Consider the following 230,686-nt stretch of genomic DNA (forward strand, 5'->3'; position numbering starts at 1 on the left):
GGCTGGTTTGATGTTCCAGTCATTAATGGCATCTGTGAAGTCATTACCGATATTTTTATCCGGCTTCTGAAACTGGTAAGCCTCCCTATCATTTTCTTCTCCCTGATCGCCACGCTTTCGGGCATGAGTGGCATGGGCGATGTAAAAGCGATGGGGGGCAAAGTTCTCAAGTTTACGCTTCTGACAACCCTCGTTGCAGCGGCGATGGCTCTGCTGCTGTATACCAGCTTTGACCCGGCTCATCAGGGTAGCCTTGCTGGCACCTATACCGGCCAGGACCTGGAGGTGGTCAGCTACTGGAACTATCTGCTGAGCATCATTCCATCCAGTTTTATTGAACCGTTCTACAACGGCAATGTGATGGGTGCTTTATTTCTGGCATTGCTGATGAGCGCCGCCATCCTTTCTCTGGGGCAGGATCATAAAAACACCCTGCACAAACTCTTTGACAGCCTGTTTGCAGCTGTTATGAAAATGACCAGTTTTGTACTCAAACTGATGCCTCTGGCTGTCTGGGCGTTTGTTGCTCTGTTTGTCCGGGACTTTCAGAATCAGGACATGCTTCAGGGACTGGCGGTTTACCTGATCTGTGTACTGCTGGCCAACATTATTCAGGCAGGCGTTGTTCTGCCGCTGTTTCTTAAAAGCAAAGGCATCCCGCCGGTAAAAACACTCAAAGCCATGTGGCCAGCACTGACCATTGCCTTTTTCTCTAAATCATCCAGCGCGGCCCTGCCCTCTGCTGTCGAATGCGCAGAACAGAGGCTCGGAGTCAATGGCAAAGTGGCACGGTTCAGTATGCCGCTGTGTATCAGTGTTAACATGAACGCTTGTGCAGCCTTTATTCTTATCACCGTACTGTTCGTATCCCAAAGCAACGGGGTTCAGTTTTCTACTCTGGAACTTTTGTCCTGGGTGTTGGTTGCATCGATTGCGGCGATTGGCAATGCAGGCGTGCCTATGGGGTGCTATATGCTGTCCAGTGCGTTTCTGGCAGCCATGAATGTTGATTTGCAGCTGATGCTTTTGATTCTGCCGTTTTACAGCTTCATTGATATGCTCGAAAGCGCCATAAACGTCTGGTCCGACTCCTGCGTAACCGCTATGGTCAACCAGGAACTGGAACAGGCTGGTGAACTGGCTTCGGAACAGGCAGAAAGCTGAAGGAAAAAGGCTGTGGGCATGTCAACCATGCCTCTTCTTGTTTACTGGCCTGTTTATTCAGGCAAACGATACGCTTTTAATCATTTCACTCAGAGCTTTCAGCACATCTTTACGACTGATGACACCCAGTAGTTCATACTCCTGAATCACTGGGTACACCTTGGGTTTGTTGCCCTGCATTCTCTGTGCAATATCAATGACAGATTCCTCAGGAGTCACAAATAAAGGTTCCCTGTGCATCAGGTCAGCAACGACTTTGCGGCTGTCTGAATGATAAGTACCAGAAAGCATCTGTGCGATACAATCCTGCTCTGATAAAAAGCCAACCAGCCTTCTTTCACTATTGACCACGGGTAATCCGATCAGACCTGATGCAATAATCCGCTCTACGGCTTCTGCCAGCATCAGGTCTACAGAGAGAGGTGTAATATTCCTGCGAACAATATCTTTAACCACTATCATATCTGGCTCCCACATAAGTCGTGACCCGTATCACAGTATGAACCGATTGAGGGTCACAGACCAAGCAAAAAGAGCCTATCGCATCTATTGATGCATTCTATTAGTAATCGTTTAGATGCGGCTGATAACCCGGCAGAATCGCTGACACAGAAAGTCCAGGTCTTCATCACTGATAATGTAAGGTGGCATGATGTAAACCAGCTTGCCAAACGGGCGCACCCAGATGCCTTCCTCAACGAACATGGGCTGCAATTCCTCCATAACAACCGGCTCTTTCAGTTCAACCACACCGATCGCCCCAAGAATTCTCACTTCCGCCACTGTGTCAAACGCTGCACAGGGCGACAAACCATCCCGCAGTTTTTGTTCAATATTGGCCACCTGGGACTTCCATTCACCAGTGGCAAAAATATCCAGACTGGCGTTAGCTGCGGCGCAGGCCAGGGGATTTGCCATAAAGGTTGGTCCGTGCATGATCGGCCCATGGGCAGAAATGGTGTCGCTGACTTTTTCAGTACACAGCGTGGCTGCCATGGTCATGTAACCACCGGTCAGCGCTTTGCCCACCGTCATGATGTCCGGCACAGTATTGGCGTGTTCACAGGCAAACAGCTTGCCGGTTCTGCCAAAACCGGTAGCAATCTCATCGTGAATCAGCAGGACATTGTACTCATCACATAACTCCCGAACCCGCCTGAGGAAATCAGGCGAGTAGAAATACATGCCTCCAGCCCCCTGAACAATCGGTTCAATAATGACCGCAGCCACCTGTTCGTGTATGGTTTCCAGGCTGTTTTTGAATTCACTGATATGTGATTCATCAAACGGCTCATCAAACTTGCAGGAAGGGCGCGACACAAAATGATGCTCGGGAAGAACCCCCGTAAACATGGAATGCATACCCCCGACCGGGTCACATACTGACATGGCTCCAGCGGTGTCACCGTAATAACCGCCCCGGAATGTCAGAATCTTTGTTTTACGGGTATAGCCCTGAACAACCCAATACTGCACCGCCATTTTAATCGCCACTTCCACAGACACTGAACCTGAGTCCGCAAAGAATACGGTCTGGATGGGTTCAGGTGTCATATCCACCAGCTTACGGGCAAGGTCAATAGCAGGCTTATGGGTCAGGCCACCAAACATGACATGAGAGAAAGTATCAATCTGTGCTTTCATAGCCTGATTCATGTGTGGGTGGTTGTAACCGTGTGCCATACACCACCAGGACGACATTCCATCAATGACTTCCCTGCCATCATTTAATTTCAGCTTGACGCCATCCGCCCCGGTCACAGGGAAAACAGGAACGGAGCCGTTGGTCGAACTATAAGGGTGCCAGATATGTCTGGATTCAAACTCAAGGTCCTCAGAACTAAGAAGGTGGTGCAAAATTAACTCCTGAATTGGCTGGCTTTGAAAGCGCCAGAAAACACTTATAACCAGAAAGCACTTATAACCAGAAAGCACTTATAAATAGTTTGGCGAGGCCATAATAATGAGAAATAGTCCGAAATGTGAAATTTCTCCCCCCTCGCTGAAAGAATCAGTAAGATGGGTTAAACTTTAGTCTCACTATCTGACATCTGATCAACAAAGAAATCCCTTATGGCCGCCCTGTTTGTAAACCAGTTCACCACTCTTGATTTCAGTTTTCTCTCCCCTGAGCGCGGTGTCGTCGGAGAAACCTGGCTCGCTGATGTGGTTTTATACGGAGACCTTGATGAGCAGGGAATGGTGTTTGATTTCGGGCATGTAAAGAAACAGGTAAAAGCCTCCCTGGACTTTCTGGCGGACCACCGCCTGCTGGTACCTGTTGCCCATTCGTCCATTAAGGTCGATTCATCCGGTGACCGCCTGGATGTCACCATGGACTCACCGGTTGTCGGTACAATTAACTGCAAGGCGCCTGCACAGGCCATGCTGCTGGTTGACGCCGAACAAATAACCACTGATGTATTAACACCTATTCTGGAGAAAGCGCTCTTGCCAGAACTGCCTGATAACGTCAAAAACGTTAAACTCAGGCTCTATAGTGAATCCATTGAAGGCGCTTATTACCATTACAGTCACGGTCTGAAAAAACATCTGGGTGATTGCCAGCGAATTGCTCATGGTCACCGGTCCGCCATTCAGGTTCATGTAAATGGAGAGCGAGATCAGCTCCTTGAAAAGGGCTGGGCAGAAAAGTGGCAAGACATTTATATTGCAACAACCGAAGACCTTCTTGAATGTTTTGAACAGAATGGACGTCGTTACAATCGCTTCGGCTACACCTCTGATCAGGGGTATTTCGAGCTGACTATTGCTGAATACCTCTGCTACCTGATCGATACAGACACCACCGTAGAACTGTTGGCACAGCATATTGCTGCGGAAATGAGTAAAGCGCTACCTGATAATTCTGACCTTCAGGTAACGGCCTATGAAGGGCTTAATAAGGGTTCCATTGCCAGAATGGTAGTGCATGCCAGAAGTTAGTGCATGCCAGAAGTTAGTGCAAAGCCGCTCCCCGGAGCTTGCTCCGGGGAATATGCCCGTAGAGATTTTAATAAGGGATATAAAATTACATTGTTGTTTAATATTCGCTGATTGCTGGTAAATAGATCGCTTCAGGAGCTCTGCTTATGAACGAGTTTCAACGAAAAATCAGTTCTTCACATTTAGAAGTGGGGGATGTGTTATTTAAACTGTTAAATAATACATCAGGGATCATAGCCAAAGGTATAAGTCTTTTCTCTCCGGTTCCGTTATGGCTTAATTTTTCAGGATATAGAAGAAAAACATCTAATCTTTACTCACAAGATCCCTGTAAAGTAACCCACGCAGCTTTTTCTATGGGGCAAGATGGACTTTTTGAATATGATGAGACACGCGGAATATTTGAAATCATGCGATTTAGAGGAGCTGGCGTAACTTATACACCAGATCCTGACTTTAAAACTCATGGTGGAAAAGAATATTTAGTTGTCAGGTGTATTAATAAGAAATTATCCGAAAAGGCTTACCGAAAAGCCTTAACGGTTCATTCCTGCTGGGCTACATCAAGAAGCACATCTTACGGTATCAGAAGAGCTATAAATTCATTTTTTTTCCAAATAAGAGGCCCATCTATAACAGATGAAAGGCTTAGGATATTACAAAAAAGACTTATGAATGAAACTGAAAGCTTAATCAAAACAAACAGGGTTAATTTCTTTTGCTCTGAATTTATTGCATTTATTTATATATGGGCAGCAATAGAGCTAACTTATCACCGTCATTTTGATGATCCATTAAAAATATTTGGAACAGATCATGTAAGGCTTATTCCATCAGAATTATTTTGTAGAATGCTGCATCATGGCCAATTTATTCCTTTACTATGAAAATAGTGCTCCGAACTCGCAAAGCACTCCATCCTCACCGACAGGCAAGGTTCTTACTCGCAGCCTCTGATGAGCTTTTATTCTTTAGTTAAAGCTGGCAGATAATTATATTTCTGGAGCATCTGTAACCAGCGCGGTGCATTCCTGTGAACCGTCAGTGCTTCGTAATCAATCTCTGGATCCTTGTAGGGCGTAAGCCTGGTGAGGATGCAGTAGATCACCCGCAACATTTTATGTCCGATGGCAATGATGCTGCGCTTATATCCACGGCGAATGGTCAGGCTTTGATGTTTGCCTTTGAACTGGCTTTTGGTCTTTACAGCTGCCTGACTGATCTCACACATCAGCCGTCGTAAGGACTGGTTGCCCTTACGAGTTTTACCACTCTTACGCTTACCGGCACTTTCATTGTTGCCCGGACATAGGCCTGCCCAGGATGCCAGAGACTCCCGGCTGCCAAAGGCACTCATGTCATCACCGATCTCAGCAATCAACCCTGCTGCTGCGATCTCATCGACTCCCGGAAGGGTTTGCAATAGCTGCCAGGGTTCCCGGTACTGAGTTTGTACAATATTGCGTATTCCCGCATCCAATTCGGCAACCTCATCATCCAGATACTGAATATGTTTCCGGATGCTCTTAAGCACTGTCAGATGTGCTGAAGACAGCGAGCCTTCCATGCTGTCGAATAACTCTTTGGTTTTGCTCTTCAGCTTGCCACGGGCAAACTTCACCAGCTCTTGCGGAGGCAGGCCGTCAATCAGTCCCTGAATCATTTCCTGTGCGGACTTGCCATGTATGTCACTCACTACACCACCGAGACGGATGCCGGCATCGTCCAGAACTTTATGCAGACGGGTCTTTTCACCGGCAAGCTGCCCCACCAGTTTCTGACGACGGCGAAACAGCAACCTCAGCTGCTCGATATCAGGGGGCGGTACAAAGCTGGGGCGAAGCAAACCACACCGACCCAGTGTTGCCAGCCACTGACTGTCCTGGACATCAGTCTTGCGACCGGGCACATTCTTGACGTGACGGGCATTGACAACCCAGACCTTGAGGCCTGCTTTAATCAGAGTTTCGTGAACGCATTTCCAGTAAACGCCAGTACTTTCCATGACTACGAGCTCAACCTGATGTTTCACCAGGAAGTCGCGAAGCTTCCTGCGTTCACGTCGATACGTCTTGAACGACTGAGTGATCTCTTTGATTTCGCCGTTTTCATCTTCGGTCTGAACAGTCGCCATGACCATCATCTTGTGAACATCGAGGCCAGCACAACATTTCAAAATTGACTGCATCAGACTAATCTCCCTATGGATCATGGAAGATGGCAAGGTCTGATGGATTGATCGTGGGCCATAAGCCGAGGATCAGCAGAGGTCTTTTTACTATCCGTTCAACGTCGTAAGGCGGGAAACGATTAGGGGTACGAGCGATCCGTCCAGGTCAGTTTAGGTTCAGGGTCAAAAGCCTCTGAAAAATTTGTCGACCATGATCAGGCCTTGCCGCCCACTCCAAGTCTGGATGAAGGCTTCAATATTTTCATGCTTCGGGGTGGCCAGTTACCGGCCATGAACGTTTAGGTAGAGTTGAATTTAATGAAAATTAGCTTTTGGTGTGATGTACCCCCACCTTGTATTTATCGCCGTTCGTATGATCCTTTGTGGTGCAAATGACTAAAATATGGCTTCAGCTTTAGGGAAACAATGGGGCAAATCCTATTCATAGTGGCTATAAAGGCTTTAATAACCGGTTAATGAAATGAACAACTAAACTTAGGAAATGTTATTTAACGTCGAAAAAGGATGTCCAATGTCTATAGAAAATATCAATGATCGCCCCAAACCTGCTGATCCCAGGCAGGATACACAGGTTGCTCCCGGACTACAGGACAAGGTAGAAGAAAAACTCACGCAAACCTTCGCCTCTGCCCGTAGTCAATTTGAGGAGATGCTGCAATTCAACTTTGGTGTTATCAAAGAGCTGCTGGACACCATTGCCGCCATTCACCCTCACCGGCCGGATATGGCACTGGGCAAACAGCCAGAACTGGCAGCCATTGAAGCCGACAATGAAACAAAGCAGGTTGCCGTTGCACCCGTGGGCGATTCCAGCTCGGAAAACGTTGTAAAAGGTTTAAAGCAGGTTGAAGGGATGATGGCTTCCCAGGACATCAAATTGCAGGAACTTTACGACCAGTTAACTCTGTCCCGTTCAGGTCGAAAACCTGACCTGAGCAATCAGGGTCGTGAGTTTGAACGACTGAAGTCGATTATAATTCAGGCAGAAGGCAGAATGAATCAGGCATTGAGCAGCATGCCGGAAACCCTGCCAGATATTCCCGGTGAAACCGTCACCAGTATGATGCCTGAGTTTATTGACGCATTAAACGGATTTGACGACAGTTTCCGGACAGCCCTGGAAGCTGTGCGTCACGAAATTGAGCTTGCCCGACAGGCAGGTGCTTTATAAGTGAATTATCCGAGGTAGCACGTGCCTTTTCACCAAATAGCCATCCCAGAAGGCTCCAGCTTTAAGCATATTCCATCGGATCGGACTTTCATATTAGAGCGATCTTCCAGTCTTAATACTCTGAAATTAACTCTTTATCATCAAGAGGCTCATGGTCTGAAAACGCATGCAGGTTTTCTGGATGCAATCTCCCAACCATCAGGTTCGTGTGGTAGAAACTATTTCGAAATGTCCTATACGAAGGTGGATATCAAATACCGTAAAACTGGTCTCGCCACTGTGCTGATGTTTATCATAGCCCGTGAAGTTCAGGCTAACGGCGGAATATACCTGTACATAAATAATCCGCTTAAGAAGTATTATGGCTTTTATTGTCAGTTTGGCTTTTATCCCGCCCCGGAAAGTGTGAAAGAGCAGTATACCGAAATTCTTGAAGATATGCGGTTCATGCGAAGAGCTAAGGGCCTTAGTGTGGATGAACATATTGAGATTCCGTTTGGGGACAGAATCACTACTATGAGGGGAGATTATGTCTTGTGGCGGGGGGCTATCAACCCGGTCCTTGAGCTTCTTACAAAAAAACTGGAAGGTCTTTATACCTTTGGATAGTTTGCTTTTAAGCCCCACCCCATTTTAAAACACTGACAAAGTATTCAGGTTTTCTCAGCCGGAAACGCCGCCCGCCGGTGCCATTGCAAGATAATCAAAGCAACGACAACCAGTAGTCCAAGAAGTCCGAAGCCTGCCGGGTTAAACAGCAATAACGGCAGGCTAAGACCACAAACAATCCGTTCAACCAGCGAAAGCGCTCTTAGCAGATAACCTTCAACCACCATCGCCATAGCAACGATAACGGCCAGTGTTTGCAACACCCCGATCACAAATCCAAAGGCATTACCCTCTGTATTGATCAGGCCCGAGTACGCCATCATGATGGGAATTACAAACAGGCCTGCAGCCAGCTTGAAGGCCTCAACCGAAGCCCTGATCGGGTTAGCGTCCGCCACGCCAGCACCGGCAAATGCTGCCAGGGCAATAGGCGGAGTAACGTTTGATGTCTGGGATAACCAAAACACCAGCAGGTGTGCGGTCAGCAGCGGCAAACCAAAGTCACCCAGCAGTGGCACTGCCATCACGGCCAGAACAATATAAGCGGCTGTCACCGGCAGCCCCATTCCCAGCACCAGCGCTACCAGGCTGATTAACAACAGAGCGGTAAACAGATAGCCACCGGAAAGTGCCATCACGAACTGGGTAAACTGCAACCCTATACCAGTCTGCCCCACAACCCCGACAATAATACCCGCAGCACCACAGGCGGCTGATATTGGCAACGCCAACAAAGCGCCATTTTTCATGCCCAGAATGATTTTCTGTATTCCTATACGACTATGGTTGCGCAACCCTGCCGTCACCAGGATGGCACCACAACCGATAACCCCCACCAGCAGTGGTGAAAATGCCATTAATAGCAGCACCGTGATTAACAACAGTGGTAAAAGGAAATGAGCCCCATGCTTCATCACATCCCAGATCGCATCCGTTCTCTGTACAGAACTCAATCCCAGCTTGCATGCCATAATATGGACGTATAGCAGCGTACAGAAAAAGTACAGAAACGCCGGCGCAATAGAGGCAATCATAATGTCGCTGTAAGGCACACCGGTAAACTGCGCCATTACGAACGCCCTGGCGCCCATGATTGGCGGCATGATCTGCCCACCCGTAGAGGCAGCAGCTTCGATGCCTGCCGCCTGCTCCGGTTTATAACCCAGCTTTTTCATCATGGGGATGGTGATGGAGCCGGTTGTCACCGTATTGGCAATGGCTGAACCGGAAATAGAACCCAGTCCGGCCGAAGCAATAACTGCCGCCTTGGCAGGTCCGCCCCGATACTTCCCGGCAATGGCAAACGCCAGGTCGATAAAAAATTTGCCTGCTCCGGTCACCTCCAGAAAAGCGCCAAACAGAACAAAAATAAAGACAGTGGTTGCTGCTATGCCCAACGCCGAACCAAAGACGCCATTGCTGGAATACATCTGAAACTGTATCAGCTCCTGCAAACTATAAGCCTTGGTTGCCAGAGTTCCCGGCAAAAAACTGCCAAACGCACTGTAGGCAAGAAACAGTCCGGCAATAACCACCATCACCCAGCCAACTGTACGACGACAGGCTTCCAGCAACAGTGCAAGACAGACGACACCTGCAATAAGGTTGGGAGTACTCAGTCCATAAAGCAGATAATTGATATCGTTGTAATCAAAACTGACGATTAAATAGCCAGAGACTAAAGCGGCAACTGCCAGTACCAGGTCAAATAAACGACCCGGAACATAAAGCCGGTGTTGCTCATTGCTGACAAGAGGGAAATGCAGGAAGATCAGCACCATCACCCAACTCAGGTGGATTGGCCGGAAATAGGTGGCAGAAATGGTTGAAGTAATGCCCTGCCATATCTGAAAGCCCGACAGCAAAACCGCCAGCACCAGCACCAGATAGCCTGACTGTTTAATAATCGACTTCGTCATGACCTCCCCCTTACACGAGTCTTATGTCAAGCTGCCCACCCCTTTACGATGACGGGCTCCTGGTTACTGAGCTGTTTTCAGATACTTCAGAGCGCCGGGATGCAGTGGCACACCATTGAGACTGCCTGCGTTAGCAAGAGTTGTGACGTCAGCGGCTTTAACCACTTTGCGTACCTGATCGATATTCTCAAAAGCGGTGCGGGTCAGTTCATAAGCCATGTCTTCAGGAAGATCCGCCTTAACAACAAGCACATTCCAGACGCTCAGGGTGTTAACTGCGTCAACCTTGTTATAAACCCCTTCAGGAATGGTATAGCTGCTGTAGGCAGGGTACTTCGATTTAAAGGTCGCCTGTTCCTGCTCAGAGACATCCAGAATGCGTATGTCGTGAGTCAGTGCCAGCTGAGTCACAGCGCCAACGCCCTGCCCGCCCACAATAAATCCGGCATCAATCTGGCCATTGGCAAGAGCATTAGTGGTTTCAGAGAAATTCAGGTAAACCGCATTCACTTCCACACCCAGGGACCCCAGCAGCGCAGCAGATGTTACAGCAGTACCAGACCCCGGGGCTCCCAGTGAAACCCGCTTACCTTTCAGGTCAGACAGGGATTGAATATCCGTTTTTGCAGTCGTCAGCGCATGTACCAGATTGGGATAGAGGGCAAACAACACATTCACCGGCATTTTTTCCGGAAACTTGCCTTCACCCTTATAAGCATCCAGAACGACATTTCCCATTGCCAGACCGGCAATCATGTCGCCCCGTACCACTTTAATCGTGTTTTCAACAGAAGCCGCTGTCACTTCCGCCTTGACGTTTATACCCTCGATATTATCAGACCAGACTTTGGCCAGGGCACCTCCAAACGGATAATAAATTCCACTTTGCCCACCCGTACCAACGGAATAGTTGTTCGCACTCACCGAAAAAGACAATACCGGCAAGATCAAAGCAATCAGCGACAAAAGTCGTTTACCCATAGTTTTATCCTTCTGTTTCATTATTGTTCTATGAGATTTTTTATTTCGAAAGTCTAACTTTAGCGATGGCCTGACTCAACGACAATGGTTATCAGAGGCAAATATAATAAAAACTGAAAGCTACTATATAAAAAACTAATTTTGCTTATAGGTTATCTACTGTTAGATTGCCTCCCTCATTGTCATCACTTCCAACAAGTGGGCAAAAAATATGGAAAAAGCACAACAACATCCTTTGACAGCTAAAGTGGACTCCAGCAGGATAGCCGCTAAATTAAGCAGGGTACCGACTCCACTGGGTGGACTGGCGCTCAGTATCGCCAGTTTAGGCGGAGCCTGGGCACTGGCGAGTCCAGACTATGCTACAGAGCTAAAATTAGTGACGGCAATTATTGCAGCAGTGCTGATAATTAAAGTCATGCTCAAATTTTTATTGCATCCACACCTGATTAAAGAGGAACTGGCACATCCAGTTCTCGCGAGTATCATTCCGACCTGCGCAATGGGAACAATGGTCATTGCTCAGTCGCTACTGCCTTATGCTCCAGCCTTTGCACAGGCGCTTTGGCTGGTCGCTGTAGGCTGCCATCTATTGCTACTGGGCAGTTTTGTGTTTCATCGTTCACTTCAATTCAAAATGGAAGACATGGTACCCAGCTGGTTTGTGCCACCGGTAGGCATTATTGTTGCTGCGGTTACCAGCACGGGCATGGGGCATGAGAGCCTGGCATACGGACTCTTCATTTTTGGCCTTGGCAGTTACTTCATCAAGCTGCCGTTTATGCTGTACCGTTTAATATTTCGTGATGCCATACCAAACGTAGCCCTTCCAACGTTTGCGATCATGGCTGCACCGGCCAGCTTGTCACTGGCAGGCTATTTAACCATCACTAACGACCCTAACCCACTACTATTGCTGATTCTGGTGCCATTGGCGATTTTCATGACCCTTCTGGTTTACATGGCCTTTACTCGTCTTTTGCGCCTACCCTTTTCTCCTGGCTATGCAGCCTTTACTTTCCCGATGGTGATCGGTGCCACAGCTCTGCTGAAACTTAATATCTGGTTATCTTCCCATAACCTGTTATGGCTGGCTGAAAATATCCGATATTTAGCTCAATTTGAGATAACTATCGCAACAGCCATCGTCGTATACGTATCTATTCGTTACTTGCACCATTATTTGGCAAAGCCACTTCTTAAAAAATAAGTTGTTGTTATATATACCGAAATAGTGATTCCCATACGTTATAGAACCATTAAATAATATTTATTTTTCTTCTTAGTTTTTATCGTCATAATGCCGCACCTTTGACGTATATCACTGAGTGAACAGAACGTATGGGTAATCTTCCAGAGTGCTTTCCAAAGCTGCGCGAAAGCTCTGACTGGCTGGCGACAGGCCTTTTTTTCTTACTGAGTCTAATCTGCTTGCTGACAGGCATTTCATCAGCTGTAGCTTTGCTTTTGGGTATTATTCTGGCGGTTTCACTGGGTAATCCATGCATTAAACTGGCACAGAAAGTTATAGGCCTGCTATTAAAATTCTCAGTCGTTGGTCTCGGTTTTGGTATGAGCGTTCAGCAGGCGATTGATGCCAGCCAGAACGGCTTTTTACTAACAGTGTCGTCCATTATCTTTACATTAATTCTGGGTGCATTGACTGCTTCTAAAATGGGACTCACCCGTCATTCAGGGCAGCTGATTTCCAGTGGTACGGCAATATGTGGCGGTAGTGCGATCGCTGCGGTGGCTCCGGTCATCAAAGCTGGTCCCCGGGATATCTCCGTTGCCCTGGGTGTTGTATTTATTCTTAACTCAGTAGCTCTGTTTGTGTTCCCAACCATTGGGCACTGGCTGTCAATGACACAGGAGCAGTTTGGTCTGTGGTCAGCGATTGCTATTCATGATACCAGCTCAGTAGTGGGTGCCAGCGCCAGCTACGGCGCAGAGGCTCTGGCTATTGCCACCACGGTTAAGCTGGGGCGGGCGCTGTGGATTATTCCATTGTCTTTGCTGATGGCTGTTATTTCAGGTGGTAGCGTCCGGAAAATCACTATTCCCTGGTTTATTGGGTTGTTTATTCTCGCCATGCTGGTCAACAGCTTTGTTCCGGGGGTAGAAATGTTTAATACCGAAATTGTGGCGTGGTCAAAAAGAGGACTGGTATTAACCCTCTTTCTGATAGGTTCGACAATGACACGGGGGCTGTTAAAAAGTGTGGGCATTATGCCGATGGTCTATGGCATTTTCTTGTGGGTAGCCATTGCTTCTTCTTCACTGGCCTTCATTATGTACGGCTAGTAAGCGCTCAAGCGTTTATTAAGGGTACGGTTATTTTGCTTTGACAGTACCCTACTGCTTTAATTGCGAATCACAGCGAGTTCACAAATCTGACCAATGCGGTTCGCTGCTCTTTATTCATATCCATCACCGCCTGCTTTGCAGCCTCTCCCTCACCACCATGCCAGAGAATCGCTTCCATAATAGTGCGGGCGCGCCCGTCGTGCAGAAAAGTGGCTTTCGGGTTCACCATTTTCGTTTTGCCAATCCCCCAGAGTGGCGGCGTTCGCCACTCACGACCCGAGGCAAGAAACTCAGGACGATTATCTGCCAGCCCTTCTCCCATATCGTGAAGCAGTAAATCCGTATAAGGCCAGATATTCTGTTCAGACTGCTCCGGATAATTTTTCACCTTAAGCGTTGTAAAGTTGGGAATATGGCATCCGCTACAACGGGCTTTGCCGAACAGCGCTTTTCCCTTCAACACTTCCGAGTCTTTGGAGTCCAGTCGTATGGGAACAGCCAGGTTACGATTATAAAACACCACCTTTTCAAGTATGGAATCCGATACATCCGGATGATCTTCCGGCGTTTCGGCTTTGCAGGCAGTCTGGCTTTCCGTACAGTTATCATCTGAAAAAAGGCTGGAAGTAATGCCCATATCCCCATTAAACGCCCCGGCACTCTGCTGGATCATATTGGGCTGGCCAGCTTTCCAGCCAAAACGCCCAAGTACCGTTTTTTTGTTTTTAATATCCCAGACCCGGTTCCCCCGACCGGAAATACCATCTCCGTCACGATCATCCGGGTCTTCATTCGCCAGAATCTGCGAGTCTGATATAGCTTCCAGTAAACCCAGCCCGATCATTGGTGACGCAATACGAGGTGACATCATCAAATTGTCCGGCAGAGGCCCATAGTTTAAATCTTCCAGTAAAATGACTGGTTTGCGAATCTGAACACTCTCCCCATCAGAAAAACGGATGGTTGAATATTCATAACGAACCCGGACTTTAGCCTCGTGTTTAACCCCTTTAAGAGAAAAGTCCTGAATCTGATCACCATAAACCGGGTGTGGGATTACCCCGCTTCGGGTCAACTGCTCTTTCTCTTTCTGAGTAGTGGCTGGCACACTGATTCTGATCAGCAGCCCTGCTTCATTGAGTTCGCCATCAGCAGGGGCGTGTCCCCGACCATCAAGAATGTGACAGCCTTCACAGGATCGGGTGTTAAACAAAGGCCCCAGCCCGTCACGAAAAGAATCAGGCTGTGGAGCAGCCACCCAGTCGCTTTTAAAGAAGCTGTCACCCACACTGAAATCGAGCCTGCGGTTGGCTGCCATATTGGCAGAGGCCCGGGAGAATGAAGTTTTACCCGAAACGGTCACGGATGTTTTTCCGCCAGGCCATTTCTCACCGTCTTCATACGCTGCCGGTTCAACCTTCGAACAGCCCGGCAGGCTAAACAGCACAATAATCGTGACGGCTGTAGTCAACAAAGAAGCGGTCAGCCCTTTAACCATTGTCAGAATTCCGAGTGAAGCTATATGAGAAAAGCAATGCGTTAGCTTCAGCTATCGGCAGGACTGAACAATACCAAAGTCACGCCTCTCACACTGGCTTCAGAAGAGGCTGTTTCTGTCAAACCTGCGGCTGTGATAAGGTAGTGTGCGTCACTGGAAGGTTAAAAATAAACACAATATCGGACAGCCCCCATGCCTGCTTTGCGCCACTGCCCATGGCTTGTAGCCATGACTCTTTATTGCACTCTTTACTACATGACGCCATTGCCTGTTTTTGCCAGCCCCGAATCAGGTAAACCACCGGTCAGCGTTACGACTGAAACCGTTCAATACAAGCAATACTCGCGCCCAATAAGAACCAGCGGCATTCTTGCTTATAAATCCCAGCAAACCCTGTCATTTAAAACAGCAGGCCCCGTGGCACAACTGCTGGTTGATGAAGGCGACCGGGTACAGGCCGGGCAGTTGCTCGCCAGCCTGACCATGGAAGAGGTCAACGCACAGGTCGATGAAGCCAGGGCAAGGCTGGATCTGGCAGAACGCAATCTGGAGCGCATCAGCAAACTGCACAAGAACAATGTGGTGTCCCTGGATCAGCTCCAGTCAGCCCAAACCGAACTGACGGTTGCCCAGAGCCGGTTGCGTATCACCCGGTTTAACCAGAGGTACTCCCGCATTGAAGCGCCGTCAAAAGGTCTGGTGTTACGGCGTCATGTGGAAGAAAACGAGCTGGTGACACCCAACCAGCCGATACTGGTGGTAGCAGACACCGCCCGTGGCTGGGTGCTTGAAACCGGCCTGACCGATGAAGAAATAGTCAGGGTTAAGAAAAACGACAAGGCACTGATTCAGTTTGATGCCTGGCCCGATCAGACCTTTACTGGTCAGGTTACGCGCCTTGCGGCACTGGCCGATGAACGCACAGGCACCTTTCAGATAGAGATCACCTTTCCCGACACCTCCAGCAAGTTGCGTTCAGGCTTTGTTGGCAAAGTCACCCTTATTCCCTCCAGCCAGCATATGCTGACACTGATTCCTGTTGAGTCTGTCGTTAATGCCAGTCGCTCTTCGGCAGAGGTCTTTGTCTACAACCCCAGTGATCAATCGGTGACACTAAGGAGCATCAATCTGAACTTTATGGAGTCGGGTTTCATTGCCAGTGATTCAGGCCTGGTGGAAGGGGAAACAGTTATCAGTTCCGGTGCCGGTTTTCTTCTGGATGGCGATACGGTCACTGTTTCCGGTACTGCTGCTTCCGGCCTTCAGGAGTAACCACCATGAAACTCCCAGCCATTGCCATTCAAAACCGGCGCTTTACCCTGGTGGTCATGTTATTGCTGGTAACACTGGGTATTGTGTCATTGATGACCATGCCCCGCTCAGAAGATCCCCAGTTTAAGTTTCCGGCAACCATGGTGCGTGTTGTCTACCCCGGCACTAACCCCCTGGATATGGAGAAACTGATTGTTGACCCTATCGAGGAAGCCATCAAAGAGCTAGACGACATAAGAATTTTAAAGAGTGATATAGAAGATGGTCTGGCGGTGATTCGTGTCGAGTTCCTCTACGGCACTGACCCTCAGGAACAGTATGACGATGTGGTGGCCGAAATTGCCAAAATACGCGACCAGCTGCCTGAGAATATTCCAGTGCTGGCCATTGACCGTATCTCCCCGATTGATGTCAGCATTATCCAGATTGCCCTGATGTCTGAATCCCAAAGCTATAACTCATTGCGGCTACTGGGAGAAAAACTGGAAAAACGCATCGAACGGATTCCCGGTATCAAAAAAGCGACGACAGACGCTTACCCCGAACAGCAATTGCAGGTTCAGGCAGAACTGGCCCGGATGCAGGAGCTGGGCATTGGGGTTGAAGACCTGATTGCCGCCATACAGGCATCCGGAGTCAACCTTCCCGGCGGTCATGTTCTGGCAGGCAAACGCCGTTTTACGGTACGAACCAGTGGTGACTTCAAAGATATTGAAGCCGTTGAAAGAACGGCAGTGGTCTCGACTCCGGGAAGGGTCGTGTTCATCAAAGATATTGCAGATGTCGTCTTCTCCGATGCCCTGCCGACCTATCAGGCACGATTTCAGGAAACCCGCTCCATCTTTGTCACCGTTGTCCAGCGCAAAGGCAGCAATATCTTCACCGTCATGGATGCCATCAAACAGACGTTGAATGATTTTGAGCAGGCGTTGCCTGAAGACATTACCATCGGCATTGCCCACGATCAGAGTGAGTCAGTACACGATCGTGTCTCCCAGTTTTTTAACAGCCTGATTCAGGGTTTGATACTGGTCGGCTTACTCACCATCCTGTTTCTGGGTGCCCGGTCGGCGGTTGTCATTATTCTTGCCATTCCCCTGTCGGTGTTTATTGGTCTGGGCTGGGTAGACCTCGCTGGCTATGGTTTACAACAGATGTCAATTGCCGGGCTGGTGATCGCACTGGGGCTTCTGGTTGATAATGCCATTGTGGTGACTGAGAACGTTCACCGCTTCCTGCGCAAAGGCTATGCGCCGATGGAGGCCGCAGCACAGGGAGCCAGTCAGGTTGGCTGGGCGGTGATCAGCGGTACCCTGACCACCATTCTGGCTTTTGTGCCGATTCTGCTGTTGCAGACCGGGGCAGGCATATTCATGCGCTCCATGCCAGCCACCGTTATTCTGACCCTGCTGGCTTCCCTGATTATTGCCCTGAGCCTGTCGCCACTGCTTGCCAGCATTATGCTGAAAGGTCAGGACAGCAAACCACCATTGCTGTTAAGGGGGTTACAGACGTTTACTGACGGGCCTTATAGATCGCTGCTCAGCGGTGCCCTTCGTTATCCGGTATTGATCCTGATAGTTGCCGTCATTACCCTGGCAGGTTCTGTCATGCTGGCAGGCACACTGGGTGTCAGTATGTTTCCCAAGGCTGAAAAGCCGATGTTGCTGGTCAATGTTGAGCTGCCTGAAGGTTCCAGTTTTAAGCAGACAGACAATGCCGTACGACAGGTTGAGACTATTGTTAAAGACTACCCTCTGGTTCGTTCCGTGGTCAGCAATATTGGTAAAGATAACCCCAGAATTTACTACAACATCTTTCCTAAACGTCAGGTACCCAACTACGCCCAGGTGGTCGTTAACCTGAATACCGGCCGACTCAGCGAAGTAGAGCCTTTTGTTGAATCCCTTAGAGACGACTTTAGTCGTATTGTTGGAGCTCGTGTGGTGGTAAAGGAACTGTTACAGGGCCCCCCTTATGAAGCCCCCGTGTCCTTTCGGATTATGGGCGACGACCTGAACCAGGTTTTGGCGGTATCCAGAGATATTGAACAGATCATTGCTGCCACACCCGGAACGGTGAATGTCGATAATCCCCTGGACAACCCCAAGGTTGACCTGAATGTCACCATTAACCGCGATAAAGCCGCCATGTACGGAGTCGCCATCAGCTCTATTGATCAGGTTATTCGAGCCAGTCTTGTGGGAGTACCTGTCAGCCAGTTCCGTGACCACTCAGGAGAGAATTACCCGATTGTTGTTAAAGGTCAGTCGTCCGGCAATGAACCCCGACTGGAAGACTTTGACCGCATGATGGTGAAGTCCGCCAGCGGCCATCTGGTTCCGGTAAAACAACTGGTCAAGCTGGAAATGCAAGACGCCCTGCCTCGTTTTCAACATCATATGACAGAACGTATGGCAAGAATAACCGCTGACCTGAAAGCCGGTTATCAGGCAGAAACCGTGACCAATGCCATTCGGGCAGAACTGGATCAGTACCAGTGGCCAGACGGCGTGACCTATCAGGTAGGTGGTGAGCAGGAGCAGCGAGAGGAGTCGTTTGCCGGTATGACAAAAGTGCTGTTGATTGCCCTGCTGGGTATCTTTGCGGTGCTGGTGTTGCAGTTCAACTCGTTTAGTCAGCCACTGGTCATTTTTACAGCCATTCCTTTTGCCGTGACGGGCATGATTCTGGCACTCTGGTTTGCCGGTTTCACCTTCTCCTTCACTGCCTTTATCGGACTGACCTCACTGGTGGGTATTGTCGTCAACAATTCGATCATACTGGTGGATTACAGCAATCAGCTGCGCAGAAATGGCATGGAGATAAATGAAGCGATTATTGAAGCTGGACAGGTACGATTATTGCCGATTCTGCTGACCACCATGACCACCATCGGCGGCCTGCTGCCACTCACTCTTTCCGGTTCCGTGATGTGGGCGCCCATGGGAGCCAGTATTATTGGCGGCCTGCTGGTATCAACACTGCTGACACTCTTTGTTGTGCCTGTACTCTATTCCCTGCTGGGAAGAAGGGCGCTGGACTGATAGTTTGTCTGACAGCCTTTAAACAACCTGAACTCAAGTAGCTACTGCAGCTAAGCGCTAAAAACCATGCATGCAAAACCTTCGTCATCCCCGCGAAGGCGGGGATCCACTACGGTGGTAGATTCCCGCCTTCGCGGGAATGACGGCTGTATGGATATAAACCCTTGTCAGCACTACAAATAACAATGGGGAGCCCTGGCTCCCCATTGTTATTATCAGTCAGCTATTCAGCCTTCCAGATCAACCACTTTAAGGTAGGTCATGGTCTGGTTTAACAGACGGTATCCGATCTCTCCAAACGTAATGGGACCCGGGAAACCTGCTTGCTTGCCTTCCAGCTCCCCATAAAGGAAATTCAGGATACAGTTACAGGAGAACTGCATATCCGTGCTTTCCTGTGGCAGGCTGTTCGCAAACGCTGTGGCATAGTCAGCCAGAGGTCTGGCAAAGCGATACTGCCTTCCCGTGAACACCGGAGCATAGAAGAACACCTTACCGTCATCCGTGTTTACCTCTTTGATACAGGTATTGATAATCGCACCGGAGTAATCACTGGTTAAAGGTACTTTAGTATCAATATTGTGAGCCGTAACATAGTCGGCAAAGTTCACCTTTTCCCCGTTTACCAGACAGTCTCCTGCCTCGAAAGCATCGGTATCAAACTCAACGACCGGGCTGTTCGGATCGGGCTTGTGGATGTTAATGATCTCCAGCTGGGGCATTTTGTTGGCAGGCAGCTCAACGTGCAGTGCCACCACCTTGTCGGTCAACTCAGTACCGGTAGAACCATCGTATACCTTGGGCATATCACTGGAGTTAAGGTCAATACCGGATACCCAGCCCAGCACCGGGTTGTCGTACAGGAAATCATAACCGTCTGCATGCAGGGCAAAGTCTGAATGAACCTCCGAGAAAGCAGGTATCACCAGTATGGTATAACCATTATCGAAGCGGTCACGGGTAAAGGAGGGCAGCGTCTGTTTATCGTATGTCACGATTTTGTGCTGAGTGGCTTCATCCGAAATTTCATCGACATACACTTTTTCCTGTGAAAATTCGCCCTGGGTTTTTCCCATAAAGTAGGGCGTAGTTCCAGCGACCCAGTTACCTTCTGGCAGCTGTGACAACACCCGTTCGTCCCCGGCAAGCGATAGCACCTTACCCGCTTCAATCAGCCGGATGACCTCTTTGACACTCTGTAACTTTTTCATGACAAATCCTTTTAGGCTCTTTTACAGGTTGGCTGATCATTTTACAGCCTCCTGCCTGATTTTAAGATAGAGGTAATCAAGATCATTGTAGCCACAAGCTTTGTAGATAATCCGTTTGATGACTCCATTGAAAGCTTCAATCTTCGCGCTGGTTATACGATGATGGCAGTACGACAGCAAGCCCTCTCTTGCCCTGTCCAAGCCCTTAGCAAACCTCTTAAGTTCTGCAATTCCGGTTTCTTTTGCTAACTCTATCCATCTATCCAGAAACTTGCCGGCACACGCTTTGTACGTGTACGTCCATAGCTGTTTGAGCATGTCTTTCAGGATGTAAGCCTGATTGAGATCCTCGTTCATGCTCAAGAGCTCTTTCAGACTGCTTTCTCGCTTTGGAGTCAGGTTCTCAGGGTTCATGAACAGGTTGAACCGCTGACCCTTGATAAAGGGCTTGTTCTCTTCTTCAGCCTGACGCCACTCCCTGCGCCTTATCTGATCTATCACATCATTATAATTGGCAATAATGTGAAACTTGTCGTATACAATATCCGCATTGGGCAAGTGCTCTTTCACCGAAGCCTGATAGCTGCCACCACGGTCTATGCCAACACACTCGATGCTCGCTTTTTGCTCTTCAGTCAGGCTGCTCAAGAACTCATCCAGAGTCTCTTTTCGCTTGCCTTCACCAAGGAAGAGGGTTTCTCCTGAGTCGGCGTTAAGAACAACGGTAAGATACTGATGGCCTTTGCCAATGGATTTTTCGTCAATGAGCAGAGCGCGAATACCGTCACGCTTTGGAGCTGAAAGCATTCTCAGCAGCATCTCTTTATCCCAACGACGGGCAGTACCACCGGATATAGCAATGAATTCAGGCACCTTGTCGCAGGGCATATAGCGACATAAATGGCTGACGTGTCGTTTAAGGCGATCGGTTGCCTGAGCCTTGGGAGTTAAACCAGGAATAGTAACGGTTTCAATATTGTTGCAGTGTGAGCAGCGGCCCTGAAAAGCTGTGAAGAGAAGATTTACCTGTAGAACTCCCAGTGGTAAATCCTGGACACACCGATCTTTTGTCTTCATTTGTCCCATAGGGGTTTCACATTGACTGCATTTCTCGTGCTGAATTCGGCCATCCCTGCGGAGATAGACAAAAGCTTGTTTGACTTCCCAATCAATATCAATCTGCTCGATTACCCAGCCGGGAAATGCGAACATAGGACGTAGTGAGGGTGTTGTACACATGTCTGATCCTTCAGAAATTTTGATCTGTTCAAATCAATCTTTCCTGAAAGGCTATTTCTGTTGCAACCCCTCATTTTCCATCAGCCAACCTGTAAAAGCCCCTCCTTTTATTCTTTCGTTCTGTCTACTTTTCAGATTCGTTTTTCAATCCAATTCATTTTAGAAAAGGTGTTCACCATGTTTTGAACACAACTTTCAGGTCACTGACAAAGCCTTTGGGGTATTTGGAAAAATACTCGTAAAGGTAATCTATGGCTTCTTCCTGTGTGATATCGCCAGATTCCATACCCTTTTGAACTTTATCGACCTGCAACTGAAGAACAAATTTGTCCATTTTGTGCTGACCCTGTACCAACTCCGCCCATTCAGCCCTGCCTTTTGGTGGTATATCCTGTGTCATAAACGTGTTCCAGTGAATTAGGAGAATTGCATGGGTTCTATCGACAGTTCTCACCCTTTCCTATATAGACAAAAGTTTTAGACTGAGAAAATTGTCAGAAACCACCCGTCAGAAAGCGGAAAATCCTTCCAGTACTGCCACGGTATTATTACCCAGTACTTCCAGGGCATAGCCTCCTTCAAGAACAAACAGGGTTGGCTTTTTCAAAGCGGCCAGACAATGTCCCAGCTCCAAAAAATCCGGAGTAGTAATGTTGAAAAAAGAGATAGGGTCTCGTTCATAGGTATCAAGTCCCAGAGACACCACCAGATAGTCCGGCTCGAACTCGCCGATTCGCCCAAGAGCCACCTCCAGAGCCCTGCGGTATTCAGCCCAGCCTGTAACATGCAGCGGTAGAGGGAGGTTCAGATTGAAACCCAGCCCCGCCCCATCGCCAGTTTCATCCTCGTGACCAAGATAATGAGGATAGTCCTGCCGGGGATCAGCATGAAGAGAAGCAAAAAGCACATCATTGCGGGAATAGAAAATAGCCTGGGTGCCATGACCGTGGTGATAGTCAACATCCAGTATGGCCACCTTGTCAGCACCCTGGTCGAGAAAAGCCTGGGTAGCAATAGCGGCGTTGTTAAAAAAACAGTAACCAGCCATTAAATCCCCTGACGCGTGATGACCGGGTGGCCGGCAAAGGGCAAAGGCGACCGGCTCCCCGTCCAGTACCCTTTTCTGAGCGGTCAGAGCGCAATCTACCGATGCCCTGATGGCTGTCCAGGTCCCTTCAACAACGGGAGCCGTCAGATCCATGGAGTAATACCCCAGTGCGCCTTCAATCTGTTCCGGCACCACATGCCTGAGCCCACGGTGGGGAAAGCAATAAGGTGATGCCTGGGTGGATTCCGGATAAGTCTGGTGCCAGCGTTGCCAGGCGGTTTCCAGAAACTCGATATAATCCGGTCGATGCACTCTGGCTATAGGCCCGGTTGAAAAACTTTCCGGCCATTCGATTCGTCCCAGATTATTGTCCTGCAGGGCTTCCAGAACATAATCCAGTCGTTTTGGAGATTCCAGGTAAGGCACCAGGTCACCCCCAAGGAACTCTCTGGCCGGGTTGTGCAGCTTTTGCTGTTCACTGTAAATGGTCAGCATCGACGTTCTCCTGAACCATTGACATGTCGCTGACCTCTAAATAGTCAGCACATGGAAAAATGCATCAAGCAACGCAAATTATAAAAGGCTGGGAAGGTTTTATGTGAACAATAAATAGACTACCAACCACAATGGCTTTTTTTTTGCAAAGCTTTTCAGATGGCAGAAGTTGACCTGGATCAACTGTAAAGCTTTTTAGCGGCTAATACGTATTAATTACCATCTTACTCAGTAATTACACTATTTATCAGGATAGGAGGAGATAAAAAAATGATATTTGTAACTGATGATCATCGAACGATACACGTGCCAAAAGAAACCAGGCAGACACCGGGCGTAGTACCCGATGCCCTTGACCCGGTTCTTCTGGCAGCCATCCACCAGACCAACGCCTGCTCATCAAAAGTGAAGCCGGCCATTAAAAACTCTAAGACAAGGTAAACCGGCATCTGGCTGCTTTTTCAACAAAAGCAGCCTGCCGGTCAGGGATCAGAAAAGCAAAAAGTTATAATCAAGCCAGACGCGTAGATCCCTCTCTTCTTTTTGAATGGCCTTCCGTAACGCCCGGTCATTTTGGTAATGTCCATATTTCAGCTTGAATTTCAACCCTGCCAATACAGTCTCAGGAAACGCATAAATCAGATATATGTCATGTTCGCGTTCTGCAACTGATTTTTTTCGACCTTCGGGAATACCAACCTTCATGCCAGAGCCGTAGTGGAATGCGTAACCGACCTCCAGCCCTTTAAACACCGATTCTGAAAAACTATAGGCAACACCCGTCATCCATGCTGTTTCCCCGTCGTACAACATATCTTCCGCAAAACCGGAAGTGCCAATATCCCAGGCTCCGTGAGTATTTGCGCCAAGGTCATAATAATAAACGCCGGGCTGAGTATAACCAGAGACTGAAGACTTTACGCTGGAAGGTGCCCTGAAATGGCTGACGGCTGCACGAAAATACCATGCGCCAGCAATCAAATCCCCATGCACATTGATCACACTGGCCTTGTCATCAAATAACGGCGAACCGCCCCAGCCTTTACCCTGCCAGAGATCACCATCTTTCTGGCTTTGATAATAACTAACTCCCAGTTTGACCTTGCGATTCAGTCCCGCAGGGGTTGTGAATAAAATATCACCGTTGTGCGCCTGTAAAAAATCTTTCGCAAAAGCATTGCGGTACCTAAACCTCACCTCACGTTCATGGGCAAGCGGAAGTACATAGGTAATTTCAGCACCTATGATGTAATCAATTTTCTGTCCGGAAAAGTTGTTCAGGTCATGGAACCCAGCCTGATTCCTTAGTGATATTTGATTAACCAGGGTTCCCCCCACTTTCAGGTTTTCAATGGCACCATTGAGTTGAAAACCTGACCATGTACTGGGAACCGTTCTTGAGCTGGAGGCCGAGATTAACCCACTACGAAATTCCCGCCTCCCTACAACAAAGCTGGCTGACCGGTTTTTATACGTCGAGGGTGATTTTATTTCCAGGTATGCCTGCCCAAGCTTACTGAAACCTTTATTGTCATCATTTAACAACTGGTATGAACTGGTATTTCCTTTTGGCTGATAGAATTTGGTGACACCATAAAAGCTGGCACCCACACCTGCTATATCTGCCAGATAGCCCGAACGTAGATTAATCCAGAGACCGCCCGTCCAGGCTCCTGCTGTTGAATCTTTTTCTGTATTTTTTACATCGTAATAAACGGTTCGAAGCTTTCCGTCCAGTGTCGCATTATCGATAAAAGGCGAAGTTACAGACGGTGATTCGTCTGATAAAGCCGCAGCCGCGCAAAACCCCGAAGCAAAAACAACGAACCAGTATAAATATGATTCATTTATCATTTCATAGCCTGCCTGTCAGTTACTGAAAAATAGTCCGCAATTTTATGAATTTTTTTCTTTCGAGGGCTTTTGATTTGCAGCGGGGTGAGCATTAAATTGCAGCAACTCACTTTTAGCCTGCAAAACCGGGGAACCTATTATCACGCTATTATCTGCACTGGGTGCTGGTTTATCAGGCAGCTCTTGTTTATCAGGCAGCTCTTGCTCATCAGACGCTTCCTGTCTTTTGTGAACTTTTTCATTAAACTGGCGTCCCAGTGAGCGGACAGCACCAATCCAGATGGCAAAAAAAGCCAATACAATAATGGCTACGTAAGGCGCAATAGCGGCCAGCGAACCCAGGGAAATCATCAACACCTGCTGGATAACTGAACCTGTTGATTTACCGACTGGATTGCCAATAACATCCACCGCAGCCTTACCTTTTACTTTTTCTTCAGGGTCAAGCGGGATGTAACTCATTTCTTTTGTGGGATCAAAAAGGGAGTACTTAGTCGATTTACTCATAATGTTTTGTATAGCACCCAACACAACGGTCAACATCAGTGGAGTAATACCCAGTGCTAAAAATACTGTCTCGGGTATGAAATCCCTGAAGAGTGCAAAGCAAAAAAACAGCGAACCGGTTATTAATAAAACCACTGGAGTACATAAAGCGGCTACTGTCCAGCCAAAGCCACGGATAACATTATTGGAAACAAACAACATCATGCTAATAGTCACAACGCCCGTACAGGTAGAAAACAATCCCATAAACTGGTTGTAATCATTAGGATTCGGGTACTGCATACGCAGCTGGTTTTTCCAGGTGACTTCAACCATGTTGATACAGACGCCATAACTGATGACCAGCAGGGCAATGCAGAGCAGATATTTTGAATTAATAATATGCAAAAAACTTTCTTTGAGGGACAGTGATAATTTTTCCTTTTTGTCAGCCACTATGTCATTAGGTTTATAAAGTGTTGGATCAGTCAATACATTGCGGTTGATCCACCAGTAAGTCACCATGATCAAAATAGCACCAGCAGTAAACACTGCCGTCAGCAAATTCATCGAATAGCTCCATGGGTCAGCACCTGCCGGAAGATCTTCACGGGAATGCGAAGCATAATAAACAAATAGACCGGCAGTAGGTAATGCCAAATTTCCCATCATGCCAAAAAGAGCATAAAAACGTTTCGACTCAGATATTCGGGTAATATGATTGGCAAAGCCCCAAAACAGCAGAGACAGACAAACACTCCCCCAAAGCTCAGACATGACGTAGAAAAGAGAAAAAGTCCAGTTACGCAGGACAGCGATAAATCCCATAAATCCGGGTGGCAAAATACTCTGCAGATAATCAGCAAACTCCGTTGGGTGAAGCATCTCACGGGCCGGATAAAGAACAAGGGCAAAAAGACCAAAAAACAGTATAAAACTCGATATAACCAAATAAAATAAAGCATCCCTTTTGAATACATTACTCATTTTCGCATAGGTGATCGTAAAAATTATGGCAAAAGGTACATTAACCCATAACTTTAAAAAAGGTATTATCTCGGCCCCGGAGCCTGCACCAGTAACGACCAGCGTGTCTTTAGTGTCTCGCAATATCGTGTAATTAAAGAGTATCAGGTAAAACATCAAAATCATGGGGATAAGCTTTTTCAGCTCATGAGAATGGACAGGCCACAACCTGGCTCTCCATTTACCAAATTCGGTGTTGTCTGACATAATATTGCCTTGTGTCTTATACACTGCACTAAGAAACAAACATATGTATTAGTAGAGGAGAAAGTGCAAGACGACAACTTATTAATATAACGATTATTGATCTCCATTCATTATACGTAAGTCTGCCTGCCTGCATGCATGCATAACTAGTGCCTGTCAGAAAACCTATGAAAATTGAGTCACTGACATTCATCAAACAGTAGAACTGCTCCGCAAGCATTATCAGAGTCTCGCTTATAGGGCACTTCTTGATCAAAGTGCTTGCAAAATAGCCAAAACTGCCATTTTACGAACGTGCAGAACCCTCATGCACCCATGATCAAATTTCGGACGGCAAAAGACTGCTGTCAGTAGGGCTAAAAATCCCGTTCTTGTAAAATCCTGCCCAAGCGCTTCAGGTTGCCACCCACAACCGCAAGGGCAACATAGCGCTTGAAGGCATCAATGCCCTTGTCCGGACATTTATCGAGGCCATTGGCTTCCAGAGCATTAATGTCAGACTCTACGGCGGAATGCTTTCTTTTTGCCCGGGTAAACTCAAGGTGGTGCTCTCGTTTTTTGTCTTCTGCGGAAAGCCTGCCTTTCTTCGGCAGAATGGTTCGTTCCAGAAAGCCATCAAGTTCCTCAAGGTTGGCGGGGCTCCAGAACCCTTTGTCATAACTGACCTGGCTCAGCATGGGAAAGCGTTGTTTTGCTCCTTTTGCGATAGGCACTGCAACCTGATCGTCTGTCTGCTTTTGCATCACATGGTGATTCAGCGTGAAGCCAAACTGGTCTTGCAGTACGCATACCCGCAACCCCAACTCTACAGGAACTCCGGCTTTACCCTTGCTGATCCATTCTGTGTGGGGTTCAAAAATCGAGAACACCTTGTCGCTGTGAGGAATCTGCTGATGCTCGATCACCCGACGATAAATCAGATTAATCTGGTGACGACTGTGGGCAATGTAGTATTTGAGATTCTCCAGCGCAGACTCATCGGGGGCGCTTTTTTCTACCAGGGCAGCTGTGCTTTCTGCCTTGCGGATAATGTCGAGACTGTACTTAATGTATTCAAGGTGTGCCGTTTCAATATCGTGCTGACGTGACCGCTGTTTAAACTCGCAGGCAGCAACGGAATGTTTCAGATTCCGCACCTTGTGATAGCGCTTTCGATGCTGTTTTTTCAGGTATTCCCGCTGACGCCACGCTGGTAACTGGTACTGGCCAGCCAGGGTGGACGCAAACTCAATAGCCTTACGACAGGCATCGTTTAACAGGCTGATGTCTGTGGGAAAATGAACATCGGTCTTGACTACAAACGAATCGGCACGGCCATATAGCGGCTCATCTTTTTTTTAACCAGTTGATGGCCTGCTGCCACGACAATCTGGTTTACCTGGTCCAGTATTTCGGGCGTGAACAGGCTGATATTATCCTGCAATGTCTGGATATGATAAGAGTGCGTGCAGTAAGGACCGTGCCCAAGCATTTTCCGTAGCGTGCCGTGTTCATTGGCCAGCTCCTGAAGACGGTCATAATCACAGTTAGTGACCAGCCGCAGGGTGCCAAACACCAGTATGTTCCAGAGATCCATACCGGGACGACCATTATTACTGCTGGCAGGAATCATACTTTCAAGAACTTGAAAGACCTGCTCTCTCAGATCAGGTGTAACCCATATGTGCTGCAAGCCCCGCAAAAGCCGGGGAATATCATCTCTGGACTTGGGGTTGAATGTGATGGCGGAGATATCAACCTCGCCCAACTGCATTTGTGGATTAATGGTTTGACGCATAAACTCGAAAACAGCCTGTCTGGGAAAATCTTCGAGTATTATATTTGGCCTCAGGCTGTGTTTTTCAAGGGCTTGAGGGTTTTCGGACAGGCACTAACTAGTGTCATACATCCTGAAAAAGAGCCCTTTTTTTATCCTGTTGCCACGCACCCCAAGGAGTTGGCTTCATACCTTTGAGCCAATCACTGATAGCATTAAACCTTATCCGCTCTCTGTCTTGATCAGAAATTTTACGTCCGTCTATCTTGCTCATTACTACCTCGAATCTGAGGTGGTAACATTACCATACGGCGGAAAACGTATAATTACTGGAGATCAATACTTACAAAAAGTACTTAGCAGCCTGTTTTTTTACAGCGTTCATTGGCTTGAAGATGAGTTAGCACACGGCTTGCCGGAAAATTTTGATTAGTTTGTTATTAATTTATTATTCGGTTGAATCAAAAATGAAAAAAACAGCTTTGAATTTAATTGTCACCCTAGGGCTGCTTAGCCAGCCTGCTTTTGCAACTGCTCCAGCAGAGGATGAAAACAGTCATGACTTTTACATTTTGGATCATCTTAAGACAGGTGTCGCCTGGGGTCTGGTTCCCCTGAGTTCCGAGGTGGCCATTAATACACTTCAGTCCTATTTAGAGAATCATAAACTTTCTTTTCTGCTTAAGTTACTGGCTATTCACAAAAGCAATATAAGACGGGCGTCAAGTCAGCATCTCACCGATAATATCAGCGCCCTGCTGGAAAGTGTTAGCTATAAAGCTTTATCGGACGATCATGTCAGGCAAAAAACAGATGCTTTGCAAACGGATTTGCGTTACCGCTCGTTGTCTACATTTTCGGTGCTGAGCCTTCATGCCCAAAAGGCCAGAAAGACTTTTTACCGTCTTCTCGATATTATCGATACAGTGTCTTCTTCTGCAAGTCTGGCCATGTCCAGGGGTGATGAAAACAGAGCTGCCGCATTGATGGCACTTAACGCCCTGTCTATGACCTACCTTCACCCGGAGGCAACAGGCCGGGATGTTCTGGACAGTGTTTACGTCAGTTTCAGCAAAAACATTGACTGGGATAAGCACCCTGACTTCAGAACCCGCATAACTCAACACCTTAGCGCTATGGATCCCTTGTTGAAGCACTCAGCGATGATGAGCCTGAGATACTGCAACATGCTGAATGAATGGAAAGTCAGTAGCGCTGAATGTCTCCAGTATGAAGCGGCCACAATGGATGAGTTAAAAGGTCTTGCCTCTGCCACTAACCTTGAGGAAACAGAACTTGTTAAATCTTTGTTGAAAAACATTCCGAAAGATCAAATCAGGTCAAGCATTTTTATTTTAGGTGTTACTCTACCAGCAACTTTTCTTTATTTCCTGGGAAAACGACATTTTGCCATTAATGTGATAGCCAAACATTTTTCCAAAATAGTGGGAGCAGCAACCTCAAAGCAAAATATGGAAAGATTTGCTTCCCAATCAAGGCGTACCCTTGAAAACTGGGGGGCTATTAATACCGGATCAACGATTAACAGAAAATCAGGCGGTGTTGATTACACCAATCAGTATTTCAGCAGCCTGCAAAAAAAAGCAGGAACGATTCTGGCTGAACAACCCAACTTTGCCCGGTCTAATAGCCAGAGAACCCTGGAAACATTAGTTATTCATTTTGCAGATGCCTACAGGAACACTGATAAGAAGGCCAGCATTTTAGCCTCTGCCATGATTCAGAATCACAGAGAGATTGTTGAAATCAACACTGAAGACACTGTAGTCAAGGGCGCTTTAATGGCTTACCTGCCTATTAAAGATGAATCAGAGCTTAACGAGATATATAAACGCATCGAAACTCTTGACCCGCACGGTTTGAAAGACCCGATTTTTTATAAAGGGTATAAAAAGCTTGCTGGAAGCTGGGCAGAGGTTACTTTGAATGACACACTATCCAGCGTGTTCCACCCACAGACTGTCAATGAACAAACCGGCACCTGTCCTGCAGAAGGCTGTCCTCCCGAAAAAACAGCTGAACCCGAAAAAACAGATAAACCCGAAAACGTTTCTCCATGGTATTACCACTACCTGCCAGATAAGGAAACTGTAACCATTGGAGCGATACACGGTACTGCCCTTGGATATTCTATGGCCACCGCACTGATTGCACCTTACACCATTAATAAATTCAAACCGGAGAAGGGAAAGCCACGACGCCTGCCAAAAATAGCCAGCTATTACTTCTTATCATCATTAATTGAATTCGGCCTTCTTTCTGTGGGCGAACCTGCCATTGTTCAATTGCAGACCGCAATTAAAAACTGGATAGGCAGCAAAACCGGAATTATTGACCCTGAAGACAGGGAGATTCAGAACGAACTGACTGGCAAAATCAATGTTATAAACCAAAAGCTCAGTATTGAGGCCCAGACAAGTCGGTCATATAAAATGACCATGGAAGCCATGTTGACAAAATGCCTGTCACTGGCAGGTGCGCTTTTAATTAATGAGGAAAAAAGTTATACAGACTCAGCCAGAGTGGTTGCCTACGCAGCTTACCTCATCCGATATTATCATCCGGAATTTGAAACAGACAGTACAGTTATAACGGCTCTGGCCAATGCACGTCTGGGCAGTGGCCTTAACCTGTTACAACAAAACAATCTGATGCCACTTTTCGCAAAGCAGGTTTTGCTGCATCTGGCCGAGCTGGATTCAAACTACGCCGACAAAGCCATTAAAACAAATTATCTGAATATACTAAATAACTGGGGTATCGAGTGTAATCAGGATGATGCCCGGGATGCTCAGGATGTCCTGGATTCCTGGGCGGTTTATGGAGACTACGCGCTGGGGGCAACAGGCTTTATGGTGCAATCCGTTGTTAAGGCTTTTTTCCATAAGTGGGGAGTAGTTCCCCGGTCAATAGCAAACTTTCTGGCTAATACTTTTGAATTCGGTACCACGGATTCTCTTAGAAAAAGGATTTATGCTTATTCTCGCCAGGCCATGCTGAATGTAGCGACATCCTATAGCCCGGATGAAAAAAAGTCGGCAGACTATGCTAACAATGAATTAACAAAATCCTTTCGACGCCAAAAATTCTACTTTACCAAACCGGAGCTGGATGCTCGTACCCAGCTGGTACAAATTATAACGTCTGTTATTCATTGTTTTTCAGAAGCCTTTTTTTTAATGGTTGCCAACAATACGGACAAAGCGACTGACCACATAGCGTCAGGATTGTCACGAGTCATTTTATACGCTCCTGATTTATCCGGCGATGATGTCCACCTGAAAAAAGCCCTGCAAACCCTGACAGCCCGATATCGAGATAAACTTAATGGCTTGAACGAAGAAATCCTCAGAAAAACCAGTGAACAACTAAAAACTAAAGTTCCTGAAGATAGTGATATCTATTCCTCCGGAATGGCTAAGGCACAACTGATGCAACAAGCCTGGTCAAACGTTATGGAAGATTGACATCCTCACCCACCTGATTCCGGCGGGTGATTCCTGGTGCAGTCACCCGCCTCCTTCAGAAAAACGAAATAAAACGGTTCTTCCCTGTTTTAAGTGGGTAGTTTTCAACGATGTACGCCAGTGGGGTACAAGTCCAAGCCTCCAAGATGAAAGTAGATCGCTGTCTTATATCTTTCACGGTTTCGAAAGCCACAAGCCCGATTCTTCAAACTCTGAATCTTGCTGTTCACTCCCTCTGCTCGACCGTTATTAGCCTCAAGGACAATAGCGTTGATGATACCCCACAAGTGCTCTTTGACCGTTCTGGCAACTTCTTTTATGGGCTCAAGCCGACATCTCTGCGCCCAGCATAGCCACCTCTTCCAGGCCTTGATTGCCCAAGCTCTGGACTTGTAATTCCATAAGCTCATTGCCATTTGCCGGATGGCCCAGGCGCGAGCTGTTTTAAGTGTCGAGTTTCTCAGTGGTTCGAAGTTATCCCACTGCTCTTCAGACATGTTTTCAGGGTTAGTCAGCCAGTCGTAGCGAGTCCCCTTAAGCAGCTCTACACCTTGGTTTACAAGGGCTTTGTTCTCTTCTATCCGAACCTTGTTGACAGCTTTACCCAGAGACTGAGCAACGTGAAACTTATCAAATGCAATCTTCTGATCTGCGTCTGGAACATTCTCACTGACTGACTTGATGTAAGCCTTGGACATGTCCATCGTCACGCATTCGATCCCCTCTTTATGGTCATAGGGCAGTGTGTCAAAGTACTCGTTGAGACTGTCACTTTTACGGTCATCAGAAACGTGAATAACAACGCCTTGGTCGTGGTCAGTGACCACTGTGACGTATTCATGATGCTTTTGAAATGAGGTTTCATCAACAGCGATTCGTTTTGGTGGCTTAGCATCACGACGAGCCAGTCCTCTCTTCACTGCACGCTGCTGAATACCGTCTATGGCATTCCAACCAAGCTTCATTTGTCGTGCAACTGCCTTCGTAGTTGCCTCCTTTAGCCAGTCAATAACAAGGGCTTCAAACAGAGCTGTATATCGAGAGTCAGATTCAGCCCAGGGCACATTGATGGCTAACACCTTATGCTCAGGGCACTGGGTCCGTGGAACCCTGGCAACTAGAATAGTCTGAAACTGACAGGTATCCAGATGACGCCACTTCTGAGTGATGTGGTCGTAGCCAGAGCAGGGCTTATCGCAAACACTGCATTTGCAGGCCTTTTTACCATTGTGTTCAATGAATACCCGAACCTGTTGATCCTGTAATGACAATTCAACTTCAGAAACGAACCAAGGAGACTCAATACCCAGTATTTGAGAATAGAGTTGCTTATCACGCATCGGTGCATCCTTGCATTGAGTGCTTCAGAATATAATAAATCACCCACTCAAATTGAGGAAGAGCCAATAAAACTCACTCCCTTCCCAAATACACCCACTGATGATGTAAACTCCTTAAGCAATAATACTTAATAACCATCAAAAAAAGATAACAAGTTTCCGGGAGAGAAGCCCATGACCGAGTATTCTGTCAACAGAGCAACTTTTGACGAAGTAATGGTGCCAAATTATGCACCTCAAAAAGTTGTTCCCGTCCGTGGCAAAGGATCGCGCATCTGGGATCAGGAAGGCAGAGAGTACATTGACTTTGCCGGCGGCATTGCCGTCAATGCGCTGGGACACTGCCACCCGAAACTGGTAAAGGTTCTGAAAGATCAGGCCGACAAACTCTGGCATCTCAGTAACGTTTACACCAATGAACCTGCACTCGCTCTGGCCAGGGCGCTTACCGAAGTCTGTTTTGCAGAAAAAGTATTCTTCTGCAATTCAGGTACCGAAGCCAATGAAGCTGCTTTCAAACTGGTACGAAAGTATGCTTACGACCACACAGGACCAGAAAAACACGAAATTATTTCCTTCAACAACGCTTTTCACGGCCGCAGCCTGTTTGCGATCACCGTCGGCGGGCAACCCAAATACTGTGAAGGCTATGCCCCGGTGCCGGAAGGAGTCACCCACCTGCCATTTAACGACGTTGACGCTTTAAAAGCGGCGGTTTCAGACAAAACCTGTGCTGTTGTTATTGAGCCCATTCAGGGTGAAGGTGGTGTCAGACCTGCCACACCAGAGTTCCTGCAAGCGGCCAGAGAACTCTGCGATCAGCACAATGCCCTGCTGGTGTTTGACGAAGTGCAGACCGGCGTAGGACGCACCGGTGAGTTTTATGCTTACATGGGTACGGATGTTGTGCCCGATATTCTAACGACCGCCAAAGCGCTCGGCGGTGGCTTCCCCGTTGGTGCCATGCTGACCACCAGCAAAATCGCCAACAGCTTTGGCTTCGGCACTCACGGCAGCACCTATGGTGGTAATGCTCTGGCCTGCTCAGTGGCTCTGGCAGCGATCACGCTGATTAATGATGACCAGTTACTGGCCAACGTATCCGGCAAGCATCAGCTGTTTCGTCGAGAGCTTGAAAGCATTAATGATGAGTTTGGTATATTTACTGAAATCCGGGGCAAAGGGCTGCTCATTGGTGCGGAACTGACACCTGAGTGGCACGGTAAAAGCAAGGCGTTTCTGGCTGCTGCTGCGGAAGAAGGGTTAATGCTGCTGGTCGCAGGTCCGAATGTTCTGCGTCTGGCACCATCACTCATTATTCCTGATGATGATATACGTCAGGGGATGGATGCCCTGAGAAGAGCCGTGGCGAAAACCGTACAGGCGACATGAGTTGACACACTCCTCCCTCCACTAAATCGGCAAGCCGTTCTAGTGGGGGCATCGGTTTCCAGTGGTTTGGGTTTACTCGCCATAGTCTGTGAGGTAGCCATAAATAAAAGCGCATTTTTTTGGATTTAACAGACAATAAACTGTGGCAAAAAGCGATACTACTTTTGTACTATGTTCATTATTGGTTAAAAAAGCTGTCAAACTAAGTGAGACAACGTAAGTTGCAAAGGTTCTAGCCACGTGACGAGCAATACTGCCAGCACTATTTTTCGCCTGAGCAGGTAGTTTCGCAATCACCACTGAATCACTTTCTGATGCAGGCAAACCTTTGACAGTGTACCTGGAGAAAATCAATCTAATTCCACCATAACCGACCGTTGAAAAATTCATTTTCCTGCACTCAGATGGAAAGGGCATCTCTAGCTGTTCAAAAACCCGGGTTTCTTTTTGGTCAATACTCACTAATGGCAATGCTGAATCTAACGCAGCTTCGGTCGTTTTATGAAGGTCGTCGACAGAGCCTACTGGCTGCTTATTCAAAATATCAATATTGTTCTTTGAACTCAGGAAATATTCTGAGAAATCACTGCTTATACAATATTTGACTGACAACTGTTCTGATTCTGACAGAGCAACCTCTGAGAAAAAGAATACAAGCAACGTTAGCATAAACTGTTTTGACATTTGCATACCTTTAAGCTGTTGCAGGCCAGGGTAGAATGAGCGCCTGCCCGATAGTTATTTATACTTAGCACAGCGAGTGCCGAGTATAGTTGTTAACTTGTTCAATACAAAAAAATGCTGTCACAGATCATTCCATTGGTATTTTTTCACCTGTTATTTTCTGCATCGTCGTATACTTCATAAAGTCAATAACAACAAAAGTGGTTACCATGTCAGGCATTACTGATCCTTTCCTGCCTCTGCTTCAGCAACTGGACGATTGTCAGAACACCATGCTTCAACAGACCGTTAGCCTTGCGGAAATCAACTCCGGAAGTCTCAATGTCGAGGGGGTAAACCGGGTTTTGTCTGAACTGCAAAAAATGACCCTGCCCCTGGAAGCGCAACAGCGGGTTGTCAGCCTTAACGATTTCCAGTCTATTAACATTCACGGGGACGCCATCCGTCAGCCATTAGGTGACGCGCTTATTCTTTCAAAGCGACCAGAGGCTTCTTTGCAGATTGTTCTGGGCGGACACATGGACACGGTGTTTGCTGAAGACCACCCGTTTCAGACGGTAAAATTCATTGATGATGACCATATCAACGGCCCCGGCGTCACGGACCTGAAAGGTGGTCTGGTCGTGATGATTCATGCCCTGCAACTGTTTGAGCAATCGCCCTGGGCTGAACAGGTCGGATGGCAGATCATTCTGAATCCCGATGAAGAAATTGGCTCCCCCGGTTCTGCACCCCTGTTTGAAGAAGCCGCAAAAACAGCTCATGTGGGAATGCTTTACGAACCCAGTTTTCCCGATGGTTCACTGGCAGGCGCCCGTAAAGGTAGTGGCAACTTCACGGCGGTCTGTTATGGCAAAGCCGCCCATGCCGGGCGTGAACATCACCTTGGCCGGAATGCGGTTCGGGCGCTCTGTGATTTCGTGTCGGCAATGGATGACCTCAATGATGGTCGTGAAAACGTCACGTTCAATCCCGGTTTCGTCCATGGGGGCGGACCAACTAATATAGTGCCTGACCGCTGTATCTGCCGGTTTAATATTCGCATTGAAAAACCTGAAGATGAGCAATGGTGCCTGCATCAGCTGCAAATGCTGGTTAATCAGATCAGTGGGCGTGATGGCATTACTCTGGAACTTCACGGTGGTTTTGGCCGTAAACCCAAAGTATTGTCTGCTGCCAACCAGAAACTGTTTCAGCTGGCTAAAGAGTGCGGCTCGGCTCTGGGCATACCCATTGATGTAAAAGCTACTGGCGGTTGCTGCGATGGCAATAATCTGGCTTCCTTTGGCGTACCAAATATTGATACCTTGGGAGTACAGGGCGGTCATATTCACAGTGATAAGGAATTTATGAAGATCAGCAGTCTGGTCCCCAGGGCCAAGCTCAGTGCCGCCCTGCTGATGGCACTGGCAAAAAATGAAGCGGAAGGCAAAGGCAACGAATGGCTGCGTCAGTGACAGTTTCATAAGTCAGTGACAGTTTCATAAAAAGCAGCCCTGTAAAAAAACGACAACTGACTTGCTGCTACCCTTGCCTTTCCATGATTCTGAGTTGTCACTCATTACACCGAAGACCGGAGGCTTGTCATGGACAACACAATCCATACCCTGCTGCAGGCCATGTGGGAAGATTATCTTGAGCTGGCTCCAGATGCCCGGAGCATTCACGAACTGTTTGCAACCATTAACCGTTCAGCCAGCAACTGTTCAACCAGCAACAGTCCAACCAGCAACAACGGCAACGTTGTTAATGATCATATTGCGCTGCGAACCTATAACCTGCCCAGAGTCAACCTTGCCGTTATAGCCCGAGCTTTCACGGACAATGGTTATGTCGAGGGTGGGGAGTACGAATTTCCTGCCCGCAAACTGTTTGCCAGACACTTTCAGCACCCTGACCCTGAGCTGCCAAAAGTCTTTATCAGCGAGCTGCTGGTTGAAGAGCTGTCGGAACAGGCGCAAAAGCATATTACCTCACTGGTGGATCAGATCACGCCCGGGGCGACACAATCCCCCCTGTTCTGCTGCTCCGGACGCCCCTGGCAACTGGACACCCGGACCTACGACGAACTGCTGGCAGAAAGCGAATACGCCGCCTGGGTAGCTGCCTTTGGCTACCGTGCCAATCACTTCACGGTATCCATTAACCATCTGTCTGAGCCGGATAATATTGTTGACCTGAATAACCTGTTGCAGAAACACGGCTATATTCTTAACGACACAGGAGGGCTGGTGAAAGGCTCGCCGGATGTGTTGCTGGAACAGTCTTCTACCATGGCTAAGAAAATAACCGTTGAGTTCACGGATGGAAGGCGGGACATACCCGGTTGTTTCTATGAATTTGCCAAACGCTACCCAACCGGCGATGGCACCTTGTATCAGGGATTTGTAGCGGCTTCTGCCGATAAAATATTCACCAGTACCCATACCAGAGCCGAATAATCATACCCCGGGGGTTTGCCTATGATGATCTTTCGCCCGATCGAAAGCTGCGACTACGATGCCCTGTGGCACCTTGCAAAACACACCGGAGTGGGCTTTTCTTCTTTGCAACCAAAACCTGACATGGTTCGCCGTAAAATAGACTGGGCGCTGAGATCATTTGCTGCCTCTTCGGCACTGGAAGAGTCCCTGTACCTGTTTATGCTGGAAGACCAGAAAACCGGTGAGATTGTCGGAGTGTCCGGTATTGAGTCTGCGATCGGGCTGTCAGATCCCTGGTACAACTTCAAAATCAATACCCAGGTGCATGCTTCAAGAGAGCTGAATGTTTATAACCGCCTGACCACCATGACACTCTGCAGCGACCATACCGGCTACTCTGAGCTTTGCACGTTGTTTCTGTTGCCCGACTACCGCCATTCCAACAATGGGCGACTGCTTTCCAAGGCTCGCATGATGTTTATGGCGAACCACCCCTTTCACTTTAATGAAAACGTTATTGCGGAGATGAGGGGCTGCTGTGATGACAATGGCGAGTCTCCGTTCTGGGAAGCCATAGGCAGACACTTTTTTAATGTGGATTTCGTTACCGCCGACCAGCAGGTGGCCAAGGGAAAAACCTTTATTGCCGAACTGATGCCCAGACACCCGATTTACACCAACATGCTGCCAGAAGATGCCCAGGCAGTGATTGGTGAAACCCATAGCGACACACAGCCTGCCCGAAAGCTGCTCGAAAGCGAAGGTTTCCATTACACCCACTATATTGACATTTTCGACGCCGGCCCGCTGCTGGAAGCACGAGTCAAAGATATACGCACCGTCAGGGATTCACGAGAATATAAAGTACAAGTTCACGAGTCCACCACCACCGACGAAACAGAGTGGCTGCTGGCAAACACAGACTTCAACCAGTTCCGCTGTATACTGGGGCAGGTATCTTTTGAAGGGCTGGAGTTTGTCAATATCACCCGGGATCAGGCCGACGCCCTGCAACTGGATTCAAACGACACTGTACGAGTGGTTCCCCTAACCGGCAGACGACCTTAACAGGAGACAGACAATGACTGATTATATTAATGGTCAATGGCAAAAAGGGGCCGGTTCAGAATTTCAATCCACCAACCCGTCCACCAATGAGATCGTATGGAGTGGCTGCAACAGCAGTGAACCGCAGATTGATCAGGCAGTTCATGCTGCTCGAATTGCCGGTTCTGGCTGGATGATGACACCTCTGGAGCAGCGTATTGCAATCGTTCGTGCTTTTGGTAAACGTCTGGAAGAGCATGCAGAAACCATTGCAGAAACCATCGCCCGTGAAACCGGTAAACCTCTGTGGGAAGCCCGCACTGAAGCCGCTGCCATGAAAGGCAAGATAGAAATTTCTATCAAGGCTTATAACGAACGAACCGGCATTACTGAAAACAGTCTGGCGGGAGCCAAAACATTTATCCGGCATAAACCTCATGGTGTTGTTGCTGTTTTCGGTCCCTATAACTTCCCCGGCCACCTGCCCAACGGACACATAGTACCTGCCCTGCTGGCGGGCAACACCGTTGTCTTCAAACCCAGTGAACTGACGCCCGCCATTGGAGAACTGGTCGTTAAATTATGGGAACAGGCAGGGCTGCCAAAAGGGGTGATTAACCTGATACAGGGGGAAAGGGAAACGGGTGTTTATCTTGCCAACCACCCAAATCTCGACGGGCTGTTTTTTACCGGCAGCTCCCGAACCGGCAAACTGATTCATCAGCAGTTTGGAGGCCACCCGGCAAAAATTCTGGCCCTGGAGATGGGTGGCAACAACCCGCTCATTGTCTGTGAAGTGGCTGATATGGTTGCCGCAGTACACGACACTATCCATTCTGCCTTTATCACCACCGGGCAGCGTTGTACCTGTGCAAGACGCCTGTTCGTCCCTGCCGGGGAGTGGGGAGATGAGTTTATACAAAAGCTGACCCGCACCACAGCCAGCCTTAAAGCGGGTGACTGGAACAGTGACCCACAGCCGTTTATGGGAGCCGTTATTTCCGAAGCCACGGCAGAAGCCATTGTTCAGGCTCAGCAACACCTTGAATCTCTGGGAGGAAAGGTACTGCTGGAATCCAGAAAGCTGCAACCCGGCACAGGCCTGATCAGCCCTGGCATTATCGATGTCACTACGGTTCCGGCATTACCTGATGAAGAATACTTTGGCCCGCTGTTGCAGGTTATTCGTTATCAGTACTTAAAGGATGCCATTAAAAAAGCCAATAACACCCAGTACGGTCTTTCTGCCGGCCTGTTCAGTGATCGCCGGGAAGACTATGAACTGTTTTTCAACCATATCCGGGCTGGCATTGTTAACTGGAACCGTCCGATTACCGGGGCAGCAGGTACTGCACCCTTTGGCGGTGTCGGTGATAGCGGCAACCATCGCCCCAGTGCTTACTTTGCGGCAGACTACTGCGCTTATCCGGTTGCCAGTGTTGAGGCCGACGCACTGATCATGCCTGAAAAGCTCGCCCCCGGTTTAACGCTGGAATAATTATTGAACCGCTGTTGGCTGTTCGCACAGCAGCTAACAGCCAAAAGCGGTAATTTACGAATAAAAAGCAGTGAGTAAGAATGAAAGCCATAGAAGCCAATTTTGATGGTCTGGTAGGACCTACCCATAACTACGCTGGCCTGTCTACCGGGAATATTGCCTCCACACAGAATAAGCAACAATCGTCCAATCCCAGACAGGCAGCATTACAAGGGCTTGCCAAAATGAAAGCCCTGAACGATTTAGGGTTTGTTCAGGGAGTCCTGCCACCACAGGCGCGTCCGGATATAGACACTTTGCGTCGTTTAGGTTTTTTTGGTACCGATGCCCGTGTACTGGAAGCAGCGGCCAGACAGGCACCTGAACTTCTGTCAGCCTGTTGTTCAGCTTCCAGTATGTGGACAGCCAATGCTGCAACGGTGTCAGCAAGCGTCGACACACAAGATGGCAAGGTTCACTTTACGCCTGCCAATCTGGTTAGCAAATTTCATCGTTCCATTGAACACAAAAGCACTGCCCGTATTCTTAAAGCGGTGTTTAACGACGAACAGTATTTCCAACATCACCCTGCATTGCCGGGAGCCGGCGTACTGGGTGATGAAGGGGCTGCCAACCATACCAGACTGTGCAGCGACTACCATCAACCCGCCATTTCCTTTTTTGTCTTTGGTCGCTACGGTCTGGATGAAACCCGGCCAGCTCCCGGGCGCTATCGGGCAAGACAAACCCTGGAAGCCTGCACAGCAGTGGCAAGACAGCACCGATTAAAAGAGGAAGCGGTTGTTTATGCCCAGCAAAACCCGGATGTGATTGACAAGGGCGTGTTTCATAACGATGTGATTGCAGTCGGCAACCAGCACCTGCTGCTCTGCCATGAAAAAGCATTTCTGAATCAGGCTGAAGTGTATAAAAATCTGCAAAAGGCCACTGCAGGTCAGTTGCAGATTGTAGAGGTTCCCGAAAGCCGGATTCGGGTAGAAACGGCTGTACAAACCTATCTGTTTAACAGCCAGTTACTCAGTCGTGATGATGGCAAGATGACCATGGTCGTCCCTTCTGACTGTGAAAATAACCCGACAGTTTCAAGCTACCTCAGCGAACTGGTTAATACTGATAATCCCATCGACCAGGTCAAGGTATTTGATCTCAGACAAAGCATGAACAACGGCGGCGGCCCCGCCTGCCTGAGATTAAGAGTGGTACTCAACGAACAGGAGTTGCAGGCGGTTAATCCACACTGTCTGATAACAGATTCACTGTATTCACAGCTGACCCGGTGGGTTGAAAGCCACTATCGTGATCAGTTAAAAGAAGGCGATTTAGCCGATCCAGACCTTATTACAGAATCAAGGGAAGCTCTGGATCAACTGACTCAGATACTTGGGCTGGGCTCTGTTTATTCCTTTCAGAAGCGTTGATTCCATCACCTGATGGCAATTCAAACGCAAGATAATTATTCAATAACACCCGCAGCCCCTTCGTAACGTCGGGGCTGAAGTTCGATTCATCAAGATAGCTGATCAGTTTATCCACTTCCTCAGAGCTTACGCTTTCCGGATGGTGGCTTAATATATATTCGACAATGCTTTTCTGATTGCTGTAGACGGCAGTAGCCAACAGGGCTAAGTCATTCGGTTGAAAAGTATGCTTCAATAGCTCTGGCCGCTGACTAATAACTTCCTTAAACGCCTCGACCTCTCCCATAGCACAGAGCAGACGCACGTTTTCTGCCCCTGACACATGGCTTCGCCAGTCTATAGGGGTAGTGAACACAGGCCTGCGCTCACACAGGGGTAACAGCATCCTGGCAATGGTTTCAGGAGAGACCGAATCCACCAGCGCCCATGGATTGTCCAGAGTTTTCGTGAGCCAGAACCCCTGTTGATACAACAGGGCAGGTAGCACCATAAAAAACTGTATACGACCATTACCGTCGCCATACAGATGCATTCGCTGGAGCATACAGGCAGTCTTGACCGCAGCCTCGACAATCTCCAGGTCCGATTTTTTTTCGGCCACTGTCTTGTAATACTGATCCAGTACCGCCTGAGCATCCCGCTGCTTATCATCACTGGCGTACCTTACCTGAAAAAGCATTTTGCCATCACCACTGACGCTTATGAACACCAGCTTGAAATGAGCACCATCTTCTTTCTGGCGCTTAAGGATGTACTCTACAGCAGACCTTTCGCTTTCATTAGTCGGTTCCTTATCCAATAACAATTCTAAGTACTCCCTATCAAAGTTAGAACTGTCACTAGAGACTAAAAGCCTGCATGGCATCATCCGGGCGAACAAAGCCAGACAGTCTTCAACTTTAATACTCACTCTGTACACTGTGTTTTCATTACAAAAATGACTACCGACGACAGCTGCCACACGGTTGATATCAGAGACCGAGAGCCGCTTATCAGGTGCCACTCCCAGCGCATTGAGCAGCTCAAAAAAACCTTGATAGCATCGCTCCAGGTAGCCAAGTTCATTATTCAGCCGGAAGCGCTCACTGGCACTACCGCAGCGACTCCCTTCAATCATCAGCCTGAACAATTCGGTGTCAGATTCAGATAATCCTGCTCTGGACAGCCCTTCTCGCTCCCATGCCTTAAATGCCTGCTCAAGTTTAACGCTCTGATGTACTCCTTCAACGAAGTGGGTAAATGCTTTCAGAACAAACTGTTCAGACTGTAAGAATTCTGCGCCTCTGAGTTTTGAATGGATAAGGGTAAAATATTTCATGGCTTCACTCCGAACCGCCTCCTCCTTCTGTCCAAACTTCTCACTCAATTCAGCAGACCAACGGCTAGCAATATTCTTCCCCGGTTCATCAGGCACAATGTAAAAAAATTTGCCTTGACACTCATAACTGGCTTCATGACCGCGCATCAAACTACAGCCCGCCATATAACTGCTATTCAGCGCTTCGCCCACGTCTTCCGAAATGGTTTCTTCAAAAATATCGCTCAATTCAAGTTCGGGCTCTGGCTTAAAGGGATCATGAAAAAGCGTGTCAGCACTGAAGAGGGAGGGCGTTACTTTCGAATCGCTTTGCGCCGTCATTAAAGTCTTTTGACTGGCACTCTGAAGTTCACGCTGGAGAACAGGCTGTCCAGAGTCAGCTGCGGGGCTACTGACCGGTGTTCGCTGAAGGTTCAGGTACCCCATAACGTTCCTGAGCCCTATGACCATCCGATTATAAAAACCGGATGCATAATCGGGGGGGGACTCACTGTTGACGGTACTGCTCTGGCTTGTGGGGACGGAACCTTGTCCGGAACTGCTTGAAATCATTTCCACCTAAACCTTCAATGGCTATTCAGCATGTTTTGACAGAAAATAGCGCCACAGGTTCCGTTGAAGGTAACTAATCGCCCGGTGAGTCATTCTCAGGTCGGGCTGGCTCAGATGACTGCGGGGGTTGCTCAGGAGCCGTTACTGCTGGCTTCTTTTTGGGCTTGATAACTCTTTCAATCAGAACGGTTCCTCCCGAATAATCCACCTGCATGGATTTCGGCACCGCTTTCAATGCCTGATTCAAATGCCCCTGTATTACTTCCCCTTCAGCGTACTCTTTTCCAAGCTTGCGACTTAACTGAATAAACTTTTGCTGTAGCTCCTGAAACTGTTCTGGCAGCGGTTTAGGACCAACCTCTGTTGCACACTTTGCATAACCGCGATTGACAGCTTCTTTAACTTCCCTCAACAACTGTTCCATATCCTGCCCTCGCAAGGCTTCTGTATCAGGAGGGATAATAGAGACCATACGGTTATCAATCTCAACTTTAATCGTTAACCCGTCTGGTGGAGCATTTGGGGATTCCAGAGCCCTCTGAGCTTCGCCAAGAATTTTCAGCTTTCCATTAATAACGGACAACTGATTAACGTCAGTCAACACATTCTCTCGCTCTCTCAACAACGCCTCAGGTGAATTTTTTTTAGCCTGACCTGTCGTTGGCGTTGCCTCAGGCTGCGCTCTGGCCATTCTTTGCCGCAAGGACTTTTTAGGCGCTTTGCCTGGTTCCAGTCCTTCCATTTTCGGGCGTCCATCAGGGGGCGCAGTTGAACCTGCATCGGGTTGTTCTTCTCCCGGCACAGTCTCCTCAGTCAACGCTTTACCTGAAGGTGTGGGGCCAGGCGGAATGTTACGGCTGCCTTCCATGGTTCAGGAACCTCCAAAATTTTCCTGCCAGTGTTGTGGGTTCTGGCTCGATCATTTTCAGATCTTTCATGAGTTGTTCTGTTTCTTCTTTTCCCAGCCTTTCCACTGTCAGTTCTGGTACTGCATCTTCTGAACTCCCAACGGGTGCTGGCTCTTTAACATGAAAAATTGATTGCCGGTATTGCAAATCTTCCAGCCGCTTCTGCCAGTCATTATCCGGCTTACCTTTTTCAGATATCTTACCGCCCACATCTTTGAGCATTTCCTGAATCGTCGACAATCGCTGGTTGAATTCTTCCTTTTTAAAGCCAGTAAAGACCGTGTTGTTGTATTGCTGGAGTATGTCTTTTGCCAGCTTTGTCAATGCGGCAACATCACGACCTTTAAGCGCCTTCTTATCAGGAGGAATCAGGTGTATTGGTTTGTCTTCACCCGGCAACCGAATGATCACTTTAACGCCTTTGAGGGCTTCGGACGGGTTATCCAGGGCGGCAAATGCTTTGCCAAGAACAGTATGCTCCTCAACCTTTTGATATTTCTCACCGGCTTCGTTCAGCAAGGCTTCCTGCTCGGCTTCCAGTTCTTCCAAACTGCTGCTCTCTCTGGACTGGCGGGCTTCTTCCACTTCTCTTTTCTGTTTTTCCCTGGGGTTTTCCACAGCACCACCCTCCCGGGCAGACTGTGAGGATGTTGAACCGGTTAGTTGATTGGAAGGAGGCGTACCCGGCTGGCTGGCTGAGCGTTCACGAAGTGAAGTGCCAGAAGTTTGGTTCGGCGGAATGCTGCCAAGCTGGCGTCTCGGATTGGCTACTCCCGCTACAGAAGTTCCATTCCGCTTCCCTGTCGACCCTGCTGCCCCACTTGTAGAAGTGATGGGGGGAGTGCGAACACTGGAACCCGGCGTGATACCACTGGACATAGTCATTTACCTGTCAGGTTTTCAACAGGTATTAAATCGGCGGGTTCCCAGAACCCTTCATATTAAGTACTTTTCAAAAAATACTTCCAAAAAAAAGCCGCAGCACAAAGGCTGCGGCTTATACATCTATGGATGTGGTTTGAAGCAAGGCTTCAGACAGTCAGGGGGCTGATTACATCATGCCGCCCATGCCGCCCATGCCACCCATACCGCCCATATCAGGCATAGCAGGTGCTTCTTCTTTTGGCTCGTCAGCAACCATGGCTTCGGTAGTGATCATCAGACCAGCAACGGAAGCAGCCGCCTGCAGGGCAGAACGGGTTACTTTGGCCGGATCCAGAATACCCATGTCAATCATGTCGCCGTATTCGCCGGTTGCAGCGTTGTAACCGAAGTTACCTTCGCCGGAACGCACCTTGTCAACCACAACCGAAGCTTCATCACCGGAGTTAGCAGCGATCTGACGGATTGGGCCTTCCAGAGCGCGCAGAACCAGTTCAACACCCGCTTTTTGCTCAGCGTTGATAGCGTCAACTTCGATAGCAGACAGAGCGCGGATCAGGGCTACACCACCACCAGCAACAACGCCTTCTTCAACCGCAGCGCGGGTAGCGTGCAGAGCATCTTCTACACGGGCTTTCTTCTCTTTCATTTCGACTTCGGTAGCAGCGCCTACCTTAACAACGGCAACACCGCCAGCCAGCTTGGCTACGCGCTCCTGCAGTTTTTCTTTGTCGTAGTCGGAAGAAGAGTTTTCGATCTCGGCACGGATCTGCTCAACACGGGCAACGATGTCAGCCTGGTTACCAGCACCGTCAACAACGGTGGTGTCTTCCTTAGTGATGGCGATGCGCTTGGCAGAACCCAGGTCTTCCAGGGTGGCGCCTTCCAGGGACAGACCGATTTCTTCAGAAATCACAGTCGCGCCAGTCAGGGTAGCGATATCCTGCAGCATGGCTTTACGACGGTCGCCGAAACCCGGAGCCTTAACCGCAGATACCTTAACGATACCGCGCATGTTGTTCACAACCAGAGTCGCCAGCGCTTCGCCTTCAACGTCTTCAGCAATGAGCAGCAGAGGCTTGCCTGCTTTGGCAACATTTTCCAGTACTGGCAGCAGGTCGCGAATGTTGGAGATCTTCTTGTCAACCAGCAGGATGAACGGGTTCTCCAGTTCGCAGGTCATGCTTTCCTGGTTGTTGATGAAGTAAGGAGACAGGTAGCCACGGTCGAACTGCATGCCTTCTACAACGTCCAGTTCGTTTTCCAGACCAGAACCTTCTTCAACGGTAATAACGCCTTCTTTGCCTACTTTTTCCATGGCTTCAGCGATGATCTGACCAACCAGTTCGTCGGAGTTGGCAGAGATCGTACCCACCTGAGCGATAGACTTGCTGTCTTCACAAGGCGTCGCCATACCTTTCAGCTTGGCAACCACTTCAATAACAGCCTTGTCGATGCCGCGCTTCAGATCCATTGGGTTCATGCCGGCAGCAACGTATTTCAGACCTTCGTTCAGAATGGACTGAGCCAGTACGGTTGCAGTCGTAGTACCGTCACCCGCCTGATCGTTGGCCTGGGAAGCGACTTCCTTAACCAGTTGAGCCCCCATGTTCTGGAACTTGTCAGCCAGTTCAATTTCCTTGGCTACGGAAACACCATCTTTAGTGATGGTTGGCGCACCGAAGGATTTTTCCAGCAGTACGTTACGACCCTTAGGCCCCAGAGTCGCTTTTACGGCGTCAGCCAGAACGTTAACGCCTTCCAGCATTTGCTTGCGAGCTTCGTCGCCGAACTTAACCTGTTTTGCTGCCATGATTGACATCCTTTACGAATTTTAAAAACAGTTGTAATCAACGCCCCTCAGGGAGTCGCAGACAATCAGTCTTCCAGAACAGCGTAGATTTCGCTTTCGGACAGAATGATCAGTTCTTCGCCGTCGATCTTAACGGTGTCAGAACCAGCGTATTTGCCAAAGATCACTTTGTCGCCAATCTTCACGCCCAGAGGACGAACTTCACCGTTGTCCAGAACAGTTCCGTTACCTACAGCTACCACAACACCCTGGTTTGGTTTCTCTGTAGCAGAACCTGGCAGAACGATGCCGCCAGCAGAGGTAGTTTCTTCTTCTTCACGACGAACGGCCACGCGGTCACGCAACGGACGGATTTTCATCGATGTATCTCTCCAACTGTTTATGCCGAACATTCAGCAGTCAACTTACAATTAAGGCCGGGTGGATTTCTGTTGGTACCCACCCAAACCGAACCTGTTATACGGTGTTACTCTAAGTAGGGATGCGGTTAATCTTTTTCAAGGGGGCAATACTATTTTTTTTCATCTTCCCGTTTGAAGTCCCCATCGAAGGTATTGTGCAGCCCCCGGCTGGGGTCAATATCTTCACGGTGATACTGGCCTTCGAAGGTGGTCGAAGACTGGTGTACCTGCCAGCGACCACTGGCAATCATTTTCTTCAAAAGGTACTTTCGTACTGGTGGAATCAGCAGGGCGATCCCGAAAAAGTCAGACACAAAGCCAGGAAACATCATAAACAGACCACCAATGGCAATCATAAACCCTTCTACCATTTCTGTCGCTGGCATCTCCCCATGTGCCATACGTTCACGGGCTCTCAGCATAGTACTGAATCCCTGCTGGCGTAAAACCGCCATACCAATAATCGCCCCTAAAATAATCAGTGCAACCGCATTCAGTCCCCCGATGGCGCTGCCAACTTCAATCAGCACCAGCATTTCAATAATGGGGAACAGCAAAAATAACCAGACTGGGAATCGCATGGATGACTCCGTATTTATAAGTACTTTGTATCTGGAGGCATATAGTAGAAATACAAGGGAGGATTAAAAAATCTTTGCTTTGGGCAGATCATTTATCATCAATACTTCTGGCTGGACAAGCGGTGATTATTTTCTGCCTCTCAGCATTACATCAAACTCATTGACCACCGCACACCAGTCCGAGTCCTGGTCATGGCTTTCCCTGAGAAACTGTTTTTGTGCTGGCTGCCAGAAATCGGCTTCAAAAATAGACTGTTGCTCTGTCAGTGAATGCTCAGCTATAAATTGCTCGATGTATTCTGGTGTATTGTTCAGTCCCAGCTGGCTGAACAAACTCTTCAGGTCATGCTGGAAGGTTTCCATGCTTTTCTCCGCATTCGCTCATGTTTACTTCAGTATACATCCTGAAAAGACTCAGCATTTTAAGGGTCATCAAATTAATCACTGTCCACACTCAGTGCCAAGATAAACGACAATCATTAAGTATTTAATATCCAAGCGGAGAATCTCGCGAATCAGGGACAGGCAGCAGAACCGTTTTCCACCGCACACTGAAAACCTGCCCCCGCGCTAAACTGACCTGGCTGTTATACCAATCGAAGTGATTTAGTCTTACCTGCTGAAAAAGCAGGCACACAAAAGCAAATAACGCAGATCAGTACTACCAGAAAACAAGACCCGTCAGGGCTGGTATTAATACCGCTGGAAGCATCACAGAGGCGGCGACTTGATTTGCACCTGAAGTAGTCGGGCAATGGCAGGTGCTTTCTCCTTCACTCCATTCGACATCGGCATTTTTCCAGTTTCCGCCTTTGCGATAGCAGACTTCAAGCTTGCTATTTTTATGTACATTGCCTCCCGGACATGCCAGATAATAATATCTTGCACAACCTTTCCAATTGCTATGGTTCTTTGCCTTCTCTATATGTGCATCCCAAACCGGCTTGCCTTTTTCATCCATATCGGGTGCGCAATCATCGCTCCAGGGTGAATCACCGCTATAGTCACATTGAGCTATGTTAGAGCACGGAGGTTCTACAACGCTGAGAGTATGCTCTATTGAATCAACAAACCAAATGCGTTTAGTCTGTTTGTCTATGGTCAAACCTGCAATTCGGCTTGATGGGGTATAAATGCTGCCAATCAATGTATGGTTTTGTGTTTTGAGATTCAGCCTGATAGCGTGGATATATCCGGTTGCAGCATCCGTTACAAATAGCCGGTCTTCCGAGATAGCAAGCCCACTGGGGGTTTCAAGCTTAAGGCCTTTGACTTTAAGTTCAGTAAATGTAGCACCGACCATGCTGGTATAAGTGGTGTAATATTCTCGCCACTCTCTTTTGGGTTTTACATGACCACCGCTAGATCCACTTCCGGTGTCCAGAACGTTAATAACTCCTTTTGCCGGGTTGGCGATAAACAAGAACTTGTCGTATTTGACCATATGCCCGGGGATAATTGGCCCGGCAGCCGATTTTTTAGTCATAGTGGTTCCCGCATAGCGGAACAGGGAGGCACCAGTGTGAGTATAGCCACCATAACCATGGGATTGGGTGATGTTGGTGTACACAATACTGCCGTATTTAGAGTCGACACCGGCATCCCATGTCCAGTAACCCGCGTCTTTTCCGTCCCAGACAACCCCCATTGCATAGGGTTGTTGATGAATCATCGACAGGTGGGAACCAAAAGGCTTCATCTTCAGGTTATCCGGAAAAAAGTCGTTATTTTTAATGGCAAACGTTTTAAGGTTATTTTCCCAAAGTGTTGGCCCCATAAAATCAGTACAGCGTCGTTTAGTATAATCTGGTCTCATAAAATTGATGGCTGTGTAATCATTGCAGCCTCCGGGGGTCGTTATAAACGTTCCCGATTTACTTAGATATTCAGCCATGGTTCCCGGAAAATCAGGCTTATCCCCATCGGCAGGTGCTTCACCAAAGTCTATGGCTGTCGGATGATGCATAAAATGGCAGGACGCAAGATCACTCCGTTCTTCCGGCTTATAGCCTGTCTTTGTTCTCGGGCAGTAAAAGATAGAGAGGCTGTCACCTCCACTGTTTACAGCCCAAATCTGCCCTCTTTTTTTGGGATTCTCAGCAACGTCAACCGGATTTTTCAGTCCTCCTATATCGGATGTTCCCCACTGCCGTATTGCTGGGACAAATTGACCACCGTATTTTGCCCCGAACTCGGGAATGCAGTCATTTTTTGCTTCTGACCCGCTGCAACGTGAAGCAAGGGGGCATCGACCATACCCAACAGATGAACCCCCGGTTTTAATATCAAGGGTGCAGTCTACAGCACCATATGCACTCGTCGTTGCGGGCGTTGTAGCATTGATAGCAGTCGGAACCGTTGTAGCATTGATAGGATTCGGGGCAATTGTAGCATTCGCCCCCGTTGGAGCAGCTTTGCCCGGCACTGAATTTACCAATAGTGTCATTGACAACGCTAAGGGCGATAAATGTCGTATAACTGTTGAATAGCGTATTTTGAATTCGTGGTACATAACAATCACACGCTCCTGTCAGGACGTTTGAAAAAGTGAACTCAAATTATGAAAAAGCAAAGCCAAACGAGAAATTGAAAGCGTTTTTTCAGCAGGTCATTCCGTACTGGCGACGATTGCCTTAACGGGCTGGATGAAAAATTATGCTTATAAAGAGGCGGAGAGCCTTGGTTGATATAAATCACTCTGCCGAGTGACAAATGTAGCTGAATTAAATCTGAATGATAAAAATTAATTGATACAACCCGAGCCCCGGGAACCATCACAGCCAGGGTGTGTCCAATGTGGAGTTACAAAGAATCAGGGAAGATATCATGTTTACAGGCGGAGCAGGGACGACCCCTCCAGACAGTAAGGCTTCAGCAGCACTTTCTGCAACAACATCCTCAGCAACCCAACCTGAGACGACCTTCAGGCATTCCACGGTAAAACGTGGAAATATCCGTGGTCGTCAGAAACATAACAATAGCAACAGTGAACCGGAATCCAGCCGCTCCCGCAGCAGGTCACGATCTCCGCAGAGAATCCGTAGCAGAAAGGCAGACTCTCGCCACACCTCACGCACTTCCCATTCACGCAGTGCAACCACAGGTACACAACGAAAGGGGGAATCGTCCTCAAGCAGGCGCACCATTCCTGAGAAGTTTCGTGAAGTCCATTTGGAGTGCTGTGATTATATGGCGAAAGGTCAGTTTGAAAAGGCCAGTAAGGCGATTAGAGAGCTTCAGAACAAGCACCCCTGGGTAAGCGCCCGGGAGTTTGGCAGAAGAAACTGTTTTTCACAGGAAGACATGAGAAGCCTGGTTGAACTGGATGACATGCTTTCGGTGCTGGTGATTATTGCCAAGTACTATCAGAGTACACCTGCGCCAAAAACCACAAAAAAAGATTTCAAAAAAAATGAGCTGACTATCATCACACAGAGCATGAAAGCCCCGGATAAATGGGAAAGGGATCTGCCAGAGGACTACGACAACCTCGACTGGGCAGATATTCGCAAGTCCGTTATTTTTGCCGATAACTACCTGCTTAATGACGCCCGGCATCCAGACTCTTCAGACGAAGCCTTTACGGACCGGCTCAAAGCGGCTCACAGGTATCTTATGTGGAGCCTGAACAGCCAGGTACTCAAAAGCAACGGCCAGCCCCAATGGCTGGAGTGTTACATTAAAGTGTGCCAACAACTCCCCGAAAAAGACCCCCATTTCAGGGAGTCTGCCGACGGGCAGCGCGCCAGAAGGGTGGTGGAACTGGTTGACGGAATTAAATCAGCCAAAAATATACACAAGGCATTTCGCCTTATGAAAGAACAGCACAATGCCGCCGTTCGTGAAGGTTTCAGCCAGGATGCCGCTGTGATCATGGCCTGTGGAGCCAGGGCTTTTTCAGAAGCCTGGCTCCACGGCCGGAAGCTCAATTCAGAAGAGAACCTTATTCGTAAGAACAATAATATGCTCTTTTATGGCTGGACCCTGCTCACCTTCGGTCCCAGGGGCTACCGTAACTCCGTGCACAGCGAAAAAGATGCTAAACAGGTGTCACAGCACTTTGTCAGCCTAGGACAGCTGGGTCTCTCTGCCAGTCAAAACCCTGAGATGATGAGAAAGTTTACCAAAGGACTGGTGAACGAGAAGTACTTTACGTCATCCTCTTCCGCAAAAGCGATGTCTTTGGATCTTAGTAAATATTGCGGCACGATTATAGAAAAGAACTGGCTGGCATTTCTCGAATCCATTGCAAGAGGTGATTACTGGTTCGCAAAATCCTGCCTGGGCAGATTGCCGGATTATGAAAAAGGATCTCACCAGAAAGAAGTGATCGATCTTGCTTATGCTGATTGCTATCTGCATACAGATCAAAAGGATAAGGCTCTTAAAATACTGGATGACATAAAACCAGACAAGGGAACCTATGCGCACCTTGAGAAGGCCCGGCTCTACTTTGCAGCTGGTCAATCTGCAGACGCTCTGGATTTGATAAAGGATGTCAAGGGCAGGTTAAATGACATTTTCCAGTTAGCTTACAACCGGCTGGAAGATCAGATCGGTTCACCCGACCGCAGTCGCCGGTTCAGAAGTGACAGAAGTGACAGAAGTGACAGAAGCGACAGAAGCGACAGAAGCGACAGCAGTAGCAGCAGCAGTGACAGCAGCAGTAGCAGCAGCAGTAGCAGTAGCAGCAGTGACAATGACTCATCCGATTCTGAACAGACCTCAAGACACTCCAGAAAAAGACGTGCAGCGTCGTCAGACACTGACTCTGAACATACCAAAACCAAAAAACCCAGGGCAGGTGACTCCAGCGCCCCGGTCAGCAAGACCGGTCACACCGACGATGTCCCCGTGAGTGGGCCTGAAATAGACAGCGCCAGTGTAACGGTACCACCACAGATTAATGTTAACACCGTGTCAACCCAGGTGGGCACCGGTGAACTCCTTGATCCCAAAGCCATACAGTCCGAAATGTTGCGCTCTTCTGCAGCACTTAAGGAACTGCAGGAAACTCACGACCAGCTGACTACCACTCACACGCAAGTACAGGAAGAACTGAGTCAGCTCCAGTCACAGCAAGTGCAACTAATGACCAAAATCAAAACACTCAATGCTGAACGGGAAACACTGCAACAACAACTGTCTCAGGCCAGCGCTACAAGTCAGCAGCTGGAAGCGTTACAGAAAAATTATGATGATCTTTCAACCCGGCACAAGAATCTGAAAAAGGAAATGGACAGGTATCATAAAGAATCCCATTTGGCCAGGCAAAAACTAAATGAGAAGATCGACAGACTCACCAGTGAGCAGAGTGTACATAAACCTGCCGCGCAGCCCGAGTCTGAGCCTTACACTGAAATGAAGCAACGCCTGGAAACTGAACAGAGCCATTCTGCTGCACAATTAAAACAACACCTTCAGACAGTGCAGAAGTTTAAGGAAACTGAAGCCGCACAGTTACAGAAGATCTGTACACTTAAAGAACGCATTACCGATCTGCAAACAAAGAACGCAAAGGCAACAGAGGAAAAAGACCGCCTGAAGAACCGGTATAAAGAGGATACAGGTTCGCTCCGTAAAGAAATTCGAGAGCGCCAAAAACAGTTTTCCAATCTCGAAGAGGAACATTACGAGCTTCAGAAAAAAAACGAAAGCACGATCAGCACCCTGGAAAAACAGTGTGAAGAACTCAGGGAAAATGTGAAGGTTTCTGATGAGAGCAGGCTGAAAACAGAACAGGAAAATAAAGAGCTGCTGGTTAAAAATTCAGCGTCAAACCTGAAGTTTCTGGGGTTAAAAACTCAAAATCAGCAGCTGACCACTCAACTCCAATCTACCCGGGAGCAGGCAGCCCAACAGCAGAAGCTCGCACAACAGGAACAGCAAACCCTGAAAGATCAGATCGAGCAGTTTGAGACTAAAGCAGCCGGTCAGCAACAACAGATTTCAGCGCTTGAAGTTGAAAACAATACCCTTCATGACAATGTTGCAGTACTCAGCACCAGGATCAGCAAATTTGTCGAGCAAGAGACCAGCTTACAAAAAGAAAAACAAACCCTGCTAGACAGCAAGCAGCAGCTTGAAGAGGAAACAACGAACCTTAAGAACAAAACAGCCAATCAGCAATCACAGCTTTCATCACTTGAAGATGAAAACAAAAACCTTCAGAGCAATCTAAAGGCTCTCACCGCCAGAATCAGCGAATTCACCCAGGAAAAGCAAACCCTGCTAGACAGCAAGCAGCAGCTTGAACAGGAAACAACCAGCCTTAAGCAGAAAACTGTCGATCTGCAACAACAGGTTTCAGCACTTGAAAATGAAAACAATGCTCTTCATGACAATGTTACAGTACTCAACACCAGGATCAGCGAATTTGTCGAGCAAGAGACCAGCTTACAAAAAGAAAAACAAACCCTGCTAGACAGTAAGCACCAGCTTGAAGAGGAAACAACGAACCTTAAGAACAAAACTGCCGGTCTGCAACAACAGGTTTCATCACTGGAAGCTGAAAACAGTACCCTCCAGGACAACGTAAAGGCTCTCACCAATAAAGTCAGCGAAGCGAGCCAGCTTGAACAGGCCAATATTACCTTTAAGGATAAGACAGAAGCCCTCTCGAAAGAGGTTGAACGACTGAAGCCTTTTGAGCAGGAAGCAACGAGTCTCGGGAATAAAACAAAGAGTCAGCAAGTAGAGATTTCCGGACTTGAAGCTAAAAACAGCGCCCTTCAGGAGCAGTTACAGCCATTAAAAGATGAGTTCAATACACTGCAACAACGTCATCAGAACCTTACGGATGAAATGGCCCAGAAAACCGGACAACTGGCAGTAGTAAATGAAGAGAGACAGGCATTTAAGGATAAAATTGAAGAGCTTGATACGAAAATAATGATCCTCCAAGAACAACTGGTGGATAAAGATGATCTCCTGATGCGCTCAACTCAACTGACAACTGACTTAGAGGTTGCCCGTCAGGAGCTGCAGGAATCAACCAGGCAACTGGAAGAAAAAAGCCAGAAAGCACAGGCTGCCAACCGGGCTCTACAACAGACAAAAGCGGAACTGGAATCCAGGGATCAGAAAGTACAGTCTGTCACCCAGGCACTGCAACAGACAAAAGCGGAACTGGAAGCAAAGAACCGGGAATTGGAAACAGCCACTCAGTCTCTGAATCTGTCTAAAGCGCAATTGGAAGAACAGAGTCAGAAAATGGAGACACTCCAACAGCAGGAAATGGCCAGATCCCTCTACATAGGACGGCTTGAGGGCTCCATGGCAGCATTTTATGCCTCCTTCTCCATGGCTGCCCCTTTTTCTACTGTTTTTTCTTCTACGGCACAGTCAGCCGTGCAACCACCAGTGAACCCTGCAACTGCCGGTTACTGTCCAACACTCGCTCCCTTTCCCGGCCAGTCAGGACCCACAAACACCACTGTGACCTACGCTGTCGCTCCAGTAACATCGACCTCACAGAGCGAGTCAGTCAGCGTAAGGCCAACAGGACAGGGTACCACTGGGACGTCGACTACTCCCTCCACTTCACAAGTGGAACGGAATAACTCAACATCAGAAAACCAACTCCCTGATTCCCAAGACTTTAATGACCTTCTGGAAATCATCGACAGGGAGATGGGCCCCAATAGGGAGAGAGACCCCAAAGGCTCATAACCTGGTACGCACTTCAGAGTCTTCTCGATTAAGTAAAGTTGCAGAAACACTAAGTATCTACCAAGCTTTGTGCAGCTGGTTTCCCGTTGGCGTGAACATGACTATGCGTCACGGTGAAGCCCGTGTGACAGCAGTAAACCTCGTGTCTGATACTAAATTTGGCTTTACACAAAAACAGACTGGCAGAAATACATTGAGAGCCAAATGCAAGGTTTAGGAGTACACCAGAGTATCCGGGGGAGTCTGTACGACAAAACAAATCAGCTAATGACTGAGAGTACTTCTATTCTCTGACAGGTAAGTGCGTCCGGAGAATAGGTGTTTATGATCTATCAGAGGTTTTGTAAGAAAATCATGCATTCACCAACAACCTTTTCAAAACCGAAAGGATGCTGCTTTCACCTCGGTCGCCTGGCTCCCCTGGGGATTTTTCTACTGTTTCTGGCTATGTCCTTCTGGGTCGGACGAACGATGGCTCCGATATCTCAGGTTCAGGAACAGGTGCTGCCTCAGGAAACCACCCCGGATGGTTCCAGGTTTGTTAGCTTCCAGAACCTGGACATTCCACTGTCAGAAATTACCCCCTATCATCAAAGCCCGCTGCACCCTTCGAACCTCAATCAGACAACTCTGAAGCAGAAACTTCCAGAGCCGGTCCTGGCCAGACGGATAGGTTCCGATGGCATGTCTCAGGTGTTAAAACTGAGTGTTGTTCGTCATTGGGGAGGCTGGTCACTGCTGCCAGCCCTGACCGCCATTATTCTTTGTTTCATGCTCAAAGAACCCCTGACAGCCCTGCTTGGGGGGTTGCTTGTCGGGGGCGCGCTGATCGGTCAGTACGATGTTACCCGGCTGCTGGTAAACAGCATCGGGCAGCCGGGTTCTGCAGTTCTGCTGATTTTGTACCTCTGGCTGCTGGGCGGGCTGAGTGGTATCTGGGGAAAAACCGGTGCTGCTCAGGCCTTCGCCCGTTTTCTGTCGCGACACTGCGTCAAAGGGCCTGTGTCAGCAAAGTTAGTAGCCTGGACTCTGGGTATCCTGATGTTCCAGGGAGGAACCATTTCTGCCGTACTGGTGGGTACCACTGTGACGCCCGTTGCCGATGAAGAAAAGATATCAAAAGAGGAACTGTCGTATATTGTAGACTCCACTTCCTCTCCTGTCGCAGTGATACTGGCCTTTAATGCCTGGCCGGGGTTTGTACAACCTTTACTGATTGTCAGTGGTGTTAGCTTTCTGGCTACAGAATCCGATCGTCTGACGTTCTTTTTCCAGTGCCTGCCTTTGTCGTTTTACGCTATTTTGGCGGTTCTGGGTACTTTTCTGTTATCAATCGACAAGGCTCCCTTTATTGGGCGACAAATGAAAAAGGCGATTAAACGGGCTCGATCGACAGGGCAGTTATCAGCGCCGGACAGTCGTCCCCTCGCGTCTCGTGAAATTGATAATGCCTCGGGGGACTATCAACCATGGGTGCTGGAATTTGTACTCCCGCTAGGCGTGCTGATCGGTACTGCACTGGTGACTTTCTGGTTGCGCGGTACTCCACAGATTCTCTGGGCCTTTTCTGCAGCCTTTGTACTGGCCGGAGGCATTGCCCTGATGAGGGGCATGAACCTCAATGACCTGACGGACGGTGTAGTGGACGGTCTGAAATCGGTGGTACTCGGCTCTGTCATTATTTTACTGGCTGTCACCATGGGGCATCTAAGTCAGCAGACAGGAGGAGGGGCTTTTCTCGTCAGCCTCTTGTCAGAACGTTTGCTGAATGTTTACTGGCTGCTGCCAGCCCTGTTATTTGGGTTAAGTATTGTGGTTGCCTTTTCCACAGGCACCAGCCTGGGAACCTATGCCGTTGTTTACCCACTGGCAATGCCTCTGGCCTGGAGCCTGACCCTGGGTCTTGGATTAGAAGAAAGCAGTGCCTGGCTGTTTATGGCGCTGTGTTTTGCCTGTGTGCTGAATGGTGCAGTGTTTGGTGACCAGACCTCACCCATTTCAGATACCACGGTTTTATCGGCACTGTGTACGGGGTGTGACCTGATGGATCATGTCAGAACCCAGCTACCCCAGGCCATGACTATGGCGGCTATAGCCACCGTATTGTGGACACTGGTCGCATTTTTTGGGTGTCCACTGCCTTAGACGCTCACCGATTGCTTAACGGGGGTCTGCCCTGATTTGATGAATTTCAGTTGATGAATTTCAGTTGATGGAGCAGATGATCACTCAGAACTTATACTTCATAGCAGCTGAATAACTGTTATAGGTGTAATCCAGTTTTTTGCCCAGCTCATAACCGGCAAAGAATGTTAAGCGGTCATCCCGACGGTAAACAACACCCAGTGAAGCCTGATAGCTTGTCCGGACAGGGTCAGCGCCTCTGGAAACAAAAGATTCTGCACCGCCACCAGTGAATCGAGCCGTTGTCTCTATGCGCTGCCCCTTGAGGTCATGCCACACCATGGTGCTTACGTAGGGTTCTATTTCACCTTTAGCCATTGCAAATGTTTTACTTACAGTGATGCCAGCACCCACTTCTATTCGCTGATATTTCTGATCCTCAACGGACTGAGCGAGATTAATATTACCTGGATCCTTTTCCTTATATTTGTCTGTCCGAACCATTTCGTAGTTGAAGCCGATCATTGGCTGAAGGTCTATACCCCGATATGAAAGGTCGTAACCCCCAAGCACTCTCACCCCGTAGTGCTGGCTATTAAAATCAGCAACTAAAGGCAAGCCTGAAAAGCCCTGGACATCAATATAACGGTGTCGCTTATGCGAACTCTGCCCGTAGTTGAATACCGAGTCGACAAAACGGCTCTCATGCTCCCATCGGCTGTAAGCACTGAACTGGTAATTCCTTATACGACTGGTATCGCTGACACCGTCTTTTTCAACATGAGCATTTACCAGTGTGACAGCTCCACCATAGGTATAATCTTCCTTTGAAGACTCTATACCCAGGGTGAACCCATCAAGGCTGGCATCATAGCCGAATATCTTACCACCCGTCGTGTTTTTGCGACTGCTCTGTTTTATATCTGTGCCAATAGCCTGAAGCCAGAAACCATCTGCAGATAATCCATCACCGTATGCCATACCCTTTTTAGCAGCCTCCTGACGAGGCGCTGACAGACGACGCAATACCTGCGTAATCGCAGTGTTCATTAAAGTGATATTCACTTCCTGAGTAATATCTGCGTTATTGACTCTGTTCTCGGAAGCAAATTCAGCCATATCTTCAGCAGTGCGGATGGGCAGAAGTCGGGCATAAAGATCGGAAGACCCGCCTGAAGAATCGGTTGCTAAATTGTCCAGAATACTCGTTAACGCCTCTTCACTGGATTGCCCGGTATTAAGGTCTTTAACAACCTCAGTAATACTTTTTGGAGTAATAGAAACAGTTACTAAACCATCCTGATAAAATTGATTATAAATTTTATGTAAAAATGGTGTTCCGATAAAAGCATCAATACTATCCGCAGTTGCCGTTAATTCCACGTTATCAGCCTGGAAGACTTTAACATTATCCAGCACCCGGTTATTGTCGTAATCGTCTTTAGACATCACGACATATATTTCAGCATCTTTATCAAGTGTTATATCACCTGCCACTTTCAACGCCGGATTCACTAAATCATCGACACCAACCAGTACCTCCATATAGCTATTGCCGATCAGTGAAATATTTCCGGAGACCTGCTGTTGTCCTCCGGAATCAGGTTTGAAAAAAGAAACACCGCCCCTGACATCCATCTCATTACTTCCAATGACATCATTGGTCAGTACAACAGTGGAAGCAGTATTAATCTGGATATTTTCAAAGCCTTCAACAGTACCATCAACAGTACCGCCATTTAAATTCAGCAGGTCATCAGCAGAGGAAGGGCCTTTAATATTACCTTCAATAAGGCCTGATTCGATAATAACGTTACCCGCTCCCATCCCTTCCGACAGGTCAATGGCATAAGTGCCTGTTGTTTTTAGTTCACCTCTGATGACCAGATTCGGCAAATAACCATGTTCCGTTGTTTTGATCAGGGTGTTATTACCGGTCAGGCGGCCTTTGGAGCCAACAATCACTGCTCCATCCGACAGTTTATCTTTAATGTGAACGGCAATGCCCTGATCAACACTGACCGAATCATTTAATAATATTTCACCTATTTTAATCGTGCCTGCTGTTGGTAGTGTGTCACTGATGAGCAAACCATCAATGGCTCCACTGCTGCGAATAGAAGACGAGAAAAAATAGCCAGGCTCAAGAATAATAGAGTAGGTGTCGGTACTGGATTTTAATAAAATCGCAGCGATACCCGCCGTGGAATCGTTAACAACCCGGGCGCCAGTGATAAAAAAACGCCCTTTTCCATTAACATCAATAATGTAGTTATATTGGTCTGTATCATCAGCATAAACATCGGTAGGTACTTTAGAATCGCCATCGCTGCTGATTATTGTTGTACTGCCATAGGCTGATGACGACAGGGCAGCGGCGTTTACAGATACAAAAACGGATAGCAGAAGTGGCGTTATCTTGTGCATTGTAACGATCACATTGAATAAATATTAATCGTTAAGTCGACCTGATAGTCCAAATCTTTATGACACAATAAGAAATCGCCTTCCGGAATAGAAGGCGATTTTTTCAGGATGGTTTAAAGTGAATGAGTCGCTTAGTTAATAGCCGCAAGCTGTCTGGTTAACGCGTCCATTCTTTGTTGCATCTCGTCTTGTTTTGCTTGCTTTTCAACAATCAGATCGTTTCTTTCCTGCTGTTTTTCATCAAGAAGCCGTTGCGCCTCAACAATCTCCTGGTCCTTGTCAGCAACGTCCTTAACCACTTTATGAGCTTCTACCAATGAAGCTACATCTGGGTTCGCGAGCAAAGCGTCATTCTCGTCGACACGATTTTGAAGCTGTGCTTTCTCATTACCAATCTGCTGAATAGCATTATGAAGTTGAATACGCTCCTGGTTCCGCTGTGCCGTAATATCGTCTCTGTCGGCAGTTATGGCAGCTTTCTCCTGAGTGACCTGTGTTTTCTCCGCAATCACTCTCATATTCTCTGCTGTCAACCTTACAGCTTCTTCCAGACTGTTTTTAAGATTGTCTTTATCACCCTTGGCCTGATCTGTAGCTGTTTTCATGCTTTCAAGCTCAGCGATCTGAGACCGGGTCTGGCTCGTATTCGAAACATTACGGTAAACCATATGCGCCAAACCGGTTGCAGCATAAACTCCCATCTGCGCCCCGGTAACATAAGGTGCAAGAACAAAGGAAGAACCTGCCACTAGTAATGTTTTACCGAGATTCCAAAGGCTGAAACAGCTACGGTTCAAAATTGCCTTGCGCCCATTGATGGCTTCGTTCAGATTTTGTGATCGCTGTTCCAGTGAATCGATCGCTTCTTGCGGTGTTTGCTGCGTAGCATCAGCCATTACCTTCTGCTGCAACTGTTTCTGTCTGCTCAGCTCTCTTCCACAGGAATAGCTCGTCATTTGATTTTCCAGATAAGGCACTGCAAACGGTAGTGCAGCAACCGTCATTACCGCTGCGCTCATACCCGTTCTCTGTGATGGAGCAAATGCAGACTGTAATGACTCAGGAGCGTTCTTTCTTACTTTTTCACCAAAGGCTGTTGAGATACGTTGCAGATCCGAAAATCCTTTTTCGGCTGCAGGTAAATAGTCTGTTACGGTTCTGCTGTAAAGAGTCGCAGCGGAATTTTTCAAAGTTTCGTAACAGCTTGAGCCATTGATGTACAGGTAGTTTTTTGCATCAGCATAAGAGACATTTCCCATTACACTGCTATAGGCACTAGCACCACCATCACGAACGGTTTGAGCAAGACTGGCCATCTTATTGTAAGCATCAAGGCCATAAGAGGCCGAAGTATTAAAAAGCGTATTAATTGTATCCATATTAATTTTCTTCCTTGTTTAATTAAATTCAGATACCCATTAAAAGGGACTTATGAACTAATAGATGCCTTCCAAATTAATTAGTTCATTAATTTGAAACTGAAAAAACAAGTTCCTTATTTTTTAAAACAGAATCGACCATTCAAAAAAAACAGACAAATCCCTTGATTTAAAAGCTTTTTGATCTATGAATACATAAAAAAAAGCTGTATTAAATTATTAGATACAGCTTTTTTATCTCAAATTGTTATCTAAAGACTGTCAACTTAATTAAGCAGCCCGCGCCATATCGACCAGAGCCTTTCTGACTGCCATGGGTTCTTCAACCGAGACAGGAAAAGGAATTCGAACCACCTGATCGCCAAGTAACAGGTGCACTCCTTCGCTGTCAACGCCCGCCATTCTGGGGGAAACACCTTCAGGAATAACAATACCTGCATTAACGCAGTACTTCACCATGGCATCCACATGATCTTCATTCATGTGGTTAAGCCTGCGGAGTTCGTGTGAGACTTAGGGAACATGGGTTGGCTCGTCACCGTAAAAGTTCCCACTGTGGAACTTTTATGCGATAACCAAGCTTGTTCCCTGAGCAACGAACTGTGAAACAGGAACCTGTTAGGTGACTAACAGGAATCCTCCACCGACTCAGGTGGGGTAGGATGTCAAAATCCATTCTCAACCTCGAATATTGACTGGTTACCAGTTATAACCAACACCAAACTTTACCTGCGAGTCGAGCATTTTCTCATTTTCACCAGGCTGACTGTCAAAGTCGAACTTCTGAGTCACATTGAGCGATAAATGATCGGTCACTTTGTAACGAACGCCGTGTTCGCCATCCCAGATCCATTGATTCTGGCTCTGAATCCGGTAATAAAGGCCGCTATCAACATAGTATTCCAGATCACTCATCAGGTATCGCCTGTGAAACAGCTTCCAGCCAATGGCAAGATTTTTTTTCTTACCTTCCCGTTCATAGGTTTCCCAGATCTGGGTAAGTCCCACGCTGTTTAGCAGTGCCTCAGTGGACGTTTCGCGAACTCTGTAACCAACAAAACCACCGATATAGGCACGACTGCGAAGGTTTTCACGGGAATGGTAACGTTCTTTGGATGACATATTAGCAAACCAGTGTTCAGTAAAATAACGACTGTAGTCGTACTGCAGATCCCAGACATCTTTCTTCCAGACACCCTTGTCTTTCCGCTCTATATCCACACTCCACTTCAGCCGGTTCTTGTTCCACTGATCATTCAGGTGCATCTGGCCATTCATCCGGTAGCGGGACTCAATGTCGTTGCCGCTCTTACTATTCAGATTAACATTGACATGTCCCCCGAACTCCCATTTATCCTCTAAGGTCGGTTCCGACTGAGCCATACTGGCAACGGGCCAGGCGGCTGAAAATTCTCGTTCATAACCATCTTCATCCACGATAACCAGATTATCACTGCTGCCCCGCAGCTCCCTGAGTTGTGCTTTGTTTTCACCAATCAGATTAATCCACAAGGGGTTATCCGTTTTAACTGAACGAACATGCCGCCAGTTAATGCTCAGTTCACCGGCATAGACGGTGTTCAGCTTCAATATTCCAGCATCCAGACTGATCACTTCACCAGAGATCATGTCTCCATTTTCAAGCCAGACCGTATCAGCCCGGCCAGCGCCTGTCAGGATAGGAGACAGCAGAGCACAGCCTTTAAGGAGGTTCACCAAAAACCTGAGACAAACGTTGGGATTACGGCCCCGGAACAGCTGGAGCTTCATGAATACCTTGAAAAAACCTCTGCAACGATGGGAATAACAAGCTTTTCTGGCTATCAAAAACGCGTAAGAATTCCATAAAATAGCGGTATTACTCAAGACAATTTACCAGCGGCTAACCCTTATAAAGTCTCTCTTTGCCTGCGCTACCAGTCAGGCTCTGATGCTGACAATCAGGGGGCTGACTGAGAAATGCTAATGAACTCTACAGAAGTTTTAGGTTATTCTCTGGTATTTTTAATGGAGAACGCCTTGCAAGCACCATTCAGTCATACCGATATCTGGCTCGTCCTCAGCCAGGTGCCTGAAGGCAAAGTCGTCACTTATGGTCAGCTGGCCAGAATGGCGGGAGCACCGGGTTATGCCAGAGTCGTTGGTAGTATTCTGAAACAGCTCCCCAAAGGTTCCGGACTGCCCTGGCACCGGGTGATTAACTGCAAAGGACGCATTTCTTTTCCGGAAGACAGTGTGAAATATAATGAACAAAAGGGGCTACTGGAACAGGAAGGCGTAACCTTTATCGCCGGTAAAATCAGCCTGAATAGCTATGGATGGAACGGAGAATAACTATGTACGGGAATAGCTATGAACAACCTGCCTGAAGAAATGACGCTGGCCATTGAAATCATTCGTCAGCTGGAAAATCTGGACTACCCACCCGAAACCATACTTCAGGCAATGGCCATTATCTGTCAGGATACCCTTAACAAGCTGTCAGACTCTGACAGAAAAAAATGGCAGCAGTTTTTGCTGGGCAGCCTGAATCAATAAAATAGAGCCTCTATGCCTGTTGTACCTTCAAAAACACGATTGACTTCATGGTGGGACGCCATGAAAGTCTATCGCCATCCCCGCGCTCTCACGCTTTTCTTTATGGGCTTTTCTGCGGGCCTGCCACTGATGTTGCTGTTCTCCAGCCTGTCATTCTGGTTAAGGGAAGCCGACGTGAGTCGTGCCACCATTGGCTTCTTCAGCTGGATAGGGCTGGCCTACAGTGTCAAGTGGGTCTGGTCGCCACTGGTTGACCGGATGCCTTTACCACTGCTCAGTCAATTATTAGGTCGTCGTCGTTCATGGCTGCTGTTCAGCCAGATCGCCATTGTCGCCGGGCTGCTGGGCATGGCCTTCACAGACCCAACCCGGGACCTGACCAGAATGGCACTTTTTGCCGTACTGGTGGCTTTCAGCTCGGCAACGCAGGATATCATCATTGATGCCTTCCGTATTGAAGCCGCTGAAGAACGTCTGCAGGCGGCTCTGGCGGCTACTTATATGTTTGGCTACCGTCTGGCGATGATGGTCGCAGGTGCAGGCACTCTGGCGATAGCCGCCTGGGCAGCAGGAGACAGTACCGGCTACCAGCAGTCCGCATGGATGGTTGCTTACCTGTTTATGGGGGGCTTTATGGCGGTTGGTATCATCACCACATTAGTCACCCGCGAGCCGGAGGTTAAACTCGAAACCCCAAAGCAGGAACAGAGAGTCACCCAATGGATGGCGCAAAAGGCTCACCTGCCAACACCGCTGGTCAGGCTGGCAGGCTGGTTTTATGGCGCAGTGGTTTGCCCCTTTTCAGACTTTTTCCGCCGTTATCGCTGGCACGCCCTGCTGTTACTCGCCCTGATCAGCACTTATCGAATCTCAGACATTGTTATGGGCATCATGGCAAACCCCTTCTATGTCGATCTGGGTTTTACCAAGAATGAGGTCGCCACCGTCACCAAAATCTTTGGCGTCATTATGACGCTGGTCGGTGTCACTCTTGGCGGAACGCTGACCATGCGCTTTGGCGTGATGAAAATGCTGTTTACCGGGGCGATTGCCACTGCCGTTACCAATGCCCTGTTCGCCATTATGAGTCTGGTGGGCAATAACGTTTACTGGCTTGCCCTGGTGGTTTCAGCAGACAACCTGGCTGCCGGCATTGCGACATCAGCCTTTATTGCCTGGATGTCGAGCCTGACCAATGTTCAGTATTCGGCTACCCAATACGCCCTGTTCAGCTCCATGATGTTGCTGCTGCCCAAGTTTGTCGCAGGTTTTTCCGGCGTGATGGTGGATGCAATTGGATACAACTACTTCTTTATTTTCTGTGCACTGCTGGGGGCTCCCGTACTGGTTCTGATCTGGATGGCAAACCGCTTTCTGGAGACAAACCAGACACCCTGATAACAGTGAGCCATTTTCACCGGTTTGAAAGTGGCTCTTTCGCTTTTTACCCATCAGTTCTTTTAGAAAAGCTTCTCTTTTCGATCAAAGCAGCCATGAGCGAAAACAGCCATGAGCGAAAACAGCCATGAGCAAAAATTGCATTTTCATAACAAATAATTCAACAATAAATAACCGATGCAATAATTTGAACCTCGATTAATACAGAGATGTCTATAGTTACTTTCTTTTCCAAATAAAACCTTAACAACCCCGGAAAGCTCAATGACAAACCTGAAAACGCTCTCCGCCAACTGGCGGCAGACTTTGTCGGTCTACCTTCATCGCCGGGCTATTACCCTTTTTTTCCTTGGTTTTTCAGCAGGCCTTCCTATATTGCTGGTCTTTTCGAGCCTGTCTTTCTGGATGCGGGAGGCAGATGTCAGTCGTTCAACCATCGGCTTTTTCAGCTGGGTAGGGCTGGCTTATGGCTTTAAGTGGGTCTGGTCGCCACTGGTTGACCGGCTGCCACTGCCAATATTAAGTACCCTTCTGGGTCGTCGCCGCGCATGGCTACTGCTATCCCAGATCGTTATTGCCTGTTCTCTGGTGGGAATGGCGATCACAGACCCTGCCCTTGATCTGTGGACGATGGCGCTGTTTGCCGTCATGGTCGCCTTTGGCTCTGCCACTCAGGATATTGTCATCGACGCGTATCGTATTGAGTCTGCCGACAAAGACCTTCAGGCTGCCCTGGCAGCCACTTACATGGTGGGTTACCGTCTGGCAATGATTCTTGCAACGGCTGGTGTATTAAGCATCGCTGCAACGTTTACCGTGACTGAAGGAACCTATGACCAGTACCCCTGGCGCATGGCTTACCTCATCATGGCCTGCTGTATGGGAGTGGGTATTATCACGACTCTGGTTATCAATGAACCGGCAGAGCCTCCCAGACAGGAGCTGGAACTCAGGGCTAAACAGTGGATGGCTGATAACGCTCACCTGCCCGGTTTTATTGTCCGTACCGCTGGCTGGCTCTACGGTGCCATTATCTGTCCCTTCCTGGACTTTCTGATTCGCTACCGCTGGCATGCGCTTCTGGTTCTGGGATTAATCAGCACTTACCGCATTTGCGATGTGGTGATGGGCATCATGGCAAACTCGTTTTATGTCGACCTGGGGTACACCAAACAGGAAGTCGCTGCCATTTCAAAAGTCTATGGTGTCATTATGACGCTGGTTGGTGCAGCCATTGGCGGCGGTCTGATGGTGCGCTTCGGGGTGATGAAGATTCTGTTTGCCGGTGGTTTACTGGCAGCAATAACCAACCTGCTGTTCGCCTTTCTTGCCGGTATAGGCCACGACATCACATGGCTGACCGCCGTGATCTCGCTGGATAATCTGGCGGGTGGCATAGCGACGGCTGCCTTTATTGCTTACCTGTCGAGCCTGACTAACGTCAGTTACTCTGCCACTCAGTACGCATTGTTCAGTTCCGTCATGGCGCTGTTACCAAAGTTTCTGGCTGGTTTTTCCGGCGTACTGGTGGACTCCATAGGCTATGCTTCGTTTTTCACTGCCACAGCGTTGATGGGGGTTCCATCATTGGTTCTGATAATGCTGGCGTGGAAATTAAAAGTGGCGTCAGCAGATGCAAGAAAACCATAAACATAAGGAGTCACTGTGCCCAACATTCAAGCAATAAGAGCTGTACTGTTTACGTCCCTTTTGTTCCCGGTATTCTACTCAATGGCGGAGACTACCAGCACGAAGGCTATAAAAGCAGGTGTATCCAACTGGCTGGCTTTTCTCGAAACCATTGACTTTAATGAAAATCCAATAAGCTGCCACGCTGTTATTATTCATGAAAGCTGGGCTTTGACTACAAGTGACTGTGTACCGAAAAAACAGTACCGGAAAGAAACGATTGTGGGACGGTCTTATCAGGAATCACTTGAACCTTGGGAGAAAATAGTGCTTCGCTTCTCAACTGAATCGAAGAAAAAAGGTGATCAGGTTACAGTCTCAGAGGTATGGCGTCCGAGCACATACCATACTTCTTACCCTATTCTGTTAAAACTGGAATCAACACTTAATCCTCCCTTTCCCACTTTGTCTTTTAAAAAACACTCATGGTTTGATGAACTGGGAGATCGCCTCCCTTTGTGGACGGTGTATTATTTGGAGAGGCTGAAACAAAACAATGCTGTAAGCCTTCCTGAAATAAATATGCATTTTCATTCGGTCAGAATAAAGGATCAGTCAAACTGCAACCCCTTTGTCAGAGGCTTGAACTGGAAAATATGCTCAATTCCTGAAGGTTCCGGACAGGTATTAAGCCGTGAATTTCAGAGAGGGGCAGTTTTGCTGGATAAGAACTCTATGGTAGTAGGATTAGGCTACGCACCGGACCAGTGGAATACGACAGAGACAATGAATTATTTTATTCCTCTGGGTCTAACGCCATTCAAAAATTTTATAAAAGAAACTACAGGCATAGATAATCAGCCTGATATTAAATTAATAAAAGACGTTTCTGAGCTATAGCAACACAAATTTTTCTGACAATACTCATTTCATATTGGAAGAGACTGGTTTTTGAGTAATTACGTTGCATAGTCTATGCTCTGCGAGTTTAGGGAGAAACAGCAAAGCATGAAGAGCATCAAATCAGCCACAACCTAACTTGAGAAAAGTGCTGTTTGCGGTGCTGTCATGATTAAAGGTCAATGAAATATCGCTTTAATCAACAAGAGAAGTCACCATGCAAACAAACGTCACTTGTCTTTTGCTCTTGGTTTTTTCTTTATTTTCCAGAACCCTATTAGCCGGAAATTTACAAATCCCACTCCCTCCCTCTATGGGAAATCTTCCTCCAAAAATGAATGGAGCTCATTTATCTACCTGGCAAATGCTGACGTATTCAAAACTGCTTAATGATGATATTGAGACGTTGGCCAACGAAAATCGGACAGAGAAACACGCTGATGATTTTGATGATGATCTGGGTTTCCATTTTGGAGAAAACCCTGAAGAGGAAACTGACACCCCACTTCGCCAGAATCTCCCCGAAGATGAGAGAGAATATAAGTTAGTTCAATTAGAATGGAATGGAATACTAAAAAAATACGTCGTTGTCGTAACAAACTTCCTGCCGATAACTTTGAAAACAGAGGGTAAAACCCCTGTTAATGACAGCCTTAATTTTGAAGAAGACCTTGAGTTTGCAGAGCCAGATACAAAGTCCATTTGCATTTCCCTGCCCGTAAGGTCATCCTCTGAAAATAGTTATCCCGTGAGGCGAAATGGTGAAACCGACGATGACGAAAGTTCTGATGGTTCATCCAGTTCCGAAGATTCAGAAGATTCAGACAGCAATGCCTCCTGGGACATAATTCCTTCTACGAATAGCTATGATTCGAGTAACCCGGAATATCGTTTAAAAACCGTGCCGGTAATATCGAATGGGAACACCCGCACCTTTCTACTAATAGGCCCCAGCGACTGCCTCAACTCATGCAATCTGACAGAGCAGGGAGCAAGAGAACTGCAGGCTGACAACCCTGAACTATTTGCAACAACAGAAGTGGCTATTGCAGCCTTTCAGATATTAAAACAGAATGATTTTAACGAAACCACGCATACACTGGAATATCAGGCAGTAGCAAATTTAATTTTAAAGTATCAGGATGTACAAATTACTGAGCTGATGGGGAGTTTTCCCGAACAATTTCAGACAATAGAAGATACCAGGAAAGCTATTTATGATTTCAAACGTAAAATAAATACTGAAAACCAGAACCCGTCAGAGTCCGAAGAAGCTCTGGCAGCATTTGTTTCAGATCAAAGACAGAATGCTCTTTTACAACAAATTTTTTCCGGCACGACTTCCGATAATCTGGAAGAAATTTTTACTGATCTGATGGATAGTCGATATTTTTTCCAATATGTTGCCCGCGCTCTCTTTAGTCACATAGAGCCAGAAGAAAGTGATAGTAAACTACTGATCATTTGTAACAGAGATGCTGGAGGCATGGGAACGTTAACGTTAAATGGAGCAACCGAACTACAAGAAAAATATCCTGAGCTTTTTCCGACAGCTGAGTTTGCTCTTTCGGTTTTTGATGAATTATTTGATGATGGAGAACCTTGCAAAAAGAAGGATATTGACACTCTTCAATATCAGGCCATTGCAGAACTTGCTAAAAAGCATATCAGTAGCGATGATATAGATGATTTTATCTTTGATGAAAATAAACACAGGGGAGAACTTTATATTGAGGAAATTCCATACGAAATGTTTAGTAGTCGCTGTTTAGATTTTGGTGTATATGATGGAAGTTTTTTTATATCAAAAGCAAGTAGAGAAAAATATAAGAATTACTGTCATTCAAAAAAAAACATGTTGCACTTTAAAAAATTTGTTAATAACCCTGAAACAGACTCTGACTATAAAATAGAAACAATAAAGCTCCTTTTCCCATCTGATGATAAGGAAGTTACGCAGGAAGCCGTTCTTAAAAACATAGACTTATTGATAGGGAATTCTTGTAAACGCACACAAGCTTCTTTCAATGAATATTCTAATAAGCGCGAAAATAAGGATAACCCTCGCTAATATAAGTCATCAATAATAGCACCACTGATTGTGGTCGATAGATCATTTCTTATTGAGAAAAGAGTTGAGAAAAGAGTTGAGGAAAGAGTTGAGGAAAGAGTTGAAAAACCTTTCCTCAATAATAGCTTCAGGTTTTATTGAAGCTACGAGAATTGTAAAGAAAACTGTAAATTAATCACGGAAGTTATTGTACTGCAACGGCATTTCGGTATCAGCTTCCCGCAGCATGGCAATCACCTGTTGCAGGTCATCCCGTTTTTTACCCGTTACACGAACCTGTTCACCCTGAATAGCCGGCTGAACCTTGAGTTTGGCATCCTTGATCATTTTCACAATCTTTTTAGCCTGTTCCTTATCCAGTCCCTGGCGTACAGTCACTTCCTGCTTGACCTGTTTGCCGGAACCGTAATGGTCTTTGACTTCCAGACATTTGACGTCGATGCCCCGTTTAACCATTTTAGTTTTCAGCATTTCCAGCATTTGCACCAGCTGGAAATCTGCGTCAGACGTCATTACGATCTGGGTGTCACCACTTTGTTCAAAGCTTGCATCAACACCACGAAAATCATAACGGGTGGTCAGTTCACGGTTTGACTGGTCTACAGAATTGCTGAGTTCGTGCAGATCCACTTCAGAAACAATATCAAATGAAGGCATGAAGAATTCCACATAAAAGAGATTAATACCCCATATTGTCAGGGAACGCTGTCTTCGAGGCAAGCGTCAGAGGTAAGCCCCGGAGCTGCCAGGGCTGTTTTCGACCAGAAGAGTTTATCCGAACGTTAACCTACTCTTTATCATTCAGCCTGAATCCAATTCGCACCGTCACCTGAAAATGACCAATTTCCCCATCGTTAATATGCCCCCTGTGTTCCACCACTTCGTACCAGTTGAGGTTTTTCAACGTGACGCTTGCTGTCGCTATGGCATTACGAATAGCGTCGTCACTGCTGAGGGTGGAGCTGCCGACAACTTCAAGAATTTTATAAACATGACTCATAGTCCAGATACCTCAGGTGTCAGAAACATCAAGCAAGTATAGACATGGAATCAAAATACTCTCGTTAAGAAAAAGCATTTAGAAAAATTGTTCAAAAAAATCCCTGATGCCCTGTGTTACACTGTAGCGCCTGAATCCACTGACTCATCTGACCCTGCAAATAAACGATGTCATCACACCCCTGGTATATTCTTGGAGCCGGAAGTATCGGCTGCCTCTGGGCTGCAACTCTTCATCTGGCCACTGGATGTTCTCCTGTTATGATTGTCCGTAACAGAGAACACTACATAAACAAAAAGACAGACAACACAGCAGTACTGACCCTGACCCATCTGGATAAAACAGAAACTCGTCACCCGGTCAGTGTAATGACCGCTGATGAGATAACCACACCGATACACCAGCTTATTGTCTGCACCAAGGCGGGTGACGCACTGACCGCTATGAACTCTATCAGGCCTGTGCTGGCGAAACACGGCAATGTGCTACTACTGCAAAATGGTATGGGCAGTCAGGAGGCGGTCGCAAAAGCCTTTCCCACACAAAACATCTGGATTGGCTCAACCACTGATGGAGCCTGGATCAGAGAACCGTTGCATGTCCATCACGCAGGGCAGGGACTGACAGAAATTGGTTGTTTTAACCATCAGTCGGCCACAGAATTTCTCTGCCAGTTTCAGGGTTTTCCTCTGAAGATGACCGCCAGTAAAGACATTAAGAATGTTTTATGGCAAAAGCTGGCTGTCAACTGCGCCATCAACGGCTTAACTGCCCTTTTTGACTGCCAGAATGGCGCATTGCTGGACAATGACAAAAAGTCACTGATGGATGAGCTGACTGATGAATTTGTTCATGTCAGCAATACACTGGGTCGGACAACGCCAGAGTCCCTGCACGAAAAGGTATACGAAGTTTGCCGTTTAACAGCCGCCAACCACTCTTCAACCTGCATGGATGCACGTCTGCAACGCAGAACCGAGCTGGCATTTATCAACGGCTATCTGATCAGGGTCGCTGAAAAAGAAGGCCTGACACTTCCTGCCCACCAACAGCTGATGGACAGGCTCTCACAAAAAGGCGTTCGCTGGTAAATTTGTCACGGAAGTACAAATACGATAGTTTGCTCTTTATCCCGGGCCACAAAAAATACGACAAAGCCCATGCAAACACTCTACGCCTACTTCTCAAAACTGACCGTCAGCAGCAAACTCCTGCACCTGTTGATCGGCATAGCCTTTTCCCTTGGGCTGATCGCCAGCAGTGCCTTCATGGTTTCTGCCTACTTGCTTTCCAACCATGACCTTGCCCCGACCAGTGTTATGGGGGTTGCCGGAATGGTCATCGTCGTCAGTTTCCTGCTGATCACACTGACCATCACCCATTATGTTCGTCGTTTTATTACCAAACCCATCCTGCACCTGACTCGTATAACGGGCAAGGTATCAAAACATGAAGATTACCGTATCCGCGCCAGTGTCTTTCACCATGACGAAATCGGTACTCTGTCACAGGCGTTTAACGTTATGTTGTCTCGCATCGCCACCAGAGATCAGCAGCTCAAAGAAGAAAAAGAGTATGAACGACAGCTGTTAACTGAAATGCAGCGCAATAATCAGGAGCTGGAACATGAGATAAAAGTGCGCCAGCAGGCTGAGCGCAGACTGAAACAGTTTCAGGAATACCTCAACAATATTATCAACTCCATGCCATCGGCGCTGATCACGGTGGATCACCAGCTGGTCATACAGCAGTGTAACGCCGAAGCGGCCCGTCTCGCAGAAGATAGCCATCAGCCAGTAATCGGTCAGACAATAGTTAATGCCTTACCCTTCCTTGAGCATTGCCAGCCACAGATTGAAACAACGCTGAAAGAACAAAGCACCCAGAGGCTAGAAAAGCTGCCAGTGGCTATTGCAGGCAACGACAGCTATCTGGATTTAATCATCTATCCGCTGTCGGGTGATGAACATCCGGAAGCGGTTATCCGTATAGACGACATCACTCAAAGGCTTAAGCTGGAAGAAGTGATGGTGCAGACCGAAAAGATGATGACGGTTGGCGGGCTGGCCGCAGGCATGGCACACGAAATCAATAACCCTCTGGGTGCAGTGATTCAGGGTACCCAGAATATACGTCGCAGAATCTCTGTTGACCTGCCCGCCAACCAGCACACTGCACAGCAACACCATGTAGACCTGAACGAGCTGAATGCCTACCTGGAAGACCGGGGAATCAATCGCTTTCTCGATAATATTCAGGATGCGGGTCTGAGAGCCTCGGAAATCGTCAGAAACATGCTGAAATTCAGTCGTCAGGCTGAACCGGTTCTGTCCTCTGCCAACCTGAAAGAGTTACTGGAAAAGACCGTCGATATCGCTGCTTCTGACCTGAACTGGCAATCCGAGTTTGATTTTATGCAAATTCGGGTGGACTACGACCTTGATCCGGCGTTAACAGAAATTCCCTGTATCGCCAGCGAATTGCAGCAGGTTTTGCTGAACCTGCTGAAAAATGCCGCTCATGCTATTAATCAGCGCCAGAATAAATCCGCGCCGGGAAGAATTCGTATCAAAACCCGGCACGAAAACGATCAGGCGGTCATCTCTCTCTCAGACAACGGCTGTGGTATGAGTGACCGTGTCAGAAAGCGCATCTTCGAACCGTTCTTTACCACCAAGGATGTCGGGGTTGGCACCGGGCTTGGACTGTCTGTCTCCTATTTTATTATTACAACCCACCACCAGGGCAGCCTGACGGTCGATTCCGTAATAAATCAGGGCAGTCAATTCACCATCAGCCTGCCACTGGAGCGGCAAAAAACACGACTGTCTGCCAGTAAAAGCCATAGCGAGGTGTCCCTTTAGTGATATTCCCTTATAATGCAGCGCACTTTTTTAAGAAGATCCAAAAGCGGTCACGATGAAGACGCCTGAACTGAAAGACACCATTAACATCAATGTCCGGCACGCCCTGAATGAAGACATTGGCACCGGCGACATTACCGCCGCACTGATTCCTGAGCAGCAGCAGGCGATTGCCCGCCTGATTTGTCGCGAACAGGCTGTGATTTGTGGTCGCCCATGGTTTGATGAAGTGTTCAGGCAGATCGATCCTGAAGTCACCATCGAATGGCATATCAAAGAAGGCGAACAGGTGGCGGCCGACCAGTTGCTGGTCACCCTTACAGGTTCTGCCCGAAGCCTGCTGACCGGTGAACGTGCTGCCATGAACTTCCTGCAGACTTTGTCCGGCACCGCCACCCGCTGCCACCACTACCTGAACCTGTTAAAAGACACACAGGTCAAACTGCTGGATACCCGCAAAACCCTTCCGGGACTGCGTCTGGCACAAAAGTATGCCGTTGCTCAGGGTGGCTGTCATAACCATCGTACCGGACTGTTTGATGCTTTCCTGATCAAAGAAAATCATATTGCCGCCTGCGGTGGTATTCATCAGGCGGTAGAAACCGCCAAAGACATGGCTCCCGGCAAGCCAGTAGAAATAGAAGTCGAAAACCTCGACGAATTCCATCAGGCCCGCGATGCCGGAGCAGACCGCATTATGCTGGATAACTTTGCTCTTGACCTGCTGCAACAAACCGTTGAGCTGAACAAAACTCTGACAGGTAATCGCCCTGAACTGGAAGCGTCAGGCAACATCACCGAAAATACCCTGCCTCACATCGCGGCTACCGGCGTAGATTACATTTCCATTGGCGCCCTCACCAAACATTGTGAGGCTGTCGATCTGTCCATGCGCCTGACCGAAATAGCAGACTAACTACATTTATAAACAGAGGTACGTCAAAACAATGGCAATGACGTCGCATTGCCATAATAATGACAACCTCCGGGAGTGACCCATTATGAGCAAAATTCTGGTAACAGGCGGAGCTGGCTATATTGGCAGCCACACCTGTGTCGAGCTTCTAAACGACAACTACGACATTGTTGTATTGGATAACCTGAGCAATAGCAGTGAAGAATCCCTGCGCCGGGTTCAGGAGATCACCGGCAAAAGCCTGACTTTTGTTAATGGTGATATTCGTGACCGCAGCCTGCTGAACCGATTGTTCAGTGAACACGATTTCGAAGCTGTAATCCACTTTGCCGGGCTGAAGGCCGTGGGCGAATCCTGCGAAATCCCTCTCGATTACTACGACAACAATGTTTATGGCACCGTGGTTCTCTGCGAAGCCATGAAAACAGCCAATGTGAAGCGTATCGTATTCAGCTCTTCCGCCACTGTTTATGGCGATCCGGCCAGCCTGCCGATTATGGAAGATTTCCCGCTGTCCGCCACCAACCCTTATGGTCGTTCCAAACTGATGGTGGAAGATATTCTGCGTGACCTGTATCTGTCGGATAACGAGTGGAGCATTGCCCTGCTGCGCTATTTCAACCCGGTTGGCGCCCATCCGTCCGGCATGATCGGTGAAGACCCTAACGATATCCCCAACAACCTGATGCCTTACGTGTCTCAGGTTGCAATTGGCAAGCTGGAAAAACTGAGGGTCTTTGGCAACGACTACCCGACTCACGACGGCACCGGCGTACGCGATTACATCCACGTAGTTGACCTGTCTGTCGGGCATGTCCGTGCCATTGAAAAACTGCGCACCACCAAAGGGGCCAATGCCTGGAACCTGGGCGTGGGTAAAGGCTACAGCGTACTGGATATGGTGGCAGCCTTTGAGAAGGCGTCTGGCAAAGCAGTGCCTTATGCCATCACAGATCGTCGTGCAGGTGATATTGCCGCCTGTTACGCCAACCCGGACAAAGCCCTGGGCGAGCTGGGCTGGAAAGCTGAAAAAGTACTGGAAGATATGGTCAGCGATGTCTGGCGCTGGCAGTCCCAAAACCCGGACGGTTACCCTTCCTGATCAATGACTCAGCGTAGGTTGGATCGAACGAAGTGACACCCAACACGGTGACTATCACTCGCCCCAACCTACAAGTTATTCCCTCCACAACCGATACATTAACATCATAAACGAAAAGTCATACGCAGATTTCTACGACTGAAGGAAAGCATTCGATGACTGACAGTGTTAATGGCGCAGGACACACCTCTGGAAACTGGTTTAAGCAGGTTTCCGCAAAATCGGCAAAAGCCCTGAAAGGCTTCCTTCATTTTGGCAGTGTCAGCAAAGCCTCCGGCAATCGTCATATCAAAAGTGCCAGCCTTGAGTACAAGAAACCTGAACCCACCCCGGTCCATTCACGAAGCATCCGCCAGGCAAACGCTTCAGAGCTGGCTTCTATACGAACGCCTGTAACACCCAAAAATAGCCCCACGGCAAAAATACCCTCTCTCCCTCTGCTGGAATCCGACTCTGTTCAGGAACAGATTTACAATGCCGAGTTTCAATTGATGGAGCTGAATCAAAACTGGTCCCTTCTTAACGATGCCGTCAGCCGGGCCACTGCGCTCAAAGAAAAAACGGGCAGGCAGTTTAATGCCATCAGTAGAAACGCAGGGCTAAACCCCAAAAGCGCACTGCGTTCTATGAAGTTTACAGCAGCAAGAAACCGTTTTATCAAAGCCGTACAGCTAGAGAGAACCACAAAAAAAGCCCTTCAAAATCTGGAAGCACAAATCGATAAACAGGACAGGGCTATACAGGGGCTTCGTGCAGCCGAAAACAGGCAGGCTGAGCGAGAGTTAAGGCAGTTACTGGCAGGCGGATAATTAAACAGCAACTTCAACGGGTGTCGTCGTAATGCAACGCTTTTCTTCGTTATTGCTCATTCCCTTAATCGCTCTCTTCATTACAACATCCTTTATGGCGCCCTCTACAGCACTCTCTATAGAACGAGCCAGCTGCCCTGAATGGCCTGAACAGGACGCTCGCCAGAAGCTTGAACAGCTCAATCAGGAAATCCAGCACCACAACCAGCTCTATTTCGTCAAACAGATGCCCGTATTATCTGACCACGAGTTTGATGCGCTGGCTAAACGCCTGCAAGTTCTGTCAAACTGTTTTCCGAACATTGAGCTGAACACCGGCACGACTGAGCGACCGGCACCTGATAACGCTTTAGATAAGAGTACGGATAAAGATATCCAGCATGTTTATTCCATGGGCAGTCTTCGCAAGGCAGAGTCTGATAATGACATCAGCGAATTTCTGCAACGGGTTTTTCGCGCCAGCGACCACTCCGGCGTGATACTGCAACCCAAAATTGATGGCATTGCCATTGAGCTGGTTTACCAGGATGGAAAACTGGTATCCGCCTCTACCCGTGGCGATGGCATGATGGGTAAAAATATTCTTGCGAAGGTAAAAGCCATCCCCGCGATTCCAGATGAAGTGCCTGCCACCTACGCCCGTATCGTCTTACATGGTGAGCTGTTTGTCCGCCTTGATCGCTGGAATGATAAGACTCATAACCGAGGGCGCTACTCCAGCGCCCGCCATTTTGTAGCGGGTATCATTCACAGCAACGCACCGGAACTCAGCTCGCTGGAAGTGCTGGATTTTTTTCCGTGGGCATTATTTCAGCCATCAGCGGCCAGCTCAGAATCTGAAACCGTTAACCAGCTCTACACCATAGGCTTTTACCTTCCCACGCAATTTACTGAGCCGGTAAAAAGCCTTGAAGAGGCCATAAAAAAACGCGACCAGCTGCAAAAGCAGGCGGATCGTTTACCCTTTCTTCTGGATGGCGTGGTGCTGAAAGCCAACAGCACAGCTCAACAGCTGGCAATGGGTTCGTCCAACTTCATACCGAACTGGGCGCTGGCATGGAAATTCCCTCCCGATGTAGCCGTCACGACTGTACGGAACATTGAATTCAAGGTGGGCAGAACCGGAACTATCACCCCGGTCGCGGTGTTTGAGCCGGTTGAGATAAGAGGACAAACCATCACCAGAGTTTCTCTGGGCAGTCTGAATAACCTGCAAGGCAAAGACGTTGCCATTGGCGACCAGATTTCCATTGCCCTGAAAGGTTCTGCCACGCCCACTTTCAATAAGGTCGTTCTGAGAGATTTACAGCGAAAGCATCCGGTTCTGCCCGACTCACAGCAATACAGCCCATTCACCTGCCTGTCTCTGGTTCCGGGCTGTAAAGAACAGTTTATTGCCCGGATTCAGTGGCTCAGTAAACGACTGGACTTGCCGGGGCTGGATGAGCCTGTTATCCATCATCTGGTTAATAGTGGACAAGTAAAAACACTGGCTGACGTATTAACACTCAGCAGGGAACAGCTACAGAAAGCGGGCAACAGCGAGGAGCAAAGTGGTTATTTTCGTTCTGCCATTGAACTCACAGGCTCCCTGCCTTTCGGGCAGCAGATTCGAGCGCTGGGCATTCCGGAAATTGGCAAAGCCCGTTCCGCAAAGCTTGGAAAAGCATTTTCTGACTGGGACCAGCTGCTTCAGGCAAAAGACGAACAGCTTCAGGTAGCCGCAGACGTTGGGGGAGCCACCATTCGGCAGCTCAGGCATTATTTACAGAGGCCGGAGAATCAGGCGCTGATCAGAATATTTAAACAGCTGCAAACCAGGCAGTAAAACTGTCAGGGTACAGACACTTGCTGAAATAAGGCTTACTGAGTCAGTAACGCAAGGCTTGCCAGGAACATAAGCGAATTATACAAAGGCGCACCGCCGCTCGTTGGTGTCGTTTGAGGCATCGTGCTTGTGTTATATGGGGACGTATAACCTTTAGACATTATCGCTGTAGAACTGGTGTTGGCGTACATGATCGCTCCAGAACTGGAATTGGTGTACATGTTCGGAGATGAGGTTGTAGCCGCCAGCATATCCTTATCAGTAAACAGGGATAAAGGGTTGTTTCTGAGCTGTTTCAAAGACGCAGTGTACTCTGCAAATGTGAGTGAAGTCCTTTGCTTGTGCCCGGTAAGAATCAGCGAGGTCCGGACTGTGTTCAGGTAGCTGTTGCCTTCCGTCACATACATCACCGAGCCCTCAACACGCACTTCGGGACGTCTTTGTGCAAGCCGGAAGACCTGAGGGCGAGCCCTCACAATATTTCCACGTTTAACGCCATTATAAAACCTGGAGTTCTTCAATGAGAGAACCGGAGCGAGGCCTTTCCATGCGATATCAACGATTGAGCTGTTTACGTCAATGTCGTATGACGGTGTCAGGATAATATCAGACCCTTCAATAGTTGCCTCGCTGTCGGACAGTAGCTGGACGATTGGTGCGTATTCAGCTCTTTCCAGTGCATTGATGAAAACACCATGAATAAATAGCTTTCCACCCTGGGAAACAAAAAAGAGTGAGAAATCATCACCCGGTTCCGCACCAGGGGCAGACAACCTGATAGTGGCTGGCTTTTTGTCATTAATTCCCATAGCTCCGCTGCTTCTGGGGCTGCATATTCCAAGTGATGAGCCGTTGATAGCGAGTTTGCTATTCATTACATAAGGGATATCGGATGCTGGGAGGATTATTAATACTCTGCTTTTTCTCTGGAGTGTGGTTGTACTAATGGTCGGAGTGACGGGGCTGGCAGGTATGGCAGTAGTGTTTGAGTTGGGTGTTGGGGTTATAGTGACATTCTTGTCTGTTGTATTTTTAACCAGTTGGCTCGGGGGGGCTGTTGTTGACACTGATGGCGATAGCAATTGATTAATTGTTTTCACACTATCAGCCAGATTATCACCGGGACTGATAGTAAACCACTTGTCGTACTCATTTGCCTGACATCTCTGACGGGTTAACTCTGAAATTGAATTCGTTTCCGTTACAGCAGCATGGGCACTGAGACAGAGGTGAGCTGCCATAAAGGCTGCTGTGATGCGAATGGTATCCATAAAAAATACACCTTTCTAAAGTAATTCAGATCGAAGTCAGCTGTCAGGAGAAGCGCTAAAGATTCTTCGATTCGGGAAAACATATTCTGATTAACTTTGCCAAACAAAAGCTGTTTGATGACTGAACAGAAAAGACCTAACAATACTAGAACAATTACAGCAGACGTCTAATTTAAGACCAGCACAATATCGAATTAGCATCTGATATTTATTATCAGAACCACCTGCAAAGCAGGTGGTATGATGAAAGCACCCAGAGGGGGCTATGGTGCAGAAGTAAAACTGAGCCTGTAATTAATTTTGTGTAGATGAAAAAATCTTACGCTGCTTAATGCCTTTCCAAAGGACAGTTTTGCCAGCTCTGCACTTCCTCAATAACGGCATCTGTGACTTTGGAAATCAGGCTGTGAGATACATCGAGAGCTTCAGGAGCTGGCGACTAAGCTCAGCCAGATCATCTTGGGTCTTGATCTGGCTGGCAAGTTTTTCGACGAGTTCCGGATTGATGTCAACGCTCATAGTTATTCTCCTCTTTGGAGTTTTAACGACGAGCGTTTACACAATTTGGATTACAGTTTCGGAGAATCAGGCGCTGATTAAAATACTCAAAAAGCTACAAATCAGGCAGAGTTCATCATAGCACTCTATCCAAGTCAGGATGATTTGCTATTTCATCATTAGTACACAAATCAGCTGTATCAGCACCATCCGTCGTGCAAGTCAAACTCCAGACTGTGCCGTCATTGCTTGGTGTAAGTGTCAAGGAAGACGCACCGTATGAACCACCAGGAACCACTGTAATCACACCGTTTGCGCCAACGCCAGTAACTCTGTTATTCGCAGCAGGTGTAGGAACAGGGCCAAAACCAGCAACACAGGCAGCAATCGCGTTAGTTTGCGCACAAATACCAACGGCGGTTTTATACTGGTTTGCTTCCGTCAAAGCAGCATTCACCGTCGCGTTACGTGTGTAGTTCTGATATTGCGGAATCGCCACCGCAGCCAGAATACCGATGATCGCCACAACGATCATCAATTCGATAAGGGTAAAACCCTTGTTACCAGACATCCTTGTCTTCATTTTCTCATCCTCGATCATTGAGTGTCATCAGCCAACCACTGAAAGCAGTGCCTGCTGAATGTTTCGGCTCGATTAATTCGACCTTTAATTAAGGGTAGTCACCCTGTTGCCCTTTTGGAATTATTCCAGTGGATCAGAGAAAAAAACTTCCCCAGTCGGCATACCAGCATATTGCCTGCTTCGTGGAAACCTCTTCTGACAGCAGACCAGCCAGCGCTTACTGAGTCAATTTTTCAGCTAACTGTTTCGCCGTTTTGCCCGATATGTCTGATTAATGACAGGAGCATACTATGGGCATCAAAAAGCGGGTTCTGATCAGCAACCGAAAACTCTCACTACTCTCACGCTGCATCACCGTAATACTGATTTTTACCACAGGGCTGATTACCGCAGCAGTCAGTTTGCAGTATTTCTACCAGCAGGAAGTCAACAACTACTTTGCTGACGGCATCGCCAGGGAAGATAACCTGATGATCCAGATGAACCGTCATGTGTTAACCGCCACCGGTAATAAGAAAGACCACTTTCTTCCGCTGCTGGACAATGAGCTGGGGGCTTATCAGTCTCATCGGTTTATTGGGTGGAATACGAATGACAGAGGGCGGCACAGTAACGAAAATATGCCTTTTGTTCTTTTATATACAGTCAGTTATGAGAAGAAGACAACAAAGGAGTTTTTCTATTACAAAGGCTTTTTAAATCCTGACCTTACTGCAAGAAAAGTCAGGATTTTCGAATAAATCACTGTAGCCGGGCAATTCAGCCCGTACAAATAATATAATCGTGCCATTGTGTTACCGGTACATCGTCTTCTGATACAAAGCCTTTGTTCCGAACTGAAAATCCAGCGTCGTGTACTGAGTCAGGGTTTCCGGTTACCAGCGGATGCCAGTCCGGCAGGCTATAACCATCATACAGCAAACGATAGGCACAGCTGTCAGGCAGCCACTTCAGATGTTCGTGCAGGGTTTTAGGGGTGAATTTAATACAGTCCGGTACATGCTTGCGACGGTGTTTGTAGTTTTTACACAGGCCGCTGTCCAGATCGAGCAGTTTGCACGCTACGGCAACGGTCAGAATATTATCGTCTTCATCCACCAGCTTGTTCAGACAACAACGCCCACAGCCGTCGCACAGGGATTCCCATTCCTGAGAGGTCATTTCATCAAGGTTTTTTTGCAGCCAGAAAGGCTGTTTTGAGTCACAGGCTGATTTCATCACACCGTCCCCGAAGGGAATAAAAGGTGCGCCACTTTACCTCGATCTGCCGGGAAAAAGAACCCGTATCACACGCTACTGGAAACGCTTTTTGCCGAAACCAGTTGCGAGTTTCTCAGCAGGCATTTACCACCAATATAGACCTGTTCGATACCGTCCGGCTGAGCGTTATAACCGGCAAAGTCAGTCAGGTCCATCAGGCTCATCCAGTTAAACACAGTGATATCAGCCCGTTTACCTTCCAGCAGATAACCCCTGTCCCGCACACCGGCACGATCAGCCACCCCGCCCGTCATTTTGCGCACACAATGCTCCATTGACAGTGCGCCGGTATTGCGGGCAATTTGAAGGAACCTGGGAAACGCCGCCGCAGCCGATGGATTATGCACACCGGAAAGCGGTTCAGGTACAGCTCCGGAACCCAGCAGTGAACAGGTATGCTCCATCAACTGCTGTACCATGCCGGCGCCATAGCGTTTGTAAACCATAACCCGGGCCTGACCATGACTTTTACTTAAAATATCCAGCAGCGTATTAAAGTGATTCTGTCTGGTTGCATTGGCAATCGTATCCAGACGCTCACCTTCGTACTGTTCATACTGGTCAGAAACAGCCGACACCAGCCTTATATCATTGAAACTGAATCCTGACATGGAAAAGTTCATGGCCAATGCCAGTTTTAACCGATATCGCTGCACACTGGATTCCATCATCTGCTGCCAGTTCCCCACAAACCATTGAGGCAACAGATTAATCAGTGACGTGGTTGCAACACTGTGGGGTGAAATATCAAACTGGATATCCACTCCGAGTTCGCAGGCCTGATGAATACTGTCGAGGGCTGTATCAAAGGTGTACCACGACCGCCCCCCCAGAAAAGCAAGGTGTGAACACTGGAGTTTTACCCCGGTCTGGCGAGCCAGCATCACCATTTCATCAATCGCCTTCAGGTTGTGCCGCCTCAGGGAAACGGGCGGGTAATAACCCGACAACGCCATCTGTGTCCGGCCAGTCACCCGTAGCAGCCTGTCGTATCGCTGGGCGAGCTGAGCCACAGCCAGCAACTCTTCCTTTGTGGCAAACATTCCGGGACGCTCACCTAATCCAATAGACAGACCTGCTGCACCATCCTGAAGGGATTCTTCCAGCAGACCCAGCAACTGTTGGCGCTCTTTCCCGTTCAGGGGACGATTGTCATAACCGGCAATAGATAAACGACAGCTACCATGTCCCGCCAGAGGAATCAGCTGGTGATGAATGTCCGGACTGAGATAATGTTGAAACTGCCGCAGGCCACCTGCTGGTTGTTCAATCTGTCCTATATCAAAGGGTGGTTGATTCAGTAATGGCTGGTGTGAGCTGTTAGCTGCAATCGGAAACGGGCTGTATCCTCCCTGCCCGGTGACAAAGCTGGTGACTCCCTGCCGGGTAAAGCCTTCAAAATAAACCGCACCGCCGAAACCGGCATAAAAATCCATGTTTGAGTTGATATCAATAAAGCCCGGAGCCACAACAAGACCATGGCAGTCTATCCTGGGAGTACTATCTTTCGGAGCGGTGATGCCCCGTTGTACCTGTTGAATCACTCCGTTTTCAACCAGCAGCTCACCCTGAAAGGCGTCCTGACCGGTGCCGTCGCAAATCATTCCACCGGTTAGAATAAAACGATCCGACATAACGCTCTCCATGCGGTTTTATTATTGTTACGGAGGTAATCACCTACCTATACCCTACCCTATGCCCACCATCTGACCAACTGCTTTGTCCGTTTTTCACGGTTTTGCTCGCAGGCTCAGCCCAGAACCAACCACGAGAGGACAATGCAGCTAACTACGCCTCCCTACCTATAAAAATAGTTATAATGTAACTATTTTTTATGACAAAATAGCCACCCTGATTGAAAGAGCGTCATCAACTGTTTGTCAGTGGAACACCCCATGAACTTCTCAATAGCCAACATTCTGAGACGGGTGCAGCGTCATACCGCTGTTGTCTGGCTATTGATGTGTATTTACATCACGGGTGCCAGCTACGCCAACATTCATATTCATAAAGCACCGGCTGACACAGCCGGGAGTTTTAATGAGGCACTGCATCAGTTTTATCAGGCACTGGAGCATGATGACCATCACCATCATCACTTGGACAATGATGCTCACGACTGTTCCGCCTGTAAATTTCAGTTCAGCCATCCCATACCGGAATCAACCCGAACGGCAACGATTCAGAAAGCTGAAATCTCTTTAACAACCCGAACTGTTCGCTGTTTTTACCGCAAAACCCCCACCAAACGACTGACCCGCGCACCACCTGTTGTCTGATACAGACAAACCTTTTTTAAACTTTTTATACGACAGTATTTTTATAACAGGATTTGGTTATGCGTTTTCCAATTCGTATGGTAGCTGTAGCTGCATGCACTCTGGGTGTTTCCGGTGCCGTTATGGCACATAGTCATCATCAAGATAGTCATCATCAAGATAGTCATCACCAAGACAGCCATCATCAAAATAGTCATCACCACGATAACCATCACCATGGCGACCACCACGACCATGGTAATGTGCGCCACGCCGGCGCCCATGTTCACGGCCAGGGTGAACTGAACTTTGCGACAGAGGGTTCAGAACTCCACATGGAGCTGATGGTACCTGCCCATGACATTCTGGGGTTTGAAACCATCACGACCCATGCGCAAAAAAAGCAACTGAATGACGCTCTGGCAATACTGAAATCTGAAGCCATCTGGTCATTGTCTGATGCTGCACAATGCCAGCTGATCAGCGCCCATGCCAGCCCAACCAAAGAGGTTCATGTTAAGGAAGAACATGATCATGGGGATGACCACAAAGATCATAAACACCACAGTGATCATAAAAATGGACACGACCATGACCATGACCATGACCATGACTGTGACCACGATCATGATCATGACGGACATATGGACATTTCTGCTTCTTATGTTTTCCAGTGCAAACAGGTAAACCAGCTGAACCAGCTCTCGACCACATTGTTTGAAGCGTTCCCTCGCAGCGAGCGGATTCGTGTGCAGGGCTTTACCCAGAGTGGCCAGCTGTCCGAAACCATGACGCCAGCACAGCCACAGGTACGTTTCTGATATGACTGATTCCCGTTCACCGGTTATTGAACTGGATCAGGTTCAGTTCAGTTGGAAGCAGGGCTCGACGGTTCTGGATATCAGCAAACTGACGGTTTGCCAGGGCGAGAAGGTTTTTATCCGGGGGCCTTCAGGTTCTGGAAAAACCACGTTACTGGGCCTTTTGGGTGGCGTACTCGTGCCTGAGCGGGGATCAGTCAATGTGCTGGGAACAAACCTCTGTGGTTTGTCCCCGGCGCAGCGGGATCATTTCCGCGCCAACCATATTGGTTTTATTTTCCAGATGTTCAACCTGATTCCTTACCTGTCTCTGATCGAAAACGTCACTCTGCCGCTGGGTTTTTCCAGGCAGCGTCAACAACAGGTTGAACAGTCAGGTACTGATGCCCGTCAGGAGGCTTTACGTCTGCTGTCGCATCTTGGACTGAACGACCACGAACAACTACGAAACAGCGTCACAGAACTGAGTATCGGCCAGCAGCAGCGTGTTGCTGCCGCCCGGGCCATGATCGGCAGACCCGGTATAGTGATTGCCGATGAGCCAACCTCGGCTCTCGATACCGATACCCGCGAAGCATTTATTCAGCTGTTGTTTGAAGAGTGTCAGGCAGCGGATAACACACTGGTGTTTGTCAGCCACGACCCGACTCTGGAAAAACTGTTTGACCGCACCATTTCCCTGCATGAAATCAACAAAGCCAGCACAGACTTCAGATCGGGAGACACGTTATGAACAGTGCCAGTCTGGCCCTGAAGAGTCTGGGCAATCGTAAAACCACTGCGATACTGACCATTTTTTCCATCGCCGTCAGTGTTGCCCTGTTACTGGGTGTTGAGCGGGTAAGGGTTGAGGCAAAAAACAGCTTCACCAGCACCATCTCCGGCACCGACCTGATTGTCGGCGCTCGCAGCAGCTCTATCAACCTGTTGTTGTATTCGGTGTTTCACATTGGTAACGCCACCAACAACATCACCTGGCAGACCTATGAAGAGTTATCTGCCAACCCTGCTGTCTCATGGACGGTTCCTATTGCGCTGGGCGACTCCCATCAGGGCTATCGGGTCGTCGGCACTACTCAGGGGATGTTTGACCACTACCGTTACGCCAATGATCAACCGCTGTCGTTCAAAGCCGGGAAGAGCTTTGACGACCTGTACGACGCAGTCATCGGTGCAGAAATTGCGCTGGCACTGGGTTATTCGGTAGGACAGCCCATTACCCTCAGCCACGGCGTGGAAGCAGCTTCTTTACAGGAACACGACGACAAGCCGTTTATCATCACCGGCATTCTGGAACCGACCGGAACACCCATGGACCGGGTGATTATGATTTCGCTGGAAGGTATCGAAGCCCTGCATATTGACTGGGCGAATGGTGCTCCGCCGATACCCGGTTTCAATGTATCCGCAGACAGCGCCCGACAAATGAACCTGCAGCCTTCCAGCATTACGGCCTATTTTGTCGGTCTGAAATCCAGAGTCGCAGCCTTCCGCTACCAGCGCATGATCAATGACTATCGTCAGGAAGCGTTATCCGCCATATTGCCCGGCGTAGCCCTGCAGGAGTTGTGGCGTCTGATCGGGTCAGCAGAAAAAGCCCTGCTTGTGGTTTCCATTATGGTGGTACTGGCGGGACTGATTGGCATGTTGACCACCATTCTGACTTCCCTCAACGAAAGACGACGGGAAATGGCTATCCTGCGATCTGTTGGTGCCCGTCCCGGGCATATCTTTGCATTGATGGTCAGTGAGTCGCTGATTTATGCCATTGCCGGAACAGCACTTGGCTTTGCCTTGCAATATGGTCTGCTGTTTGCGCTACAACCCTCATTGCAACAGTACTTTGGCTTTTATCTGGCGATCACAGCACCGGGCACAGTAGAGTGGTTAATTGCGGGCCTGGTTGTGTGCAGTGCGACGGTTCTGGGCGTGATCCCCGCCTGGCGCGCTTACAGAAACTCGCTGGCGGATGGTCTGACCGTCCGGCTTTGATACAGGAATAAAGGAACAATGAAAAAAGGGTTACTCCTTCTGGTTCTGGTTTTGTCAGCCACTTTGTCGGTGGGCGAGTCTCTGGCAAACCCGGTGGACACCAGCAAAACGCAGGCTGCAGACAAGTCGCCAAAAGCTGAATCAAAAGCAGAAGTACACGAGTTTGACTGGGGCGACCTGATGCCGGAGCCGGATCCGAAGGTGGTGGAAGACTTCCAGAAGGGCAAGATGGATCGTGATGCCGTTATCGCCTATCTGGACACGCTGGGCAACAAATCTGTTGCCAGCATGGATAAAGCCTATGGCAAAATGCCTGGCTTTCTGGTGCCTCTGAATATGGACAGAAACCAGAAAGCAACTGAGCTGTTGCTGGTTCCGTCTATGGGTGCCTGTATTCATGTGCCACCACCGCCGCCTAATCAGACCATTTACATTAAATTAGACGAGGGCATCAAAGTAACCGATGCAGGTTATACCCCTTACTGGGTGACGGGTACGATCATTGTTGAAAAAAACACCTCGGAGTACACCGACACCCTGTATTCCATTAAAGTAGAATCGATTAAAGAGTACTTCTAAAGAGTGCTTCTGACGCGACAGGGGGCTGAGATCAGTCCCCTGCAAAAAATGCCTGCATAATATCCATCGCCTCTTTGGAGCGCAGCTGCTTGGCGAATATCATGCCTTCTTCACCAATTCTGTGTTCCACGGGATCGTATTCACGTTTTTTCAGCAGCCTGCGGGTTAGTCGTAATGCCTCCCTTGGTTGCTGTGCCAGCTTGTTAACCTGCTCCACTGCTCTTTGCGTAACAGCATCACCATCGGGCAGGGCTTGATTGGCAATGCCGTAGCTCGCTGCTTTTCGGCCATCGAAAAAATCGCCCAGCATGAGCAGTTCGGCAGCTCTCTGATGTCCCATGATATTAGGCAGAAGTACGCTGGATGCCGCTTCCGGCACAAGTCCAAGGTTCACAAAAGGCAGACGACAGCGGGTGTTTTCACCGATATAGACCAGATCACAGTGCAGCAGCATGGTAATACCAATGCCCACGGCCACACCGTTCACCGCAGCCACCAGTGGTTTTTCAAAATCAATCAGCTGCCGGAGAAACAACATGACCGGCGCATTATTGCCCAGCTCAGACTGCATAAAATCAGCCAGATCATTGCCTGCCGTAAAGCAGTCGTTACTGCCAGTCACCAGCACAGCGTACACCGACTCCTCAGCGGCCGCGTAAGCCAGCGCAGAGGTTATGGCTTTGTACATGTCGCCACTCAGGGCGTTCTTTTTCTCAGCCCGGTTAAGCGTGATGGTTAAAACACGCTCTTGCTGCTTCAGCAGAACATGGTCAGATTGGAATACGCCTTCCACTTTATCCACCTTATTATATTGTTAGTGTCGTATGCCCGAGGTCTGAAAATCATACTAGAGCCGGGGCTAATAGTCAGCCATACAAAACCTTCTAAAATTGGCGTCAAAGAATATCGAAGCGAATGATCAGTCAAATAAGAACGACTGCTGTATGTAATCGTGGGAATTATGCTGTAACATTGAGCGCCATAAATTTAGTGAAATACCTTATTTTCGCCTTTGTTCTCACCTATAAGGTAGAGGCAAAAGCAACTCTATAAACGACGCCAATAAGCGTTTATAGTCGTACAGAATGATTCTCGTTGCACGAGAATAGCTAAGTGCTGCCTGTGCGATTTCTGAAATTAAGGAGTCAACCATGGATAAGATTATCATTGCTCCCGGAAAATACATCCAGGGTGCCGGTGTTCTTGCCAGGATTTCTGATTACGTAAAAAACTTTGGTAGCAAGCCAGTGGCTATTGCTGATGCGCTTGTCACTGAGGTGGTTGGAGGCCGTGTCAGTAGCAGCTTTTCAGCTAACAACAGTGAGCTGGTTTTTGAAACATTCAATGGCGAGTGCTCCCGGCAGGAAATCGAGCGTCTGCAGGGCGTCTGCCAGACAGCCGGTGCAGATGTGCTTTTGGGTATAGGTGGCGGCAAAGTACTTGATACTGCCAAAGCTGTTGCCTATTACTGCAAGCTCCCTGTGGTTGTGGTGCCAACCATAGCATCCACAGACGCCCCGACCAGTGCATTGTCTGTTATTTACACACCGGAAGGTGAGTTCAGCGAGTATTTACTGCTGCCCAAAAACCCGGACATGGTCATGGTTGATACGCAGATTGTTGCCAATGCCCCTTCCCACTTGCTGGTTTCCGGTATGGGCGATGCACTGTCCACCTGGTTTGAAGCCCGGGCAAATGTGGCAGCATCCCGGAACGCGACTATGGCAGGCGGGGCTCCTACCCTGGCAGCACAGACTCTGGCCAGACTGTGTTACGAAACACTACTGGCAGATGGCCTGAAAGCTAAGCTGGCCGTTGAAAACGGTGTTTGCACCCAAGCCGTTGAGAATATTATTGAAGCTAATACCCTGCTTAGTGGTCTCGGTTTTGAATCCAGCGGGATAGCCGGAGCCCACGCTATTCATAACGGCCTGACCCGGTTGGAAGAAACTCACTCTATGCAGCATGGAGAGAAGGTAGCATTCGGTACCCTGACTCAGCTGGTTCTGGAAAATGCACCGCTGCCTGAAATTCAGGAAGTCATTGATTTCTGTCGTTCAGTTGGGCTGCCTACCTGTCTGGCTGACCTGGGGGTAACGGACGTAACGAGAGAAAAACTGATGCCGGTGGCGGAAGCAGCCAGCGTAGAAGGCGAAACCATTCATAACTTGCCTTTCGAAGTGACTGCAGAAGCGGTTCTGGCGGCTTTGTTAACTGCTGACAAGCTGGGCTCTCGATAATTTAACAGGTTCCCGATAACTCTGCTCAAGAGCAGAAACAAATGTCCCCGGCATTTTATGGCAATGTCAGGGGGCGACAATAACAACAACGGAGAAATAGTAATGGCAGATATGAAGCAAGTCCTCAGCGACCTGTCCGGGCGTTTTGATACCGATGCAGCCGCTGGCCTTAACGTTGTCTTCCAGTTCGATATCACTGATGGTGATCCATTTCATATCGACGTTAACGACGGCACTTTTGCCGTCGTTGAAGGCACCAGTGATAACCCGGGCGTCAGCCTGATTGCTGATTCCGACACCTTTGTCGGCATCATGACCGGCGAAATAAATGGCATGCAGGCCTTTATGACCGGCAAGCTGCGCACCGAAGGCAATATGATGCTCGCCAGCAAACTGGGTGAGCTGTTCAAGCAGTAGAATCGCTCACTACTTCCAGCTCATCACAACAGAACACTCTCAGTCAGTCATGTGACTGCTGCTCATGGCTGATTGAGAGTTCCTTTTTACTCCCGCTGCAATACCTGCACACCTACCTGCAATACCTGCACACCTACCTGCAATACCTGCACACTTAACTGCCATCGAAAAAGTCACCCGCCAATATAAATTGAACTATATTTCTTCATTGTTCGTATTCACAATCGGATTTGGAAAAATGCTCAGATCCACAAGTTCAGTTCAATGAACAAGTTATTTTACGCACTGCTCTTAACGCCATTCTTCACGATTGCTTCAACCAACACTCATGCCGAAGTCGTCTATCAGCTAGCTGGCATAGATTCAGCAGGAACAGCGGTTGTCATAGAAAATTCTGGTGCTGAAAACTGGCAGGTCGTGTTTGAAAACACTCTCGAGGGCTGCAGGGCAGAAGCAAATGGTAATTTAAATGATTTTTTTCCAAATGCCTCTCACCAACCTTTGGACAAAAATCAGTTTGCTTTTGGCTGTTCTAATGGTTATGTGTTTATTGCCGAAAATGGCAAGCCCGCTGATTCTGTCCAGCTTCCCACAAGTTACATGTTCTGGTATGACACAGCATCTTTTTATAAAAATGAGAAGATTGGGATTTTTCTTGAATCGAAAACGTCACCCGTATTGATAGTGTTCAACAAAGAGTTTAACGATACCTTTGGAAAAAACTGGCTGTTTGCTGCCCAGAAAGGCAACCTGTTTATTATTGATATCAATACAAAACAACTCGTTTCAATACCAAGCTGGCCTATATATTTGGGCTTTTATGGCTATAGTTACCTGCGAATGGGCAATGATCGACACAACATCGATTATACCCTGCCAATGGCGGGGTTTGATATTTATAAGGACAAACAAGACACATTTCATTTGCTGGGGGCAATGGAATTACCCAGTGAAAAAACAAAAAAACCTAAGCTTCTTATTCAACGCCTGCCCCTACCCGACGGCACTCCCGGGCAACAATGGCAAAATCAGCCAGGTAATCCCCCGGCACATTACCATGCTCCCTCTAATTACGGCTCTGACAAATTCAATTGTGATATAGCCGACTGGCGATCCGGCATTCTGGGAGAAGATCTTCCCAAGAGTTGCCACTGGCCTCATAAACTAAACAAGCCTCCTGCCCCCAGAGAGCTAAAAGGCTTAACGGGCGATCAGCCTCAGCTGGATCATTACCACTCCCATATCACCTTTGAAAGATCACCTGACAATACCGATTACAGCGTTCGCATGCGCACAAACGAAAATGCTTTTGGCTGGCAAGAGCTGTAAAGAAAGCTGCCCCGGGTGGTTTCACGGAGGCATCCTGAAAAACTTATTACAAGAAAGTTGCTAATGAACCAATTGAGCTATCCTGCTGTGAGCTTCAGTACTGCAAACTGTGCTGGCTAATTCATAAACTCAAGGGTTTGCTTTATGGAATGGTTATTTAAAACACTATTTTTTTCTACCGTTATCCTGAGTGCCTCAACAAACGTTAAAGCACGCCTCGTTCACCAGCTGGCCACAGTAGGCGATAATGGGAATGCCGTTGTCATTGAATACTCATACGGTTCATGGACAAGTGCCTTTAGTGGCACTCTTGCTGACTGTCCAATAGAAAAGCCTGATAAATCAGGCCACCCCAGGCCTAAAATTTTTCAAGACCTGGGCAACGGTGAGTTTGCTTTCGCCTGCTCTAATGGTCGTATATACATTGGCAGAAGTGGTCAATCCAAATCCATTGAGTCTGTCAAGCTTCCCACACGTTCGTTGATCTGGTTTAATGCTGAAGATTTTCAATTTCATTATAAACTCCTATTTCCCATTACAATAAAACCATGGCAACGATCTCCTGCCTACTTAGCTTTCCACACTGAATTTAATCGTGCTTTTGGGAAAAACTGGCTATTCGTTATGCAAAAAGGCTATCTCTTTATCATTGATATTGATAGAAGGAAGCTTGTTAACTTTAATCAGGGAGTCATCGTTTCTAGTAGATTTCTGTCAATAGGTGAAGAGCGGATAAATATTGACAAGACCAAGCCGATGACCGGGTTTGATATCTACAAGGATGAACAGGGTAACTTTAACTTAGCAATAGCTTTTGAACAAAAATCACTCTCCAGCAAGACTCGAAAATCAACCAGTATTATGAAACTGTCTCTTGCCGGGGGGATACCTGGCAGCGAGTGGATAAATATTCCAAACGAAGCCAGAGAGCATAACCCTATGCCGCACACCTCTGACGAATTCAAATGCGCTATAGGCAGGCTTTCAGCAGTTCAAAAAGAGTACGCTGTTCCCAACACCTGCCATTACCCCTTAGGCCGTCTTCCTGAGCCGCCAACTCCAAACAAGCTGGAAATACCAGGTATTCAGATTAAGCATGATGCCTACCACTCCTATGCACCCTATGAGAAAGAGTCATTTGCTGGCAGGGAAGAGCTGTAAAGAATGCTATCCCAAGCGGTTTCACTGAGGTATCCTTGGCCGTTTAAACCCAATACCTGATTCTCGATAGAGCTATTTATTAGAGCTATGATGGAAGAGCATTACCACCCGCATCAGATCGAAACTGATGCCCAGTCTTACTGGGAAAAAAACAACAGCTTTGCTGTGACCGAGGACGAAGGAAAGGAGAAATACTACTGCCTTTCCATGTTCCCATACCCCAGTGGTCGACTACACATGGGTCACGTTCGCAACTACACCATTGGTGACGTGATTTCCCGCTATCAACGCATGCAGGGCAAAAATGTCATGCAACCAATGGGTTGGGATGCCTTCGGTCTGCCTGCGGAAAACGCAGCCATTAAAAACAAGACCGCCCCCGCCCCGTGGACTTACGAAAATATTGAGTACATGAAAGGCCAGCTGAAGCGTCTGGGCTTTGGTTACGACTGGGACCGCGAACTGGCAACCTGTCAGCCGGATTACTACAAGTGGGAACAGTGGTTCTTCACCAAACTGTATGAAAAAGGTTTGGTGTACAAGAAAATGTCCAACGTTAACTGGTGTCCGAACGACGCGACGGTACTGGCTAATGAACAGGTTGAAGACGGACGCTGCTGGCGCTGTGACACTCTGGTAGAGCGCAAAGAGCTGCCACAGTGGTTTATCAAAATCACAGACTACGCCGACGAACTGCTGGCTGACCTGGACAAGCTGGAAGAGTGGCCGGAACAGGTCAAGGCGATGCAGCGTAACTGGATTGGCCGTTCTGAAGGTGTGCAGATGACCTTCAAACTTGCTAACCCGATAGCTGGTGCGCCGGAAGACTTCCAGATTTATACCACCCGTCCGGACACCGTGATGGGTATTACTTACGTGGCTCTTGCCGCAGAGCACCCACTGACCAAAGCCGCAGCTGCCAGCAATGAAAAACTGGCTGCATTCATTGATGAGTGCAAGAGCAACGGTGTCACTGAAGCCGAAATGGCGACCATGGAAAAAATGGGTGTTGATACCGGCCTGCGTGCTATTCACCCGATCACAGGCCGTGAAGTACCGGTCTGGGCAGCAAACTTCGTACTGATGGATTACGGCACTGGCGCGGTGATGTCAGTTCCGGGTCATGACCAGCGCGACTATGAGTTTGCCCAACGCTTTGGTCTGCCCATTGAACAGGTTATCGAACCTCTGAACGCTGATGCAGAGTGCGACCTGACCAAAGCCGCTTACACCGAAAAAGGTAAGCTGGTGAACTCCGGCGAATTCGATGGTATGCACTTTGAAGCAGCCTTCAATGCAATCTGCGACAAACTGGTTGCCGAGGGCAAAGGCGAAAAGCAGGTGAACTATCGTCTGCGTGACTGGGGTGTGAGCCGCCAGCGCTACTGGGGCGCGCCTATCCCGATGAAATATCTGGAAGACGGAACTGAAATTCCTGTTCCTCTGGAAGAATTGCCGGTACGCCTGCCGGAAGATGTGGAAATGAATGGCGTTCAGTCCCCGATCAAGGCTGATCCTGAGTGGGCAAAAACCACTCATAACGGTGCAGCGGCAACACTGGAAACCGATACCTTCGATACCTTTATGGAGTCCAGCTGGTACTACGCCCGTTACTGTTCTCCACAGTCCGATGACCAGATGCTGGACCCGGCTGCTGCCAACTACTGGCTGCCGGTTGACCAGTACATCGGTGGTATTGAGCATGCAGTGATGCACCTGCTGTACTCCCGCTTCTTCCACAAGCTGCTGCGTGATGCCGGTCTGGTGGATAGCGACGAGCCGTTCAAGCGCCTGCTGTGTCAGGGTATGGTTCTGGCGGACACGTTCTACAAGCTGGACGAAAAAGGCGTTAAACAGTGGATCGCGCCCACCGACGTTGACATGGAGTTCGACGACAAAGGTCGTCTGGTAAAAGCGACGCTGAACGAGACGGGCGAAACCGTTGAACACGCGGGCATGAGTAAGATGTCCAAGTCCAAGAACAACGGTATTGATCCGCAGGAGATGATCAACCAGTACGGTGCCGACACCATTCGTCTGTACACCATGTTTGCTGCGCCTCCCGAGCAGACTCTGGAGTGGTCTGAAAGTGCCGTTGAAGGCGCTCACCGCTTCCTGCGTCGTTTCTGGAAACAGGTGGCAGACCATGTTGCAGGTGTTGACACCGTTGCTCTGGATCTGAATGTCCTGAGCAAGGAACAAAAAGACCTGCGTCGTAAGACTCACGAAACCATTAAGAAGGTATCTGACGACTGCGCCCGTCGTCTGACCTTCAACACCGCCATCGCTGCCATCATGGAACTGAACAACGCCCTGAGCAAGTTCAGGGACAACAGCGAGCAAGGTCGTGCCGTTATGCGTGAAGCACTGGAAGCCACCACCCTGATGCTGGCTCCGATTGCACCACACGCCATGCACAGCATCTGGCAGTCACTGGGTCATACGGAAGCTGTCATTGGAGCCAGCTGGCCAGTGGTGGATGAATCGGCCCTGAAGAAAGACGCCATCACGATGGTGATTCAGGTCAATGGCAAGGTTCGCGCCAAGCTGGAAGTGCCTGCGGACATGGCTAAGGACGAAGTTGAAAAACTGGCTCTTGAGCAGGAAAACGTCACCAAATTTACCGATGGCAAGACCATTCGTAAGGTGATTGTAGTGCCGGGCAAGCTGGTGAATATTGTTGCCAACTGAGCTGCCAACTGAGCTGCTCGCTGATCATCGATAGATGATTCTGAAGAAAGACCGGTATTGCGCCGGTCTTTTTTTACGAGAGATAGCCAACCAGCGTCTGGTAAAGCAAATCCCGGTCAATCGGCTTGGTAAGGTAGTCGTCCATGCCTCGTTCCAGGGCTTTCTTTTTTAACTCATGAATGGCATGGGCGCTGAGCCCGATAATCAACTTCCGATCTAAACCCGCTTCTTCTTCGAACTGCCTGATGGCAGCAGTCGCATCGTAACCGTCCAGCACCGGCATTTCACAATCCATCAACACCAGTTGCCAGCGTTCATGGTTTTGCTGGTAACTGTCCAGAGCGATTTGCCCGTTTTCAGCAAACTCCGCCACGATACCGACTTTCTTTAACAGCTTTTTCATTACCATCTGATTAGCAGGGTTGTCTTCTGCCACCAGAATCTCTTTACCGTTAAGAATTGACTGATAGTCATCCAAGGTGCTCACCCTACTTATTCGCTACAGGTTTATACATCATCGGTTGCCGGAGGAAAAAACTTACCTTCAATCTTCTGAAACTATTGCCTCATGACAAAAAGCCGACTCTTTTACGGTAACCCATGAAAACCATCATCTGCCGGTAAAAAAGTCAGCAATTGCCTTAATCAATGGCCGGAAAGTCCGAAATACAAGAAATAAGCCTTTAACTCACATTAAATCAGCACAGGAAGAGATCTATGAAGCCCACGGCCAGTAATCTGCATGCAATGAAGCTGGAAGAAGCAGCTAACGCCCTGGGACACGATCTTGAAACAGGGCTGCCCATTGAGCCGGTTTCGATCATCGACAAGCCGGTGCTGGAAAGAAAGCCTACCTGCCATGACGACTTTCCCGCTATTAGCGAAAAAGCGACCAAAAACCAGGTGGATAGTTTTCTGAAGCAGGCGATTGAAAACAATCACCCCAAGCAGCTTTACTCTGTTTTCAGCTTCATGCTTGAACATGAATACACTCCCGAACAGATCATCCGGGCACTGGGTCATATCCATAAAGGAGCGGCGGATATGGAACCGGGGCTGCTGGAATGGGGGCTCTCCCACGAGGATGCCAAAATCAAAGGCATAAAAGGCAAGGCACTGTTTGTTGCTATTTTCATCCAGGTGCGGAACGAGCATTACAAAGCGGCCATTGATACCCTCGAACTGTCTAAAAAGCACCGTAAAGGGGTTCCCCATGATTTCACAGAAGGGATGGGTGATCTGGAAATCGAGGCATGGCTGGGCTTTATGGATGATGAGAAAAAGCAGGGTACTTCTCCCAAAATCATTCTGGATCAGTTAGAGCAACTGTGTGAACAGGGCATCTGGTCAAGGGATCTTGCCCAGTTTGGTGTACCGGTTGGAGCAGCCTGGTTCAGGGAACAGGCGTTAGAAGCCATGCAACAGGGTCAGTATTCTGATGCATTCAAATCCCTGGAAAAGGCCATAAACCTGCCCGAAGACAACCCCGAAGACACCTATTCCCTTTACAGCAACTGCATTTCGCAGGTGATACATCACCCCCGTTTTCAGACACAGATGACTCAGCAGCTGACAGAAGCCCTGTTCCACAAAATAGACCAGCTGCATAAAAAAGAGTTCTGGAACGAAGAGCTGAAACTGGCACAGAAAACACTGCTATCCCTCACCCCCAGAGGTATATAACTTCTAATCGCCATCCCCGCGAAGGCGGGGATTCAGTTACCAGATACCTACGCACTTTCCCCGATCTTCCCGTAGCTCAATACATTGCCGTTTCACTTTATGATATGTACTTCTGTACTACTTAATTGAACGAAAAAGGTTCAGGCGTCTGTCACTAACAGGGCAGACGCCTGCCGACCCTATCTTTATGAGCCAACTAAATCGGCTGGGTAATGCCCCCATCGGCAAATTACTCATGAATATGACACTGCCAGCATGCTCAGGCATTCTGGTTCTGATGATGTATAACATCATCGATACTATTATCGTCGGTCAGTATGCCGGTGCCATGGCTATTGCAGGAATGTCTGTCGTATTGCCTGTCAGCATGCTGATTCCGACTCTTGGCATGGGCATCGGCGTCGGTAGTTCATCCATTATCTCACGCAGCCTTGGGGCAAAGGATCTTGAAACCGCACGACTGGCTTTTGGTAATGCACTCTCACTGGCAGCACTGATCTGTACGACGGTTTCTGTGCTTAGCGGTATTTATGCGACTGAAATTCTCTCTGTGTTTGGTGGGCGCGGGGAGATACTTCCCTATGCCATGGAATATTACACCATCATTCTTATGGGGATTCCCATCCTGGGCTGCTGGATGTGTATGAACAATACACTGCGTGCTGAAGGCCTGACCAAATATTCTGTTATTGGCATGTGCCTGTCGTCGGCTATCAATCTGATACTGGATATCGTCTTTGTTATCTTTATGGATATGGGGCTGAAGGGTGCGGCTATCGCTACCGTTCTGTCCCAGATTGCCGGACTGGTTTACCTGTTGTCGTTTTATCTGCGTGGGGGCAGTCAGCTTAAAATCAAACGACAGTATTTCCGATGGGACAAAGCCATTATTCGTGAAACCCTGTCTCTTGGAGCATCTACCATTGGACGACAAGGTGCAGCCAGTGTCATGGTAATACTGCTTAACCAGAGTCTGTATTTATACGGAGGGCCTATAGCGGTTGCGGTTTATGGCATACTGCACAGAATCATCTCCCTGCTGTTTGTTCCGATTATTGGTATGACACAGGGCTTTCTGCCTATCGCAGGTTACAACTATGGCGCCAGACAGTATGACCGGGTTCTCGCAGTCGTCTATAAATCCATTCTGTTCGGAACCATTGTCTCCGGGGCTCTGGCAGTTCTGGCATGGAGTTTTCCGGAAACGCTGATTCAGCTGTTTACCAGTGATGAAACCGTTCTGGAGCTGGGGGTTCAGGGGCTGAAAACGATCACTGTCCTGATGCCACTGGCGGCAGCCCAGAACATTGCTGCTGGCTATTTTCAGGCGATAGGCAAGCCTGTTGCTGCATTTATTTTGACGCTAAGCCGACAGGTCTTAATTTTGATTCCGATGCTCTACCTGTTGCCACAGGTGTTTGAGCTGAAAGGCGTCTGGCTGGCCTTTCCGGTATCCGATGTCCTGGCCTGTATTCTGACACTGACTGTGTTTGCAAGGGAGCTGCCAAAGCTCAAGAAAGTGCAGCACAAAGCTGCATTACAGGCAGCATGAACAGCCCTTTGCGAATAAAAAAGTACTCACGGTGAAATAAGACCTGAAGCCCTTCTGGAGGAGGGCTGACTTCATTGACCGTAAGCGCCCGCAGAATACGTCAGCTCATAACTGTGCGAGTAAACTTCGAGAATATTGCCAAAAGGATCTTCCATATAGACCATCCGATAAGGTTTCTCACCGGGGAAATAGTACCTGACAGGCATTCTCTGCCTGCCACCATGGCGAACAATACGGTCTGCCAGTCCTTCTACATCCGGGTCCTGAACACAGAAATGAAAGACGCCGGTTTTCCAGTATTCAAAATTATTCTCAGGTGTTTCATGGTTGGGGAACTGAAAGACCTCGACACCTATCCGGTCACCCGTTGATAAATGGGCAATCCGAAAAGATCCCCAGCCACTGCCAAACACATCAGTACACATCACACCAATAGCACTGTCATCTTCCATGATGTCGGTGGGAGGCATAATCAGATACCAGCCCAGCACCTCGGTGTAAAATTCGACAGCTTTTTCAAGGTCAGGTACAGACAGCCCGATATGGCTGAAACTACGGGGATAAGGGTGTGTGCGGCTGGACATGAACAACTCCTGAAACGGGCTCGTTTCAGGAGTCAGCATAGACTACAACTGGCTTTCGATGGGAAAAATAGACAATAGCCGTATACTGGTACGCAGCAGCCAGGACGTTTCCGGGTCGGTTGTAGCATCGACTTCTCCCTGACCATTCACCCACTCAATCGTATTGCCGTTTTTTCTCAGCACCCAAGAGAGCTTTCGGTCTGCACCCAGTATTTCTTCTTTCATGTAAGTGACCAATTCTGGTGAATGGTAGATCACACCGTTTTCAGTATTTAGCCTGATGGAACGTGGATCAAGGTTCAGCGATCCGACAAACATGATATCGCCATCGATGATATAGGTCTTTGCGTGCAGACTTGCGCGACTGCTGGAACCTTTGATCAGGTTCTTCTTTTCATTCGTCCTGGGTTTCATCTCAATCAGTTGAACACCAAGATCCAGCAGCTCCGGGCGATACTGACGATAACCCGCATGGACAATGCCAACATCGATAGAAGCCAGACTATTGGTGACAATGGTTACCCGAACCCCGCGTTTTACCAGCGAGCGAATAAAGGCCATGCCTTCCTTACCGGGTATAAAATAAGCCGACACCATAATCACTTCTTTTTGCGCTTTCTGGAAATACGGCTCCAGCCTGGGCGTCAGATGAATACTGTTATCAATGTCGACCCGTTCAATTTTATCGGGTGCATCCGCATAAACATTGGCTTGTCCCCAGAACCACTGCAAATCGTCCTCAGCCAGTTTCTGGATGATCGGAGCATTGTACAAACGCTCAAAATACTGCTGTCCCTCAGGCGTCTGCACGGCTTTTTCCAGCTTGAGCATCAGCCTGGCGCGCTTTTTATCAGAGACGTTGTAATTCTTGATGATCGTTTCAGCCGGATAGCTGTGGTTACTGCTCCAGTATTCATCAAAATCGACAGAAATATCCGGTACAGCTGCACCAATCTGAACCATATCAAGATCGGCAAACTCCACGGCGCTGGCATCAAAATACTCATCACCAATATTGCGCCCACCAATAATGGCAATCTGATTATCGACAATAAACGACTTGTTGTGCATGCGGCGATTAATCCGGCTGAAGTCGGTCACCAGGTTCAGGTTCCGCAACAGTCCACGGGTTGTAATCGGATTAAACAATCTGACTTCGATATTAGGGTGCTGGTTCAGCACGGACAGCATATGGTCTTTATCTGAGGCACCCAGATCATCCAGTAACATCCTGACCCTGACGCCCCGGTCTGCCGCATAGAGCAATCGTTTTGTGAAGAGTTGCCCTACCAGATCGTTGTGATAGAGATAATACTGTACGTCAATACTCTTCCGGGCAGCATCAATCAATGCAATTCTGGTCGCCATAGCATCCAGGCCATTACTAAGAGGGTAAAATCCCGTTTCAGTCTTCGGGTGTGATTTCAGGGCTTCCTTTATATGCGAACCTATCACCGTTGTTTCTGTTGTGGTGAAAGCGTGGGATTCGGTGCGCTGAACGTTTTTTGGCAGATTGGTACAACCGACGTTTGTCAGCAGAGCAGTCATCGCCATCAGTAGCAGACAGATTTTAGGCAAGCGCCAGCTGGACAGTAACATCTCAGATAACTTCCCATGTCCTCATGACAAACAGACCAGGGCTGACAGCAGGCAAACCAAAGTTAAACACCAGCCTGGATGAAACACGGATAAAGTGGTCATCAATATACCCTGTCTTTTTTAACAGAATACCCGCCAGCAGCATTATACAAACAGGCAGAGTAACTCCAGCTGTAAATAACAGGGTATCAGGCATCGCTCACGACTCAATTAACCGGCAAATCAACAATTCTGCCCAAGCCTTATCTGAAAAGGAATACAGAGAAAACGAAACGGTCAGACCACTGCCTGAACCCGGTTATCCCCAACCCCGAACGCCATCAGACGACTGAGTTCGCTATAGCTTCGGCCACTGCTTTCATGCAATTCGTTAAAAAAGCTCTGAATAGCTCTGAGACTCTTCTGGCTGGTTGCGCTACCCTCAATGATGCCCATTGCCCTGAAATACCCTTCGATATCACGGGTTAGCAGAAACGTGTCTTTGCCTATTGCCCGCAATGCATAAGGCCCGGTGTTGCCTCCAAGGCGTGAACCATGTCTCTTAAGGTAAGCCCATAAGCCGACAATATCATCTTCCGGCCACTGGGCAATAAACCTGCCGAAACTACCCTGTTCATCGCTCACATCCCTGATCATCAGGGCGTTGTCCCGTATGCTCCAGACCTTTTGCAAATGACGTATGATTTTGGGGTCAGTCGCTTTTCGCTCCAGCATGTCATCGGGCATCATCAACAGCTTTTCAATATCAAAGCCCCAGAAGATCTCCTCAAAAGCAGGCCACTTCTGATCAACTACACGCCAGACAAATCCGCTCTGGAAAACCTTGCGGGTCAATTCAGCCAGATACCGGTCATTGCCAATGCTCTCCAGCTGAGTAACCGACAACGGTTTTTCCAGCAGGGATTCCAGCGCCAGCTCTCCGCCTTTGCGTTCACAGGCTCGCTCATAAATCACCTGATAACTTTCCTGTTTCACGACTTACTCCTTCAGTTGATACTGTTTTGGAAACATAATCTGCAACCCTGATTTTCTATCTGACCAAAGAGTTTGATATAGTCTGCCTTAACCGGCTAACTTTAAAAATAATTACGAAGATGTTGTATCGACCTGTCATAACCAGCCTCCTGCTGGCTCTATTCTTTAGCCTTACTGGCTGCAGCCAGGCTCCTGACAGCCCGGCTTTTACCGTATCAGGCTCACAGCCTGCCTATGACCAGAGTACTTTTGCCGGGTATATAAACGACACCCGCACATGGCTTGAGGCTAACAGGGCATTTATTACCCACAATAAAACTCTGGAGCTGGACAGCAACAGTCCGTTTGAACTTCTGCCTGCCAGCAACACCACAACAACAACAACAAAGAAAGGCATTTTACTGGTACACGGACTGGGTGACTCACCTTATTCATTCGTTGATATTGCCCCCGTACTGGCGCAGCAGGGCTTTCTGGTAAGAACCATTCTATTGCCAGGTCATGGTTCAAAACCTGCTGACCTGATTCAGGTACACATGGAAGACTGGCAGACAACTGTCGCCCACCATACACAACTGCTGGCTTCGGAAGTAGACGAGCTCTGGCTGGGAGGTTTTTCTACCGGAGCCAACCTGATTACCAGCTGGGCATTACAGCAGAAACCAGGCATGGTTCAGGGAATGCTGCTGTTTTCTCCGGGTTACAAACCTAAAAGCAGCCTGGTGGCTCTGTCTCCGGCACTGTCCTATTTCAAGGACTGGACCGATATCGACCTGACCAGCAACTATGTACGTTATGACTCGCTGGCTGTTAACGGTGCCGGAGAGTATTACAAAACCAGCAAGGCGGTACGACACGATCTGGAGCACAAGCCTGTCCCGTTTCCAGTGTTAATGACCATCAGTGAAAACGACAGTGTTATTGATGCCCATACGGTACTGCGCTTATTCGAATCACGGTTTACCAACACTCGCAGTCAACTGGTCTGGTACGGGTCTTCCCCTGAGACGAAAGATACAAGAGTCTCAGTATTTGATAGCTCCATACCGGAACTTAATATCAGCAATTTCTCTCACATGAACGTTCTGTTTGCCCCCGCCAACCCTTACTACGGTGAGAATGGCAGCTATCGTATGTGTGACAATGGTCAAACACTTCAGGCCGACAAGAAATGTCCAAAGGCTAAAAATATCTGGTATTCAGCCTGGGGTTACCGGGAAAAAGGCAAGATACATGCGAGACTGACATGGAACCCGTATTTTTCCGAGCTGGAAAAGTCGATTAAAACTATTACACAATAGGGTATTTGATGTTCAGGATTTCAAATTATGTCTCGTATATTTTTAACACTGGTTATTGTGGTAGCAGCATTTCTCGGATTGACAAAAAATCAGGAGATGATCATCAACAGCGATACGTTCTACCTTCAGGCTGATTTTCCAAGGTTTACTGACAAACCACTTTACGTGATCAAACTCGGAGAAAGGCCCGGGCTCGGTGGTATGGTTGATGGTGTTAAATCCCAGCTGTCCAGATAGCAGTCAATAAAAAAGAGAGCGATAATACCCTCTGTGCTGGCTGAAAAACACAGAGGGTGATAGGTTATTTAAACAGACTATTTCAGCAGCAATGCTTTAATTCGCTGCCCATAATCCTCATCACAACGGGTGAAGTGCTCAACCATACGACTCTGTACAGACTCCGTTGCCTGACTCAGGCCATCGACAATATTACTCACCAGTTGCTTCTTCTGGTCTTCTGACATTATGCGATACAGATTACCTGCCTGAGAGTAATTGTCTTCATCAGAAGAATCGTAGGCTTTCAGCCAGGCATCATTTTCCAGAGGCATTGATGGCTCACCAAGCTGTGGTGCTGGTACAGGCGCATCAGAACGGTCATTGGGGTAGAAGTTAACATCGGCATTTTGCAGATGACCGGTTACCGGGCAACCACTGGCTCCAGCCATAACGCCATCACGCTGATAATGATGCACCGGACATACCGGTTTGTTGACCGGAATCTGCTGATAGTTCACTCCCAGGCGATGACGATGCGCATCGGCGTAGGCAAACAGACGCCCTTGCAGAACCTTATCTGGTGAGACACCAACGCCGGGCACCAGGTTGGAAGGTGCAAAGGCTACCTGCTCAGTTTCGGCAAAGTAATTACCAACATTGCGATTCAGCTCCAGTGTACCGATGTCTTTTAATGGAAACTCTTTATGAGGCCAGACCTTGGTTAAATCAAAAGGGTTGAACTCACACTGCTTTGCCTGCTCATCAGTCATCACCTGAATTTTCACCGACCAGCCTGGAAAATCACCTCTCTCAATCGCTTCAACCAGATCCCTTTGCATACCATCGCCCGGCTGTTTAGCGGCCTCATCATTGGTCAGCGTTTCAATGCCCTGGTTGGTCTTGAAGTGCCACTTGACCCAGAAGCGTTCTCCGTCTTTATTCCAGAGACTCAGGGTGTGGGAACCATAACCATTCGTGTGCCTGAGCGATCTGGGAATACCCCGGTCAGACATTAGAATGGTGATCTGGTGCATGGACTGCGGATGATTTGCCCAGAATTCAAAATGATGGGCCGGATCAGGCAGGTTGGTTTTCGGGTCTTTCTTTTGAGAGTGAATGAAGTCAGGGAATTTGGCGGGGTCACGAATAAAGAAAACCGGCGTATTGTTGCCAACGATGTCGTAATTACCCTGTTCTGTATAAAAGCGCAGGGCAAACCCTCTCACGTCACGGACATAATCGCCAGAGTCCTGACCGCCGGCGACAGTAGAAAAACGCAGGAAGACGTCTGTTTTTTTACCCGCTCCCTGAAGAAAGTCAGCAATCGTATAATCCGATAAATCTTTATTCAGGGTAAAGGTGCCATAAGCACCATAACCTCTGGCATGAACAACACGCTCAGGAATTCGTTCACGGTTGAAGTGCGCCAGTTTTTCGAACAGGTGAACATTGTCAAATGTTAACGAACCTCGCTCCCCGGCAGAGATACTCGTGTCGTCATCAGCGACCGGAGCTCCATTAGCGTTAGTCAAATATGTCTTGCTCATTCCAACCTCCGTTAAGGTGGGGACTTTTATTATATGCAATAACAACTTTACAGGCAGCGGCATCCTTCCCTTTAACCACAACAGGTCAGCGTGTTATTGTTGAGCGATTAACCGTCGTTCTTGTGTGCCATGGAGAGATCATGTTCAGACAGCTATTAACGCAGCGAGCAATACAACAAGCAAGCCACTTTCAGAAGCGTGCCATTCTCCCTTTGTTGCTGATCACCAGCCTGTTAACAGCCTGCGGGTTTCAGCTGCGCGGGCAGATGGATATCGCCAGCGAACTGTCCGAACTGTCTGTTACAGGGTCTGACCGTACCTTTGTCCGGGATCTCAGAAGAGCCTTGAGCCTGACAGGCATCAGCATTAACGATGACGCCCCTTATCATCTGGTAGTTACCCGTATCAAACAGGATACCGGTCAACGCACCCATTCCAGCGCTGGCAGTTACGAGCAACTGTTGACACTGAAGGTTACCTATCAGCTGGAAACCAGTGACGGCCTGAAACTGTTTACCCCTATGGAGTTGAGTAACGAGCGTTACTTTACCCGGAACCAGAACCAGTCCAACGCTTCCAGCAACGAAGAACGTATCATCTTCAATGAGTTGCGCCAGGATATTATCAACACGACGGTTCGCCGGGTTGCTGCCATGTCGGGTGCCTCTCTGCAACAAGAGGCCGAGCGCGTCCGGAAAATCCGCAAAAAAGAGCAGGAGGCACTTGAGGCCCTGGAATGAAGTTAAAACCTGAGCAGCTTGGAGCGCAGTTAAAGCGCCAGCTGAGTAGTATTTACATCGTCAGTGGAGACGAACCCCTGCAAATATCTGAGTGCTGCGATGCCATCCGTCAGGAGGCTCGCCAGCGGGGGTTTACAGAGCGACACACTTACCATATTGATAACAGTTTTGACTGGAGCGAGTTGCTGGAAACAGCCAACTCGCTTTCACTGTTTGCCGAAAAACAGATTCTGGAACTGCGGATGCCTAATGGCAAACCCGGAGACAAGGGACGTAAGGCGTTACAGGAGTACCTGCAGAACCCTTCACCCGATAACCTGCTGCTGATCATTTCCGACCGGATTGATGCTGCGACGCAGAAAGCCAAGTGGTTTCAGCAACTGGAAAAAGCCGGTGTATTTATCCAGGTCTGGCCGGTTGAACACCGACAACTGCCCGGCTGGGTTGCACATCGTTTCAAGATGGCAGGTTACGAGGCATCAAAAGATGCGGTCACCCTGCTGGCTGAAAGGATTGAAGGCAACCTGCTGGCGGCTGCCCAGGAGATTGAAAAGCTGAAACTGCTGGCAAACGGTACTGTCATTGATGTCGATACCGTTCGGGAAGTGGTTTCAGATAATGCCCGCTTTGATGTGTTTCAGCTGGCCGATACGGCTCTGCAGGGCGATGTCAGGAATACCGTTCGTATTCTTGGTGGTCTCAGGTCCGAAGGTATTGAACCACCCATTGTTCTCTGGGCGCTGGCAAGAGAAATCCGGTTGCTCTGTCATCTGAGTCGGCTTAAATCCAGAGGCATCAGTACAGAGCTGGCAATAGATCAGGCAGCCAGAACCCATGGCTTCTCACCCTTTATGCTGAAAAAGCGCCGGGGACTTCTGGAAAAAGGCATGAGCCGTCAGTCGGAACGCGAGCTACGTCAGATGCTGGAACATGCAGGCGTTATTGACCAGGGGATAAAGGGGCTGAACCCGGCCAACGAGTGGGATGAGCTGCTGTCGTTATCAATGACGCTCGCAGGAGCGCCAGTGATCTGACCGGCCTTGTTCAACGAAGTCGTCAGGCATCATTTAGCAGGTGCTGCTCCGGTGGTGCCTGACGGTCAACTTCATTCAGTATCCTGCGATTCAGAATGCGCTTGCTGACCCGGGTGATTTGCGGAATGTCGTTTACCAGCTCCCACTCCATGCGATTTATAGACTCCACCATGACATCATTAAAGTTGGCGTTGAACAGCCAAGTCTCCCTGATGCGTTGCTGTACAATCGCTTTATTCTGGCTGGCTGAAACATATACTCCCCGTTCCAGAACTTCGGTATAAAAGTCTTTACCATACTCGGCATTTATCTCAGCCTGCCTGGACACCATGTTATAAGTACTCTGAAACATCTGACCTCCCGGGCCAGTAATGTCCATCACCAGATCTTTTGAATAAAAGCCTTTCACTGCGGCAGCATCTTTCCGCTGGATGGCATCTTCTTTGGCATCAAGCAGAAGCGTCATGACCCCTTCATCCAACTTGTAGTTTTTTGGCGGTAAGGTTCTCTGGTCACAACCAACGAGCATCAAGGCGAAAAGCAGTATAGTTGTTATTCGGTACATCTCTGACAAAGCCTTCTATCACTGACAGCGTCGAAAAATCCTTAAATCGATAACTGAACACCACACCCACCCCAAGAAAAAAGCAGGCAGGGTCAAAAAACAGTCAACTCTCGAAAAACAGCACTTTTTTCATCAAGTGGTAATCCCGAAAGGCACTGCGGTTACTACTTATCATACTAAAGACAGAGGCTTACTAGAAGTATTTGCAACAAGGATCGTTATGTCATAAAGGCGATTTATACCCAGCCGATGGCTCGAGTGAAAGAAATAGTTAAAGCCTGCTCAAACAGCTAAAGCTAAAAATAGTATCCAGAGGCCTTTCAGCCTCACAAGCGCTCAGGAGATAAGGACATGACAATCCGATACCTGCTGGTCGTAGCCACAATGATGATGACGGGCTGCGCCTTACAGTTTGAAAAATCACCTACCTATAACGAAGAGTGGTCAAAAGCCAAGAATATGGTTCATAGCGCTGGCATGCATAAACAGATGCACGATCAGCAACTGCCCGTCGGAGCCTATGACAAAGAAGGTAATCTGCAAGAACACAAACTCGGCAATATCTCCCACCCTGCTTACGGCAGTGGTAGTGGTGTTGTCGGTGTAAATATTCGACCTTATGGTGCTTTTGAACGTTTTTACTGGGGCTGGACAGTACCCGGAGCCAGCCACTACAGCGAACACCGACTGTTTGCCTGGATGCCCGATGAAATGGCGGATGATGAAAGCAAAGCCAGAGAGAAAATGGAAGTCATGCTCAGTCGGGCTTCGCTGGCCATTCTCGAAGAAATGGGTTACAGGAGTCAGGCATTTAAAAAGCCCTTTGAACTGGACGAGCTGCATTTCAAACAGTGGTATCTGGAGCAACCCGGAGGCGCCTGCAGCTTCGCCCGCCTTAACTGTGTCTTAAGCCTTTACGTACCGGAACCCGAGGCTGTCAGTCAGGCACCATTCTTCTCCTATTACAGTATTGCCGGACAGCCCTCCTGGTTCTTTGCCTCTCACGACAATGACAATTACCCAAGACTGGCGATTAGTCAGGGCGAAGGCATGAAAAGCATCAGTGAAAATGTCTTCTACCAGAAGCTCAGTGCCAGATTGCCGGGCTGGGTTTACTTTTACCTTGCGCCGGATGAAGTCGGTACCGGGGACAATAACAGGACCATTGCCTACCCCTACGTTCTGGAAAAAGGCATGCCATTGCTCTTTATCCGGCCTGCCCACTGACAGGGACTGCTATAGTATTCGGGTCTTGGCAGAAAAGGGTCTTAGTGCAGCCTTCAACGTCTACGCCAGTGTCCGGAGTAAGTACCTTGTCCAGAACAATGACAAACTGCAATGACGCCCCCAACAGCAATAAGCCCGAAACAGTCGGGCGGGGTCAGTTCAGTTCCCGTATCGGTTTTATTACCGCAGCGGCCGGTTGTGCCGTGGGTGTTGGGAATATCTGGAGCTTTCCAATCCAGACTGCCGAAAATGGCGGTGCAGCTTTCACGCTGGTTTATCTTTGCTTTTCATTCATTCTTGCCTACCCCACACTGGTCGCGGAACTCAACATAGGCCGCTACCGGCAAAGCAATAATATCTCCGCCATGGCATCATTGAGCGCCAACCCCGCTTTACGTTGTATTGGTGCGGGAACTGCCATTGCCGGCCTGTTAACCATGACCCTCATTTACAGTTTTTACAGCATAGTGGGGGGCTGGTTTATTGGTTTCTCTCTGGCTCCAATTGCCAGTCTGACAGGCTTTGCCAGTGCAGGGCAGTGGCTGTCAGGTTTCTCCTCTCTGAGTACCATCGCTGTCACCCTGTTGTTTATGGGTCTGACCACCCTGATTGTCACAGAAGGCGTTAAAAATGGTATTGAACGCTGGTGCAATCGTCTTATGCCTTCCCTGTTTGTACTGCTGGCAGTGCTGATTGTGTTTGCCCTGACACGACCCGGTGGAATGGAAGGTCTGAGCGTTTACCTGTTACCCGATTTTTCCCGCATTCTCGACGACAAATTGCTGATCAGCGCACTGGGGCAGTCTTTTTTCTCCATGTCTCTGGGTACCGGCTGTATGATGGTTTACGGCTCTTACCTGAACAGAAAGGTCAATCTGCCCAAAACGGCGTTTCAGGTGACACTGGTAGACAGTTCTGTAGCCTTCCTCGCAGGCATGCTGATCATTCCCTGCATGTATGCCGCCATGCATCAGGGCGTAGAGATATTCAATGCCAGTGGCGAACTATACAGTGCCGAAAAACTGGTGTTTAACGTTCTCCCGACCCTGTTTGATCAGCTCGGCATAACAGGGCAATTTGTGGCTGCAGCCTTTTTCCTGCTCCTTGCCATAGCTGCCCTCACCTCGTCCATTTCCATGATGGAGCCTGTGGTAGCCGCCATGGTCGAAAGGCTGTCATTCGTCCGTCGCCATGCATGCTGGTTGCTGTCGACCCTGACCGCAGCGATTTCCATCGTGATTATTCTTCATATTGATACATTGCTCGGCATGGCGGTGAAAGTCGCCACCCAGTACATGCAGCCCATGCTCTGTTTTATGATTGCGATCTATGGCAGCTGGGTTATTCGACAGGATCGTTTACTGACCGAACTCAGCCAGGGGTTTCCAGACCTGCAAAACAGTCTCTTCTGGAAGATCTGGCCATGGTACACGCGTATTGTCTGCCCCGGCCTCATCCTGCTGTTGCTGGTTCATAACTTGTGACGCCTCATACACCCACAACCGTTTCCGATATCTGCCTTCTTGTGACCCGGAAGCTACTTTTTACCATTGAGCTGAACATCCGGCACCACTGTCAGATTCATTTTTCCTGTTATTATCAAAGTCCTTGCATGTCAAGGGAGGATAACCACCGGGAGAGGCTTGTTCGTCCAAAGTCAGTGCCTCAGCCAGATTGCCAGCATCCTGACGGAGAGCATCAACATTTCCTCTGGTCAGTGAATGAACAAAAAAATAGGTACGACTATCCCGTAGTTCCTCTGTAATGACATTAAACTGAACCGGCAGGATGAAAGCCATTAAAGCAAGCTCAAACACATAGAGAATAGTATTCTCCGAAGCATAAAAATAATTGGTTACCAGAGGCGGTTTCGTGTTCGAAGGCGTTGCCCTCAGGTACAAACCGCCTGCCTGAGAAAAGTCTGAACTACATGGATCCCTCCCCCACATAATAACGCTGTTATCGACTCTGTATCCAATTGAACCTGGACGTTTTTCGAGCGGATCGGATAACGATAATGTGTACTGGCCAGTTGGCCATCTTAAAAATGACCCTATATCAGACACTGTCTCTAAAAAACGTCTTCTTAAAGTAGCAGTTGAGGGGCAATCAAGAGGAACGCCACTGTATTCAAGAGCTCGTTTATTTACATCCTCACAGTTTTCCGTACACATGAAAGTTACGTTCAACTGTTCATCCCGGTAAAAAAAGTAAACAGAGTCAGAATACCTGCGAAATAATCTCAGCTCCATCCTCCCATGCAAGTCACTAATAATAAGGCTACCTACGATATAAACTTTTTCTCTACTTTCATCTGCCTGAATAATAACAAATGCCCGGCCATTTTCATCAGAATCCTCAGCCAGAACAGTGTCGGTCAGAAACAGCGAAAAAGGTATAAACAGGAACATACAAAAAACTGCTCTCATCAAATCCCACTTGCTTTAATAAACTTCTAACTTAACCAAAGGAAGTATGGAAATGTCAGGCCTCAGTCCAGCGCCGAAACATCCCTGACAGCACCTTTGTCCGCACTGGTCACCATGGCCGCATAAGCTTTAAGGGCAGCAGAGACCTTACGGGGGCGATCCTTCAAAGGCTTCCAGCCAGCTTTCCCCTTAGCGTCCATATCCTGACGACGCTGCGTCAATACGTCATCAGACACCAGTACATCAATAGTGCGATTCGGGATATCAATACGAATCGTATCGCCCTGCTCCACCAGCCCAATGGCTCCACCGGCTGCCGCCTCAGGAGAAGCATGCCCGATGGATAAACCGGAAGTGCCACCGGAGAAGCGCCCATCCGTCAGCAATGCACATTCCCGACCCAGTCCTCTGGATTTCAGGTAGCTGGTTGGATACAGCATTTCCTGCATACCCGGCCCACCTTTAGGTCCTTCGTAGCGAACAATAACAACGTCGCCTGCTTTAACCCGCCCTTCCAAAACATCGTTAACCGCATCTTCCTGACTTTCACAAATATGGGCAGGGCCTTCAAACACAAGAATACTGTCGTCTACACCCGAGGTTTTCACCACACAGCCATCCACGGCTATATTACCGGTCAGAACGGCAAGACCACCTTCCAGACTGAAAGCATTGTCCAGACTGCGAATACAGCCATTTTCACGATCATCATCCAACGTGTCCCAGCGGGTTGCCTGACTAAAGGCTTCTGTCGTGCGAATACCGGCAGGACCGGCGCGATAGAAGGACTTAACGTGTTCATCTGAAGTGCGTTTGATATCCCACTTATTCAAAGCTTCAGCCAGAGAATCGCTATGAACCGTAGGCAGTTCGTTGTTCAGCAAACCGGCTCGATCCAGTTCGCCAAGAATCCCCATGACACCACCCGCCCGATGTACATCTTCCATATGATACTTCGGGGTATTGGGAGCGACTTTACACAACTGAGGCACCTTGCGGGACAACGCATCAATGTCTTTCATCGTGAAATCCACCTGGCCTTCCTGAGCGGCTGCCAGCAGATGCAGAATCGTGTTGGTAGAGCCTCCCATGGCAATGTCCAGGCTCATGGCATTTTCAAATGCCTGATAACTGGCAACACTGCGTGGCAGAACACTCTCGTCATCCTGCTCGTAATAACGTCTGGTGATCTCAACAATACGGCGACCAGCTTCCTCAAATAGCTGTCGTCGATCAGCATGGGTCGCCAGCATTGATCCATTCCCCGGCAGTGACAGGCCCAGGGCTTCGGTCAGACAGTTCATGGAGTTGGCGGTAAACATGCCGGAACAGGAACCACAGGTAGGGCAGGCAGAGCGTTCATATTCAGCGACTTTTTCATCACTGGCATCCGATGCCGCAATGACCATGGCATCCACAAGATCCAGACCATGGTTAGCCAGCTTTGTTTTACCTGCTTCCATCGGACCACCAGAAACAAAAATCACCGGGATATTCAGCCTCAGCGCGGCATTAAGCATTCCCGGGGTGATTTTGTCGCAGTTAGAGATGCAGACAAGGGCATCCGCAGTATGGGCATTGACCATATATTCCACTGAGTCGGCAATCAGGTCACGACTGGGCAGGGAGTACAGCATCCCGTCGTGCCCCATGGCAATACCGTCATCTATGGCAATGGAATTGAACTCTTTGGCAACACCACCGTGTTTTTCGATCTCCCTTGCCACCAGCTGCCCCATATCTTTCAGGTGTACATGCCCTGGCACAAACTGGGTAAAGGAATTCGCCACCGCAATAATCGGTTTGTTGAAATCATCGTCTTTCATACCCGTTGCACGCCACAGGGAGCGGGCTCCAGCCATATTGCGACCATGGGTCGAGGTTCTTGAACGGTATGCGGGCATGGTTACAGTCCTTCCTGCTCTTTTACTTCTTGGTATTCTTCCTGTTGTTCTTCCAGAAACCTCTCAGCTTCTGACCGCAGCTTATTGCTTTAGATGCGTACTCTCCTCCATGAGGACACCGAAGTATATCAAAAAGCGGTAAAGAGTATGGATTTTCCGTCAAACCCTCTGTACAACACACATTACAGAAATACACCAACGTCCATTGCAGGAGCCATTAATGACCGTTGATATTGTTAAACTGCTTGCCAGCCGCTACAGCACCAAGGTCTTTGACCCGGCTAAAGCAGCGGATGAAGAAAAGATCGAAATTCTCAAGGAAACCCTGCGACTGGCTCCCTCTTCCATCAACAGCCAGCCCTGGCATTTCTTTGTTATCAGCAATGCTGAGTATCGTCAGAAGCTGGTAGACGTTTGCTGGGACAGCAACAAAGGTAAAATGACCTCGGCATCCCATATTTTTATTTTTGCAGCCAAAACAGACTTCACACTGGACGATGTAAAAAAAGTGGAAGAGCTAACCGCCGACGTTCGCAACCAGCCCGTAAACGAACAACGCCTTGCCTACCTGAACAACTACCTCAACAGTATGGAACCGGCTGAACGCACCAACTGGGTCAAACATCAGGTTTATCTGCCTCTGGGACAACTGCTGATGTCAGCAGCCCTGCTGGACCTGGACTCTTGTCCGATTGAGGGTTTCCATCCTGAAGAGATGGATCAACTGATGGGGCTTAATGAAAAAGGCCTGACCAGCGTTGCCATGGTTGCCATTGGACATAGAGACCCGGAAGACTTCAATCAGCCTGACCGGGCAATCAAAGCCCGCTTCCCGATGGAAGACGTTCTGACCGAGATTCGCTGAGTTAAACCATCAGGCGACAGTGGACAGTCAACCACTGTTGTCTGTATACCTGTGCTTTCATACCTGCCCTTTCAAAAAGCCGTTTCACGGAACACGCATGAAGCGGATAGCATTGTATTGTCATCACCCGGATTAACTGTCTGCAAGCGTCCCGGTTCAGTATTTGTAATGTTCAAATACAGAACCCTTCCCACCTGCATAACCGAATACACGATGTTGTTCTCAGGCAGATGCACCGTCCAGCCTGTTCGAAAGTATAGAATTCCCAATGGAAGATGATACGACGGTATAGTTGGGTTAGAGCCCAGAAGAAACTGAGTGAACCGCTCTAACCACTGCCCGTTAAAAAACAGAGTTAAAGGGTTGACCAGAAAAACTTCCCGGTTATCAAAACTGCTGACCTCAGGCGCATTCTGATAAAATGATTCCGGTCCATCTTCTGCAGCCTGAGAACTGCCAAGGAACGACTCCGGATTAGAAAACAACTGATTCCAATAGCTAAGCGTGATCCTGTTTCCATCTTCTAGCCAGTAAAAACTTCTCCCCCCATCTTGCGAGGAGACGACACTGTATGCAACGCGCTGATTTTGGAGACTTGTTATATAAACTGTCCTATCACCAATTGCTTCAATAAAACTCAAGAGACTGTTAATCGTAAACCCTCCCAGTCCATTAATAGTCAGCTCCGCTTCAGGGTTAATCACCGGCTCATTATTGATAGTCGCCGTAGAGGAACCAGAAGCCTGCTGCTCATTGTTGTGACCGTCTTGCCGGATACGACGCATCATGAGCCCTGAGCTGCTGTGCGCCATCATTAATCGTGGCGATCCATTAATGTTTATAATAATTTCGTCACATTGGTTTGCCAGAGCTGAATGGTAAAAGGCTATCAGAAACCAGAACAACACACCTGAAAACAGAAACTTCATAGCCTCTCCCTAATAATCAGAATCCGGGTTTTAATCAGGCAACGTATATCCAAAATATTGTTTTAATAAGTTCCTGATGGGCAAGACGAGGCAGTATAGACTCTCTTATCTGTTGTAATGTACGAAAAAAAGGAGGGGGTTGAAGGCAGCGGAGAAACCGCTACCTTTCAGCGGGAGCTGGTCATCAGGCAGCAAATTGCTGTTTACGTTCTGAATAAGTCGTAATCAGCTGGTCAACACAAGTCTGCTCATATTCGCGCAAACCGGAAAGCAGCATGGTCTTTTTGCCTTTACCGACCAGCTCACCATTGTCTTTAAAAGCAAAGTACAGGGTCACCTTCCCCCGTTTGCCAGACACTTCCAGATGACTGTCTGTAGACTCCAGGGTCAGGTTGGTCAGGTTCAGACGATCCAGCTGTACCGACATGCTTTCGTACATTACCAGCGGGCGGGCGGCATTAATCATGACATTGTTGTCTTTCATCAATGGCACCAGTACATGGGGAAAGTTCTTGCCGGAAAAGGCCACATAACTGCGAATCAGTTGCTCAATCAGAGCCTGATCCCGGGAACACTCCTCACCGTGACGGATACTTAAATACTGTTTGTCATTGTCGTCCACAATGACCAGCTGCCCATCACCTTCAGAAGCAATCAACAGTTCAGTTTCACCACCGACCATACCATTAAAGCTGACGTCCATCGTCTCATACAGCCCCTGACTGGTCAGGATTTTGGCAAACAGCAGGTCGCCAGGCACGCAGAACTTTTTTGCCTCGACATCATGTATCGGGTTGAAGTCATTCGCCACGTATTTAGCAAAATCGCTGGACTGCTGTCGGCTGAAAGAAAACTTATTGTTATCGAGTTCGGTAAAGTATGGATTTAGAAACATGGCTCACAATTTAATCAAAAATATTTTTCATCACCCTGTCAGGGGCAGATGAAAAACGATCTCACTCACAACGGCTCAAGCCGAACCAGCCTTCCATAAGCTTTAAAACAGCCCTGAGCTACAAACAGCCCTGAGCTACAAACAGCCCTGAGCTACAAACAGCCCTGAGCTACAAACAGCATGAACAAAATGGACAGGCAAAGATATGCATCTACCCTGCTGACCGTAAATGATACCGGATTTATTTTGGAACTACTGTAACAGAATGTTTGTAGCCAGATTATCCAGCACAAAACGCTCTAAAAATTTACAATTCTACAATTGATACTATTATTTCTCGGGCATTCTAAAATCCAACCCAAAAAGTGGGAAGACAAACTCCTCATGAGCTCGAGAATTCTCCCAATACATTTATGCCTTTTTATTTTATTAGAATTTTGCAGTGGCACCCTGTTGGCAAAGGATTATTTTTACAAGATGCAAATAACCGTTCCAGGTAAAACCTCTGTCTTTTATGTGAGATCGAAAAATCCCCTGAAGCATCTGTCTAATCACCTTCTTGAAGTAAATTTACCTCAACCCTTTTATCACTGTTCAGTTAATCCTGCCTCCAGCTTCGCACCCGCAATAACTGAATGGGGGAGGGCGTGGAGGCTGAGGCAGCCCGAACAAGTTCCTGAACAGATACCGCGAAGAATAAGTGGAGCATTTCCAATCGGCACTGTAGAAGAAGGGACCTACATACTTCAACCTCTGCCAACATTACCACCCAATGTGACAGAGACTATAGAAGTCAGCAATAATGATATGTATCACCTGCTGGCGACTATCCTGTACCGTTTGCGCAGGCAAACCTATGGACGAGCGCAGGAGTCTTTAGTTGTGTGTTGGGCCTGCAATGGTGCCAGCCGGGAAGCATCATCAGGTTACACCAGTCAGATAACCACTGAACAGCCTTCCTCAATTCAGGAACTATTAGACGAATGGGAATTAACATTCTCTTTAACCGGTGAGCAGTGGGTGTCAAACTTAGAAAGGCTTCTGGAATTTACTAACAACACACTACTATCGGTAAACCCCATGCAGTTAGTCTCTTTAACGGGATCAAGTCCACCAAATTCTTTATTTGCTCATGGGAATCGTGAGATAATTTTTCGAGCCTACCTTCCGGATAGCATTGCAAGTGAGTATCAAGCCCGCCATGCTCTTGGCTTATCAGATTTCGACTTCCCAGTTGCTCTACGCAGAGTGTCCTCACAACCATCAGACGCAGAAGACACGTCAGAAAAATTGGAAGTAACCAAAGATACTATCTTTTCTCCGGCATTCTAAAATCCAACTCAAAAACGGGAGAACAAACCCCTTCCGAATAACATTACAGACCCGGATCAAGTCTGCAGCACTCCTGGCTTGCCAGATTCCCGCAACTTGCCCGGAATTCTATATGATGTGTCTCCCCTGGAATCATCGGACGCAAAAAACAGGTCAGAAGAACTGAAAGTAACTGATCTGTAATAACCCATTACAAGCCAACGTTGTTCTTCTGCAACACCTGCTCAGCACGATAACTTGAACGTACCAGCGCACCCGAAACCACCTCCAGAAAGCCTTTTTCCAGCCCCCACTGACGGTACTGTTCAAACTGTTCCGGTGTGACATAGCGTTCAATCGGCAAATGGTTTCTGGTTGGCTGCAGGTACTGACCGAAGGTAATGATATCCACACCAATCGCCCGCAGGTCATCCATGGTTTCGCCAATTTCTTCATCGGTCTCACCCAGCCCCAGCATCAGGCTGGTTTTGGTAAGAATATCGGGACGGTATTGCTTGGCGTGTTCAAGCACTGCAAGCGTCTGTTCGTAGCTGGCTCGTGGATCACGAACCGGATGGGTAAGGCGTTTAACGGTTTCAACGTTCTGGGCAAAGACCGATATACCACTGTCCATCACTTTCTCAACGTCAGCCATCACCCCCATAAAATCCGGTGTCAGCACTTCGACATCAGTGGCCGGATTTTCAGCTTTGACCCTGCGCACCACTTCCGCATAATGGCGTGCGCCCCCGTCTTCCAGGTCATCCCGGTTAACCGAGGTCAGTACCAGGTATTTCAGGTTCATCAGCTTAACGCTGTTGGCGGTATGTTCCGGCTCGTCCTTATCCAGCCAGCCTTTAGGGTTGCCGGTATTCACTGCACAAAACTTGCAGGCCCGGGTACAGACATCGCCCATCAACATGATGGTCGCCGTACCAGAACTCCAGCACTCATTAATGTTCGGACACATGGCTTCTTCACACACGGTGCTGAGCTTGTGCTTGTGAACAGTGCTTTTTACTTTTTTAAATTCAGTGCCGTATTGCGCCTTGATACGTAACCATTCCGGTTTGCGCATCACCGGTGCCGGATCGTGATGACTAGCTTTAATACCATTTTTGATGGCAGTGATACCATGATCGTTAACAAACTTGGTACCGCTTTCTATTTTGACTGCAGGTTCAACCTGTACTGTAGGAATCAGCCCGCTGCCTGTTGATGTTGTATGACCCGACATTTCCTACTCCAGATTTGATCTATTCGTTCAAGGTCAGGGTAATCCCTGACCTGTTTCTTTTATACGACAGTAACCCAGTTCTTCCATAAGACTGAGCAATAGCTTGTCTGCGACATCCTGTTTGTCAAAATTCTCAACATAATCAACCAGTTGAGTCACTTCCAGCCCTTCGTAGCCACAGGGGTTTATCCGACCAAAAGGTTCAAGATCCATATCAAGGTTAAAACTTAATCCATGGTAAGATCGCTGTTTACGGAATCGAAGCCCCAGAGCCGCTATTTTAGCCCCCTGAATATACACCCCCGGAGCTTCTGGCCGGGCGCAGGCTTCAATCCCATAGGCCTGAATAACGTTGATAACCGCCTGCTCTATCCCTGAAACAATGGCTCTCGGACCTTTCTGTAAACGTTTAACGTCCAGTAAAAGATAGACTACCAGTTGACCCGGTCCGTGGTAAGTCACCTGGCCTCCCCGGTCAACCTGAATCACCGGAATGGCTCCCGGATTCAGAACATGCTCAGCTTTACCTGCCTGTCCCTGGGTAAACACAGGGTCATGCTCCACAAACCAGAGTTCATCAACGGTGGTTTCGTCCCGGGTTTCAGTAAATGTTTTCATCGCCTGCCAGACAGGCTCATAAGCCTGCCTGCCAAGCATTCTGACATTCAGTGGCAACACCTGACCAACTGCGTCCGCGCCCATAATGTCGGCTTCCCCCTCAGCCACTGGCATCAAAGCACCATTTTAACCCGCCCGGTTGCTTTCAGGTCTTCAAAAATGGCTCGCAGCTGGTCTTCACCAGTAGCGATAATTTTTACCATCACAGACTCGAAGTTACCGGCACGGCTTGGTTTAACGCGGCAGTTACCGTCGTAGTCAGCCGCATGCTTTTTGACAATTTCAACACAGACATCTTTAAAATCCGGAGCGGCATTACCCATAATGCGGATTTCATAGTCACTGGGAAATTCAATTTTAGGGGGTTGGGGTTGCTGTTCAGCCATTACTTTTCACAAATTCTAAACAAATGATGAAGCCCATAGGGGAAACAGGGCTTCATTACAGCCAGCAGCGCTGCTTAAAACAGGCTGCTAAAAAACATTACGATACTATCCCAGATGACCTTGAAGATACTGCCACGCTCGACCGAACGCTGTGCCAGCAGCGGCACTTCTTTCACGACTTCTTCGCCACGCATCACCTTCAGGCTACCCAGTTGCTGACCACGGGTAATCGGGGCTTCGATAGCAGGGTCCAGTTTCATCACTGCGGTCAGTTCTTTGCCTGTGCCACGAGGTACAGTCACAATCAGGTCTTTCTCGACCATGACGTTCACTGCATCGTCAGCACCTTTCCAGATACGAACAGATTCCAGCGGCTGACCGCCACGCTTGATATCGACGTTTTCGAAGAAGCGGAAACCATAAGTCAAAAGTTTCTGGGCTTCTTCTGCTCGCTGCTTCTCGCTGTCAGCCCCCATGATAACGGTGATCATACGACGCCCGTCGCGATGTGCAGTGGCTGCCAGATGATAGCCTGTTGCCGCAATGTGGCCAGTTTTCAGACCGTCCACACTCGGGTTGGTCCACAGCAGGCGGTTACGGTTCGCCTGGCGACGCAGAGGTTCACCAGTACGCTTGTTCACACCATACTGATAATACTTCTGAGCATACAGACTATAGTATTCCGGGTAATCCTGAATAATGTGCCTGGACAGAATCGCCAGGTCGCGGGCTGTTGAGTAATGGTCCTCTGCTGGCCAGCCGGAAGAGTTCACATAATGAGTGTTCACCATTCCAAGCTTGCGAGCCGTGCCGTTCATCATCTGGGCGAAACCCTCTTCGCTACCAGCGATGTGTTCAGCCAGTGCCACGCTGGCATCGTTACCGGACACAATGATGATACCTTTCAGCAACTCTTCCACCGGAACCCGGTCACCCACTTCGATAAACATGGTTGAGCCACCCATCCGCCAGGCTTTTTCGCTCACCAGAACCTTATCCTGACGACCAATATTGCCCTCAGCCACTTCAGTTTCACCAATATAGGCCGTCATCATTTTGGTTAGACTGGCCGGGTGCATTGGCTCGTCGATTTTTTCGGCAGCCAGGATTTCACCACTGTCGGCATCCATCAGGATATAGCTTTCGGAGGCCAGTTTCGGGGCTGCAGGAATAAATGCAGAAGCCTGAGCCCGGGCAATACCCGTCCCCAGACAAAACATCATCGTGACCAGCCCGGCCAGACGCCGGACAGGGTGTTTTCTTTTACTCATTAAGAAACAGCTCTGAAAAATTAAATAGCAGGATATTATAATCACGCCTGCCAGTTAAAAGTAATAGGTTATTGTGCAACATTTTCGTAAACCAGATACGGTGGGTCAAACTGCCCGGCTTCAAGTGTATCCAGCAAAATTTCCATATGATCCGGGGTTTGAATCGGGCCAATTCTCACCTTGTAAAGAGGTTCATCTTCACTGTCGTTTTTAACAATCCTGACCGGAGTGTCGGTCGACGCTGACAACTGTCGCCGCATTAACTGGGCATTATGGTAATTGCTAAAGGCAGCCATCTGCAAAAACACTTCCTGATGCTCACCTTCAATATCGGCGTCTGCGAAAGCACCAACATCAATGCCTTCAACCAGAACCTCCGTAATGCCTTCATCCGCAAAGCCCAGCTTTTTCGCTGCGGCAAAAGAGAGATCGATAATCCGGTCATCAACAAACGGCCCCCGGTCATTCACCCGTAAAACCACAGAACGGTTATTCGTCTTGTTGGTGACTTTCACGTAGGACGGCAATGGCAGGGTCTTATGGGCAGCCGTCATTCCATACAGGTCGTAGACTTCTCCATTCGCTGTCTGCTTGCCATGAAACTTGGTGCCATACCAGGAGGCGATGCCCTCTTCTGAGTATTCATTGGCTGACATCATCGGCTCATAGACAACCCCCTCATGCATATATGAGGAATTTTTAATGGCTCCCTGATGTACCACCGGAATCGCATCGGGAATATCACCGACATCTCTGGGGTTAGCAGGCGCTCCATCTTTCTGGGAAACCCCGGCACAGCCTGAAATGAATAAAGTGATCAGGCCGGCAAAACCGACCTGTCTAAATGTTGTTGTAGAATGCATAAACCGCGTAACTTATTTTTCAGGACTAATTTTTCAAGACTTATTCGCCACTGTGGGTTCTGTTTTTTTCTTTTGTACGGTCGTCTTATAGCCAGTATTGACTTCTTTTGCCAACTGGTGAACCGCCATCGCATAAAGCTTACTGCGATTATACGTGGTTATGACCCGGAAATTCTCCATTCCCAGCCAGTATTCAGTTCCTTTCTCACCTTCGAACGACATGGCAACCGCTTTGGTCGCAGATGGCAGCACGCTCACAGGCTTCCAGCCGGCAGTTTCCAGCTGCTTCAGGGTTTTAGCCGGTCTCACCGTTTTACCAATGGCCTGCTCATATTTTGTACCCTGAACCTTCGCTTTACTGGCAATGGGTTTACCCGCTCTCCAGCCATTCTCTTTAAGGTAATTGGCAACACTGCCAATGGCGTCCTCTTCCTGTTTCCAGATATTAGACTGCCCGTCACCGGTAAAGTCTACAGCATAAGCCCTGTAGCTCGATGGCATAAACTGTGGAATGCCCATGGCACCCGCATAAGAGCCGGTCAGCTCATGGGGGTCAAGCTTCTGCTCACGAACCAGAATCAGGAACTCTTTCAACTGCCGGGTAAAAAAGGTGCTGCGTGGTGGGTAGTCAAAACTCAGTGTGGACAGGGCATCCAGTACTTTAAAACCACCAGTCAGGCGACCATAGTAAGTTTCTACACCAATAATAGCGACAATAATCGGCGCTGGAACACCGTACTCTTTTTCAGCCTCTGCCAGTGTTTCTGCATGAGCCAGCCAGAAATCGACGCCCTCATTCACACGCTGGTCGGTCATGAAAATCTTGCGGTAATCTTTCCATTCCAGCCTTTTTTCAGCTGGACGACTGATCAGCTCAAGCACCCTTTCAGACTTCTGAGCCTTACCCAGTAAGGCTTCCACTTCTTTTCTGGAAAACTGTTCGTTCTTGACCAGGTCTTTAATAAACGCTTCAACCTCCGGTCTGGTTGAAGCATAAGAGGCTTTCTGTTCGCTGGGGCTCTGCTCGCCGGAAGCCTTTTGTTCGCCTTCAGGTACAGAAGCAGCCATCATCACCGTTGAGATCAGACAGCCTGCGGTCAGTGCCAGTATTTTGTTTTTGGAAAAAATGACCATATTTTAAGTCCTCTGAATACTGCTGTCATACTCAAACAGACACTCATTAGTGGCTGACCAAAGAACAAATGATCAGCCTTTCTGTCTGAGTCACCCTTTCGTGTCGTACAAAAACAGGGTGCTATTTTTTCTACTCTACAGCAGTAATCCGGGAACAACTAGCAAGAACGTGTAAGACAGTTGTCAACAAAAAATAATTAACAATATATTGTTAATCAACCATTAAGGAAACATGACTCTCTGGCAGCATCTCCCTGATCATTCAGGTTTGCTTATGCCCCGCTGCCAGTCACTGGTGGATTGCGTTGGGTAGTCTGGCTTTTTCAGTACTGGTTTTCAGCTGTCGCTTAGTGGTGTGTCTTCGTCTTTCTTTTCTTGGAGAGCTGGTGACTGAAAACACTGTCGTGTTGGCTCTGGGCGAGGCAATAACTTGTAAAAACAATCATCAGGCCCATCGCCTGACTGAAAAATTTCACCTGCGCTCCCATTGAACCTTGCCTGCCCACAGCTGAAAGACGATGCCCGCTACCCCAGAGGGTGCCACGAAAGGGAGAGAAGACTCACCAGCACGGTATTAAAAGTGGCTCAAAATGGGCATTTGATCCACTTCAATTGCAGGTGTTCATAGTGACTCTTCGACTATTGCCATGTACTCACCCCAGTCATCTGTATTTTCAGGCTCCTGGGGCTGGCTTGAAATGGTCGCAAGCAGCCCTCCTGGTTGATATACCCATGGACTGCCTGTAATGAGTGATCAAGCCCCACAGCTGGCTGTCAGGATCTGTTTTTTTCACTGCCAGACCGCTGAATAAACTGCACTGCCCGATCCGGAAAATCAGTGAACACCCCATCCACACCGACTCGGTTCAGGAAAATATCCAACATATCTTCAAAGCCATCTGCGTAGGTTGGAATACGTCCCTGATCGGCTCTGAATGTGTAAGGATGCACCTCCAGCCCAGCCTGTTTAGCTGCTTTGATCATTGGTGTGACAACGATGTTCTTTTTAGTGGATGCATTATCCACTAAAAAAGGCTTCCATGGCCCGATACCATCGGCGTATTGTGCTATTTGTTCCATCGCTCCAGGCTTAAACATCCAGTCGTAGTTGTAGGGAGCAGCCTGATCCCCCTTGTACACCATGGTTTCGTTCCAGCTGGTTTCTGCCATGAGCTGCACGATTTTTAAGTGCATCCCCATCGCCGGCATCAGCTCTTTGGCAATCCGTCTGGTCTCATTAGGATCAAAGCATTGCAGATACACTTTATCCTGCTGACTGGTATAACCATACTGCTTAAGGGTTTTAAGAACAGCGGTGGAAATATCCTTACCTTCATGACGATGGAACCAGGGAGCCTTAATCTCCGGGTAAATACCAATATTTCGTCCTGTCGAATGGTTTAATCCTTGAATCAGTTCAATCTCTTCGGCCAGCGTGTGCACATGAAACGAGGATTTCCATATTGGGAAGCGCTCTGGAAAAATCGCTTTAGTGCTGGCTTTGGAGAATTCATTGGATGTCAGGGTGAAGCCCTCTGTCATTTTCAATCCCTGAATTTCAGTCAGATCAAAGTCAATGGCAAACCAGCGCTTCTTGCCATTTTCCATCCGAAATCGCTCCGGGTATTGTTTAGCCACATTGGTCACCCGATCCAGGTAGTGGTCATGGAGCACCACCAACTGGTCATCACGGGTCATTACTACGTCCTGCTCAATGTAGTCTGCCCCCATAAAATAAGCCGCAGACTTTGCCGCCAACGAGTGTTCCGGCAGATAACCACTGGCTCCACGATGGGCGATCACCACTTTACTACTGGCTTGCAAAGTACCCGATGCCAGAATCAGACTGATGGCGAGAGTTGCACATTTCTTCACATAGTCCCCAAATGGACGGTGTTGTTTTGTGAGCAAAAGTGTAAGTTCAAGATCGAAAACGAAGATTGATATACGTCAATCATGAGCTTTTTTGTTCAATTATTGTCCTATATCAATTGAAAATGAACATTATGTCTCTATCATTTGCTACCCCTTGGCACCGGGTGAGGTATTTTTGACCAGACATAAAAAGGTCACCCCCAGTGCTTCATGCCCCTTTTTATGGAGACACTATGATCGGAATTTTCAAGCCAGCAGCCCATCAGCCCGCTATGGCGCCTGACCAAGTGGACGGCAACTATAAAAAACTGCGTTGGCAGATTTTCATGGGGATTTTTATCGGTTATGCCGGCTACTATCTGGTTCGAAAAAACTTTTCTCTGGCGATGCCCTTTTTGATCAATGAGATGGGTTACAGTCGTGGCGATCTTGGTGTGGCTCTGTCGGCAGTGTCTATTGCCTATGGGCTGTCCAAATTCCTGATGGGCAGCGTGTCGGATCGCTCAAATCCACGCTTTTTCCTAGCCACGGGTCTAATCATGTCATCCTTGACCATGTTTACCCTGGGCTTTATGCCATGGGCAACCGGCAGCATTGCCGCGATGTTTATCCTACTGTTTCTCAATGGCTGGTTTCAGGGCATGGGCTGGCCTGCCTGTGGCAGAACAATGGTGCACTGGTGGTCTAAAACAGAACGCGGTGGCCTTGTTTCCGTATGGAATGTTGCTCACAACGTGGGGGGAGGGCTGATTGGCCCACTATTCCTGCTGGGAATGTTTCTGTTTAGCGACGACTGGCACTCTGCTTTTTATGTCCCTGCCGCAGGGGCCATGTTGGTGGCTGCGTTTGTATTGCTGGTGATGAAAGATACACCCCAGTCTTGCGGCCTGCCTTCTATTGAAGAATACCGAGATGACTACCCGGAAAATTACGACAAGAGTCATGAAGAAGAGCTGAGCGCCAAAGAGATCTTCTTCAAGTTTGTCTTCCGCAACAAGTTGCTCTGGTATATTGCCATTGCCAACGCCTTTATCTATCTGATCCGTTACGGCGTTCTGGACTGGGCTCCAACTTATCTGTCCGAAGCCAAAGGCTTTTCCGTCGACAAGTCTTCCTGGGCTTACTTCCTGTATGAGTGGGCAGGAATTCCCGGCACGCTGCTGTGCGGCTGGATTTCAGACAAGGTGTTCAACGGCAAACGTGCACCGGCAGGCATCGTCTTTATGTTACTGGTTACCGTGGCTGTTCTGGTTTACTGGTTCAACCCGGCGGGCAACCCAACCATTGATATGTTGGCACTGATTGCCATTGGCTTCCTGATTTACGGCCCGGTGATGTTGATTGGTTTGTACGCATTGGAGCTGGTGCCCAAAAAAGCGGCTGGAACCGCAGCGGGCCTGACCGGTTTGTTTGGTTATCTTGGTGGTGCAGTCGCCGCTAATGCCATGCTCGGTTATACCGTTGACCATTTTGGTTGGGATGGCGGCTTTATGTTGCTCACTGCCAGCTGCCTGCTTTCCACGGTGTTGTTGGCAATGTCCATGAAACACACAGAACAAGACCAGTCAGCCATCGCTCAACCTGCATAAGCGAACGGTTACTCCCGGGTAAGCCCGGGAGTCTTGCGGCGGTTTTGTGAAGAGGTTGTAGTTCAATGGCGCTGACTTAAGGCTCCAGCCCTTGATATAAAAAGGCTTGCCCAAGAAGAAAATCGACTATAAAAGTCGTGTAAAAATTAACACCCCGGGCAAGCCATGACCAAGTTTAGTCCAGAATACCTCAGCCTCGCTGACGATCTTCGTAGGCAGTACGCATTGACTGGAGATGAAGGCCTTTCCGACATACTCACCAGCGAAGACCTTGTCACCGTCATTCACCACACTATTCAGGAATAAATTTCCTGGTACGTTGAGCCCAAAATAAAAATGATCGTCGATTGCCTCTCTGATATTCCAACCATGTGTTTCTCCGTCCCGTTAACCGACAGCACATGAATCCCATCAAAGCACAGGAAAACCCATCTGCCCGTTGGATTCTGGGCTGGTTTCTTCTTAGACGGTTGAGACTTCAGCAGTGAGGTGAAAGTGACTGGTTCAAGACTTTGATAAGGTTATCAACACTAATGCTGCGATAAAAAGCAGAAACATGAACGTTAAAATTTTATTCGTTCCTTCTGGCGCACCTTTAAACTCTTTCCAGGCAAACACGCCCCATGAAGTTCCCACAAGTGGGGCTGCGTTGCTCAGGGCGTAGGCGATGGTTGAATTTTGTCCTGCTGAAATAAAGCTTACAACTAATCCCAGCATCCAGATTGATCCACCCAGAATACCCCAGAGGTGAGAGGTAAGAGTGCCTTTGAAGTACTCTGTAATTTTAACGGGCTCGCTATCAACAGGGTGTGCCATAAATATCGGGTTAATTACAAACGTACTCAGGAAAGCGCCCAGGGCAAAGCAGACGACTCCTGAGTAGGGCGTTAACTTTCCGGTGCCACTCAGACCAAAGGCCGGATCCATACCGTACATCGTAACCGTATAAAAAGGAGCGATAGACAACCCTCCCAATACTGCCAGGACGATACCTTTCACAGAGCTGCTGCCCTTACGTTGTGAAGCAAGTCGGCGATAGGCAACCATGCTCAAATAGATAGCGACAATTCCAAAAGCCATACCGCTGAACAGCAACACAGGATTACTACTGCTACTACCTGTCGTATTTATCTCGGTAATATAGCCAAGAATAGTTCCTCCCAACCAGGCTAATCCAGCACCTATTGGGAAGCCTATAGCCAACCCTGCCAATGAAATAGCTGCAGAAATAAGGAAGCTGCCAATATTCCAGAAAACCCCTCCAAGTACGCCATAGCCAATACTTTGCAGATCAGCCTGCTGAATATCTTCTAAAAAGGTTCTCCCACCTGGCTCAGCACCAAATGTTCCAAGAGTGAACGCTGCTAAAAGGGCAAATAGCAATAGCCCTACGGCAACATCCCAGTAGAACAGTTCAAACCGCCAGTTTTTTGCTGCCAGCTTCTGAGTATTCGCCCACGACCCCCAGCAGGTCATGGCAATCAGGAAGAAAAATACAGCCTGCGCATAACTATGTACGAGTACCACGGGCTTCTAAACCTCCCGGGCAGGCTCAGGAAGTCTACCCTGTATCACATCCTTTCCAGACATAGCGGTCTATAAAGGGGGAAATGAGCCGCAGCCGATACGGCTCACTGATAAGATAGAAAAGTCAGCGCATTCGATGATGGAAGGTTTTGTGGGTATGCACCGACATCAACATACCAAAGCCCGCCATCAGTGTTACCAGAGATGTGCCACCGCGACTAACAAAGGGCAAAGGCACACCCACTACAGGCAGCAGGCCACTGACCATTCCGATATTGACAAAGATATAAACAAAAAACGTCAGTGTAATACTACCCGCCAGCAACCGGCCAAACAGCGTTTGAGCTTTCAGGGTAATAAAAAAACCCCGCCCAATAATCAGCGCATAGATCGCCAGCAGCATAAGGCATCCAACCAACCCCATCTCTTCAGCCAGTACGGCGATAATAAAGTCAGTATGACTTTCTGGCAGAAAGTCCAGGTGTGACTGGGTTCCCTGCAACCAGCCCTTTCCATAGAGACCACCGGAACCAATGGCGATTTTAGACTGGATTATATTCCAGCCAGCGCCCCAGGGATCACTTTCCGGATTCAGAAAGGTCAGTACCCGCTGTTTCTGGTAATCCCGCATCAGGAACTGCCAGAACACAAACACGGCAGGAATCGCCAGCATAATGGCAGAAAATATCAGCCGCTTGCGTAACCCCGCCAGCAGCAACACAAACGCTCCCGATGACCCGATCAACAGCGAAGTTCCCAGGTCAGGCTGCTTGGCAATCAGGATAACAGGCACACCGATGATGGTCAGAGTGACCGCAATATCCCTGAAGGAAGGCGGCAATGGTCGGTTAGCCAGATAGGCAGCCACCACAATCGGCATGATCAGCTTGATAATTTCAGATGGCTGGAACCGAATAAAAGGCAACTGAATCCAACGCTGCGCCCCTTTTGACTGGATACCCATAAATAACACCGCCAGCAAGAGCACAACACCACCCGCATACATCCAGGGCGAAAACCGCATCAGCATTCTCGGAGATAACTGGGCAATCACCCCCATACCTACAAAGCCAACCAGCATATAGAGAGACTGCCGGATCACCACGCCCATATCCTTGCCGCTGGCACTGTAGAGAATCAACAGCCCGGCACAGCAAAGGATCATCAGCAATCCGACCAGGAGAAAATCAATATGAAATGTCTCTGACCAGCCCCGGGTCTGGGTAAACCCATGATCGTCATTCAGCTGTCGTACAAAATCCTGTTCAGCCATCAGTTTCTCACCTTCGCTTTCAGAGCCTCGTCTACTGACAGTCCATTGGTCAGGGATGGGTTCAATCTGGGTAACAGGTAATGATCCATAATGGTCTTGGCCACATTTGCCGCACCTTTGTCGTTTTCCACAATCACGGAAATAGCAATCTGAGGGTCTTCAATCGGGGCAAAAGCCACAAACAGACTGTGATCACGTTCGAACTCTTTCAGCTGCTCAGCATCGTATTCTTCCCCCTGGGGGATACTCACAACCTGTGCCGTACCTGTCTTGCCTGCAATTCGGTACTTCAGGTCACGACCAATGCGCCAGTGAGCGGTTCCCCGCGGGTTTTTAATGACGTCTTCCATAGAGTCAATAATTAAATCCCAGTCTTCATCACTGACATCCACATCATGCCCCCAATCAGGGCTTTGAATATCGGGCATATCTTCCTTAACCAGCCGGGGCTGCACGTGCTTGCCCCGATTCGCCAGAATCGTGGTGAACTCTGCCAGCTGCAAGGGTGTCGCCAGGTTATAGCCCTGACCAATAATGGCGATGACGGTTTCGCCCGGATACCAGGGCTGTCCATAAACACCCCGCTTCCATTCACGGGATGGCAAAAGCCCCGGACGCTCTTCGCCGATATCAATGCCGGTGCGCCGCCCCAGACCAAACTGGCTGAGAAAGTCATGCATCCGGTCTATCCCCAGTTTTCCAGCCTGGTTGTAGAAAAAGGTATCATTAGAGCGAAAAATGGCCTTGGGTAAATTCACCCAACCGTCACCTCGGCGTTTCCAGTTACGGAAACGATGCTCACTACCCGGCAGCTGAAACCAGCCCTGGTCGTATATACGAGTATTTTTGTCCACTATGCCATTAGCCAGCAGGGCAAGACCTACAACGGGTTTAATGGTTGATGCCGGCGGATACTCACCCAGCGTCGCACGGTTATACAACGGTCGTTCAATGTTTTTATTTAAGCCATTGAAAGTCTCATAATCAATGCCTGTGACAAACAGGTTCGGATCAAACGATGGATTACTAACCATGGCTAAAACCCCACCGGTCTTGGGGTCCATAGCAACAATGGCGCCACGCCGTCCATCCAGGGCTTCAATCGCAACTTTCTGCAACTCCGTATCCAGATACAGCTCAAGGTCTTTGCCCGGCTCCGATGGAACCTGATTCAATACCCGAAGCACCCGGCCACGAGCATTGGTTTCTACCTCCTGATAGCCGGGCTTGCCCAGCAAAATGGATTCGTAATATTTCTCCAGACCAATCTTTCCGGTCACATGAGTACCACTGTAAAGGGCTGGATCAAGGGTTCTGAGTTCCCGGTCATTAATACGACCAACGTAGCCTACCGAGTGAGAAAAAATACAGCCTTCCGGGTAGTACCGAACCAGGTCAGCATCAATTTCAACACCCGGCAACCGGAACTGGTTGACCGCTATTGTGGCGATCTGTTCATCGTTCAGGTTAAATTTCAGGGGAATGGGTTCATAGGGACGGCGGCGTCTTAGCCGCTGGTCAAAGCGGCGTCGTTCATTATCAGTAACCGGTACTAATGTTGATATGTTTTCGATCAGTTGATCAAGATCGCCTGCCCGTTCACGAACAATGGTCAAACTGCGGCTGGAGCGATTCATCGCCAGCAGCTTGCCATGGGTGTCATAAATCAGGCCGCGAACCGGGGGGATGGTTTGTAGCAGAACCCGGTTTTCTTCAGACTGCGTCGACATTTCATCGTAACGCAGCACCTGAAGATAAAATAACCGGGCGATCAGCACAAACACCAAAACAACCATAAAGAACAACGACAGCCAGACGCGGGTTCCGACAATCCGTTGCTCTGCTTTATGATCCTTTAAGGTATTCGCTGGCATTACTTGTTTCCGTGAAGTTATTTCCCTGCAAATGGGAAACAGTGCTTCCTGTCTGGGAGCCAGAAAAGCTCCTGACTATTTATGATAAGGGTGATTTTTTAAAATACTCCAGGCTCGATACACCTGTTCAGCCACCACCACCCGAACCAGTGGGTGAGGCAACGTCAATGGCGATAAAGACCAGCGCAGGTCTGCCTGTGCCATACAGCTCGGATGCAAGCCCTCGGGACCACCTACCAGCAAACTGACATTGCGCCCGGAGTGCATCCAGTCGCCCATTTTGTCGGCAAGCTGCTCAGTACTCCAGGCTTTGCCGTTAATCTCCATGGTCACCACCAGATCACCCCGCCCGACGGCAGCCAGTATCTGGTTGGCTTCTTTTTCTTGCAGACGATTAACGTCTGCGCCTTTGCTGCGGCGGTTGAGAGGAATCTCAACCAGTTCCAGCTTCAGGTCTGCCCCCAGGCGGCGGCTATATTCGGTATAGCCCTCTTCCACCCAGCCCGGCATTTTTGACCCAACCGTAATCAGCCTGATACGCATCAGGCTTCAGCAGCTTCCGCTGTCTGCTCGACACGACCGGTTTCCCACAGACGCTCAAGATCGTAGAACGCGCGGGTAGCAGGCAGCATGATGTGAGCCACCACATCACCCAGGTCTACCAGAACCCATTCCGACTTGTCTTCGCCTTCCATTCCCAGAGGGCGAACACCGTTTTCCTTGCACTTTTGCACAACATTGTCGGCCACAGATTTTACATGGCGGTTAGACGTACCACAGGCGATAATCATGTAGTCAGTTACGTCTGTCATTTCGGATACATCCAGACATGTCAGATCATTGCCTTTCATTTCCTCAATGGCTTCGATAACCAGCTGCTTTAATTGATCAGATTGCATAAACGCTTTAAGGACCTGTCTCTTTCAAATAAATAGAAAGCCTGTCAAATATTTCTGATAACAGGCTTTTCACATGATGGCATAATGTCGTGTCAAGAGTCAGTCTGCAATCCGTTATTTCCGGATATGACCGTCCCCAAACACTACGTATTTTTGCGAAGTCAGCCCTTGCAGGCCGACAGGGCCACGGGCATGAATTTTGTCGGTAGAAACGCCGATTTCAGCACCCAGACCGTACTCAAACCCATCCGCAAAGCGGGTTGAGGCATTGACCATCACTGAGCTGGAGTCGACTTCGCGCAGGAAGCGGCGACTACGGGTGTAATCTTCGGTCACAATGGCATCGGTATGATGCGAACCATAGTGATTGATATGCGCGATAGCTTCATCCATATCTGTCACGACCCTGATCGACAACACCGGGCCAAGGTATTCCGTCACCCAGTCTTCCTCTGTGGCAGCCACAGCGTCAGGCAGTATACGACAGACCTCGGAACAGCCACGAAGTTCCACACCTATTTCACGGTACTGCGTTGCCAGTTCCGGCAGCAGGCTGTCAGCAACGGCCTGGTTTACCAGCAGGGTCTCCATGGCATTGCAGACACCGTAGCGGTGAGTTTTGGCGTTGATGGCGATATTTGCTGCTTTGGAGACATCCGCTTTGTCGTCAATGTAAACGTGGCAGATGCCATCCAGATGTTTGATCACAGGTACTCTGGCATCTTTACTGATGCGTTCAATCAGCCCTTTGCCACCACGGGGAACAATAACGTCCACATACTCAGGCATCGCAATCAGGGTACCAACCGCAGCGCGGTCAGTGGTTTCCACGACCTGCACAGCCGCTTCCGGCAGTCCCGCTTTTGCCAGCCCTTTCTGAACACAGGCAGCAATCGCCTGGTTGGAAGCAATGGCCTCACTGCCACCACGAAGAATCACGGCATTACCGGACTTCAGGCACAAACTGGCAGCTTCAATCGTCACATTAGGACGGGACTCGTAGATAATGCCAATCACCCCCAGCGGCACTCGCATTTGTCCCACCTGAATACCGCTGGGAAGGTATTTCATGTCGTCGATGCTACCCACCGGGTCTGGCAGGGCTGCCACCTGTTTCAGATTCTCTACCATAGTATCAATGCGGGCATCGGTCAGTTCCAGACGATCCAGCAAAGCATTGTCCAACCCACGGTTGCGACCATTTTCAAGATCAATGGCATTGGCTTTTCGCAACGCTTCCCGCGCGGTCTTCAGCTCATCAGCAATGGCCAGCAATGCCTTGTTCTTATCACTGGTTTCAGCCTTTGCCATCTCGGCACTGGCTTCCCGGGCTTTACGCCCAAGACCGTGCATGTATTCAGTTACCCGCTCTGTCACCGTTGCTTCCCTCCTGAAACACTTTAAGCCTGACTCCTGGCCTGACTCTTAGCTTAAAAAGTCATCAGTCACCGGGTCAGTTTAGCCGTGTATTATACCCGTTAAACCGAACCTCAACACCTGCCGCTTCAGGAGAAAAATAACGGCAACTTTCCACTCATCCATCTGGACATTTTTAATCCACCACTGGCATGGTAAATTCAAAAATAGTTCCGCCTTCCGGGTGCCTCTGGAAACTCATACGACCACTGTGCGACTGTATAATAGAGTGACAGACTGACAGACCAATACCCATGCCGTCGGGTTTTGTCGTGTAAAACGGTGTAAACAGTTTTTCTTCCGCGTCGTCTGCCAGTCCATAGCCCCGGTCAATAACCGACACCTTCACAAACCGCTCCTCAAAGCGTTCTGCTTTCACCCAGACGCCTATATGACGATGTTCCGAGTCGCACATCGCTTCCATACCATTGCGGATCAGGTTCAGCGCCACCTGTTGAATCTGAACCGGATCAACTTTAACCGCAGGCAGATCTGTCGGAACATCCATGTGGATTTCCATGTGATTATTACGGGCATCCACCTCTGCCAGTTTGACGGTATCACTCAACAGTTTGTGCGGATCAACACTACTGAGAACATGGTCCGGCTTTTTCACAAAGGAGCGAATACGGGCAATGATTTCCCCCGCCCGGCGTGCCTGGGTGTTGATCTTATCCATCGCTTCGTAGATCGACTCATACATGGGATCATCCTGATGTTCCAGTCGGTTCATCATACGTTTAGCGACCTGCGCGTAGTTGGAAATCGCGGTCAGAGGCTGGTTCACCTCGTGGGCAAAACCGGCTGCCATCTCACCCATGGTACTCAGGCGGGAAACATGGGTCAGTTTCTCTTTCTGCTGGTCCAGTTCGTCCAGTGCTTTCTGCAGGGCTTCCTGGTTGCGTTTGCGTTCAGTGATATCACGGAACGTGACGACAGCCCCGGTCAGCCTGTCATCTTCGAGAATCGGTGTGCAGGAATAATACACCGGAAAAGCGGTGCCATCTTTGTGCCAGAACAGGGTGTCTTCCACCGCCTTACTGACGCCTTTGTTTAAAGCCACCTGAATGGGCGCAAGGTGCTGACTGTGAGCGCCATTACCCGCCTCACCCAGCATCATGGAAATCAGTCCCTGACCAATCAGATTATCAATGGACCAGCCCAGCATACTGGCTGCCGCAGCATTCGCGAAGGTAATATGCCCCCGGCTGTCGAGGCCAAAAATCCCTTCATTCATGCTTTCCAGAATATTGGCTTTGTCGGCTTCCAGCTGACGGTTTCGGGCTGAAAGAGCCTGTTCCAGACGATGAATCTTCAGCTGGGTTTCCACCCGGGCAATGACTTCTTCTGCCTGAAACGGTTTGGAAATAAAATCAACGGCACCCGTTTCCAGGCCACGAACTTTATCTTTCGTGTCATCCAGTGCCGAGAGAAAAATCACCGTAATTTTGCTGGTGGCCGGATCTTCCTTCAGCTGGCGACACACTTCATAGCCATCCATGCCTGGCATCATGATGTCCAGCAACACCAGCGCAGGTTTCGCCTTATGGGCAATTCTCAGGGCGCTTTCACCATTTTTGGCGATTAACAGCTTATAGCCGCGGCCATTCAGGGTTTGTAACAACACCTGCAAGTTGGTGGGATTGTCGTCAACCAGAAGAATACGCTCTGCATCTTCCGGGGATTCTGTAGAATGTTCTGCCAGATACATCTTAAACCAGCTCAATATTTTCTTCTGGGGAACAGCATAGTCATTGTTACCATTATCAGCGCCAGCAAGTGAGAGTCTGAGAGTCGTTTTTACGTGTCTCTCACCTCAGGCTGACATTCAACGCCTAGCTGCCGGTGGCACATTCTGACAGATTTTCTATCAAACAGCATTTCATCGTTGAATATGTTTCAATACTTCTACCTTTAACTGTGAGTTTGAAATACATCATGAGAGTACTGGTTCTCGGTAAAACCGGTCAGATAGGCCATGAACTGTGCAAACTGCTCGATAACAAAGGCATTACCTACCATGCTCCGGACCGGAGTGAGCTGGATATCTGTGATTCAGCCCGGCTACAAATCTGCATGGAAGACTACCAGCCCACCATTGTTGTCAACGCAGCGGCTTACAATAATCCGGTGATGGCAGAGAACGAACCCTCCCGGTGCTTTGCCGTGAACCGGGATGCGGTGGCAGAACTGGCAGACCTGTGCAACCGCATGAATACCACTCTGATCCATGCCTCCAGTTATCGGGTTTTTGATGGTGAAAAGCAGGAACCTTACACGGAAAAAGACCCCACCAACCCCATTGGCGTACTGGGAACCAGCCGTTTGCAGGCAGAGCAGCAGATTCGTGAACGCTGCCCGAAACACATCATTCTGCGCCTGTCCTGGGTCATCAGTGACCGCCGTCCAAACCTGTTGCGCCGTCAGACTGAGCAGATGATTAAACATCGTGAAGTGTACGTGACTCCTGACCAACTGGGCTGCCCAACTCCGGCCAGCGAAGTGGGCCGGGTGATGATGGCGATTTTGCAGCAGGTCGACTGCGGTGCCGAACCCTGGGGAACCTATCACTACTGCGCCTCAGAGCCAGTGTCTGAAAGTGGCTTTGCTGAAATTGTTATCGCTGAAGCGTCTCAAGTCTGGGAACTCAAGGTTCGCAAACTGATCATGGCCAAAATGGATTCCCGCGAAGGGTTCAAGCCACCGGCCAACGCCACGTTTGAGTGTACTAAAATCCTGAACACCTTTGGTGTACACGCACGCCCCTGGCGTAATGCCCTGTCTGGCATCATTCGCCATTATCACGAAGAGCAAGAGTACGAAAAGCAAGAGTACGAAAAACAAGAGTACGAAGAACAAAAAGACAACTAATGTCGTTTGAACTACCTGAGCTGCCATTGACTGACGCACTGGCAGATCTGTCTGCTGCTCTGCAAAATCACTACAGGGTTATCTAAATAAACTTTAACGCACCTTGCGGAATTCTCCATCCATAGCCTCTCATTGTGAGAGGATCGACCTTTGAAGGTTTGGATGGAGATGGATAGCGAGGCTTGCGTAGAGCAAGTCCCTGTATTACTCTCAAAGCACTGCGAAACCCTGCATAATGGGCTTGGTGGCTGAGACAACAGCCTACTCGACAGACAGATAAGCCTCTGGACAAATACTCAAGCGTCACCGTTGCTGGACTAACTACGAGAAACAAATCAGGAAAACACAACCGTTTTCTGGCTTCTACCGCCGATGCGCTGGGACACAGCGTATGCGTAAAGAGTTCCCCTGTCGTGGTTCGGCAACCTGTACGACAGTGAGAGGCTATGTTATTTGACATAGTGGGTCGCACGTAATTCCCGATTAGAAGACCCTACTAGAATCGGCTTGCCGATTTAGTGGAGAGAGTATGTCACGATCTGCAATCTACAGGTTAGTATTCCGGTTCATGCCCGAAACGATGTAATCACGATGGCACAAGGTTCTAAAGTCACTCCGTTCTCAATTCACAAAGGCTGGCGGGAGCTAATCCAGCAGGCAGCCCGTTCAATAGAGTTACCTCTGGAACCTCAGCAAGCGCATACCGGCGATATTGATGATATACGCGACACCAAAAAGATGCTGGTTCAGGCCTGCAAGGCTTCTGGTGATCCATTGTTTCTGGCCAGAATTGCACAAGGTGTTCAACCACTGACGTTTGGTTGCTACTCCCTGTCCCTGTGGTTGGCACCCAATCTGGCCACCCTGCTTAAAAATGCCAGTGATTACTGCGCTTACCTCTCTATGCCCCTGAGGCTGCAGTACCACCAGACCGATACCGGGGATGCCGAGTTATGGTTGCTTAGCAGCCAGCCCTTTGATGAAGAAACCCGGGTTTCCCATCTGGGCATCACACTGTATCTGGCAGTCCTGCTGAAGTTTATTCATCAGGCTACCTCAGAGCCGGTGACGGATATAGAAGTTCAGATGGGTCAGGTAGCCTGTAGCGAACCGGTCCTTCAGCAGTTTGCAGCTTACTGTCAGTGCTCCATCACCTTGAACCACCCGGTACGAAAAATCTGTATTCGGGCAGAACACCTGCAAACACCACTGAAACACGGTGATAGTGAGCTTTATCTGGGTGTCCTGAGCCTGCTGCGTAGCCAGGTCGAGCAGATTTCGGAGCAGAATATTGTTATGCAGGTCTACCGGGTTCTGGACAGCAAGCCCAGCCTGGCTGACCTGTCGGAAAAACAGGTCGCTTCAGAACTGTTTATCAGTTCCCGCACCCTGAACCGCAGGCTGGCTGCCCTGGGTATGAGCTACCGTGCCCTGCTGGAAAAATACCGGTTTGAAAAAGCCCTGCTGCTGATGCGTGATCCTGATATCACCATGACTGACATTGCTTTCCGACTGGGCTTTTCTGACCTGAGCGCTTTTTCCCGGGCTTTCAAACGCTGGTCCGGAGTTAGCCCGAGCCAGAGCAGGCAGCATCAGTAGCGACTTCGTCTTGACCTGTTCCGCCAACCATTTGGCTTTATTTGCCAATCCTGTAAGGCTTGAACCATGGTAGCTGGCTAAGTTCCCGTTAATGGTTGAAACGTCCAGTGCCCAACTATTCTGCTAATGAATCGGTCAAGATTGATTTTTACGGCTCCTGTTGTATTTTTTTGTCCCGTACTTTAGCCATGGTAGCTTCTCGAACATGCGAGAATCAAAGCTGTTTGGATCTAAATAGTTCACATTCTTTCTGGCCTTAGCCCTCTTAATAAGATTCTCCATAATGATGGCTTTATTAATTACTGCAAGGAATGTTTCCTGACTGGATATAGCTCCAAGCTTTACCCATTCTCTGATAAATTGGTTCTTCCCTGTTTTAAGTGGGTAGTTTTCAACGATGTACGCCAGTGGGGTACAAGTCCAAGCCTCCAAGATGAAAGTAGATCGCTGTCTTATATCTTTCACGGTTTCGAAAGCCACAAGCCCGATTCTTCAAACTCTGAATCTTGCTGTTCACTCCCTCTGCTCGACCGTTATTAGCCTCAAGGACAATAGCGTTGATGATACCCCACAAGTGCTCTTTGACCGTTCTGGCAACTTCTTTTATGGGCTCAAGCCGACATCTCTGCGCCCAGCATAGCCACCTCTTCCAGGCCTTGATTGCCCAAGCTCTGGACTTGTAATTCCATAAGCTCATTGCCATTTGCCGGATGGCCCAGGCGCGAGCTGTTTTAAGTGTCGAGTTTCTCAGTGGTTCGAAGTTATCCCACTGCTCTTCAGACATGTTTTCAGGGTTAGTCAGCCAGTCGTAGCGAGTCCCCTTAAGCAGCTCTACACCTTGGTTTACAAGGGCTTTGTTCTCTTCTATCCGAACCTTGTTGACAGCTTTACCCAGAGACTGAGCAACGTGAAACTTATCAAATGCAATCTTCTGATCTGCGTCTGGAACATTCTCACTGACTGACTTGATGTAAGCCTTGGACATGTCCATCGTCACGCATTCGATCCCCTCTTTATGGTCATAGGGCAGTGTGTCAAAGTACTCGTTGAGACTGTCACTTTTACGGTCATCAGAAACGTGAATAACAACGCCTTGGTCGTGGTCAGTGACCACTGTGACGTATTCATGATGCTTTTGAAATGAGGTTTCATCAACAGCGATTCGTTTTGGTGGCTTAGCATCACGACGAGCCAGTCCTCTCTTCACTGCACGCTGCTGAATACCGTCTATGGCATTCCAACCAAGCTTCATTTGTCGTGCAACTGCCTTCGTAGTTGCCTCCTTTAGCCAGTCAATAACAAGGGCTTCAAACAGAGCTGTATATCGAGAGTCAGATTCAGCCCAGGGCACATTGATGGCTAACACCTTATGCTCAGGGCACTGGGTCCGTGGAACCCTGGCAACTAGAATAGTCTGAAACTGACAGGTATCCAGATGACGCCACTTCTGAGTGATGTGGTCGTAGCCAGAGCAGGGCTTATCGCAAACACTGCATTTGCAGGCCTTTTTACCATTGTGTTCAATGAATACCCGAACCTGTTGATCCTGTAATGACAATTCAACTTCAGAAACGAACCAAGGAGACTCAATACCCAGTATTTGAGAATAGAGTTGCTTATCACGCATCGGTGCATCCTTGCATTGAGTGCTTCAGAATATAATAAATCACCCACTCAAATTGAGGAAGAGCCGATAAATTCTAAATTACCTTTTTGGACTGCCTTTTCAAGCCCCTTATTAAGCTGGTCAACGTCAAAAGGAGCACCAAGTTCTCTCCATTCTTTGGCAGAAGTTGATCTACCACGTTCGGCTGCTTTTTCAAGCCCCTTAGCAAGCTGACTAGCGTCAGCAACAGCACCAAACTTTATCCAGTGCTTAGCTTTGCTGGAACTTCCTCTCAAAATAGCTTCTTGAAGCCCTGCATCTGCGATACCCGGAGAGAGTGAAGCGCCATCAGCTAGTTCATGGGCGTATTGAGAGTAGGAATATTTGCTGCTCTGCATGAGCTCTACGGTGATCAATGAGGTAATGGTATCGCCTCCCAATTTAATCAGTGCTTCTATAGCTTTGGTTTTATTAATTGAAAATGCGTGACTCAACCCTGCCTCCAAAACTTCAGGCTGAGCTTGCTTAATTAACTCTTTTAGCAACTCTTCTTTGCGATAAGTGTATTTACTTATCGCGGTCTGCATAATCTCGGTGGTAACGACAGCTCCGTGAGCGAGATAACTGTTTGCAATAGAATAAGAATCACGATTTTTGGAACACAGACCTTTGAGCAGCAGGGTCATAGCAGGCCCATAGTCTGTGTCTCCAAGCATAACCAAATTTTCAGTTCTATTTACATCGTTATCAGCCACAGCTTTTTCCAGCTCGGCATCAATATTTGCTTGATTAACTTTGGCTCCATTTTCTTTGAGTAACTTAGCGTTCCAGTATTTTCTTTCCTTCACAGCGTTCACAAACTCGTCATCCAACAAAGGCTGTGAGAATTTTTTTGATAGCCATTTAAACCAAATGATTGGGTATGCATATAAATCTTCTACTTTATGTATATCTGCAAGTTCTGCCTTTAGTCTTGCCAATATCAGCTTATTCCATTCTTCAGATTCAATATTTATAAAATTTGACTTGATCCACAGGTCTACCCAAGGCGCAATGATTCTAACTTTGTGCCGAATAACCATCTCTGGTTCATAACCGATAAATTTTGATAGCTTTTTTATTATGAAAGAAAGCTCCAGCGTAGCTCCTTGTTCTATCAGTTTCTCTGCTTGCGAGAACGCATGTAAGTCACCAAATATTGTGGCTTTTTTCAGTGCTTCATTCAGTTCTTTATTATCTTTCTCCTGAACCGGGCTTTTGGTAGCTTCCTGTTGTCCAAGACAGTCCTGACAGTAAGATTTAGACGCCACTACCGGCTTTCCACAATTCATGCATTTAATATTCTGTGATGGGGGATGATCACCGTCGCCATCATCAGCCTTTCCATCTCTGCCACGATGCTCATTTATGCTTTTGTCTGATGGTGCAGCATGTTGGTGCGATGTTGGCTGTTGGGTCTTTTGCGCCTCGCCACTTTGCCCACTGCTTTCCCTCTGTTCCCCTCCTGGCTGGCGGACGGGGGCAGGTGCTTTTCCCGGAATTAATGCGAGCAGACTTAAACGATCAAGGATTAACGTAGGATTGGTTCCATAAAGCTTGTTCAAATCAGGATTCTGTTTTACCCATTGCCAATAGGCCGCTGTCGGATCAACGGGGTTTTGTGATAGTGCCCTGAGTACTCTCGGGTCCTGATGATGATTGCGTTTTACCATTACCCTCCATAACTCTACAGGTATTGCTATATTGGTGCTTCTCCAGCTGTCGTGCCAGACAACAAGGTAAATGGCCGGTCGCCTTTGTTGCTTTTTATAAGGCTGAAGCCCGGTCAGGGTCAGGATAATAGAAAGCTTTTCCAGTGACCATTCATAGAGCGTTCGCTCTAAGCCGCCCCCGGGGCGTTTCCAGAAATCGTCTTTATCATCCGGGTCATCGTCAAAAGCTCCGCCGGATGCGTATACGTCACCTTTTCCACTATTCTGTTTTGGTTTTTCATAAGGCATTAAATAGTTTTTTGAGGAATTAACGGGGAGGTCATCCGCAGTGGTGATGACAACCTGAGTGGGTACAGGCTCTTCATCCTCAGTCGCTTTGGCATTATTGGTGAAAGATGCGCAGTCGGAATTAAAGCGCCACTTTCCCGGGTCATAATGGATAACATCACGGCCGGAAACTGACTGGATTTTTAAAAGTACTGATACATTGTGACCTTGAGAAGGTTCGTTATATAAACTGCCATTATTGGATGAAGTAAAATGGGGCGGGTCAAATGATTTACTCCGGTCGAAAGGGACTTCTTTTCGAGACTTGAAACAAAGTCGTATATAAGTGCTGTCGGGAAGAACCTGATTATCAAGAGACTTTTTTCCAGTGGTGAGCCACTCAACCAGAATACTTCCCGGATTTATTAAGTAGCTGTCGTCTTCTTGATTACTGGAGGTTCCTACCGTTTTTATTGAGGGTTCTCCCCGTGTATATTGAATTTGTATAAAGGCATGGGCGACAGGGCTGCAAAGAAAACCGGTGAAAAAGAGACAAAAATATCCAGTCAGCCAATAGAATATAAACTGACTGAAACTTTTATGTTGCTTCATGACAGGTCACTCTGATTTTACTGAGCTCAGAGTCTAGTCAGTATTTTATGAGATGCAAATAGAGCAGAAAGCAACAGTAACATCTTCTGTTCCTTGAGTATTTCCGGGAAACATTCAAGGAACCTGTTCCGGAAAGTAATTTTATTGGCTTTGCTCAGGACTGGGTTTCAGTTCCCTCCACTTACGGGCAGTCTCGATCTTATTACTATTGATGGCTGCATCAACTCCTTTATTGATAATTTCCTGGCTGATTTTAGCTCCACGCTCCACCCATTGTTTGGCATAATCAAAATCACCTTTTTCGGCTGCCACTTTAAGCCCTTTATTCATAATTTCCTGGCTGAGTTTAGCTCCAAGCTCCACCCATTCCATGGCAGAATAAAACAAACCTTTTCCGGCTGACACTTCAAGCCCTTTAGTCAGCTGATCAGCGTCAGTGGAAGCTCCAAGGTCTATCCATTTTTTAGCAGTGGAGTCGTCCCCTTCCGAAATAGCGTGTTGAAGCCCCGTATCAACGATACCCGGAGAGAGTAAAGCACCATCTACCAGATTTTCGATATAAGCAGAGTAGGAGTATGTGCTGCTCTGCATGAGCTCTACGGTGATCAATGAGGTAATGGTATTGCCACCCAAGTTAATCATTGCGTTAATAGCTCCGTGATTATCAGTTGAAAATGCGTGATTCAACCCAGCCGTCAAAACGTTAAGCTGAGCTCGCTTAATTAACTTTTTTAGCAAGAGATATTCACGAAAAGTACGAAAATTTTCAAGTAGTAGGTTCATAGCAGGCTCATAATCTGTTTTTGTAAGCTCCATCAAATTTACAACTCTCTCTACATCATCATCAGCCACAGCTTTTGCCAGCTCGTTATTAACATATGTTTGATTAGCTTCAGCTCCTATTTCTTGAAAAAAATTAGCGATCCAGTATTTTCTTTCCTTTAGAGCATTCGTAAATTCGTCATTAAAATAAGTCTTTGAGATTTCTTTTGATAACCATTTAATCCAAGTATGTAAGTTCATATATGAATCATTTTTTTTCGTATCTTGAACTTCCTCCTTTAGTCCTGCCAAGATCAGCTGATTCCATTTTTCAGACTCAATATCTATAAAATGTGATTTGATCCACAGGTCTACCCAAGGCTTAATGGTTTCAACTCTGTCTCTCTCTTTTACGGGTTTTACGGGTTCATAACCCATTATTTGAAAAAACATACTTGTTAGAGTGGACCAAATACTCATCTCAGGTTCAGGTTCAGGTTCAGGTTCAGGTTCATAATCGATAAATTCCGATAGCTTTTCTATTATGAAAGAAAACTCCAGCGTAGCCCCTTGTTTTATCAGTTTCTTTGCTTCTAAGAGCGCATCTGAGTCACCAAATATAGTGGCTTCTTTCAGTGCTTCATTCAGTTCTTTATTATCTTTCTCCTGAACCGGGCTTTCGGCAGCTTCCTGTTGTTCAAGACAGTCCTGGCAGTAAGATTTAGACGCCACTACCGGCTTTCCACAATTCATGCATTTAATATTCTGTGATGGGGGATGATCACCGTCGCCATCATCAGCCTTTCCACCTCTGCCATGATGGTCATTTATGCTTTTGTCTGATGGTGCAGCATGTTGGCTCGATGTTTGCCGTTGGGTCTTTTGCGCCTCGCCACTTTGCCCACTGCTTTCCCCCTGTTCCCCTCCTGGCTGGCGGACGGGGGCAGGTGCCTTTCCCGGAATTAATGCGAGCAGACTTAAACGATCAAGGATTAACGTAGGGTTGGTTCCATAAAGCTTGTTCAAATCAGGATTCTGTTTTACCCATTGCCAATAGGCCGCTGTCGGATCAACGGGGTTTTGTGATAGTGCCCTGAGTACTCCCGGATCCTGATGATGATTGCGTTTTACCATTACCCTCCATAACTCTACAGGTATTGCTATATTGGTGCTTCTCCAGCCATCGTGCCAGACAACAAGGTAAATGGCCGGTCGCCTTTGTTGCTTTTTATAAGGCTGAAGCCCGGTCAGGGTCAGGATAATAGAAAGCTTTTCCAGTGACCATTCATAGAGCGTTCGCTCTAAGCCGCCCCCGGGGCGTTTCCAGAAATCGTCTTTATCATCCGGGCCATCGTCAAAAGCTCCGCCGGATGCGTATACGTCACCTTTTCCACTATTCTGTTTTGGTTTTTCATAAGGCATTAAATAGTTTTTTGAGGAATTAACGGGGAGGTCATCCGCAGTGGTGATGACAACCTGAGTGGGTACAGGCTCTTCATCCTCAGTCGCTTTGGCATTATTGGTGAAAGATGCGCAGTCGGAACTAAAGTGCCACTTTCCCGGGTCATAATGGATAACATCACGGCCGGAAACTGACTGGATTTTTAAAAGTACTGATACATTGTGACCTTGAGAAGGTTCGTTATATAAACTGCCATTATTGGATGAAGTAAAATGGGGCGGGTCAAATGATTTACTCCGGTCGAAAGGGACTTCTTTTCGAGACTTGAAACAAAGTCGTATATAAGTGCTGTCGGGAAGAACCTGATTATCAAGAGACTTTTTTCCAGTGGTGAGCCACTCAACCAGAATACTTCCCGGATTTATTAAGTAGCTGTCGTCTTCTTGATTACTGGAGGTTCCTACCGTTTTTATTGAGGGTTCTCCCCGTGTATATTGAATTTGTATAAAGGCATGGGCGACAGGGCTGCAAAGAAAACCGGTGAAAAGGAGACAAAAATATCCAGTCAGCCAATAGAACATAAACTGACTGAAACTTTTATGTTGCTTCATGACAGGTCACTCTGATTTTGCAGAGCTTAAATTCTAGTCAGTAATTCATGAGAAGCAAAAACATGACCAACCTTGACCCATTCCGCCAACCGTTTGGCTTTATCTGCCAACCCTCCATGGCGTGACACAAATCAACATTTCTGCACACTCTCCATGTGTAATATGTCTGCCAGTTGCCCTCCTGGCAGGTCATTTATACGACCTATCTGTTAGTTGTCGTTTATTGTTTGCCAGGCAAAATAAGTTCTCAGACCAATAGTAATAACGATTGAGTCAAAAGCATGGAGCTGATTTCCATTCGGTTTTGACTATGGCTGTTTTGACCATGAGAGGTGCTTGATGATCCTGTTTAACCCCAAGAAACACAATATTGAGTATAAAGACCCGAAAACCCGTGAGTTGATGCAGAAGGTCATCGATTTTATGGAAGAAAAAGGTCTGAAAAGCATCAAGAAAGACTGGCACGATAAAACCTGGAATTATGAATTTGTTGAATTCATGAAAGAAAATCAGGTGCTGGCTACCCTGATGACGCCATCAGGCTACGGTGCTGACGATTCAAGATGGGACACTTACCGTAACACCCAGTTCGCTGAAATTAGCGCCTTCTACGGCATTACTTACTGGTATACCTTCCAGGTGTCCATGCTCGGCCTGGGTCCGGTGTGGCTGGGCAGCAACGAACAGATTAAGCACAAGACCGCCGAACTGCTGCAAAACGGTGATGTTTTTGCCTTTGGTCTGTCCGAGAAAGAACACGGCGCAGATATCTACTCCTCAGATATGATGCTTAAGCCTGCGGGAGAAGGCCAGTACCTGGCCGACGGTGACAAGTATTACATTGGTAACGGCAACGAAGCGGCACTGGTTTCCACGTTTGGCAAAATGTCCGACACCGGCGATTACGTTTTCTTCGGTGTGGACTCCAAACACCCTAAATACGAGTGCGTGAAAAACACCGTCAACGAACAGAACTATGTGGCTGAATACGTTCTGAACGACTACCCAATCACCGACGCCGACATTATGGAAAAAGGTCCCAAAGCCTGGGACAACATGCTGAACACCATTAATGTCTGCAAGTTCAACCTTGGTTTTGGCGCTATCGGCCTGTGCGAGCACGCTTTCTTCGAAGCCATTGACCACGCTGCCACCCGTAACGTCTACAGTCAGTACGTCACCGACTTCCCCCATGTTAAACGACTGTTTACTGATGCCTATGCCCGTCTTTGTGCCATGAAACTGTTCGCCCAGCGAGCCACCGACTACATGCGCTGCGCTTCCGAAAATGACCGCCGTTACCTGTTGTTCAACCCAATGGTAAAAATGAAGGTCACTTCCCAGGGTGAAGATGTGATCAACCATTTGTGGGATGTGATTGCCGCTAAAGGTTTTGAGAAAGAGCCCTTCTTTGAAATCGCTGCCCACGAAATTCGTATGCTGCCAAAACTGGAAGGCACTGTGCATGTGAATATGGCTCTGGTCATCAAGTTTATGAAGAACTACTTCTTCAATCCCGGCGAATTCCCTGAAGTGCCGGTTAGGGATGACAGCGCTAACGATGACTTCCTGTTCAACCAGGGACCCACCAAAGGGCTGAGCAAGATTCAGTTCCACGACTACAACATCGCTTACAACAGCGTCAATCTGCCTAATGTTGAAGTCTTTAAAGAGCAGATCAATGCCTTTAAAACCTTCCTGATCAAGGCGACACCGGATGAGCACCAGTCCAGGGACATTGAATACCTGCTGGCTCTGGGCGAATGCTTCACCCTGGTGGCTTACGGCCAGCTGATTCTGGAAAGCAAGAAGCTCCGTGGCATTGATGATGAGGTAATTGAAGAAATCTTTGACGTACTGGTCAGGGACTTCTCTAAATACGCCGTGGATATCATGACCAAGCCCAGCAGCTCTGATACCCAGAAAGAACACGCCAAAGCGATGATCAAAACGCCTATCCCCAATGCTGAGCGTTTCGAAAAAGTCTGGCAGGAGCAGATTTATAGCCTGAAAGGGCAGTACAAAATGGAAGACTAAATAGCTTCCCGCCATCCCCACGCTGGTGGGGATGGCGGTAGTGCTCTGCCCGATAAATACAAATAACGCTATTGGAAAAAATAATGACCATGACCCCATTCGATACTGCTAAGTGGCAAACGAACTTCGATAAAAAATGGCGCACCCTGGACGACGCCGCCAATGTTATTCAGTCCGGCGACCGGGTCTGGATTGGCGGTGCGAACTGCGTGGCTACTCCGGTGCTTCAGAAGCTCTGCCTGCGTAAAGAAGAACTGAAGGATGTGGAGCTGTTTGGCGGCCTGTTGATGTTCCCCTTTGATTTCCTGAAGCCGGACTTCAAAGGTCATATCCATTACACCGCTATCTTTGCCGGACCTCTGGAAAGAAAACTGTCAGGTCCCGGCAGTAATATCAGTATCAATTCACTGAACTTCTCCCAGTTCAATAATTTCCTGACCGATACCATGAAGCCCAATGTGCTGCTGCTTGAGGTATCCCGCCCTAATGAACAGGGCCTGATGAGCCTTGGACAGACCGGGGCGCTGATGGACAGCATAGCGGTTGAAATGGCTGATACCATTATTGCGGTGGTGAATGAGGAAATTCCCTTCCTGCCCGGCAGTGAACGCTGCTTCCTGCATGTGGATCAGGCGACCATGATCGTCGAGTGCAACCATGAGCTGCCTTATGCACCACAGGCCACCCCTTCGGAACTGGAAGATCGCATTGCCAGCCATATTCTGCCGCATATTAATGATGGCGATGTGATTCAGGTGGGCTTTGGCGGTATCTCTGACGCTGTCGCCTATAAGCTGGACAGCAAGAAAAACCTGAAAATCCACTCTGAAATCATGGCCGACTCAATGCTCTACCTGGTAGAGCAGGGTTCCATTGATCCGGAATCCACCATTACCTACTCCCTGGCTGTCGGTAGCCGCAAGGTGCTGGACTTCCTGAATGGCAATGAAAAAACCAGAGTCATGCCATTGGTTGAGGTGGTTGATCCCGCCACTGTGGGGGCCTACGACAACTTTGTATCGATTAACGGTGCGCTGATGGCAGACCTCACCGGGCAGATCGCCTCGGAAGGTGTGGGTCTGAAACAGATCTCCTGCACCGGTGGTCAACTGGATTTTGTTCGGGGAGCCGGACTGTCTGAAGGTGGTCGCTCCTTCCTGGCGCTGTCTTCCTCCTTCGAAGGCAAAAATGGGCTGGAATCACGGATCAGACTGACCCTGCCAGAGGGAACGCCTGTCACCACGCCTCGCAGTGACGTTATGTACATCGTCACCGAATATGGCGTTGCCGACATCCGCAACAAGCCGATCAAAGATCGGGTTAAGGCCATGATTGCCATTGCTCACCCGGACTTCCGCGAAGAACTTACCACCCGGGCCAGAGATGCCGGGCTGATGGATTGATTCCTGTTGTAACCATTTAATGCTCTGCCAGCTGACCGCCCGGTGAGCTGGCTTCTATCAAACATTACGAGGTCGTTGACGTATGTTGTTTAAAGGTCAGTACTTCAACATTTTAACTATCGAGCCCGGTATTGCCGAGCTGGTGTTCGATACTGCCGGGAAGCCTAATATTCTGTCCCAGCAGTCTGTTCAGGAACTGGGTGAAGCCGTTAGCGTGCTGAAACAGCACCAGGATTTGAAGGGGCTTTTGATCCGTTCCGGGAAAAAAGATTTTTGTCTCGGCGCAGACATTACTGAATTTACCCAGTTGTTCCGCAATGGCGATGAAGCTGAATTAAAAGACAAACTGCAATTTGCTCATTCAGTAATGAATGCCATAGAAGATCTGCCTGTACCGGTGGTTGCTGCGGTCGCCGGCAATGCTCTGGGTGGTGGTTGCGAGCTGGCGTTGGCAGCGGATTTCCGGATTGTCGCCACATCTGCCAGCCTGGGCTTGCCAGAAGTCAGGCTGGGCATTATTCCCGGCTGGGGCGGAACCGTGCGTCTGCCAAGAATTGTGGGCGTGGAAAAAGCCATTGAGCTGATCACCGGCAGCAAGACTGTTAAAGCGACAGATGCCTTGCATTTTGGCATGGTGGACGGTGTTGTTGATGACGACAACCTGCAAGCTTCTGCCCTGGCGACCCTGAAGCGAGCCATTGCCGGCGAGCTGGACTGGCAGAAACGAAAAGAAGAATGCCGTTCCCCAATGAACCTGAGTGAACCGGAGCGCACCCTGGCTATTGCCACTGCTTCCGGTCTGGTCAGCAAGGCGGCGGGCAAGTTTTATGTTGCTCCCATGGCGGCTCTGAACAACATCGCCAAAAACATTACTCAGGAACGCGATCAGGCGCTGTCGTTTGAGCGGGAAGCCTTTACTCACTGCGCTCAGACCGAAGTGGCACAGTGTCTGATTGGCATCTATCTGGCGGATACCGCTGTTAAAGCCAGAGGCCGCCAACAGGCCGGAGAACACAAAGGCCCTGAGACCGCTGCCATTATTGGCGCTGGCATTATGGGTGGTGGTATCGCTTATCAGTCCGCCAGCAAAGGCGTGCGGGTGACCATGAAGGACATCAACCAGTCCGCCCTGGATCTGGGAATGTCTGAAGTGTCCGGGCTGCTGCTGAAACGACTCAGCAAAAAACGCATCAAGCCGGAACAGATGGTTGAAGTGCTGAACCGTATTGTCCCAACCCTGCACGAGGGGCCGGTAACGGATGCGGAGGTGATTGTCGAGGCTGTGGTAGAACGGATCGATATTAAACATACGGTTCTGAAACACCTGGAACAGATCACCATGGGCAAGGCGGTACTGACTTCCAATACCTCTACTCTGCCTATCTCCAAACTGGCCAATGCCCTGGAACGCCCCGAAAACTTCTGTGGCATGCACTTCTTTAACCCGGTGCATATGATGCCCATGGTGGAAGTGATCCGTGGTGAAAAAACCAGCGATGAGACCATTGCCAAAGTGGTGGCTTATGCCCGGAAAATTGGCAAAACGCCTATCGTCGTCGGTGACTGCCCCGGATTCTACGTCAACCGTCTGCTAGTGCCTTACTTCCTGGCGTTCAATAGCCTGCTGGTGGAAGGTGTGGAGATGGCCAGCATTGACAAGGCTATGGAAAAAGGCTTTGGCTGGCCTATGGGTCCTGCTTACCTGGCGGATGTGATTGGTATGGACACCTGTGTTCATGTCATGGATACCATGAGCAATGGCTACCCGGATCGTATGGCGTTGCCAGAAGTGGACGCCTTCACCCTGATGAACGACGCTGAACGTTTTGGTCAGAAAAACAGCAAGGGCTTTTACTGCTACGAAAAAGACCGTCGTGGTCGTCTGAAGAAAAAAGCCTGTGAAACGTCTGTCAATATGCTGGTTGATGTCTGCGCCCCTGCCAAAGAGATGACCGCCGACACCATTGTTGAACGGATGATGTTGCCCATGCTGTTCGAGGCGGTTCGGGCGCTGGATGATGGCATTATCGCCTGTGTTGAAGATGGCGATATGGCGATGGTGTACGGCGCTGGTTTCCCACCGTTCCGGGGTGGCCTGTTCCGTTATATGGATAACCTGGGCCTGGCCGAAGTGGTCAGATTGTCTGACCAGTATCGTCATCTGGGCAAGCTGTACGACGCACCGGCGTCGCTGCGGGCTATGGCGGCTAAAGGCCAGAGCTACTACTCATAAATACAGGTGCTAACAAGGATTCTATCAATGAACGATGCAGTAATTGTTGATGCGGTTCGCACCCCTATGGGTCGTTCCAAAAACGGTGTATTTCGCCATGTCCGTGCTGAAGATCTGTCAGTAGCACTGGTCAGGGCATTGCTGGAGCGCAATCCGGCTCTTGACCCGGCAGATATAGAAGATGTAGTCTGGGGCTGTGTGCAGCAGACGAAAGAGCAGGCCATTAACATTGCCAAAATGATCGCACTGCAGGCGAAGCTGCCAGAAAACGTCACTGGTTATACGGTTAACCGGCTGTGCGGTTCCTCCATGCAGGCATTGCACGACGCTGCCCGCTCTATCCAGTGTGGTGATGGTGACGTCTATCTGGTGGGCGGCGTTGAGCATATGGGCCATGTGCCCATGACCCACGGTCTGGATCTGCACCCGAATATGGGCAAGCATACCGCCCAGGCTTCTGCCATGATGGGACTGACTGCCGAAATGCTGGGGGCTCACCACAAGATCAGCCGTGAAGCTCAGGATGCTTTTTCTGTTGAATCCCACCGTCGTGCCCATGAGGCCGCAGTGGAAGGGCGTTACGACAGCGAAATCATTCCCGTTCCCGGTCATGATGAGCAAGGCCAGCCGATTCTTGTGAAGCAGGATGAAGTCGTTCGTCCGGAGCTTTCTATGGATGACCTGGCTAAGCTGCGCCCTGCCTTTAACCCGGCAGGAGGCACCATCACTGCTGGCAGTTCATCAGCCCTGTCCGACGGTGCCAGCGCCCTGCTGGTGATGTCCCGGAAAAAGGCTGAGGCTCTGGGGTTAAAGCCCCGTGCCAGAATTCTCAGCATGGCCAGTGCCGGTGTACCTGCGGCGATGATGGGGATTGGCCCCGTACCAGCCACTGAAAAGGCACTGGCTCGTGCGGATCTGACTCTGGGTGATATCGACAAGTTCGAACTGAACGAAGCCTTTGCCGCCCAATCCCTGTCCTGCGTAAAAGTGCTGGAGCTGGAGGAGCGTACTGCGGATATTAACGTCAATGGTGGTGCGATTGCCCTGGGTCATCCCCTGGGATGTTCTGGTTCAAGGATTGTTGGCAGCCTGATTAATGTGCTGGAACAAACCGATGGTCGTTATGGTCTGGCGACCATGTGCATTGGTATGGGACAGGGCATCGCTACGGTGATTGAGCGTTATTAACAACCTGCTTTTAACGACTCTTTAATCACTTATTCTTTAATCACTTACACTGCCCCGGTTAGACATTTCATTGGTTTAACCGGGGCTTTTTTCATCCCTCTATCCAAATCGCCCGGCGCCCCGGAACCAATAGCCATTACTTACTTGTTATTTCTGCGCAAATAGTTAAATCAAACAATCCATCGTAGTCCTTGCTCCTCTTTATAGAACTCTCAATCACGGCTAATGCCTTATTTTTATTACATAACTTCTTATAGTCATCTGCTAAATCATCAAAAGCCGGGTCAATAAAAAATCTCAGTTCACGCAGTGGCACACCCTCCAGAGTTTGGCAGTGTGAACCATAAGAGATTTTATTAGTCTTAGCAGCGGGAATATTCGTATTTATTGACCAGACACTTTTAGCGTAAACATCTACAAAACTAGATAAATGATTTGCTTTTATCGCTGAAAGTTCCGGGTTGTCTTCTTCTTGATCGCAACTTTCGAAAGTAGAACAAAAATTATCATACTCAAGATCAGGTGCATAATCTTCTGTAAGTATCTTGAAAAACGACCTTCTTGCTTCCTCAACAATTGTGTCAAGTTCTAAAGAGGATACCCCATTATCGGAGGAAAATGACTGAGAAGAGTTAAAGAGAGCTATCAGCATCAAAAAGGTTGCTATTTTTTTAAGTACAGGTTTCATCATGGTTACCTCTAAAAAGTAGATTTGAATAATTTGACCACTACATAATTAATGAGTTCCCGAATTAAAAGAAGCTGGATTCAAGCAATAAGCAGAATCAGCGATGGCTTTGATACACTTGGCGTACGGATACAGGATGTGTTTTAGCTTATGAATTTGGGCGAATAAAAGCCTCAATGTCTGATAATCCCGGGGGGTCGTCATTAAACTTCCACTTTACAAGGCTCTTTTTGAATGAAAACCAGCTAAAATGGCAAGCCTTTGTATCATCAGCACTGACAACTTTAATGGCCGCACTTCCAAACCACCTGCCTGTTTCTCAAATCCTCCCACAGCTTCGTCAGGAATTGAACGACGATAAATGTGTTTTACTTCAGGCTCCACCCGGGGCGGGTAAAACAACGCTTGTACCACTTGACTTACTGCAAGCGGATTTCTTAAACGGCCAGAAAATTCTCTTACTTGAACCACGTCGTCTGGCAGCCCGTTCCGTGGCTCGCCGCATGGCCGGGCTACTGGGAGAAGAAGTGGGTGTGACGGTTGGCTGGCGCATGCAACTGGATACCCGGGTGAGTGCAAAAACTCGTATCGAAGTCGTCACGGAAGGCGTACTGACCCGCATGCTGCAATCTGACCCTTCACTGGAAGGCGTTGGTCTGGTTATTTTCGACGAATTCCATGAGCGAAGTTTACAGGCTGACCTGGGGCTGGCACTGGCTCTGCAATGTCAGGAGGGTTATAGGGAAGAAGATAACCCTCTTAAAATTCTGGTGATGTCCGCCACGCTGGCGACGGAAGAAATAGCAGGTTTCCTGAACTGTCCAGTGATCAAAAGCGAGGGAAAAAGCTACCCTGTCACCTGTTATTACCGGGAGCGTTCTCTTGCCAGAGGAGTCGCCATAAGGGACAAACGGGAGCTGATCAGCCAGTGCGCCTCTACGATTCAGACAGCTCTGAGCAGGCATGATGGCAGTGTGCTGGTATTCCTTCCGGGTGTCGGTGAAATACGACAGGTTGCTCAGGCTTTGGAAAGTGGCTCTCTATCTGACGCTCTGTTTAAAAAGGTCACGATCCATCAGCTGTATGGTGATCTTGATAAACAGGCTCAGGATCGGGCCATCCAACCTGCTCCTGAGGGTCTGCGCAAGATTGTGCTAACCACTGCCATTGCCGAATCAAGCCTGACCATCGAAGGTGTTCACATTGTTGTCGATGCCGGTTTGACACGAACTGCCCGTTTTAACCCACGCACAGGAATGTCCAGCCTGGATACTATACGAGTTTCAAGAGCCAGTGCTGAACAACGGGCAGGCCGTGCCGGACGTCTGGCACCCGGTCATTGCTACCGGTTATGGACTGAGACAGAACAACAGCAATTAATGGCACATTCTGCACCGGAAATAGTTAACGCTGACCTTTCCGCCCTGACTCTGGAACTACTGGCCTGGGGAGTCAGCGACCCGAATGAGCTGGAATGGCTGACACCGGTACCAGCACCCGCTTTTGCCCGGGCAATGGACTTGCTGGAACAGCTTGGTGCAGTCCGTAAAAATGAAGATCAGCCTGGAATTACCCGCCATGGTCAGAGAATGGCAGAGCTTGGCCTGCATCCACGTCTTGCACACATGGTGTTGATGGCTAAAAAGTACGACACTGAATGGCTGGCGGCACAACTCTGCGTTCTATTAAGTGAACGGGACCCGTTAGCCGGAGTCCGGGATGCCGGAAGTGATATCAATCTTCGCCTCTCATTACTGGAAGGACAGGCTATTCCTGGAATGACTGTTTCACGCTCACAAATCAACCATTACAAACAGTTGAGCCGCCAGTGGCAGAAACGTCTTGGTCTTGCTGCACATCGCAAGGATTATCAAACCGACGACATTGCTCTTTTGCTGGCCTGCGCCTATCCGGATCGTGTTGCCCAACGCCGCTCTCAGAATGGACGTTATTTAATGAGCAGTGGTCAGGGCGTCACCTTTCGGGATGCAGAGCCTCTCTCGGCAGAGGACTATCTGGTCATTCCTTCCCTGGGTGGGCACAGCCATCAGCGTGAAGCCTTAATCTATCTGGCCTGCCCTGTAACGACAACGGTTATAGAAAGACTGTTTCATGAGCAGATTGATACGATTGATGACATTCGCTGGGATAAAAAAGAGAAGGCCGTGATCGCCAACCGGGTGGATAAATTCAAAGCCATAACCCTCAGCAGTAAAGCCATCGAAAACTTAAATCCTGACATTAAAACCAAAGGATTAATGTCGGGTATTCGGGAAATGGGGCTTTCCGTTTTACCCTGGGATAAAGCCAGCGAGGGCTTCCGACACCGCATACAATGCCTGTACAGGATAGACGACAGCTGGCCAGATTTCAGCGATCAGGCATTACTTAACACACTGGAAGAATGGCTGGCACCCTTTCTTGCTGGAATGTCGAGACTGGAGCATTTGAAGCAGCTGAATATGACACAATGCCTTCAGGCAGCAACCGACTGGTCACGCTTGCAGGAACTGGACAAACAAGCCCCCGAAAAGCTGGAAGTACCAAGCGGTTCACAAATCCGTATTGATTACAGCAATCCGCAGGAACCGATTCTCGCTGTGAAATTACAGGAACTGTTTGGCTTGTCTAAAACACCTGAGCTGGCGTATGGCAAAGTGCCGCTGACCATTGAGCTGCTTTCACCTGCCCGACGTCCTGTGCAAAAAACACAAGACCTCGAAAGCTTCTGGAACAATACCTACCAGGAGGTAAAAAAAGAATTAAAAGGGCGGTATTCTAAACACTGGTGGCCAGATAGCCCTTGGGTTGCCGTGCCAACCTCCAAGTGCAAGCCTAAGAAATAGTACTCAATCAGAGTACTTCTTTTTGTTATCCAAGAACTACAGCATGAGTAAGAGAAGCCTACGATTCACTGTACGAACCATACAATACAGCCTGCAGAGAAGGCTATACAAGCTTTAATGCCGTCCCTATTAGACAATTTTGGTCGTATAAATAGAAACCTGCACAAAATCATGAGAAAGTGACGCCCTGTAAAGAAATCCCACAGGACTTGCAGAAGAGGATTTCAGGGGGTTAAGTAATGAGAGATCAAGAGTTTGTATCAGTTTTAAACTCATTTGGCGGGAGTTCATTTTCAACTTTCGAGTTTGCAAAAGAATACAGCTCCCAATATCCAGATAGCTGGGGTGAAATCATTGAGAAATATAATGAAGGCGGTAAGGGGTCAGGAACCCATTTCAGTGCGTACAGTCGGATTGCCCACTTCCTGAACAAACGATTCCATAATGAAGAGCTGGAAAAGCTTGACTACCGTAAAGCACCAGAAGGCTGGGGAAGTCCGGTTATTCGATACTGGAGTGAAAGCAAGCAAAAATATGACGACCCTTGGTTTTCTGAAGAAGTAGATGACGCTGATATAGTTACTGAAGGTGCAAAAATGCAAGTTACAGTCAATATCTACGAAAGAAGTCGCGCGGCAAGAACAAGATGCATTGAGAAATGGGGGGTAAAGTGCTGCGTGTGCGAATTTGACTTTGAAGCTGTTTACGGCAGTGCTGGTGCAGGCTTCATTCATGTTCATCACATTACACCTATCTCAGAGATCAGGGAAGAGTATGTGCTTGATCCAGCCAAAGACCTGAGACCGGTCTGCCCAAACTGCCACGCAATGATTCATAGAAAAAAGCCTGCTCTGACACTAAAAGACCTTAAAGCCATTATGCAATAAAAGACGTTTTTTTAGATACAGCCGCAGTTATCCAGGCCAACACCTTGTTTTTGGCCTCTTCCGTTGGCCTGCCATTACGAACCCCTTCAATCTGGTCATAGTTTGTAATGCACCCCTGCCTCACCCGAACACCAATAGTGAGAGACTCTGGTGACTCCATATGATAAACGAAATAATTGCCACCCTGGACGGTTCGAATATAGCTTCCGACACAATGCTCCATCCTCCTGCCTTCACTTTCTGGGTCTACCAAGCTTCGAATGTCTTGTTCCAGTTGAGGATTTGCTACTTCTGCTTTTGGCTTGCCCTGAGATACGTAATTTCCACAGCAAATAAGTCCTGTCCTTTTTTCATGCATCCCGAGTTCAACGGTATGACGGCCAAAATTGAACTCGGTTTCAGTAAGGCGTGGACTACCAAAACAGAGCTGTTCAGCGACTTCAGCAATAAAGGCTCTGTGTTCAGAGCTTTTTAGCAGCAAGTACAATGAGGTGTTTGCATTCAGGGGTGACATTAACGTTAACGTTGGACATGACGTTCACAATCAATCACAGAGGGAGTAAGCAGGAAAGATACTCCGGTAAAGTTTATTATGCCACTCCCCTAAGACCCCTGTAACGGCGATGTTTTGGTTTAGGAGTCATGAGAATTTATAGAAAAATATCAATGCTGCTGTAATGGCAGGTAGCCAGGCCGAAAATCGAATCAGCTGAATGTATACTCCAATCCTGAACATTTGCTTTGCAAGGCTTTCACGGACTTTTGTGATTTCTTTGTTTAGTGAATCAGCTTGAGTTTGAGTGTGGAAGCTTTTGAGTACCATCCGCACACTGTCACATACCATTGAGAACTGAATTTTCTGGTTACTTGTCAGTAATGATAAAAAGATACTAAGAAGCAAAGCGCCAAATGTCAGAATCGCTGCTGAAAGCAAGTCTTCTTGGTTGATCAATGGTCCAACTGCTGCCAGCGATACAGGGATAGTCAGTACTTTGCCGGATATGTCGTTTAACACGCCTCCTAGTTTCTTAGATAATTCAACCTGTTTGTCTGCAAGCTCCTGAGTGACCCTGCTGAATGAGAAGTCAGATATGTATATTTCAAAGTTCTTCTCATAGCAGTCGATCACTTCTTCCCATGCCTGTACCAGATCACAGATATTTTTATTGCGGCCTGGTCGTCTGCTCAACACTTCAGCAATACTGAATCGAAAGATATTCTTCCGTTCTTCAGCATGAGCTTTGATACTGCCTTCTCTATTCAGGATGTCTTCTAACAGTTCGAGATCCAGAAGAGGGTGGTCAAGAACTTGTGAATTAAATTCTGTAGTCAGGTCAAAAGGTTCGTAGGCATTGTCGTTTTTTCCACGTACAACGAAACCCATCTGGAGATGACCGCTGGGATGATCAGAACCTTGAAAGTGAGCCAGATCCCTCAGCATCTGGATGAGCTTACTGACGTTATTGAGTTTTTGTACTTCTCCAGGTGGGTTTGCCTCACCTGACAGGTAGTCCAGGTCAACAATGTAGGCGTTAGAGGCAGGCTCACCAGATTTCAGGCTGTAGGCGTCATCAGCATATTCTCTGGCACTTGCATAGAAATGCGCTTCGCCTGAAGGTAAGTCAAACTCAAGCTCTATTTTTGTACCGGGTTCAAGGTCAGGCAGCTCGCTATAGCCTTCAATATATTCAATGCCATCGACGGCTATGAACCGGACTTCACCAGAAGTGTTTGCAGGGCCAGGATTGCTTAAGAATGCGCCCAAAAGTTTGCAAAGCTCAGCATCAGCCCTAAGCTCACAGGAAAAACTATTGTTTTTCAGCTCAGGCTTATTCAGTTTCCGGTAAAGCGTGACTGTGCTGTTGAATATCCCTGATGGCTCTTGTGTCATTGCTGCGCGTCTCGAACTCTTTTACAAGCTGTTCTATCTCGGAATGTTGTTCTTTCAAAGTAAAGGTGAGCTTGTTGTTTTTTTCGTCATAATACACTCTCGCCCTTGGGGTTGTCCCGAATAAAGTGCGGTCAAAATTAAGATCAAAGCCGTTTTCTTTTGTTACTTTGACTTTTTTGTATCTTTTAATGATCTCATTATTCACATTAAATTGGGCTGGAACCTGATGATCTTCATCATTCATCATTCCAATGTATTTTTCGAACAGTTCGTCAGCATCTTCAGGTGGAAATAGCTTTGATACCACGTGGCCAATGTTTTCCAGTGTTACAGGGCCATTATTAATGTTCTCATCAAGGTATCGTGCAACACTTTCCCTAGCTTCTAACGCATCTTTTTGAAGGGTTGGCGTTTTTCTGAAAAATTCATGCGTACCCTTTATAACGGCGTCAGTGGCCTTCTTGGCGTTGCTGCCTTTTTTGCAGCCAAGCCCTTCTAAAAAGTAATCTGATGCGTCCTTGCCGGTCTTCTGACTGACAAATTTCAGGTAACCTGCATTGTCTTTTGTATCGGGGGATGATATGTAGTCTGAAAAAAGTGACTGGTTTATTTTGCAAGCCTGATGAAGTTTGCTCAGATCAATCTCCATCTGTTCTGTTGGCTCTAGGTCGTCGTTGATCATAACGCCAGGTCGTTCTTTGATCATGGCAACCATGAGGTAATTTTTATTTTGAGACTTGTAATCTGCAACCAGCAAGTAACCACCTGTTGAGAATGTCTCACTGGCAGCTTTGTCGGTTAGAGATGTCAGCGCACATAAGGCAATGGCCTTGAAGTTATCCTCATGTCTGGAAGAGTGGATATATGTCTGAAAATCTTTGGGGAAAATCTTGGTGGGTGATTCTTCAAATGTGCCGTAAGTAGCAGTGTTTTCACGTTTCCCAAATAGCTTGAAGATGTCATCAACAACCTTTATCACGATAGGAGAGTCCGTAGGTAATAATTTTTTACCCTCCTTGTATGTGGCTCCCCTTGTGTTCCGTTCTTTGATGATTCGGTGAATAATGACTTGATTGATGACCATTTCACAGCCTTCCTTGAATAGAGCATTCATGGTATGTTTTAAGACTGCATCTGGTATTGACCTGAAGCACTAAAACCCTTTAGAACCGATCCCCCGCCATAGCCTTTAACCTCAAAGGCTATGAAACAGAAAATCTACCTCGCACTTAATTCAGAACAGGAACAAGACCGTGTAGCCGTAGATCTTGCGCTGAACTTCCAGCTGACTGAATCAGGTCAGGCTCCCGAGTGGCTGCCGCTGATACCAGCCGGTCAGTTCTCCGGTCAGGACGGGCGCACCTGGCATAACTCCACCCCTGAAGCCGTTCTGGCAAGAACTCGCAATGTCGGTCGTGATGTTCCCTGGGACATCGAACACCAGCCTCTGACTTTTACCACATCCGGGCGAAGTTAAAAACCGGCTTCTACCGCTGTGGCAAGTTCTGGCCCCACGAAGGCAGAAAGATCAAGGCCGAGCTGTTAAGCGATGACCAGATCAGCCAGCTCAAGGCTGAGACAAACCTCATTATTGAATAGGCAGTGAGCGACTATGGCAGCCTACATCACCCAGCAGGATCTGATAGAGCGCACCGGCAGCAAAGACGAGCTGATTATCCTGTCAGACCGGGACGGCACCGGCGAGGTCAATACCGCCGTCGTGGATCGTGCCATTGCCGACGCTACGGACGAGATCAAAATGCACCTGTCCAGCCGTTACCTGATGCCGTTGCCAAAAGTGCCGGAAACCATTAAACGACTGGCGGTCAGCCTGACTGTGTACTGGCTCAGCGAGACTGAGGTTACTATGTCCGACCTGGTGAAAGGGCGCTACCAGAATGCGGTTAAAACCCTTAAGGCGCTGGCTGATGGTTCCATGCGTCTTGGCTTGCCCGAAGCCAGTACGCCGGATGAAAACACGGCGGGCGACGTGCAGCTGGTCAGTGGGGTGAACGGCTCCATACCCGCAAGACCCTGAGCGGCCTCCTGTAATGGCGGGCGTTACTCTTACCCAGAACATCAAAGGGTTGGAGGCGCTGGCCGAACGCCTGAACCAGCTGGCCTCAGCCGATTATAACGACCTGCTGGAGCAGATCGGCGGCATGGTGGAAAGCCAGACCCAGCGGCGTCTGTCCGAAGAGAAGGAAGCGCCGGAGGGTTCTCCCTGGGAGCCTTTGAGCGATGACAGGGCCACCCGCAAGTCAGAATGGTCGTCTGGCGGAATGCTGGAGTATCAGGGGCATCTGCTGGACTCCATCGCTTACCAGGTTAGTGGCGATGAGGTAAAGATTGGCACCGGGCTGATTTATGGCGCAATCCACCAGTTAGGCGGGGAGCCTGTCGGCAAACCGATCCCTGCACGGCCTTATCTGGGTCTGTCGTCTGATAATGAAAACGAACTGAACGAGGTCATCGAAGCATGGCTGAGCCAGCTCCTGTAACCCTGCTGAGCTTTTTAGAGGCGGTTATTGCAGGTGTTAAAAAGCGTTTACCCACCCTTAAAGCCTGCGACCTGCACTGTGGCCGCTTTGACGCTTCGGAGCTGAAGCAGCTGGGCAAAAAAGCACCTGCTATCTACCTGGCGGCACTGGCTGTACCGGGTAATATGGCACTGGGCGACGGTCGGCATCATGTGGAACTGCAACTGACGGCGTTTGTGGTGGCGAAGGATCTACCCGGATTACCCAGAGACCGGGCAGTGTTGAACCTGGTGGAAAGCCTGATGCTGCTGATTCCTGACAGCCTGTGGGGCCTGCAGGGGCAGTGCAGCACTCCCCAACGGCTCGATGCCCACAACATCTGGAATGAATCCGGGGTATTGCCCAAAGAGGTTTATGTGGGCATTGAGCCTGACACCGGAACCGGTAACGAGCATGAATATGAACGGATCGTTTGAGTTGGTGGAGCTGGCCCGCAAGCTGGCTAACCTGGCTCGCCCTGGCCGGGTACAGGCGGTGCGTTACGATCCGCCAGCGGTACGGGTGGAAATTGGCGATCTGGTTACGGCCTGGCTACCGCCACTGGTGGCCAGAGCAGGCAATAACCGCAGCTGGGATATGCCGGAAGTGAGCGAGCCAGCGGACCTGAAAGTAACAGCCACCGAACCTAGTTTCTTTTCAGAATGGTTGAGTTTGCCAAAAAAGTGGGGCTGAAAGTACGTCTGGTTTACTACCCCCCCTACCACAGCAAGTACAATCCGATTGAACGAGGCTGGTCTTATCTTGAGAACCATTGGAATGGCAGCCTTCTAAACACAGTAACGTCTGTTTTAGAGTGGACAAAGGCAATGGTATGGAAATGCATAACCCGATAGTGAAGCTACTTGATCAACCGTATCAAAAAGGGGTGAGACTGAGTAAACAGGAATTAGCTGAAATACAGCCTCACATCATTCTCCACCCTGAGTTAAAGAAATGGGATGTGACAATTGTTCCGAAACCGGTAAATTATTGATTGCCGCTCCCCTTAACTGAAAGAAGGCATCAACCAATATTCCAATTCTGGTTCTGAATCCCAAAAAAGATAAAATAGTGGATTGGACTACTGCTCTGCTAAAATGCGCTGCATGTGATCAACAAAGAGTCTACGTACTGGCTGTGGATAAGGTTCATTTGCGTTTGGGAAGAGTTTGTGACATTCGAGCTTACGAGGTATCTGTCGTGTCAATCTCGACCAATGAGAGTCCAAAAAGTGTCAATCTTATTGGCAATATTGGTGCGTCAATCACCCTTTCAACAAAAGCAGCTACATGCCTTACCATCATTGACTTCTCGTGAGTGTCAATCTATTTCTCGTAATATGATACGAAGCACTGGTGGCCTGATAACCCTTGGGATGCCGTGCCAACCTCCAAGTGTAAGCCTAAGAAATAGTACTCAATCAGAGTACTTCTTTTTGTTATCCAATAACTACAGCATGAGTAAGAGAAGCCTACGATTCACTAGTACAGCCTGCAGAGAAGGCTATACAAGCTTTAATGCCGTCCCTATTAGAATATTTTGGTCGTATAAATAGAAACCTGCACAAAATCATGAGAAAGTGACGCCCTGTAAAGAAATCCCACAGGACTTGCAGAAGAGGATTTCAGGGGGGGTTAAGTAATGAGAGATCAAGAGTTTGTATCAGTTTTAAACTCATTTGGCGGGAGTTCATTTTCAACTTTCGAGTTTGCAAAAGAATACAGCTCCCAATATCCAGATAGCTGGGGTGAAATCATTGAGAAATATAATGAAGGTGGTAAGGGATCAGGAACCCATTTCAGTGCGTACAGTCGTATTGCCCACTTCCTGAACAAACGATTCCATAATGAAGAGCTCGAGAAGCTTGACTACCGTAAAGCACCAGAAGGCTGGGGAAGTCCGGTTATTCGATACTGGAGTGAAAGCAAGCAAGAAGGAGTAGTTGACGCTGAGATAGTTACTGAAGGTGCAAAAATGCAAGTTACAGTCAATATCTACGAAAGAAGTCGCGCGGCAAGAACAAGATGCATTGAGAAATGGGGGATAAAGTGCTGCGTGTGCGAATTTGACTTTGAAGCTGTTTACGGAAGTGCTGGTGCAGGCTTCATTCATGTTCATCACATTACACCTATCTCAGAGATCGGGGAAGAGTATGTGCTTGATCCAGCCAAAGACCTGAGACCAGTCTGCCCAAACTGCCACGCAATGATTCATAGAGAAAAGCCTGCTCTGACACTAAAAGACCTTAAAGCCCTTATGCAATAAGAGAAGTTCTTTTAGATACAGCCGCAGTTATCCAGGCCAACATCTTGTTTTTTGCCTCTTCCGTTGGCCTGCAATTTTGAACCCCTTCAATCTGGTCATAGTTTGTAATGCGCCCCTGCCTCACCCGAACACCAATAGTGAGAGGCTCTGGTGACTTCATATGATAAACGAAATAATTGCCATCCTGGACGGTTCGAATATAGCTTCCGACACAATGCTCCATCCTCCTGCCTTCATCGAGCAGAGCCTGAGGAGTGAGTATTGGCTGGATATCCGCTGTGCCGGGATCTGGTGGATCAGGAAAGGGCAAGAAATCGCCGTCATCATCAGCGAGAGCCGTGACTCTGGCTAATCGTCCCTGATTGCGAACATTAAACGTCTCTATGGCACGTCTGTGGAGATTCTCAACGGCAGCAAAGCTCCGGGCACAGGCTAGTCTTTCCTCCACTTCCGGATCGTTCTGGGACATAGAACGGGTATCAATAACCCGTTGAATCAGCTCTTCGTACCGCCAATGGCATTCAATAGTATCAAGGGTTTTAGCAAGCGGCCTTCCGGCAATCCAGGGCAACCTTTGAATAAGGCGCATAAATGGCCGATCAATTTTCTGCTGGTGTTTAAATTGCTCAACAATCTCAGGCTGACGCCATAACTGTCTCACCAGCTCCGCCATTGAAGGGTTGTAGCTTTCAACCTGAATACGCCGAAGTGAACGCACCGACGATTTTGTCCCGGTTAGCCCGATGTTTTTTAAGATCTGGTGCTGTTTGAGGTTCAGTAACCGCCGGAGCCTGCTATGGGATAAATTATGAGTATCTGCATATTCTCTTACCAACCATACCAGTGCAGGATTAGAATCAATCAGGTCTCTCATTTCCCGCCACTGAAAGGCCATTTGTAACAGTGAAAAATTCCATAGACGAAAGGGTTGCAGGGCAAGAAGTAAATTTTCCGGAATAGTGGATTGCCAATGGGTTATGGCCAGGCTGTCTGTCTTCGCCAGCAGATTCAGGCCAGGCTCAGAAAATACCTCCGGGCGGTGAACTTCATCGGCCAGCTGAGACCACCACTCAGAACCATTTTTCCAACTATTTACATACAACTTGCAGGGATAGCCAAGAGTGTCAGACCAGTCAATTTCCAGTCTTTGCCGCTGTTCACACCAGTGAATTTTTTGAGAAGGGTGATCTGCACTTACCTTTTGAAAGGTACTTGTTACTTCCATTCAAGAGGATCTCCATATATGCCTTCAGGATCAGTCAATATATCAAAGAGATGAACTTCAGAGATAGCTTCAGATCAAAGACCAGACCCGTCTCAAAATAAGAGCAAGCCCAGCGAAGCCCGACAGTACGCGAGAAAAATGGCTATTAATAAAGCAAAACTGCAATCTTTAATCTTTAATGGGTGAGCAAATCAGTCATGTGAGAAGCTTTTTATGAAATTGTTACTTACTGTGAGTGCTGCTTTTTTGTGTTGTAGTTTCGTCACAAAAAATGCCCGGGCAGAAGCCCCTGCAAGCAGCAATGGTCTGGCTCTGCCGACGGACACACCGACACAGGTGCAGACACAGGCACCGACCAGGGGAGCAGACTCTCAGACTTATTTTTACGCTCCGTTTCACCGTACAAAAAAAAGTAGCATTTCCTACCCCTATAAAAACTACCCTGAGTATTTACCTCATAGGCACGTTAAAGGCATGGCGTTTACCAAAGACGGGAAATACCTCAATACGGGGGTTCGCGCTTATGTAGATAAAGACAACAAGTTTAAATACGGAGGTCAGTACGACACTTTTGATATCAGCCGGTTCAGTGAACCTGTTGAAGTCAATGAAACCAAGTTTAGTCATGGTTTTAATTATGACAATCAGTTCAGCCCGGACGGAAGATTTCTGTTTTCTATTAACCAGGACGGGCAGGTTCGTATTGACAATGTAGAAGATATGAAAAAGCCGCAACACGTCAGTACGCTTGCGTGGCCCGATGGACAAGCCAGTTGCCTTACCATCAGCCAGGATGGGAAATTTATGGTGGTAGGGGGAAGGAACAAAATATTCCGGGTCTATGATATTTCCAACCCTTTAAAGCCGCTGGAACAATCAAAAACCGAGGTGGGCAGCGTACTGTTTAATGTTGCCCTCAGCCCGGACCAAAAATGGGTGGCCTTCGTTGGCAATGGTTTCAGACTTAAAGTTTATGATTTAAGCGATCTTACCGCCCCCAAACTGATGATTACTGATAAATATCCCGAGGATGACAACGGAACCTGGACGGTCGATCTGACAATAAGCCCGGATTCCAGGTGGCTGGCGGTGGCTGGTTACACATTTCAACACTCCATTCTTTTTTATAACATGGAGTCTCCCGAAAATCCGACGTTATTGTCAGGCGTTAAAGAAATAAAGAGGCCAGTATCCTTTGTTGATATCAGTCGTGATGGAAAGCTGATGGCGATGGGAACCCTTGGCGAGGGCTCGGGAGTAACCATTTTTGATGTGGTAAACCCGGATCAGCCTCTGCAGGTTGATTTTGTAAAGGCCTATGAAAGTGTCTATGGTGGCGCATTTAGCCCGGTGAAAGATGAGCTGATTGTTGATCTGGGGCGTGAGGAACTGGAATTGTATGAATACCGGCATCATCCAGATCGCCTCATAAGACCTGATTTTACGAGCTTCAATTGTACGAGTTTTGGGGACGAAATGGGAGATTCTCAAAATTCTTTTCCTGCCTACGTAGTCAAGAGTCTTCCCATTGCGGTTGCCATAGGGAGTTGGACTTTTGCTGCGGGTGCAATACTGGGCTATGCGGCTCGTAAATGTTCGGAAGGTAGCGGATCAGTGAAGTTTTAAAACACCGGTTTTATCGGTATTGGCTCAGTTAAAAAGGCTGACATGGAGGTCACCTTTTTGGTGTTGCATTCATTTGGACGTCTATCAGAAAATACAATCCGCTTTGTCATTTTATCGGTATCAATGCCAGCGTCACGCTGAGTCTGACCACTGTGTCCATTTACAGCGACGGAACCAGAGAGACTATTCTTTCTTATCACCAACCGGCCAAAAGGCTAGCGCTTGATTGTCATTGAGTACTAAACTGGTTCTGTACGTTAAGTAGCCTTTAACGAATACAGCCTTGAGCGAATACAGCCTTGAGCTAATACAGCCTTGAGCGAATAAAAAAAAGGTACAGAACCTATGCCCCGTCCTCTCTACCCGGTGACCCTGATCAACCGCCATACCCTGAGCGACAACACCATTCAGCTGGATTTTCAGGTTGAAGGCGAGTTTGATTTTATCGCCGGACAGTTTGTGCAATTTATGATTGACCAGAATGGCTCGACACAAAAGCGCAGCTACAGCATTGCCAACTCACCGGACTCCTTTCGCAAAGAGGGACATCTTGAAATCGCTATCAGCCTTGTCGAGGGGGGAATGGCGTCAGAGTTGTTCAGTCAGACCGATTTGGGGTTACAACTGCAGGTGGCAGGTCCATTTGGCATTCTTACAGCCCCCGCTGAACATTCCGGACAAATCGTACTAACAGGCACAGGAACCGGGCTGACTCCATACCGGGCAATGCTGCCAACTCTGGCCTCAATGGCAGAGACTGGCATACCGGTCACGGTCATTATGGGAGTAAGGCACCGTACCGACCTGATCTATGAACAGGAGTTCAGGCAGGTTGCAGAGCAACACGCAAACTTCAGTTATCAGGTCTGTATGAGCCGCGAAACTGAGGTCGATAGTAGCATCAATGAGTTCAAAGGCTATGTTCAGCAGCGCTTTGAACACCTGAACCTCGACACAGACTCAGATCTTGTGTACCTGTGCGGTAACCCTAATATGATTAATGATGCCGCCAGAGTATTACTGGATATGGGGTTTGGTTCCAGACAGGTCAAACGGGAAAAATATGTTTATTCCGGTCACTGACTCAGCGTTTTTCCCGCAAGGTTTTTACTATCCAGATTATCATCACAATCAACAGACAGGCTGCGCCCATTAACCACCAGCCCCATTGCGGAATCTGTTTGATTTCATCCAGCTCTACGGCTGCTCCAGCCAGAAAGCCCGGCGTCATATACACCACTGCCCAGGGAACAGACGACATAAGATTAGCGATATAAAACTGCCGGGGCGGCATATTCAACATACCGGCAACGACCGGAACCACAGGGCGAACAGGGCCGACAAATCGCCCGAACGCAATACTCATTACGCCAAAACGGCGGATAAACCGCTCGCCCTTATCGAGCCAGTCGGTGTGTTTATAAAATGGCCACCAGCCTCGCACCCGGTTGTGGTAGTGATACCCAAGCTGGTAGCTGACCGCATCACCCAGGGCAGCCCCCAGAAAAGCCCACAGGTACACAGACACTATATCCAGCAACCCATTGCCTGCCAGAGCCCCCAGCGCAAAGAGAATAGCAACACCGGGCAATAGCAGCCCGACTGCGACCAGCGTTTCCAGAAAAGCCGCAACGCCAATCACCGGCCCCAGCCAGAGATGGTGTACCTCCAGCCAGGCATAAATGCTGTCAAAATAACTCAGCTCCATAGTAATCCGAATCTTATTCGTCGTGTCCAGCAGCATACCGTTTGCCGCCTGCTTTTGCCAAAGCTAAAATCGCTGAACTTTACACAGGCAATGATCAAACCCATGACACCGGAGCGTTACCACAAATTTCGTGCAGTACTGGATCGTCGTCAACCGGATTTAACGGTGATGACAGACCAGGTTCACAAGAACCACAATCTCTCTGCCATTATCAGAACCTGCGATGCGGTGGGTATAGCTGACCTGCATCTGACTCAGCCCAAAGAAGGTTACCGGGGCATTCGCCGACGTTCCATGGGCAGTCACAAATACGTCAACGTACACCACTATGACCGGGTTGAGGACACAGCGGCTCATCTGAAACAGCAGGGCTTCACTATTGTTGCTGCCCATTTTTCCGAACAGGCAATCCCTTATCACGAGATTGACTTCACCCAGCCCTGCGCCCTGATGCTGGGGGCAGAAAAACGTGGCATTTCCAGTGAGGCTGCCGCCCTGGCAGATCAGCATATTATTATCCCGATGCAGGGAATGGTCGCTTCCTATAATGTCTCGGTGGCAGCAGCGGTCATTCTGGTCGAGGCACAACGACAGCGACTGATTAAAGGCATGTACGACAACCCTAAACTGCCTGATGACATTTATCAGAGAACTCTGTTTCAATGGGGTTATCCTGAACTGGCAAGGTATTGCGACGAACGTCGTTTGTCTTATCCCGAACTTAACGACACCGGACAGTTGATTAACCCATCCCTCTGGTACGAAAAGGTTCGTGCCAGCCATGATTCACCAATTGATGAAGGAGGCCATTGAGCATGAGTAAAGTTCTGGACGAGCTGTTAGAGTTGCTCAAACTGGAAGCCATTGAAAAAAATATTTTCCGTGGGCAGAGCCAGGACTATGGTCTTGGCAGAGTGTATGGTGGTCAGGTTATCGGGCAGGCATTGTCGGCAGCCCGACAAACGGTTCCCAGGGAAAGGCATGTCCATTCCTTCCACAGCTACTTCCTGCGCGAAGGCGACGTGAATCTTCCCATTGTTTACAACGTTGACTGTATACGCGACGGCAAGAGCTTTACCACCCGCCGTGTTGTTGCTATTCAGAAAGGCAGGCCTATTTTCAACCTTTCCGCTTCTTTCCACATACAGGAAGAGGGATTTGAACATCAGGATGATATGCCACCCTGTCAGGATCCTGAAGGCCTGATTTCTGACCAGGCCCTGAAAAACAAGATGAAGGATTTCCTGCCGCCGTCAGTACAGGAGGTGTTTCAGGCAGAATCCCCCATAGATATTCGTCACGAAGAACCCTCCAACCCTTATGTTCCGGAAAAATGCCCGCCACTGACAAAAGTCTGGTTTAAAGCCGCTGGGAAACTTCCTGATGTTTCGGGGGTTCATAAATACCTGCTGGCCTTTGCCTCGGACATGCAATTTCTGCCTACTGCACTATTCCCCCATGGAGTACGCTTCCTGCAACCCAATCTGCAGGTGGCCAGCCTTGACCACGCCATGTGGTTCCACCGGCCATTCCGTATGGATGAATGGCTGCTCTACTCCATCGACAGTCCCACAGCCAGCGGTGCCAGAGGACTGGTGAGGGGGCAGATATTCGATCAACAGGGACGACTGGTGGCTTCGACCATGCAGGAAGGGCTTATTCGCCAAAGATAAAACGACACAGACCAGCTCTAAAGACAGGCACTCATCCGGAGTGCCTTTTTTACTGATACCTTGCTGGCTTTTCTGTTCTACTTTCCTATTGTGGGTTATTAAAAACCTATGTACTGTCGTTTGACCAACAAGATAACTCACCAATAAAGGACGTTCGATGAAACAGCTACTTTCCTGTTTCCTGTCGTTTAAAACCGCATTGTGTTCTCTGTTACTGCTTTCCGCTATGGTCAGTAATGCAGATGTGGTCAGTAATGCAGATATGGTTGATAGTGCTGACAGTGCCGTTTTTTTACAGTACCACCACGTCAGTGAAAATACCCCAAGATCCACCAGCGTGACACCAGACCGCCTGAAGCAACATCTGGATTATCTTGACGACAATGGCTTTACAGTAAAAAGCATTGTTGACGCTGTTGACTCTATTCGTGACGGAAGGCCATTGCCGGATAAAACGGTTGTCATTACTTTTGACGATGCCTATGTGAGTATCTATGAAAACGCTTTTCCACTGCTTAAAGAAAAAGGCTATCCATTCACGGTTTTTGTAGCGATTGAGCCTGTCGACAAGGGCTACCATCAATTTCTGAGCTGGGATCAACTCCGGGAAATGGGAAAGCATGGTGCCACTATCGCCAACCACTCCGTCACCCACTCTCACATGGTCGTTAAGCACCCCGATGAAACCCGTCAGCAGTGGGTAAACCGTAACCGTGACGAAATACTGAAAACCGAAGCCCGTATCAAAGAAAAAACAGGACAAAGCGTCAAACTATTTGCCTGGCCTTTTGGTGAAGCCAATCCTGAACTGAGGCAGCTGCTTGCCAGTATGGGCTATGTTGGTTTCGGTCAGCAGTCTGGTGTTGTTGAGCCGCTTTCCGACTTTACTCTGCTGCCCCGTTACCCAATGGCAGCGGACTATGCAGAAATGCGGGGGTTCAGAACCAAGGTCAACAGCCTGCCACTGCCTGTAAAAAGACAGCTGCCTGATTCAGCCATGGTTAAAGACGACAACCTGAAGCCATCGCTGACCCTGGAGCTGGCAGCCGGTGATTTTCAGAAAAATCAGCTGAAGTGTTACGCCTCCAACGCCGGGGAAATTCCCATAACATGGCTGGATGATGAGAAAACCCGCTTCACAACTGTTACACCCAACAGCCTGTCGGTTGGCAGAAGCCGTTATAATTGCACCGCGCCCTCTATGGATGGCAGACGTTACTACTGGTACTCACATCAGTGGTTGCGCCTGAACAGCGATGGCACTGCAATCGACTAAGGGGGGTCAGCAATAAAAAACTTACCTGCATCCCGTCATTCCCGCGAAGGCGGGAATCTATCACGAACAGTGGATCCCCGCCTTCGCGGGGATGGCGAGGGGAAGCCCACTCTTATCCGGTTGCCAATGACTGTTCTGCTCTTTTGTTCGATTTTACTGCTCTCCGGCTGCTCAGAGCCTGTCTCTGAATCACCAGAAATAAGCCTGTCTCCACAAATGCAGGCAGCCCGAAACAAAGCCCTGGTACTCTGTGCAGGCTGCCATGGCCCGGAAGGCATAGGAACTGCCGACTTTAATCCAAATCTTGCCTGCCAGAAGCAGGTTTACCTTGCCAAACAGCTGCGGGACTATCGGGAAGGTCGTCGAAGTAACCATATTCCCATGGTCAACATTGCCAAAATGCTAACGGAAGAAGAAGTCGACAGTATCAGCCTGTGGTATTCGCAATTAAATTGCCAAAAAAATCAATAAGTTAAATAAGCCTGCCTATAAATTTACTGTTTTGTCAGTCATTCTGACATTCCTGTCAGTGATCACTTGTCTCCTGCCATGCATTATCTTGACTCGAAGGGCTTCCACATCAATGGAACGCCAGGGATAAGGCAGCAAGGAGATAAAGCTATGAATCCAATTAAGCCAGACGATGGAATATATAACCCATTTGCAGACCCTTACGAACTGGAACGTAAACGTAATGGCGCAGACAGTGAGAGCGCTAAACCGTCAACGTCTTGGTGGCAGTCTTTTTCGCGATCGGTAAAGTCGATAAAAATGCCAGAATTGCATTTAAAGCGTTCTGCCAGAAATGCATGGAAAAACCTTGGATCGAAAACAAAATCATTGAAGGACTTTCTGATCAAACCGTTTAAAAACCTGAATTTACTCCGCACCACCAAAGGAACAAAGATCAAAGTGGCAGCGATTGCCGGCATGATTATCGGTGCGCCTCTTGGGCCTCTGGGGATGGCGTTGGGAGCTGGCGTTATGGTCGGTTATGCCGCGCATATGTGAAAACTACCCTGACAAGATAAGACAAAAGAGGCTGGCAAGCCTCTTTTGAATGCCTTTCAGCCACCACTACAGGGCAACTGTCAGCCTGACCAAGAAAAGGGTGCCACCAACTGCTAATTTTAAAGATATAAATCCAACACATTTCCTTCGGGAGGCTAAGGAACTGCCATGAATGACCAGACCGTCAAAAAACTCGCCCTTATTATTGCCGCCAACTGCACCCGGGAGTCTGAACTTGATGAAAGCCTGAAACAGGGAAAACTTTCACAGGAACAGCTCAACAGCTTTAACCAGCAGATGTCTAACAAGCTCTATACTTTCCTGACCTACCTGCTGAACAAGCCCGCTGATGAGTATTCCGTCATGATGGAAGCGCTTGCCAAGCATTTTCCGGAAAACTGGGAAACACCTGAGCTTGACCAGAGTTTTATGAAGTACTCCAGCCAGAATCAGCAGTCCAGTCCTTTCCAGCCTCACTGAACAACCGGTTTAGACCTGCCGGCAGCACTAAACCGGTCTATGCTGTTGCCGAAATAAAGACATCATAAGGCAGCTACTATGACCTTGTCTTATCTCCCTGGATACCGCCTGCGACTCATTCGCTTATGGTTTTTTGTTCTGTTATGGATGACGGTAATGAATTCAGAAATGACCAATGCAGCCCCTCTCCAGCCTATCTCGCCGATACACAGTGATGAACTGATCAACTCATTGTCTTCACTGCTGGACGAACTGGATGTACCACACTCTATGGATCTGGACTCAATCATAAATGCTTCCCAACGCTGGCGAAGAAAGCCGGATCAGGAACGCTGGGAAATGCCGGATATAGAACTGGATTTTCAGAAACAGCAAACAGTGATGGCGCATTTGACAAAAATCGGGCTGGTTGATGAATTAAAACCTTCCAGCCAGCATTTCGAATATGCTCTGGTGCTGGGCGCAACGGTACCAGGAATGGAGATTCGCCTGAATCAGCTGGTCAAGCTATGGCGTGAAGGCGTTCGCTTCAACCAGATCGTATTTCTGGTCGCACAGCGCCCGTTAACCGCCGGGATTGACCAGGTCGATACACTGATAGACAGGATGGTTGGCAAAAATGCATCTGAGAAAGCGCACAAAAACGTTCGCCCACTAACGGAAACGGAAGGCGCCCGGCTGGTTTTTGAAGTAACCGAAATGCCAGACGACATGCGCAGGCTACCGGTTATCTATATAGATACACCAAGGTATTGGCAGGACACCTACTGGCAACGAGCCAATACCCGCGACACCCTGAAAAGGTGGCTTCTGGAATACAAAGCGCCCAATGGCAAACCGGCTGGCGGCAAAACCCTGGTGGTTTCTGACCAGCCACATGCCCTTTATCAGCACGAAGTGGTAAGACAGGAGCTGCCTGAGACCTTTATCACTGAAGTCACCGGAGGAGCTGCGGGAGACGAAACCCGAACAGCAATATTTCTTGATGCCCTGGCACTTTGGTTACACAACCTGCAAAAGCGGGTATCTGCTCACCCACAGCATGAACCCTGATGAGCCATCCTTCGTGAAAAGCGAACGGATCAGGTTATTGCTCATGTTATAGCCAGGGCTATAAATAGTGATCCCCCCAGCTGGGCATCAACTCCTGCTCGCAGCCCAGCTGGTTCAAAATTCTTGCAACAACAAAATCCACCATGTCCTCAACCGATTCAGGTTTATTGTAAAAACCGGGAGAAGCCGGAATCACAACCGCTCCCATTCGGGTCAGCTTTAACATATGTTCCAGGTGAATTTCAGAGTAGGGGGCTTCCCGGGGCACCAGAATAAGCTTCCGGCGTTCTTTCAATACCACATCTGCGGCACGTTCAATCAGATTATTACTGGCTCCCGTGGCAATGGCCGATAAAGACCCGGCACTGCAGGGACACACGACCATTTGACTGGGTGCGCCACTGCCTGAGGCCACCGGAGACATCCACTGCTTATCGCCAAATACTTTAACCTGACCAGGTTCAGCCCGGGCATAATCGGTTAGAAACGCTTCCAGCCCGGAGTCTTCTTCTGGCAATATCAGGTCAGCCTCAACCACTGACACAACCCTCGCCGCCCTGGAAACCAGGCAAAACACCTGCACTCCTGAGGCGACAAGGCACTGCAGCAATCGAAAACCATACTGGACACCGGACGCTCCGGTAATCGCCAGCGTTACCCGTTGTGTACTATTTTGCTTGTCAGCCTTCCATTCAGACACATTGGCATCCTGATAGTTAGTTTTTTATCTACGGCTTTTCAGCGCTTCAAGCAGGCGGGTGTGTATTTTCTCAAAACCACCATTACTCATAATGACCCAGTGTTCATCGGGCTGTGCCGATGCCAGCAGATAATCAATGATTTCAGTGGTTGAATTCATCACCCTTGCGTTTACCGGGCTGCTCCTGGCAATCGAATCCTCCAGCCAGTCAATCCCTTCAGGCGCAAACCACAGCACTTCCGAAGCTGCGGCGGTTGACTGAGCCAGCACTTCTTTGTGATGTCCCATTTTCATGGTATTGGAGCGAGGCTCAATAATCGCCTTGATGGTTTGCGACCCAACCTTTGCCCGCAGGCCTTCAAGGGTGCTGGCTATGGCGGTTGGGTGATGAGCGAAATCGTCGTAGATGCGCACACCATTCACTTCTCCCACCAGTTCCATACGACGTTTAACGCCACAAAAAAGCGACAACGCCTCACAACACAGGGCAGGTAAAACGCCAACATGCCGGGCAGCGGCAATGGTAACCAGGGCATTGCTGACATTATGTCGCCCCTGATGTTCCCAGCGAACCTGACCAACAATCAGTCCATTCCTGAGGACTTCAAAATGACTGCCATCATCTTCGAGAATATTGGCTGACCACTCACAACTGTTGTCGCTTAAACTGACTTTCTCCATTTCCGACCAACAGCCCATGCCAATGACGTCTTCCAGCGCAGCGTCTCCACCCGGCATTATTATCCGGCCAGATGCAGGAATCGTGCGAACCAGGTGATGAAACTGTTTCTGAATAGACGACAAATCTGGAAAGATATCAGCATGGTCGTATTCAAGGTTATTCATTATCAAAGTTCGGGGATGATAGTGAACAAACTTAGAGCGCTTATCAAAAAACGCCGTGTCGTATTCATCAGCCTCAACCACAAAAAATGGTGTGTCACCTGACCGGGCAGAAATACCAAAATTTTCCGGAACACCGCCTATCAGAAACCCCGGAGACATTCCTGCATATTCAAGCACCCAGGCCAGCATGCTGCTGGTTGTCGTTTTTCCATGAGTACCGGCCACCGCCATGACCCATTTATCACGCAATACCTGTTCAGCAAAAAACTGAGGGCCGGAAGTATAGGGAATGCCTTTGTCGAGAACATATTCAACAACAGGATTCCCCCTGGTCATGGCATTACCAATCACGACCAGATCGGGGCAGAGCTGGTCCAGAACCTCCGGGTCATACCCTTGAATAAGATCAATACCCTGGGCTTCCAGCTGTGTACTCATGGGAGGATAGACATTCTGGTCTGCACCACTGACGGTTAATCCCATCTCTTTTGCCAGCAGAGCCAGACTGCCCATAAAAGTGCCACAGATTCCAAGAATATGTATGTGCATCCAGCGACTCCAGGCAATGATAAAAATAGAAAACCCGACTAGTTTACTATGAAAATACCGAAGTGTTCACAGTTCTCACAAGGGCAACGACAGCGGAAAGCGGACAGAAAATATTACTTGATCAGGGGGATACCGCATTGCCCTGACATTCAGTATGATTTTCACAGAACAAAAAGAAACATAACTCGTTAAGAAACATAACTCGTTAAGAGAGTCATTAAGGATGTCAGTCAAACACGCGTTCTATGCCCAGTCAGGTGGTGTGACCGCCGTTATTAATGCCAGCGCCTGCGCCGTTATCGAAACAGCTCGCCGCTATCAGGACAAAATCGGAAAAGTCTATGCCGGATATAACGGCATTCTAGGCGCGCTTCGGGAAGAGCTGATCGACACCAGCCTTGAGTCCGACGAAACCATTGGCGCGCTGCTGCGAACGCCGGGCGGGGCTTTTGGTTCCTGTCGCTACAAGCTGAAACCCATTGAAGAAAGTGAAGAAGAATATCGCCGTCTGATCGAAGTGTTCAGGGCGCATGATATCGGTTATTTCTTCTACAATGGCGGCAACGACTCCATGGATACCGCACTGAAGGTTTCCCGGCTGAGTGAAAAGATGGGTTATCCATTGACGTGTATTGGCGTCCCCAAAACCATCGACAACGACCTGACGGTAACAGACAACTGCCCTGGCTTTGGCTCTGCCGCAAAATACCTTGCTGTCTCCACCAAGGAGGCCAGCCATGATATTGCATCCATGTGTGATACATCCACCAAAGTATTTATCATGGAAGTCATGGGACGGCATGCGGGCTGGCTGGCAGCAGCAGCCGGACTGGCTGCCCGACAGGACAGTGACCCTCCACATATCATTGTCTTTCCGGAAATCCCTCTGAATAAAGAACGCTTTCTGCGTAAGGTGAAGGAGACCACCGAAAAAGAAGGCTATTGCGTTATTGTTGCTTCAGAAGGTGCCCGTTATGAAGATGGCAGCTTTGTGTCAGCATCAACCACCGTCGTTGATTCGTTTGGTCACCATCAGCTGGGCGGTGTGGCTCCTGCGCTATGTAACACCATCAAGCAGGAGCTGGGTTACAAATACCATTACGCCGTGGCTGATTACCTGCAACGCTCAGCCAGACATATTGCTTCCCGTGTCGATGTTGAACAGGCTTACGCCGTTGGTAAAGCCGCTGTTGAACTGGCGGTAACCGGAAGAAACGCCGTGATGTCTGCCATTATTCGAGAATCCAATGCCCCCTATCGCTGGTCAGTGGGAGAAGCCTCTCTCGAAAAAGTTGCAAACTTCGAACGTAAAATGCCCGCAGACTTCATCACTGAAGATGGCTTTGGAATAACCAGAAGCTGTCGTGAATATCTCGAACCCCTGATAGAGGGAGAAGAGTATCCGGCTTATCTTAATGGCCTTCCACGTTTTGCCAGACTGAAAAAAGTAATGGTCAGAAAAAAACTCAACACACCATTCAACATTTAGAAATTGGCTAACCTATCGCCCGGAATGAATATTGATTCAACTGGGCGAATACTGTTTTATTTTAAACGACTGCTAACAAATAGTTATTCATACCTACCACAAAGAAAGACCGAATAACCAAAAACGCCCATATTACCCAGAGTTATTTACCGATCCTTTGCAAAAGACAGAAAATCAACAAAGAATTGATCTATATCAATAACTTACAATACAAAGTCTTTGTTAAAGTTTTACAAAATAAAAATAAAAGGGGACTGACGATTAGATGGATACAACTCAAGGTAATTATAAATGCATAATACGAGTAGCGCGGCGAGCGACTCAGGCAATATGAGCGCCAGCCCGACATTGATGGATCGCTTTCTTAACGGTATAGAGCGTACAGGTAACCGCCTTCCTGATCCGGGTATGCTGTTTGTTTACTGTCTGGGCCTGGTTCTGGTGCTGTCTGCACTGTTTTCCATGGTCAGCTTCAGTTACATCAACCCGCGTACCGGCGAAGCTCTGCAAATCGCCAACCTGATGGATGCGGAATATCTTACCGGGCTATTTGCTTCCATGGTGAAGACCTTTACCGGTTTTGCGCCACTGGGTATGGTTCTGGCATCCGTCATGGGTGTGGGTATTGCGGAGTCTTCCGGCTATATCAACATTGCCCTGAAAAAAATGATTCGTATCACTCCGGACAAACTGCTGGCTCCCGCCGTTGTTTTCATCGGTGCGGTTAGCTCCATCGCTACGGATGCCGGTTATGTACTGGTGATTCCAATTGGTGCAATCATCTTCAAGGCTGCTGGTCGCCACCCTCTGGCTGGTCTGGCTGCGGCATTTGCCGGTGTATCCGGTGGTTTCTCCGCAGGTCTGCTGCCTTCTGCGCTGGACCCTTTGCTGCAGAGCTTCACCCAGTCTTCAGCACAGCTGCTTGACCCGGATTACCAGGTGAACCCTCTGGCAAATTTCTACTTCACCTTCTGCTCTACCTTCCTGGTAACACTGATGGGCTGGTTCGTCACTGAACGTATTGTTGAGCCTCATTTGCAGTCTGTTGAAGTCAGCGAAACCGAAGCTGAAACCACCAACATGAGCAGCTACACCGCAGAGGAGAACCGTGCGTTCAACATCAGTTCTCTGGTTCTGCTGGGTATGGGTGCTGCCCTGATCGCCCTGTGCTTACCGGAAGCGTCTCCAATGCGCACCGAAGATGGCAGCCTGACTGCGTTCACATCGCCACTGATGCGTTCTATCGTGCCATTGATTTTCCTCTTCTTCCTGATTCCGGGTGTTATTTACGGTCGTATGACGGGCACCTTCAAGAATCACCGTGACGTTATGAACGGCATGAGTGATTCCATGAAGACCATGAGCAGCTACATCGTTCTGGCCTTCTTCTGCGCCCAGTTCCTGAAGGCATTCGGAGACTCTAACCTGGGTACCCTGCTGGCACTGTCTGGCGCAGACCTGTTGCAGGCAATGAACCTGCCAGGCCAGATAACCATCATCGGTATTATTCTGTTGACGGCTGTCGTTAACCTGTTTGTGGGTTCGGCATCTGCAAAGTGGGCGATCATTGGTCCAATCTTTGTACCCATGCTGATGGCAGTGGGCATCTCTCCGGAGCTCTCACAGGCGGCTTACCGTATCGGTGATTCCTCCTCCAACATCATTACCCCGATGATGGCCTACTATCCGGTCATCATTGTATTCGCCCAGCGTTATGTTAAGAATGCGGGTATCGGAACCATAGCCTCCATGATGATGCCTTACTCCATCATGTTCATGATTGGCTGGACTGCCTTCCTGCTGCTGTTCTGGGCTCTGGGCCTGCCCCTGGGTATTGGTGCCACTTACACCTACCCGGTGATGTAATGCGTATCAACTGATAAAAAAAAGCCCGCTGTTGCGGGCTTTTTCATACACGGATTTATCAGATTTTTAATGATTTGAAAAATCGGATTTCCTTAACGCTTTTGTTCCTGAACATTAATGACGGCAAAGACACCCCAATCGCCAAAGACAGCAGAGTAAAACCAGCGGTCAAACCATTATGGGCAGTGGTTGACAGCAATTCTACCGAGGCAGACTGGGTACTGCTGATCTCCAACAGCCCCATCATGGTGCGATAGGCAAAAACACCCGGCACCATAGGAATAACGGCAGGAGCCATAAAGACTGTGGTCGGAGTATGTACCCAGTGAGCAGCCTGTATAGCCAGAATACCAATGCTGCACGATGCGATAAGCGTGGCAACAACAAGGTTGAGCCCAAAAAACATTCCTGCGCTGCGCAGGGCGTAACCAATCATTGCTAATGACGCCACCACCCAGAATGCCCGCAAAGGGACAGTAAACAATGTCGCAAAACCCAAAGCAGCAATCGCCGCCCACAAACAGCGTTCCAACAAAATCCATCCAGTCATGACAAAACCCCCAGAGTTGCCGAACTTAAAATAATGCCGATGGCGATAGCAAAGGAAATCACCGCACCCTGTACACCCCGCGCATGACCGATGACCGTATGCCCATGCATCAAGTCAATAACGCTGTTAATCATAGGAACACCGGGTATCAGAAACAGGACGGAGGTCGCAACGGCTATCTCGGGAAACTGGCCCAGGCTACAGATAATGCCTATACCTGACACCCCACTGGCGATAAAAGACGCACAGGCAATGCTCAGGGCAACATTATAACCTCGCGATAATAATGAATGGCGGGTTAGAAAGCCTGAGCCCGTTGCCAGACCAGCCAGAATGACCGGATAAGTTTCACCCCCAGCAACACGACAGAATGCCATACCAGCCAGCATAACCATGATAACAAGAACCGCTTTAGGGTAATGAGGGAGTTTTTTTATCCGTTCAACTTCGTTCTGAACAGCGCCCAGATCCATTCGCCCTTCATAGGTTGCCCAGCTTAACCGACTGATCGCTGAAACAACTCCCATGTGTACCCCATAAGATTTGATCTGCCGAAAAGCAGTGTAATGCAACCCCGGTTTTTGATTGGCAGAAATTGTCAGAGTGATACCAGACAGAGAGAAAAGCAGATCGGCATGATAGCCCAGAGATTCAGAAATACGCTGAATATTCCGATTAACCCGTTCAGTATGAGCACCAGACGACATTAGTAGTACAGCTATATCCAGCAAAAGCTTCGAACACCGTCGTTGGGTGTTATCCGGGGATTGGATTGAGGGTTCCATAGGTTGCCTGAAATAAAGTTCTCAACAGGGTAAAGAACTATACTCCAGCAGGCTGTTAGCCTGTATATGTATCGGGTACAAGAATCTTTGCCAGAGGCGTAGCCGGACTGGCATTAAAAAGACTTCTCGGGCATTTACGGCAGGGTTTGATTTGAGGGCTGGCACCCTCCCCGCCGAAATCACGTGGGAGAGAATGCCAGAAGGTCTTCAGATTAGAAAACTTTGAGAGTGTAGGTAGCGATCACCTTCAGGTCATTCCGGCTACTCTTGTCGATATTTCGCTTCGCATCCTTATTAACCGTATCCTCAGATCGCGCCGTGTCAGACACGCGCAGGAAGGATGGGAACACACCAACCCAGAGACCTTTCAGCGGCTCAGACTGGAAGCTGTACATAATCTGGAAGTCCAGGGCTTTCATCTTGCCATCACGGTTTTCTGTGCTGGTGCCACGGTTATTGTAAGCATCCCAGGCGTAGAAGGCATTGACACCCAGAGTCAGACCCGGAATACCCTGCTTGTCGAAGTTATAGCTCATACCGGCACGAGCCACTTTCTGACCATCCCACAGGAAGTCATCCAGAGTAGAAGCCGTTTGAATGAAGTTGCGATGGTCAGAGTTACCCCAGGCCGTCAGTCGCAGCTGATATTCACCACTGTCAGGCGCATGGGTCTGGCCGTAACCACCGACAAAGCTCCAGCCGCCATGAGTCAGCACAGCACTGGAACTCCAGGTGTATTCCTGCTCGGCCTTGCCCCTGGTATCAACAATCATGCCTTTGCCAGCCTTGTCATCCTGATACTTGGCAGTCTGATAATAAGTGGTAAGTGTCAGACGAGTGTCGTCTGAAAGGCCAAAGCCATAGGAACCAGCAAAGTGCGCATTCTTCCGGTAGCCCTTGCCTTCACCGGCGGCCAGTTCCATCCAGCCATTTTCACCTTCGTAGCGACCACCAAGGCTGTGGATGTATTTTACTACTTCTCCATGACCTGCCTTATTCTCAGTGTTGTTCTGGTGCCAGGAGTTGGTCATCTCCAGCAGTTCATCGTTCCAGTCATTCATGAAACGATCGGCATAACCGTAGGTCAGGGAGAAGTTCTCAAAGTGGCCTTTAGCTTCTGCACCACGATAGGCATGACCGTTAGCACCACTGGATGTACCGATAGTTCCCGCATGAATATCGGTAATACCGGCCTTGAAAAAGGCTCCCATCTTTTCATCACCAAACTTCATACGGAATCTGGCACGACCCAGACGGCTGGAGCTACGTTCCTTGCCCTTGTCTACGTCGTAATACAATGTCTCTGACTGACCGTAGCCATGTCCACCCATCAGGTCGATGTTGGAGAAAGCGGAGACATCCATGCCAAACCAGTCCTTGTACCAGCCTGACTTCAGGTTAGCGTTCAGACCCAGGGTGCTAACCTTGATGTCCCGGTTATCATTTATGCCAATCTTTCCGTCCGCATTGGTGTACCGGTCACCCTTGGCATTACGCTGTCGTCCATAGTACATGATGCCCATATCCATGGATGCGCCATCAACAAAACCGCTTCCAGTCTCCGCCACTGCAGCACCGGATGACATGGCCACTACTACTGTGATTGCGCTGGCAATCAGTGACTTCTTGAACATATTGACTTTCCCCCTAAACCCCATTCTTTCCAGGTTCTAATAGAAAGGTAATGAATGGTTGATTGTGCTTTATCCAGCTCCCAATACCGTTTGAGGGCTGGAAACGTTTTTTATGTCAGCGGGTGGTATTCTATGTTCAAAGTTACGTAAATGTAACGGGTTAATGTAAGCGTTTACATATAAATTGAGATGTTATTGATTTATATCAGGCTCCGAATTACAAAAATTCCAGTCTGTCGTGTGGAAACTGAGTAGCCATGTGAAATATTGTCTATTCTTTGAACGCTCTAACCAGGCACTCCTTCTTAACTGAGGAGTTAAAACAGACACTAACTGGCCTTGAGAACCCGACTGAAAAGGCTAATGAGAAAAACAACCTGTTTCTCTCGATCAGTAAAAATTCATGATAAGGTCATCGGCGAATTTATCTCCAGAGAGCACTCTCCAGAGAGCACTCTCCAGAGAGCACTATCAACAGTTTTGATTCATGACCTGAACAGCTTCTAAGAACAAATATTGACATGAAGCAATGAAAATCGACTCTTGTTTACATAATACTTAAGGCGTCCATCAGATACGTCGTTTTGCTCAAAATGTAAGCGCTTACAAAAAAACCAATATAAAGATTCGAACTACAGCATTTTAACTTTACTCGTGTTCGTGATCGTAAAGATTTAGAGAAAAATAAATACGTAGAGAACATCCACGACAGTTCTATGATCGCCAGGGTCGAATTTAATTGGGTGCGGTTCATTTGCTACGACGCTCTACCCCAGCAAAACCAACCACTTTGGCGACTGAGAGCAAAGAAAAAAGGGCTGTTTCGTGGTGATATAACGTCGCCAAACAAATAACACCGGAAAAGCAGCCCTTTGTGAACGCATCTTACGCCAATACTCTCGACTTTCAATTTTTTTCTCCTGCACAGGATCACTTTAATAGCATGATCCGCCACCTCGAATCTGCCTGCCTGCAGGAACATGGCACAACTGAAGAGTACATTCGAACCAATGGGGACGAGCTGCTTCGGCTAATGTTTCAGGGCTATCTCGATAAACAGGCTGAAGATGAAGAAAGAGCAGTGTCTGTCACTCCCGCTGACGGCATACCTCGTAACCATATTCGTCAAAATACCAGCCGGGTTCTCACCACGGTGTTTGGCAAGGTAACGGTCAAACGGTTTGCTTATAGCCAGCGCAATGTCTCCAACGAATTCCCACTGGATGCCGGGCTCAACCTTAATAACGACCAATATTCTGATGGTGTACGCAAGCGTGTGGTCACGGATGCTATTGATCGTTCTTATGACAATGTCGTCAAACGGCATCGTGAAAATTGCCCCGGCATAGTTGGCAAGTACCAGACAATAAAGCTGGTTGAAGGCACAGCTCAGGATTTTGTCGAATTCTATGAACAACGAACCATAGAAGATGAGCAAACAGATGACCTATTGGTTCTGAGCTTTGACGGGAAAGGTCTGGTCATGTTGCCAGATGGGTTAAGGGAAGCGACCCGCAAGAATGCAGAGAAAAGCAAGAAAAAATGTCAGACACGTTTAAGTCCGGGAGAAAAGAAAGACCGGAAGCGTATGGCTATGGTGGCGACTGTTTACACTGTGCGGGCAAACCCACGCTCACCAGAGTCCATCATGAACTCTGAAAAGAAAGCGGACAATGTCGTCAAATTTCGACCTCCAATACGCAACAAGAGGGTTTGGGCCAGTGTTGAGAGGGACGGAGAAACAGTCATCGAAGAAGCCTTTGATGAGGCTCTCAAGCGTGACCCGGAACGAAAACGACAATGGGTTGTCGTGGTCGATGGGCATCCGCATCAACTGAAAATGATTGAAAGAGTTGCCCGCAGAAAACAGGTCAAAACCAGCATCATAATGGACTTCATTCATGTGCTGGAATATCTGTGGAAAGCCGCTCATTGTCTGCATGATAAAGGTGATAAATCTATTGAGAAATGGGTTGAGCAGCAAGCACTGAAAATTCTTCATGGGCAGTCGGGTCGGGTAGCCAGGGGCATAAAGCAAAGTGCCACGAAACGAAAATTGAAGAATCGGGAAGCTATTGATAAATGTGCTAGCTATCTGCAAAAAAACAGAGACCGGCTTTGCTACGATAAGGCGCTACGCTCAGGCTTTCCTATTGCCAGCGGAGTGATTGAAGGCGCTTGCCGACATTTGATAAATGACCGTCTTGATATAACAGGCGCACGATGGAGCCTGCAAGGCGCGGAAGCCATTCTGAAGCTTCGCTCAATAAACTCCAGTGGAGACTGGGATGAATACTGGTCATATCACCATTCGTGCTCTAAGAAACGAAATTACGGTGAGTTGATGGTGAATAGGGAGGCTTCGTCGTAGCAAATGAACCGCACCCAATTTAATTCTGGTCTCTACAAGGATTTCTTTGGTTTTGATATGGGGGTTGTAGGGGATGATAGCTGGACGCCCAACACTAAAGAAGAATTTTTAATTAAACCGGGTACTTATCGGTACCGGATTATTGTGGGCTGAGCTTCAGTCTATCCAAAATAACCAAGGAGATGTGCTAGATGTCAAAATCTAGAGGCTTTGAAAAATTAATGGCAGGAATGGAAAAACACCTGCTACCAATGGCCGACAAACTGGGTAATATTAAATATCTTGCAGCTGTTCGGGACGGTATGATCAATGCCATGCCGTTCCTGATTGTAGGCTCCCTGTTGTTGCTGTTACTGAACATTCCGGTGACGGATCCGGAGAGTGTGATTTATGTTGAGTGGTATGCCAACTTGATGGCTACTCACAAGGCTAAGTGGCTTCAACCTTTTTATGCTTCCCTGGGCATGGCCTCCATCTTTATCAGTTTCGGCATTGGCTCCAATCTGGCCAAGCTCTATAAGCTGCCGACAACACCAGGTGGTTTTCTGGCGATGTTTGCCTTCTTTATCGTAGCGGCGCCAGTAGATGGCTGGCCTCCAATGGTGCAGGCACGCTTTCTGGATACGAATGGTATGTTTACTGCGATTGTATTCAGTATCTTTGCCGTGGAAGTGTATCGATTCATGACCAGCAAAGGCATGACCATCAGGCTGCCAGAGCAAGTACCTCCTGCAATTGCCCGCTCTTTTGAAGCTCTGACACCTGTCATAGCTCTAATGCTGATCCTGCAGCCAATGAACCTCTTCGTAGCATCTCTGGGTGAAGGCGGTATGCTGATTCCTGAGCTGGTGACAAAGTTGTTTGCGCCAATGGTCTCCGCAATCGATACACTGCCAGGCTTGCTGATGCTGGTGTTTGGCTTCCACATCCTGTGGTTCTTTGGTATGCACGGTACCAATATTCTGGGCGGTATTGCCGCTCCTGTGGCTCTGGCAAATTTCCAGGCAAACAATGCTGCATTCGTTGCAGGTGTAGCCGCTCCAACCATTTATGCTGGATCTTTCCTTGATATGTTTGTCATGATTGGCGGCATTGGTAGTACTCTGGGTCTGGCCATTGCCATGTCTCTGTCCAAAAATGCCCACCTGAAATCCATTGGCCGTATCAGTATTGCGCCAGGCATCTTCCAGATCAACGAGCCTGTCATGTTTGGTACACCGATTGTAATGAACCCCATTCTGGGCATCCCGTTCCTGGTTGTTCCTCTGGTCAGCACAGTCATTGCCTACTTTGCGGCATATCATAATCTGGTCGGTCGAGTTGTAACCCTGGTACCATGGACTACCCCGGCACCTGTGAGTGCACTGTTGGCTACTAATTTCTCTCTAACTGCCCTGATTCTGAGCCTGTTCCTGCTGGCATTTTCTACCCTGGCTTACATGCCGTTCCTGAAAATGTACGCCAAGACGCTGGAGGCTGATCAGAAACAGGAAGAAGTCAATGCGATAGAGTCTTCTGAGCCAGCCACAGCCTGAATCTGAATTCACTTTCTTTAACTCGATTGCTGCCTGATTTAATGTCAGGCAGCGTTTTAGTAAGGCTGTAAATATTATTAACTCTGAAGTTCGGTACGAGTTTCCTGAAGGCTTCTGGTGGGGTGCTGCTACATCTGCGGCCCAAAGTGAAGGTGCTTCTAATGAAGATGGCAAATCTCCACACATCTATGATCAGTGGTATGCCGAAGCACCTGAGCGCTTCTTTAATCAGGTAGGGTCACAAGATACCTCTACGTTCTATGACCTTCTTGGTTGAGGAATAGAGCCCACCGAATGGGGGCTTGGACTCAGAGCTTTCTGATGGTTATAAGTTGCCAAAGTTAGTCAGTTGGAATCCCTCAGACTCTAACCACTGGATCAAACCCGGGTCGCAAAGAGCTTCCAGCTCTTTAGCGCGAGCAAGAGAGTAGGAGGAGAGACTCATAAGCGTCGTATCGATAAACGCTGGATGCGTCATTATCTCCAGGCTGCTAATGCCGTCATACTTACTAACCCGAATATTTCATAAATGAGCAACAAGTTCCGGAAAAAACATCCCATTCTGATTTTTTCGGAGGTCTGTTGCTCTACTGTCCATGAAAAAGGTATTACAACCCGAACTCACCATTAATTCGGATGTTTTTTGATCAGCACCTGCTTTTTCAGGACAACAGAATTCCCCAACACTCTTTCTGTTGGTCGCTATTTTATTCTGATTGAGTTTATGAAGCTGACTATCCCGGTCGAGGCAGCGGCATTGAATAAAAGACTTCGGTTATATGCTGCAAAAGCCCTTTTATTGGACAGCTGCGGGGCAAGTGAAGTTTGATTCGGTCTTTATACTCAACCACTTTAACCGCGACCTTACAAAGTTTTGTGATCACGGTTGATGGCTGTGCCTTTTCCAGCTCCGTACCTTTCAGTGCCTTGGTTCTCAGCTCATAGTGAAGAACATAAGCAGCGCAGGCGTAAAACATTCTCAGGTGATTTGCCAGAAAGCCTTGATCTGACAAGCGATCACCGGACAAATCACTTTTCAGATGCTTAATGAAGTTCTCATCCTGCCCTCTGGGACAATAAAGGTCTTCATATATTTCCTCGGGGGAAGCCTCCATCATCGAAGTCACAATAAAGCGGGGATTGTCGCCTTTCTGGTTGACCTCTGCCTTATAGATTATCCGGGTGTCCAGCCCTTTCCAGCTTTTTGCCTGATAGTCCGTTTCTCCGTAGAGCCTGAGTCGCTCAGGCTCTGGCATGTTGTTCAGTTTTGCCAGCCCGGTTTTAACGTCGAGAGCTTTCCGCGCTTCATCCAGCAACTCTTTGGCTTTAGGTCGCAAGGCCGTCTTGTGTCCTGCGCCTTTTCCCAGCACGTAGTCGGAGTGAGGGTCATCCTGAACAACCTGCATTAACTCTGGTTGGGCAAAGTGGCTATCCCCACGAACCAGTAAATGGGTTTTCGGCCATCTTGTACGGATCAGCTTAATGAGGCGCTGGAGAATAGCTGCATTCTCTCGGCCTGTGGGTGTTTTTCCAGGACGCAGGATCGAAGTGATCAGCTTGCCGCTGAGCCCCTCAAAGATCATTAAGGGCAAGTAACAGTAGTCTTGATATTTGGCGTTGAACAGGTTCATCTGCTGGCCGCCATGGGTGATAGCAGGCGTATGATCCAGGTCGATAATGATGGCTAATGGCGGGTATTCATAACTGCTGATGAAGTGATCAGCCAGTGCTTTGGTCATATTATAAATATCCCGTTTGGTCATGGACTGACCAAGCCTTGTATACGTTGGAGCGGAAGCCAGATGGTTATCATCGTCCAGTGGGTTTCTTCCATTGGCAAGCTTAAAGATTGGGTCTTTACGCAGATGGTTGCTGTCGTTTGCATCTTCATAACCACAGGCCATTTGCAAAACTCTTTGGGCAATGAGTTCTTGCAGGGTGTGGTCGATGTAGGATTGATGACGTTTATCGTCAATGCCGTCAGTCAGCCTGGATATGATACCGCTGTGAAGCATTGTTTCACGTAGCATCAGGGCGCCAAAATCAGAGGATAATTCTCCGCCATTGAAGTCTGCCCGGATAGTTTTTCCGTTGGAGGGGTGAAAACGAAGCTGTTCTTGTGTAAATTTGTTCATGGCAAGTTCCGGTTTGCTTCTTCCGAAGCATTTTTTTGGTCGACCCAATTATATCAAGTGATTGGGCGGAACTTGCCTCTTTTTATGAAATATCCGGGCTAATGAGTTGTTTAATGCGCGGCAGCCCCATATTGTCGTCAGAACTGAGGGCGTAATAGCTGTCATCAAATGCCTCACTGGACTTAATGTGGCCGGGCTTCTGTGAAAATTGACGAACGGGAAGGTCGTAGCGCTCTGCTACAGCAGTAAAAGCGAGAGAGACATTATTCAATCGATGGACATGATGATGACTGTCGATGTGTGTTGGAGTAATACCCAGTTGCATGCAACGCCTTACCTGAGCACAAAATTCTTTTTCAATTAATTCTGCCGGAAGTGCAGCGACATGATCCTGATTTCTGAGGAAATTCCCGGCATGGTCCGATAACTCTTTGTGGGCAGTTAATGGTTGGCCTGCGGTCAGGGTCAAATGTAAGCCTACGCCCAACGAGGGGGCTGACTCTGCTAATTTCACAGCATCTTCAGAGCCGGGCATATTGACCATCAGGCTTGCTGAGCGCACTACACCATTTTGGCAGGCTTCAATTATCCCAAGGTTAACACCCCGGCAAAGCCCGAAATCATCTGCATTGAAAATCAGTTGCAAAATATCATCCCAGTAGAGTCATACGTTATGATCATTTTGATCGTCGAATGTGATGATATGGAAAAATGTAATGGCTTTCATTGATAGTGATCAATTCTCTATATCGCCATCCGGAGTGGTTGTCCTGGGGGTTGTCAGGTGTTCAGGTGCTTTGTTCGTTGTCTTGGCATGACGGCGACGGAGTTGCTGTGGATCGAGTATTGCGTGCGGGGAAAATTGATCTGCGTCTATAAATGACACCTTCTGGCTATCGATCAATTCAGCCATCTGGATCCCTACAACCCACGTAGAAACTGAGGTTGTGTTAATTATTGGTTAATTGAGTGATAGTTGTATTTCAATGTAAGCGATTACATTTTGGTTGACTTTATAGCCTGAAATGGAATCATAGAGACCGTTTCCGGAGCCTGTTTGATGGCTTTGAATTGAATAGCTTTAGTTTGGATGTAAGATCAATGAAAAAAATTCTACTCTGCTGCAGTGCTGGTATGTCCACAAGCTTGCTGGTCAAAAAAATGATTAAAGAGGCGGACGACAGGGGGCTGGAACTGGAGATTGTCGCTTACCCTATGGCTGAGTTTGAAACTGAGGTTGCAAGCTGTGATGTTTGCCTGTTAGGTCCTCAGGTTCGTTACAAACTCAATGAATTCAAGAAATACGCTGCAGAACATAATGTGGAAGTGGCGGCTATAGACCCAATGGCCTATGGAACCATGAATGCCAGTAAGATTTTGGATAGCGCCCTTAAGATGGTGGCTAGTTAAGTTACAGATCCACTGATCAATATTTTTAGAAGTAGCTCGGAGTGAAGTGTGGAATTAGAAGCAACTATTATCGAGTTGATTGTTCATTCTGGGGAAGCCAAAAGCCTGATGCTTGAAGCCCTGGCCTCCGCCAGGAGTGGGGAATTCAATGTGGCCGATGAAAAAATGGCTGAATCAAGGGAGGCCATTAAAAAAGCTCATTGCATTCAAACAGATTTGATTGGTCAGGATGAATGCGAGGGTAAAGTGCCTGTGACGCTCTTGATGGTTCATGCACAGGATCACCTGATGAACACCATGTTTGGTCAGGATCTTGCTGAAGAGATGATACACCTCTATCGCAAGCAGTTTGCCAGATAAGTCATTGTATACGGGGGCTCTCTGGAAGTGACTCTTCAGATCGGCACGACAAGAGTCGCAGGGCGAGAAGAGTCGCAGGGCGAGAAGAGTCACAGGGCGAGCCTCTGATTTACTATTAAGCTGCTGTACAATTATAGATGTATCAGAAGCTAGCTTGGAGTGTCTAAGCAATTAATGAGTAGTATTAATGACGTGGCGAAGCTTGCAGGTGTATCGACTGCCACAGTATCGCGAGTGTTGAACGACACAGGTCAGTGTAGCCCCAGGACCCAGCAAAAAGTCATAGCAGCAGTAAAAGAACTGAACTATCAACCCAACATTCTGGCTCGCTCACTGGCGAAGGCATCATCGGATAACGTTGGTCTGATGGTAAACAGTTACCGGGGCAGCTTTTTTGCGGCTCTCGTTTCTCAGTTGCAGGAATCTTTTGAGAATCAGAATAAGTTTCTGCTTACTTGTCGGGCTTCGTCCAGCAGAGAGTCGGAGTTGCAGGCTATAAGCCGTCTGAAAAGTATGAGTTGTGCTGCACTTGTATTGCACTCCCGGGCTTTGACTGATGAAGATTTACTTCAGCTTGCAGAGGATAAAGTACATTTTGCCCTGATAGACCGCTTTGTTCCCGGGCTTGAGGACAGGTGTGTCACATTTAAGCACAGGAAGTCTGCAAGGCTGGCGGTGGAACACTTGTATAAGAAGGGGCATAGAAAAATTGCCTGTTTATCCGGCACAATGGAGCGTCATTCTGCCAGAGAGCGTTATGCCGGTTATGCCGAAGCCGTGGAAGAGTTTGAACTTGAAGACATTCATATTGGTTACGGACATTATAACCAGGATGGTGGTTATAAAGCGGCTGAAAAACTGTTTTCCAGACGCTCTGATGTGACTGCAATTTTTACCTGCAGTGAGCAGATGTGTGTGGGAGCCTATGAATATTTTCACCATGCTGGTTTGAGGGTGCCAGATGATATCTCTGTTGTAAGTATCGACAGTGTTGATGTATGCCAGATTTTGTCACCCAAAGTAACCACTGTGACGTTTCCAATAGAAGATATGGCTATTGAGACACAAGAGTTGGTTTGTAGAATGATGGATGGCAAGCCTGCAATCAAGCCTGCAGTCTTCACTCCGAACATCAAGATTTTTCATTCTGTTAAAACGCTCTAATTGATAAAGATTCAGGCTCTTAATGAACGGATATTCAGAAAGTTTGTTTTATCCTGCCTTCAGGGAAGTAGGCAGTTACTAAATTAAATACCCATTCAGGAGTTTATAGTGAGCAGTATTAAACTTGCAGTTATTGGCGGGGGGAGTAGCTATACCCCGGAATTAATTGAAGGCGTTATCCAACGTGTTGAAGCATTACCTGTTTCAGAAATATGTCTGGTTGATGTAGAGGATGGAAAAGAAAAGCTTTCGATCATTGAAGGCCTGAGCCGACGTATGGTTGAGAAGGCAGGATTGAATATCAGGGTGAGAGCCACTCTGGATCGTCGCGAAGCAATTCGTGACGCTCACTTTGTCATGACCCAATTCCGTGTTGGCGGCCTTAAGGCTCGTGCGCGTGATGAGCGTATTCCTCTGAAATACAATGTAATTGGACAGGAAACCACGGGACCTGGCGGTTTTGCAAAAGCCTTGCGTACAATTCCGGTTATTCTGGATATCTGCAAGGATATTGAAGAACTGGCCCCAGATGCATGGCTGATTAATTTCACCAATCCGGCAGGCATCGTAACTGAAGCTGTGTTGAAGCACACCAAAGTAAAAAGTATAGGCCTGTGCAATGTGCCTATAGGCATGCAGTATGCGGTAGCGGAATCCCTGAACGCCAAGCCTGAAGAAACTTACATTGAGTTTGCAGGCCTGAATCACATGGTTTGGGGGCACAGGGTTTATGTCAATGGTGAGGATCGTACCCAGGAAGCTATTGCAGCCCTGATTGAAGGGGGGAGTGCGACCATGAAGAATATTATTGATACACAATTCTCCTCAGAGTTTATTCAAGCCCTGAATGTTATCCCATGCCCTTATCACCGTTACTTTTATTTGAAAAACACTATGCTGGAAGAAGAAATGAAGTCCAGTAAAACAGAGGGTACCCGCGCAGAACAGGTGATGAAAACTGAAGAGGAGTTGTTTGAAATTTATGCCAGCCCCGAGATGGACAAAAAACCGGAACAGCTTGAAAAGAGAGGCGGTGCTCATTACTCCAAAGTTTCTTTGAACCTGGTAGATGCCATCTGGAATAACCGCAAGGACATTCACACCGTTAACATTTTGAACAATGGTGCTATCTCTAACTGTGCTCCTGATGTTTCTGTTGAAATTAATGCTGTGATTGACTCTGCCGGTGCTCACCCTATCACTTTTGGAGCCATGCCGGTGGAACTGAATGGCCTGATGCAGCAGGTGAAAAGTTATGAAAGCCTGGCAGTCGAAGCTGCTATCACAGGTGATCGCCATAAGGCTCTGCTGGCACTGACGGCTAACCCGTTTGTTCCGGATGCTAATGTGGCAGAGCAGATGTTGAATGACATCCTTGAGCAGAATAAGAGCCTGCTGCCACAGTTTTCGTAGCATGACACTAGGAGCCTGACCGAGAATAGGATTTATCTGATATAATAGCGTTCAAAACGCAGCCCTGATGAAGCCTGATGTCGCCACCACCAAAATTCAAGGATAGCCCTGTTGAGTTCGACCAGCACCTGCTGTTTCCAACCAACATCTTTGATCTTCTTCCCAAAGATCATGACTGCTACATCTATGAGACCATCTTCCAGAACATTGATACCTCGGAAGTTGAAAAGCAGTACCATCACCTTGGACAGCATGCCTACCCACCCAAGCTGATCGTAGGTATCCTGATCTACGCCTACAGTCATGGTGTATTCAGCTCCCGTGAAATAGAAAAACGGTGTCGGCAGGACTTGGCATTCATGTACATCTCTCAGATGAATTGCCCAAACTTTCGGGTCCTGGGGGACTTCCGCAAAAACAACCTGTCGTTTTTTCATGACTGTTTCAAACAGTCCGTCAAGCTGGCGATGGAGCTGAAACTGGCATCGCTTGGGCATATCAGCCTGGATGGTTCGAAATTCAAAGCCAACAGTTCAAAGCATAAGGCCATGAGCTACGGCCGGCTTAAAGCCAAAGAGGCAGAACTCAGCGCTGAGGTTGATGAACTGATCAAAAAAGCCAGCCAGTGCGATCAGGAAGAAGACGACGCCTACAAAGAAACCAATGGCTACAGTATTCCTGAAGACCTCCTGTTTAAAGAAGAACGGCTGAAGAAAATTAAGGCTGCTAAAAAAGCACTGGAAGAGCGTGAGAAAGCCCTCAATCCGGACGAGCCAATAGACGACAAGAAACAGATTAGCTTTGCAGACCATGATGCCCGGATGATGAGCAAGAAGGGGTACTGCGAATACAGCTACAATGCTCAAATTAATGTAGATGCGGATCACCAGATCATTGTCGGCCAACACATCAGTCAACGCGCCAACGACGTACAGGAAGTAGAGCCTGCTCTTCAGGCTTTGTCAGAATCTACCGATGGCGCGGCTGTGGATAAATGGAGTATGGACAACGGCTATTTTTCAGGGCCAAATCTGCACACCTTGGATAAACATGGAATAGACGGTTATATCGCTACTGACAAGGAAGAAAAACCGGCTGTTACGGACCTTGAAAATACTGATCGAAAATTTGTCAAAGCGGATTTTACATACAATATTGAAGCTGACGTCTTCATCTGTCCGGCTGGGGAAAAATTGGTTACCAATCCAGCCAGTAAAGCTAAGAGGAAAGGCTACCGGGCAAACAAGGAAGTATGCCGAGAGTGCGCTTACCGCTCCAGATGCAGTGGCTCCAAGAAAAGTGCAGGCAAGGTAATTCGCACAGACAAGTTTGAAACTGCACGACAAGCCATGAATAAAAAAATGGAAACAAGCGAAGCGAAAGCGGTATACGAACGTCGCAAAGTAATAGCGGAACCGCCGTTTGGTCAGATAAAAAACTCTGGATTCAGGAGTTTCAGTCTGCGCGGGAAAGAGAAAGTGGAAGCAGAGTTTTCACTGGTATGCACAGTGCATAATTTCAAAAAAATTGTGAAGAAAGCTTTAACGGGGTCACTCCGTCTTGAGGATTTAAAAAAGGTTGAAAAAGCGGCATAAAGGTAAAGAAAAGCTGTAAATTGGCAAAAATGAGCAAATCAACCTCAAAAAGTGGTTGTTTTTTGCTCATTTTGAATTTTGCGAAACCTTTAGGAGGACTGCCTAAGCTATTCTCGGTCAGGCTCCTAGTGCAGCGAAGCGTTTATATCCATACAACCGTCATTCCCGCGAAGGCGGCTCTTGTAAAGGAGAGAGTACCACGGTAGTGGATCCCCGCCTTCGCGGGGATGACGAAAGCGTTGCATGTATGGTTTTTAGTGCTTAGCTGCACCAGGGCGAAAGGGTTGCAAAGTTAGCAGCCTGGCCCTTTAGGGCTACCTGATAGAGCTAAAAAATAGTGATTTATACGACGATAAAGACATATATAACAATCAGTAGTCGCTTATTGTCAGTTTATGCTTTGTTTTTGTTGTCAGCTTATGGTGTTTCCGAAATTTCCAGACTACTCCCGGACTATTCCCTGAGTTCATGCGCCATCCGGTAACCATTTCTGCCGGCTTTCTTTGCAGTATACATAGCATCATCAGCCGCCTTGATCAGCGCATCAGGGTCATCGCCTGAATGACAGGACGTTGCAATGCCAATACTGGTGCCTACTTTACGCATCTCACCCGATAAATCATGGGGTAAGGCAAACTGTTCCAGAATCTTTTCTGCAATGGTTCTGGCATCCTGTGGCTCTGCCACATCATCCAGTACGATAGCAAACTCATCGCCACCAAGGCGCGCCACCATGTCACCATCACGAACGCACTCCTGCAAACGATTGGCAACACTCACCAGCAAAGCATCTCCGGCATCGTGCCCCAGTGTGTCGTTGACTTCCTTGAAGTGATCCAGATCAAGGTACATGACCCCCGTATTCTTTTGCCGTCGTTCACTGCGAGCCAGTGACATCTGCAGAAACTCCTTAAACAATGCCCGGTTAGCCAGCCCTGTCAGGTTGTCGTATTTCGCCATTTTGGTGAGCTGATCTTCCAGTTTCTTGCGCTCGGTGATGTCATTGAACACCAGAACCGCACCCTGTACCTGGTTTTTTTCATTGACCAGGGCTGCCGCGTTTAACTCTGCCGGAAAACTTCCCACGGACTGACGCCAGAGGTCAGAAGGCATCTGGAAATTACCTCCGTTCTGTAGACAGTTCTCTTTCATCCCGGAGCTGTCCCAGCTTGTCATGGGGTCATCATCCGATGCATACATAAACTGACTGATGTGCTTCTCCAGCAGTGATTCTTCTGTTCCGCCCAGCAGTGAGCAGGCTGCCGGATTAATGAATGAAACCTTCCCGTCATTATCCAGACCAACAATCCCTTCACTGGCGCAATCCAGCAACAGCTTGTTTTTGCGGCTGATCCATCGCAGTTGCCGGGTGACGTCTTCCAGTTCCAACCGTTGCTGTTCCAGCTGTAAAAAGACTCTCACCTTTCCCAGCAGAATTTCCGGAACAATCGGTTTGGGAAGATAATCAACGGCTCCAGCCTTGTAGCCTTTGTTAACATAAGCCTGGTCTTTGTTGATTGCAGTCACGAAAATAATAGGAATGTTCGCGGTCTGCTTGTTGCTGTGGAGTAATGTGGCACATTCAAAGCCATCCATGCCCGGCATCTGGACGTCCAGAAGGATGACGGCAAACTGGTGATTCAACACTTCGGACAACGCAGCTTCTCCGGAATCCACCTTACGAACCTCTGCACCCAGGGGTTTCAGAAGTTTGTCCATGGCCAACAGATTTTCCTTGCGGTCATCAACCACCAGTATTTTTACTTTGCTTGTGTTACTCATAGGCTCCTTCCCTGAGCGGCACCCCTGCTCAAAACTCCTGTCGATGTAAACTCTATTGCGGTTTAAGCTCGTTTATGGCTGTCTGAGATAACTGGCAATGTCTGCCAGATCAAGAATGGCATCGGTACATCCAGTCTCAATCGCCGCCTTAGGCATTATCTTCACTTCAGCTGATTCAGGTGACTGAGCAACCACTTTGCCACCCGCCTCTTTAACGGCTCTTACACCGGCGGCACCATCACTGGTGGCACCGGTTAAGACGATAGCAGTGACATTTTCACCAAAGACTTCAGCGGCTGATTCAAACAGGACATCAATGGCTGGCCTTGAGTGGCAAACCCTCTCGTCAACGCTCAGGCTCAGCATCTCACGGGACTCAACCTGCAGATGGTAATTGCCAGGTGCCATATAAATGCAGCCGTTGTGCATGGGCAATTTATCCTGCGACAACAAAACTGTCGTACCTGTACGCTTGGCCAGAACATCCACCAGGCCTTTTTCATCACCTATTCCCAAGTGTTTACAAACCAGTATGGGAAAATTAAATTTGCTTCCCAGCTCTGAAAAAATGGTTTGCAGGGCGCTGAACCCTCCTGCCGAGGCACCAATCACAACGATGCGTTCAACCGGTGATACTTCTTTAACAGGCATCAGACTTTCTTCCTGAATATTCGCTGATGCCGGTCAACGGTTTCGAGCAGGTCCGACGATTCACTGAACTGGATATTTTCTCGCCGCCCAAGACACAAAATCCCCCGGGACCTCAAGCTGTCAATCAACAGTTTCAGCACCCGGTTCTGCAACACGTTGTTAAAATAAATCAGTACATTGCGGCACAGAACAAGGTTCATTTCACCAAAGACACCATCCGATACCAGATTGTGGTTGGCAAAGGTAATATGCTCTGACAGCCGGCCATTGAATTTGATCGAGTCGTACCTCCGGCTGCAGTAATTTTCCAATGACGTATACCCACCGGACTTGCTGTAATTGTCTTCATACAGGGGTAACTCAGCATCCGGATAAATGCCACTGCGGGCAATTTTCAGGGAATTTTCATTAAAGTCCGTCGCGTATATCTGACAGCGATCCAGCAGGTTCTCTTCGTCCAGCAAAATCGCCATGGAATACGCTTCCTGTCCTGTCGCACAACCGGCATGCCAGATTTTTATAAAAGGAAAGGTCTTTAACAGGGGAATGATGTTCTTGCGCAATGTCTGAAAAAAGTCGGGGTCACGAAACATTTCTGTCACGGTGACGGACATATCTTTAACAAAGTGGGCAAAGACTGCTTCATCATGGATAAACAGAGGAATAAGATCGCTGATTTTGTCCGTTTTAGCCGCACTCATATGCTTGCGAATTCGCCGCATCATTGAAGCCCGGGCATAATGGGCAAAGTCATATCCGTATCGAGCTTTCACTGCATCGAGTAACAGCTGTAGCTCCAGATCCTGATAAGTTTCTGTCATTTGAATAACCACAGCTTCATCATGGCCACCAGCTTTTCCAGATCAACAGGCTTGGTCATGTAATCATTGGCTCCAGCCTCAATGCATTTTGACTTGTCGTCTGACATTGCCTTGGCCGTGAGTGCAATAACCGGCAAATCCTTCCATTGCGGTTGTTCCCGCATCTTTGTCATGGCTTCATAGCCGTCCATCACCGGCATCATGATATCCATCAACACCAGTTCTATGCCCTCTTCATCTTCCAGCTTCTTCAGGGCATTCTCACCGTTATCAGCGATCAGTACTTCCAGTCCGATAGCCTGAAGGCCTTTTGACAGGGCGAAGGTATTACGCAGGTCATCATCCACCAGCAGAATTTTGTGACCTTCCAGAGAGTTCTCTGGAAGCCTGACAGGTTCTTTTTCAACGCCATCGTTCTTGTCAATGGAATGCATGAACAGGCTGACCTCATCAATCACCCGATCCGACGCCATATCGCCTTTCATAACCATAGAACCGCTGAATTTTTGCAGCTGGTTATGCTCTTCCTTACCTAAGACCCGGCTGGTATGAATAACAATCGAAGGCATTTTGCCCTGCAATTTTTCGTACAGCCCCTCCAGAAACGCCAACCCACTCATATCTGGCAGGTCAACATCCATAACAATGCACTGCCATTTATGTTCCAGCTGTGAAGCCATGGCATCGGCAGCCGTTTTGGCTTCGCCAACATTCAGCCCTTTCTTCACCAGCAGTTCTTTCATGTGCGCCCTGCTGTTTTCATCCGCATCAAGCAGCAATGTGTGGCTGATGTCTGATGAAATAGCCTGCTCGACGCTGGTAAACACGGACTCAAGATCCGCTACCGTGACAGGCTTGGTTAAATAGCCCACAGCCTGAGTGTTTTTAATGTCATCCCGATCCCGACCGGAAATAATATGAACCGGAATATCGCGGGTTGATGGTTCGTTCTTGAGAATATTAAGAACCGCTTCGCCATCCATATCGGGCAGACCGAGATCAAGCACAATAGCCCCTGGCCGACTGGATTTAGCCATCTTAATGCCTTCCTCGCCGCTGTGAGCCGTTAAACAGACAAACTGATGGTTTTTCGCTATCTGCGATAAAATGGTCGAAAAATGTTCATCATCTTCAATCAGCAACAGGGTTTTACCGTCTGAAGACAATGGAGCAGCATCGGCTTTCGGAGTTGGTGCAGGTGTCGCAGCCATTTCCCTGATTTTTTTACGCCCCTTTCCAGAGGAAAAGGCTAGCTTGTCTGCTGCGGTTCCTGACAGACCATCAGAAACAGCCGGTGAGTAGCTTTCTGCCAGAATTTTTTCACCGGTAAGAGAGCAAATGGCATTGTCTGGCAGGTAGAGCGTAAAGGTTGTACCTTCACCTTCTGTACTTTCAAGCCCAATGTACCCACCCAGCATATTCGCCATTTCTTTGGAAATGGCCAGGCCAAGACCGGTGCCGCCATACTGCCGACTGGTTGATCCATCAGCCTGCTGGAACGCTTCGAATATGGCTCTTTGCTTCTCTTTAGGAATCCCTATACCGGTATCCCTGACATCAAACGCCACAAAGGTTTCTTCACCATGCTCTGTCTGTCGGCTGGTATTGTGAATACGGATATAAACACCGCCGGTTTCAGTGAACTTGAATCCGTTAGACAGGAAATTCTTGATAATCTGCATCAACCGCTGGCTGTCTGAAAGAATGCACCGGGTAGTACCCGGATCGACTTCTACGGAGAAGTCGAGGCCTCGGTCATCAGCCAGCGGTTTAAAGAGTGTTCTGGCACTGGTACACAGTTCTTCAATATCAACATCTTCCAGATTAATCGCCATCTTGCCCGCTTCAACCTTGGACAGGTCAAGAATGTCGTTAATCAGGTCAAGCAGCTCTTTACCACCGTCGTATATCACCTCAGCAGACTCAATCTGGTCTTCGGTCAGGTTGCCCTCATCATTGTCTGCCAGCATTTGCGCCAGCAGCAACAGTGAGTTAAGAGGTGTGCGAAGCTCATGGGACATATTCGCCAGAAACTCTGACTTGTATTTACTGGCCAGCTCCAGCTCTTTGGCTTTTTCTTCCAGTGTTTTACTGGACAGCTCAATATCAAGGTTCTTACGTTCAATTTCAGCTTTCTGCTGTTGCAGCATCTCGGTCTTTTCTTCCAGCTCAACGTTAGACTTCTGCATCTCCTCACTTTGAGCTTTGAGTTCTTCCTGTGATTCCTCCAGAATCCTGGCACGGTTTTCCAGCTCATCATTCACAGCCTTCAGCTCTTCCTGCTGTTTGCGCATGGCTTCTGACTGTTTGGTGGTTTTGTCCAGTAGCTGGTTAACACGGGTTCGGTACTGGGCTGAGTTAATGCCTATCGCTACGTTTTCAACAGATTGTTCAAGAAAGTTTTTCTGATCTTCGGTCAGTGGCTTCAGCAGCCCAAACTCAAGAACACCTTTTACTTCATTTTCATAAATGAGAGGCACTACGATAACAGAGTGAGGTGAAGCCATTCCCAGACCCGACTCAACGGTCATGTAATCGTCTGGCAGATTGGTGAGTTCAATTGTCTGCTGCTCAAGCGCAGCCTGGCCGACCATACCCTCGCCCAGTTCGAAGTTGTTTTTGGTCTGCTTTCGCTTACTCCAGGCGTAAGATCCCATCAACTGCAACTGTTTATCATCATCCAGAACGTACATAGCGCCTGTCTGCATATCCAGATATTGCGCCAGATACGACACGATATTCTTACAGAGGTCAGAGATTTCCAGTTCACCGCGAATACTGTTGTTCAGCCCAGCCTGTCCATCCTGTTGCCAGCTTTTCCTCTCATTGTCATTGATCACCCGTCGCAACTTTTCGGTCATTTCAGCAAAGCTGCTACTCAGCTCACTGATTTCATTATGACCACTGATCACATCAACCTGCACATAGTCGCCGGACGCCACCCGATTCACCCAGGCGGTAATGGTACGAATGGGTTTTACCAGCCTGCGGGTTATCAGCAGGGCGATCATCAACACCAGTAGAATGGTGATCGCAGTAATGAACAGCAGTCGATTCCTGAAGTTTTTGACCGTAGAAAAAGCGTCCGTTTCCAGTACTTCTGAAATCATCACTAGTGGCGTCCCAGCCACATTTATAGGGTGGAAAGTTCCTAGTACAGGCTGATTGGCAGCGTTTTTATAACTGAGGATATGACCGCGACTGGCATTTATTATGTCTTTTCTTTTCGAATGTCCTCCGGCTTCCTCAACGTCCAGGCTCAGATCACCAAACTCATTTTCACTTAATTCCTCATGGTCATGATCCCGGAGTGTATCAAGCTCAACAAACTCAAAAGTCTCTTCATCCATATGACTGATCCAGTTGTCAACAAGCGGGTTATCGACCTGAACCTTCATGGTCTGGTCAGAACCCAGCTCTGTTCCGTAGCGGACATACTGGTCGGTACCAACAAGGTAGGACTTCAGCCCCTCACCAAACTGGTTATCATTCTCGAATATGCTCTGAACGTTATAAGCCAGTATCTGAACGGCCAGCACACCATCCACCTCTTCCCGGTCATTGACAAGAGGCAGAATAAAAAAACTAACGGGCTGGTCGTGAATGGCTGGGTATAAATCAACATCGGCATAACGGGGTTCAGCCAGCTCTATGCTGTTTTTGACGGCAATAGAAAAAGTGGTTGCTTGAAGTGCTTCGTCCTCAAACAGGTTTTTCCCAAGATCGGAATAGGCGTTCACTGTGTAAAGAATATTGCCATTCGCATCCGCCAGAATGACATCGGAATAATCGTAATAGCGCAGGAAATCAAGAAACGCCCAGGAATAGTCCTCCAATATGTAGTTATAGGGTCTGGAGTAAACAAAATCATTCAGGCTGCCGCCTGACTGAACAAAGCTACTCTCAAGCTTCTGTAGAAACGTCTGGGCAATACCTGCCTTTATAAACAGATTGGTGACGACCGAATCAAAGTAATCATTAATTTGCTGGCTCAACAGGATGTTGATGGTGGTCAACTCCTGATAGCGACTATCAACAATATCCTTTTTCCCTTCACGGTATTCATTGAAGCCGATGATTGCGATAGGCGTTAAAGAGAGCAGCATGAACCAGCCAAACAAGGTAGCTGCGAGTCCATGTCTGAATTTGTTCTGTGATTGTTGACTGTCTGTTTGCTTCATAAAGGGCAAATCCATTGCATCCTGATCAGCTGGATATTCAGGGTTTAACCCTTATTCAATCGCCCCCACTGTAGAAAGGTTTAGCGGATAGTCCTTCTTTCAGAAAACAGAAAAGAGGCTTTTAGCGAAATAAAATAAAGACAAACCCAGTGCCAAAAGAGAAAGAGACAGCAGGACTATTTCCTGACGGCTCAATTGATCATTCGAAGGTTTCATACTGCTCACCTCGTACTGCTTAATCAGTAAAAATTATAGAAAGCCACTCAAACCATTCCAGGTCAGACAACAGAGAGTCCATTGCCCGTATCTTCGGCCTGTCGGGATAATTGCAGAAAGAAAGAAGGCAGGACTGGTCGATACCCGGCTGATCAATGGTAGGTATCGACCTTTAAAGGGTGAACATAAAACAGGGCAACGTCACTAATTTGGCAATTCAGGCACCAAGATACGCTTCCTGAACCGCTTCGTTGGTCAACAGGACACTGCCCTGATCCTGTAGAACAATGCGTCCGTTTTCCAGAACATAGCCCCGGTCTGCCAGTTTCAGTGCCTGATTGGCATTCTGTTCAACCAGAAAAACCGTCACGCCTTCGCTGCGCAGCTTGTCGATGATTTCAAAAATCTGCTGAATAATAATGGGCGCCAGCCCCAGCGAAGGCTCATCCAGAAGCAGCAACCGGGGTGAACTCATCAGCGCCCTGGCAATGGCCAGCATTTGCTGCTCACCACCGGACATCGTGCCACCACGTTGTTTTAACCGCTCTTTAAGTCGGGGAAACAGCTCTAATACATGTTCAATGTTTTTCTGAAACGTTTTCCCATCGACAAAGAAGCCGCCCATGGTCAGGTTTTCCTCAACCGTGAGGCGGGAAAAAATCCGGCGCCCTTCAGGTACAATCGCCAGTCCCGAGCGCATAATGTCTGATGTTGGCTTGTGTGTGATGTCCTGACCATCATAAATAATGCTGCCTGAGCTGGCCCGGGGTTCACCGCAGATGGTCATTAATAATGACGTTTTGCCTGCCCCGTTCGCACCAATCAAAGTGACTATTTCCCCCGGACAGATATCCACACTGACACCATCCAGCGCCTGAACCTTGCCATAAAAGGTGGATACATTTTCCACACTCAGCAAAGGCTTTCCCATCCATTGTTCAATAACATGATTTGCCATGATTCAGGACTCCCCCAGATAAGCCTTGACCACTTCCGGATGACTTCGCACCCTGTCCGGAGTACCAGAAGCCAGAGGTCGCCCCTGATTAATCACGTATATACGGTCTGAAATGTCCATCACCAGTTTCATATCGTGTTCAATCAGCAGCACAGAGACATTATGATGATCTCTGAGGTCTGAAATCAGCTCATTCAGCTCTGCGGTTTCATTCGGGTTCAGCCCGGCTGCCGGTTCATCCAGCATGAGAAGCTCTGGCCTGGTGACCATACAGCGAGCTATTTCCAGTCGCCGCTGCTGACCATAAGCCAGGTTCCCTGCCTCCCGGTTGGCAAACTCTGATAACCCAACCTTATCCAGCCAGTATTCAGACTGCTCCAGAGCCTTCCGCTCACTACGCCGAAAAGCCGGTGTTTTAAACAGACCGGATAACAGGTTGGTATTCAGCTGCCGATGCTGTGCCACCAGAAGATTTTCAAGCACTGTCATCGATTTAAACAACCGGACATTCTGAAAAGTCCGAACCAGTCCCAGACGGGATATTTTAAAACCCGGCAGTTGATGAATGGCCTTACCCTTAAACCGGACAACACCGCCCGTTGGCTTATAAAAGCCCGTAAGACAATTAAATACCGTTGTTTTACCGGCACCGTTTGGCCCAATAATGGAAACAATCTCTTTCGGGCAAACTTTCAGCGCCACCTGATCCACGGCCAGCAACCCGCCAAAGCGCATACTCAAATCGTCGGCTTCCAGTAACCATTCACTCATGAGGATGCTCCTGCTTCGACAACCTGACCTTCAGAGGCTTTATTCTTTGTTTTTAACGTCATATGTGGGCGCTTCATAGGCAATAAGCCTTCAGGACGCCAGACCATCATGCATACCATCATCAAGCCAAACATCAGCATGCGGTATTCCTGAAACTCCCTCGCCAGTTCCGGCAGCATCGTCATAATCACCGCAGCAAGAATAACACCCAGCTGAGACCCCATTCCCCCAAGCACAACAATGGCGAGAATGATGGCTGACTCAATAAAGGTAAATGACTCAGGACTAATAAACCCCTGTCGTGCAGCAAAGAAGGTACCGGCAAAACCGGCAAAAGTAGCTCCGATGGTAAAAGCAGACAGCTTGATCGCCGTTGGATTCAGCCCCAGAGACCGGCAGGCAATATCATCTTCCCTTAAAGCTTCCCAGGCTCTGCCAATAGGCATTCGAAGTAAGCGGTTAATCACAAACAGTGTCGCCAGAACCAGCAGCAAGGCAAGAATATAAAGGAAGATAACTTTATATACGCCACTGTAATCAATCCCAAAAAACTCATGGAAAGTCGTTCCTTCTCTGGCACGCCGGTTAAACTCCAGACCAAACAGTGTGGGCTTGGGAATCTGAGAAATGCCATTAGGGCCATTAGTCAGTTCCGTCCAGTTATTCAGCAGGATGCGGATAATCTCTCCAAACCCCAGCGTAACAATGGCAAGGTAATCCCCTCTCAGACGTAAAACCGGGAAGCCAAGAATAAAACCAAAGAATGCAGCCAGAAGCCCACCGGCTAATAACCCGGTCCAGAAGTCCACACCAAAATACTGGTTCAGCAGCGCGTAACCATAAGCCCCTAACGCATAAAACCCCACATAACCCAGATCCAGCAAACCCGCTAAACCAACAACAACATTTAACCCCAGTCCCAGCATGACATAAATCAACGTCAGGGTAGCCAGGTCTATAGCACCTCTTGAGGCATAAAACGGCCAGACAAATAAGCCGGCAACGGCAAAGCAAAGCACCAACCTGCGGGCATTGTTGAAAAAAGAGTTAAAATAAGCAGGCTTTGTCGTCAGTACCGGCACAGCAGGCAAATTCTGCTTTACTGACTTAAAGCCATGATCCAGCCAGTCCCTGAACAGCTGAAAGATAAAAACAACACCAGTGGCTATAGCGATTGACGTATAGATGGATGATTCAACACCCTTAATCCGCAGAATCATACCATCAGACTGAAGTCGTACACCCAGCATAAGACTGGCAAGAATCACGAGAACCACTGATGACAGAATGGCCGGAGTCCATCGAAGTGTTTTCATACTTTTTCAACCTCCGGGCGACCAAGGATACCTGTGGGCCTGAACAAAAGAATCAGGATCAGCAGACTGAAAGCAACAGCGTCTTTGTACTCAGTACTGAAATAACCCGCCGTCATCGCTTCAGTCACCCCAAGAATCAACCCACCCAATACAGCCCCGGGAATACTGCCAATCCCCCCCAGTACCGCAGCGGTAAAAGCTTTCAATCCGGCCATAAAGCCAATGTAGGGATTAACAACACCGTAATACAAACCCAGCAAAACCCCTGCTACAGCAGCCAGTGCCGCACCAATAACAAAAGTCAGCGAAATGATCTGGTTGGTGTTAATTCCCAGCAACCCGGTCATACCCAGATCTTCAGCGCAGGCCCGGCAGGCTCTGCCCATACGTGAACGGGAAATAAACAGCGTCAGAACCGTCATCGAAATAAAAGTGACCATAAAAATAATCACCTGCATATACGACAGGGTTGCATTAAACCCGTCCTCAGGCCCAAAGACCCAGCCGCCACTGATCAGCCCCGGCATGGCAATATCCCTGGAACCCTGCGCCAGACGAACATAGTTTTGCAGAAAAATAGACATACCAATGGCGGAGATCAGCGCTATCAGACGGTTACTGTTTCTCAAGGGGCGATAAGCCACTCGTTCAACAGCAAAGCCGTAGGTACTGGTGATGATAATGCTGATAATAAAAGCGCCAGCCAGCATTAAAACGACACTGTCAATTCCCATCATAGCCAGCGCCGCTAATACAATGAAGGCAATGTAACTGCCAATCATGTAGATCTCGCCATGCGCAAAATTGATCATACCAATGATGCCATAGACCATTGTGTAGCCTATGGCGATCAGGGCGTAGGTGCTGCCTATCGTAAGCCCGTTAAGTACCTGTTGAATAAGGTAATATCCGGAATCCCCCATTCTACATCCTCTTTTTTATTATTCTTGATAAATACTATTGTCAGGACCTGTCCGATTCTCTCATACGACAGTGGTTCTTGGTAGGGAAGGAGCATTCAATCCCCCACGCCTTTCCTGTACCCTACCCCCATCTAAAACTCAGGCCGTCCGTCAGCCGCATACCGGCACAATCAACCGGACGCTTGCATCACCGGTTACACCCATGTCACAAAAACTCAGCCTGGAAACCCTCGAAAGCTGGCTCTGGGAGTCTGCCAATATCATGCGGGGCTCCATCGACAGTTCCGACTTCAAGAACTACATCTTCGGCCTGATCTTCCTCAAGCGGTTCAATGACGTGTTTCAACCTGCTTGATCCGCAACCCGGCCACACTGTGTACGACCCGACCTCTGGCAGTGGCGGAATGCTGGTAGAAAGCGCTCACCATGTGGCGCAGTTGCCCAACGGCACCATTGCCGGACAGCCCAACATCCTGCTCTACGGTCAAGAGAAAAACCTCGGCACCTGGGCCATTGGCAAGCTGAACCTGTACCTGCACAACATGCGGGCGGAACTGGAACGGGGCGATACCCTGGTTCAACCCCCTGCACCGTGATGAAAACGGCATCCTGAGTTTTGACCGGGTAATTGCCAATCCGCCGTTTTCCGCCAAGCAGTGGTGGACACCCATCGAGATCAACCGCCCCAGAAAAACCGACAAAAACGGCAAGAAAAAGGAAGTCGCCCCCAGCTACAAAAAAGAGCTGACCGACCCTTACGGACGACTGGGTTATGGTATTCCGCCCCGTGGTTACGCCGACCTCGCTTTCGTACAGCACATGCTCGCCAGTTTGAAAGACAATGGTCGCATGGGTGTGGTACTGCCCCACGGCGTACTGTTCCGGGGCGGTGAAGAAAGCAAAATCCGCACCGGCCTCTTGAAAGGCAACGACGAACTGCCCGGTGATCGCATTGAAGCCGTTATCGGCCTGCCCTCGGCCCTGTTCTACTACACCGGCATTCCCGCCTGCATCCTGATTCTTAACAAACAGAAGCCGGACAACCTGAAAAGCAAAGTGGTGTTTATTGATGCCAGCCGTGAATTCGCCGAAGGCAAAAACCAGAACAGCCTGCGCCCGGAAGACATTGAACGTATCCACAATGCTCACAGTGCCGCTTTCTACCACAACACGGAAGAAGACAAATACTGTCGTGTGGTGGAGCTGAAAGAGATTGCAGACAACGACTACAACCTGAACATTGCCCGCTATATCGACACCTCGGAGCCGGAGCCGCAGGTGGATATTCCGGCGGTGCTGGGTGAGTTGAATGCTATCACCGATAGCCTGAAAGCTGTGGATGATGAGTTGGATGGTTATCTGGAAGAGTTGGGGCTGACTGCTACCCGTCATTCTCGCGAAGGCGGGAATCCAGAAATGGAGGAGGTGTGATGGGAGCTGTGTTGCCGGAAGGGTATCAGGACTCCGAAGCTCTCCCCCCACTCCCCGAACAAAAAAAATCGCCCGAATCCTATCCACCGTAGACCGGAAACTGGAACTAATCGACCAGCAGATCACCGCCACCCAAACCCTGAAAAAAGGCTTGATGCAAAAGCTGTTTTCCGAAGGCGTGGGGTCGCAGGATGCCAACGGGCAGTGGCAGCCTCATACCGGGTTTAAAGATTCTGAGCTGGGGAGGATTCCGGCTGGGTGGGAGGTAATGCAGCTTGGTGATGCCGCACTTTTGCAGAGGGGCTTTGATTTACCATCGCAGGATAGAATCAAGGGGGAAGTTCCAATCATTTCCTCAAGTGGAGTAGCTGGTTATCACAACGAGTACCAGGTTAAAGGCCCAGGTGTTGTAACTGGCCGATATGGAACAATCGGTGAAGTTTTTTATGTTGAGCCTAATCACTGGCCGCTGAATACATCTCTATGGGTAAAAGACTTCCACGGCAACTACGAGCTTTTTGTGTATTATCTGCTCAAGACTATTGATTTCAAAAAGTTCAGCGAAAAAACTGGTGTTCCCGGTGTCAACCGTAATGACCTGCACAAGCTCAAAATAGCCTTGCCTCCAGTCTTGGAGCAAAAAGAAATATCGAAAATACTTCAGGCAGTTGAAACAAAGCTGAACCACCTGACCACCCAGAAATCCCAAACCCAACAACTGAAAAAAGGCCTGATGCAAAAACTGCTCACCGGCCAGATCAGGGTTAAGCCGGAACCACAGGATCATTAACCGGCCGGGTTGTCTCCGCACTGCGGGGGCAATTTCCTTAAGTAGCATGATATCCGTGCTATTATGATTCGATGATTACTTCATTCAAAGACAAGGCGACTGAAGATATCTTTAATGGCAGAGCCTCTCGTCATGCCCGAAAGGCGTGCCCACAGTCGCTCTGGCGCCTGACCTGCCGCAAGCTGGATCAACTTGATTCGGTGTCGTCACTGGATGATCTCAGGGTTCCTCCGGGCAATCGTCTTGAGGCTTTATCTGGCAACCGAAAAGGACAATACAGCATCCGGATTAATGATCAGTACAGAATTTGCTTTGTCTGGCTTAAGTCTGCCCCGGCAGAAGTGGAAGTAACGGATTACCATTAGGAGAACAACCAATGACCCGCATCCCCACAAACCGCCCACCCACTCATCCCGGTGAAATGCTGCTGGAAGAGTTTCTGTTACCGATGAACATTACTCAGCGGGAGCTGGCATCGGCCATTCATGTCCCTTACCAGCGAGTCAACGAACTCGTCAACGGCAAACGGGGCATTACCCCTAGCACTGCCCTGCGACTGGCTCGCTTTTTGGGTATGTCACCAGACTTCTGGCTTAACCTGCAATTACGATGGGATTTATACAAGGTACAACAGGCTGAAAAAGACGACATTGATCGAATAGAGGTGTTTACAAAAAGGAGCGCATAACTCAGTCACAAGTGAAAGTACCAGTTCACAACAAACACGCTGATGATGGTAGTAATCAAACCGCCAAAGGTGATCCAGTACTGCCGGTGCATATTACCCAGTTCGGAGCGGATACTGCCTGTTTCTTTGTGCATTTCTGAACGCAGACCGGATATTTCTGTCTGCATTTCTGAGCGCAGGCCGGTTATTTCTGTCCGCATTTCTGAACGCAGGCCGGTTATTTCTGTCCGCATTTCTGAACGCAGGCCGGATATTTCTGTCCGCACTTCCGAGCGCAGGTCGGTAATGTCTGACTTTAATGCCAGATAGCTGCGCTCACTTTGAAGCTGTATCTGCATGATGGCTTCCTGCATCACCAGTACATCTTTCTTGCTGGCATTGTGGTCAGGGTCAAGAGAGGCACTGACGGATACGGCAAGTTCTTCATCAATTCCGATGCGTTTTAATTCTGAGAATAACGACTTTTCCATAGCTCACCTTCCGGATTGAGAGGTGATTATAGACTCTGTAGCGGCAAGGTTCCTTCGGCTACCGTTGCCCGTTGCCCGTTGCCCGAAAAAAGTTTCGCTGTTTTTTACACCGTCGTCTACTCACAAGTGAAAGTACCAGTTCACGACAAACACGCTGATGATGGTAGTAATCAAGCCACCAAAGGTGATCCAGTACTGCCGGTGCATATTACCCAGTTCGGAGCGGATACTGCCTGTTTCTTTGTGCATTTCTGAACGCAGACCGGATATTTCTGTCTGCATTTCAGAGCGCAGGCCGGATATTTCTGTCCGCACTTCCGAGCGCAGGTCGGTAATGTCTGACTTTAATGCCAGATAGCTGCGCTCACTTTGAAGCTGTATCTGCATGATGGCTTCCTGCATCACCAGTACATCTTTCTTGCTGGCGTTGTGGTCAGGGTCAAGGGAGGCACTGACGGATACGGCCAGTTCTTCATCAATTCCGATGCGTTTTAATTCTGAGAATAACGACTTTTCCATAGCTCACCTTCCGGATTGAGAGGTGATTATAGACTCTGTAGCGGGAAGGTTCCTTCGGCTACCGTTGCCCGTTGCCCGTTGCCCGTTGCCCGTTGCCCGTTGCCCGTTGCCCAAAAAAGTTTCGCTGTTTTTTACACCGTCGTCTACTCACAAGTGAAAGTACCAGTTCACAACAAACACGCTGATGATGGTAGTAATCAAGCCACCAAAGGTGATCCAGTACTGCCGGTGCATATTTCCCAGTTCGGAGCGGATACTTCCTGTTTCTTTGTGCATTTCCGAACGCAGACCGGATATTTCTGTCTGCATTTCTGAGCGCAGGCCGGATATTTCTGTCCGCACTTCCGAGCGCAGGTCGGTAATGTCTGACTTTAATGCCAGGTAGCTGCGCTCACTTTGAAGCTGTATCTGCATGATGGCTTCCTGCATCACCAGTACATCTTTCTTGCTGGCGTTGTGGTCAGGGTCAAGGGAGGCACTGACGGATACGGCCAGTTCTTCATCAATTCCGATGCGTTTTAATTCTGAAAATAACGACTTTTCCATAGCTCACCTTCCGGATTGAGAGGTGATTATAGACTCTGTAGCGGGAAGGTTCCTTCGGCTATCGTTGTCCGTTGTCCGTTGTCCGTTGTCCGAAAAAACTTTCGTTCAGGAATGTTCTTTCAGCCATTCATCAAAAGAGCAAAAACTAAAGCATGGTATATATTTGTAGTTTAAAAGGTATACTGGAAGGTATCGATCAGTGTTGTTCGAGTATGATCCTGATAAAAGCAGAACCAATATGGATAAACACGGCATTGACTTTGATGAGGCTCAAAACCTCTGGCTCGACGAGTCAAGAGTGCTTCTTCCTGCCCATGTAAACGGTGAAAAGCGGGTGTTAATGATTGCCACTTACAAGGGCAAACACTGGACCGCCATTTATACCCTGAGAGGCGATAAAATACGGATTATTTCAGTACGACGTTCCCGCACCAAGGAGATCAATTACTATGAAAACTGAAGACTTCGATAGAGCCTTTGATGAAGGCAGTGATGACATTGATGCGGTGATCCAGTGGGATCAGGGACACCGGCCTGACCTTGAAGCCAAACGAGTTAACATCGACTTTCCCCTCTGGATGCTAAAGGCACTGGATAAAGAAGCCGCAAGGCTGGGTATTGCCCGGCAAGCCATTGTAAAAACATGGTTGGCAGAACGGCTTGGGCAGGTAAGAAACTAATGCAGTCGGGCTTTTTGGTTCTTCGCTCATAGTCTGCTCACAAGTAAAAGTACCAGTTCACGACAAACACGCTGATGATGGTGGTAATCAAGCCGCCAAAGGTGATCCAGTATTGCCGGTGCATATTACCCAGTTCGGAGCGGATACTGCCTACTTCTTTATGCATTTCTGAGCGCAGGCCGGATATCTCTGTCCGCACTTCCGAACGCAGGTCGGTAATGTCTGACTTTAATGCCAGATAGCTGCGCTCACTTTGAAGCTGTATCTGCATGATGGCTTCCTGCATCACCAGTACATCTTTCTTGCTGGCGTTGTGGTCAGGGTCAAGGGAGGCACTGACGGATACGGCAAGTTCTTCATCAATTCCGATGCGTTTTAATTCTGAAAATAACGACTTTTCCATAGCTCACCTTCCGGACGTTGCCCGTTGCCCGTTGCCCGTTGCCCGTTGCCCGTTGCCCGTTGCCCAAAAAACTTTCACTCAGGGCTGCTTTTGTGAACACAGCTCAATACAAATTCGTTCTATCTTTTCAAAATCATGGTCAGTCAAAAACTCAAACCGCTTTCTTTTACGCTTGCTCAGTGTGCCGTCATTATCCAGAATCATTTTTACCATAAGGCGCAGTTCTTTGGCCGGAAGGTCAAGTACCTGATCCAGTGCGCTGTACAGTTTGTCTGCCAAAACCAGGGTGTCGATCTCTTTAGGCAACAGATTCTCTGCCACATCCTGAATCACGTCACACAACCACTGGCAATAGTGAGTTAAATCCAGATAGCGAAACAGGTGATCCGTTTCCCCTGCAATGGTGATCTGTCCGGCTTCATCAATATAAAAATCAGTCTGATCACAAATCAAGCGGGATAAATAATCCAGTGTCTGATAATAGGTTTGCTGCCGATTCAGGATGCCACCCGATACCGGAAGAAGAATACCCGGCTGTAATAGCCCGGACTTGGCCAGCACATCCTGAATCAGGTAACGACTTATACGACCATTGCCGTCCATAAAGGGATGTAGATAAACAAAACTGGCCGACAGAATGCCCGCACGGACACTGGCTGGTATTTCAGAGTCATTCAGCCGCTCTACCATGGCAAACCAGTCGTCCATCAGGTCTTCGATGTTTTCTGGTCGGGGAGGTGTAAGCGCAACCCCCTGAGGGCCGGGACCGCCAATATAGTTTTGTTCAACCCGGTAATCCGGCTCCTGTTGATGGCTGTCCTTGATGATGTTCTGAATCTCAATCAATCGCTTTTTAGTCAGTGGTGTCCCACCGGCCAGTTCCAGGGCCCGGCCAAAGCGAATGTATTTGTCCGGCGTAATATTTTCCGATTCAATCTCTGACGAGGTTCGGGTTTCATAGGTGGTCAGAAACCGGGCGGCTCTGGCAAATACGGTTTCATCGTAATCTCCCAGTACCCTGTGCAGGCATTGTTGCAGGCTGTCGTCAGACACGCCCTGCAACGGTTCGATCTTTCGAACCAGTGGCAAAAAACCAGCATGACCAGGAAGGTTGTTACGCAGGCAATAACGACGAACATTTTCAGGCCGGGCGGTAAAATACTGGCTGTCGTTCAGAACCGGTTCGTATTTAACGGCTTTGCAGTCAGGCAAAGGCAGTAACTGACCTGTCAGCCATTCATACCAGAACCACAAACGGCGACTCCATTGACTGTTAGGACGCTGACGAATGTGTGCAGCCACCTGCTCGCTCACACCTTCCTGTGCAAACACTGATTTCAGGTAGGCGGGGTTCACCCCTTCATGTTTCAGGGCAAACAGCAAATGAGCGCAGGTAGAGTCATCAGCCCTGGCAGACTCCGGAAAATTTTGTTCAAACACCTGATGCCGCTGAATCTGGCTGGCTTTGGTTCCCAGCAGCCCTCCCGTATAAGAGCGTACCGAATGAGGCAATACCCGAAGCTGATAATGTTCTTTCAGCCACTCATAACCAAGAGGATAAGACATAAATCAGACCTTTTTAAAGACAGTAAATCCTAAATCTACACACTAAATACTAAATATGCCCATCAAAAAGAGCAAAAAACTAAATACTGCCATCACCCAAACCGGATACCACCAAACCAGCAGGAGTGATAAAGTTTCCCCGTTTTAGATTGTGTACTGAAGTCAGGAGTCTTGCGATGAACACGGACGATGCCCCCTTTCATCGAAAAGGTAACGCTGAACGGGAAGGCGTCGAAAAGCCCGCCATCGTCTGGTTGCAACAACTGGGTTACACCCACCTGCCCGGCAAAGCAGTGGGCAAACAACAGCCACACCGCCACCTGCCCCCTATCCTCACCGATGTACTGACTGAGCGGTTGCTGTCGTTCAACCCGTGGCTGGCTGATGTGACTGCCGGTGTCGATACCGTACTTCGTGAATTAAGAGGCGCTTTTAATAAAAGCGGGAACGACAACCTGATGGCCGCCAACCAGAACGTCTGGGCGTCGGTGATTCATGGCAGCGGGATTCAGGTTAAGGACAAACAGGGTCGCCCTCGCAGTGTCTGCTTTTTCAGTCAGTCTGAGCCATTAAACAACCGCTTTCATGTGGTGGATCAGTTCGTTGGCACCAACAGCGATGGTGACGAGTTCCGGCCCGACCTGCTGTTGTTTATTAATGGGCTGCCGCTGGCGATGATTGAGTGCAAAGCCAGCCACGTCAAAATCGGCAAGGGTATCAACCAGTTGCTGAGTTACCAGAACAGCCACCCACGACACTTTGTGTTTAACCAGGTGTGTGCAGCCATCAACCGTAACCAGGCGTTGTACGGTGCCATTTTCACGCCAGAAGCCTTCTATTTCCGTTACCGGCTGGAAGCCAGCGAAGAAGCAACTGTACGTCAGCGGTTGCACGCTATGCAGCCCGACAAAGAACCCACGGAACAGCATCGCCTGCTCTGGGCTCTGTTCGAGCCCTCCCGCTTTGTGGAGCTGGTCTGCCAGTTTGTGCTGTTCGAACTGGACGAAGGCCGCACCATCAAAAAACTGCCCCATTACCAGCAATGGCGGGCAGTACGAAAGACCCTTGCCAGACTCACGGCTGATAAACCGGAAGGTGGTGTCGTCTGGCACACTCAGGGCAGTGGCAAGTCGCTGACCATGGCGTACCTGACCCGTTACCTGCGAGCTGAGTGTGTAGGCTTGAACAATCCCAGCGTACTGGTGCTGACGGATCGCACCGACCTTGACCGGCAAATCTCCGATACCTTCACCAATGTAGGTATGAGCCCCATCAAAGCCCCGTCGGTTGCCGGACTGGAGCGGATGCTATCGAACGACTACGGCAGTGTATTCACCAGCACCGTTTTCCAAACACATTAAATTTTTTGTCAAAAAGTTACAATAACATCTGAATGCTTCGGAGCGAGCTATCAAACCCTTCGTAATGGGACGCAAAGGCTGGCTGTTCTCGGATACCGTAGCGGGAGCAAGAAGCAGCGCCATAGGAGACCGCTAAACAGAATGGGCATGAGCCTTATGCGTGGCTGCGCCATGTTCTGATGCTTTGCCGTCCATGCCCAAAGGCAGCGATGTAAAAGAGTTGCTGCCAATGAATATTCAGCCAGAGTCGTTAAGATACTCGCATTGAGGCTTCAGGGTAGGTGTTGTTGGCTGAGCGCTCACGATTATATGATGAAGGTTCTTGGGTTGGTTAACATGTGATCATGTTTTTGCCGTGCTGGCAGTGTTAGCTCACAACAGATTTTCATAAGTATGGTTAGCCCAACTGCCAGATAGCGGTATTTGGGCATAAGACAGCTTCATTGCATCATGATTCAGGTTCAGATGTGTTCTTTACTCGTTCCGTTAGTGTGCGCTCTGAACAATGCAGGAGTCCTGCTGCATTTTTGGTACTTCCAAAATGCTTAATGGCCCAATTAGCCATTTTCTTCTGAAACCAAGCAGTTCTTTCCTGCCAGCTCCCATCCCCAAAGTCTGAATCCGGATTTTCACTCCTCTCCCAACGTTGCCACTCTTCAATTGCAGTATTTATAGCCTCCTGCTCAGATTTTTCTCCAATCCAAACCATCAGAAGAATAGCTAACCTTTGAAGATCTCTGAGGTTTCCCCCCAAATAGTGACTATCAAAGATGTCATGAAGAGGAGCGCACACAGGAGCCTTCTCAGGTATACGCTCTGATCTTCGACACTCTCTCCATACTTGCTGCCAATCTGCCTGAATATCTTCCCTGCATAAACGCAGAGGGGGAACTTCAACAATCAAATGAGCTATCCGATCAAAAAAATCAGGGTAGAGTTTTTTTCGGAGCTGATCGAAATTTAGATTACTGGCACAAACCAGTTCAAAGTCAGAGGTTTGCTCCTGATCTGAACCAATCTGCCGGTATCTGTGATCCCGATCTTGTAACGTTCTTACTAATTCTCTCTGGACTTTATTCGGCAGGTCTTGCACCTCGTCAAGGAACAACAGTTTGCCATCTGCTTCTCTTAGCAGCCCCTTTCGCTCTTTGTCAGCTCCCGTAAACGCACCTTTGACATGACCGAATAACAAACTTTCTGCCACGGTTGAATTGAGTCCACCACAGGCAAGAGCTACAGCCTCTCGCTGCTTAATTTTGCTGACGTGACTTTCTACTAAACGGGTTTTACCCGTACCTCGTTCACCGAGAATAAGGAGAGGATGGCCATGAAAGCCCGAGAATTGCTTGAGTCGCCGTAAAGCGTCCAGCCTAGCTTTAGATTTTGCTTCCGGTTCATATATCGCCCGATCAGGATTCAGCAACTGATCGTCACGAATTTCGGACAAATACGTCGTTATAGCAAATTTAACTGGCTTCAGGCTGGTTCTCTTAGTATCCGGATTATACTGAGAAGACCACAGCCTCGTTCCAAACGGGAAAGCCCCGCCAGCCGAGAGCATAAGCCAGATGCTGTGCATTGCTGGAGTTCCGGGCGAAACATTGATATGAAGGCACTTTTCATTACCACTTACCATAGGCACAATCTGATTCTTTACAAACTGATAAACTTCTTGGTGATCAGTCGGGTCTTCCAGTTCGGCAGAAATCTTCTCGATGCAGGCTCCTTCAAGTTGCTCAGGAATACTTTCGATTGTAATTGAGGTCGTCTGGACTAGATACAGAACGGTCTTTACAGGCTCTCTTCTGTTTAACTTTTTAAGAGTGTTTTCGAGTACTTCAATGCCAGCACGCTCAGCGTGCCAACAAAGAAGTATATGGCCATTGGTATCCATAAAATTCACTCCAGAACAATCGCGCTCAACTCCAGCTCATCTTTTAAGCGCTTGGCTGCCCTCAACTGCTGAGGTGAATTAATCACAATTACTTTTCGACCGCTGGGTTCCTTATAAACAGCCGGACTATACGGAACCTGCTTAGGTTTCTTCTTTTTACCATCCTTTTTACCTTCATCGTAATCCACCTTTTGTTTAAACTCCTGCTTGGCTCCTTTCGCCAATCGCGGAGCCGTAACCAACCACTGACAGTTCAGCTCATGTGCCAGATATGGAAGCTTTTCATATGGCGGTAATTCCGGCATTGATCCTTTAATCTCTTCTGCTGAGATTGAGTTTTTTTCACCCAAATCCAGATCAATGCTTCGTAGAACATCATGTTCATTCAGAGACTTGCCATCCCATATCTTAATCTGTCCCAAAACATCACCTATCTGAGCTATGGGGTGAAGCTGCCAACGGGAGTTAGATTTCCAATATTGAAACGTGTGCAGCAGGTCTTCCATACGATCATCGTTAATGACGATACCGAGTTCGAAGCCTTCATCAAGCCCATGCTTTTGAAAATTAGCAGACATCACCATAGCTTCCTGTTGGTCCACTATCAAAGCCTTCGCATGCAGCCATTTGAAACCTAAGACCATTGCGCCGGCTTTTGCCAACGCTTCTAAAGCGGACATGGCAGCAGGCCTAATTCGGGCAAAAACAGTAACAGAGATACCTAATTTGGCTTTCTTAATAATTGCCTGAACAATTTGATGTTCAAGATCCCAACCGAAACAACAGACTTGAATTTCAGATTGAGCACTTCGAATCATCGCAAGTGCTTTTTCAGATATTTGTTGTCGCTTTTCTGTGGTAGCAATAACTGGAAGGCTCTCTGCTGGATGATCAATACCACCAAAAGATTTAACTGCAGCAAATGAACCTGACTCAATAGATTCATGTTCAGCTGCTTCCCACAAAGCCCATTTCAAGTACCCTGCCAGTTGTTTCACTTCGAACTCTTCAAGCTCAAGTAGTAGCTCTTCATTTCGTTGCATTGCATCAGTTGTGATATTAGCGGTTAATAACACCCCTTTGGCATTGGAAGTTAAAGGATCAGCCAGTACCACTTTCGCGTGAAAACTGCTACTGGTACGGAATTTCACCTTTCCTGCCAGCCTTTTCAACATGGCTTTGTGCTGCGCCAATACCTTCCTGTCAAATTCCCCTTCAGGATCTTCGCGATCTAACCGTGCTTCAGCTGCAATCAGACAATAAGCTCGGACTCCACGCTCTTCAGCTTCAAGCAGTGCTTGCTCTACATCCTCATCAGCCAACAGAAAACTGCATAAAACCAACATTTCCTTTGTGCTATTTATGACATCCAGCACGGCATTCTTGATTGCATACTTTTCAGTTACAGAGTCCTTAACTCGACTAAGATTTTTTACAGCGAACACCGGTTCTTGAAAAGAGTAATCAGCCCAAAGCGTTGGGAGTGATATCGAGCGATTATTTACAATCTTCGAGAATGTTTTACAAAATATTTTGTCCAATGTGCTCATTCTTAAACTCCCCAATCCTTAGCTGCCATCAGGTGCCAGACTGTTGATACATTTTGAGTATCGTCCCGTTTTTCCCAAATATCGAAAGCAAGTTCATCGCGTGTTGGAAGCTCAATAGTGTCCGAATATTCGTCAAAGGGTCTCAAAGCTTCTTCACGCCATGTGGGAAAGACTGACTCAGTAGCGTAGGTGTTGATCTGATTCTGGAGTTTCCATTCTGCCCACTGTTGAGCATCTTCCTGGCTCTTCGGGAATATTGCCACCGTCCGACATGTTGGCCCAAAATTCCCGAACTGATAGAGACGAGGCTTTGCAAACTCCAACTGACGCTGCATTAGCGAACGTTCTGCGCCTTTGGTCGAATCAAAAGAAAGCAGCAAGCGCTCTTTTGGTTTTTCCCATTGGCCCCAAAGCCGCTCGTTTTCCAACAGCTCTTGCCACACTGTGTTAAAGGAAACATCAGGTGCCTGTGGAGTTGCATTTACAGAGCTTCCATCAATTGATCCACTGATTTCCAGATAGTTAGCTTTTGGTATCCATTCGAGAGTAAGCTGAGCATTACTATCAATGCACTCAACTTTTGTGTCAATTTTATCCAAACGTATCAATTCATTACCGATAGCAGCAGGCATATTGACTACCGAGCAAGCATCACGTAACCATCTGCTAGTATCTTCAAAATTTTCATTCCGGTTTTTCAACTCTCCCTTTTTATCACCTTTTATCTCATGATACGCAGAGCACTCCCTAAAGGGTTCTACCCGTAGAACTGGATAATTCAGCACTGGGTCATTAGATGCCCAAATCGTCCAGGTACCTTCCTCTGGCACCATCACACATCCTGATTTCAGAGCCTCCTCTCCTTCTTCAGTTAAATAATAACGGGGGCGACTCCTTTCTCCCTGATTTACAAGTAGTCCCAGTGATTCACAGACGTCCAATAATCGAACTCCAACAGCTTCACGACCAACTTCTTCTCCAAGCAAGTGGCTTGCAATGTCTTTGCCATATGTCCCGTTGTTCTCCTGAGTACGTCTGAGAACTGGTAGCAGATCATCACGTTTAGCAGCCTTGGATATAGTGGCCTTAACATTCCAACAAAACACATCAATATTACGGTGAAGAACAAAATCTTCCGACTTACCGGACTTTGATCGTTTCTCCGCAGATCTTGAAGAGGACGTCTTATGACCAGCATTCAGTTTCTTTAATTTCGTTTCTTTTGCCTTAGCAGCGTGTTGTTGGCTACCTGAAGCTCTCATTAAGGTGCCCAGTTTAGATAAATCATTCGTTTTCAAGGTTCGCACTCCATTTGCTGAGGCTAGCCAGCTTGCCGACCAGACTATTGGATTTTTTAAATGCTTGACGATTACCCACCATCACCAACTGATATTTTGCCCGGGTCAATGCCACATTCAGGCGGTTTGGACTTTCCAGAAAGGATGTTACGTGATCATTGGAAAACGACAAAAAGACAAGGTCAGCTTCGTGTCCCTGAAAACGATCTACTGTGCACAATTGTATGGACAAATAAGGTGTTTTTTGATCTCCACGATAGAAGTAGCGTTTGGATCTGCTATTAGCCCATTTTTTCAGCCGCTGCTGAAGCTCATACTCCTGACCACGGTAAAAACACAGAACAGCAACCTCCCATGGTTTTCCATCATTTGAATTACAACTGGCCCATTCAGAAAAATGTTTCAGTCTCTTTATAATTTCTCCAGCTTCCGCCTTATTAGAAGTTTTTTTCCCAGGCTTGCCTTTTACATCAACCCAGGCCGAGCGAGAGGCATACTTCTCGTAGCCCCAATGGCGTTTCGCACTCATATTCTCGGGGGAGATCAACGCATCTCCATGATAAATATATTGATGAGAAAACTCAGCAATTTCAGGGTGCATACGATGTTGGTAAGACAGTAATACGCGACGATCATTAATAACATCGTCAGGCATACCATCCGTCAAAGCTGAGCCATTACGGTCACGGCTAGCACGTTCAAAACCCAAACGAAGGCATTCCAGTACAGATGGTAATGCAACCCTGCGTACTGTATCGATACTGTCTTTTACCTTATATACATCAATCCCTGAAATACCTGCGACGGGCATCAGATCAGATAAATCAGAATTCAGTCTTTCTATCGTATTTTTTCTTGATTCACCATCGGCTTTTTCTGGCGCAAAACGTTGCTCGTATCGACGAGCTTGCCGCCAGGCTATTTCATTTTCCCACGATGGATTACCATCCAATCTCAGGCTCTTCCTTCTTGTATACGCAACTGCACGGCGTTCAGCCATGGGTAAAATCGACTGATCGTTACCAGATCGGAATGTGGTAGCATCCAGCGGCAAGTAATCTTCACTCAACTGCAAGTCCTGACGATTACCAATAACAATGGACGCATAACCAAGTGAATGATCAGGTTGAGCTCGTCTCAACAACACACCATGCTCTGATGCCTGCTGTTTATAAACCTCAGCTATATCAAGATTTCTATCTTCTATGATTTCAACTACAGAGACCCGCCGTTTTTTTTCTGAGTACTGTTTTGCCATAAAAACATCGACACAAGCATCCCTAATTACAGCTTTTTGCAGGCATGGTGCGATGTTAAGTGCCAACTCCTGATCATCAACATAGGGTGATAACTGTTTTGGGTCTCCTACTAAAATCCAACGCTTGGCATGTAAAGCAGGCACCAGGAATTCCTGAAAAGTAGTTTTGGATGCCTCATCTATGATCATGACATCAAACTGTGGATGACCTGCTTTATTGTTTTTTATATCCGGATGTTGCAGCAGACCGATGGTGGTACCACATACGAGATTGGCTGAGTCCAGAACTATTCTCTCAATCAGCGAGCTGTTGTTCTGCAAGTTTTGCTTCAGCAAAGATTGGGAGCCAGTAAGCGAACTCTGCTGGTTCAGATGTTTCTTGATCCTGTTTGATTCTGTTTTAACGAATCTATTTAACGTCCATTCCGCTACATGTCCTGAAACACTCTCATCCTTGCCAATACGCAAAGGGATAACATGGTGGCGGTACGGGTTATTTTCCTCCATCAAACGTTCAATTACGTTGTCAACCGCTACGTGAGTAGAGGCGCAGAGTAATACTCGCTTACCTTGCATTATGAGTTGAATAATCAACTCACAGATAGCGGTGGTTTTGCCAGACCCAGGGGGACCTTCCAGAAGAGCAAAATCCGGTGTACTCATGGCGGTAGCAACAAATAGACGTTGCTCAGTTGTCCCAGGACGGCTTGAATCGGTTAAAACCTTCCAGTCCATTGCTGCCGCAATGCCATCCACATCAGGCACGACAGTTTCTTGCCAGGTAAACTGATTCAAATCCTTCTTAAAGCACTGTCTCTTAAATTCATCTGGCATAGATGGCCAATCTGCATGGTTGTTATCTTCAAATAAGCGCAACAGCGGCAAATGAGACTGAGATGGTGAGTTTTGCAACCGCCAAATTGCTTCTAGCTGCTTTTGAATGGTATAGGTATTAGGGCGAAGTAAAATATCGCCTACAGGCATACGTTCCAGCTGAAGCTGCTCGGTTTTGGAGTCTCGTCCCAAAATGCGAATTTCGCTCGATTGGGTGAATTTCTGCCGTTTGCCCTTACTCTTTGATGCCCCCGGTTCCTCGGACAAATCTTTACCCGTTTCGTATACTGACTTCACATCGTCAGCAAGAAAAGCCTCGAAAACTTTATCAGACACATCATTCAGGTCTTCTGGGTCAATCAACTCAACCCACACCTCCTCTCCACTCTGCCTTTTTGCGGACTTCTTTTCTTTGAAATTCTCCGGCTCAGAGCCTTTGCGAACAGCAATGCGCAATACCGCATTGTCGCTTTCAAAGTATGTCTTAACGCGATCTAAGTAATCTTTGTGGCTTTTAAGTCCAAAAAATACTTTTTTCATAAGCACATCCGGTCGATGACCAACCAGATTCTGGTAGTGGAGTAGTGCCATTACGTCTTCCTATAGCAACAATATTGTTCTGATTCTCACAGCTAGAACCATGCCAAGTTTTTTATTTTATTTAAGGCTTGATATAACAGCATAAAGACAATACGTAAAAATAGATATTCTGAAGTATTTTTCAATATTTGAATTATTTTTCAATATTTTGAAGTCTAAGTAATGTATGTAAACTACATTAGGATGAGATTCATTGAGCATGCTGCTTTCTGGTGAGCACTCAGCCAACAACACCTACCCCTGAAGCCTCAATGCGAGTATCTTAACGACTCTGGCTGAATATTCATTGGCAGCAACTCTGTTACATCGCTACCTTTGGGCATGGGCGGCAAAAGCATCAGAACATGGCGCAGCCACGCATAAGGCTCATGCCCATTCTGTTTAGCGGTCTCCACCCGACTGTATAGTATGGCGCTGCTTCTTGCTCCCGCTACGGTATCCGAGAACGGCCAGCCTTTACGTCCCATTACGAAGGGTTTGATAGCTCGCTCCGAAGCATTGCTGTCGATATCAACCAGCCCACTGTCCAGATAGCGCTCCAGATAGACCCACTGGTTTTGCATGTACCGGATAGCCTCACCCAGCTTGCTTTTCGGGGTGATTTTTCAGAAGTTTCTACGACCACGGGAACAACAGATTGTACCGGTCTGTCTTCGGCGGGCGTCTTGCAGTGACGACGCTTGTGGTAATTGAATGTTTTAGGTGGCAGGTTGTGACGGTGTGCGTACTCAGTCTGACTTAAGTCGCTGGCTTGCCAGGCTTTTATATGATTAAGCCACTACTGGTGCTTTTGTTCTTGCGTCATGGGAACCTCCTGGGTAAAGGAGGCATCAGTATTCAGGCAAATGACAGGCTTTTGAAGGTGGGGTTTGCTGAGCGCTCACGTTGTATCGGAACAGTTCGTCTTGCATTGACGTAGAGTTAGCTTGAGGTTTCTGCCTGCCCAACAGCTTGTTGACTGAACGACATAATAACTCCTTCGTTACAAATAGCATGTTCAGAATACGGGTAGAGCCAAGTATGTTGGTCAGGCAGAATCTTTATAAAATCTCTATGACTGAGCTGCAAACATCCTTGCCGCTTTTATAAGTGTAGGGAACTGAAAACAAAACCGCTTCTGCTTGAAAACAAGAGGCGGTTCCTGCTCACAATCATTGAAAATAAGATTCCGGCTGTGCTCACATTCATTGAAAATGAAACCAAAATCATTGAAAACAAGCCGAAAACAGCCAGTTCTGCTCACAATCATTGAAAATAACGGTTACCCTCTGTACCACAAGGGCTTCGGTGACTCAAAAGATTTTACCTATATTCACTGAAACAAACCGAAAGCTGCAGGTGTCAAAATAGGTGGGATGCGCTAGATAGTTTGAGGCTGCGCATGATTGCGGAAGTTTCTTCGTCAACCCTGGCTGTGCAGAACTTCAAAACCACCACCTCCATACGTTTCTGCGTATGATCTCACGCACTTTTCCTGATGCAAGAGGTTGCCCCATAATTGGGATACTTCGACTCAAGGGATTACGGGGATGAAACGGAATTGCTTGCTCAGGCAAACAAGGAAGGACAAAAACAGATCGGAGGCACTATGAAGCTTCTCTAAAGTGCGCCAGCCACAAGGTTGGCGTATTTCTTTGCACCTTTAATTATGGCCTCCTGCATTAGTGGGCCAGTTGATCAGCAATAGCTTTTATTTCTAATTCGGAGAACTCGAATTCTTCGCCTTCAGCCATAGCGATAATTTGAAGAAATAGTTCATCCATTTCAGAATCTAACTCAAAGCAATACTCATGGTATATTTTATAAGCTTTTTGAGCCAACTTGACTGGATCATAACCAGTATCAAGCTCTGATCTAATAGCTTGTTTTAACAGCCGGACTGGGGTTCTCATAAACCTAGCTCCTTAGCGGTCGGAGGATAATGCAGAGACTCTATAATTTGGCCATCAATGGATTTGGGGTGCACACGTATGACATCGCCTTCCTCGTTATAGCTCTCCATCCACTGTCGAACTTGATTTATTTTTGGATCATACTCAGTGACAAAGCTTGCACCACGAGTTGGCCCTTTAGTTCGTGCTGGAACTTCTTTTGAATAATATCGAATTCTTCCATCAGGCAACTGCTTGGTTTTGACTGCTGTTTTTTGAGCCTTTTCCAGTCCCGACAGCTTTCCTTTTAAAGCAGAGCGAGCATTTAAACTGTTCGCAATATTATTACCTTTATTTTGCTGCTCTGTCTTGCTGTCAACCTTGTTATTTTTTTCATCTAACTTCTGACTCCCCTGTGATCCTTGAACCTTGCTGGCTTTACCTAAGCTCAACCCAAGCCTTCCAACTGCCAGCTCCGCAGCGGCCACCACAGCCACACGTCCCAGTTCTTCTATTTTGCCCTGTTCTCCGGGATGGGTGTCAGGGTGGAAGGAGGCGGCCACCCTGTCGACCTGGTTCGTTGTATATTCCGTGGTAAGTTTGGTGATGCCTTCCCGGTATTCTTCAATGCCTGCAGTGATACCCGCAGAACTGATCAGGGCTCCCAGGCCGCAACCAATACCGCTGACACATAATACCGACCCTCCGGTCACAGAACCCGCTGCAGTGCCGACACCTGCCAGTGTCTGCACAATTCCGGTGAACCGGGTGATGCCTTCGTCGTGACGATTCAGAAAGTCTTCGGTGGCGTCTTTGCGGGTGTAGGTGAATAGTTCGGATGCTTCCAGCTGGGTTAGTTCTGTTGTGCAGTCTGAGCCAGCCAGCTCCAGAGTTCTGAAAGTGTTGTAGTGCGGATCGTCAGGGCTGAGACCCTGTGAACAGTGTACTTTAGCGCAGACTGCCGCCAGCCAGCGTGCCTGCTGTTCTTCGTCCAGTCCCTCGATTTGTTTTTGCAGGAACCCGGCTTCTTCACGGTGCAGCTCCCGGTTGTAGTGATGCTGGGTCTGACCAAGCCAGGCACCGGTTTGCGGATCACCACCGGCTAACTGCGCAGCAGCGGCTGCGATAATCGTACTGGTGGCTTCCTGGACTTCATGGGACAAGTCCTCGGTCAGTCCTGCGGTTGCCTGGGCTGTTCCCGCCGCTGCTGCTCCAGCCAGTGGTTTGCCGTCTTTTAATTCACCCAGTACTGCCCCGACGCTGGAGTGGAGGGCGACTTTGGCCGATCCCCCTTCTTCCCAGCCCCGTGATTTGGCGTAATCACCTGCCCAGTAGTTGGCCTGCGCCGCCAGTTCCTGCCAGGCTTCGCGGCTTAAACTGGAAGATAACTGGTCTTCCAGTGATCCACCCTCAACCACCATCCCTGCTCCGGTACGACTACCGGCACGAACGCCAAACGCCTGAATCCGCTGAGCCAGTGGCGCTGAGGGTGACACCAGGTAAGGCGTGTTGGCCGCGCCCATTAACCCACCGGCAATGGTATCAACGGCTACGGTTTTTATAGTGTCTTCAGAGAAAAGCTGTGTTGCAGTCTGGCCAATATCCCCGCCGTTACTGGCCAGGTCGACCGCACTTTTGGCCACCAGTGTGCTGAAGGCAGCGTTGGCGGCATTGGTGGCAATAAGGCTGCCGTTCATGACAGCTGGCAGAAAAGAGGCACCGACGCCCTGGGTCGCAACAGTGACAGCGGCGGTGACAATAACACCCAGCAGTGGGCTGATGCCTTGGGTTTTGTTACTCCACTCCTGGTAGCTGTTCTCAACGGTTTGCCATTGAACCTGATGGTGGTTCCGTAGCTGGGCAATCCAGGCCAGATCAGGGTAGGTTGACACCAGATGATCCAGAGCCTCGCTCAATGATTGCCCAGGCTCAATGCCAACCATTGCCTCGACCTTCTGGACATTCAGGGTCAATACGCCATCACCGGGATCAAGCCGGGTGTGGACGGTCTCTGTCCGGCAGTGACCACTGATTTTATGAGAGGTGCTGAGCAGGCCGGAACGTTTCACTTCATCGGAAATGCAGTGGTGATCCCGAACGGCCAGATTCAACCATTGCCGGGCATCAAACCGAATACCATGGGCGGCTTTAACCCGGGTGGCCTCAGTCATCAGTGTATTGGCTTTGATATGAATCCTGTCGGCTTCAATTTCCGTAGGAACGGCGGTGTCGTGTTTTTCCTGGTGTTCTGAGGTGCGTTTACTGGTTCCCAGAAAGCCTCGTTTGGTGTCACTTTCAAATTCTGCGCTGGTTTCCCTGCCTGAAGAGATCACAACAGTCTGACCCGAAAGAGTGGCACTGCCTTCTTTGGCTGTCAGCTGGCTGGACTCAATATATAAATCCTGTTCAGCTTTTACTTTGAGGTTTTTACCGGCAGTGAGCGTGCTGTCTTTTATGTGAGCCTGACTCGTTTCTACAGAGACATCCTTCGTTGCTTTCAGCTCGGATTTCCCGGTTTCGGAAAAGACCCGGGTTTTAACTTTAACGCTACCACCCTGGACATCGAGTTTTACCCCCTTCATGGCAACTGACTCACCGGAAATAATAAATCCACCTTTTCCATCACCTGTAATGTCTCCCGAAAAAGTACCGCCATTCAGTACTAAATTCGCAGACCATAAAGAAGGACTCATCAAAGAAGTCGAAGTAGCCAATAAGGCAATGAAAAGAGCTGAGAGCGATTTGCTTTTACGCTTCATATTCATCAAACAGAACTCTCAATATGTGAAAGTGGTGATGGACAAAGGTTTTAACGCACGACGGCATTTAACTAATTGGAAACCTGCCAGAAAGGTCAGGTTTGATGGCAGGGAAGAGTAGCCCATCCAGTCAGGATCGCCATTAAAAAAATGGTTTAATGCTTTTGTACTATGGTCTTCAGGCAGTTTATGAAGTGCAAGCTGACAGTTCAGTTTAACGAGGGTTATTCTGGAATGTAGAACGATCGATCCGAACCTGTCGCCAGCCCAACAGAAAGCGTTCGCTTTTGCCGTCCATAATTTTGTCGTCTACTTTTTCTCTATCTGCATGAGAAAACCCTACACGTAGTTCGATTCCCATGAAAATTGGTTATGCAAGAATCAGTACATGCGATCAGAAGCTGGACTCTCAGTTCGATTCTCTGCACAAAGCAGGCTGTGAAAAAATTTTTCAGGATGTTGCTTGTGGTGCAAAAGCAAAACGATCCGGACTGGATGATTTACTGAAAGCCATCAGGCCGGGTGATGTTTTGGTTATCTGCAAACTGGATCGGCTGGGAAGGTCATTGCAACACCTGGTGACGCTGGCGAATGAACTCATGGAAAAAGGTGTTGGCCTACTCAGCCTGAATGATCCTGTAGATACCTCAACGGCTCAGGGGCGTTTAAGCTTTAATCTGTTTGCAGCCCTGGCTGAATTTGAAAGAGAAATTATCCGGGAGCGCACCCAGATTGGTCTTTCATCGGCAAGGCTCCGAGGGCGCAAAGGTGGTCGCCCCAAAGGTTTGCCTGCAAAGGCTCTGCCAGTGGCTTGTGCCGCTGAAACGTTGTATCAGGAAGGCAAGTTGACCGTGGATGAAATAGCCCGACAACTGAATATCTGTAAAACAACCCTTTACTCGTATTTGCGTCATCGCGGCGTACCCGTCGGTGGTAATACTCAGCAGCGTGTCATTTGTCATGAACCGTAAGCCGATACCCGATGAAGCTCTGTTTGATATCCGTCGTCGCCGCTTATCCCTGCCATCACGCAGCCCGGAAAGACGACAGATCATCACTGAAGCCGCCAGCCTGTATGGTGTTTCAGAGGTCAGCCTTTATCGTGCTTTGCAAAAACTGGGAAAGCCTCACACCGCCAGAAGAAAGGATCAGGGCATACCAAGGGTGATGCCTTTGGAAGAGCTGGAAGGTTACTGCGAGATTATTGCAGCAATCAAAGTCAGAACCTGCAATAAAAAGGCAAGATGCTTGCCCACAACAGGGGCAATAAGGTTGCTGGAAACGACAGGCGTTGAGACTGGGAAAGGCTTGGTCAAAGTACCTCCCGGAAAATTGAAGTGCTCGACAGTTAACCGATATTTACGCGCCTGGGGTTATGATCGTGTGACGTTATCACGCCAACCGGCGGCTGTTCGCTTTCAGGCTCAGTACAGTAATGAGTGCTGGCATTTTGACCTGAGTCCATCTGACTTAAAACACATCAAACGACCACCCTGGCTTAGGGAAGGTGCAGGTTCTCCGACGCTAATGATTTACAGCATTGTCGATGACCGTAGCGGTGCTGCTTATCAGGAGTACCACTGTGTATACGGGGAAGATGTGGAAGCTGCATTGCGCTTTTTATTCCGGGCAATGTCTCCCAAAGAGAGTAATGATTTTCCTTTTGGCATACCCAGCATGATCTACACGGACAATGGCCCGATTATGCGTAGCCAGGTTTTTCATCGGGTGATGGCCTACCTTAATATCGAAGTAAAATCCCATCTTCCGGCAGGCAGTGACGGGCGACGGGTAACTGCACGATCCAAAGGCAAGGTTGAACGCCCCTTTCGAACCGTTAAAGAATTGCATGAGACCCTGTATCACTTTCGTGAACCCGAAACAGAAGATGAAGCGAACGCCTGGCTCAATCGTTTTCTTGTGCAATACAATCACTCGGATCATCGCTCCGAGCCATGCAGCCTTATCGAAGACTGGTTGAAGCATCTGCCCAAAGATGGCTATAGAAATATGTGTGACTGGGAACAGTTCTGTCATTTTGCAAGGGAACCGGTCAAGCGCAAAGTCGGTATTGATGCCCGGTTTGAAGTTAATGGCGTGGCTTATGAAGCCTCCGCAGAGCTGGCGGGAGAAGAGGTGGTCATCTGGTGGGGGCTTTACGATGAAGAAGTATTCGTAGAGTACCATGGAAAACGGTTCGGACCTTACTACCCATCCAAAGGTCCGATTCCTCTACATAAATATCGCGCTCACAAAAAGACCTCACGGGAGAAGCGAGCAGACAGGATAGACCAGTTGGCAAAAATCCTGTCATTACCAGAAGCGGCCTACCGTGATGCTAGGCTCGTTAAGTCTTTTTCTTCCGTACCAGAAGAGTCACCGTCTTCTATACCGTTCTCCCTGCAAGACCCCTTTCATGAAACCTGCTGGCCTGATGCCATCACTGCCCGGAAAGCCATTGCTGACCACTTGGGGGAACCATTGGCAAAACTGTCCGGGGAGCAACTTGAGGTGATCCGGCAGATTCTTGAAGAAACGCTGGATAAGGAAACTGTTCTGAGCCGTGTTGACTCAGCCTTGAATCCAAGTACCACCGAGGTAGTACACCATGTTGAGTGAAGTCATGTCCCACTATGAGATCACCAGGGAGTTTGATCGGGTCGATTTTTTCGAAACGGAGGAGTTCAAGAACATCCTTCAGGAAGTGCGTCATAACATACAGGGCGGACGGTTAATCGCATTAACCGGCATTGTGGGGTGTGGAAAAACACGCATACTCAGCCAGCTGCATGAGACCCTGAAAAAAGAGAAGAATGTGGTTGTGTGCCAGTCACTGTCTGTTGAGAAAAACCGCTTGACCCTGGGAACCCTGATTACAGCTCTGTTCTGTGACTTACGCCGGACGAAAACTGAGAAGCTACCTTCGCAGCCGGAACAGCGGGAAAGGCATCTCAGGGACATGGTAAAAAACAAGAAGAAACCCGTTGTTTTGTTCGTTGATGGGTAGTGGGGCAAACCTGTTATATTTCATGGATGTCAATGCCAAATTCGATTTTGTTGATCAACAGGCCAATAACAATATCGTGCATTTGTTCTAACTTTGAAAAGCATATTGTCTTTCTGGCCAGACGCTTAATCCAAGTTCTAAAATTCAGGTTTTTACGTTCAATTTTCTGAGTATTTTCTTTTCCAATGATGTGTCTGCTTTCGTCGAGATTACGTTCATAGGCTCCCCAATCATCAGTATAAAATTTCTTGATACCAAATGGTTCAAGAAGCTCTTTTAGTTTTTTGAAAACCTCATCCTTTCGTTTCCCAAAAACGTAAGCCAAAACAGTATTGGTCGCATGATCAACTGCATGCCAAAGCCAACGCTGGTTACTTTTTTCAAACACATACGACCACTGTTCATCTATCTCAGACTCTTGGCAGGCACGGCCTACGTGAATCACAGCACCCGTTCCAAGATCCATTTTCTGAATATTTGGATTAACTTGAACTAAGCCTTTCTCTTTTTTTTTAATGTGTTTATTACTGTTTTTTTATTAATTCCCAAAACCCTGCTTGTATCCCTGATGCCGCCACCATTAATTGCCATATCGACGACTTTTTCTTTAACGCCTGGCTCATAAGCTTTATACCGGTACTCAAGCATAAAGGACTTGGTTTCACATTCAGCATTACAGCAAAAGTAGCGAGGAACATTATGAACACTGTAACCAAAGCTTTTAACGTCATTACCGCCACATTTCGGGCAGTGAACTGGCGTGGAGCACATTTTCATATCGCACCATGACAAATACGGCATACGCCGTATTTTAGCAAACAACTACAAAATATCAGGTTTACCCCACTACCCGTTGATGAAGCCCATGACCTGCATGGCAAAACACTAGTGGCATTGAAACGACTGATTGAAGTCATGCAGGGAGGCGGTGGTGTTTTATCCATTGTTCTTGCCGGTCATCCCAAACTGTCGAACGACCTGAAACGTCCCACAATGGAAGAAATAGGAGCCAGAGCAACAACCTTTATTCTTGACGGTATCCAGAAGCAGAAGAAAGAGTACATCGACTATTTGTTCAAACAGTGCCTGAAGCCAAAAGTAAAAATGGAGTCGATTATAAAGCCCGATGCTATCGACTTCCTTGCCAGTCAGCTGTCAACACCTTTGCAGATTCACCAGTATCTCAACTTGGCTCTGACTGAAGGCTACCGTGCAGGTATCAAGCCTGTGACTGAAGACCTGGTGAAGTCGGTTCTGGCTTTTGATTTGAACGGCAGAGAAGCACAATTGATCAGGCAGGGTTATGACCCTCGTACTCTGGCAGAAGCTCTGGATATCAAGGTTAAGGAAGCCCGTAGCTTCATCAAAGGTGGTCTGAATGGCTCTCGCCGAGATGAGATCATGGACGGCATCAAGACTCTTGGAATAGTTCTGTAAGACCAGTAGACCGTTGTAGCGTTTGCTGCACAAGGGCTAACGCTTATTTTCAATGATTGTGAGCATAGCCGGATTCTTATTTTCAGTTAATGTGAGCAGGAAACGACCTCTGTTTTCAAGCGCCTACACATACTGTTCAAGGAAGTAACAGTATTGATCGAAGTTAAACTCAATCCCAAAAAATCGTTGGAAAAATGCAGCCTTTTCTTCGTCAATTGGATAACAGTAGTACATTGGGTCCTCGCTTGGGCGCCCAAAAAGGCTTTGCATTTTAGATAGAGGAACACCCGAAAGAGGAAATTCGTTAATCAACTTTTCAGTTTCATTACTAAAACAGGTTACTCGAAATTCCATAGTTATTAAGGCTCCACTCGTCGTGTGCTGTCTGCTTTCTTTAGAGGCTTGCCAGTATTAGGGTCATACTCACCTAAGTGTTTACCACGCTTGTCGTATTTCTCAATAGAGCCATGCTGGTAATCCCATTCATAAATATTACCCTTACTGTCCTTCCAACGTGCCCTGACCTGACCACCACCTTGGACGGGGGTTTTCCGTTTTTCACGAGTAGCATCTGGATAAGCTTTCAATTTTTCTGGAGCTGGGACATAACCACTAATCCCCTGATAATCATGATCTTCCCGCCCATCATAATGCTCCTGCCACTCCTTATGCCGGGCCTCCACACTGTCCGGATGCCAACCGTCTTTCTTCAAAGCCGGTGATGGTACTCGTGTCAGCTCCGCCAGTGCCTTAACCCTGGCAACCGGCACCAGCACCGACAGCACCTTCCCAGCCCCCAGTATACGAACCCGGGTGGGTTCGTCCAGTTTGTGCCACAGGGCGCTGGCCAGATTACCGGTGCTGTCGTCAATAAACTCAACCGTTGCATCCGTCACAGTAGCGATGTGGCTCAGGGCATTGAGTATCTGACGGGTTTCCTCCGGGAAATAGTCGTAGGAGATTCTGACCAGGTTTTCTGTAGTTCGTTCAATCCCAAGTGTTA

204 protein-coding genes and 4 pseudogenes (2 of these 208 only partly in view) are annotated in these 230,686 nt (G+C 48.2%); 105 read left to right on the forward strand and 103 right to left on the reverse strand.

Annotation, left to right across the window (positions count from 1 at the left end; genetic code table 11):
• Positions 1-1,164 carry the 3' portion of a dicarboxylate/amino acid:cation symporter gene (locus NX722_RS17145; RefSeq protein WP_262564048.1) on the forward strand. 81 nt of this gene lie to the left of the window's left edge, so 1,164 of the gene's 1,245 nt are visible here — the last part of the coding sequence; the start codon falls outside the window, past its left edge; its stop codon occupies positions 1,162-1,164.
• A gap of 57 nt (positions 1,165-1,221) precedes the next feature.
• Here the strand turns inward: NX722_RS17145 and NX722_RS17150 are convergent, their stop codons facing one another.
• Together NX722_RS17150 and bioA are read right to left on the reverse strand one after the other, a co-directional pair.
• Positions 1,222-1,626, reverse strand: coding sequence for a CBS domain-containing protein (locus NX722_RS17150; protein ID WP_262564049.1), 405 nt, complete (start codon positions 1,624-1,626; stop codon positions 1,222-1,224).
• A 111-nt stretch (positions 1,627-1,737) separates the two neighbouring features.
• Positions 1,738-3,021 (reverse strand): adenosylmethionine--8-amino-7-oxononanoate transaminase, encoded by a 1,284-nt coding sequence (gene bioA, locus NX722_RS17155; RefSeq protein ID WP_262564050.1) that lies wholly within the window; start codon positions 3,019-3,021, stop codon positions 1,738-1,740.
• A gap of 216 nt (positions 3,022-3,237) precedes the next feature.
• On the opposite strand from bioA, the gene NX722_RS17160 reads away from it, so the two are divergent.
• On the forward strand, positions 3,238-4,110 hold the full coding sequence (locus tag NX722_RS17160; protein ID WP_262564051.1) for a 6-carboxytetrahydropterin synthase: 873 nt from the start codon (positions 3,238-3,240) through the stop codon (positions 4,108-4,110).
• Positions 4,111-4,256: 146 nt separating this feature from the next.
• The gene (locus tag NX722_RS17165; RefSeq protein WP_262564053.1) at positions 4,257-4,997 is read left to right on the forward strand and encodes a hypothetical protein; all 741 of its coding nucleotides are present in this window, start codon (positions 4,257-4,259) and stop codon (positions 4,995-4,997) included.
• A gap of 77 nt (positions 4,998-5,074) precedes the next feature.
• On the opposite strand, the gene NX722_RS17170 is transcribed toward NX722_RS17165, so the two are convergent.
• Positions 5,075-6,298, reverse strand: coding sequence for an IS110 family RNA-guided transposase (locus NX722_RS17170; RefSeq protein WP_262564054.1), 1,224 nt, complete (start codon positions 6,296-6,298; stop codon positions 5,075-5,077).
• 514 nt (positions 6,299-6,812) lie between these two features.
• Between NX722_RS17170 and NX722_RS17175 the strand changes: the two genes are divergently transcribed.
• Both NX722_RS17175 and NX722_RS17180 read left to right on the forward strand, forming a co-directional pair.
• Positions 6,813-7,472: a hypothetical protein gene (locus NX722_RS17175; RefSeq protein ID WP_262564055.1), complete on the forward strand. Its 660-nt coding sequence runs from the start codon at positions 6,813-6,815 to the stop codon at positions 7,470-7,472.
• 21 nt (positions 7,473-7,493) lie between these two features.
• A complete protein-coding gene (locus tag NX722_RS17180) occupies positions 7,494-8,081 on the forward strand; it encodes a hypothetical protein (protein ID WP_262564056.1) in 588 nt (195 codons plus the stop codon).
• A 44-nt stretch (positions 8,082-8,125) separates the two neighbouring features.
• Here the strand turns inward: NX722_RS17180 and NX722_RS17185 are convergent, their stop codons facing one another.
• Together NX722_RS17185 and NX722_RS17190 are read right to left on the reverse strand one after the other, a co-directional pair.
• The gene (locus NX722_RS17185; RefSeq protein WP_262564057.1) at positions 8,126-10,000 is read right to left on the reverse strand and encodes a TRAP transporter permease; all 1,875 of its coding nucleotides are present in this window, start codon (positions 9,998-10,000) and stop codon (positions 8,126-8,128) included.
• A gap of 63 nt (positions 10,001-10,063) precedes the next feature.
• On the reverse strand, positions 10,064-10,981 hold the full coding sequence (locus NX722_RS17190; protein ID WP_262564058.1) for a TAXI family TRAP transporter solute-binding subunit: 918 nt from the start codon (positions 10,979-10,981) through the stop codon (positions 10,064-10,066).
• Between the two features lie 211 nt (positions 10,982-11,192).
• On the opposite strand from NX722_RS17190, the gene NX722_RS17195 reads away from it, so the two are divergent.
• Entirely contained in the window at positions 11,193-12,191 is a 999-nt protein-coding gene (locus tag NX722_RS17195; protein WP_262564059.1) for a TDT family transporter, read from the forward strand.
• A 131-nt stretch (positions 12,192-12,322) separates the two neighbouring features.
• The gene (locus NX722_RS17200; protein ID WP_262564061.1) at positions 12,323-13,285 is read left to right on the forward strand and encodes a YeiH family protein; all 963 of its coding nucleotides are present in this window, start codon (positions 12,323-12,325) and stop codon (positions 13,283-13,285) included.
• A 70-nt stretch (positions 13,286-13,355) separates the two neighbouring features.
• Here the strand turns inward: NX722_RS17200 and NX722_RS17205 are convergent, their stop codons facing one another.
• Entirely contained in the window at positions 13,356-14,786 is a 1,431-nt protein-coding gene (locus tag NX722_RS17205; RefSeq protein ID WP_262564062.1) for a di-heme oxidoreductase family protein, read from the reverse strand.
• 228 nt (positions 14,787-15,014) lie between these two features.
• Here NX722_RS17205 and NX722_RS17210 point away from each other — a divergent pair, with 228 nt between their 5' ends.
• Positions 15,015-16,058, forward strand: a complete 1,044-nt coding sequence (locus tag NX722_RS17210; RefSeq protein ID WP_262564063.1) for an efflux RND transporter periplasmic adaptor subunit — start codon at positions 15,015-15,017, stop codon at positions 16,056-16,058.
• A 5-nt stretch (positions 16,059-16,063) separates the two neighbouring features.
• Positions 16,064-19,105 carry an efflux RND transporter permease subunit gene (locus NX722_RS17215; protein ID WP_262564064.1) on the forward strand — a complete coding sequence of 1,014 codons (3,042 nt, stop codon included), beginning with the start codon at positions 16,064-16,066 and terminating at the stop codon, positions 19,103-19,105.
• A gap of 227 nt (positions 19,106-19,332) precedes the next feature.
• Here NX722_RS17215 and NX722_RS17220 read toward each other — a convergent pair whose 3' ends face one another.
• The 4 genes from NX722_RS17220 to NX722_RS17235 form a co-directional block, all read right to left on the reverse strand.
• Positions 19,333-20,316 (reverse strand): DUF6976 family protein, encoded by a 984-nt coding sequence (locus tag NX722_RS17220; RefSeq protein WP_262564065.1) that lies wholly within the window; start codon positions 20,314-20,316, stop codon positions 19,333-19,335.
• A 36-nt stretch (positions 20,317-20,352) separates the two neighbouring features.
• A complete protein-coding gene (locus NX722_RS17225) occupies positions 20,353-21,555 on the reverse strand; it encodes an ISL3 family transposase (protein WP_262563783.1) in 1,203 nt (400 codons plus the stop codon).
• A gap of 172 nt (positions 21,556-21,727) precedes the next feature.
• Positions 21,728-21,955 (reverse strand): hypothetical protein, encoded by a 228-nt coding sequence (locus NX722_RS17230; protein ID WP_262564066.1) that lies wholly within the window; start codon positions 21,953-21,955, stop codon positions 21,728-21,730.
• A 108-nt stretch (positions 21,956-22,063) separates the two neighbouring features.
• A complete protein-coding gene (locus NX722_RS17235) occupies positions 22,064-23,098 on the reverse strand; it encodes a histone deacetylase family protein (RefSeq protein WP_262564068.1) in 1,035 nt (344 codons plus the stop codon).
• A gap of 270 nt (positions 23,099-23,368) precedes the next feature.
• On the opposite strand from NX722_RS17235, the gene NX722_RS17240 reads away from it, so the two are divergent.
• A complete protein-coding gene (locus tag NX722_RS17240) occupies positions 23,369-23,539 on the forward strand; it encodes a hypothetical protein (protein ID WP_262564070.1) in 171 nt (56 codons plus the stop codon).
• A gap of 48 nt (positions 23,540-23,587) precedes the next feature.
• On the opposite strand, the gene NX722_RS17245 is transcribed toward NX722_RS17240, so the two are convergent.
• The 3 genes from NX722_RS17245 to NX722_RS17255 form a co-directional block, all read right to left on the reverse strand.
• A complete protein-coding gene (locus tag NX722_RS17245) occupies positions 23,588-24,952 on the reverse strand; it encodes an OprD family porin (protein WP_262564071.1) in 1,365 nt (454 codons plus the stop codon).
• Positions 24,953-24,994: 42 nt separating this feature from the next.
• Positions 24,995-26,671, reverse strand: coding sequence for an NTP/NDP exchange transporter (locus tag NX722_RS17250; RefSeq protein WP_262564072.1), 1,677 nt, complete (start codon positions 26,669-26,671; stop codon positions 24,995-24,997).
• A 356-nt stretch (positions 26,672-27,027) separates the two neighbouring features.
• A protein-coding gene (locus NX722_RS17255) for an ISNCY family transposase (protein ID WP_262563791.1) occupies positions 27,028-28,448 on the reverse strand; the annotation gives its coding sequence in 2 pieces (ribosomal slippage) (positions 27,028-28,004 and positions 28,004-28,448; 1,422 coding nt in all).
• A gap of 446 nt (positions 28,449-28,894) precedes the next feature.
• On the opposite strand from NX722_RS17255, the gene NX722_RS17260 reads away from it, so the two are divergent.
• Positions 28,895-31,915, forward strand: a complete 3,021-nt coding sequence (locus NX722_RS17260) for a hypothetical protein (RefSeq protein WP_262564073.1) — start codon at positions 28,895-28,897, stop codon at positions 31,913-31,915.
• A 104-nt stretch (positions 31,916-32,019) separates the two neighbouring features.
• On the opposite strand, the gene NX722_RS17265 is transcribed toward NX722_RS17260, so the two are convergent.
• Entirely contained in the window at positions 32,020-33,255 is a 1,236-nt protein-coding gene (locus NX722_RS17265; protein WP_262563604.1) for an ISL3 family transposase, read from the reverse strand.
• A 174-nt stretch (positions 33,256-33,429) separates the two neighbouring features.
• Here NX722_RS17265 and NX722_RS17270 point away from each other — a divergent pair, with 174 nt between their 5' ends.
• The gene (locus NX722_RS17270) at positions 33,430-34,647 is read left to right on the forward strand and encodes an aspartate aminotransferase family protein (protein WP_262564074.1); all 1,218 of its coding nucleotides are present in this window, start codon (positions 33,430-33,432) and stop codon (positions 34,645-34,647) included.
• A 72-nt stretch (positions 34,648-34,719) separates the two neighbouring features.
• Here NX722_RS17270 and NX722_RS17275 read toward each other — a convergent pair whose 3' ends face one another.
• The gene (locus NX722_RS17275; protein WP_262564075.1) at positions 34,720-35,331 is read right to left on the reverse strand and encodes a hypothetical protein; all 612 of its coding nucleotides are present in this window, start codon (positions 35,329-35,331) and stop codon (positions 34,720-34,722) included.
• 209 nt (positions 35,332-35,540) lie between these two features.
• Between NX722_RS17275 and NX722_RS17280 the strand changes: the two genes are divergently transcribed.
• The 5 genes from NX722_RS17280 (at position 35,541) to astB (ending at position 41,717) form a co-directional block, all read left to right on the forward strand.
• A complete protein-coding gene (locus NX722_RS17280; protein WP_262564076.1) occupies positions 35,541-36,788 on the forward strand; it encodes a hydrolase in 1,248 nt (415 codons plus the stop codon).
• 129 nt (positions 36,789-36,917) lie between these two features.
• On the forward strand, positions 36,918-37,772 hold the full coding sequence (locus NX722_RS17285) for a DUF1338 domain-containing protein (protein WP_262564077.1): 855 nt from the start codon (positions 36,918-36,920) through the stop codon (positions 37,770-37,772).
• Positions 37,773-37,793: 21 nt separating this feature from the next.
• On the forward strand, positions 37,794-38,822 hold the full coding sequence (astA, locus tag NX722_RS17290; RefSeq protein WP_262564078.1) for an arginine N-succinyltransferase: 1,029 nt from the start codon (positions 37,794-37,796) through the stop codon (positions 38,820-38,822).
• Positions 38,823-38,835: 13 nt separating this feature from the next.
• Positions 38,836-40,299, forward strand: coding sequence for a succinylglutamate-semialdehyde dehydrogenase (gene astD, locus NX722_RS17295; protein ID WP_262564079.1), 1,464 nt, complete (start codon positions 38,836-38,838; stop codon positions 40,297-40,299).
• Positions 40,300-40,379: 80 nt separating this feature from the next.
• Positions 40,380-41,717 carry an N-succinylarginine dihydrolase gene (gene astB / locus NX722_RS17300; RefSeq protein WP_262564081.1) on the forward strand — a complete coding sequence of 446 codons (1,338 nt, stop codon included), beginning with the start codon at positions 40,380-40,382 and terminating at the stop codon, positions 41,715-41,717.
• Here the strand turns inward: astB and NX722_RS17305 are convergent.
• The 8 genes from NX722_RS17305 to NX722_RS17340 form a co-directional block, all read right to left on the reverse strand.
• Entirely contained in the window at positions 41,638-43,587 is a 1,950-nt protein-coding gene (locus NX722_RS17305) for a hypothetical protein (RefSeq protein WP_262564083.1), read from the reverse strand. The genes astB and NX722_RS17305 overlap by 80 nt on opposite strands.
• 73 nt (positions 43,588-43,660) lie before the next feature.
• Entirely contained in the window at positions 43,661-44,455 is a 795-nt protein-coding gene (locus tag NX722_RS17310; RefSeq protein ID WP_262564084.1) for a hypothetical protein, read from the reverse strand.
• Positions 44,439-45,374 (reverse strand): hypothetical protein, encoded by a 936-nt coding sequence (locus tag NX722_RS17315; protein ID WP_262564085.1) that lies wholly within the window; start codon positions 45,372-45,374, stop codon positions 44,439-44,441. Before NX722_RS17315 ends, NX722_RS17310 begins: the two co-directional genes overlap by 17 nt.
• A gap of 172 nt (positions 45,375-45,546) precedes the next feature.
• Positions 45,547-47,190 (reverse strand): chaperonin GroEL, encoded by a 1,644-nt coding sequence (gene groL, locus NX722_RS17320; RefSeq protein WP_262564087.1) that lies wholly within the window; start codon positions 47,188-47,190, stop codon positions 45,547-45,549.
• Positions 47,191-47,255: 65 nt separating this feature from the next.
• Positions 47,256-47,549 carry a co-chaperone GroES gene (locus NX722_RS17325; protein WP_262564089.1) on the reverse strand — a complete coding sequence of 98 codons (294 nt, stop codon included), beginning with the start codon at positions 47,547-47,549 and terminating at the stop codon, positions 47,256-47,258.
• Between the two features lie 152 nt (positions 47,550-47,701).
• Positions 47,702-48,172, reverse strand: a complete 471-nt coding sequence (locus NX722_RS17330) for an FxsA family protein (protein WP_262564090.1) — start codon at positions 48,170-48,172, stop codon at positions 47,702-47,704.
• Between the two features lie 126 nt (positions 48,173-48,298).
• Positions 48,299-48,535, reverse strand: a complete 237-nt coding sequence (locus tag NX722_RS17335; RefSeq protein WP_262564092.1) for a DUF2789 domain-containing protein — start codon at positions 48,533-48,535, stop codon at positions 48,299-48,301.
• Positions 48,536-48,833: 298 nt separating this feature from the next.
• Positions 48,834-50,684 (reverse strand): YncE family protein, encoded by a 1,851-nt coding sequence (locus NX722_RS17340; protein WP_262564094.1) that lies wholly within the window; start codon positions 50,682-50,684, stop codon positions 48,834-48,836.
• Between the two features lie 314 nt (positions 50,685-50,998).
• Between NX722_RS17340 and NX722_RS17345 the strand changes: the two genes are divergently transcribed.
• Both NX722_RS17345 and NX722_RS17350 read left to right on the forward strand, forming a co-directional pair.
• Positions 50,999-55,843 (forward strand): coiled-coil domain-containing protein, encoded by a 4,845-nt coding sequence (locus tag NX722_RS17345; protein ID WP_262564096.1) that lies wholly within the window; start codon positions 50,999-51,001, stop codon positions 55,841-55,843.
• Between the two features lie 471 nt (positions 55,844-56,314).
• The gene (locus NX722_RS17350; RefSeq protein WP_262564097.1) at positions 56,315-57,988 is read left to right on the forward strand and encodes a Na+/H+ antiporter NhaC family protein; all 1,674 of its coding nucleotides are present in this window, start codon (positions 56,315-56,317) and stop codon (positions 57,986-57,988) included.
• A gap of 84 nt (positions 57,989-58,072) precedes the next feature.
• Here NX722_RS17350 and NX722_RS17355 read toward each other — a convergent pair whose 3' ends face one another.
• From NX722_RS17355 to NX722_RS17370, 4 genes are all read right to left on the reverse strand, one after another.
• Positions 58,073-60,394, reverse strand: a complete 2,322-nt coding sequence (locus tag NX722_RS17355) for an autotransporter family protein (protein WP_262564098.1) — start codon at positions 60,392-60,394, stop codon at positions 58,073-58,075.
• A gap of 131 nt (positions 60,395-60,525) precedes the next feature.
• Entirely contained in the window at positions 60,526-61,773 is a 1,248-nt protein-coding gene (locus NX722_RS17360) for an AAA family ATPase (protein WP_262564099.1), read from the reverse strand.
• A 270-nt stretch (positions 61,774-62,043) separates the two neighbouring features.
• Positions 62,044-62,256, reverse strand: coding sequence for a DUF2470 domain-containing protein (locus NX722_RS17365; protein WP_262564101.1), 213 nt, complete (start codon positions 62,254-62,256; stop codon positions 62,044-62,046).
• 216 nt (positions 62,257-62,472) lie between these two features.
• Positions 62,473-63,489 (reverse strand): DUF481 domain-containing protein, encoded by a 1,017-nt coding sequence (locus NX722_RS17370; RefSeq protein WP_262564102.1) that lies wholly within the window; start codon positions 63,487-63,489, stop codon positions 62,473-62,475.
• Positions 63,490-63,738: 249 nt separating this feature from the next.
• Here NX722_RS17370 and NX722_RS17375 point away from each other — a divergent pair, with 249 nt between their 5' ends.
• The 6 genes from NX722_RS17375 to NX722_RS17400 all read left to right on the forward strand — a co-directional run bounded on the left by NX722_RS17375 (position 63,739) and on the right by NX722_RS17400 (position 70,309).
• A complete protein-coding gene (locus NX722_RS17375) occupies positions 63,739-64,107 on the forward strand; it encodes an MGMT family protein (protein WP_322740936.1) in 369 nt (122 codons plus the stop codon).
• Positions 64,108-64,125: 18 nt separating this feature from the next.
• Positions 64,126-64,311 (forward strand): DUF2496 domain-containing protein, encoded by a 186-nt coding sequence (locus NX722_RS17380; protein ID WP_262564103.1) that lies wholly within the window; start codon positions 64,126-64,128, stop codon positions 64,309-64,311.
• 60 nt (positions 64,312-64,371) lie between these two features.
• Positions 64,372-65,709: an AmpG family muropeptide MFS transporter gene (locus tag NX722_RS17385; protein WP_262564105.1), complete on the forward strand. Its 1,338-nt coding sequence runs from the start codon at positions 64,372-64,374 to the stop codon at positions 65,707-65,709.
• A 264-nt stretch (positions 65,710-65,973) separates the two neighbouring features.
• Positions 65,974-67,359 carry an AmpG family muropeptide MFS transporter gene (locus NX722_RS17390; protein WP_262564107.1) on the forward strand — a complete coding sequence of 462 codons (1,386 nt, stop codon included), beginning with the start codon at positions 65,974-65,976 and terminating at the stop codon, positions 67,357-67,359.
• Between the two features lie 15 nt (positions 67,360-67,374).
• Complete coding sequence (locus NX722_RS17395) at positions 67,375-68,238, forward strand: hypothetical protein (protein WP_262564108.1); 864 nt, start codon at positions 67,375-67,377, stop codon at positions 68,236-68,238.
• A gap of 217 nt (positions 68,239-68,455) precedes the next feature.
• On the forward strand, positions 68,456-70,309 hold the full coding sequence (locus NX722_RS17400; protein ID WP_262564109.1) for a hypothetical protein: 1,854 nt from the start codon (positions 68,456-68,458) through the stop codon (positions 70,307-70,309).
• A 171-nt stretch (positions 70,310-70,480) separates the two neighbouring features.
• Here NX722_RS17400 and NX722_RS17405 read toward each other — a convergent pair whose 3' ends face one another.
• Together NX722_RS17405 and NX722_RS17410 are read right to left on the reverse strand one after the other, a co-directional pair.
• A complete protein-coding gene (locus tag NX722_RS17405; RefSeq protein ID WP_262564111.1) occupies positions 70,481-70,966 on the reverse strand; it encodes a YajQ family cyclic di-GMP-binding protein in 486 nt (161 codons plus the stop codon).
• A 130-nt stretch (positions 70,967-71,096) separates the two neighbouring features.
• On the reverse strand, positions 71,097-71,309 hold the full coding sequence (locus tag NX722_RS17410) for a dodecin (protein WP_262564112.1): 213 nt from the start codon (positions 71,307-71,309) through the stop codon (positions 71,097-71,099).
• 167 nt (positions 71,310-71,476) lie between these two features.
• Here NX722_RS17410 and NX722_RS17415 point away from each other — a divergent pair, with 167 nt between their 5' ends.
• The 6 genes from NX722_RS17415 (at position 71,477) to NX722_RS17440 (ending at position 78,828) form a co-directional block, all read left to right on the forward strand.
• Positions 71,477-72,400: a ketopantoate reductase family protein gene (locus NX722_RS17415; RefSeq protein ID WP_262564113.1), complete on the forward strand. Its 924-nt coding sequence runs from the start codon at positions 71,477-71,479 to the stop codon at positions 72,398-72,400.
• Between the two features lie 69 nt (positions 72,401-72,469).
• Complete coding sequence (locus tag NX722_RS17420; protein WP_262564114.1) at positions 72,470-74,173, forward strand: ATP-binding protein; 1,704 nt, start codon at positions 72,470-72,472, stop codon at positions 74,171-74,173.
• 55 nt (positions 74,174-74,228) lie between these two features.
• Positions 74,229-75,089: a carboxylating nicotinate-nucleotide diphosphorylase gene (gene nadC / locus NX722_RS17425; RefSeq protein WP_262564115.1), complete on the forward strand. Its 861-nt coding sequence runs from the start codon at positions 74,229-74,231 to the stop codon at positions 75,087-75,089.
• 85 nt (positions 75,090-75,174) lie between these two features.
• Entirely contained in the window at positions 75,175-76,191 is a 1,017-nt protein-coding gene (gene galE / locus NX722_RS17430; RefSeq protein ID WP_262564116.1) for a UDP-glucose 4-epimerase GalE, read from the forward strand.
• A 155-nt stretch (positions 76,192-76,346) separates the two neighbouring features.
• Positions 76,347-77,000: a hypothetical protein gene (locus NX722_RS17435; protein ID WP_262564117.1), complete on the forward strand. Its 654-nt coding sequence runs from the start codon at positions 76,347-76,349 to the stop codon at positions 76,998-77,000.
• Between the two features lie 31 nt (positions 77,001-77,031).
• On the forward strand, positions 77,032-78,828 hold the full coding sequence (locus NX722_RS17440) for a helix-hairpin-helix domain-containing protein (protein ID WP_262564118.1): 1,797 nt from the start codon (positions 77,032-77,034) through the stop codon (positions 78,826-78,828).
• A 35-nt stretch (positions 78,829-78,863) separates the two neighbouring features.
• Here NX722_RS17440 and NX722_RS17445 read toward each other — a convergent pair whose 3' ends face one another.
• Both NX722_RS17445 and NX722_RS28925 read right to left on the reverse strand, forming a co-directional pair.
• The gene (locus NX722_RS17445) at positions 78,864-80,099 is read right to left on the reverse strand and encodes a hypothetical protein (RefSeq protein ID WP_262564119.1); all 1,236 of its coding nucleotides are present in this window, start codon (positions 80,097-80,099) and stop codon (positions 78,864-78,866) included.
• A 634-nt stretch (positions 80,100-80,733) separates the two neighbouring features.
• Positions 80,734-81,198 carry a pilin gene (locus NX722_RS28925; protein ID WP_407648005.1) on the reverse strand — a complete coding sequence of 155 codons (465 nt, stop codon included), beginning with the start codon at positions 81,196-81,198 and terminating at the stop codon, positions 80,734-80,736.
• Positions 81,199-81,470: 272 nt separating this feature from the next.
• Between NX722_RS28925 and NX722_RS17460 the strand changes: the two genes are divergently transcribed.
• The gene (locus NX722_RS17460; protein ID WP_262564120.1) at positions 81,471-81,920 is read left to right on the forward strand and encodes a hypothetical protein; all 450 of its coding nucleotides are present in this window, start codon (positions 81,471-81,473) and stop codon (positions 81,918-81,920) included.
• Positions 81,921-81,939: 19 nt separating this feature from the next.
• On the opposite strand, the gene NX722_RS17465 is transcribed toward NX722_RS17460, so the two are convergent.
• Positions 81,940-82,398, reverse strand: coding sequence for a YcgN family cysteine cluster protein (locus NX722_RS17465; RefSeq protein ID WP_262564121.1), 459 nt, complete (start codon positions 82,396-82,398; stop codon positions 81,940-81,942).
• A gap of 68 nt (positions 82,399-82,466) precedes the next feature.
• Entirely contained in the window at positions 82,467-84,074 is a 1,608-nt protein-coding gene (locus NX722_RS17470; protein WP_262564122.1) for an amidohydrolase family protein, read from the reverse strand.
• Positions 84,075-84,335: 261 nt separating this feature from the next.
• On the opposite strand from NX722_RS17470, the gene NX722_RS17475 reads away from it, so the two are divergent.
• From NX722_RS17475 to NX722_RS17495, 5 genes are read left to right on the forward strand one after another with little or no spacing between them, the layout of a single operon-like run.
• Entirely contained in the window at positions 84,336-84,719 is a 384-nt protein-coding gene (locus NX722_RS17475; RefSeq protein WP_262564124.1) for a hypothetical protein, read from the forward strand.
• Between the two features lie 59 nt (positions 84,720-84,778).
• On the forward strand, positions 84,779-85,519 hold the full coding sequence (locus tag NX722_RS17480; protein ID WP_262564126.1) for a DUF2796 domain-containing protein: 741 nt from the start codon (positions 84,779-84,781) through the stop codon (positions 85,517-85,519).
• Between the two features lies 1 nt (position 85,520).
• A complete protein-coding gene (locus NX722_RS17485) occupies positions 85,521-86,252 on the forward strand; it encodes an ABC transporter ATP-binding protein (RefSeq protein ID WP_262564127.1) in 732 nt (243 codons plus the stop codon).
• Positions 86,249-87,511, forward strand: coding sequence for an ABC transporter permease (locus tag NX722_RS17490; RefSeq protein ID WP_262564129.1), 1,263 nt, complete (start codon positions 86,249-86,251; stop codon positions 87,509-87,511). Before NX722_RS17485 ends, NX722_RS17490 begins: the two co-directional genes overlap by 4 nt.
• Before the next feature lie 18 nt (positions 87,512-87,529).
• Complete coding sequence (locus NX722_RS17495) at positions 87,530-88,090, forward strand: DUF3299 domain-containing protein (RefSeq protein ID WP_262564130.1); 561 nt, start codon at positions 87,530-87,532, stop codon at positions 88,088-88,090.
• Between the two features lie 31 nt (positions 88,091-88,121).
• Here the strand turns inward: NX722_RS17495 and NX722_RS17500 are convergent, their stop codons facing one another.
• Complete coding sequence (locus NX722_RS17500) at positions 88,122-88,883, reverse strand: enoyl-CoA hydratase-related protein (protein WP_262564131.1); 762 nt, start codon at positions 88,881-88,883, stop codon at positions 88,122-88,124.
• A 358-nt stretch (positions 88,884-89,241) separates the two neighbouring features.
• Between NX722_RS17500 and NX722_RS17505 the strand changes: the two genes are divergently transcribed.
• The 5 genes from NX722_RS17505 to leuS all read left to right on the forward strand — a co-directional run bounded on the left by NX722_RS17505 (position 89,242) and on the right by leuS (position 95,928).
• Positions 89,242-90,330, forward strand: coding sequence for a glycerol dehydrogenase (locus NX722_RS17505; RefSeq protein ID WP_262564132.1), 1,089 nt, complete (start codon positions 89,242-89,244; stop codon positions 90,328-90,330).
• A 57-nt stretch (positions 90,331-90,387) separates the two neighbouring features.
• Entirely contained in the window at positions 90,388-90,747 is a 360-nt protein-coding gene (locus NX722_RS17510; RefSeq protein WP_322740937.1) for an SCP2 sterol-binding domain-containing protein, read from the forward strand.
• Positions 90,748-91,011: 264 nt separating this feature from the next.
• A complete protein-coding gene (locus NX722_RS17515) occupies positions 91,012-92,076 on the forward strand; it encodes a hypothetical protein (protein WP_262564134.1) in 1,065 nt (354 codons plus the stop codon).
• Positions 92,077-92,220: 144 nt separating this feature from the next.
• A complete protein-coding gene (locus NX722_RS17520; RefSeq protein ID WP_262564135.1) occupies positions 92,221-93,237 on the forward strand; it encodes a hypothetical protein in 1,017 nt (338 codons plus the stop codon).
• A 90-nt stretch (positions 93,238-93,327) separates the two neighbouring features.
• Entirely contained in the window at positions 93,328-95,928 is a 2,601-nt protein-coding gene (gene leuS / locus NX722_RS17525; protein ID WP_262568687.1) for a leucine--tRNA ligase, read from the forward strand.
• A 73-nt stretch (positions 95,929-96,001) separates the two neighbouring features.
• Here the strand turns inward: leuS and NX722_RS17530 are convergent, their stop codons facing one another.
• Positions 96,002-96,406, reverse strand: coding sequence for a response regulator (locus NX722_RS17530; RefSeq protein ID WP_262564136.1), 405 nt, complete (start codon positions 96,404-96,406; stop codon positions 96,002-96,004).
• Between the two features lie 239 nt (positions 96,407-96,645).
• On the opposite strand from NX722_RS17530, the gene NX722_RS17535 reads away from it, so the two are divergent.
• A complete protein-coding gene (locus tag NX722_RS17535; protein WP_262564137.1) occupies positions 96,646-97,611 on the forward strand; it encodes a hypothetical protein in 966 nt (321 codons plus the stop codon).
• 187 nt (positions 97,612-97,798) lie between these two features.
• Positions 97,799-99,163 (forward strand): MATE family efflux transporter, encoded by a 1,365-nt coding sequence (locus NX722_RS17540; RefSeq protein WP_262564139.1) that lies wholly within the window; start codon positions 97,799-97,801, stop codon positions 99,161-99,163.
• 71 nt (positions 99,164-99,234) lie between these two features.
• Here NX722_RS17540 and NX722_RS17545 read toward each other — a convergent pair whose 3' ends face one another.
• From NX722_RS17545 to NX722_RS17560, 4 genes are all read right to left on the reverse strand, one after another.
• Complete coding sequence (locus NX722_RS17545) at positions 99,235-99,747, reverse strand: lactoylglutathione lyase family protein (protein ID WP_262564141.1); 513 nt, start codon at positions 99,745-99,747, stop codon at positions 99,235-99,237.
• 42 nt (positions 99,748-99,789) lie between these two features.
• Positions 99,790-101,346: a phospholipase D family protein gene (locus NX722_RS17550; protein WP_262564142.1), complete on the reverse strand. Its 1,557-nt coding sequence runs from the start codon at positions 101,344-101,346 to the stop codon at positions 99,790-99,792.
• A 1-nt stretch (position 101,347) separates the two neighbouring features.
• Positions 101,348-101,542 carry a hypothetical protein gene (locus NX722_RS17555; protein ID WP_262564143.1) on the reverse strand — a complete coding sequence of 65 codons (195 nt, stop codon included), beginning with the start codon at positions 101,540-101,542 and terminating at the stop codon, positions 101,348-101,350.
• A gap of 80 nt (positions 101,543-101,622) precedes the next feature.
• The gene (locus NX722_RS17560) at positions 101,623-102,321 is read right to left on the reverse strand and encodes a DNA-3-methyladenine glycosylase I (protein WP_262564144.1); all 699 of its coding nucleotides are present in this window, start codon (positions 102,319-102,321) and stop codon (positions 101,623-101,625) included.
• A 119-nt stretch (positions 102,322-102,440) separates the two neighbouring features.
• Here NX722_RS17560 and NX722_RS17565 point away from each other — a divergent pair, with 119 nt between their 5' ends.
• A complete protein-coding gene (locus NX722_RS17565; protein WP_262564145.1) occupies positions 102,441-103,622 on the forward strand; it encodes an alpha/beta hydrolase in 1,182 nt (393 codons plus the stop codon).
• A 27-nt stretch (positions 103,623-103,649) separates the two neighbouring features.
• Positions 103,650-103,859, forward strand: a complete 210-nt coding sequence (locus NX722_RS17570) for a hypothetical protein (protein ID WP_262564146.1) — start codon at positions 103,650-103,652, stop codon at positions 103,857-103,859.
• A gap of 77 nt (positions 103,860-103,936) precedes the next feature.
• Here the strand turns inward: NX722_RS17570 and NX722_RS17575 are convergent, their stop codons facing one another.
• The gene (locus NX722_RS17575) at positions 103,937-105,388 is read right to left on the reverse strand and encodes a catalase (RefSeq protein WP_262564147.1); all 1,452 of its coding nucleotides are present in this window, start codon (positions 105,386-105,388) and stop codon (positions 103,937-103,939) included.
• Between the two features lie 140 nt (positions 105,389-105,528).
• On the opposite strand from NX722_RS17575, the gene NX722_RS17580 reads away from it, so the two are divergent.
• Complete coding sequence (locus NX722_RS17580) at positions 105,529-106,128, forward strand: LPS-assembly lipoprotein LptE (protein ID WP_262564149.1); 600 nt, start codon at positions 105,529-105,531, stop codon at positions 106,126-106,128.
• On the forward strand, positions 106,125-107,162 hold the full coding sequence (gene holA, locus NX722_RS17585; RefSeq protein ID WP_262564151.1) for a DNA polymerase III subunit delta: 1,038 nt from the start codon (positions 106,125-106,127) through the stop codon (positions 107,160-107,162). The genes NX722_RS17580 and holA overlap by 4 nt, the downstream gene beginning before the upstream one ends.
• A 22-nt stretch (positions 107,163-107,184) precedes the next feature.
• Here holA and NX722_RS17590 read toward each other — a convergent pair whose 3' ends face one another.
• Complete coding sequence (locus NX722_RS17590) at positions 107,185-107,628, reverse strand: hypothetical protein (RefSeq protein ID WP_262564152.1); 444 nt, start codon at positions 107,626-107,628, stop codon at positions 107,185-107,187.
• 450 nt (positions 107,629-108,078) lie between these two features.
• Here NX722_RS17590 and NX722_RS17595 point away from each other — a divergent pair, with 450 nt between their 5' ends.
• Complete coding sequence (locus tag NX722_RS17595) at positions 108,079-108,954, forward strand: hypothetical protein (RefSeq protein ID WP_262564153.1); 876 nt, start codon at positions 108,079-108,081, stop codon at positions 108,952-108,954.
• Between the two features lie 86 nt (positions 108,955-109,040).
• The gene (locus tag NX722_RS17600; protein WP_262564154.1) at positions 109,041-110,438 is read left to right on the forward strand and encodes a sodium-dependent transporter; all 1,398 of its coding nucleotides are present in this window, start codon (positions 109,041-109,043) and stop codon (positions 110,436-110,438) included.
• A gap of 60 nt (positions 110,439-110,498) precedes the next feature.
• On the opposite strand, the gene NX722_RS17605 is transcribed toward NX722_RS17600, so the two are convergent.
• Together NX722_RS17605 and ilvD are read right to left on the reverse strand one after the other, a co-directional pair.
• A complete protein-coding gene (locus NX722_RS17605) occupies positions 110,499-111,365 on the reverse strand; it encodes a hypothetical protein (protein WP_262564155.1) in 867 nt (288 codons plus the stop codon).
• Between the two features lie 80 nt (positions 111,366-111,445).
• The gene (gene ilvD, locus NX722_RS17610) at positions 111,446-113,287 is read right to left on the reverse strand and encodes a dihydroxy-acid dehydratase (protein ID WP_262564156.1); all 1,842 of its coding nucleotides are present in this window, start codon (positions 113,285-113,287) and stop codon (positions 111,446-111,448) included.
• Between the two features lie 220 nt (positions 113,288-113,507).
• On the opposite strand from ilvD, the gene NX722_RS17615 reads away from it, so the two are divergent.
• The gene (locus tag NX722_RS17615; RefSeq protein WP_262564158.1) at positions 113,508-114,152 is read left to right on the forward strand and encodes a nitroreductase family protein; all 645 of its coding nucleotides are present in this window, start codon (positions 113,508-113,510) and stop codon (positions 114,150-114,152) included.
• A gap of 71 nt (positions 114,153-114,223) precedes the next feature.
• Here NX722_RS17615 and NX722_RS17620 read toward each other — a convergent pair whose 3' ends face one another.
• Positions 114,224-115,081: a hypothetical protein gene (locus NX722_RS17620; protein WP_262564159.1), complete on the reverse strand. Its 858-nt coding sequence runs from the start codon at positions 115,079-115,081 to the stop codon at positions 114,224-114,226.
• Between the two features lie 184 nt (positions 115,082-115,265).
• Positions 115,266-115,976 (reverse strand): DUF3581 domain-containing protein, encoded by a 711-nt coding sequence (locus NX722_RS17625; RefSeq protein ID WP_262564160.1) that lies wholly within the window; start codon positions 115,974-115,976, stop codon positions 115,266-115,268.
• Between the two features lie 453 nt (positions 115,977-116,429).
• On the opposite strand from NX722_RS17625, the gene NX722_RS17630 reads away from it, so the two are divergent.
• Complete coding sequence (locus NX722_RS17630; protein ID WP_262564161.1) at positions 116,430-117,308, forward strand: hypothetical protein; 879 nt, start codon at positions 116,430-116,432, stop codon at positions 117,306-117,308.
• A 190-nt stretch (positions 117,309-117,498) separates the two neighbouring features.
• Here NX722_RS17630 and lipA read toward each other — a convergent pair whose 3' ends face one another.
• The 7 genes from lipA to glpQ form a co-directional block, all read right to left on the reverse strand.
• Positions 117,499-118,524 carry a lipoyl synthase gene (gene lipA / locus NX722_RS17635; RefSeq protein WP_262564163.1) on the reverse strand — a complete coding sequence of 342 codons (1,026 nt, stop codon included), beginning with the start codon at positions 118,522-118,524 and terminating at the stop codon, positions 117,499-117,501.
• 33 nt (positions 118,525-118,557) lie between these two features.
• On the reverse strand, positions 118,558-119,256 hold the full coding sequence (lipB, locus tag NX722_RS17640; protein ID WP_262564164.1) for a lipoyl(octanoyl) transferase LipB: 699 nt from the start codon (positions 119,254-119,256) through the stop codon (positions 118,558-118,560).
• Positions 119,256-119,528 (reverse strand): HP0495 family protein, encoded by a 273-nt coding sequence (locus NX722_RS17645; RefSeq protein WP_262564165.1) that lies wholly within the window; start codon positions 119,526-119,528, stop codon positions 119,256-119,258. The genes lipB and NX722_RS17645 overlap by 1 nt, the downstream gene beginning before the upstream one ends.
• 74 nt (positions 119,529-119,602) lie before the next feature.
• Positions 119,603-120,799 carry a D-alanyl-D-alanine carboxypeptidase family protein gene (locus NX722_RS17650; protein WP_262564166.1) on the reverse strand — a complete coding sequence of 399 codons (1,197 nt, stop codon included), beginning with the start codon at positions 120,797-120,799 and terminating at the stop codon, positions 119,603-119,605.
• A 68-nt stretch (positions 120,800-120,867) separates the two neighbouring features.
• A complete protein-coding gene (locus NX722_RS17655) occupies positions 120,868-121,662 on the reverse strand; it encodes a septal ring lytic transglycosylase RlpA family protein (protein ID WP_322740938.1) in 795 nt (264 codons plus the stop codon).
• A gap of 33 nt (positions 121,663-121,695) precedes the next feature.
• The gene (gene mltB, locus NX722_RS17660) at positions 121,696-122,796 is read right to left on the reverse strand and encodes a lytic murein transglycosylase B (RefSeq protein ID WP_262564167.1); all 1,101 of its coding nucleotides are present in this window, start codon (positions 122,794-122,796) and stop codon (positions 121,696-121,698) included.
• Positions 122,797-123,570: 774 nt separating this feature from the next.
• Positions 123,571-124,671, reverse strand: a complete 1,101-nt coding sequence (glpQ, locus tag NX722_RS17665) for a glycerophosphodiester phosphodiesterase (protein WP_262564168.1) — start codon at positions 124,669-124,671, stop codon at positions 123,571-123,573.
• 233 nt (positions 124,672-124,904) lie between these two features.
• On the opposite strand from glpQ, the gene glpT reads away from it, so the two are divergent.
• Both glpT and NX722_RS17675 read left to right on the forward strand, forming a co-directional pair.
• Positions 124,905-126,260, forward strand: coding sequence for a glycerol-3-phosphate transporter (glpT, locus tag NX722_RS17670; RefSeq protein WP_262564170.1), 1,356 nt, complete (start codon positions 124,905-124,907; stop codon positions 126,258-126,260).
• A gap of 165 nt (positions 126,261-126,425) precedes the next feature.
• The gene (locus tag NX722_RS17675) at positions 126,426-126,566 is read left to right on the forward strand and encodes a hypothetical protein (RefSeq protein ID WP_262564172.1); all 141 of its coding nucleotides are present in this window, start codon (positions 126,426-126,428) and stop codon (positions 126,564-126,566) included.
• Here the strand turns inward: NX722_RS17675 and NX722_RS29100 are convergent.
• The 8 genes and pseudogenes from NX722_RS29100 to NX722_RS17710 all read right to left on the reverse strand — a co-directional run.
• Positions 126,557-126,724 (reverse strand): annotated as a pseudogene (locus NX722_RS29100) (IS1634 family transposase); the annotation flags it as partial. The gene NX722_RS17675 and the pseudogene NX722_RS29100 sit on opposite strands and share 10 nt — an antisense overlap.
• A gap of 40 nt (positions 126,725-126,764) precedes the next feature.
• On the reverse strand, positions 126,765-127,736 hold the full coding sequence (locus NX722_RS17680) for a hypothetical protein (RefSeq protein WP_262564173.1): 972 nt from the start codon (positions 127,734-127,736) through the stop codon (positions 126,765-126,767).
• A 175-nt stretch (positions 127,737-127,911) separates the two neighbouring features.
• Entirely contained in the window at positions 127,912-129,060 is a 1,149-nt protein-coding gene (gene rodA, locus NX722_RS17685; protein ID WP_262564174.1) for a rod shape-determining protein RodA, read from the reverse strand.
• Complete coding sequence (mrdA, locus tag NX722_RS17690) at positions 129,060-130,934, reverse strand: penicillin-binding protein 2 (RefSeq protein WP_262564175.1); 1,875 nt, start codon at positions 130,932-130,934, stop codon at positions 129,060-129,062. Before mrdA ends, rodA begins: the two co-directional genes overlap by 1 nt.
• A 75-nt stretch (positions 130,935-131,009) precedes the next feature.
• Positions 131,010-131,477: a 23S rRNA (pseudouridine(1915)-N(3))-methyltransferase RlmH gene (rlmH, locus tag NX722_RS17695; protein ID WP_262564176.1), complete on the reverse strand. Its 468-nt coding sequence runs from the start codon at positions 131,475-131,477 to the stop codon at positions 131,010-131,012.
• Positions 131,477-131,833 carry a ribosome silencing factor gene (gene rsfS, locus NX722_RS17700; protein ID WP_262564177.1) on the reverse strand — a complete coding sequence of 119 codons (357 nt, stop codon included), beginning with the start codon at positions 131,831-131,833 and terminating at the stop codon, positions 131,477-131,479. The genes rlmH and rsfS overlap by 1 nt, the downstream gene beginning before the upstream one ends.
• 114 nt (positions 131,834-131,947) lie before the next feature.
• Positions 131,948-133,186 (reverse strand): glutamate-5-semialdehyde dehydrogenase, encoded by a 1,239-nt coding sequence (locus NX722_RS17705; protein WP_262568689.1) that lies wholly within the window; start codon positions 133,184-133,186, stop codon positions 131,948-131,950.
• A gap of 199 nt (positions 133,187-133,385) precedes the next feature.
• Positions 133,386-134,975, reverse strand: coding sequence for an ATP-binding response regulator (locus NX722_RS17710; RefSeq protein WP_262564178.1), 1,590 nt, complete (start codon positions 134,973-134,975; stop codon positions 133,386-133,388).
• Positions 134,976-135,187: 212 nt separating this feature from the next.
• On the opposite strand from NX722_RS17710, the gene NX722_RS17715 reads away from it, so the two are divergent.
• Both NX722_RS17715 and NX722_RS17720 read left to right on the forward strand, forming a co-directional pair.
• Entirely contained in the window at positions 135,188-136,120 is a 933-nt protein-coding gene (locus NX722_RS17715) for an SDR family oxidoreductase (RefSeq protein WP_262564179.1), read from the forward strand.
• Positions 136,121-136,711: 591 nt separating this feature from the next.
• Positions 136,712-137,719 (forward strand): AraC family transcriptional regulator, encoded by a 1,008-nt coding sequence (locus NX722_RS17720; RefSeq protein WP_262564181.1) that lies wholly within the window; start codon positions 136,712-136,714, stop codon positions 137,717-137,719.
• Between the two features lie 391 nt (positions 137,720-138,110).
• Here the strand turns inward: NX722_RS17720 and NX722_RS17725 are convergent, their stop codons facing one another.
• From NX722_RS17725 to NX722_RS17735, 3 genes are all read right to left on the reverse strand, one after another.
• On the reverse strand, positions 138,111-139,346 hold the full coding sequence (locus tag NX722_RS17725) for an ISL3 family transposase (RefSeq protein WP_262563604.1): 1,236 nt from the start codon (positions 139,344-139,346) through the stop codon (positions 138,111-138,113).
• Positions 139,347-139,393: 47 nt separating this feature from the next.
• Positions 139,394-141,916 carry a hypothetical protein gene (locus NX722_RS17730; protein WP_262564182.1) on the reverse strand — a complete coding sequence of 841 codons (2,523 nt, stop codon included), beginning with the start codon at positions 141,914-141,916 and terminating at the stop codon, positions 139,394-139,396.
• A 141-nt stretch (positions 141,917-142,057) separates the two neighbouring features.
• Positions 142,058-144,691, reverse strand: coding sequence for a hypothetical protein (locus tag NX722_RS17735; protein ID WP_262564183.1), 2,634 nt, complete (start codon positions 144,689-144,691; stop codon positions 142,058-142,060).
• 339 nt (positions 144,692-145,030) lie between these two features.
• Between NX722_RS17735 and NX722_RS17740 the strand changes: the two genes are divergently transcribed.
• The 4 genes from NX722_RS17740 (at position 145,031) to fadA (ending at position 151,552) form a co-directional block, all read left to right on the forward strand.
• Complete coding sequence (locus NX722_RS17740; protein WP_262564184.1) at positions 145,031-146,728, forward strand: acyl-CoA dehydrogenase family protein; 1,698 nt, start codon at positions 145,031-145,033, stop codon at positions 146,726-146,728.
• An 83-nt stretch (positions 146,729-146,811) separates the two neighbouring features.
• Positions 146,812-148,131, forward strand: coding sequence for an acetyl-CoA hydrolase/transferase family protein (locus NX722_RS17745; RefSeq protein WP_262564186.1), 1,320 nt, complete (start codon positions 146,812-146,814; stop codon positions 148,129-148,131).
• Positions 148,132-148,213: 82 nt separating this feature from the next.
• Complete coding sequence (gene fadB, locus NX722_RS17750) at positions 148,214-150,364, forward strand: fatty acid oxidation complex subunit alpha FadB (RefSeq protein ID WP_262564187.1); 2,151 nt, start codon at positions 148,214-148,216, stop codon at positions 150,362-150,364.
• A gap of 27 nt (positions 150,365-150,391) precedes the next feature.
• Positions 150,392-151,552, forward strand: coding sequence for an acetyl-CoA C-acyltransferase FadA (gene fadA / locus NX722_RS17755; protein WP_262564188.1), 1,161 nt, complete (start codon positions 150,392-150,394; stop codon positions 151,550-151,552).
• A 136-nt stretch (positions 151,553-151,688) separates the two neighbouring features.
• On the opposite strand, the gene NX722_RS17760 is transcribed toward fadA, so the two are convergent.
• The gene (locus NX722_RS17760; protein WP_262564189.1) at positions 151,689-152,243 is read right to left on the reverse strand and encodes a hypothetical protein; all 555 of its coding nucleotides are present in this window, start codon (positions 152,241-152,243) and stop codon (positions 151,689-151,691) included.
• A gap of 284 nt (positions 152,244-152,527) precedes the next feature.
• Between NX722_RS17760 and hrpB the strand changes: the two genes are divergently transcribed.
• Positions 152,528-155,086 (forward strand): ATP-dependent helicase HrpB, encoded by a 2,559-nt coding sequence (hrpB, locus tag NX722_RS17765; RefSeq protein WP_262564190.1) that lies wholly within the window; start codon positions 152,528-152,530, stop codon positions 155,084-155,086.
• 239 nt (positions 155,087-155,325) lie between these two features.
• A complete protein-coding gene (locus NX722_RS17770) occupies positions 155,326-155,973 on the forward strand; it encodes an HNH endonuclease (RefSeq protein WP_262564191.1) in 648 nt (215 codons plus the stop codon).
• On the opposite strand, the gene NX722_RS17775 is transcribed toward NX722_RS17770, so the two are convergent.
• The 3 genes from NX722_RS17775 to NX722_RS17785 all read right to left on the reverse strand — a co-directional run bounded on the left by NX722_RS17775 (position 155,963) and on the right by NX722_RS17785 (position 158,948).
• Positions 155,963-156,487: a PcfJ domain-containing protein gene (locus NX722_RS17775; RefSeq protein ID WP_262564192.1), complete on the reverse strand. Its 525-nt coding sequence runs from the start codon at positions 156,485-156,487 to the stop codon at positions 155,963-155,965. The two genes, NX722_RS17770 and NX722_RS17775, sit on opposite strands and share 11 nt — an antisense overlap.
• Positions 156,488-156,613: 126 nt before the next feature.
• Positions 156,614-157,864, reverse strand: a complete 1,251-nt coding sequence (locus tag NX722_RS17780; protein ID WP_262564193.1) for a hypothetical protein — start codon at positions 157,862-157,864, stop codon at positions 156,614-156,616.
• Positions 157,803-158,948 carry a nucleoid-associated protein gene (locus tag NX722_RS17785; protein WP_262564194.1) on the reverse strand — a complete coding sequence of 382 codons (1,146 nt, stop codon included), beginning with the start codon at positions 158,946-158,948 and terminating at the stop codon, positions 157,803-157,805. Before NX722_RS17785 ends, NX722_RS17780 begins: the two co-directional genes overlap by 62 nt.
• 120 nt (positions 158,949-159,068) lie before the next feature.
• Between NX722_RS17785 and NX722_RS17790 the strand changes: the two genes are divergently transcribed.
• The 7 genes from NX722_RS17790 (at position 159,069) to NX722_RS17815 (ending at position 162,648) form a co-directional block, all read left to right on the forward strand.
• The gene (locus NX722_RS17790) at positions 159,069-159,341 is read left to right on the forward strand and encodes a phage protease (RefSeq protein WP_262564195.1); all 273 of its coding nucleotides are present in this window, start codon (positions 159,069-159,071) and stop codon (positions 159,339-159,341) included.
• A 135-nt stretch (positions 159,342-159,476) separates the two neighbouring features.
• Positions 159,477-159,902 carry a gp436 family protein gene (locus NX722_RS17795; RefSeq protein WP_262564196.1) on the forward strand — a complete coding sequence of 142 codons (426 nt, stop codon included), beginning with the start codon at positions 159,477-159,479 and terminating at the stop codon, positions 159,900-159,902.
• Positions 159,903-159,915: 13 nt separating this feature from the next.
• The gene (locus NX722_RS17800; RefSeq protein WP_262564197.1) at positions 159,916-160,365 is read left to right on the forward strand and encodes a phage virion morphogenesis protein; all 450 of its coding nucleotides are present in this window, start codon (positions 159,916-159,918) and stop codon (positions 160,363-160,365) included.
• Complete coding sequence (locus NX722_RS17805) at positions 160,344-160,820, forward strand: hypothetical protein (protein ID WP_262564198.1); 477 nt, start codon at positions 160,344-160,346, stop codon at positions 160,818-160,820. The genes NX722_RS17800 and NX722_RS17805 overlap by 22 nt, the downstream gene beginning before the upstream one ends.
• The gene (locus NX722_RS17810) at positions 160,798-161,076 is read left to right on the forward strand and encodes a phage baseplate assembly protein V (protein WP_262564199.1); all 279 of its coding nucleotides are present in this window, start codon (positions 160,798-160,800) and stop codon (positions 161,074-161,076) included. The genes NX722_RS17805 and NX722_RS17810 overlap by 23 nt, the downstream gene beginning before the upstream one ends.
• Positions 161,046-161,237: an ISAzo13-like element transposase-related protein gene (locus tag NX722_RS28930; protein WP_407648008.1), complete on the forward strand. Its 192-nt coding sequence runs from the start codon at positions 161,046-161,048 to the stop codon at positions 161,235-161,237. Before NX722_RS17810 ends, NX722_RS28930 begins: the two co-directional genes overlap by 31 nt.
• A gap of 787 nt (positions 161,238-162,024) precedes the next feature.
• On the forward strand, positions 162,025-162,648 hold the full coding sequence (locus NX722_RS17815) for an HNH endonuclease (protein WP_262564200.1): 624 nt from the start codon (positions 162,025-162,027) through the stop codon (positions 162,646-162,648).
• On the opposite strand, the gene NX722_RS17820 is transcribed toward NX722_RS17815, so the two are convergent.
• The gene (locus NX722_RS17820; RefSeq protein WP_262564201.1) at positions 162,638-163,873 is read right to left on the reverse strand and encodes a PcfJ domain-containing protein; all 1,236 of its coding nucleotides are present in this window, start codon (positions 163,871-163,873) and stop codon (positions 162,638-162,640) included. The genes NX722_RS17815 and NX722_RS17820 overlap by 11 nt on opposite strands.
• Positions 163,874-164,086: 213 nt before the next feature.
• On the opposite strand from NX722_RS17820, the gene NX722_RS17825 reads away from it, so the two are divergent.
• On the forward strand, positions 164,087-165,499 hold the full coding sequence (locus NX722_RS17825; protein WP_262564202.1) for a WD40 repeat domain-containing protein: 1,413 nt from the start codon (positions 164,087-164,089) through the stop codon (positions 165,497-165,499).
• 345 nt (positions 165,500-165,844) lie between these two features.
• Positions 165,845-166,582: a ferredoxin--NADP reductase gene (locus NX722_RS17830; RefSeq protein WP_262564203.1), complete on the forward strand. Its 738-nt coding sequence runs from the start codon at positions 165,845-165,847 to the stop codon at positions 166,580-166,582.
• 1 nt (position 166,583) lies between these two features.
• Here the strand turns inward: NX722_RS17830 and NX722_RS17835 are convergent, their stop codons facing one another.
• Complete coding sequence (locus tag NX722_RS17835; RefSeq protein WP_262564204.1) at positions 166,584-167,243, reverse strand: DedA family protein; 660 nt, start codon at positions 167,241-167,243, stop codon at positions 166,584-166,586.
• Between the two features lie 54 nt (positions 167,244-167,297).
• Here NX722_RS17835 and trmH point away from each other — a divergent pair, with 54 nt between their 5' ends.
• The 7 genes from trmH to NX722_RS17870 all read left to right on the forward strand — a co-directional run bounded on the left by trmH (position 167,298) and on the right by NX722_RS17870 (position 172,700).
• The gene (trmH, locus tag NX722_RS17840) at positions 167,298-168,020 is read left to right on the forward strand and encodes a tRNA (guanosine(18)-2'-O)-methyltransferase TrmH (protein WP_262564205.1); all 723 of its coding nucleotides are present in this window, start codon (positions 167,298-167,300) and stop codon (positions 168,018-168,020) included.
• A gap of 2 nt (positions 168,021-168,022) precedes the next feature.
• The gene (gene tesB / locus NX722_RS17845; protein WP_262564206.1) at positions 168,023-168,880 is read left to right on the forward strand and encodes an acyl-CoA thioesterase II; all 858 of its coding nucleotides are present in this window, start codon (positions 168,023-168,025) and stop codon (positions 168,878-168,880) included.
• Positions 168,881-169,037: 157 nt separating this feature from the next.
• Positions 169,038-170,156, forward strand: coding sequence for a polysaccharide deacetylase family protein (locus NX722_RS17850; RefSeq protein ID WP_262564207.1), 1,119 nt, complete (start codon positions 169,038-169,040; stop codon positions 170,154-170,156).
• A 126-nt stretch (positions 170,157-170,282) separates the two neighbouring features.
• A complete protein-coding gene (locus tag NX722_RS17855; RefSeq protein WP_262564208.1) occupies positions 170,283-170,627 on the forward strand; it encodes a c-type cytochrome in 345 nt (114 codons plus the stop codon).
• A 150-nt stretch (positions 170,628-170,777) separates the two neighbouring features.
• Positions 170,778-171,167 carry a hypothetical protein gene (locus NX722_RS17860; protein WP_262564209.1) on the forward strand — a complete coding sequence of 130 codons (390 nt, stop codon included), beginning with the start codon at positions 170,778-170,780 and terminating at the stop codon, positions 171,165-171,167.
• Between the two features lie 168 nt (positions 171,168-171,335).
• On the forward strand, positions 171,336-171,647 hold the full coding sequence (locus tag NX722_RS17865; protein ID WP_262564210.1) for a hypothetical protein: 312 nt from the start codon (positions 171,336-171,338) through the stop codon (positions 171,645-171,647).
• 78 nt (positions 171,648-171,725) lie between these two features.
• Positions 171,726-172,700, forward strand: coding sequence for a hypothetical protein (locus NX722_RS17870; protein ID WP_265442367.1), 975 nt, complete (start codon positions 171,726-171,728; stop codon positions 172,698-172,700).
• 58 nt (positions 172,701-172,758) lie between these two features.
• On the opposite strand, the gene NX722_RS17875 is transcribed toward NX722_RS17870, so the two are convergent.
• Complete coding sequence (locus NX722_RS17875) at positions 172,759-173,400, reverse strand: flavin prenyltransferase UbiX (RefSeq protein WP_262564212.1); 642 nt, start codon at positions 173,398-173,400, stop codon at positions 172,759-172,761.
• Between the two features lie 24 nt (positions 173,401-173,424).
• Positions 173,425-174,795 (reverse strand): UDP-N-acetylmuramate:L-alanyl-gamma-D-glutamyl-meso-diaminopimelate ligase, encoded by a 1,371-nt coding sequence (mpl, locus tag NX722_RS17880; RefSeq protein WP_262564213.1) that lies wholly within the window; start codon positions 174,793-174,795, stop codon positions 173,425-173,427.
• A gap of 223 nt (positions 174,796-175,018) precedes the next feature.
• Here mpl and NX722_RS17885 point away from each other — a divergent pair, with 223 nt between their 5' ends.
• The gene (locus tag NX722_RS17885; RefSeq protein ID WP_262564214.1) at positions 175,019-176,284 is read left to right on the forward strand and encodes a 6-phosphofructokinase; all 1,266 of its coding nucleotides are present in this window, start codon (positions 175,019-175,021) and stop codon (positions 176,282-176,284) included.
• Between the two features lie 291 nt (positions 176,285-176,575).
• Entirely contained in the window at positions 176,576-178,150 is a 1,575-nt protein-coding gene (locus NX722_RS17890; protein ID WP_262564215.1) for an AbgT family transporter, read from the forward strand.
• Between the two features lie 58 nt (positions 178,151-178,208).
• On the opposite strand, the gene NX722_RS17895 is transcribed toward NX722_RS17890, so the two are convergent.
• The 3 genes from NX722_RS17895 to NX722_RS17905 all read right to left on the reverse strand — a co-directional run bounded on the left by NX722_RS17895 (position 178,209) and on the right by NX722_RS17905 (position 181,119).
• The gene (locus NX722_RS17895; RefSeq protein WP_262564216.1) at positions 178,209-178,700 is read right to left on the reverse strand and encodes a threonine/serine exporter family protein; all 492 of its coding nucleotides are present in this window, start codon (positions 178,698-178,700) and stop codon (positions 178,209-178,211) included.
• The gene (locus NX722_RS17900; RefSeq protein ID WP_262564217.1) at positions 178,697-179,485 is read right to left on the reverse strand and encodes a threonine/serine exporter family protein; all 789 of its coding nucleotides are present in this window, start codon (positions 179,483-179,485) and stop codon (positions 178,697-178,699) included. The genes NX722_RS17895 and NX722_RS17900 overlap by 4 nt, the downstream gene beginning before the upstream one ends.
• A gap of 212 nt (positions 179,486-179,697) precedes the next feature.
• Positions 179,698-181,119 (reverse strand): OprD family porin, encoded by a 1,422-nt coding sequence (locus tag NX722_RS17905; protein ID WP_262564218.1) that lies wholly within the window; start codon positions 181,117-181,119, stop codon positions 179,698-179,700.
• Between the two features lie 333 nt (positions 181,120-181,452).
• On the opposite strand from NX722_RS17905, the pseudogene NX722_RS17910 reads away from it, so the two are divergent.
• The 5 genes and pseudogenes from NX722_RS17910 to NX722_RS28935 all read left to right on the forward strand — a co-directional run.
• Positions 181,453-181,626, forward strand: a pseudogene (locus NX722_RS17910) (IS1 family transposase); the annotation flags it as partial.
• 367 nt (positions 181,627-181,993) lie between these two features.
• Entirely contained in the window at positions 181,994-183,490 is a 1,497-nt protein-coding gene (locus NX722_RS17915; protein WP_262563767.1) for an ISKra4 family transposase, read from the forward strand.
• 3 nt (positions 183,491-183,493) lie between these two features.
• Positions 183,494-183,643 (forward strand): hypothetical protein, encoded by a 150-nt coding sequence (locus NX722_RS17920; protein WP_262564220.1) that lies wholly within the window; start codon positions 183,494-183,496, stop codon positions 183,641-183,643.
• A 38-nt stretch (positions 183,644-183,681) separates the two neighbouring features.
• Entirely contained in the window at positions 183,682-185,025 is a 1,344-nt protein-coding gene (locus tag NX722_RS17925; RefSeq protein WP_262564221.1) for a PTS sugar transporter subunit IIC, read from the forward strand.
• A 76-nt stretch (positions 185,026-185,101) separates the two neighbouring features.
• Positions 185,102-185,302, forward strand: a complete 201-nt coding sequence (locus NX722_RS28935) for a family 1 glycosylhydrolase (protein WP_407648073.1) — start codon at positions 185,102-185,104, stop codon at positions 185,300-185,302.
• A gap of 457 nt (positions 185,303-185,759) precedes the next feature.
• Here NX722_RS28935 and NX722_RS17930 read toward each other — a convergent pair whose 3' ends face one another.
• The 3 genes from NX722_RS17930 to NX722_RS17940 form a co-directional block, all read right to left on the reverse strand.
• A complete protein-coding gene (locus tag NX722_RS17930; protein ID WP_262563762.1) occupies positions 185,760-187,160 on the reverse strand; it encodes an IS1380 family transposase in 1,401 nt (466 codons plus the stop codon).
• Between the two features lie 82 nt (positions 187,161-187,242).
• Positions 187,243-187,806 carry a ChbG/HpnK family deacetylase gene (locus tag NX722_RS17935; RefSeq protein WP_262564222.1) on the reverse strand — a complete coding sequence of 188 codons (564 nt, stop codon included), beginning with the start codon at positions 187,804-187,806 and terminating at the stop codon, positions 187,243-187,245.
• A 90-nt stretch (positions 187,807-187,896) separates the two neighbouring features.
• A complete protein-coding gene (locus tag NX722_RS17940) occupies positions 187,897-188,073 on the reverse strand; it encodes a hypothetical protein (protein ID WP_262564223.1) in 177 nt (58 codons plus the stop codon).
• 188 nt (positions 188,074-188,261) lie between these two features.
• Here NX722_RS17940 and NX722_RS17945 point away from each other — a divergent pair, with 188 nt between their 5' ends.
• From NX722_RS17945 to NX722_RS17965, 5 genes are all read left to right on the forward strand, one after another.
• Positions 188,262-188,570: a PTS sugar transporter subunit IIB gene (locus tag NX722_RS17945; RefSeq protein ID WP_262564225.1), complete on the forward strand. Its 309-nt coding sequence runs from the start codon at positions 188,262-188,264 to the stop codon at positions 188,568-188,570.
• A 48-nt stretch (positions 188,571-188,618) separates the two neighbouring features.
• Entirely contained in the window at positions 188,619-188,930 is a 312-nt protein-coding gene (locus NX722_RS17950; protein WP_262564226.1) for a PTS lactose/cellobiose transporter subunit IIA, read from the forward strand.
• A 174-nt stretch (positions 188,931-189,104) separates the two neighbouring features.
• On the forward strand, positions 189,105-190,094 hold the full coding sequence (locus NX722_RS17955) for a LacI family DNA-binding transcriptional regulator (RefSeq protein ID WP_262564227.1): 990 nt from the start codon (positions 189,105-189,107) through the stop codon (positions 190,092-190,094).
• 108 nt (positions 190,095-190,202) lie between these two features.
• A complete protein-coding gene (locus NX722_RS17960; protein WP_262564228.1) occupies positions 190,203-191,507 on the forward strand; it encodes a 6-phospho-beta-glucosidase in 1,305 nt (434 codons plus the stop codon).
• A 77-nt stretch (positions 191,508-191,584) separates the two neighbouring features.
• Entirely contained in the window at positions 191,585-193,102 is a 1,518-nt protein-coding gene (locus tag NX722_RS17965; protein ID WP_262563985.1) for an IS1182 family transposase, read from the forward strand.
• A gap of 453 nt (positions 193,103-193,555) precedes the next feature.
• Here the strand turns inward: NX722_RS17965 and NX722_RS17970 are convergent, their stop codons facing one another.
• From NX722_RS17970 to livH, 8 genes are all read right to left on the reverse strand, one after another.
• Positions 193,556-194,884, reverse strand: coding sequence for a GGDEF domain-containing response regulator (locus tag NX722_RS17970; RefSeq protein ID WP_262564229.1), 1,329 nt, complete (start codon positions 194,882-194,884; stop codon positions 193,556-193,558).
• Positions 194,885-194,956: 72 nt separating this feature from the next.
• Positions 194,957-195,535, reverse strand: coding sequence for a chemotaxis protein CheB (locus tag NX722_RS17975; protein ID WP_262564230.1), 579 nt, complete (start codon positions 195,533-195,535; stop codon positions 194,957-194,959).
• The gene (locus tag NX722_RS17980; protein ID WP_262564231.1) at positions 195,535-196,356 is read right to left on the reverse strand and encodes a CheR family methyltransferase; all 822 of its coding nucleotides are present in this window, start codon (positions 196,354-196,356) and stop codon (positions 195,535-195,537) included. Before NX722_RS17980 ends, NX722_RS17975 begins: the two co-directional genes overlap by 1 nt.
• Complete coding sequence (locus NX722_RS17985) at positions 196,353-200,537, reverse strand: response regulator (RefSeq protein ID WP_262564232.1); 4,185 nt, start codon at positions 200,535-200,537, stop codon at positions 196,353-196,355. Before NX722_RS17985 ends, NX722_RS17980 begins: the two co-directional genes overlap by 4 nt.
• Before the next feature lie 433 nt (positions 200,538-200,970).
• Positions 200,971-201,711 carry an ATP-binding cassette domain-containing protein gene (locus tag NX722_RS17990; protein WP_262564233.1) on the reverse strand — a complete coding sequence of 247 codons (741 nt, stop codon included), beginning with the start codon at positions 201,709-201,711 and terminating at the stop codon, positions 200,971-200,973.
• A 3-nt stretch (positions 201,712-201,714) separates the two neighbouring features.
• Positions 201,715-202,482: a high-affinity branched-chain amino acid ABC transporter ATP-binding protein LivG gene (gene livG, locus NX722_RS17995; RefSeq protein WP_262564234.1), complete on the reverse strand. Its 768-nt coding sequence runs from the start codon at positions 202,480-202,482 to the stop codon at positions 201,715-201,717.
• Positions 202,479-203,798, reverse strand: a complete 1,320-nt coding sequence (locus NX722_RS18000) for a high-affinity branched-chain amino acid ABC transporter permease LivM (protein WP_262564235.1) — start codon at positions 203,796-203,798, stop codon at positions 202,479-202,481. Before NX722_RS18000 ends, livG begins: the two co-directional genes overlap by 4 nt.
• Positions 203,795-204,721, reverse strand: a complete 927-nt coding sequence (gene livH / locus NX722_RS18005) for a high-affinity branched-chain amino acid ABC transporter permease LivH (RefSeq protein WP_262564236.1) — start codon at positions 204,719-204,721, stop codon at positions 203,795-203,797. Before livH ends, NX722_RS18000 begins: the two co-directional genes overlap by 4 nt.
• 202 nt (positions 204,722-204,923) lie before the next feature.
• Here livH and NX722_RS18010 point away from each other — a divergent pair, with 202 nt between their 5' ends.
• The 6 genes from NX722_RS18010 to NX722_RS18035 all read left to right on the forward strand — a co-directional run bounded on the left by NX722_RS18010 (position 204,924) and on the right by NX722_RS18035 (position 207,630).
• The gene (locus tag NX722_RS18010; protein WP_262564237.1) at positions 204,924-205,076 is read left to right on the forward strand and encodes a type I restriction-modification system subunit M N-terminal domain-containing protein; all 153 of its coding nucleotides are present in this window, start codon (positions 204,924-204,926) and stop codon (positions 205,074-205,076) included.
• On the forward strand, positions 205,054-205,317 hold the full coding sequence (locus NX722_RS18015; RefSeq protein ID WP_262564238.1) for an HsdM family class I SAM-dependent methyltransferase: 264 nt from the start codon (positions 205,054-205,056) through the stop codon (positions 205,315-205,317). Before NX722_RS18010 ends, NX722_RS18015 begins: the two co-directional genes overlap by 23 nt.
• Before the next feature lie 31 nt (positions 205,318-205,348).
• Positions 205,349-206,152, forward strand: a complete 804-nt coding sequence (locus NX722_RS18020) for an SAM-dependent methyltransferase (RefSeq protein ID WP_262568690.1) — start codon at positions 205,349-205,351, stop codon at positions 206,150-206,152.
• 154 nt (positions 206,153-206,306) lie between these two features.
• Positions 206,307-206,942: a restriction endonuclease subunit S gene (locus NX722_RS18025; protein WP_262564239.1), complete on the forward strand. Its 636-nt coding sequence runs from the start codon at positions 206,307-206,309 to the stop codon at positions 206,940-206,942.
• 71 nt (positions 206,943-207,013) lie between these two features.
• Positions 207,014-207,307: a type II toxin-antitoxin system RelE/ParE family toxin gene (locus NX722_RS18030; protein ID WP_262564241.1), complete on the forward strand. Its 294-nt coding sequence runs from the start codon at positions 207,014-207,016 to the stop codon at positions 207,305-207,307.
• 11 nt (positions 207,308-207,318) lie between these two features.
• A complete protein-coding gene (locus NX722_RS18035; RefSeq protein ID WP_262564242.1) occupies positions 207,319-207,630 on the forward strand; it encodes a HigA family addiction module antitoxin in 312 nt (103 codons plus the stop codon).
• A 5-nt stretch (positions 207,631-207,635) separates the two neighbouring features.
• On the opposite strand, the gene NX722_RS18040 is transcribed toward NX722_RS18035, so the two are convergent.
• The 3 genes from NX722_RS18040 to NX722_RS18050 form a co-directional block, all read right to left on the reverse strand.
• Positions 207,636-208,100, reverse strand: a complete 465-nt coding sequence (locus NX722_RS18040) for a gp58-like family protein (RefSeq protein WP_262564243.1) — start codon at positions 208,098-208,100, stop codon at positions 207,636-207,638.
• Between the two features lie 120 nt (positions 208,101-208,220).
• Positions 208,221-208,619 (reverse strand): hypothetical protein, encoded by a 399-nt coding sequence (locus tag NX722_RS18045; RefSeq protein WP_262564244.1) that lies wholly within the window; start codon positions 208,617-208,619, stop codon positions 208,221-208,223.
• A gap of 147 nt (positions 208,620-208,766) precedes the next feature.
• The gene (locus tag NX722_RS18050; protein WP_262564244.1) at positions 208,767-209,165 is read right to left on the reverse strand and encodes a hypothetical protein; all 399 of its coding nucleotides are present in this window, start codon (positions 209,163-209,165) and stop codon (positions 208,767-208,769) included.
• Between the two features lie 199 nt (positions 209,166-209,364).
• On the opposite strand from NX722_RS18050, the gene NX722_RS18055 reads away from it, so the two are divergent.
• Both NX722_RS18055 and brnA read left to right on the forward strand, forming a co-directional pair.
• Complete coding sequence (locus tag NX722_RS18055; RefSeq protein ID WP_262564245.1) at positions 209,365-209,625, forward strand: BrnT family toxin; 261 nt, start codon at positions 209,365-209,367, stop codon at positions 209,623-209,625.
• Entirely contained in the window at positions 209,615-209,845 is a 231-nt protein-coding gene (gene brnA, locus NX722_RS18060) for a type II toxin-antitoxin system BrnA family antitoxin (protein ID WP_262564247.1), read from the forward strand. The genes NX722_RS18055 and brnA overlap by 11 nt, the downstream gene beginning before the upstream one ends.
• A 37-nt stretch (positions 209,846-209,882) precedes the next feature.
• Here brnA and NX722_RS18065 read toward each other — a convergent pair whose 3' ends face one another.
• Both NX722_RS18065 and NX722_RS18070 read right to left on the reverse strand, forming a co-directional pair.
• Positions 209,883-210,248: a hypothetical protein gene (locus NX722_RS18065; protein WP_262564248.1), complete on the reverse strand. Its 366-nt coding sequence runs from the start codon at positions 210,246-210,248 to the stop codon at positions 209,883-209,885.
• Positions 210,249-210,326: 78 nt separating this feature from the next.
• Positions 210,327-211,814 carry a Fic family protein gene (locus NX722_RS18070; RefSeq protein WP_262564249.1) on the reverse strand — a complete coding sequence of 496 codons (1,488 nt, stop codon included), beginning with the start codon at positions 211,812-211,814 and terminating at the stop codon, positions 210,327-210,329.
• Positions 211,815-211,990: 176 nt separating this feature from the next.
• Here NX722_RS18070 and NX722_RS18075 point away from each other — a divergent pair, with 176 nt between their 5' ends.
• The 3 genes and pseudogenes from NX722_RS18075 to NX722_RS28945 form a co-directional block, all read left to right on the forward strand.
• Positions 211,991-213,175, forward strand: coding sequence for a type I restriction endonuclease (locus tag NX722_RS18075; RefSeq protein ID WP_262564251.1), 1,185 nt, complete (start codon positions 211,991-211,993; stop codon positions 213,173-213,175).
• Between the two features lie 28 nt (positions 213,176-213,203).
• On the forward strand, positions 213,204-213,311 hold the full coding sequence (locus NX722_RS28940; RefSeq protein ID WP_407648074.1) for an IS66 family transposase: 108 nt from the start codon (positions 213,204-213,206) through the stop codon (positions 213,309-213,311).
• Positions 213,301-213,390, forward strand: a pseudogene (locus NX722_RS28945) (transposase domain-containing protein); the annotation flags it as partial. The gene NX722_RS28940 and the pseudogene NX722_RS28945, both read left to right, overlap by 11 nt.
• Before the next feature lie 233 nt (positions 213,391-213,623).
• Here the strand turns inward: NX722_RS28945 and NX722_RS18085 are convergent.
• From NX722_RS18085 to NX722_RS18120, 9 genes and pseudogenes are all read right to left on the reverse strand, one after another.
• Positions 213,624-215,069 (reverse strand): sigma 54-interacting transcriptional regulator, encoded by a 1,446-nt coding sequence (locus tag NX722_RS18085; protein WP_262564252.1) that lies wholly within the window; start codon positions 215,067-215,069, stop codon positions 213,624-213,626.
• Positions 215,070-215,074: 5 nt separating this feature from the next.
• A complete protein-coding gene (locus NX722_RS18090; RefSeq protein WP_262564253.1) occupies positions 215,075-216,619 on the reverse strand; it encodes a phospholipase D-like domain-containing protein in 1,545 nt (514 codons plus the stop codon).
• Between the two features lie 2 nt (positions 216,620-216,621).
• Positions 216,622-217,917, reverse strand: a complete 1,296-nt coding sequence (locus NX722_RS18095; RefSeq protein WP_262564254.1) for a hypothetical protein — start codon at positions 217,915-217,917, stop codon at positions 216,622-216,624.
• A complete protein-coding gene (locus NX722_RS18100) occupies positions 217,904-220,549 on the reverse strand; it encodes an AAA domain-containing protein (protein ID WP_262564255.1) in 2,646 nt (881 codons plus the stop codon). The genes NX722_RS18095 and NX722_RS18100 overlap by 14 nt, the downstream gene beginning before the upstream one ends.
• Before the next feature lie 308 nt (positions 220,550-220,857).
• Entirely contained in the window at positions 220,858-221,211 is a 354-nt protein-coding gene (locus NX722_RS18105; protein ID WP_407648076.1) for an IS66 family transposase, read from the reverse strand.
• Positions 221,193-221,375, reverse strand: a pseudogene (tnpA, locus tag NX722_RS28950) (IS66 family insertion sequence element accessory protein TnpA); the annotation flags it as partial. The gene NX722_RS18105 and the pseudogene tnpA, both read right to left, overlap by 19 nt.
• Positions 221,376-222,270: 895 nt before the next feature.
• A complete protein-coding gene (locus tag NX722_RS18110) occupies positions 222,271-222,501 on the reverse strand; it encodes a hypothetical protein (protein WP_262564256.1) in 231 nt (76 codons plus the stop codon).
• Complete coding sequence (locus NX722_RS18115) at positions 222,498-225,173, reverse strand: DUF637 domain-containing protein (RefSeq protein ID WP_262564257.1); 2,676 nt, start codon at positions 225,171-225,173, stop codon at positions 222,498-222,500. Before NX722_RS18115 ends, NX722_RS18110 begins: the two co-directional genes overlap by 4 nt.
• A gap of 280 nt (positions 225,174-225,453) precedes the next feature.
• On the reverse strand, positions 225,454-225,600 hold the full coding sequence (locus tag NX722_RS18120) for a hypothetical protein (protein WP_262564258.1): 147 nt from the start codon (positions 225,598-225,600) through the stop codon (positions 225,454-225,456).
• Between NX722_RS18120 and NX722_RS18125 the strand changes: the two genes are divergently transcribed.
• From NX722_RS18125 to NX722_RS18135, 3 genes are read left to right on the forward strand one after another with little or no spacing between them, the layout of a single operon-like run.
• Positions 225,599-226,210, forward strand: coding sequence for a recombinase family protein (locus tag NX722_RS18125; protein ID WP_262564259.1), 612 nt, complete (start codon positions 225,599-225,601; stop codon positions 226,208-226,210). The two genes, NX722_RS18120 and NX722_RS18125, sit on opposite strands and share 2 nt — an antisense overlap.
• Before the next feature lie 4 nt (positions 226,211-226,214).
• Entirely contained in the window at positions 226,215-227,858 is a 1,644-nt protein-coding gene (locus NX722_RS18130; protein ID WP_262568691.1) for an IS481 family transposase, read from the forward strand.
• Complete coding sequence (locus NX722_RS18135) at positions 227,848-228,246, forward strand: AAA family ATPase (RefSeq protein ID WP_262564261.1); 399 nt, start codon at positions 227,848-227,850, stop codon at positions 228,244-228,246. Before NX722_RS18130 ends, NX722_RS18135 begins: the two co-directional genes overlap by 11 nt.
• Positions 228,247-228,259: 13 nt before the next feature.
• Here NX722_RS18135 and NX722_RS18140 read toward each other — a convergent pair whose 3' ends face one another.
• Both NX722_RS18140 and NX722_RS18145 read right to left on the reverse strand, forming a co-directional pair.
• Positions 228,260-228,712: an IS1 family transposase gene (locus NX722_RS18140; protein ID WP_262564262.1), complete on the reverse strand. Its 453-nt coding sequence runs from the start codon at positions 228,710-228,712 to the stop codon at positions 228,260-228,262.
• A 26-nt stretch (positions 228,713-228,738) separates the two neighbouring features.
• On the reverse strand, positions 228,739-229,023 hold the full coding sequence (locus tag NX722_RS18145; protein WP_262564263.1) for an IS1-like element transposase: 285 nt from the start codon (positions 229,021-229,023) through the stop codon (positions 228,739-228,741).
• Positions 229,024-229,134: 111 nt separating this feature from the next.
• Here NX722_RS18145 and NX722_RS18150 point away from each other — a divergent pair, with 111 nt between their 5' ends.
• On the forward strand, positions 229,135-229,683 hold the full coding sequence (locus tag NX722_RS18150; RefSeq protein ID WP_262564264.1) for a hypothetical protein: 549 nt from the start codon (positions 229,135-229,137) through the stop codon (positions 229,681-229,683).
• A gap of 123 nt (positions 229,684-229,806) precedes the next feature.
• Here the strand turns inward: NX722_RS18150 and NX722_RS29105 are convergent, their stop codons facing one another.
• Positions 229,807-230,037, reverse strand: coding sequence for a DUF7683 domain-containing protein (locus NX722_RS29105; protein WP_456077465.1), 231 nt, complete (start codon positions 230,035-230,037; stop codon positions 229,807-229,809).
• 5 nt (positions 230,038-230,042) lie between these two features.
• Positions 230,043-230,686, reverse strand: the end of a protein-coding gene (locus NX722_RS18155) for a colicin E3/pyocin S6 family cytotoxin (protein ID WP_262564266.1). 1,609 nt of this gene lie beyond the right edge of the window; 644 of the gene's 2,253 nt are visible here — the last part of the coding sequence; the start codon falls outside the window, past its right edge; its stop codon occupies positions 230,043-230,045.

The sequence above is a fragment of the Endozoicomonas gorgoniicola genome (assembly GCF_025562715.2).
GTDB lineage: Bacteria > Pseudomonadota > Gammaproteobacteria > Pseudomonadales > Endozoicomonadaceae > Endozoicomonas_A > Endozoicomonas_A gorgoniicola.

Bases quoted from the DNA above. Each gene is read 5' to 3' on its own strand.
- NX722_RS17150 (WP_262564049.1), bottom strand. From the start codon at position 1,626: ATGATAGTGGTTAAAGATATTGTTCGCAGGAATATTACACCTCTCTCT.
- NX722_RS17160 (WP_262564051.1), top strand. From the start codon at position 3,238: ATGGCCGCCCTGTTTGTAAACCAGTTCACCACTCTTGATTTCAGTTTT.
- NX722_RS17165 (WP_262564053.1), top strand. From the start codon at position 4,257: ATGAACGAGTTTCAACGAAAAATCAGTTCTTCACATTTAGAAGTGGGG.
- NX722_RS17170 (WP_262564054.1), bottom strand. From the start codon at position 6,298: ATGCAGTCAATTTTGAAATGTTGTGCTGGCCTCGATGTTCACAAGATG.
- NX722_RS17175 (WP_262564055.1), top strand. From the start codon at position 6,813: ATGTCTATAGAAAATATCAATGATCGCCCCAAACCTGCTGATCCCAGG.
- NX722_RS17185 (WP_262564057.1), bottom strand. From the start codon at position 10,000: ATGACGAAGTCGATTATTAAACAGTCAGGCTATCTGGTGCTGGTGCTG.
- NX722_RS17190 (WP_262564058.1), bottom strand. From the start codon at position 10,981: ATGGGTAAACGACTTTTGTCGCTGATTGCTTTGATCTTGCCGGTATTG.
- NX722_RS17195 (WP_262564059.1), top strand. From the start codon at position 11,193: ATGGAAAAAGCACAACAACATCCTTTGACAGCTAAAGTGGACTCCAGC.
- NX722_RS17200 (WP_262564061.1), top strand. From the start codon at position 12,323: ATGGGTAATCTTCCAGAGTGCTTTCCAAAGCTGCGCGAAAGCTCTGAC.
- NX722_RS17205 (WP_262564062.1), bottom strand. From the start codon at position 14,786: ATGGTTAAAGGGCTGACCGCTTCTTTGTTGACTACAGCCGTCACGATT.
- NX722_RS17210 (WP_262564063.1), top strand. From the start codon at position 15,015: ATGACTCTTTATTGCACTCTTTACTACATGACGCCATTGCCTGTTTTT.
- NX722_RS17215 (WP_262564064.1), top strand. From the start codon at position 16,064: ATGAAACTCCCAGCCATTGCCATTCAAAACCGGCGCTTTACCCTGGTG.
- NX722_RS17220 (WP_262564065.1), bottom strand. From the start codon at position 20,316: ATGAAAAAGTTACAGAGTGTCAAAGAGGTCATCCGGCTGATTGAAGCG.
- NX722_RS17225 (WP_262563783.1), bottom strand. From the start codon at position 21,555: ATGTGTACAACACCCTCACTACGTCCTATGTTCGCATTTCCCGGCTGG.
- NX722_RS17230 (WP_262564066.1), bottom strand. From the start codon at position 21,955: ATGACACAGGATATACCACCAAAAGGCAGGGCTGAATGGGCGGAGTTG.
- NX722_RS17235 (WP_262564068.1), bottom strand. From the start codon at position 23,098: ATGCTGACCATTTACAGTGAACAGCAAAAGCTGCACAACCCGGCCAGA.
- NX722_RS17240 (WP_262564070.1), top strand. From the start codon at position 23,369: ATGATATTTGTAACTGATGATCATCGAACGATACACGTGCCAAAAGAA.
- NX722_RS17245 (WP_262564071.1), bottom strand. From the start codon at position 24,952: ATGATAAATGAATCATATTTATACTGGTTCGTTGTTTTTGCTTCGGGG.
- NX722_RS17250 (WP_262564072.1), bottom strand. From the start codon at position 26,671: ATGTCAGACAACACCGAATTTGGTAAATGGAGAGCCAGGTTGTGGCCT.
- NX722_RS17260 (WP_262564073.1), top strand. From the start codon at position 28,895: ATGAAAAAAACAGCTTTGAATTTAATTGTCACCCTAGGGCTGCTTAGC.
- NX722_RS17265 (WP_262563604.1), bottom strand. From the start codon at position 33,255: ATGCGTGATAAGCAACTCTATTCTCAAATACTGGGTATTGAGTCTCCT.
- NX722_RS17270 (WP_262564074.1), top strand. From the start codon at position 33,430: ATGACCGAGTATTCTGTCAACAGAGCAACTTTTGACGAAGTAATGGTG.
- NX722_RS17275 (WP_262564075.1), bottom strand. From the start codon at position 35,331: ATGTCAAAACAGTTTATGCTAACGTTGCTTGTATTCTTTTTCTCAGAG.
- NX722_RS17280 (WP_262564076.1), top strand. From the start codon at position 35,541: ATGTCAGGCATTACTGATCCTTTCCTGCCTCTGCTTCAGCAACTGGAC.
- NX722_RS17285 (WP_262564077.1), top strand. From the start codon at position 36,918: ATGGACAACACAATCCATACCCTGCTGCAGGCCATGTGGGAAGATTAT.
- astA (WP_262564078.1), top strand. From the start codon at position 37,794: ATGATGATCTTTCGCCCGATCGAAAGCTGCGACTACGATGCCCTGTGG.
- astD (WP_262564079.1), top strand. From the start codon at position 38,836: ATGACTGATTATATTAATGGTCAATGGCAAAAAGGGGCCGGTTCAGAA.
- astB (WP_262564081.1), top strand. From the start codon at position 40,380: ATGAAAGCCATAGAAGCCAATTTTGATGGTCTGGTAGGACCTACCCAT.
- NX722_RS17305 (WP_262564083.1), bottom strand. From the start codon at position 43,587: ATGATTTCAAGCAGTTCCGGACAAGGTTCCGTCCCCACAAGCCAGAGC.
- NX722_RS17310 (WP_262564084.1), bottom strand. From the start codon at position 44,455: ATGGAAGGCAGCCGTAACATTCCGCCTGGCCCCACACCTTCAGGTAAA.
- NX722_RS17315 (WP_262564085.1), bottom strand. From the start codon at position 45,374: ATGTCCAGTGGTATCACGCCGGGTTCCAGTGTTCGCACTCCCCCCATC.
- groL (WP_262564087.1), bottom strand. From the start codon at position 47,190: ATGGCAGCAAAACAGGTTAAGTTCGGCGACGAAGCTCGCAAGCAAATG.
- NX722_RS17325 (WP_262564089.1), bottom strand. From the start codon at position 47,549: ATGAAAATCCGTCCGTTGCGTGACCGCGTGGCCGTTCGTCGTGAAGAA.
- NX722_RS17330 (WP_262564090.1), bottom strand. From the start codon at position 48,172: ATGCGATTCCCAGTCTGGTTATTTTTGCTGTTCCCCATTATTGAAATG.
- NX722_RS17335 (WP_262564092.1), bottom strand. From the start codon at position 48,535: ATGGAAACCTTCCAGCATGACCTGAAGAGTTTGTTCAGCCAGCTGGGA.
- NX722_RS17340 (WP_262564094.1), bottom strand. From the start codon at position 50,684: ATGTACCACGAATTCAAAATACGCTATTCAACAGTTATACGACATTTA.
- NX722_RS17345 (WP_262564096.1), top strand. From the start codon at position 50,999: ATGTTTACAGGCGGAGCAGGGACGACCCCTCCAGACAGTAAGGCTTCA.
- NX722_RS17350 (WP_262564097.1), top strand. From the start codon at position 56,315: ATGGCTCCGATATCTCAGGTTCAGGAACAGGTGCTGCCTCAGGAAACC.
- NX722_RS17355 (WP_262564098.1), bottom strand. From the start codon at position 60,394: ATGCACAAGATAACGCCACTTCTGCTATCCGTTTTTGTATCTGTAAAC.
- NX722_RS17360 (WP_262564099.1), bottom strand. From the start codon at position 61,773: ATGGATACAATTAATACGCTTTTTAATACTTCGGCCTCTTATGGCCTT.
- NX722_RS17365 (WP_262564101.1), bottom strand. From the start codon at position 62,256: ATGAATGAAGATCATGTGGATGCCATGGTGAAGTACTGCGTTAATGCA.
- NX722_RS17375 (WP_322740936.1), top strand. From the start codon at position 63,739: ATGAACTCTACAGAAGTTTTAGGTTATTCTCTGGTATTTTTAATGGAG.
- NX722_RS17380 (WP_262564103.1), top strand. From the start codon at position 64,126: ATGAACAACCTGCCTGAAGAAATGACGCTGGCCATTGAAATCATTCGT.
- NX722_RS17385 (WP_262564105.1), top strand. From the start codon at position 64,372: ATGAAAGTCTATCGCCATCCCCGCGCTCTCACGCTTTTCTTTATGGGC.
- NX722_RS17390 (WP_262564107.1), top strand. From the start codon at position 65,974: ATGACAAACCTGAAAACGCTCTCCGCCAACTGGCGGCAGACTTTGTCG.
- NX722_RS17400 (WP_262564109.1), top strand. From the start codon at position 68,456: ATGCAAACAAACGTCACTTGTCTTTTGCTCTTGGTTTTTTCTTTATTT.
- NX722_RS17405 (WP_262564111.1), bottom strand. From the start codon at position 70,966: ATGCCTTCATTTGATATTGTTTCTGAAGTGGATCTGCACGAACTCAGC.
- NX722_RS17410 (WP_262564112.1), bottom strand. From the start codon at position 71,309: ATGAGTCATGTTTATAAAATTCTTGAAGTTGTCGGCAGCTCCACCCTC.
- NX722_RS17415 (WP_262564113.1), top strand. From the start codon at position 71,477: ATGTCATCACACCCCTGGTATATTCTTGGAGCCGGAAGTATCGGCTGC.
- NX722_RS17420 (WP_262564114.1), top strand. From the start codon at position 72,470: ATGCAAACACTCTACGCCTACTTCTCAAAACTGACCGTCAGCAGCAAA.
- nadC (WP_262564115.1), top strand. From the start codon at position 74,229: ATGAAGACGCCTGAACTGAAAGACACCATTAACATCAATGTCCGGCAC.
- galE (WP_262564116.1), top strand. From the start codon at position 75,175: ATGAGCAAAATTCTGGTAACAGGCGGAGCTGGCTATATTGGCAGCCAC.
- NX722_RS17435 (WP_262564117.1), top strand. From the start codon at position 76,347: ATGACTGACAGTGTTAATGGCGCAGGACACACCTCTGGAAACTGGTTT.
- NX722_RS17440 (WP_262564118.1), top strand. From the start codon at position 77,032: ATGCAACGCTTTTCTTCGTTATTGCTCATTCCCTTAATCGCTCTCTTC.
- NX722_RS17445 (WP_262564119.1), bottom strand. From the start codon at position 80,099: ATGGATACCATTCGCATCACAGCAGCCTTTATGGCAGCTCACCTCTGT.
- NX722_RS28925 (WP_407648005.1), bottom strand. From the start codon at position 81,198: ATGATCGAGGATGAGAAAATGAAGACAAGGATGTCTGGTAACAAGGGT.
- NX722_RS17460 (WP_262564120.1), top strand. From the start codon at position 81,471: ATGGGCATCAAAAAGCGGGTTCTGATCAGCAACCGAAAACTCTCACTA.
- NX722_RS17465 (WP_262564121.1), bottom strand. From the start codon at position 82,398: ATGAAATCAGCCTGTGACTCAAAACAGCCTTTCTGGCTGCAAAAAAAC.
- NX722_RS17470 (WP_262564122.1), bottom strand. From the start codon at position 84,074: ATGTCGGATCGTTTTATTCTAACCGGTGGAATGATTTGCGACGGCACC.
- NX722_RS17475 (WP_262564124.1), top strand. From the start codon at position 84,336: ATGAACTTCTCAATAGCCAACATTCTGAGACGGGTGCAGCGTCATACC.
- NX722_RS17480 (WP_262564126.1), top strand. From the start codon at position 84,779: ATGCGTTTTCCAATTCGTATGGTAGCTGTAGCTGCATGCACTCTGGGT.
- NX722_RS17485 (WP_262564127.1), top strand. From the start codon at position 85,521: ATGACTGATTCCCGTTCACCGGTTATTGAACTGGATCAGGTTCAGTTC.
- NX722_RS17490 (WP_262564129.1), top strand. From the start codon at position 86,249: ATGAACAGTGCCAGTCTGGCCCTGAAGAGTCTGGGCAATCGTAAAACC.
- NX722_RS17495 (WP_262564130.1), top strand. From the start codon at position 87,530: ATGAAAAAAGGGTTACTCCTTCTGGTTCTGGTTTTGTCAGCCACTTTG.
- NX722_RS17505 (WP_262564132.1), top strand. From the start codon at position 89,242: ATGGATAAGATTATCATTGCTCCCGGAAAATACATCCAGGGTGCCGGT.
- NX722_RS17510 (WP_322740937.1), top strand. From the start codon at position 90,388: ATGGCAATGTCAGGGGGCGACAATAACAACAACGGAGAAATAGTAATG.
- NX722_RS17515 (WP_262564134.1), top strand. From the start codon at position 91,012: ATGAACAAGTTATTTTACGCACTGCTCTTAACGCCATTCTTCACGATT.
- NX722_RS17520 (WP_262564135.1), top strand. From the start codon at position 92,221: ATGGAATGGTTATTTAAAACACTATTTTTTTCTACCGTTATCCTGAGT.
- leuS (WP_262568687.1), top strand. From the start codon at position 93,328: ATGGAAGAGCATTACCACCCGCATCAGATCGAAACTGATGCCCAGTCT.
- NX722_RS17535 (WP_262564137.1), top strand. From the start codon at position 96,646: ATGAAGCCCACGGCCAGTAATCTGCATGCAATGAAGCTGGAAGAAGCA.
- NX722_RS17540 (WP_262564139.1), top strand. From the start codon at position 97,799: ATGAGCCAACTAAATCGGCTGGGTAATGCCCCCATCGGCAAATTACTC.
- NX722_RS17545 (WP_262564141.1), bottom strand. From the start codon at position 99,747: ATGTCCAGCCGCACACACCCTTATCCCCGTAGTTTCAGCCATATCGGG.
- NX722_RS17550 (WP_262564142.1), bottom strand. From the start codon at position 101,346: ATGTTACTGTCCAGCTGGCGCTTGCCTAAAATCTGTCTGCTACTGATG.
- NX722_RS17555 (WP_262564143.1), bottom strand. From the start codon at position 101,542: ATGCCTGATACCCTGTTATTTACAGCTGGAGTTACTCTGCCTGTTTGT.
- NX722_RS17565 (WP_262564145.1), top strand. From the start codon at position 102,441: ATGTTGTATCGACCTGTCATAACCAGCCTCCTGCTGGCTCTATTCTTT.
- NX722_RS17570 (WP_262564146.1), top strand. From the start codon at position 103,650: ATGTCTCGTATATTTTTAACACTGGTTATTGTGGTAGCAGCATTTCTC.
- NX722_RS17575 (WP_262564147.1), bottom strand. From the start codon at position 105,388: ATGAGCAAGACATATTTGACTAACGCTAATGGAGCTCCGGTCGCTGAT.
- NX722_RS17580 (WP_262564149.1), top strand. From the start codon at position 105,529: ATGTTCAGACAGCTATTAACGCAGCGAGCAATACAACAAGCAAGCCAC.
- holA (WP_262564151.1), top strand. From the start codon at position 106,125: ATGAAGTTAAAACCTGAGCAGCTTGGAGCGCAGTTAAAGCGCCAGCTG.
- NX722_RS17590 (WP_262564152.1), bottom strand. From the start codon at position 107,628: ATGACGCTTCTGCTTGATGCCAAAGAAGATGCCATCCAGCGGAAAGAT.
- NX722_RS17595 (WP_262564153.1), top strand. From the start codon at position 108,079: ATGACAATCCGATACCTGCTGGTCGTAGCCACAATGATGATGACGGGC.
- NX722_RS17605 (WP_262564155.1), bottom strand. From the start codon at position 111,365: ATGTTCCTGTTTATACCTTTTTCGCTGTTTCTGACCGACACTGTTCTG.
- ilvD (WP_262564156.1), bottom strand. From the start codon at position 113,287: ATGCCCGCATACCGTTCAAGAACCTCGACCCATGGTCGCAATATGGCT.
- NX722_RS17615 (WP_262564158.1), top strand. From the start codon at position 113,508: ATGACCGTTGATATTGTTAAACTGCTTGCCAGCCGCTACAGCACCAAG.
- NX722_RS17620 (WP_262564159.1), bottom strand. From the start codon at position 115,081: ATGAAGTTTCTGTTTTCAGGTGTGTTGTTCTGGTTTCTGATAGCCTTT.
- NX722_RS17625 (WP_262564160.1), bottom strand. From the start codon at position 115,976: ATGTTTCTAAATCCATACTTTACCGAACTCGATAACAATAAGTTTTCT.
- lipA (WP_262564163.1), bottom strand. From the start codon at position 118,524: ATGTCGGGTCATACAACATCAACAGGCAGCGGGCTGATTCCTACAGTA.
- lipB (WP_262564164.1), bottom strand. From the start codon at position 119,256: ATGCCAGTGGCTGAGGGGGAAGCCGACATTATGGGCGCGGACGCAGTT.
- NX722_RS17645 (WP_262564165.1), bottom strand. From the start codon at position 119,528: ATGGCTGAACAGCAACCCCAACCCCCTAAAATTGAATTTCCCAGTGAC.
- NX722_RS17650 (WP_262564166.1), bottom strand. From the start codon at position 120,799: ATGAGTAAAAGAAAACACCCTGTCCGGCGTCTGGCCGGGCTGGTCACG.
- NX722_RS17655 (WP_322740938.1), bottom strand. From the start codon at position 121,662: ATGCATTCTACAACAACATTTAGACAGGTCGGTTTTGCCGGCCTGATC.
- mltB (WP_262564167.1), bottom strand. From the start codon at position 122,796: ATGGTCATTTTTTCCAAAAACAAAATACTGGCACTGACCGCAGGCTGT.
- glpT (WP_262564170.1), top strand. From the start codon at position 124,905: ATGATCGGAATTTTCAAGCCAGCAGCCCATCAGCCCGCTATGGCGCCT.
- NX722_RS17675 (WP_262564172.1), top strand. From the start codon at position 126,426: ATGACCAAGTTTAGTCCAGAATACCTCAGCCTCGCTGACGATCTTCGT.
- NX722_RS17680 (WP_262564173.1), bottom strand. From the start codon at position 127,736: ATGACCTGCTGGGGGTCGTGGGCGAATACTCAGAAGCTGGCAGCAAAA.
- rodA (WP_262564174.1), bottom strand. From the start codon at position 129,060: ATGGCTGAACAGGATTTTGTACGACAGCTGAATGACGATCATGGGTTT.
- mrdA (WP_262564175.1), bottom strand. From the start codon at position 130,934: ATGCCAGCGAATACCTTAAAGGATCATAAAGCAGAGCAACGGATTGTC.
- rlmH (WP_262564176.1), bottom strand. From the start codon at position 131,477: ATGCGTATCAGGCTGATTACGGTTGGGTCAAAAATGCCGGGCTGGGTG.
- rsfS (WP_262564177.1), bottom strand. From the start codon at position 131,833: ATGCAATCTGATCAATTAAAGCAGCTGGTTATCGAAGCCATTGAGGAA.
- NX722_RS17705 (WP_262568689.1), bottom strand. From the start codon at position 133,186: ATGCACGGTCTTGGGCGTAAAGCCCGGGAAGCCAGTGCCGAGATGGCA.
- NX722_RS17715 (WP_262564179.1), top strand. From the start codon at position 135,188: ATGAGAGTACTGGTTCTCGGTAAAACCGGTCAGATAGGCCATGAACTG.
- NX722_RS17720 (WP_262564181.1), top strand. From the start codon at position 136,712: ATGGCACAAGGTTCTAAAGTCACTCCGTTCTCAATTCACAAAGGCTGG.
- NX722_RS17725 (WP_262563604.1), bottom strand. From the start codon at position 139,346: ATGCGTGATAAGCAACTCTATTCTCAAATACTGGGTATTGAGTCTCCT.
- NX722_RS17730 (WP_262564182.1), bottom strand. From the start codon at position 141,916: ATGAAGCAACATAAAAGTTTCAGTCAGTTTATATTCTATTGGCTGACT.
- NX722_RS17735 (WP_262564183.1), bottom strand. From the start codon at position 144,691: ATGAAGCAACATAAAAGTTTCAGTCAGTTTATGTTCTATTGGCTGACT.
- NX722_RS17740 (WP_262564184.1), top strand. From the start codon at position 145,031: ATGATCCTGTTTAACCCCAAGAAACACAATATTGAGTATAAAGACCCG.
- NX722_RS17745 (WP_262564186.1), top strand. From the start codon at position 146,812: ATGACCATGACCCCATTCGATACTGCTAAGTGGCAAACGAACTTCGAT.
- fadB (WP_262564187.1), top strand. From the start codon at position 148,214: ATGTTGTTTAAAGGTCAGTACTTCAACATTTTAACTATCGAGCCCGGT.
- fadA (WP_262564188.1), top strand. From the start codon at position 150,392: ATGAACGATGCAGTAATTGTTGATGCGGTTCGCACCCCTATGGGTCGT.
- NX722_RS17760 (WP_262564189.1), bottom strand. From the start codon at position 152,243: ATGATGAAACCTGTACTTAAAAAAATAGCAACCTTTTTGATGCTGATA.
- hrpB (WP_262564190.1), top strand. From the start codon at position 152,528: ATGGCCGCACTTCCAAACCACCTGCCTGTTTCTCAAATCCTCCCACAG.
- NX722_RS17770 (WP_262564191.1), top strand. From the start codon at position 155,326: ATGAGAGATCAAGAGTTTGTATCAGTTTTAAACTCATTTGGCGGGAGT.
- NX722_RS17775 (WP_262564192.1), bottom strand. From the start codon at position 156,487: ATGTCACCCCTGAATGCAAACACCTCATTGTACTTGCTGCTAAAAAGC.
- NX722_RS17780 (WP_262564193.1), bottom strand. From the start codon at position 157,864: ATGACACAAGAGCCATCAGGGATATTCAACAGCACAGTCACGCTTTAC.
- NX722_RS17785 (WP_262564194.1), bottom strand. From the start codon at position 158,948: ATGGTCATCAATCAAGTCATTATTCACCGAATCATCAAAGAACGGAAC.
- NX722_RS17790 (WP_262564195.1), top strand. From the start codon at position 159,069: ATGAAACAGAAAATCTACCTCGCACTTAATTCAGAACAGGAACAAGAC.
- NX722_RS17795 (WP_262564196.1), top strand. From the start codon at position 159,477: ATGGCAGCCTACATCACCCAGCAGGATCTGATAGAGCGCACCGGCAGC.
- NX722_RS17800 (WP_262564197.1), top strand. From the start codon at position 159,916: ATGGCGGGCGTTACTCTTACCCAGAACATCAAAGGGTTGGAGGCGCTG.
- NX722_RS17805 (WP_262564198.1), top strand. From the start codon at position 160,344: ATGGCTGAGCCAGCTCCTGTAACCCTGCTGAGCTTTTTAGAGGCGGTT.
- NX722_RS17810 (WP_262564199.1), top strand. From the start codon at position 160,798: ATGAATATGAACGGATCGTTTGAGTTGGTGGAGCTGGCCCGCAAGCTG.
- NX722_RS28930 (WP_407648008.1), top strand. From the start codon at position 161,046: ATGGTTGAGTTTGCCAAAAAAGTGGGGCTGAAAGTACGTCTGGTTTAC.
- NX722_RS17815 (WP_262564200.1), top strand. From the start codon at position 162,025: ATGAGAGATCAAGAGTTTGTATCAGTTTTAAACTCATTTGGCGGGAGT.
- NX722_RS17820 (WP_262564201.1), bottom strand. From the start codon at position 163,873: ATGGAAGTAACAAGTACCTTTCAAAAGGTAAGTGCAGATCACCCTTCT.
- NX722_RS17825 (WP_262564202.1), top strand. From the start codon at position 164,087: ATGAAATTGTTACTTACTGTGAGTGCTGCTTTTTTGTGTTGTAGTTTC.
- NX722_RS17830 (WP_262564203.1), top strand. From the start codon at position 165,845: ATGCCCCGTCCTCTCTACCCGGTGACCCTGATCAACCGCCATACCCTG.
- NX722_RS17835 (WP_262564204.1), bottom strand. From the start codon at position 167,243: ATGCTGCTGGACACGACGAATAAGATTCGGATTACTATGGAGCTGAGT.
- trmH (WP_262564205.1), top strand. From the start codon at position 167,298: ATGATCAAACCCATGACACCGGAGCGTTACCACAAATTTCGTGCAGTA.
- tesB (WP_262564206.1), top strand. From the start codon at position 168,023: ATGAGTAAAGTTCTGGACGAGCTGTTAGAGTTGCTCAAACTGGAAGCC.
- NX722_RS17850 (WP_262564207.1), top strand. From the start codon at position 169,038: ATGAAACAGCTACTTTCCTGTTTCCTGTCGTTTAAAACCGCATTGTGT.
- NX722_RS17855 (WP_262564208.1), top strand. From the start codon at position 170,283: ATGACTGTTCTGCTCTTTTGTTCGATTTTACTGCTCTCCGGCTGCTCA.
- NX722_RS17860 (WP_262564209.1), top strand. From the start codon at position 170,778: ATGAATCCAATTAAGCCAGACGATGGAATATATAACCCATTTGCAGAC.
- NX722_RS17865 (WP_262564210.1), top strand. From the start codon at position 171,336: ATGAATGACCAGACCGTCAAAAAACTCGCCCTTATTATTGCCGCCAAC.
- NX722_RS17870 (WP_265442367.1), top strand. From the start codon at position 171,726: ATGACCTTGTCTTATCTCCCTGGATACCGCCTGCGACTCATTCGCTTA.
- mpl (WP_262564213.1), bottom strand. From the start codon at position 174,795: ATGCACATACATATTCTTGGAATCTGTGGCACTTTTATGGGCAGTCTG.
- NX722_RS17885 (WP_262564214.1), top strand. From the start codon at position 175,019: ATGTCAGTCAAACACGCGTTCTATGCCCAGTCAGGTGGTGTGACCGCC.
- NX722_RS17890 (WP_262564215.1), top strand. From the start codon at position 176,576: ATGCATAATACGAGTAGCGCGGCGAGCGACTCAGGCAATATGAGCGCC.
- NX722_RS17895 (WP_262564216.1), bottom strand. From the start codon at position 178,700: ATGACTGGATGGATTTTGTTGGAACGCTGTTTGTGGGCGGCGATTGCT.
- NX722_RS17900 (WP_262564217.1), bottom strand. From the start codon at position 179,485: ATGGAACCCTCAATCCAATCCCCGGATAACACCCAACGACGGTGTTCG.
- NX722_RS17905 (WP_262564218.1), bottom strand. From the start codon at position 181,119: ATGTTCAAGAAGTCACTGATTGCCAGCGCAATCACAGTAGTAGTGGCC.
- NX722_RS17920 (WP_262564220.1), top strand. From the start codon at position 183,494: ATGAACCGCACCCAATTTAATTCTGGTCTCTACAAGGATTTCTTTGGT.
- NX722_RS17925 (WP_262564221.1), top strand. From the start codon at position 183,682: ATGTCAAAATCTAGAGGCTTTGAAAAATTAATGGCAGGAATGGAAAAA.
- NX722_RS17930 (WP_262563762.1), bottom strand. From the start codon at position 187,160: ATGAACAAATTTACACAAGAACAGCTTCGTTTTCACCCCTCCAACGGA.
- NX722_RS17940 (WP_262564223.1), bottom strand. From the start codon at position 188,073: ATGGCTGAATTGATCGATAGCCAGAAGGTGTCATTTATAGACGCAGAT.
- NX722_RS17945 (WP_262564225.1), top strand. From the start codon at position 188,262: ATGAAAAAAATTCTACTCTGCTGCAGTGCTGGTATGTCCACAAGCTTG.
- NX722_RS17955 (WP_262564227.1), top strand. From the start codon at position 189,105: ATGAGTAGTATTAATGACGTGGCGAAGCTTGCAGGTGTATCGACTGCC.
- NX722_RS17965 (WP_262563985.1), top strand. From the start codon at position 191,585: ATGTCGCCACCACCAAAATTCAAGGATAGCCCTGTTGAGTTCGACCAG.
- NX722_RS17970 (WP_262564229.1), bottom strand. From the start codon at position 194,884: ATGAGTAACACAAGCAAAGTAAAAATACTGGTGGTTGATGACCGCAAG.
- NX722_RS17975 (WP_262564230.1), bottom strand. From the start codon at position 195,535: ATGCCTGTTAAAGAAGTATCACCGGTTGAACGCATCGTTGTGATTGGT.
- NX722_RS17980 (WP_262564231.1), bottom strand. From the start codon at position 196,356: ATGACAGAAACTTATCAGGATCTGGAGCTACAGCTGTTACTCGATGCA.
- NX722_RS17985 (WP_262564232.1), bottom strand. From the start codon at position 200,537: ATGAAGCAAACAGACAGTCAACAATCACAGAACAAATTCAGACATGGA.
- NX722_RS17990 (WP_262564233.1), bottom strand. From the start codon at position 201,711: ATGGCAAATCATGTTATTGAACAATGGATGGGAAAGCCTTTGCTGAGT.
- livG (WP_262564234.1), bottom strand. From the start codon at position 202,482: ATGAGTGAATGGTTACTGGAAGCCGACGATTTGAGTATGCGCTTTGGC.
- NX722_RS18000 (WP_262564235.1), bottom strand. From the start codon at position 203,798: ATGAAAACACTTCGATGGACTCCGGCCATTCTGTCATCAGTGGTTCTC.
- livH (WP_262564236.1), bottom strand. From the start codon at position 204,721: ATGGGGGATTCCGGATATTACCTTATTCAACAGGTACTTAACGGGCTT.
- NX722_RS18010 (WP_262564237.1), top strand. From the start codon at position 204,924: ATGTCACAAAAACTCAGCCTGGAAACCCTCGAAAGCTGGCTCTGGGAG.
- NX722_RS18015 (WP_262564238.1), top strand. From the start codon at position 205,054: ATGACGTGTTTCAACCTGCTTGATCCGCAACCCGGCCACACTGTGTAC.
- NX722_RS18025 (WP_262564239.1), top strand. From the start codon at position 206,307: ATGCAAAAGCTGTTTTCCGAAGGCGTGGGGTCGCAGGATGCCAACGGG.
- NX722_RS18030 (WP_262564241.1), top strand. From the start codon at position 207,014: ATGATTACTTCATTCAAAGACAAGGCGACTGAAGATATCTTTAATGGC.
- NX722_RS18035 (WP_262564242.1), top strand. From the start codon at position 207,319: ATGACCCGCATCCCCACAAACCGCCCACCCACTCATCCCGGTGAAATG.
- NX722_RS18040 (WP_262564243.1), bottom strand. From the start codon at position 208,100: ATGGAAAAGTCGTTATTCTCAGAATTAAAACGCATCGGAATTGATGAA.
- NX722_RS18045 (WP_262564244.1), bottom strand. From the start codon at position 208,619: ATGGAAAAGTCGTTATTCTCAGAATTAAAACGCATCGGAATTGATGAA.
- NX722_RS18050 (WP_262564244.1), bottom strand. From the start codon at position 209,165: ATGGAAAAGTCGTTATTTTCAGAATTAAAACGCATCGGAATTGATGAA.
- brnA (WP_262564247.1), top strand. From the start codon at position 209,615: ATGAAAACTGAAGACTTCGATAGAGCCTTTGATGAAGGCAGTGATGAC.
- NX722_RS18065 (WP_262564248.1), bottom strand. From the start codon at position 210,248: ATGGAAAAGTCGTTATTTTCAGAATTAAAACGCATCGGAATTGATGAA.
- NX722_RS18070 (WP_262564249.1), bottom strand. From the start codon at position 211,814: ATGTCTTATCCTCTTGGTTATGAGTGGCTGAAAGAACATTATCAGCTT.
- NX722_RS18075 (WP_262564251.1), top strand. From the start codon at position 211,991: ATGAACACGGACGATGCCCCCTTTCATCGAAAAGGTAACGCTGAACGG.
- NX722_RS18085 (WP_262564252.1), bottom strand. From the start codon at position 215,069: ATGGATACCAATGGCCATATACTTCTTTGTTGGCACGCTGAGCGTGCT.
- NX722_RS18090 (WP_262564253.1), bottom strand. From the start codon at position 216,619: ATGAGCACATTGGACAAAATATTTTGTAAAACATTCTCGAAGATTGTA.
- NX722_RS18100 (WP_262564255.1), bottom strand. From the start codon at position 220,549: ATGAAAAAAGTATTTTTTGGACTTAAAAGCCACAAAGATTACTTAGAT.
- NX722_RS18110 (WP_262564256.1), bottom strand. From the start codon at position 222,501: ATGAGAACCCCAGTCCGGCTGTTAAAACAAGCTATTAGATCAGAGCTT.
- NX722_RS18115 (WP_262564257.1), bottom strand. From the start codon at position 225,173: ATGAGTCCTTCTTTATGGTCTGCGAATTTAGTACTGAATGGCGGTACT.
- NX722_RS18125 (WP_262564259.1), top strand. From the start codon at position 225,599: ATGAAAATTGGTTATGCAAGAATCAGTACATGCGATCAGAAGCTGGAC.
- NX722_RS18120 (WP_262564258.1), bottom strand. From the start codon at position 225,600: ATGGGAATCGAACTACGTGTAGGGTTTTCTCATGCAGATAGAGAAAAA.
- NX722_RS18135 (WP_262564261.1), top strand. From the start codon at position 227,848: ATGTTGAGTGAAGTCATGTCCCACTATGAGATCACCAGGGAGTTTGAT.
- NX722_RS18140 (WP_262564262.1), bottom strand. From the start codon at position 228,712: ATGGATCTTGGAACGGGTGCTGTGATTCACGTAGGCCGTGCCTGCCAA.
- NX722_RS18145 (WP_262564263.1), bottom strand. From the start codon at position 229,023: ATGAAAATGTGCTCCACGCCAGTTCACTGCCCGAAATGTGGCGGTAAT.
- NX722_RS29105 (WP_456077465.1), bottom strand. From the start codon at position 230,037: ATGGAATTTCGAGTAACCTGTTTTAGTAATGAAACTGAAAAGTTGATT.